Source organism: Arthrobacter saudimassiliensis (genome assembly GCF_059090665.1).
The window spans coordinates 1,065,305-1,293,291 of sequence record NZ_JBNHFX010000001.1; the positions used below are offsets into that span (position 1 = coordinate 1,065,305).

201 protein-coding genes, 1 tRNA gene, 1 pseudogene and 1 riboswitch (2 of these 204 running past the window's edge) are annotated in these 227,987 nt (G+C 70.7%); of the genes and pseudogenes, 79 read left to right on the forward strand and 124 right to left on the reverse strand.

Annotated elements, in window-relative coordinates; genetic code table 11:
• The 9 genes from AC5RV6_RS05010 to AC5RV6_RS05050 all read right to left on the reverse strand — a co-directional run.
• Positions 1-112 carry the 5' end (the start) of an HpcH/HpaI aldolase/citrate lyase family protein gene (locus AC5RV6_RS05010; protein WP_494006176.1) on the reverse strand. Its footprint begins 734 nt before the window's first position, so the window shows 112 of its 846 coding nt (coding positions 1-112); it begins with the start codon at positions 110-112; the stop codon falls past the left edge of the window.
• 132 nt (positions 113-244) lie between these two features.
• Positions 245-1,612: an allantoinase AllB gene (gene allB, locus AC5RV6_RS05015; RefSeq protein ID WP_494006177.1), complete on the reverse strand. Its 1,368-nt coding sequence runs from the start codon at positions 1,610-1,612 to the stop codon at positions 245-247.
• An 8-nt stretch (positions 1,613-1,620) separates the two neighbouring features.
• Entirely contained in the window at positions 1,621-2,445 is an 825-nt protein-coding gene (locus AC5RV6_RS05020; RefSeq protein ID WP_494006178.1) for a bifunctional allantoicase/(S)-ureidoglycine aminohydrolase, read from the reverse strand.
• An 81-nt stretch (positions 2,446-2,526) separates the two neighbouring features.
• The gene (locus AC5RV6_RS05025; protein ID WP_494006179.1) at positions 2,527-3,915 is read right to left on the reverse strand and encodes a DUF6986 family protein; all 1,389 of its coding nucleotides are present in this window, start codon (positions 3,913-3,915) and stop codon (positions 2,527-2,529) included.
• Positions 3,912-5,480: a nucleobase:cation symporter-2 family protein gene (locus AC5RV6_RS05030; protein WP_494006180.1), complete on the reverse strand. Its 1,569-nt coding sequence runs from the start codon at positions 5,478-5,480 to the stop codon at positions 3,912-3,914. Before AC5RV6_RS05030 ends, AC5RV6_RS05025 begins: the two co-directional genes overlap by 4 nt.
• On the reverse strand, positions 5,480-6,385 hold the full coding sequence (gene pucL, locus AC5RV6_RS05035; RefSeq protein WP_494006181.1) for a factor-independent urate hydroxylase: 906 nt from the start codon (positions 6,383-6,385) through the stop codon (positions 5,480-5,482). Before pucL ends, AC5RV6_RS05030 begins: the two co-directional genes overlap by 1 nt.
• Before the next feature lie 4 nt (positions 6,386-6,389).
• On the reverse strand, positions 6,390-6,731 hold the full coding sequence (gene uraH, locus AC5RV6_RS05040) for a hydroxyisourate hydrolase (protein WP_494006182.1): 342 nt from the start codon (positions 6,729-6,731) through the stop codon (positions 6,390-6,392).
• The gene (gene uraD / locus AC5RV6_RS05045) at positions 6,728-7,249 is read right to left on the reverse strand and encodes a 2-oxo-4-hydroxy-4-carboxy-5-ureidoimidazoline decarboxylase (protein WP_494006183.1); all 522 of its coding nucleotides are present in this window, start codon (positions 7,247-7,249) and stop codon (positions 6,728-6,730) included. Before uraD ends, uraH begins: the two co-directional genes overlap by 4 nt.
• Positions 7,250-7,538: 289 nt before the next feature.
• Positions 7,539-8,888, reverse strand: coding sequence for an 8-oxoguanine deaminase (locus AC5RV6_RS05050; protein WP_494006184.1), 1,350 nt, complete (start codon positions 8,886-8,888; stop codon positions 7,539-7,541).
• A gap of 489 nt (positions 8,889-9,377) precedes the next feature.
• On the opposite strand from AC5RV6_RS05050, the gene AC5RV6_RS05055 reads away from it, so the two are divergent.
• From AC5RV6_RS05055 to AC5RV6_RS05070, 4 genes are all read left to right on the forward strand, one after another.
• Complete coding sequence (locus AC5RV6_RS05055; protein ID WP_494006185.1) at positions 9,378-10,631, forward strand: XdhC family protein; 1,254 nt, start codon at positions 9,378-9,380, stop codon at positions 10,629-10,631.
• Complete coding sequence (locus AC5RV6_RS05060; RefSeq protein ID WP_494006186.1) at positions 10,622-11,461, forward strand: FAD binding domain-containing protein; 840 nt, start codon at positions 10,622-10,624, stop codon at positions 11,459-11,461. Before AC5RV6_RS05055 ends, AC5RV6_RS05060 begins: the two co-directional genes overlap by 10 nt.
• A complete protein-coding gene (locus AC5RV6_RS05065) occupies positions 11,458-14,226 on the forward strand; it encodes a molybdopterin-dependent oxidoreductase (RefSeq protein WP_494006187.1) in 2,769 nt (922 codons plus the stop codon). The genes AC5RV6_RS05060 and AC5RV6_RS05065 overlap by 4 nt, the downstream gene beginning before the upstream one ends.
• A 104-nt stretch (positions 14,227-14,330) precedes the next feature.
• A complete protein-coding gene (locus AC5RV6_RS05070) occupies positions 14,331-14,828 on the forward strand; it encodes a YciE/YciF ferroxidase family protein (protein WP_494006188.1) in 498 nt (165 codons plus the stop codon).
• A 75-nt stretch (positions 14,829-14,903) separates the two neighbouring features.
• Here the strand turns inward: AC5RV6_RS05070 and AC5RV6_RS05075 are convergent, their stop codons facing one another.
• The 9 genes from AC5RV6_RS05075 to gcvP form a co-directional block, all read right to left on the reverse strand.
• On the reverse strand, positions 14,904-16,280 hold the full coding sequence (locus AC5RV6_RS05075) for an FAD-binding oxidoreductase (protein WP_494006189.1): 1,377 nt from the start codon (positions 16,278-16,280) through the stop codon (positions 14,904-14,906).
• Positions 16,281-16,310: 30 nt separating this feature from the next.
• Positions 16,311-18,152, reverse strand: coding sequence for an L-lactate permease (locus AC5RV6_RS05080; protein WP_494006190.1), 1,842 nt, complete (start codon positions 18,150-18,152; stop codon positions 16,311-16,313).
• Between the two features lie 237 nt (positions 18,153-18,389).
• Complete coding sequence (locus AC5RV6_RS05085; protein WP_494006191.1) at positions 18,390-18,818, reverse strand: ChaB family protein; 429 nt, start codon at positions 18,816-18,818, stop codon at positions 18,390-18,392.
• A gap of 113 nt (positions 18,819-18,931) precedes the next feature.
• Positions 18,932-20,332, reverse strand: coding sequence for a DUF2254 domain-containing protein (locus AC5RV6_RS05090; RefSeq protein ID WP_494006192.1), 1,401 nt, complete (start codon positions 20,330-20,332; stop codon positions 18,932-18,934).
• An 81-nt stretch (positions 20,333-20,413) separates the two neighbouring features.
• Entirely contained in the window at positions 20,414-20,884 is a 471-nt protein-coding gene (locus tag AC5RV6_RS05095; protein ID WP_494006193.1) for a DUF4383 domain-containing protein, read from the reverse strand.
• 120 nt (positions 20,885-21,004) lie between these two features.
• Positions 21,005-22,432, reverse strand: a complete 1,428-nt coding sequence (locus AC5RV6_RS05100) for an L-serine ammonia-lyase (RefSeq protein ID WP_494006194.1) — start codon at positions 22,430-22,432, stop codon at positions 21,005-21,007.
• Positions 22,433-22,463: 31 nt separating this feature from the next.
• A complete protein-coding gene (gcvH, locus tag AC5RV6_RS05105) occupies positions 22,464-22,841 on the reverse strand; it encodes a glycine cleavage system protein GcvH (protein WP_494006195.1) in 378 nt (125 codons plus the stop codon).
• Positions 22,842-22,914: 73 nt separating this feature from the next.
• Complete coding sequence (gene gcvT, locus AC5RV6_RS05110) at positions 22,915-24,042, reverse strand: glycine cleavage system aminomethyltransferase GcvT (RefSeq protein ID WP_494006196.1); 1,128 nt, start codon at positions 24,040-24,042, stop codon at positions 22,915-22,917.
• 10 nt (positions 24,043-24,052) lie between these two features.
• Complete coding sequence (gene gcvP / locus AC5RV6_RS05115; RefSeq protein ID WP_494006197.1) at positions 24,053-26,899, reverse strand: aminomethyl-transferring glycine dehydrogenase; 2,847 nt, start codon at positions 26,897-26,899, stop codon at positions 24,053-24,055.
• A gap of 146 nt (positions 26,900-27,045) precedes the next feature.
• Positions 27,046-27,146, reverse strand: a riboswitch (glycine riboswitch).
• A 291-nt stretch (positions 27,147-27,437) separates the two neighbouring features.
• Between gcvP and cycA the strand changes: the two genes are divergently transcribed.
• Entirely contained in the window at positions 27,438-28,949 is a 1,512-nt protein-coding gene (cycA, locus tag AC5RV6_RS05120) for a D-serine/D-alanine/glycine transporter (RefSeq protein WP_494006198.1), read from the forward strand.
• On the opposite strand, the gene AC5RV6_RS05125 is transcribed toward cycA, so the two are convergent.
• From AC5RV6_RS05125 to AC5RV6_RS05145, 5 genes are read right to left on the reverse strand one after another with little or no spacing between them, the layout of a single operon-like run.
• Complete coding sequence (locus tag AC5RV6_RS05125) at positions 28,946-29,569, reverse strand: hypothetical protein (RefSeq protein ID WP_494006199.1); 624 nt, start codon at positions 29,567-29,569, stop codon at positions 28,946-28,948. The two genes, cycA and AC5RV6_RS05125, sit on opposite strands and share 4 nt — an antisense overlap.
• 21 nt (positions 29,570-29,590) lie before the next feature.
• Positions 29,591-30,187, reverse strand: a complete 597-nt coding sequence (locus AC5RV6_RS05130) for a DUF6286 domain-containing protein (protein ID WP_494006200.1) — start codon at positions 30,185-30,187, stop codon at positions 29,591-29,593.
• Positions 30,184-30,576: an Asp23/Gls24 family envelope stress response protein gene (locus tag AC5RV6_RS05135; protein ID WP_494006201.1), complete on the reverse strand. Its 393-nt coding sequence runs from the start codon at positions 30,574-30,576 to the stop codon at positions 30,184-30,186. Before AC5RV6_RS05135 ends, AC5RV6_RS05130 begins: the two co-directional genes overlap by 4 nt.
• Positions 30,573-30,752 (reverse strand): hypothetical protein, encoded by a 180-nt coding sequence (locus tag AC5RV6_RS05140; protein ID WP_494006202.1) that lies wholly within the window; start codon positions 30,750-30,752, stop codon positions 30,573-30,575. Before AC5RV6_RS05140 ends, AC5RV6_RS05135 begins: the two co-directional genes overlap by 4 nt.
• 43 nt (positions 30,753-30,795) lie before the next feature.
• Complete coding sequence (locus AC5RV6_RS05145) at positions 30,796-31,326, reverse strand: Asp23/Gls24 family envelope stress response protein (RefSeq protein WP_494006203.1); 531 nt, start codon at positions 31,324-31,326, stop codon at positions 30,796-30,798.
• A gap of 178 nt (positions 31,327-31,504) precedes the next feature.
• Between AC5RV6_RS05145 and AC5RV6_RS05150 the strand changes: the two genes are divergently transcribed.
• Entirely contained in the window at positions 31,505-32,113 is a 609-nt protein-coding gene (locus tag AC5RV6_RS05150) for an RNA polymerase sigma factor (RefSeq protein ID WP_494006204.1), read from the forward strand.
• A 288-nt stretch (positions 32,114-32,401) separates the two neighbouring features.
• The gene (gene aceB, locus AC5RV6_RS05155; protein WP_494006205.1) at positions 32,402-34,000 is read left to right on the forward strand and encodes a malate synthase A; all 1,599 of its coding nucleotides are present in this window, start codon (positions 32,402-32,404) and stop codon (positions 33,998-34,000) included.
• On the opposite strand, the gene AC5RV6_RS05160 is transcribed toward aceB, so the two are convergent.
• Positions 33,982-35,172: an alpha/beta hydrolase gene (locus tag AC5RV6_RS05160; protein WP_494006206.1), complete on the reverse strand. Its 1,191-nt coding sequence runs from the start codon at positions 35,170-35,172 to the stop codon at positions 33,982-33,984. The genes aceB and AC5RV6_RS05160 overlap by 19 nt on opposite strands.
• A 101-nt stretch (positions 35,173-35,273) precedes the next feature.
• Between AC5RV6_RS05160 and AC5RV6_RS05165 the strand changes: the two genes are divergently transcribed.
• The gene (locus AC5RV6_RS05165) at positions 35,274-35,756 is read left to right on the forward strand and encodes a helix-turn-helix domain-containing protein (RefSeq protein ID WP_494006207.1); all 483 of its coding nucleotides are present in this window, start codon (positions 35,274-35,276) and stop codon (positions 35,754-35,756) included.
• 121 nt (positions 35,757-35,877) lie between these two features.
• Positions 35,878-36,993, forward strand: coding sequence for an alanine dehydrogenase (gene ald, locus AC5RV6_RS05170; protein ID WP_494006208.1), 1,116 nt, complete (start codon positions 35,878-35,880; stop codon positions 36,991-36,993).
• A 39-nt stretch (positions 36,994-37,032) separates the two neighbouring features.
• Here the strand turns inward: ald and AC5RV6_RS05175 are convergent, their stop codons facing one another.
• A complete protein-coding gene (locus tag AC5RV6_RS05175; protein ID WP_494006209.1) occupies positions 37,033-37,809 on the reverse strand; it encodes a GAF and ANTAR domain-containing protein in 777 nt (258 codons plus the stop codon).
• Between the two features lie 174 nt (positions 37,810-37,983).
• Here AC5RV6_RS05175 and AC5RV6_RS05180 point away from each other — a divergent pair, with 174 nt between their 5' ends.
• The gene (locus tag AC5RV6_RS05180) at positions 37,984-38,193 is read left to right on the forward strand and encodes a hypothetical protein (protein WP_494006210.1); all 210 of its coding nucleotides are present in this window, start codon (positions 37,984-37,986) and stop codon (positions 38,191-38,193) included.
• Between the two features lie 258 nt (positions 38,194-38,451).
• Here AC5RV6_RS05180 and AC5RV6_RS05185 read toward each other — a convergent pair whose 3' ends face one another.
• Both AC5RV6_RS05185 and AC5RV6_RS05190 read right to left on the reverse strand, forming a co-directional pair.
• A complete protein-coding gene (locus AC5RV6_RS05185; protein WP_494006211.1) occupies positions 38,452-38,643 on the reverse strand; it encodes a hypothetical protein in 192 nt (63 codons plus the stop codon).
• A 44-nt stretch (positions 38,644-38,687) separates the two neighbouring features.
• Positions 38,688-39,647, reverse strand: a complete 960-nt coding sequence (locus AC5RV6_RS05190) for a lantibiotic dehydratase C-terminal domain-containing protein (RefSeq protein WP_494006212.1) — start codon at positions 39,645-39,647, stop codon at positions 38,688-38,690.
• Positions 39,648-40,167: 520 nt separating this feature from the next.
• On the opposite strand from AC5RV6_RS05190, the gene AC5RV6_RS05195 reads away from it, so the two are divergent.
• Positions 40,168-41,133, forward strand: coding sequence for a helix-turn-helix transcriptional regulator (locus AC5RV6_RS05195; protein ID WP_494006213.1), 966 nt, complete (start codon positions 40,168-40,170; stop codon positions 41,131-41,133).
• Between the two features lie 114 nt (positions 41,134-41,247).
• Positions 41,248-42,552, forward strand: a complete 1,305-nt coding sequence (locus tag AC5RV6_RS05200) for an aminotransferase-like domain-containing protein (RefSeq protein WP_494006214.1) — start codon at positions 41,248-41,250, stop codon at positions 42,550-42,552.
• Here the strand turns inward: AC5RV6_RS05200 and AC5RV6_RS05205 are convergent.
• The 4 genes from AC5RV6_RS05205 to AC5RV6_RS05220 form a co-directional block, all read right to left on the reverse strand.
• The gene (locus AC5RV6_RS05205) at positions 42,549-44,027 is read right to left on the reverse strand and encodes a dihydrolipoamide acetyltransferase family protein (protein WP_494006215.1); all 1,479 of its coding nucleotides are present in this window, start codon (positions 44,025-44,027) and stop codon (positions 42,549-42,551) included. The two genes, AC5RV6_RS05200 and AC5RV6_RS05205, sit on opposite strands and share 4 nt — an antisense overlap.
• Positions 44,028-44,074: 47 nt before the next feature.
• A complete protein-coding gene (locus tag AC5RV6_RS05210) occupies positions 44,075-45,094 on the reverse strand; it encodes an alpha-ketoacid dehydrogenase subunit beta (RefSeq protein WP_494006216.1) in 1,020 nt (339 codons plus the stop codon).
• Positions 45,091-46,242 carry a pyruvate dehydrogenase (acetyl-transferring) E1 component subunit alpha gene (pdhA, locus tag AC5RV6_RS05215; protein WP_494006217.1) on the reverse strand — a complete coding sequence of 384 codons (1,152 nt, stop codon included), beginning with the start codon at positions 46,240-46,242 and terminating at the stop codon, positions 45,091-45,093. The genes AC5RV6_RS05210 and pdhA overlap by 4 nt, the downstream gene beginning before the upstream one ends.
• Positions 46,243-46,384: 142 nt before the next feature.
• On the reverse strand, positions 46,385-47,524 hold the full coding sequence (locus tag AC5RV6_RS05220) for a histidinol-phosphate transaminase (RefSeq protein ID WP_494006218.1): 1,140 nt from the start codon (positions 47,522-47,524) through the stop codon (positions 46,385-46,387).
• A gap of 114 nt (positions 47,525-47,638) precedes the next feature.
• On the opposite strand from AC5RV6_RS05220, the gene AC5RV6_RS05225 reads away from it, so the two are divergent.
• The gene (locus tag AC5RV6_RS05225; RefSeq protein WP_494006219.1) at positions 47,639-48,043 is read left to right on the forward strand and encodes a phage holin family protein; all 405 of its coding nucleotides are present in this window, start codon (positions 47,639-47,641) and stop codon (positions 48,041-48,043) included.
• Here the strand turns inward: AC5RV6_RS05225 and AC5RV6_RS05230 are convergent.
• Together AC5RV6_RS05230 and AC5RV6_RS05235 are read right to left on the reverse strand one after the other, a co-directional pair.
• Positions 48,015-49,319, reverse strand: coding sequence for a hypothetical protein (locus AC5RV6_RS05230; RefSeq protein WP_494006220.1), 1,305 nt, complete (start codon positions 49,317-49,319; stop codon positions 48,015-48,017). The two genes, AC5RV6_RS05225 and AC5RV6_RS05230, sit on opposite strands and share 29 nt — an antisense overlap.
• Positions 49,320-49,341: 22 nt before the next feature.
• Positions 49,342-49,635 carry a hypothetical protein gene (locus AC5RV6_RS05235; RefSeq protein ID WP_494006221.1) on the reverse strand — a complete coding sequence of 98 codons (294 nt, stop codon included), beginning with the start codon at positions 49,633-49,635 and terminating at the stop codon, positions 49,342-49,344.
• A 253-nt stretch (positions 49,636-49,888) separates the two neighbouring features.
• Between AC5RV6_RS05235 and purB the strand changes: the two genes are divergently transcribed.
• Positions 49,889-51,316, forward strand: coding sequence for an adenylosuccinate lyase (gene purB / locus AC5RV6_RS05240; protein ID WP_494006222.1), 1,428 nt, complete (start codon positions 49,889-49,891; stop codon positions 51,314-51,316).
• An 89-nt stretch (positions 51,317-51,405) separates the two neighbouring features.
• Here the strand turns inward: purB and rlmN are convergent, their stop codons facing one another.
• Positions 51,406-52,620 (reverse strand): dual-specificity RNA methyltransferase RlmN, encoded by a 1,215-nt coding sequence (gene rlmN, locus AC5RV6_RS05245; protein ID WP_494006223.1) that lies wholly within the window; start codon positions 52,618-52,620, stop codon positions 51,406-51,408.
• 381 nt (positions 52,621-53,001) lie between these two features.
• On the opposite strand from rlmN, the gene AC5RV6_RS05250 reads away from it, so the two are divergent.
• Positions 53,002-53,433: a GNAT family N-acetyltransferase gene (locus AC5RV6_RS05250; RefSeq protein ID WP_494006224.1), complete on the forward strand. Its 432-nt coding sequence runs from the start codon at positions 53,002-53,004 to the stop codon at positions 53,431-53,433.
• On the opposite strand, the gene AC5RV6_RS05255 is transcribed toward AC5RV6_RS05250, so the two are convergent.
• The 3 genes from AC5RV6_RS05255 to AC5RV6_RS05265 form a co-directional block, all read right to left on the reverse strand.
• A complete protein-coding gene (locus AC5RV6_RS05255; RefSeq protein WP_494006225.1) occupies positions 53,393-53,896 on the reverse strand; it encodes a nucleoside deaminase in 504 nt (167 codons plus the stop codon). The two genes, AC5RV6_RS05250 and AC5RV6_RS05255, sit on opposite strands and share 41 nt — an antisense overlap.
• Positions 53,897-54,067: 171 nt before the next feature.
• On the reverse strand, positions 54,068-55,369 hold the full coding sequence (locus AC5RV6_RS05260; protein ID WP_494006226.1) for an MFS transporter: 1,302 nt from the start codon (positions 55,367-55,369) through the stop codon (positions 54,068-54,070).
• Positions 55,370-55,540: 171 nt separating this feature from the next.
• Positions 55,541-56,413 carry an alanyl-tRNA editing protein gene (locus AC5RV6_RS05265; RefSeq protein WP_494006626.1) on the reverse strand — a complete coding sequence of 291 codons (873 nt, stop codon included), beginning with the start codon at positions 56,411-56,413 and terminating at the stop codon, positions 55,541-55,543.
• Between the two features lie 99 nt (positions 56,414-56,512).
• Between AC5RV6_RS05265 and AC5RV6_RS05270 the strand changes: the two genes are divergently transcribed.
• Both AC5RV6_RS05270 and AC5RV6_RS05275 read left to right on the forward strand, forming a co-directional pair.
• Positions 56,513-56,589, forward strand: a tRNA-Met gene (locus AC5RV6_RS05270).
• Between the two features lie 152 nt (positions 56,590-56,741).
• Entirely contained in the window at positions 56,742-59,012 is a 2,271-nt protein-coding gene (locus AC5RV6_RS05275) for a glycoside hydrolase family 3 C-terminal domain-containing protein (RefSeq protein ID WP_494006227.1), read from the forward strand.
• On the opposite strand, the gene AC5RV6_RS05280 is transcribed toward AC5RV6_RS05275, so the two are convergent.
• On the reverse strand, positions 58,948-59,457 hold the full coding sequence (locus AC5RV6_RS05280) for a TetR family transcriptional regulator (protein WP_494006228.1): 510 nt from the start codon (positions 59,455-59,457) through the stop codon (positions 58,948-58,950). The two genes, AC5RV6_RS05275 and AC5RV6_RS05280, sit on opposite strands and share 65 nt — an antisense overlap.
• A 202-nt stretch (positions 59,458-59,659) precedes the next feature.
• On the opposite strand from AC5RV6_RS05280, the gene AC5RV6_RS05285 reads away from it, so the two are divergent.
• Positions 59,660-59,788, forward strand: coding sequence for a hypothetical protein (locus AC5RV6_RS05285; RefSeq protein WP_494006229.1), 129 nt, complete (start codon positions 59,660-59,662; stop codon positions 59,786-59,788).
• Between the two features lie 297 nt (positions 59,789-60,085).
• On the opposite strand, the gene AC5RV6_RS05290 is transcribed toward AC5RV6_RS05285, so the two are convergent.
• The 6 genes from AC5RV6_RS05290 to AC5RV6_RS05315 form a co-directional block, all read right to left on the reverse strand.
• Positions 60,086-61,783, reverse strand: coding sequence for a thiamine pyrophosphate-dependent enzyme (locus tag AC5RV6_RS05290; protein WP_494006230.1), 1,698 nt, complete (start codon positions 61,781-61,783; stop codon positions 60,086-60,088).
• 163 nt (positions 61,784-61,946) lie between these two features.
• Entirely contained in the window at positions 61,947-62,762 is an 816-nt protein-coding gene (locus AC5RV6_RS05295) for a GAP family protein (RefSeq protein ID WP_494006231.1), read from the reverse strand.
• An 85-nt stretch (positions 62,763-62,847) separates the two neighbouring features.
• Entirely contained in the window at positions 62,848-63,363 is a 516-nt protein-coding gene (locus AC5RV6_RS05300; protein ID WP_494006232.1) for a hypothetical protein, read from the reverse strand.
• Between the two features lie 146 nt (positions 63,364-63,509).
• A complete protein-coding gene (locus tag AC5RV6_RS05305; protein WP_494006233.1) occupies positions 63,510-66,803 on the reverse strand; it encodes a DUF5979 domain-containing protein in 3,294 nt (1,097 codons plus the stop codon).
• A 452-nt stretch (positions 66,804-67,255) separates the two neighbouring features.
• Entirely contained in the window at positions 67,256-69,538 is a 2,283-nt protein-coding gene (locus AC5RV6_RS05310; RefSeq protein WP_494006234.1) for an alkaline phosphatase, read from the reverse strand.
• A 189-nt stretch (positions 69,539-69,727) separates the two neighbouring features.
• Entirely contained in the window at positions 69,728-70,339 is a 612-nt protein-coding gene (locus tag AC5RV6_RS05315) for a sugar O-acetyltransferase (protein WP_494006235.1), read from the reverse strand.
• Between the two features lie 169 nt (positions 70,340-70,508).
• On the opposite strand from AC5RV6_RS05315, the gene AC5RV6_RS05320 reads away from it, so the two are divergent.
• Positions 70,509-71,726, forward strand: coding sequence for an MFS transporter (locus AC5RV6_RS05320; protein WP_494006236.1), 1,218 nt, complete (start codon positions 70,509-70,511; stop codon positions 71,724-71,726).
• A gap of 46 nt (positions 71,727-71,772) precedes the next feature.
• Here the strand turns inward: AC5RV6_RS05320 and AC5RV6_RS05325 are convergent, their stop codons facing one another.
• The 4 genes from AC5RV6_RS05325 to AC5RV6_RS05340 are packed head-to-tail and all read right to left on the reverse strand — an operon-like array spanning position 71,773 to position 76,054.
• Positions 71,773-72,783 (reverse strand): NAD(P)-dependent alcohol dehydrogenase, encoded by a 1,011-nt coding sequence (locus tag AC5RV6_RS05325; RefSeq protein WP_494006627.1) that lies wholly within the window; start codon positions 72,781-72,783, stop codon positions 71,773-71,775.
• 17 nt (positions 72,784-72,800) lie between these two features.
• Positions 72,801-73,688: a carbohydrate ABC transporter permease gene (locus tag AC5RV6_RS05330; protein ID WP_494006237.1), complete on the reverse strand. Its 888-nt coding sequence runs from the start codon at positions 73,686-73,688 to the stop codon at positions 72,801-72,803.
• 3 nt (positions 73,689-73,691) lie between these two features.
• A complete protein-coding gene (locus AC5RV6_RS05335) occupies positions 73,692-74,624 on the reverse strand; it encodes a carbohydrate ABC transporter permease (RefSeq protein ID WP_494006238.1) in 933 nt (310 codons plus the stop codon).
• Positions 74,621-76,054 carry an ABC transporter substrate-binding protein gene (locus AC5RV6_RS05340; RefSeq protein ID WP_494006239.1) on the reverse strand — a complete coding sequence of 478 codons (1,434 nt, stop codon included), beginning with the start codon at positions 76,052-76,054 and terminating at the stop codon, positions 74,621-74,623. The genes AC5RV6_RS05335 and AC5RV6_RS05340 overlap by 4 nt, the downstream gene beginning before the upstream one ends.
• Before the next feature lie 219 nt (positions 76,055-76,273).
• On the opposite strand from AC5RV6_RS05340, the gene AC5RV6_RS05345 reads away from it, so the two are divergent.
• Positions 76,274-77,137 (forward strand): sugar-binding transcriptional regulator, encoded by an 864-nt coding sequence (locus AC5RV6_RS05345; RefSeq protein ID WP_494006240.1) that lies wholly within the window; start codon positions 76,274-76,276, stop codon positions 77,135-77,137.
• On the opposite strand, the gene AC5RV6_RS05350 is transcribed toward AC5RV6_RS05345, so the two are convergent.
• Positions 77,134-78,639: a mannitol dehydrogenase family protein gene (locus AC5RV6_RS05350; protein WP_494006241.1), complete on the reverse strand. Its 1,506-nt coding sequence runs from the start codon at positions 78,637-78,639 to the stop codon at positions 77,134-77,136. The two genes, AC5RV6_RS05345 and AC5RV6_RS05350, sit on opposite strands and share 4 nt — an antisense overlap.
• Before the next feature lie 235 nt (positions 78,640-78,874).
• On the opposite strand from AC5RV6_RS05350, the gene AC5RV6_RS05355 reads away from it, so the two are divergent.
• Complete coding sequence (locus AC5RV6_RS05355; RefSeq protein WP_494006242.1) at positions 78,875-80,032, forward strand: alpha-hydroxy-acid oxidizing protein; 1,158 nt, start codon at positions 78,875-78,877, stop codon at positions 80,030-80,032.
• 45 nt (positions 80,033-80,077) lie between these two features.
• Here the strand turns inward: AC5RV6_RS05355 and AC5RV6_RS05360 are convergent, their stop codons facing one another.
• Together AC5RV6_RS05360 and AC5RV6_RS05365 are read right to left on the reverse strand one after the other, a co-directional pair.
• The gene (locus AC5RV6_RS05360) at positions 80,078-81,640 is read right to left on the reverse strand and encodes a GMC family oxidoreductase (RefSeq protein ID WP_494006243.1); all 1,563 of its coding nucleotides are present in this window, start codon (positions 81,638-81,640) and stop codon (positions 80,078-80,080) included.
• 148 nt (positions 81,641-81,788) lie between these two features.
• On the reverse strand, positions 81,789-83,192 hold the full coding sequence (locus AC5RV6_RS05365; RefSeq protein WP_494006628.1) for an aldehyde dehydrogenase family protein: 1,404 nt from the start codon (positions 83,190-83,192) through the stop codon (positions 81,789-81,791).
• Between the two features lie 201 nt (positions 83,193-83,393).
• Here AC5RV6_RS05365 and AC5RV6_RS05370 point away from each other — a divergent pair, with 201 nt between their 5' ends.
• Positions 83,394-83,945 (forward strand): dihydrofolate reductase family protein, encoded by a 552-nt coding sequence (locus AC5RV6_RS05370; RefSeq protein ID WP_494006244.1) that lies wholly within the window; start codon positions 83,394-83,396, stop codon positions 83,943-83,945.
• Here the strand turns inward: AC5RV6_RS05370 and AC5RV6_RS05375 are convergent.
• The 4 genes from AC5RV6_RS05375 to AC5RV6_RS05390 all read right to left on the reverse strand — a co-directional run bounded on the left by AC5RV6_RS05375 (position 83,930) and on the right by AC5RV6_RS05390 (position 89,160).
• Positions 83,930-85,453, reverse strand: coding sequence for an APC family permease (locus AC5RV6_RS05375; protein WP_494006245.1), 1,524 nt, complete (start codon positions 85,451-85,453; stop codon positions 83,930-83,932). The two genes, AC5RV6_RS05370 and AC5RV6_RS05375, sit on opposite strands and share 16 nt — an antisense overlap.
• Positions 85,454-85,669: 216 nt before the next feature.
• The gene (locus AC5RV6_RS05380; protein ID WP_494006246.1) at positions 85,670-86,641 is read right to left on the reverse strand and encodes an AraC-like ligand-binding domain-containing protein; all 972 of its coding nucleotides are present in this window, start codon (positions 86,639-86,641) and stop codon (positions 85,670-85,672) included.
• 112 nt (positions 86,642-86,753) lie between these two features.
• On the reverse strand, positions 86,754-87,344 hold the full coding sequence (locus AC5RV6_RS05385; RefSeq protein WP_494006247.1) for a TetR/AcrR family transcriptional regulator: 591 nt from the start codon (positions 87,342-87,344) through the stop codon (positions 86,754-86,756).
• Positions 87,345-87,477: 133 nt separating this feature from the next.
• A complete protein-coding gene (locus tag AC5RV6_RS05390) occupies positions 87,478-89,160 on the reverse strand; it encodes an amidohydrolase (protein WP_494006248.1) in 1,683 nt (560 codons plus the stop codon).
• 371 nt (positions 89,161-89,531) lie between these two features.
• Between AC5RV6_RS05390 and AC5RV6_RS05395 the strand changes: the two genes are divergently transcribed.
• From AC5RV6_RS05395 to AC5RV6_RS05405, 3 genes are all read left to right on the forward strand, one after another.
• Complete coding sequence (locus tag AC5RV6_RS05395; protein ID WP_494006629.1) at positions 89,532-91,436, forward strand: primary-amine oxidase; 1,905 nt, start codon at positions 89,532-89,534, stop codon at positions 91,434-91,436.
• 11 nt (positions 91,437-91,447) lie between these two features.
• A complete protein-coding gene (locus AC5RV6_RS05400) occupies positions 91,448-92,038 on the forward strand; it encodes a hypothetical protein (RefSeq protein WP_494006249.1) in 591 nt (196 codons plus the stop codon).
• Between the two features lie 139 nt (positions 92,039-92,177).
• Positions 92,178-93,107: an NADP-dependent oxidoreductase gene (locus AC5RV6_RS05405; RefSeq protein WP_494006250.1), complete on the forward strand. Its 930-nt coding sequence runs from the start codon at positions 92,178-92,180 to the stop codon at positions 93,105-93,107.
• Between the two features lie 108 nt (positions 93,108-93,215).
• On the opposite strand, the gene AC5RV6_RS05410 is transcribed toward AC5RV6_RS05405, so the two are convergent.
• Together AC5RV6_RS05410 and pstS are read right to left on the reverse strand one after the other, a co-directional pair.
• Positions 93,216-93,407: a hypothetical protein gene (locus AC5RV6_RS05410; protein ID WP_494006630.1), complete on the reverse strand. Its 192-nt coding sequence runs from the start codon at positions 93,405-93,407 to the stop codon at positions 93,216-93,218.
• Positions 93,408-93,537: 130 nt separating this feature from the next.
• Positions 93,538-94,653 (reverse strand): phosphate ABC transporter substrate-binding protein PstS, encoded by a 1,116-nt coding sequence (pstS, locus tag AC5RV6_RS05415; protein ID WP_494006251.1) that lies wholly within the window; start codon positions 94,651-94,653, stop codon positions 93,538-93,540.
• 271 nt (positions 94,654-94,924) lie between these two features.
• On the opposite strand from pstS, the gene AC5RV6_RS05420 reads away from it, so the two are divergent.
• Entirely contained in the window at positions 94,925-95,308 is a 384-nt protein-coding gene (locus AC5RV6_RS05420) for a DUF1304 domain-containing protein (protein ID WP_494006252.1), read from the forward strand.
• A gap of 5 nt (positions 95,309-95,313) precedes the next feature.
• Here AC5RV6_RS05420 and aztD read toward each other — a convergent pair whose 3' ends face one another.
• Both aztD and AC5RV6_RS05430 read right to left on the reverse strand, forming a co-directional pair.
• Entirely contained in the window at positions 95,314-96,591 is a 1,278-nt protein-coding gene (aztD, locus tag AC5RV6_RS05425) for a zinc metallochaperone AztD (RefSeq protein WP_494006253.1), read from the reverse strand.
• Between the two features lie 121 nt (positions 96,592-96,712).
• On the reverse strand, positions 96,713-97,402 hold the full coding sequence (locus AC5RV6_RS05430; RefSeq protein WP_494006254.1) for an alpha-ketoglutarate-dependent dioxygenase AlkB family protein: 690 nt from the start codon (positions 97,400-97,402) through the stop codon (positions 96,713-96,715).
• A gap of 283 nt (positions 97,403-97,685) precedes the next feature.
• Between AC5RV6_RS05430 and AC5RV6_RS05435 the strand changes: the two genes are divergently transcribed.
• Positions 97,686-99,245 (forward strand): long-chain-fatty-acid--CoA ligase, encoded by a 1,560-nt coding sequence (locus AC5RV6_RS05435; RefSeq protein ID WP_494006255.1) that lies wholly within the window; start codon positions 97,686-97,688, stop codon positions 99,243-99,245.
• A 33-nt stretch (positions 99,246-99,278) separates the two neighbouring features.
• Here the strand turns inward: AC5RV6_RS05435 and AC5RV6_RS05440 are convergent, their stop codons facing one another.
• Entirely contained in the window at positions 99,279-100,277 is a 999-nt protein-coding gene (locus AC5RV6_RS05440) for an EamA family transporter (protein WP_494006256.1), read from the reverse strand.
• Between the two features lie 417 nt (positions 100,278-100,694).
• On the opposite strand from AC5RV6_RS05440, the gene AC5RV6_RS05445 reads away from it, so the two are divergent.
• From AC5RV6_RS05445 to AC5RV6_RS05460, 4 genes are all read left to right on the forward strand, one after another.
• Positions 100,695-103,361: a hypothetical protein gene (locus tag AC5RV6_RS05445; protein ID WP_494006257.1), complete on the forward strand. Its 2,667-nt coding sequence runs from the start codon at positions 100,695-100,697 to the stop codon at positions 103,359-103,361.
• A 184-nt stretch (positions 103,362-103,545) separates the two neighbouring features.
• The gene (locus AC5RV6_RS05450; RefSeq protein ID WP_494006258.1) at positions 103,546-103,971 is read left to right on the forward strand and encodes a hypothetical protein; all 426 of its coding nucleotides are present in this window, start codon (positions 103,546-103,548) and stop codon (positions 103,969-103,971) included.
• Positions 103,972-104,067: 96 nt separating this feature from the next.
• On the forward strand, positions 104,068-104,352 hold the full coding sequence (locus AC5RV6_RS05455) for a hypothetical protein (protein ID WP_494006259.1): 285 nt from the start codon (positions 104,068-104,070) through the stop codon (positions 104,350-104,352).
• 192 nt (positions 104,353-104,544) lie between these two features.
• A complete protein-coding gene (locus AC5RV6_RS05460) occupies positions 104,545-105,339 on the forward strand; it encodes a sigma-70 family RNA polymerase sigma factor (protein ID WP_494006260.1) in 795 nt (264 codons plus the stop codon).
• A gap of 46 nt (positions 105,340-105,385) precedes the next feature.
• On the opposite strand, the gene AC5RV6_RS05465 is transcribed toward AC5RV6_RS05460, so the two are convergent.
• The 3 genes from AC5RV6_RS05465 to AC5RV6_RS05475 all read right to left on the reverse strand — a co-directional run bounded on the left by AC5RV6_RS05465 (position 105,386) and on the right by AC5RV6_RS05475 (position 107,755).
• Positions 105,386-106,339, reverse strand: coding sequence for a glycosyltransferase family 9 protein (locus AC5RV6_RS05465; RefSeq protein ID WP_494006261.1), 954 nt, complete (start codon positions 106,337-106,339; stop codon positions 105,386-105,388).
• Between the two features lie 92 nt (positions 106,340-106,431).
• Positions 106,432-107,409, reverse strand: coding sequence for a DUF1648 domain-containing protein (locus AC5RV6_RS05470; RefSeq protein ID WP_494006262.1), 978 nt, complete (start codon positions 107,407-107,409; stop codon positions 106,432-106,434).
• The gene (locus AC5RV6_RS05475; protein ID WP_494006263.1) at positions 107,399-107,755 is read right to left on the reverse strand and encodes a GntR family transcriptional regulator; all 357 of its coding nucleotides are present in this window, start codon (positions 107,753-107,755) and stop codon (positions 107,399-107,401) included. The genes AC5RV6_RS05470 and AC5RV6_RS05475 overlap by 11 nt, the downstream gene beginning before the upstream one ends.
• Positions 107,756-107,850: 95 nt before the next feature.
• Between AC5RV6_RS05475 and AC5RV6_RS05480 the strand changes: the two genes are divergently transcribed.
• From AC5RV6_RS05480 to AC5RV6_RS05510, 7 genes are all read left to right on the forward strand, one after another.
• Positions 107,851-108,387, forward strand: coding sequence for a D-glycero-alpha-D-manno-heptose-1,7-bisphosphate 7-phosphatase (locus AC5RV6_RS05480; protein ID WP_494006264.1), 537 nt, complete (start codon positions 107,851-107,853; stop codon positions 108,385-108,387).
• Positions 108,384-109,445 (forward strand): glycosyltransferase family 9 protein, encoded by a 1,062-nt coding sequence (locus AC5RV6_RS05485; RefSeq protein WP_494006265.1) that lies wholly within the window; start codon positions 108,384-108,386, stop codon positions 109,443-109,445. The genes AC5RV6_RS05480 and AC5RV6_RS05485 overlap by 4 nt, the downstream gene beginning before the upstream one ends.
• Complete coding sequence (locus AC5RV6_RS05490; protein WP_494006266.1) at positions 109,442-110,488, forward strand: glycosyltransferase; 1,047 nt, start codon at positions 109,442-109,444, stop codon at positions 110,486-110,488. Before AC5RV6_RS05485 ends, AC5RV6_RS05490 begins: the two co-directional genes overlap by 4 nt.
• The gene (locus AC5RV6_RS05495) at positions 110,485-111,744 is read left to right on the forward strand and encodes a glycosyltransferase (protein WP_494006267.1); all 1,260 of its coding nucleotides are present in this window, start codon (positions 110,485-110,487) and stop codon (positions 111,742-111,744) included. The genes AC5RV6_RS05490 and AC5RV6_RS05495 overlap by 4 nt, the downstream gene beginning before the upstream one ends.
• Positions 111,741-112,484: a D-sedoheptulose-7-phosphate isomerase gene (locus AC5RV6_RS05500; RefSeq protein ID WP_494006268.1), complete on the forward strand. Its 744-nt coding sequence runs from the start codon at positions 111,741-111,743 to the stop codon at positions 112,482-112,484. The genes AC5RV6_RS05495 and AC5RV6_RS05500 overlap by 4 nt, the downstream gene beginning before the upstream one ends.
• Positions 112,481-113,842 (forward strand): PfkB family carbohydrate kinase, encoded by a 1,362-nt coding sequence (locus tag AC5RV6_RS05505; RefSeq protein WP_494006269.1) that lies wholly within the window; start codon positions 112,481-112,483, stop codon positions 113,840-113,842. The genes AC5RV6_RS05500 and AC5RV6_RS05505 overlap by 4 nt, the downstream gene beginning before the upstream one ends.
• 64 nt (positions 113,843-113,906) lie before the next feature.
• Positions 113,907-114,596 carry an SDR family oxidoreductase gene (locus tag AC5RV6_RS05510; protein WP_494006631.1) on the forward strand — a complete coding sequence of 230 codons (690 nt, stop codon included), beginning with the start codon at positions 113,907-113,909 and terminating at the stop codon, positions 114,594-114,596.
• Between the two features lie 109 nt (positions 114,597-114,705).
• On the opposite strand, the gene AC5RV6_RS05515 is transcribed toward AC5RV6_RS05510, so the two are convergent.
• Positions 114,706-115,314: an NADPH-dependent F420 reductase gene (locus tag AC5RV6_RS05515; RefSeq protein WP_494006270.1), complete on the reverse strand. Its 609-nt coding sequence runs from the start codon at positions 115,312-115,314 to the stop codon at positions 114,706-114,708.
• A gap of 101 nt (positions 115,315-115,415) precedes the next feature.
• Here AC5RV6_RS05515 and AC5RV6_RS05520 point away from each other — a divergent pair, with 101 nt between their 5' ends.
• Positions 115,416-115,844, forward strand: a complete 429-nt coding sequence (locus AC5RV6_RS05520) for a MarR family winged helix-turn-helix transcriptional regulator (protein ID WP_494006271.1) — start codon at positions 115,416-115,418, stop codon at positions 115,842-115,844.
• 76 nt (positions 115,845-115,920) lie between these two features.
• Here AC5RV6_RS05520 and AC5RV6_RS05525 read toward each other — a convergent pair whose 3' ends face one another.
• Positions 115,921-117,033, reverse strand: a complete 1,113-nt coding sequence (locus tag AC5RV6_RS05525) for a saccharopine dehydrogenase family protein (protein WP_494006272.1) — start codon at positions 117,031-117,033, stop codon at positions 115,921-115,923.
• Between the two features lie 201 nt (positions 117,034-117,234).
• On the opposite strand from AC5RV6_RS05525, the gene AC5RV6_RS05530 reads away from it, so the two are divergent.
• The 3 genes from AC5RV6_RS05530 (at position 117,235) to AC5RV6_RS05540 (ending at position 119,521) form a co-directional block, all read left to right on the forward strand.
• Complete coding sequence (locus AC5RV6_RS05530) at positions 117,235-117,594, forward strand: YciI family protein (RefSeq protein ID WP_494006273.1); 360 nt, start codon at positions 117,235-117,237, stop codon at positions 117,592-117,594.
• 79 nt (positions 117,595-117,673) lie between these two features.
• Positions 117,674-119,002, forward strand: coding sequence for an LssY C-terminal domain-containing protein (locus tag AC5RV6_RS05535; protein ID WP_494006274.1), 1,329 nt, complete (start codon positions 117,674-117,676; stop codon positions 119,000-119,002).
• A 12-nt stretch (positions 119,003-119,014) separates the two neighbouring features.
• Entirely contained in the window at positions 119,015-119,521 is a 507-nt protein-coding gene (locus AC5RV6_RS05540) for a hypothetical protein (protein ID WP_494006275.1), read from the forward strand.
• Between the two features lie 98 nt (positions 119,522-119,619).
• On the opposite strand, the gene AC5RV6_RS05545 is transcribed toward AC5RV6_RS05540, so the two are convergent.
• The 5 genes from AC5RV6_RS05545 to AC5RV6_RS05565 all read right to left on the reverse strand — a co-directional run bounded on the left by AC5RV6_RS05545 (position 119,620) and on the right by AC5RV6_RS05565 (position 123,763).
• A complete protein-coding gene (locus AC5RV6_RS05545; protein ID WP_494006276.1) occupies positions 119,620-120,984 on the reverse strand; it encodes a cation:dicarboxylate symporter family transporter in 1,365 nt (454 codons plus the stop codon).
• A 56-nt stretch (positions 120,985-121,040) separates the two neighbouring features.
• Positions 121,041-121,301 carry a helix-turn-helix domain-containing protein gene (locus AC5RV6_RS05550; protein ID WP_494006277.1) on the reverse strand — a complete coding sequence of 87 codons (261 nt, stop codon included), beginning with the start codon at positions 121,299-121,301 and terminating at the stop codon, positions 121,041-121,043.
• Entirely contained in the window at positions 121,301-121,792 is a 492-nt protein-coding gene (locus tag AC5RV6_RS05555) for a DUF2975 domain-containing protein (protein WP_494006278.1), read from the reverse strand. Before AC5RV6_RS05555 ends, AC5RV6_RS05550 begins: the two co-directional genes overlap by 1 nt.
• 242 nt (positions 121,793-122,034) lie before the next feature.
• The gene (locus AC5RV6_RS05560; protein ID WP_494006279.1) at positions 122,035-123,201 is read right to left on the reverse strand and encodes a CU044_5270 family protein; all 1,167 of its coding nucleotides are present in this window, start codon (positions 123,199-123,201) and stop codon (positions 122,035-122,037) included.
• The gene (locus tag AC5RV6_RS05565) at positions 123,167-123,763 is read right to left on the reverse strand and encodes an RNA polymerase sigma factor (RefSeq protein WP_494006280.1); all 597 of its coding nucleotides are present in this window, start codon (positions 123,761-123,763) and stop codon (positions 123,167-123,169) included. Before AC5RV6_RS05565 ends, AC5RV6_RS05560 begins: the two co-directional genes overlap by 35 nt.
• Positions 123,764-124,148: 385 nt before the next feature.
• Between AC5RV6_RS05565 and AC5RV6_RS05570 the strand changes: the two genes are divergently transcribed.
• Both AC5RV6_RS05570 and AC5RV6_RS05575 read left to right on the forward strand, forming a co-directional pair.
• Positions 124,149-124,340: a hypothetical protein gene (locus tag AC5RV6_RS05570; protein ID WP_494006281.1), complete on the forward strand. Its 192-nt coding sequence runs from the start codon at positions 124,149-124,151 to the stop codon at positions 124,338-124,340.
• Between the two features lie 15 nt (positions 124,341-124,355).
• Positions 124,356-125,510 (forward strand): annotated as a pseudogene (locus AC5RV6_RS05575) (alpha-amylase family glycosyl hydrolase); the annotation flags it as partial.
• Between the two features lie 142 nt (positions 125,511-125,652).
• Here the strand turns inward: AC5RV6_RS05575 and gap are convergent.
• Positions 125,653-126,660, reverse strand: a complete 1,008-nt coding sequence (gene gap, locus AC5RV6_RS05580; RefSeq protein ID WP_494006282.1) for a type I glyceraldehyde-3-phosphate dehydrogenase — start codon at positions 126,658-126,660, stop codon at positions 125,653-125,655.
• Between the two features lie 113 nt (positions 126,661-126,773).
• Between gap and AC5RV6_RS05585 the strand changes: the two genes are divergently transcribed.
• Positions 126,774-127,976 (forward strand): ROK family protein, encoded by a 1,203-nt coding sequence (locus AC5RV6_RS05585; protein WP_494006283.1) that lies wholly within the window; start codon positions 126,774-126,776, stop codon positions 127,974-127,976.
• Here the strand turns inward: AC5RV6_RS05585 and AC5RV6_RS05590 are convergent.
• Positions 127,973-128,572 carry a PadR family transcriptional regulator gene (locus AC5RV6_RS05590; RefSeq protein ID WP_494006284.1) on the reverse strand — a complete coding sequence of 200 codons (600 nt, stop codon included), beginning with the start codon at positions 128,570-128,572 and terminating at the stop codon, positions 127,973-127,975. The two genes, AC5RV6_RS05585 and AC5RV6_RS05590, sit on opposite strands and share 4 nt — an antisense overlap.
• A 219-nt stretch (positions 128,573-128,791) precedes the next feature.
• Here AC5RV6_RS05590 and AC5RV6_RS05595 point away from each other — a divergent pair, with 219 nt between their 5' ends.
• Genes AC5RV6_RS05595 through AC5RV6_RS05605 form a run of 3 tightly spaced genes read left to right on the forward strand, consistent with a single transcriptional unit; the run spans position 128,792 to position 132,269 of the window.
• A complete protein-coding gene (locus tag AC5RV6_RS05595) occupies positions 128,792-129,916 on the forward strand; it encodes an aromatic ring-hydroxylating oxygenase subunit alpha (protein WP_494006285.1) in 1,125 nt (374 codons plus the stop codon).
• A 9-nt stretch (positions 129,917-129,925) separates the two neighbouring features.
• Positions 129,926-130,918 (forward strand): PDR/VanB family oxidoreductase, encoded by a 993-nt coding sequence (locus AC5RV6_RS05600; protein ID WP_494006286.1) that lies wholly within the window; start codon positions 129,926-129,928, stop codon positions 130,916-130,918.
• A 10-nt stretch (positions 130,919-130,928) separates the two neighbouring features.
• Positions 130,929-132,269: an MFS transporter gene (locus tag AC5RV6_RS05605; protein WP_494006287.1), complete on the forward strand. Its 1,341-nt coding sequence runs from the start codon at positions 130,929-130,931 to the stop codon at positions 132,267-132,269.
• Between the two features lie 82 nt (positions 132,270-132,351).
• On the opposite strand, the gene AC5RV6_RS05610 is transcribed toward AC5RV6_RS05605, so the two are convergent.
• The 3 genes from AC5RV6_RS05610 to AC5RV6_RS05620 all read right to left on the reverse strand — a co-directional run bounded on the left by AC5RV6_RS05610 (position 132,352) and on the right by AC5RV6_RS05620 (position 134,731).
• The gene (locus AC5RV6_RS05610; protein ID WP_494006288.1) at positions 132,352-132,747 is read right to left on the reverse strand and encodes a hypothetical protein; all 396 of its coding nucleotides are present in this window, start codon (positions 132,745-132,747) and stop codon (positions 132,352-132,354) included.
• A gap of 71 nt (positions 132,748-132,818) precedes the next feature.
• Positions 132,819-134,066: a sensor histidine kinase gene (locus AC5RV6_RS05615; RefSeq protein WP_494006289.1), complete on the reverse strand. Its 1,248-nt coding sequence runs from the start codon at positions 134,064-134,066 to the stop codon at positions 132,819-132,821.
• Positions 134,063-134,731 (reverse strand): response regulator transcription factor, encoded by a 669-nt coding sequence (locus AC5RV6_RS05620; protein WP_494006290.1) that lies wholly within the window; start codon positions 134,729-134,731, stop codon positions 134,063-134,065. The genes AC5RV6_RS05615 and AC5RV6_RS05620 overlap by 4 nt, the downstream gene beginning before the upstream one ends.
• A gap of 378 nt (positions 134,732-135,109) precedes the next feature.
• Here AC5RV6_RS05620 and AC5RV6_RS05625 point away from each other — a divergent pair, with 378 nt between their 5' ends.
• Positions 135,110-135,778, forward strand: a complete 669-nt coding sequence (locus AC5RV6_RS05625; protein WP_494006291.1) for a hypothetical protein — start codon at positions 135,110-135,112, stop codon at positions 135,776-135,778.
• A gap of 64 nt (positions 135,779-135,842) precedes the next feature.
• Positions 135,843-136,484 carry a hypothetical protein gene (locus AC5RV6_RS05630; protein WP_494006292.1) on the forward strand — a complete coding sequence of 214 codons (642 nt, stop codon included), beginning with the start codon at positions 135,843-135,845 and terminating at the stop codon, positions 136,482-136,484.
• An 89-nt stretch (positions 136,485-136,573) separates the two neighbouring features.
• Here the strand turns inward: AC5RV6_RS05630 and AC5RV6_RS05635 are convergent, their stop codons facing one another.
• Positions 136,574-138,475 (reverse strand): FAD-binding monooxygenase, encoded by a 1,902-nt coding sequence (locus AC5RV6_RS05635; RefSeq protein ID WP_494006293.1) that lies wholly within the window; start codon positions 138,473-138,475, stop codon positions 136,574-136,576.
• 174 nt (positions 138,476-138,649) lie between these two features.
• Between AC5RV6_RS05635 and AC5RV6_RS05640 the strand changes: the two genes are divergently transcribed.
• The 4 genes from AC5RV6_RS05640 (at position 138,650) to AC5RV6_RS05655 (ending at position 142,682) form a co-directional block, all read left to right on the forward strand.
• Positions 138,650-139,099 (forward strand): phosphotransferase, encoded by a 450-nt coding sequence (locus AC5RV6_RS05640; protein WP_494006294.1) that lies wholly within the window; start codon positions 138,650-138,652, stop codon positions 139,097-139,099.
• Positions 139,018-139,458, forward strand: coding sequence for a phosphotransferase family protein (locus AC5RV6_RS05645; RefSeq protein ID WP_494006295.1), 441 nt, complete (start codon positions 139,018-139,020; stop codon positions 139,456-139,458). The genes AC5RV6_RS05640 and AC5RV6_RS05645 overlap by 82 nt, the downstream gene beginning before the upstream one ends.
• A 121-nt stretch (positions 139,459-139,579) precedes the next feature.
• On the forward strand, positions 139,580-141,208 hold the full coding sequence (locus tag AC5RV6_RS05650; protein WP_494006296.1) for an SLC13 family permease: 1,629 nt from the start codon (positions 139,580-139,582) through the stop codon (positions 141,206-141,208).
• Between the two features lie 58 nt (positions 141,209-141,266).
• The gene (locus AC5RV6_RS05655; protein ID WP_494006297.1) at positions 141,267-142,682 is read left to right on the forward strand and encodes a cryptochrome/photolyase family protein; all 1,416 of its coding nucleotides are present in this window, start codon (positions 141,267-141,269) and stop codon (positions 142,680-142,682) included.
• On the opposite strand, the gene AC5RV6_RS05660 is transcribed toward AC5RV6_RS05655, so the two are convergent.
• From AC5RV6_RS05660 to AC5RV6_RS05675, 4 genes are all read right to left on the reverse strand, one after another.
• On the reverse strand, positions 142,664-143,152 hold the full coding sequence (locus AC5RV6_RS05660; protein WP_494006298.1) for a GNAT family N-acetyltransferase: 489 nt from the start codon (positions 143,150-143,152) through the stop codon (positions 142,664-142,666). The genes AC5RV6_RS05655 and AC5RV6_RS05660 overlap by 19 nt on opposite strands.
• A 9-nt stretch (positions 143,153-143,161) precedes the next feature.
• Positions 143,162-143,638, reverse strand: a complete 477-nt coding sequence (locus AC5RV6_RS05665; RefSeq protein WP_494006299.1) for a DUF3592 domain-containing protein — start codon at positions 143,636-143,638, stop codon at positions 143,162-143,164.
• A 134-nt stretch (positions 143,639-143,772) separates the two neighbouring features.
• Positions 143,773-145,236 (reverse strand): YhgE/Pip domain-containing protein, encoded by a 1,464-nt coding sequence (locus AC5RV6_RS05670; RefSeq protein ID WP_494006300.1) that lies wholly within the window; start codon positions 145,234-145,236, stop codon positions 143,773-143,775.
• Between the two features lie 199 nt (positions 145,237-145,435).
• Positions 145,436-145,930, reverse strand: coding sequence for a MarR family winged helix-turn-helix transcriptional regulator (locus AC5RV6_RS05675; protein WP_494006301.1), 495 nt, complete (start codon positions 145,928-145,930; stop codon positions 145,436-145,438).
• Positions 145,931-146,029: 99 nt separating this feature from the next.
• Here AC5RV6_RS05675 and AC5RV6_RS05680 point away from each other — a divergent pair, with 99 nt between their 5' ends.
• Positions 146,030-147,970, forward strand: coding sequence for an ABC transporter ATP-binding protein (locus AC5RV6_RS05680; protein WP_494006302.1), 1,941 nt, complete (start codon positions 146,030-146,032; stop codon positions 147,968-147,970).
• Here the strand turns inward: AC5RV6_RS05680 and AC5RV6_RS05685 are convergent.
• Positions 147,967-148,980 carry an NAD(P)/FAD-dependent oxidoreductase gene (locus AC5RV6_RS05685; RefSeq protein ID WP_494006303.1) on the reverse strand — a complete coding sequence of 338 codons (1,014 nt, stop codon included), beginning with the start codon at positions 148,978-148,980 and terminating at the stop codon, positions 147,967-147,969. The two genes, AC5RV6_RS05680 and AC5RV6_RS05685, sit on opposite strands and share 4 nt — an antisense overlap.
• 149 nt (positions 148,981-149,129) lie before the next feature.
• On the opposite strand from AC5RV6_RS05685, the gene AC5RV6_RS05690 reads away from it, so the two are divergent.
• Positions 149,130-149,729 (forward strand): helix-turn-helix domain-containing protein, encoded by a 600-nt coding sequence (locus AC5RV6_RS05690; protein ID WP_494006304.1) that lies wholly within the window; start codon positions 149,130-149,132, stop codon positions 149,727-149,729.
• Between the two features lie 121 nt (positions 149,730-149,850).
• Positions 149,851-150,741, forward strand: coding sequence for an NmrA/HSCARG family protein (locus tag AC5RV6_RS05695; RefSeq protein ID WP_494006305.1), 891 nt, complete (start codon positions 149,851-149,853; stop codon positions 150,739-150,741).
• 30 nt (positions 150,742-150,771) lie between these two features.
• Here the strand turns inward: AC5RV6_RS05695 and AC5RV6_RS05700 are convergent, their stop codons facing one another.
• Positions 150,772-151,476 carry a protein kinase family protein gene (locus AC5RV6_RS05700; protein WP_494006306.1) on the reverse strand — a complete coding sequence of 235 codons (705 nt, stop codon included), beginning with the start codon at positions 151,474-151,476 and terminating at the stop codon, positions 150,772-150,774.
• A 163-nt stretch (positions 151,477-151,639) separates the two neighbouring features.
• Here AC5RV6_RS05700 and AC5RV6_RS05705 point away from each other — a divergent pair, with 163 nt between their 5' ends.
• The 3 genes from AC5RV6_RS05705 to AC5RV6_RS05715 all read left to right on the forward strand — a co-directional run bounded on the left by AC5RV6_RS05705 (position 151,640) and on the right by AC5RV6_RS05715 (position 154,604).
• Positions 151,640-153,040 carry an MBL fold metallo-hydrolase gene (locus AC5RV6_RS05705; protein ID WP_494006307.1) on the forward strand — a complete coding sequence of 467 codons (1,401 nt, stop codon included), beginning with the start codon at positions 151,640-151,642 and terminating at the stop codon, positions 153,038-153,040.
• A 181-nt stretch (positions 153,041-153,221) separates the two neighbouring features.
• Positions 153,222-153,806 carry a rhodanese-like domain-containing protein gene (locus tag AC5RV6_RS05710; protein WP_494006308.1) on the forward strand — a complete coding sequence of 195 codons (585 nt, stop codon included), beginning with the start codon at positions 153,222-153,224 and terminating at the stop codon, positions 153,804-153,806.
• Positions 153,807-153,836: 30 nt separating this feature from the next.
• Positions 153,837-154,604 (forward strand): sulfite exporter TauE/SafE family protein, encoded by a 768-nt coding sequence (locus AC5RV6_RS05715; protein ID WP_494006309.1) that lies wholly within the window; start codon positions 153,837-153,839, stop codon positions 154,602-154,604.
• On the opposite strand, the gene AC5RV6_RS05720 is transcribed toward AC5RV6_RS05715, so the two are convergent.
• Entirely contained in the window at positions 154,605-155,783 is a 1,179-nt protein-coding gene (locus AC5RV6_RS05720; protein WP_494006310.1) for a glycosyltransferase family 9 protein, read from the reverse strand.
• Positions 155,784-155,997: 214 nt separating this feature from the next.
• Here AC5RV6_RS05720 and AC5RV6_RS05725 point away from each other — a divergent pair, with 214 nt between their 5' ends.
• From AC5RV6_RS05725 to AC5RV6_RS05740, 4 genes are all read left to right on the forward strand, one after another.
• Entirely contained in the window at positions 155,998-157,416 is a 1,419-nt protein-coding gene (locus tag AC5RV6_RS05725; RefSeq protein ID WP_494006311.1) for an aldehyde dehydrogenase family protein, read from the forward strand.
• The gene (gene rfaE2 / locus AC5RV6_RS05730) at positions 157,413-158,951 is read left to right on the forward strand and encodes a D-glycero-beta-D-manno-heptose 1-phosphate adenylyltransferase (protein WP_494006312.1); all 1,539 of its coding nucleotides are present in this window, start codon (positions 157,413-157,415) and stop codon (positions 158,949-158,951) included. The genes AC5RV6_RS05725 and rfaE2 overlap by 4 nt, the downstream gene beginning before the upstream one ends.
• A complete protein-coding gene (locus AC5RV6_RS05735) occupies positions 158,948-159,844 on the forward strand; it encodes a glycosyltransferase (RefSeq protein ID WP_494006313.1) in 897 nt (298 codons plus the stop codon). The genes rfaE2 and AC5RV6_RS05735 overlap by 4 nt, the downstream gene beginning before the upstream one ends.
• A 120-nt stretch (positions 159,845-159,964) precedes the next feature.
• Positions 159,965-160,156, forward strand: coding sequence for a DUF2795 domain-containing protein (locus tag AC5RV6_RS05740; protein ID WP_494006314.1), 192 nt, complete (start codon positions 159,965-159,967; stop codon positions 160,154-160,156).
• Between the two features lie 113 nt (positions 160,157-160,269).
• Here the strand turns inward: AC5RV6_RS05740 and AC5RV6_RS05745 are convergent, their stop codons facing one another.
• From AC5RV6_RS05745 to AC5RV6_RS05765, 5 genes are read right to left on the reverse strand one after another with little or no spacing between them, the layout of a single operon-like run.
• Positions 160,270-160,695, reverse strand: coding sequence for a hypothetical protein (locus tag AC5RV6_RS05745; RefSeq protein WP_494006315.1), 426 nt, complete (start codon positions 160,693-160,695; stop codon positions 160,270-160,272).
• Between the two features lie 56 nt (positions 160,696-160,751).
• Positions 160,752-161,333 (reverse strand): hypothetical protein, encoded by a 582-nt coding sequence (locus tag AC5RV6_RS05750; RefSeq protein ID WP_494006316.1) that lies wholly within the window; start codon positions 161,331-161,333, stop codon positions 160,752-160,754.
• Positions 161,334-161,384: 51 nt separating this feature from the next.
• Positions 161,385-162,740 (reverse strand): MATE family efflux transporter, encoded by a 1,356-nt coding sequence (locus AC5RV6_RS05755; protein WP_494006317.1) that lies wholly within the window; start codon positions 162,738-162,740, stop codon positions 161,385-161,387.
• A gap of 42 nt (positions 162,741-162,782) precedes the next feature.
• Positions 162,783-164,012, reverse strand: coding sequence for an MFS transporter (locus AC5RV6_RS05760; protein ID WP_494006318.1), 1,230 nt, complete (start codon positions 164,010-164,012; stop codon positions 162,783-162,785).
• Positions 164,009-164,986 carry a DUF4031 domain-containing protein gene (locus tag AC5RV6_RS05765; RefSeq protein WP_494006319.1) on the reverse strand — a complete coding sequence of 326 codons (978 nt, stop codon included), beginning with the start codon at positions 164,984-164,986 and terminating at the stop codon, positions 164,009-164,011. The genes AC5RV6_RS05760 and AC5RV6_RS05765 overlap by 4 nt, the downstream gene beginning before the upstream one ends.
• A 170-nt stretch (positions 164,987-165,156) precedes the next feature.
• Here AC5RV6_RS05765 and AC5RV6_RS05770 point away from each other — a divergent pair, with 170 nt between their 5' ends.
• Together AC5RV6_RS05770 and AC5RV6_RS05775 are read left to right on the forward strand one after the other, a co-directional pair.
• A complete protein-coding gene (locus tag AC5RV6_RS05770) occupies positions 165,157-166,251 on the forward strand; it encodes a WD40/YVTN/BNR-like repeat-containing protein (RefSeq protein ID WP_494006320.1) in 1,095 nt (364 codons plus the stop codon).
• Positions 166,252-166,294: 43 nt separating this feature from the next.
• Entirely contained in the window at positions 166,295-166,576 is a 282-nt protein-coding gene (locus AC5RV6_RS05775; protein ID WP_494006321.1) for a MoaD/ThiS family protein, read from the forward strand.
• 101 nt (positions 166,577-166,677) lie between these two features.
• Here AC5RV6_RS05775 and AC5RV6_RS05780 read toward each other — a convergent pair whose 3' ends face one another.
• Together AC5RV6_RS05780 and AC5RV6_RS05785 are read right to left on the reverse strand one after the other, a co-directional pair.
• Positions 166,678-167,991: an HNH endonuclease signature motif containing protein gene (locus AC5RV6_RS05780; RefSeq protein ID WP_494006322.1), complete on the reverse strand. Its 1,314-nt coding sequence runs from the start codon at positions 167,989-167,991 to the stop codon at positions 166,678-166,680.
• Positions 167,992-168,505: 514 nt separating this feature from the next.
• Entirely contained in the window at positions 168,506-169,270 is a 765-nt protein-coding gene (locus AC5RV6_RS05785; RefSeq protein ID WP_494006323.1) for a transglycosylase family protein, read from the reverse strand.
• 410 nt (positions 169,271-169,680) lie between these two features.
• Between AC5RV6_RS05785 and AC5RV6_RS05790 the strand changes: the two genes are divergently transcribed.
• Positions 169,681-171,678 (forward strand): APC family permease, encoded by a 1,998-nt coding sequence (locus tag AC5RV6_RS05790; RefSeq protein WP_494006324.1) that lies wholly within the window; start codon positions 169,681-169,683, stop codon positions 171,676-171,678.
• 9 nt (positions 171,679-171,687) lie between these two features.
• On the opposite strand, the gene AC5RV6_RS05795 is transcribed toward AC5RV6_RS05790, so the two are convergent.
• The 16 genes from AC5RV6_RS05795 to AC5RV6_RS05870 form a co-directional block, all read right to left on the reverse strand.
• The gene (locus AC5RV6_RS05795) at positions 171,688-173,442 is read right to left on the reverse strand and encodes an ABC-F family ATP-binding cassette domain-containing protein (RefSeq protein WP_494006325.1); all 1,755 of its coding nucleotides are present in this window, start codon (positions 173,440-173,442) and stop codon (positions 171,688-171,690) included.
• A gap of 213 nt (positions 173,443-173,655) precedes the next feature.
• Complete coding sequence (locus AC5RV6_RS05800) at positions 173,656-174,270, reverse strand: hypothetical protein (RefSeq protein WP_494006326.1); 615 nt, start codon at positions 174,268-174,270, stop codon at positions 173,656-173,658.
• 57 nt (positions 174,271-174,327) lie between these two features.
• Positions 174,328-175,707, reverse strand: a complete 1,380-nt coding sequence (gene dnaB / locus AC5RV6_RS05805) for a replicative DNA helicase (RefSeq protein WP_494006327.1) — start codon at positions 175,705-175,707, stop codon at positions 174,328-174,330.
• 611 nt (positions 175,708-176,318) lie between these two features.
• Entirely contained in the window at positions 176,319-176,768 is a 450-nt protein-coding gene (gene rplI / locus AC5RV6_RS05810; protein ID WP_494006328.1) for a 50S ribosomal protein L9, read from the reverse strand.
• An 18-nt stretch (positions 176,769-176,786) separates the two neighbouring features.
• Positions 176,787-177,026 carry a 30S ribosomal protein S18 gene (rpsR, locus tag AC5RV6_RS05815; RefSeq protein ID WP_205161597.1) on the reverse strand — a complete coding sequence of 80 codons (240 nt, stop codon included), beginning with the start codon at positions 177,024-177,026 and terminating at the stop codon, positions 176,787-176,789.
• A 141-nt stretch (positions 177,027-177,167) separates the two neighbouring features.
• Positions 177,168-177,752, reverse strand: coding sequence for a single-stranded DNA-binding protein (locus AC5RV6_RS05820; protein WP_494006329.1), 585 nt, complete (start codon positions 177,750-177,752; stop codon positions 177,168-177,170).
• Between the two features lie 63 nt (positions 177,753-177,815).
• A complete protein-coding gene (rpsF, locus tag AC5RV6_RS05825) occupies positions 177,816-178,121 on the reverse strand; it encodes a 30S ribosomal protein S6 (RefSeq protein ID WP_494006330.1) in 306 nt (101 codons plus the stop codon).
• Between the two features lie 197 nt (positions 178,122-178,318).
• Positions 178,319-179,602 (reverse strand): M18 family aminopeptidase, encoded by a 1,284-nt coding sequence (locus AC5RV6_RS05830; protein ID WP_494006331.1) that lies wholly within the window; start codon positions 179,600-179,602, stop codon positions 178,319-178,321.
• 45 nt (positions 179,603-179,647) lie between these two features.
• Complete coding sequence (locus tag AC5RV6_RS05835; protein WP_494006332.1) at positions 179,648-180,316, reverse strand: response regulator; 669 nt, start codon at positions 180,314-180,316, stop codon at positions 179,648-179,650.
• Positions 180,313-181,785 (reverse strand): histidine kinase, encoded by a 1,473-nt coding sequence (locus AC5RV6_RS05840; RefSeq protein ID WP_494006333.1) that lies wholly within the window; start codon positions 181,783-181,785, stop codon positions 180,313-180,315. The genes AC5RV6_RS05835 and AC5RV6_RS05840 overlap by 4 nt, the downstream gene beginning before the upstream one ends.
• A 10-nt stretch (positions 181,786-181,795) precedes the next feature.
• The gene (locus tag AC5RV6_RS05845) at positions 181,796-182,659 is read right to left on the reverse strand and encodes an ABC transporter permease (RefSeq protein WP_494006334.1); all 864 of its coding nucleotides are present in this window, start codon (positions 182,657-182,659) and stop codon (positions 181,796-181,798) included.
• Positions 182,656-183,606, reverse strand: coding sequence for an ABC transporter ATP-binding protein (locus AC5RV6_RS05850; protein ID WP_494006335.1), 951 nt, complete (start codon positions 183,604-183,606; stop codon positions 182,656-182,658). The genes AC5RV6_RS05845 and AC5RV6_RS05850 overlap by 4 nt, the downstream gene beginning before the upstream one ends.
• A 208-nt stretch (positions 183,607-183,814) precedes the next feature.
• Entirely contained in the window at positions 183,815-184,666 is an 852-nt protein-coding gene (locus AC5RV6_RS05855) for an ABC transporter permease (RefSeq protein ID WP_494006336.1), read from the reverse strand.
• The gene (locus AC5RV6_RS05860; protein WP_494006337.1) at positions 184,663-185,697 is read right to left on the reverse strand and encodes an ATP-binding cassette domain-containing protein; all 1,035 of its coding nucleotides are present in this window, start codon (positions 185,695-185,697) and stop codon (positions 184,663-184,665) included. The genes AC5RV6_RS05855 and AC5RV6_RS05860 overlap by 4 nt, the downstream gene beginning before the upstream one ends.
• 116 nt (positions 185,698-185,813) lie before the next feature.
• Entirely contained in the window at positions 185,814-187,046 is a 1,233-nt protein-coding gene (locus AC5RV6_RS05865) for an MFS transporter (protein ID WP_494006338.1), read from the reverse strand.
• 22 nt (positions 187,047-187,068) lie between these two features.
• Positions 187,069-188,754 (reverse strand): ABC-F family ATP-binding cassette domain-containing protein, encoded by a 1,686-nt coding sequence (locus AC5RV6_RS05870; protein ID WP_494006339.1) that lies wholly within the window; start codon positions 188,752-188,754, stop codon positions 187,069-187,071.
• 174 nt (positions 188,755-188,928) lie between these two features.
• On the opposite strand from AC5RV6_RS05870, the gene AC5RV6_RS05875 reads away from it, so the two are divergent.
• Positions 188,929-189,252: a putative quinol monooxygenase gene (locus AC5RV6_RS05875; protein ID WP_494006340.1), complete on the forward strand. Its 324-nt coding sequence runs from the start codon at positions 188,929-188,931 to the stop codon at positions 189,250-189,252.
• 27 nt (positions 189,253-189,279) lie between these two features.
• Here the strand turns inward: AC5RV6_RS05875 and AC5RV6_RS05880 are convergent, their stop codons facing one another.
• From AC5RV6_RS05880 to AC5RV6_RS05905, 6 genes are all read right to left on the reverse strand, one after another.
• Positions 189,280-189,549 carry a hypothetical protein gene (locus tag AC5RV6_RS05880; protein WP_494006341.1) on the reverse strand — a complete coding sequence of 90 codons (270 nt, stop codon included), beginning with the start codon at positions 189,547-189,549 and terminating at the stop codon, positions 189,280-189,282.
• Positions 189,550-189,707: 158 nt separating this feature from the next.
• Positions 189,708-192,506: a hypothetical protein gene (locus AC5RV6_RS05885; RefSeq protein WP_494006342.1), complete on the reverse strand. Its 2,799-nt coding sequence runs from the start codon at positions 192,504-192,506 to the stop codon at positions 189,708-189,710.
• A 140-nt stretch (positions 192,507-192,646) separates the two neighbouring features.
• Positions 192,647-194,098 carry a phytoene desaturase family protein gene (locus AC5RV6_RS05890; protein ID WP_494006343.1) on the reverse strand — a complete coding sequence of 484 codons (1,452 nt, stop codon included), beginning with the start codon at positions 194,096-194,098 and terminating at the stop codon, positions 192,647-192,649.
• A gap of 7 nt (positions 194,099-194,105) precedes the next feature.
• Positions 194,106-195,185, reverse strand: a complete 1,080-nt coding sequence (locus AC5RV6_RS05895) for a lipid II:glycine glycyltransferase FemX (protein ID WP_494006344.1) — start codon at positions 195,183-195,185, stop codon at positions 194,106-194,108.
• Positions 195,182-196,651, reverse strand: a complete 1,470-nt coding sequence (locus AC5RV6_RS05900) for a glycosyltransferase family 87 protein (protein WP_494006345.1) — start codon at positions 196,649-196,651, stop codon at positions 195,182-195,184. Before AC5RV6_RS05900 ends, AC5RV6_RS05895 begins: the two co-directional genes overlap by 4 nt.
• Positions 196,652-196,715: 64 nt before the next feature.
• Complete coding sequence (locus AC5RV6_RS05905; protein ID WP_494006346.1) at positions 196,716-198,041, reverse strand: hypothetical protein; 1,326 nt, start codon at positions 198,039-198,041, stop codon at positions 196,716-196,718.
• A gap of 203 nt (positions 198,042-198,244) precedes the next feature.
• On the opposite strand from AC5RV6_RS05905, the gene AC5RV6_RS05910 reads away from it, so the two are divergent.
• Complete coding sequence (locus AC5RV6_RS05910; RefSeq protein ID WP_494006347.1) at positions 198,245-199,330, forward strand: inositol-3-phosphate synthase; 1,086 nt, start codon at positions 198,245-198,247, stop codon at positions 199,328-199,330.
• A gap of 51 nt (positions 199,331-199,381) precedes the next feature.
• On the opposite strand, the gene AC5RV6_RS05915 is transcribed toward AC5RV6_RS05910, so the two are convergent.
• From AC5RV6_RS05915 to AC5RV6_RS05930, 4 genes are all read right to left on the reverse strand, one after another.
• On the reverse strand, positions 199,382-201,067 hold the full coding sequence (locus AC5RV6_RS05915; RefSeq protein ID WP_494006348.1) for a formate--tetrahydrofolate ligase: 1,686 nt from the start codon (positions 201,065-201,067) through the stop codon (positions 199,382-199,384).
• Between the two features lie 94 nt (positions 201,068-201,161).
• Positions 201,162-202,403, reverse strand: a complete 1,242-nt coding sequence (gene mshA / locus AC5RV6_RS05920) for a D-inositol-3-phosphate glycosyltransferase (RefSeq protein ID WP_494006349.1) — start codon at positions 202,401-202,403, stop codon at positions 201,162-201,164.
• A gap of 1,134 nt (positions 202,404-203,537) precedes the next feature.
• Positions 203,538-204,128 carry a histidine phosphatase family protein gene (locus AC5RV6_RS05925; RefSeq protein ID WP_494006632.1) on the reverse strand — a complete coding sequence of 197 codons (591 nt, stop codon included), beginning with the start codon at positions 204,126-204,128 and terminating at the stop codon, positions 203,538-203,540.
• A 131-nt stretch (positions 204,129-204,259) separates the two neighbouring features.
• Positions 204,260-205,744 carry a CCA tRNA nucleotidyltransferase gene (locus tag AC5RV6_RS05930; RefSeq protein ID WP_494006350.1) on the reverse strand — a complete coding sequence of 495 codons (1,485 nt, stop codon included), beginning with the start codon at positions 205,742-205,744 and terminating at the stop codon, positions 204,260-204,262.
• A 142-nt stretch (positions 205,745-205,886) separates the two neighbouring features.
• Here AC5RV6_RS05930 and AC5RV6_RS05935 point away from each other — a divergent pair, with 142 nt between their 5' ends.
• The 6 genes from AC5RV6_RS05935 (at position 205,887) to AC5RV6_RS05960 (ending at position 212,524) form a co-directional block, all read left to right on the forward strand.
• Positions 205,887-206,417 (forward strand): NUDIX hydrolase, encoded by a 531-nt coding sequence (locus AC5RV6_RS05935; RefSeq protein ID WP_494006351.1) that lies wholly within the window; start codon positions 205,887-205,889, stop codon positions 206,415-206,417.
• 55 nt (positions 206,418-206,472) lie between these two features.
• Positions 206,473-208,140: a murein biosynthesis integral membrane protein MurJ gene (gene murJ / locus AC5RV6_RS05940; protein WP_494006352.1), complete on the forward strand. Its 1,668-nt coding sequence runs from the start codon at positions 206,473-206,475 to the stop codon at positions 208,138-208,140.
• Between the two features lie 131 nt (positions 208,141-208,271).
• A complete protein-coding gene (locus tag AC5RV6_RS05945) occupies positions 208,272-209,777 on the forward strand; it encodes an ABC transporter substrate-binding protein (RefSeq protein ID WP_494006353.1) in 1,506 nt (501 codons plus the stop codon).
• A 156-nt stretch (positions 209,778-209,933) separates the two neighbouring features.
• Complete coding sequence (gene trxB / locus AC5RV6_RS05950) at positions 209,934-210,965, forward strand: thioredoxin-disulfide reductase (protein WP_494006354.1); 1,032 nt, start codon at positions 209,934-209,936, stop codon at positions 210,963-210,965.
• Positions 210,966-210,992: 27 nt separating this feature from the next.
• Positions 210,993-211,319 carry a thioredoxin gene (gene trxA, locus AC5RV6_RS05955; protein WP_494006355.1) on the forward strand — a complete coding sequence of 109 codons (327 nt, stop codon included), beginning with the start codon at positions 210,993-210,995 and terminating at the stop codon, positions 211,317-211,319.
• A 59-nt stretch (positions 211,320-211,378) separates the two neighbouring features.
• A complete protein-coding gene (locus tag AC5RV6_RS05960) occupies positions 211,379-212,524 on the forward strand; it encodes a peptidoglycan-binding protein (RefSeq protein ID WP_494006356.1) in 1,146 nt (381 codons plus the stop codon).
• Between the two features lie 4,103 nt (positions 212,525-216,627).
• Here the strand turns inward: AC5RV6_RS05960 and AC5RV6_RS05965 are convergent.
• The 8 genes from AC5RV6_RS05965 to rpmH form a co-directional block, all read right to left on the reverse strand.
• On the reverse strand, positions 216,628-217,788 hold the full coding sequence (locus AC5RV6_RS05965) for a ParB/RepB/Spo0J family partition protein (RefSeq protein ID WP_494006633.1): 1,161 nt from the start codon (positions 217,786-217,788) through the stop codon (positions 216,628-216,630).
• A gap of 452 nt (positions 217,789-218,240) precedes the next feature.
• Positions 218,241-219,419, reverse strand: coding sequence for a ParA family protein (locus tag AC5RV6_RS05970; protein ID WP_494006357.1), 1,179 nt, complete (start codon positions 219,417-219,419; stop codon positions 218,241-218,243).
• A gap of 203 nt (positions 219,420-219,622) precedes the next feature.
• Positions 219,623-220,249, reverse strand: coding sequence for a 16S rRNA (guanine(527)-N(7))-methyltransferase RsmG (rsmG, locus tag AC5RV6_RS05975; protein ID WP_494006634.1), 627 nt, complete (start codon positions 220,247-220,249; stop codon positions 219,623-219,625).
• 102 nt (positions 220,250-220,351) lie between these two features.
• Positions 220,352-220,885 carry a Jag family protein gene (locus AC5RV6_RS05980; RefSeq protein ID WP_494006358.1) on the reverse strand — a complete coding sequence of 178 codons (534 nt, stop codon included), beginning with the start codon at positions 220,883-220,885 and terminating at the stop codon, positions 220,352-220,354.
• Positions 220,882-221,847, reverse strand: coding sequence for a membrane protein insertase YidC (yidC, locus tag AC5RV6_RS05985; protein ID WP_494006359.1), 966 nt, complete (start codon positions 221,845-221,847; stop codon positions 220,882-220,884). The genes AC5RV6_RS05980 and yidC overlap by 4 nt, the downstream gene beginning before the upstream one ends.
• Before the next feature lie 10 nt (positions 221,848-221,857).
• Positions 221,858-222,232: a membrane protein insertion efficiency factor YidD gene (gene yidD / locus AC5RV6_RS05990; protein ID WP_494006360.1), complete on the reverse strand. Its 375-nt coding sequence runs from the start codon at positions 222,230-222,232 to the stop codon at positions 221,858-221,860.
• Positions 222,229-222,606: a ribonuclease P protein component gene (gene rnpA / locus AC5RV6_RS05995; protein WP_494006361.1), complete on the reverse strand. Its 378-nt coding sequence runs from the start codon at positions 222,604-222,606 to the stop codon at positions 222,229-222,231. Before rnpA ends, yidD begins: the two co-directional genes overlap by 4 nt.
• Positions 222,607-222,666: 60 nt before the next feature.
• The gene (rpmH, locus tag AC5RV6_RS06000) at positions 222,667-222,804 is read right to left on the reverse strand and encodes a 50S ribosomal protein L34 (protein ID WP_022889115.1); all 138 of its coding nucleotides are present in this window, start codon (positions 222,802-222,804) and stop codon (positions 222,667-222,669) included.
• A 472-nt stretch (positions 222,805-223,276) separates the two neighbouring features.
• On the opposite strand from rpmH, the gene dnaA reads away from it, so the two are divergent.
• The 4 genes from dnaA to AC5RV6_RS06020 all read left to right on the forward strand — a co-directional run.
• A complete protein-coding gene (dnaA, locus tag AC5RV6_RS06005) occupies positions 223,277-224,698 on the forward strand; it encodes a chromosomal replication initiator protein DnaA (RefSeq protein ID WP_494006362.1) in 1,422 nt (473 codons plus the stop codon).
• Between the two features lie 516 nt (positions 224,699-225,214).
• Complete coding sequence (gene dnaN, locus AC5RV6_RS06010) at positions 225,215-226,339, forward strand: DNA polymerase III subunit beta (RefSeq protein WP_494006363.1); 1,125 nt, start codon at positions 225,215-225,217, stop codon at positions 226,337-226,339.
• A gap of 234 nt (positions 226,340-226,573) precedes the next feature.
• The gene (recF, locus tag AC5RV6_RS06015; RefSeq protein WP_494006364.1) at positions 226,574-227,758 is read left to right on the forward strand and encodes a DNA replication/repair protein RecF; all 1,185 of its coding nucleotides are present in this window, start codon (positions 226,574-226,576) and stop codon (positions 227,756-227,758) included.
• Positions 227,742-227,987 carry the 5' portion of a DciA family protein gene (locus AC5RV6_RS06020; RefSeq protein WP_494006365.1) on the forward strand. It continues 324 nt past the right edge of the window, so the window shows 246 of its 570 coding nt (coding positions 1-246); it begins with the start codon at positions 227,742-227,744; its stop codon lies beyond the right edge, outside the window. Before recF ends, AC5RV6_RS06020 begins: the two co-directional genes overlap by 17 nt.

A 227,987-nucleotide genomic window follows, 5' to 3' on the forward strand; every position in this document is an offset into this window, starting at 1 on the left:
CGGAGGCCAGCGCCGGCCCGAAGTTGGCTTCATCGGCAGCCGAGGCAAGCAGCCAGGAACGGGAGAGCTTGGCGGGCAACGCGGCGGCACGAGTGTTTCGGAATGGGGCCATAGGTACGACCTTACTTTCCTGCGTCGGGGGTATTCCAATGGGGAGCAGCGACAGTGGCGAGCATTACAATGCATCGATCACGACGGCGGCCGGCGGCACGCTCCCGGCGGCCCGCCGCCGCTCCACACCCCCTCACGCCTCGCCCCGTCTCAGCAGCCGTCCCCGCGGCGCGGCGCCGGGGTCGACGCCGGAACCACCAACGCCGATCCCGGCCAGCTCGACGCCGCGCAGCACCGTCCGCCGCACCCTTCCGTGCAGCTTCGCACCCGCGTAGGGAGTGACCGGATTGCGGTGGTGCAGCAGCAACGGGTCGACGACGAATGTCTCCTCCGGCGCGAACACCGCGAAGTCCGCGTCCCGGCCCGGCACGATGCCGCCCTTCGACGCCAGACCGGCGAGCGCCGCCGGCCGCGCCGACATCCACTCCACCACCTGCTCCAGCCCGATTCCGCGTTCCCGCGCTTCGGACCAGATCAGCGGCAGGCCCAGCTGCAGCGAGGCCACTCCGCCCCACGCCACCCCGAAGTCCCCGTTCTCCAGGTCCTTCAGGTCCGCCGTGCTGGGCGAATGGTCGGACACAATGCAGTCAATGATCCCGTCCAGCAGGCCCTGCCAGAGCCGCTCCCGGTTGCCCTCCCCGCGTATCGGCGGGCAGCACTTGAACGCTGTGGCCCCGTCCGGAATCTGCTCGGCGGCCAGCGTGAGGTAGTGCGGGCAGGTCTCCACGGTCACCGCCACCCCGTCGGCCCGGGCCGCAGCGATCATCGGCAGCGCCCCCGCGTCGGACAGGTGCAGGATGTGCACCCGGGCGCCGGTGCGCCGCGCGGCGTCGAGCACCAGTGCGATCGCCCGTTCCTCCGCCTCCGGCGGCCGGGACGCCAGGAACCCGGCGTAACGGCTGCCCGCCGCGGCGGGCGCGGCGTCGAGCACGGCCGGATCCTCCGCATGGACGATCATCAGGGCCCCCAGCCGCGCCAGCTCGGCCAGGTCCCGTTCCAGCTCCTCCGCCTCCAGGTGCGGAAACTCGTCCACGCCCGAATGCACGAGGAAGCACTTGAACCCGAACACACCGGCCTCGTGCAGCGGCGCCAGCTCGGCGGTGTTGCCGGGCACCGCCCCGCCCCAGAACCCCACATCCACGAAGGCCTGCGGCGCGGCCACCTCCTGCTTAACCCGCAGCGCCGGCACCGACACCGTGGGCGGAATGCTGTTCAGCGGCATGTCGATCAGGGTGGTCACCCCGCCGGCCGCGGCCGCCCGGGTGGCGGACGCGAACCCCTCCCACTCGGTGCGGCCGGGCTCGTTGACGTGCACGTGCGTGTCCACCAGGCCGGGCAGCAGCGTCTCGTCTCCGGCCAGCTCCAGCACCCGGGCGCCGTCGAGCCCGGCGCCCAGCGGCTCGACGGCGGCAATCACCCCGCCGGACACACCCACCTCGGCCGGCACGGTTCCGGTGCCGGGCAGCACGGCCCGGCCGCGGATCACCAGGTCGAAGCTCATGCCGCCCTTCACGGCGTCCCCAGCATGATCTGCCGGTTGACGTCCTTGTACAGCAGGTAGCGGAAGTTCCCCGGCCCGCCGGCATAACAGGCCTGCGGGCAGAACGCGCGCAGCGACAGGTAGTCCCCCGCCTCCACCTCCACCCAGTCCTGATTCAGCCGGTACACGGCCTTGCCCTCCAGCACATACAGCCCGTGCTCCATCACGTGCGTCTCCGCGAACGGAATCACCGCGCCCGGCTCGAACGTGACGATGTTGACGTGCATGTCGTACGCCAGGTCATCCACCGGAATCATCCGGGTGGTGCGCCACTTGTTGTCGGTGCCCGGCATCGGATTGGGCGCAATGTCCCGTTCATTGCCGACGACGGCGCGCGGCGTGTACCCCTCCAGCGGTTCCCAGGCCTTGCGGATCCACTGGAACTTGGCCGGCGCGGGCAGCCGGTTCACCACCTGCCACACCGCGCCCGGCGGCACGTACGCGAAGCCGCCGGGACCGAGCACATGCTCCTCGCCGTCAATGCTCAGCTCCAGCCCGCCGGACAGCACGAACAGGAAGCCCTCGACGCCGGGCTGCGGCTCCGGCGTCTTCGATCCGCCGCCCTGGCTGACCTCCAGCAGGTACTGGGCGAACGTCGTCGCGCCCCCGGACACCGGCCGGTTCAGGATCCAGGTGCGGGTATCGGTCCAGCCCGGCAGCTCGCTGACCACGATGTCGCGCAGCACCCCGCGCGGAATCACCGTGTACGCCTCGGTGACGACGGCGCGGCCGGTGAGCAGCTCGGTCTGCGGCGGATGGCCGGCGGTCGGGTCGTAATAGAAGGGAGTGTTCACTGCAGTACCTCTTGGATCGAAGGGCATTTCTCAGGGGAAGGATGCGGAGTCAGGAAGTCGGGCAAGCCGCGGTTCAGGCGCTCAGGGCGACGGTTGCTGCACGGCAGGGTCCGCGACGTCGGCGGCGGGCCTGCCGCTCCCGCCTCCGGACCACTCCGACGCGGCCGGGCCGGCACCACCGTCGTCGGCGGAGCCGTCGTCGGCGGATCCCGAGGCGCCCGCAGCCCGGGCGCGGGCAAGCGCTGACAGCTGCGCCCGGTCCAGCCCGGCCGGTGCCAGGGCCTCGGCTTCGGTGACCGCGCCGCAGGCAAGCGCCCGGTCCACGAACCGGGCCAGCGCCCGGGCGGTGGCCGGTTCGTCCAGGACGCCGCTGCCGGTCTGGGACAGGTAGTTCCCCAGCCGGCGGACGGCGGCGGGGACGCCGTCCCGGTAGAACGCGTAGGTGGCCAGGTAGCGGGTGGGCAGCTGCGCAGGATGCAGGTCCCAGCCCTGGTAGTAGCCGCGCTCCAGGGATCGGCGGACCAGCCGGGCGTGCAGCCGCCAGGCGGCGAGCACCTCCTCGTCCGTGCCGAGCGGCAGGATGTTGGTGGACCCGTCGGAGAGCCGGACCCCGGTCCCGGCTGCGGCCACCTGCATCACGGCCTTGGCGTAGTCCGCGCCGGGATGGTCCATGGCCTGCCACGCGGGCGCGATCTGCAGCGCGTCGCTGTAGTCGTAGGTGCCGTAGTGCAGCCCGGAGATCCGCCCGTCTGCGGCGTGCAGCAGCGCCGCGACCGGCGCCGTGCCGTCCGGGCCCAGGATCAGCTGCGGGGTCTCCACCTGTACCTCGAACCGCAGCCTGCCGGCGGGCAGCCCGTGGCGTTCCTCCAGCCGCGCACAGGCCCAGGCCATCGCCGTCGCCTGCGCCGCCGTGGACACCTTGGGCAGGGTCAGCACCAGACCGTCCGGCAGGTCCCCGCCCTCGAGCAGCCCGGCCAGGAACAGGTCCAGGGTCCGCAGGCCGCGGGCACGGGTGGCCGCTTCGAAGCTCTTGAACCGGAGGCCGATGAACGGTGGGGCGGTGCCCGCCTCCCGGGCGCGGACGACGGCGGCCGCTGCGGCCCGCGCGTCGGCGTCCTCCGTGGCGTCGTCCGGGGTGCCGTAGCCGTCCTCAAAGTCCAGGCGCAGGTCCTCGATGGGTTCGGACTCCAGCTTGGCCTGCACCAGGGCGGCGACGGCCTGGGCCTCGTCGGCGTCCAACCCGATGCGCCCGGCCAGCCGAGCCAGCCCGCCCTGCCGGTCAGCGGCGTCGAGCGCCGCAGTGCCCCACTCGGCCGGAAGGTCTGGGGTGAAACGATCGGCCGGAACATACACGGTGTGGACCGGCTGCCGGGTGCCCGGATCTCCCGGGTAGGCCGTGGCCAGCAGCCGGTCGGTGTCGGCGAGCATGGCCTCCAGCTCGGCCCGGTCCGCGTCGGTGAACACGGTCATGGCTGCCGCCTTCCTGCCTCGGTGGATTCGGTTTCCGGCTCCTCGGGAACCACGGCGAGTTCGTGCCCGTCGGCGTCGAGCAGGCGCCCGTCCTCGACATGGTCGCCTTCCTGCAGGCAGGCGATCCGCGCGGGGTCGATGGCCCGGTCGGTGACGGCGAAGACCGAGGGGTTCTCGGGGTTGCCCGCCTTCACGTGGTTGAACAGGATGTTCATCAGGATGGCCACCACGGCGGCGGAGCTGATGCTGGAGTCGAAGATGGTGCCGAACCAGCTCGGGAAGTGCTCGTAGAACGTCGGCGCGGCGATCGGCACCATGCCCACGCCCAGCGAGACGGCCACGATGATCAGGTTCATGTTGTTCCGGTAGTCCACCTTGGCCAGGGTGCGGATGCCGCTGGCCGCGACCGTGCCGAACAGCACGATGCCGGCGCCGCCGAGCACCGGGGTGGGCACCGCCGCCATGATCCGGCCCAGCACGGGCAGCAGGCCCAGGACCACCAGGATCGCGCCGCCGGCACTGACCACGAACCGGCTCTTCACGCCGGTGATGGCCACCAGGCCCACGTTCTGCGCAAACGCGCTCTGGGTGAAGGAGTTGAACACCGGAGACAGGGCGCTGGAGAGCATGTCCGCCCGCAGGCCGTTGGCGATGCGCTTGGAGGTGACCTTGCTGCCGACGATCTCGCCCACGGCGAGGATGTCGGCGGTGGTTTCGGTCAGCGTCACCAGGATGACGATGAGCATGGAGATGATCGCCGCGATCTCGAAGGTCGGCGGCCCGAACGCGAACGGCGTGGGCAGTGCGAAGATGTCGCCCTCCCCTACCCCGGAGAAGTCGGCCTTGCCGATGACGACGGCGAAGACGGTCCCGACGACGATCGCGAGCAGGATGGACAGCCGGGAGATGGTGCCGCTGCCGACCTTGCTGAGCAGCAGCACCACCAGCAGGGTCAGCGCGGCCAGCCCGATGTTGCCCATTGACCCGTGGTCCTCGGCGGCGGCGTCCCCGCCCATTGCCCAGTTCGCGGCGACGGGCATCAGTGACAGGCCGATGACGGTGATCACGACGCCGTTGACCACCGGCGGGAAGAAGCGGATCACCTTGGCGAAGATGGGGGTGATCAGCAGGCCGACCACGGAGGCGGCCATGACGGCGCCGAACACGGACTGGATGCCGCCGTCGCCGTCCAGGATGGCGGTCATGGTCGCGACGCCGGCGAAGGAGACGCCCTGCACCAGCGGCAGCTTCGACCCGAAGAACGGAATGCCGAGGGTCTGCAGCAGGGTCGCGGCACCGCCGACAAACAGGCACGCGGCCACCAGCATGCCGATCTCGGCGCTGGACATGCCGGCGGCGGTGCCGATGATCAGCGGCGGGGCAATGATCCCGCCGTACATGGTCAGCACATGCTGCAGGCCGTAGGCGAAGGTGCTGCCCAACGGCAGGCGCTCATCCTCCGGCGCCGTCGACCCGGCGCCGGAGGCGCGGCCCCGTCCTGAGCGGCGGCTGCCCAGGCGGGCCTCCGCGCCCGCCTGGGCATCGCCATCGGACCGGCGCGGCATCAGCAGAACCCCGCAATGGTGTTCCACACCGGCGCCGGGGCGGCGTCGCCGTCGCGCTGCACGGCCGCCTCGATCAGGCCGTAAGGCCGGTCCGCGGCAAAGAACACCTCGTTGGGGTTCTCCAGGCCGAACGGCGCCAGGTCCACCAGGAAGTGGTGCTTGTTCGGCAGCGAGAGCCGGACCTCGTCGATCTCCGGATGCGCCTCGAGGACCCGGCGGCCCATCTCGAACATGGTCTGCTGCAGGGCCAGCGAGTGGGTTTCCGCGAACCCGGCCAGCAGCAGGGCCCGCACCGAGGCGTACAGGGCGTTGAAGTCCAGGTCGGTGCGGTTGTACCGCCAGCGGGCGGTGACGTCGGTGGCGAGGATCCGGTCGGTGGTCTCGGCCAGGGTGGTGTACCGGTCCCGCGGGAAGCCGTGGAATTCGGAGCCGGTGGACTTCAGCACGGTCAGGCCCTGCAGACCGGCGACCAGGCTCAGCCCGGCGCCGTCGGCCAGCAGCACCGCGGTGCGGACCTCGGACTTGTCCTTGGCGAACGCGTGGTCGTGGTCGTCAATGCGGGTCCAGGCGTACTGCTCGGCGGCCCAGCGCCCGCCGGTGACCCAGTCGAAACCGCCGGTGAAGTGGTCCGCCAGGCGCAGCAGGAACTGCTCCGGCGAGCCCACGCCGTCGCGGGCGAAGGCGTAAATGGTGTTCTTCTGCGTGTCCGTGGCCACCACGTGGGCGTTGTCGCCCTCGGTGTGCGCGGCGGTGAAGTCCCCGTGCAGCTGGGAGGTGACGCTGAGGTCCTCAATGGTGTGCCGGGCCGTATCCCGGGTGACCTTGACCAGCCGGACTTCGGCCTTGCCGTACTGGTTGGCGCCGAGCACGATACGCGCGGTGGGCGCCTGTTCTGTTGCGGTCATGGTGTCAGCTTCCTCGGTAGGTGGAGTAGGCGAAAGGGCTCAGCAGCAGCGGAACGTGGTAGTGCTGCGCGGGGTCGGCCAGGGCAAAGGTGAGCGTGACGCTCGGATAGAAGGTCTCGGTGCCGGTGCGGGCGAAGTACTCCCCGACGGCGAACTCGATCCGGTACGTGCCGGCCTCGAGCTGTTCGGGGCCGAACGCGCTGATCCGGCCGTCGTCGTCGGTGACGGCCTGGGCGATTTCCTCCCAGGTGCCGCCGCGGAGCGCGTCGAGCCGGGCGGTGACGCCGGCTGCGGGACGGCCGGCGGCGGCGTCGAGGACGTGGGTGGTGACGTGGCTGCGTTTCATGCGGTGAGCAGTCCTTCGAGTCGCAGGATGGCGATCTCCCTCAGCTGCCCGGCGATCACCGGCAGTTCCTCCTCGGGAGTGTGGCGGAGCCGGGCCTGGAGCGCGGACAGGATCTCCTCCGCGCTGCGCCCGGCGGCGCGGATCAGGAAGACCCGCCCGAATTTGTCCTCGTAGGCCCGGTTGCCTTCGCGCAGGCGCTCCTGGACGTCGGGATCGTGCCCGACGCCGGACTGCTCGCGGCGGGACAGGGCCGCCTCCGTGTCCGCGCCGGCTGCCCGCTCGCCGATCCGCGGATGCCGGGCCAGGGCGGCGTCGAGCTCCGCCTCGGTCCAGTCCGGTGCCGCGGTGCGGGCCGCCGCGAGGACGGCGGCGACGTCGGCGTAGGGGCGCCCGGCGGCAACCTCCTCGATCCAGCGGGGAATGTCCACGCAGGGGCGCAGGAAGTCCCGGGCGGCGGGCAGCGGTGCCGCGTTGAAGACGGAAAGGCCGTCGACGGCGGTGGAGGGCGTGGAGGGCACGGGTGTCAGCTTTCGTTGGCGCATGATTCCGGCTCGGCGCTGAACACCCTTGACCATCGGCAAAGCCGACTTGATTCGATGTTTCCAAACCGGAAATTATTGGTGCCCAGTCTAAGCAAGCCGAATACGGAAATGTCAAGGGAAAATCCGAATCCCGCCGCACGTTTCGACATATTGTTTCCGCCGCGTAAATTCCGGGTTAAAAGGGCCGCCGCGGCGCCGTGCTATGCCCCCTCCCGGGACGGTTCCGGCATGGCAGGGGCCTCGGGAACCGCCCCGGAACGGGCGGTCAGCCGGAGATCAGCCGGGCGGCCGCCGCCGAGTGCCGGGCGGTCAGCTCGGCCAGGTCCAGGCCGGGGATCTGCCCGTCCAGCACCCGCCATTGCCCGCCGACCATCACCCGGTCCGCGCGGTCCGCTCCGCACAGCACGAGCGCCGCCAGCGGGTCGTGGGAGCCGGAAAAGCGCAGGCCGTCCAGCCGGAACAGGGCGAGGTCCGCCTGCCGGCCGGGAGCGAGCTCGCCGATGTCGGAGCGTCCCAGCGCCCGGGCGGAACCGCGGGTGGCCCAGCCCAGGGCCCGCTCGGGGGTGACGGCAGCGGCGCCGTAGCGCAGCCGCTGCAGGTACAGTCCCTGCCGCACCTCCTGGATGAGGTTGGAGGCGTCGTTGGAGGCCGAGCCGTCCACGCCCAGGCCCACGGGCGCGCCGGCGTCCTCCAGTTCCAGCATCCGGCCGATCCCGGAGGCCAGGCGCATGTTGGAGGTGGGGCAGTGCGCGACGGCGGTGCCGGCAGCACCCAGCCGGGCCACCTCGTCGTCGTCGAAATGCACGCCGTGCGCCAGCCAGGTGCGCGGGCCGAGCCAGCCGACGCTCTCCAGGTAGTCCACCGTGCGCAGCCCGAACATCTCCCGGCAGAACTCCTCCTCGTCCAGGGTTTCCGCCAGGTGGGTGTGCAGCCGCACGTCGTGTTCCTCGGCCAGCGCGGCCGACGCCTTCATGATGTCCGTGGTCACCGAGAACGGCGAGCAGGGCGCCAGCGCGATCTGCACGACGGCTCCGTCGCCGCGCTCGTGATAGGTGCGGATCAGCCTGTCGCTGTCGGCCAGGATCGTCTCCGCCTCCTGCACCACCTGCCGCGGCGGCAGGCCGCCGTCGTCCTCCCCCAAGGTCATGGAGCCGCGGGTGAGCATGGCGCGCATGCCGAGTGAGCGGACGGCCTCCACCTGGATGTCGACGGCGTCCTGGAGCCCGCCCGGGAACAGGTAATGGTGGTCGGCCGCGGTGGTGCAGCCGGAGAGCAGCAGCTCGGCGAGCGCGGCGGTGCTGGCCAGGCGCAGCGCCTCCGGCGTCAGCCGGGCCCAGACCGGATAGAGGTTCTTCAGCCAGGGGAACAGTTCGGCGCTGGCCACCGGCCCCCAGGCGCGGGTGAGGGTCTGGTAGAAGTGGTGATGCGTGTTGATCAGCCCCGGCAGCAGGACGTGCTCCGAGGCGTCAAACACCTCCGTGCAGGGTGCCGAGGGCGCCCCGCCGGCCGGAACCAGCTCGGCGATGCGGCCGTCCTCCACCACGACGCCGCCGGCGGCGTCCAGGTCGTTCGCGGTGAACACCGCAAGGGGTGTGCGTATCCAGAGCCGGCCCATGCCTGCCTCCTGACCTCGGTGCCGGGCAGGAACCACGGCCGGCGGCCGCAGGGATCCTGCGTCAGCCAGCTCAGTGCACTTGGCTGCTGATCCAAGGTCCGCCCGATCCAGGGGGCACCGGCTTCCCGGTCCGGCGCCAGATTAAGCCCGGCCCGGCGGCACGTCAATTGCCCCGGACGTATTCGGTCAAACCCGTATCGCATGATTGATCGGCGTGGTACGCTTCCTGCCAATTACTTTCGGAGCCGTTGCTGGACTGCACTTGTTCAACACTGCACTTGTTCGCCCCGCATTTGTTCGGCACCGTATTTATCGGCGCCGCGCTTTCGCTGTGCCGATAATTCGGAAATGAATTCCGAAAGTGGTTGATTTCCAAATCGTTCCGCGGATTTAAGGCCCGCAGCCCCTGAGGGCGGCTGCGGGGAACTCACCGCTTGGGTTACTGGCCTGGCCGGTGGTGTGTGCCGTCGGCAGGTCCTGGAGGCGCTCATGCTGGACCAGCTCTCAGCACTGCGGCAGTGGCTGGCGGACGGGCAGGACTGCGCCGCCGCCACCATCGTGGCCGTTGAAGGATCCGTGCCGCGGCCCGTGGGCACCACCATGCTGATCAGCGCCGCGGGCGAGGTCGCGGGCACGCTGAGCGGCGGCTGCGTGGAAGCGGCCGTGTTCGACGCCGCCCTCGAGGCCCTGGCCACGGGGCAGCCCCGCCGGATGAGCTTCGGCTACAGCCCCCAGGACGCGTTCGAGCCCGGCCTCAGCTGCGGCGGAACCCTCCACGTCCACATCCAGCCCTTCCGCGCCGGCAGCGAGCCGGTGACGACGCCGGACAGCGACGCCGCAGGCGACGTCACCGACAGCAGCGCCTCCTCAGCCGCCGTCGCCCTGCTGTGGCGGGTCGACGGCCCGGCCGCTGCTCCGCTCCTGCTGCCCGACACCGGTCGCCTCGCCGCGGCCGTCCCGCAGGCACTGGCCGGCGTCGTCCGCCGCCTCAACCTTCCCGACAACGCCGTGAACCGCATCGCCTCCGCAGTCCACGCCGCGGTGCAGCAGGGGCACACCGGGCTCATCTCCTTGCCCGGCGGAGACGACTGTCCCGCCGCTGAACTCTTCATCGAATCGCGGCTGCCCGCCCCCCGTCTGCTCCTGGTCGGGGCGAACGACCACTCGGCCGCCGTCGCCGCGCTGGGCCGCAGCCTGGGCTACCACGTCTCGCTGTGCGATCCGCGGCCCGTCTTTACCCGCCCGGAGCGGTTTCCGCATGCGGCGGTGACCGTGCAGTGGCCCGAGACCTGGCTCGCGGAGCTGGTCGACGCCGGGGCACGCGATCCGCGCACCGTCTTCTGCCTGTTCAGCCACGACGCCCGGTTCGATGCCGGGGTGCTGGACACCGCACTCCGGCAGGACTGGGCCTATGTGGGCGCCATGGGCTCCCGCCGGACCTGTACGCAGCGCGCCGCGGAGCTGCAGGCCCGCGGCGTCCCGGCGGACCGCCTGGCGCGGCTGCATGCCCCGATCGGCCTGGACATCGGCGCCGCCACACCGCAGGAAATCGCCGTTGCGGTCTTCGCCGAAGTCCTGGCCAAACGCACCGGCCGCACCGGGCTGCCGCTCTCGCTCGGCTCCGGCGCCGTGCACGGGACCGCGCCAGCCGCCCCAACCGGACAAACCGCCGCCTCGGGACCCGTCCCCGCGCCCCACGGCGGCACCGCCGCCACGATTCCGGAGGTTGGTCCGTGGACCTGAACACCGTCACCGCCCACCTGCCCGCCGCCGACCCGGCACAATGGCAGCCCGGCGACGCCTGGCTCGCCGGCGGCACGGTGCTGTTCTCCTACGGCACCTCGGCACGGCGGCTGCTCGACCTGACCGGCGCCGGATGGCAGCCGCTCACCGAGAGCCCCGAAGGCCTGGACATCGCAGCCACCTGCACCATCGCCGAGCTGTTCACCTTCCCGAACCGCTCCGAGCACGCCGGACAGTGGCCGGCCCTGGACCTGGTCCGCCGGTGCTGCGAGTCCTTCGTCGCGTCCTTCAAGATCTGGAACGTGTCCACAGTCGGCGGAAACATCTGCACCGCCCTGCCCGCCGGGCCGATGACCTCGCTCACCGCGGCCCTGGACGGCGTCGCGCTTCTCCTGTCACCCGACGGCGGCACCCGCCGGCTCCCGGTCGCCGAACTGGTCACCGGCGATGGGACGACGGCCCTGCAGCCCGGCGAGCTGCTGCGCAGCATCACTCTTCCGGCCGCCGCGCTGGGCGCCCACACCGCGTTCCGGCGGCTGTCGCTGACCACCCTGGGGCGCTCCGGCGTGCTGCTGATCGGCCGGCTCGACGCCGACGGCGGGTTTGTCCTGACCGTCACCGCCGCCGTCAAACGTCCCGTGCAGCTGCGGATGCCCGCGGTCCCCGGGGCCGCGGAGCTGGCCGGTGCCCTCGCGGACGCCATCTCCCCGGATCTGTGGCACGACGACGTGCACGGACATCCGGACTGGCGGCGGGACATGACGGGCCGGCTGGCCGAAGAGATCCGCATCGAACTGGCCGCCGCGGCGGCGGAAGGAGCCCGGGCATGAAGTTCACCCTCAACGGCCGGGACACCGATGCCATCCCCACCCCCGGCCAGTGCCTGCGCACCTTCCTGCGCGAACAGCGCAGCTTCGGTGTGAAGAAGGGATGCGACGCCGGCGACTGCGGCGCATGCACCGTGCACGTGGACGGCGCTCCGGTGCATTCCTGCCTGTTCCCCGCGGTCCGTGCCCAGGGCCGGGAGGTCACCACCATCGAAGGCCTGGCCGGCCCGGACGAGCAGCTGCATCCGATGCAGCAGCAGTTCCTGGACGCCCAGGGCTTCCAGTGCGGGTTCTGCACCGCCGGGATGGTCATGACCGCCGCCACCTTCACCGAGGACCAGCGGCAGGACCTGCCGCGCAACCTCAAAGGCAACCTCTGCCGCTGCACCGGCTACCGGGCCATCGAGGACGCGGTCCTCGGGCGGAAGAACGTGGACGACGCCGGGTCCGGGGACTCTCCCGTAGGCCGGTGCGCCCCCGCGCCGGCCGGGCCGGACATCGTCACCGGCCGGGCCGCCTACACCCTGGACCAGCCTGCCCCGCCCGGGATGCTGCACCTCAAGCTGCTGCGCTCCCCGCACGCCCACGCCCGGATCCTTTCGATCGACACGTCCGCCGCGCTGGCCGTTCCCGGCGTCGAAGCGGTGTTCACCCACGAAGACGCGCCGGAGCGCCGGTTCTCCACCGCCCAGCACGAGCTGCACACCGACGACCCCGAGGACACCCGGGTGCTGGACGACGTCGTCCGGTTCAAGGGCCAGCGGGTGGCGGTGGTGGCCGCCGCCACCGTCGCCGCCGCCGAGGAGGGTGCGCGCCGGCTGCGCGTCGAGTACGAGCCGCTGCCGGCGGTGCACGACGTCGACGCCGCCCTCGCCCCCGGCGCGGTGCTGCTGCACCCGGACGCCCCGGGCGCCGTCGGCAACACCGTGGCCGAAGTCCACTCGGTGATCGGCGACCCGGCGGCGGCGCTGGCGGCGGCCGACGTCGTGCATGAAGGCACCTACGAGAGCCAGCGGCTGGCGCATGTGGCGCTGGAGACGCACGCGGCGCGCGCCTGGTTCGACGACGCCGGGCGGCTCACGGTCCGCACCTCCTCCCAGGTTCCGTTCCTGGTCCGGCGGACCCTGTGCCGGCTGTTCGACCTTGAGCTCGGCCAGGTGCGGGTGTTGGCGGGGCGGGTGGGCGGCGGGTTCGGCGGTAAGCAGGAGGTGCTGGTCGAGGACCTGGTGACCCTGGCAGCGCTGCGCCTGCGCCGGCCGGTGCAGCTGGAGTTCACCCGTGAGGAGCAGTTCGCCGCCGCCACCACCCGGCATCCCTTCCGGGTCCGGGTGAAGGCCGGGGCCTCCGCCGACGGCACGCTGACCGCCCTGCAGGTGGACGCGACCGCCAACACCGGCGCCTACGGCAACCACGGCCCAGGGGTGATGTTCCACGGCTGCGGCGAGTCGATCGCCGTCTACCGCTGCGCGAACAAGCGGGTGGATGCCCGCAGCGTGTACACGAACACGGTGCCGGCCGGCGCGTTCCGCGGCTACGGGCTGAGCCAGATGGTCTTCGCCGTGGAGTCGGCGATGGACGAGCTGGCGCGCGGGCTGGGCATGGATCCGCTGGAGTTCCGGGCCCGGAACGTGGTGGCCGAGGGCGATCCGATGGTGTCCACCTCCGCGGATCCGGCGGAGGATGTCCACTACGGCAGCTACGGGCTGGACCAGTGCATCTCGCTGGTGCGCGGGGCCCTGGCCGCCGGCCGGGAGGATCCGGTGCGGTCCGGCGCCGGGCTGGAGCCGGACTGGCTGATCGGTGAGGGCACCGCGCTGTCCATGATCGACACCGTGCCGCCGCGCGGCCACGTCTCGCACGCCCGCGCCGTGCTGCTGCCGGACGGCCGGTACGGGCTCGACGTCGGCACCGCCGAATTCGGCAACGGCACCACCACCGTCCATGCCCAGCTGGCCGCCTCGGCCCTGCACACCGAGCCGGGCCGGGTGGTGATCCGGCAGTCGGACACCGACCTGGTGGACCATGACACCGGCGCGTACGGCTCCACCGGCACCGTGGTGGCCGGCAAGGCCTCGCTGGCCGCCGCCGCGGAGCTGGCGGTGCTGCTCAAGGGCTTCGCCGCCTCCCTGTTCGCGGGCACCTCGGCGCAGGTGCGCCTGGCCGCCGACGCCGTCGAGAGCGGGAACGAGCGGATTCCGCTGGCCGAGGTGGCCCGCCGGGCCCGGGAGGCCGGCGTCGATCTGTCCGCCGAAGGCCGCTGGGGCGGCACGCCGCGCTCGGTCGCGTTCAACGTGCAGGGCTTCCGGGTGGCGGTGCATCCGGGCACCGGGGAGCTGCGGATCCTGCAGAGCGTGCAGGCCGCCGACGCCGGCGTGGTGATGAACCCGCTGCAGTGCCGGGGCCAGGTGGAGGGCGGGGTGGCCCAGGCCCTGGGTGCGGCGCTGTTCGAGGAGGTGCGGGTGGGCGCCGACGGCGACGTCGAGACCCGGATCCTGCGCCAGTACCACGTGCCGACCTTCGCGGATGTGCCCCGGACCGAGGTGTTCTTCGCCGAAACCAGCGACGAGCTGGGCCCGATGGGCGCCAAATCGATGAGCGAGAGCCCGTTCAACCCGGTGGCCCCGGCGTTGGCGAACGCGGTGCGCAGCGCCACCGGGGTGCGTTTTGCCCGGCTGCCGCTGGCCCGGGACGTGCTGTATCTGGGCCTGCGCGACGGCGTGCAGCCGGACCGCTCCGGGCTGCACGCCGAGGCCGACGTTCCCGCCTAGCGCCCGGGCTGCGCGGGGCGGGAAACCTGCGGAATTTGCGGACAACTTTCACTGCCGTTACAGTGGTTCCCCAAGAAACTAAGCCTACTTAGTAAGGAGTCCTGATGGAGCAGCTGAAAACCCCGGAAGACATCCTCGCCTTCAAGCTTGGCCAGGCGCTGACCATGGAGCAGGGTGACCTCGACATGCTGGGCGAGTTCGTGGAGAACGCCGGCAGCCAGGAGATCAAGGACTTCTTCACGGAACACCAGGAGCAGACCCGCGGCCAGGCGAAGCGGCTGCAGAAGGTGTTTGAGCTCCTGGGGCTGAACCCTCGCGAGGAGACCGCACCGGCCCTGACCGGCCTGGCCAAGGAAGGCCGCACCGCCATGGACCACACGGCCCCCGAACTGGTGGATTCGGTGATCCTGGCCTCCGCCCTGGCCGCCGAATACTACGAGGTGGCGGCCTACGAGTCGCTGCTCACCCTGGTGAAGGCGCAGGGCGAGACCGAGGTTGCCGCGCTGCTGCAGGAGAGTCTCGACGAGGAGCGGCAGACCATCGCCCGCGCGCAGAAGCTGGCCGAAGCCGTGGCCAAGGAAGCCGCCGCCGTCGCCGCGTAGCAGGACGTCGCGAACATCCCCCACTTTGAGGCGGGGCCGTCACTGGCCGGTAGCGGCCCCGCCGTCGTGCAGGCTTCAGATCGCCTTGCCCGGGTTCAGGATGCCGAGCGGATCCAGCGCCTGCCGGATGGCGTGCTGTATCTCCAGGGAGACCTCGCCCAGCTCGTCGCTCAGCCAGTCGCGTTTGAGCAGGCCGACGCCGTGCTCGCCGGTGAGGGTGCCGCCCAGGCGCTTGGCGAGGTGGAACATCCGCCCCAGTGCCTCCTTCGGCGGCCCCTCGGTCACCGACTGCTCCTGGTCCATGACGATCATCGGGTGCAGGTTCCCGTCGGAGGCGTGCGCGATGGTGAAGATCCGCACCCCGGTATCGGCGCTGATCTGCTCCAGGCCGGCCACCACCTCGGCCAGCCGGCCGCGCGGCACCCCGATGTCGCCGATCGACACCCGGCCCAGCCGTTCCAGCGAAGGAATCGCCTCCCGCCGGGCGGTGACCAGCGCGGCCGCATGCTCGTCATCGACCGCCTTTTCGCAGGTGCCGAGCGGGCTGACCGCCTCCAGCACGACCTCCTGCTCGAGGAAGGCGCCGTACCCGTCGGTCTGCACCAGCAGGAACGCGCCGCCGCGGGAGCGGTAGTCGGTGCCCAGCGCCATGTCCACGGCCTCCAGCGTGGGGCCGTCCATCAGTTCCATCATCGAGGGCTGGACCCGCGCGGCGACCACGGCCGACGCCGCCCGGGCCGCGCTCTCCACATCCGGGAAGAACGCCGCGACCGTGGCCGTGGCGGTGGGCAGCGGGCGCAGCCGCAGCGTCGCCTCGACCACGATCCCGAGGGTGCCCTCGGACCCGATGAACAGGGCGTTCAGGTCATAGCCGGTGACGCCCTTGATGGTGTCCCGGCCGGTGCGCAGCTCGCGCCCGTCGGCCAGGATGACCCGCAGCGAGAGGACGGATTCACGGGTCACGCCGTACTTGGCGCAGCGCATCCCGCCCGCGTTGGTGGCGATGTTCCCGCCGATCGAGCAGATCGCGGTGCTGGCCGGGTCCGGGGCGTAGAACAGTCCGTAGCCGGCGGCCGCGGCGTTCAGCTCGGCGTTCAGCACCCCGGGCTGAACGACGGCGAGCTGCTCCACCGGGTCGATGCGCAGGATCTCGTTCATGCCCGAGACGTCGAGCACCACCTCCCCGGCGCGGGAGGCGGAGGCGGCGGCAAGGCCGGTGCCGGCACCCCGCGGCACGACCGGCACGCGGTGCCGGCTGGCCAGCCGGAGGGTCTGGATGACGTCGTCGGCGCTGCGGGCAAAGACCACCCCGTCCGGCGGGCTGGGCGAAAGGTAGCCGGAACGGTCGGTGCTGGCCTTCTCCCGGTCTTCGTTCCGGATGGATGCGTTCGGTGCCGCCTGCAGCAGTGCAGCGGTGGAACCGGCGGTCAGGTCGAAGTCGATGGTGTTCATGGGTCCTCTCGAACGTCGGGTGCGGAGCCGTCAGGGCACCATCCAGCCCAGGATGGGCGTGGACTGGAGCCAGATGATGACGGTGAGCATGGCCAGCAGGGCCAGGCTCCAGCCGATGAGTTTGCGCAGCAGCAGGCTCTCGGAGCCCTCCCGGCCGACGGCGGCGGAGGCAATGGCCAGGTTCTGCAGCGAGAGCATCTTGCCCATGACGCCGGCCGAGGAGTTGGCGGCAGCCATCAGCGTGGGCGACAGGCCGGTCTCGTTGGCGGCGGCGACCTGCAGCTGCCCGAACAGGGAGTTCGACGAGGTGTCCGAACCGGTCAGCGCCACACCGATCCAGCCCAGCAGCGGCGAGAGGATGGCAAAGAAGCCGCCCGCCGAGGCCAGCGCCACGCCGAGGGTGGTGGTCTGCCCGCTCAGGTTCATCACGAAGGACAGGGCCAGCACGGCGCAGACGGTAACGATGGTCCAGCGCAGCTGCTTGAGGGTCTCGCCGTAGATCCGCACCCCGGCGCCGGGTTTGATGCGGTAGAGGAGCATGGTCAGGATGCCGGAGAACAGCAGCAGCGTTCCAGTGGCCTTCACGTGGTCAAAGCGCAGGTTCTGGGCCGCCACCGGTTCACCTGAGGAGTTGGTGACGTCCAGGCCCGGCCAGTGGAAGGTCACCCCGCCGATCTGCGTCAGCCAGGCCTTCACCGCCGGAATCTGGGCGAGGGAGAAGACCGTGATGATGATCAGGTACGGTGCCACTGCCATCCACACGCTCCGGGCATCGGGCCGGGTGTTGTCGGCCTCCCCTGCCGGGCGGTCGGTGCCGCCGTCGGCGGGCGACGCCGCGGCGTGGGCTCCGGCGCGGTCGGCGGCTTCAGGCGGGCCGTCGAGGCCGCCCGGGCCCGCGGGCGACGGCGCTGCATGCCGTCCGCCGCCGCTGCCGCTGCCGGCCGAGACCGGGAGCGCGCCGTCGCCGTCGGCTTCACCGCGGGCCGTGGCCGCGGCGGTGTCCTCGACATCCTGCGACTGGCCGTTCATGCCGATGATTTCCCTCGGCTGCCAGACCCGCAGCATCAGGAGCACCGCAATCACGGTGACGACGGCGGCCACCACGTCGGTCAGTTCCACGACGAAGAAGTTGGACGCCACGAACTGGGCGAGGCCGAAGGCGACGCCGGAGACCAGGGCCACCGGCCAGGTCTGCCGGAGGCCGCGTTTTCCGTCCACCAGGAAGACCAGGATCAGCGGCACCACCAGGGCAACGAACGGAGTCTGCCGGCCCGTCATGGAGGACAGCTCCTGGAGCGGGATGCCGGTGACGCCGTTGAGGGCGATGATGGGCGCGGCCATCGCGCCGAAGGCGACCGGGGCGGTGTTGGCCAGCAGCGCGACGACGGCGCTCTTGATCGGTTTCATGCCGGCGGCCATGAGCATGGCCGCCGCAATTGCCACGGGCGCCCCGAACCCGGCCAGGGATTCGAGCAGGGCGCCGAAACAGAAGGCAATCAGGATCGAGAGGATGCGCAGGTCATCCGAGATCGACCGGATCGTCCGGCCAAGCAGCTCGAACCACGGGGTGGAGACTGTGAGCTTGTAGATCCAGAGCGCGTTGATCAGGATCCAGAGGATGGGGAAGATCGCGTAGAACGCACCGAGCCCGGTGGCCGAGAGCGCCTGCCCCAGCGGCATCCCCCAGGCGATCACCGCGAGGAGGAACGACAGGGCCAGGCCGATGACGCCGGCCTGCCAGGCCTTCATTCGGAACACGCCGAGGAGGACGAACAGCAGCAGCAGGGGAAGGGCGGCGAGGATGGCCGAGAACACCAGCGACCCGCCCACCGGATCGAGAACCTGCTGAAAAGCCGCAACCTGGATAGCCACAAAAACCCCCTCGTTTTTGTGCTGGCCAGTCTCCCCGCGGAACATCGGGAGCCGGGCCGGCCGGACGGCACCGTAGCCGCCTCACGATGGGGTCGACAGTAAGCGCGGCCCTCAGGCCGGTCAACCCTCGTCAGGTTCCTGATTTCGAAGATTGGCGAAAAGCGCCACGGCCCTTCCGGCAGGCGGAAGGGCCGTGGCAGGCGGGAGGGCGCCGGGCCCGCCCGGATCGTCGTGCGGTTACTTTTCGCGGGCCTTGCGGGTCTGCTTGTCGTTGGCCTTCTGCAGCGCGTCCACGAGCTCGTCCTTCGTCATGGTGGACCGTCCCGGCACATCGAGCTTCCTGGCCTGCTCATAGAGGTGGTCCTTGGAGGCGTTCGCGTCCACGCCGCCGGCGGTGCCCTTGGAGGATCCCGGCCCGCCGCCCTCCGCGCGCTTGTCGGAAGGGCCCGACTCGTCCTTCTCCTCCCAGTGATCGCCCACCTTTTCGTGGGTGTGCTTCAGCGACGCGTAGGCAGCCCGCGCCGCGCGCTGCTCATCGCCGTCGTACGAGTCCATGGCGGAGTCATAGGTCTTGGCGAAGGTGTCCTGCGCCTTGGCGTCAGAGCGCTGCAGGGTCGAGGGCAGCTCGCTGTCCTTGGCGTGGCCGCTCTTTGACGTCTTTGGCATTGTGCCTCCTTCTCCCCACAGGGTCAGCCGGTTCGGCAGGCGGCCGGGCCACCCGAATACTAAGGATGCTTATGGTCTATCATCTTCCGGCGGCGCCCTCAACCGGCGTCCGGCTAGACCGAACGGGTTTCACCGGCACGGTCGGAGTAAGCCGTGGCTGCATCCCCTGCCAGGGCCAGCTCCACGCGACGGGCGAGGTCCCGGACGTACTCCCCGTCAGCTGCGATCAGGCCGGGCTCCATGGAGTCAAGCACCAACCCGACCTGCCGGCGGATCTCCTTCCGCTGTCCGTCGTCGGCGGCGTGCACCGCGCAGTCCCGCAGCAGGCGCAGCAGTGCACCCAGGACCAGCGGGTCACGTGAGGCAAACCGGCGCGACGCCCCGCATACAAGCTCCAGGAAGTACCGGTGGTCCCGTCCCGCGGTGGCCAGCCGGAGGGTGCCGTCGGAGCCATGATGCAGCTCCGGGCCGAGCCGACGGGACTGGATCCGCACCAGCAGGTCTGCGCAGAAGCCCAGGGCATTCACCGCAGTGGCGGGATCATTGATGCTGGGCGAGAGGGCCTTCACCGCAATGTCGGCCAGCTGCCGCAGGCCCAGGGAGACGTCCTGCTCGGGCGTGCGTTCATACCCGACCTCCACGGCCACTGCCAGATGCTCCTCGACGGCCCGGGCCGCCGCCGGCGACGGCACCGCACCGTCATCGGCCCACAGCCGGCCAATCGGCGTTCCGACGGTGATGTGGTCACCCGGCTGGACCTCCAGCAGCAGGACGAGCCGAAGGCGTTCCAGCACGTCGACCAGCGGACGCTGGTCGACCGCCTTGACCAGTCCGCTGCGCGGCGCCGTGACGGGCGCCCCGCCCTCCGGCAGGGCCAGGTCCTCGGCATCGATTTCACCCTCCCGGGTGTTGGGGTAGGTCTCCTCCAGCACCTGCAGACAGCGCCCATGGGCAGTGACCATCATCGTGTCCACCCGCAGGGACCTGGTGATGTGGCCGATGAACAGCAGCAGCACCATGCCGCAGGCGATGCCCATCAGATAAACCAGGCCGACGACGAGCACCGGCACGGGCGTTTCAGGGTCCATGCCGCGCAGGCCGGTGATGCTCACCACGAAGGTCGACAGCAGGACGGCCAGGACCAGCTGCGTGCGCTTGTCCCGGGCGAACTCGCGCAGCAGCCGGGGCGAGAACTGCTGTGACGCCAGCTGCAGCGCCACGACGGTCAGCGAGAACGTCACGGTCACCGCGGTCATCACGCTGGTGGCCACCGCCTGCAGGAGCGTGGAGGCCGCCTCCATGCCACTGGGCCAGATCCAGCGGGCCCATGCAACCTCCTGCCCGGGCCGCACCGGCAGCAGCAGCAGGGTCACGGCAAGCGCAGCGAGGGAGGCGCAGGTGGGCCAAAACCACACAGACGCCCGCAGGGCCTCCCGATCGATGCGCAGTCTGCGCCGCCCGGTACCCGCCGGCTCCGATGCCGCCGCTGCCGTTGATCCGCGTTCCAACGCCACCTCCCGAACTCGAAAAACAGGAAGGGACGGCCGCCGGCCGCCCCTTCCATCGAAACCCATCCACCGCGGGCGGACAAACCGTCAGGCGGTGCGGCCCTCGGCGGTGCCGCCCTGGTCGCGGGTCAGCAGCAGCGCCAGGCCGACCATGGTCACGCCCAGGAACAGGTGGAGCCAGTTGTCGGCATTGTTCAGCGGGACGAAGTTGGCCGAAGAGTCATGATCGACCACCAGGCCGTAGATCCACAGCACCAGGTAGACGACGCCGCCCCAGAGCAGGTAGCTGCGGGCTCCGCCAACCGTGCGGGCCAGGACGACGCCGGCAACGCCGTAGAGCAGGTGGACGATGTTGTGCAGGACGGAGACCTGGAAGATTCCAAGCAGCAACGCGCCGGAATGGTGGCCGGCGCCGCTCAGCGCTTCGTAATTGGTTGTGATTCCGGGAATGAATCCCATGATGCCGACGAGGAGGAAGACCACGCCGTAGGCGAGGGCCGCTTTCTGGACACTGGTGCGCCCTCGGGTCTGCAGGCCGCTGTTTCCGGTTTCAGTCATGGTGTTGCCCAATCTCTCGTGGATCGCTCGAAAAAGACTTGGACCCATATGGTAAGCACACTTAGTTTCTGATTGCACATCTCCGGATGGCGCGCTGACCTGCGACGACGGCGTCCCGGCTCAGCACTCCACGACGTTGACGGCGAGGCCGCCCATGGCGGTTTCCTTGTATTTGTCGCTCATGTCGCGCCCGGTTTCGCGCATGGTGATAATCACTTCGTCGAGGGAAACCCGGTGATCGCCGTCGCCCCACAACGCCATTTTCGCTGCATTGACGGCTTTCGCTGCGCCGATCGCGTTGCGCTCGATGCAGGGCACCTGCACGAGCCCGCCGATGGGATCGCACGTCAGCCCCAGATTGTGCTCCATGGCTATTTCGGCGGCGTTCTCCACCTGGGCGGGTGTGCCGCCGAGGATCTCCGCCAGGCCGGCCGCCGCCATGGACGACGCCGAGCCCACCTCGCCCTGGCAGCCCACCTCGGCGCCGGAGATCGAGGCCTGCTCCTTGTACAGCACGCCCACGGCGCCGGCGGCGAGCAGGAACCGGACGACGACGTCGTCCTTCTGCTCCGGCGTCGCGCTCTCCATGCCGGGCCCGTAGTGGGTGGCGTAGAACAGGACGGCGGGGATGATGCCGGCCGCGCCGTTGGTGGGGGCGGTGACCACCCGCCCGCCGGAGGCGTTTTCCTCGTTGACGGCCAGCGCCACGAGGTTGACCCATTCCTGCCAGAACTTCGGATCCCGGGTCGGGTCCTCGGCCCGCAGCCGGGTGTGCCAGGCCGGAGCCCGACGGCGGACGTTCAGCCCGCCGGGCAGCAACCCGGTGCGGCGGATGGCCGAGTTCTTGCACTCCTCCATCACGTCGCGGATGTGCAGCAGGCCTGCTCGGATGTCGGCCTCAGTGCGGGATGCCATCTCGTTGGCGAGCATCACTCCGCTGATCGGCAGGCCGGCCGCGGTGCAGTGGGCCAGCAGCTCGGCGGCGGTCCGGAAGGGGTAGGGCAGCTGCGCCTTGCTGGACTCCAGCTCCGCCGCGGCGGCGTCCTCCTCGCCGTCACGGACGATGAAGCCGCCGCCGACCGAGAACCAGGTGCCCTCGTGCAGCACGGCCCCGCCGGCGTCGAGCGCAGCGAACTTCACGCCGTTGGTGTGCCGGGGCAGGATGGTCAGCGGGTGCAGGATGATGTCCTCGGCCGTGTAGTCCAGCACGACGCCGCCGGCGCCGCCGGCCGGCCCGGGCAGCTCGGCGCCGAGCCGCAGCTTGCCGGTGGCGGCGATGTCGGCCAGCCGCTCCTCCACCTGCTCAGGCAGGATCAGTTCCGGGGCGAAGCCTTCGAGCCCGAGCAGCACGGCGGTCATGGTGCCGTGTCCGCGGCCGGTTGCCGCGAGGGACCCGTAGAGGTCCACCCGCAGCCCGGCCACGGCGGGCAGGACGCCGGCGTCGGCCAGTTCCGCGGCGAAGGCCGCGGCGGCCCGCATGGGCCCCACCGTGTGGGAACTCGAAGGTCCGATCCCCACGGAGAACAGGTCAAAGACGCCGACGGCCATGGTTACGCTCCGCTGCCGGAAAGGCGGCAGCTCACAGCTCGCCGCCGTTCTTCTGCGCGTACTCCTCGGCGGAGAGCAGCTCGCCCTCGGCCGTGACGTTGACGGTGAACAGCCAGCCGGCGCCGTAGGGGTCCTCGTTGAGCAGGGCCGGGTTGTCGATGGCCTCCTGGTTGATGTCCACGACCTCGCCGGAGACCGGTGCGTAAAGGTCGGAGACCGACTTGGTGGATTCCACTTCGCCGCAGGTCTCGCCGGCGGTCACGGTGTCACCGACGGCGGGCAGGTCGACGTAGACCACGTCGCCCAGGGCGTCGGCGGCGACGGCGGAGATCCCGACCTTCACGGGCGAGGAGCTGTCCACCCACTCGTGCTCGGCGGAGTAGCGGAGGGAGGAATCGACTTTGCTCATTTGGTTGGTGCCTTTCGAAAGGGTGCGGAGGGGTCGGGGAACGCCGCCGTGGGAGCAGGCGCTGGTATGAAGTCTAGGAGCGGTCGCGCCGATAGAAGGGCAGGGTGACGACCTCGAACGCCTCGGGGCGGCCGCGCAGGTCGACCTCGACGGCAGTGCCCGGCTCGGCGAACGCGGCGTCCACGTAGGCGAGGGCGATCGGGTAGCCCAGGGTCGGGCTCGGCGCGCCGGAGGTCACCTCGCCCACGGTCCGCCCGTCCGCGAGCACGGGGTAGCCGGAGCGCGCCGAGCGGCGTCCGGCACCCTTGAGTCCGACGAGCTTCCGGGCCGGTTCGCTGCCGGAGAGCTTCTCCAGGGCGTCGCGGCCGACGAAGTCGCCCTCCTTGGCCAGCGACACCACCGGGCCGAGCCCCGCGGCGTAGGGGTCCAGGTTCCGGCTGAGTTCGTTGCCGTAGAGCGGCATCCCGGCTTCCAGGCGCAGCGAGTCCCGGCAGGCCAGCCCGGCGGGGACCAGGCCGTCGTCGGCTCCCGCGGCCAGCAGGGCGCCCCAGAGGCCGGCGGCGCGCTCGTTGGGAACGTAGATCTCGAACCCGTCCTCACCGGTGTATCCGGTGCGGGCCACGAGCAGCTCGGCTGCCCCGGCGTCCCCGAGCTCCAGGGGCACCGGGGCCGCGGCGTAGTACTTCATGCCGGTGACCGTCTCCTGCGCGGCGGCCGGAACCAGGCGCAGCAGGATCTGCTCCGCCTTCGGACCCTGGACCGCCACCAGCGAGGTATCGGCGGACTCGTCCTCCACAACCACGTCGAAGTCCTCGGCGCGGGCTGCCAGCTCGCCGGCCACCACCGCGGCGTTGCCGGCGTTGGGCACCACCAGGAACTCGTCGTCGGCCAGCCGGTAGCTGATCAGGTCATCGATGATGCCGCCGTCGGCGTCGGTGATCAGCGAGTACTTGGCCCTGCCCACCTTCACGCCGGAGAGCTTTCCGGCCAGCGCGTAGTCCAGGAACGCACCGGCCTCGGGACCGGAAACCCGGACCTCGCCCATGTGCGAGAGGTCGAACAGCCCGGCGGCCCCGCGGACGGCGCGGTGCTCGGCGAGCTCGGAGCTGTACTTCAGCGGCATCTGCCAGCCGCCGAAGTCGGTGAAGGACGCGCCGGCGGCCTGGTGCTGTGCGTACAGCGCAGTGGTCTTGTCGGTCACTGGAACGCTCCTAGTTCTCGAAGGCTTCGATGGGCGGGCAGGAGCAGACCAGGTTCCGGTCGCCCGCGGCGCCGTCGATCCGGCCCACCGGCGGGAAGTACTTGTCCATCCGGATGCCGGGCACGGGGAAGGCGGCCTGTTCACGCGGGTACGGGCGGTTCCACTCATTGGCAACGACGGCGGCCGCAGTGTGCGGGGCGCGGCGCAGCGGCGACTCCTCCACCGGGAACTCGCCGGCGGCCACCTGGTCGATTTCGCCGCGGATGGCGATCATCGCGTCGATGAAGCGGTCCAGCTCGCCCAGGTCCTCGGACTCGGTGGGCTCGACCATCAGGGTGCCGGCCACCGGGAAGGACAGGGTCGGGGCGTGGAAACCGTAGTCGATGAGCCGCTTGGCGACGTCCTCGGCGGTGACGCCGGTCTTCGCGGTCAGCTCGCGCAGGTCCAGGATGCACTCGTGCGCCACCAGGCCGCCCTTGCCGGTGTAGAGCACCGGGAAGTGCTCGTTCAGCCGGGCGGCGACGTAGTTGGCGGCCAGCAGGGCGCTCTTGGTGGCCTGGGTGAGGCCCGCGCCGCCCATCAGGTTCACGTAGGCCCAGGAGATGGGCAGCACGCCGGCGGAGCCGTAGCGGGAGGCGGAGACGGGGATGTCCTCACCGCCGTCCCAGGCCGCGGCGTTGCCGGGCAGGAACGGGGCGAGGTGTGCCCGGGCCGCGACCGGGCCGACGCCGGGGCCGCCGCCGCCGTGCGGGATGCAGAAGGTCTTGTGCAGGTTCAGGTGCGAGACGTCGCCGCCGAACTCGCCGGGCTTGGCCAGCCCGACCAGGGCATTGAGGTTGGCGCCGTCGATGTAGACCTGCCCGCCGGCCTCGTGCACTGCGTCGCAGACGTCGCGCACGTCGTCGTCGTACACGCCGTGGGTGGAGGGGTAGGTGATCATGATGGCCGAGAGGTTCTCCCGGTGCGCATCGATCTTGGCGCGCAGGTCGGCGTGGTCGATCGCGCCGTCGTCGGCGGTGCCGACGACCACGACCTTCATGCCGGCCAGGACGGCGGACGCGGCGTTGGTGCCGTGCGCCGAGGCGGGAATCAGGCAGATGTCGCGCTGGACGTCGCCGCGGGAACGGTGCCAGCCGCGGATGGCCAGCAGGCCGGCCAGTTCGCCCTGGGAGCCGGCGTTGGGCTGGATGGACACGGCGTCGTAGCCGGTGATCTCGGCCAGCTTCGCTTCGAGGCCCTCGATCAGCTCACGCCAGCCGGCGGTCTGCGATTCGGGGGCGAAGGGGTGGATGGTGGCGAACTCCGGCCAGGTCATGGCCATCATTTCGGCGGTGGCGTTGAGCTTCATGGTGCACGAGCCCAGCGGGATCATGGTCCGGTCCAGGGCCAGGTCACGGTCCGAGAGGCGGCGCAGGTAGCGCAGCATCTGCGTCTCGGAGCGGTGGGCGGAGAAGACCGGATGGGTCATGAAGTCCGAGGTGCGCAGCAGGGCCTCGGGCAGTTCGTACCCGGCGGCGTCGGCCGGGCCGGGCTCACCGGCACCGAACGCGGCGGCGACGTCGGCCAGCACCGCCTCGGTGGTGGTCTCGTCGCAGGAGATGCCCACCGTGTCGGCGTCGATGGAACGCAGGTTGATGCCGCGTTCCTGCGCGGCGGCCAGCACCTCGCCGGCGCGGCCGGGCACCTTCACCGTGAGGGTGTCGAAGAACGTGCCGTGGACCGGCTCCAGCCCGGCCTTGGCCAGCGCGGCGGCCAGGGCGCGGGCCCGGGCGTTGGTGCGCCGGGCAATCGCCCGCAGGCCAACGGGCCCGTGGTAGACGGCGTACATGGAGGCCGTGATGGCCAGCAGCGCCTGCGCGGTGCAGATGTTCGACGTCGCCTTCTCGCGGCGGATGTGCTGCTCGCGGGTCTGCAGCGCCAGCCGGTAGGCGGGGGTGCCGGCGTCGTCCTTGGACACGCCGACGAGGCGGCCGGGCAGCGAGCGCTCCAGGCCCTTGCGCACCGCCATGTACGCGGCGTGCGGGCCGCCGAAGAACAGCGGGACGCCGAAGCGCTGCACGGAGCCGACGGCGACGTCGGCGCCCTGCTCCCCGGGCGGGGTGAGCAGGGTCAGGGCGAGCAGGTCGGCGGCGACGGTGACCATCGCGCCGCGTTCCTTCGCCTCGGCGATCAGGGGCGCCTGGTCGCGGACGACGCCGGAGGCGCCGGGCTGCTGCAGCACGACGCCGGTGATCTCGCCCTCCGGCAGGCCGGCGGAGAGGTCGGCGACCTCGACGTCGAAGCCGAGCGCCCGGGCGCGGCCCTCGACCACGGCGATGGTCTGCGGGAACGCCTCGGCGTCGAGGACGATCTTTCCGTCCGCCTTCTTCTTGTTGGACCGGCGCATCAGCAGCACGGCCTCGGCCACGGCGGTGGCTTCATCCAGCAGCGACGCGTTGGCGATCGGCAGGGCGGTCAGGTCCTGGACCATGGTCTGGAAGTTCAGCAGCGCCTCGAGCCGGCCTTGGGAGATCTCCGGCTGGTACGGGGTGTAGGCGGTGTACCAGGCCGGATCCTCGACGATGTTGCGCAGGATCACCGGCGGCGTGTGCGTGGCGTAGTAGCCCTGCCCGATCATCTGCACGGCGGTGCGGTTCTTCCCGGCGAGCGCGCGCAGCTCGGCGAGCGTCTCCTCCTCGCTGCGGGCCTCACCCAGCACCAGCGGGGCGTCCTGGCGGATGGCGGCGGGAACGGCGGCGTCCACCAGCGCGTCCAGGCTGTCGTAGCCGACGGTCTTGAGCATGGTCTCGGTGGCCGGGGCGTCGGCGCCGATGTGGCGGTCGACGAAGGCGGCGGGGGTGTCGGCGGGGGCAGTCATCTTCAACTCCGGGGCAGGCAGGATGAGGGCATGCCGGCGGTGGGCCGGCTCCTCCCCGCTCTGTATTGGACCTGAGAGATTCCGCGGGATGGCCCGCTTGCACCGTCGGTGAGCACGGCCGGGGCCGGGCTGCTTTCCAGAGTTGCCTCGCTGCGGCGGTACCGGTGCCTGAGAGATTCCCGGGGAGGGTTTGCTCCTACGGCGCCGACGGATGTGATGCTCCGGCGGGCTCTCCCGCCGCGGCTGATAACGGCATTTTTAATTGTGTTCTACGCTACGAAACTCTAGCCCGCACCCCCGGCCGCAGCAAGGCGGTTTCGGCCCGTGACAAGCGGCGGGGCAGGCTCCCGCCGCGCGCGGGGGCGCCGCGCGCACGGTGACGTGGGACCGGGGGCGGCGGGCTCCTGTTTTGACATCGCCTGCGCGGACTCCCAGACTTTCTAGGGTCGGCGGCGGCGCCGCATCCCCCGGATTCCCGGGCGGCGGCCTCGGCCGAGCGGACGCGTCCGCTCCGGCTGCGCCTAGAAGAAAGATCTCCATGTCTGACCGCACCGCCTCCATCGCCCCTTCATCCACGCCGGCTGTTCCCGGCTCCGGAACGGACGACGGCGGGGGCGGCGGGAGCGGGCTGGCCCGTTCCATGTCGAGCCGGCACATCCAGCTGCTGGCCATCGGCGGGGCGATCGGCACCGGCCTGTTCATGGGCTCGGGCAAGACCATCTCGGTGGCCGGGCCGTCGGTGATCTTCGTGTACATGGTCATCGGGTTCATGCTCTTCTTCGTCATGCGGGCCCTCGGCGAGCTGCTGCTGTCCAACCTGAACTACAAGTCCTTCACCGACTTCTCCGCAGACCTGCTCGGCCCGTGGGCCGGATTCTTCACCGGCTGGACCTACTGGTTCTGCTGGGTGGTCACGGGCATCGCGGATGTGGTCGCCATTGCCCACTACGTGACGTTCTGGTGGGCGGACGCCCCGCTGTGGATCCCGGCCCTGGCCTGCATCCTGCTGCTGGTGGCGCTGAACCTGCCCACCGTGAAGGCCTTCGGCGAAACCGAGTTCTGGTTCGCCCTGGTCAAGATCATTGCCATCCTGACCCTGATCGTGGTGGGCCTGGTGATGATCTTCTCCGGCTTCAGCTCGGACTCCGGCGAGGCCTCCTTCACCAACCTGTGGGCGCACGGCGGCTTCTTCCCCAGCGGCCCCATGGGCTTCGTGGCCGGCTTCCAGATCGCCGTGTTCGCGTTCGTCGGCATCGAGCTGGTGGGCACCGCCGCCGCCGAGACGAAGGACCCGGAAAAGAACCTGCCGAAGGCCATCAACTCCATTCCGATCCGCGTGATGCTCTTTTACGTGGCGGCGCTGGCCATCCTCATGGCGGTCACCCCGTGGACGGGCTTCAGCGCGGATGAGAGCCCGTTCGTGGGCATGTTCGCGCTGGCCGGGCTGGGCACCGCCGCGGCCGTGGTCAACTTCGTGGTCCTGACCTCCGCCGCGTCCTCGGCGAACTCCGGCATCTATTCCACCTCGCGCATGGTGTACGGCCTGGCACATGAGGGTGATGCGCCCAAGGCGTTCGGCCGGCTGTCCCGGCGCAAGGTGCCGCAGAACGCCCTGTTCTTCTCCTGCACCTTCCTGCTCGCCGGCGTCGTGCTGCTCTACGCCGGCGACTCGGTGAGCGCCGCCTTCACGCTGGTCACCACCATCTCCGCCCTGTGCTTCATGTTTGTCTGGACGCTGATCCTGGTCAGCTACCTGGCCTACCGCCGGCGCCGCCCGCACCTGCACGCGGCGTCGACGTTCAAGCTGCCCGGCGGCGTCGGCATGGTCTACCTGGTGCTGGCCTTCTTCGTGTTCCTGCTCTGGGCGCTGACCACCCAGCCCGACACCCTGCAGGCGCTGCTGGTCACGCCCATCTGGTTCCTCCTGCTGGGCGCGGTGTACGCCGTGATGCGCCGCCGCCCGGAGCACCGCGCGCGGGTGGCCGGCTTCAAGGCACAGCGCAGCGCCGAGCGCGCGGCGCTGGACGCCGCCGGGCAGCAGCCCGGCTAGTACACGACGGTGCCGCTGGCGGGCACGGTCGTGCCGGCCCGGGCCGGCTGCCCGGAGACCTCCACCAGGATGCCCAGGGAGTGCAGCGGCGTTTCCAGGGCCGCCGCCAGGTCCGGCACCAGCCGGTCCTGCACCTCGCGGAGCACCTGCTGGATGTCGGCCCGGGAGTTCACGGTCAGCCGCAGGGCCAGGTCCGGTTCCTCGGCCGTGCCGCGCAGCAGCGCGTCGCAGTCGACGACGCCGGCCACCTGGCCGGCCTGCTCCTCAAAGGCGCCCGCGAGGACGGCCGGATCGATCACGGTGATGCCGCGGGCGGGGTTCTCCTGCAGCCGGAACCGGCTGCCGGGCCGACGCCGGGGGATCTGGGCCATCAGCCACCACAGGGCCAGCAGTCCCAGCAGCACCCCGGCGGCCAGCACGGCCCAGGGCAGCCAGTCGGAGCCCTCCGTGAAGGTGCCGAGACCGGGGGCGGCCCGGTCCTGCGGGCGCCCCGCCGCGCCGCCGCTGGCGCCGTCCGCAGCGCCCGAGGCCAGCAGCAGGATCCAGATGCCCCCGGCCAGGCCCAGCAGTCCCAGCAGGGTCAGCCAGGTGCGGTTGGCCGCCCCGGGATGCTCACGCATGTCCTTGTCCTTTCCGCCGCATCACGCCGTGGACCGCACGTCCACCCGGACTTCGGGCACCGGATCCAGCCCCGAGGCCTCCAGCCGGGACCGCACCCCGTCGGCGACCCAGTTCTGCAGGTCGGCGGTGTCCCGCAGGGCCGTCTGCACCGCCACGCGCACCATCCGGTCCCCCGCGGTCGCGGAGGCCGAGGACACCCCGTCGATGTGTTCGCAGGTCGCTGCCGCGAGCCGGGCCGTTCCCCGGCGCGAGATCACCGCGGCGGCGCCGCCCGAACCGGACACGGCGGCGTCCTGGACGCCGGAGCTGCGCGCCGGCATCCGGACGGGGAGGGTGCGGTAGCCGCCGGGAATCAGGCCGCAGAGCAGCAGGACCAGCCCGAGGAGGGCCAGGGACCCGCCCACGATCCAGGCTGCCGGCTCGTTCCACAGGGTTTCCGACGCCTCCCGCGTGCCGCTCAGCAGAAACTGCGGCCAGCCGCCCTGCAGGAGCCGTTCTCCGGCCACCCAGCACAGCGCCACCGCCAGGGCCAGCAGCAGCAGCGAGGTGATCAGCGCCGGGAGGGTCCGGCTGGGGCGCCGGCGGAGGTTCAGCTGCCCCGGCGCCTCCGCGCTCACTGCAGCCTCCGGCGCGGGCCGTCCGCGCGCGGCGGCTGGAGCCAGCGGATCACGATGTCCACCTGCCGCACCTCGACGCCGGTCAGCTCCCCGATCCGGGCGGTCAGGCGGCCGCGCAGCCGGTCAGCCTCGGCGCGCAGCGGAACCGGATACGGCATGCCCACCTCCACCTGCAGGCTCGCGATGTTGCCGGCCAGCTCCACGGAGGTCTTCGGCCGCGCGGAGAGGTCCGCCGCGGAGCCGAAGCCCATGAACCCGCCGCTTCCGCCGCCGGCGGCGGTCTCGTCCGCGGTGACCTGACCCGCGATCTTCTCCAGCACCTGGCGGGCCATCCGCGTGGCTCCCCGTTCCTCGACCGGGCGCGGCCTGCGCGGCGCCTGGGCCGTCATCTGCTCGACGCCCTGCCGAACAGGGACTGCAGGTCCAGCCGCCCATCCGCCGCCAGCCCGACGAGCAGCCCGATCAGTCCAAACAGGATGGTCAGCAGGAACGCCAGCCATCCCCCGAAGGCCAGGACGATTCCCAGCACCAGGCCGACGGCCAGGCACCAACGCGTTGCGGACATGGCATTTCTCCTATCGTTGCTTTCGGATCCGGTGTCCGGGCTCCTATTCGAGGCGGGTGGAGCCCTGCCGGCTGTCGTCGCCGCCGCCGCCGCCGTCGTCGTCCTCCTGGGGCAGGTGCACGTCCGAGACGTTGACGTTGACCTCCAGGACCTCCAGCCCGGTGGCGTTCTCCACGGAACGGATCACGCTGCGGCGGATGGCCTGGCTGACCTCGACGATGGAATATCCGTATTCCACGACGATGCTCACATCGACCGCCGCCTGGCGTTCGCCCTTTTCGACGCTGACGCCGTTGGCCACATTGGTCTGCGACCCCGGGATGCGCTCGGTCATGGCGCTGAGGGCACGGCGGGCACCGCCGCCCATCGCGGCGACACCGGGCACCTGCCGGGTGGCGATGCCGGCGAGCTTCTGCACCACCGTCTCCTCGATCGTGGTGTCGCCCCGCGGCGTATGCAGCGGTCCGGACACCCGGTGGGCTTCCTGCGGCGGGACATCGGTTTCCACCGGGTTCTTCTGTTCGGCGGCCACGGATCCCGCCTGGTTCCTCGACACATCGGCCATGGAACTCATCTCCTGCCTGTTCGTCGCACCTTGACGTCCTTAAAGACGCACGCCGCGGGGCTTCGTCACGGCCGGCGCGTGAACTTGCCGTTAATGCCCGACGACGGCGCAGCCGCTATTCCTCCCCCGCGGCGGCGGTGGGAAAATCGGTCCTGAACGGCACCGGCCGTTCGGACGGGGGTTCGACGTGACCGTTGCCCGCCGGCCGGAGCACCCCGGCGCCCCGGCTGCTTTTACCGCCTTGGAGGAGGCGGCCGTCGTCGCCCTGGCCCAGGCCGGCGACGCCGCCGCCTTCGAGTTCCTTGTCCTGGCCTACCGGGGCCGGATCCACCGGCTGGCGCTGCGGATGCTGGGCGACGCCGGTGAGGCCGAAGACGTGGTGCAGGAGACGCTCGCCGCCGGCTGGCGTGCCCTGCCCCTGCTGGAGACGCCCGGGGCCTTCGGCGGGTGGCTGTACCGCACCGCCGCCAACAAGTCCCGGGACGTGCTGCGCCGCCGCAGCTCCCATCCCGTGGAGGCGGTCGACGCCGCGGACCTGGGCAGCGCCCTCATCGGGTCCGGGCAGCCGGACATGGATCCGCACCGCACCGCCGAGACAGCGGCGGAACTGCTGGACCTGGCCGTTGCCCTGCGGGCCCTGCCGGAGGATCTGCGCTCGTGCTGGCTGCTGCGTGAGCTCCATGAGCAGAGCTACCGGGAGATCGGCAGCGCGCTGCACATCAGCCCGCACGCCGTGCGGGGCAGGCTGGCCCGGGCCCGGGAAAAACTCGCCGAGGCCATGGTCGCCTGGCGGTGACCGCCCGGCGCGGGCGGTGGCTGCCCCTGCGCGGCCGCGGTCGGCGCCGCCGTGTGACCTGCCCTGTGTGACCTGCCCTGTGTGACCTGCCCTGGGCCCGCACGGTTGCCCTCGCGTGTGACGGACAGCATAATGAGACCACAAGTTTTCAAATTCGCGGTCTTTAATTCCACATTGTGAAAGTAGGCGTTCCGGTGGGAACCGGAGCCGCCCGCCCCACAGCCTCAGCTGAACCTCCGGCCCGCTGCTCGGTCCCGGAGCCCCAGCCCCATCCAAGGAGGAACACGCATGGCCATCGAGACAACCGACCTTCGGCCCGCCGACGGCGCGGAACAGATCCTCACTGAAGAGGCGCTGGCGTTCGTGGAGGAGCTGCACCGCCGCTTCGGAGGCACCCGGGACGAGCTGCTGGCGGCCCGCGGCCGGCGCCGCGCCGACGTCGCCGCCACCGGCAAGCTGGACTTCCTGCCCGAAACCGCCGAGGTCCGCAGCGGGGACTGGAAGGTGGCCGAAGCCCCGGCCGCACTGCAGGACCGCCGGGTGGAGATGACCGGGCCGGCCTCGCCCGCCAAGATGGCGATCAACGCGCTGAACTCCGGTGCCCGGGTCTGGCTTGCCGACCTGGAGGACGCCGCCACCCCCACCTGGCACAACGCCATCGACTCCCAGGTCAACCTCTACCGGGCCGCACGCGGTGACCTGTCCTTCACCTCTCCCGACGGCAAGGAGTACGCGCTGCGCACCGACGCGCCGCTCGCTGTCGTCGTCATGCGCCCGCGCGGCTGGCACCTGCCCGAGAAGCACATCAGCGTGGACGGCCGGGAGGGGATCGGCGCGCTCGTGGACTTCGGCCTGCACTTCTTCCACAACGCCGCCCGCCTGCTGGAGAACGGCCAGGGTCCGTACTACTACCTGCCGAAGATGGAAAGCCACCTCGAGGCCCGGCTGTGGAACGACATTTTCACCTTCTCCGAGGAGTACGTCGGCGTGCCCCACGGCTCGGTCCGCGCGACCGTCCTGATCGAGACCATTCCGGCCGCGTTCGAGATGGAGGAGATCCTCTGGGAGCTGCGCGACCACGCCTCAGGGCTCAACGCCGGCCGCTGGGACTACCTGTTCAGCATCATCAAGTACTTCCGCGACGCCGGAAAGGACTTCCTGCTGCCGGACCGGGCCGACGTGAACATGACCGCCCCCTTCATGCGCGCCTACACGGAGCTGCTGGTGAAGACCTGCCACCGCCGCGGCGCCTTCGCCATGGGCGGCATGGCCGCCTTCATTCCCAACCGCCGGGAACCCGAGGTGACCGCCGCCGCCATCGAGAAGGTCAAGGCGGACAAGACCCGCGAGGCCACCGACGGGTTCGACGGTTCCTGGGTGGCCCACCCGGACCTGGTCTCCACCTGCCTGGAGGTGTTCGACGGCGTGCTGGGCGAGAAGCCGAACCAGGTGGACCGGCTGCGCGAGGACGTGTCCGTCACCGCGCGGGACCTGCTCGACGTCACCACGGCGGAGGGCTCGATCACGGAGGCCGGCCTCCGCTCCAACCTGTACGTGGCAGTGGCCTACACCGCCGTCTGGCTTTCCGGCAACGGCGCGGTGGCCATCCACAACCTGATGGAGGACGCCGCCACCGCCGAAATCTCCCGTTCCCAGGTCTGGCAGCAGGTACGCAACGCCGTGGTGCTCGAAGACACCGGCGAGACCGTCACCGAAGACCTTGTCCGGCGCCTGCTGGCGGAGGAGACCGAGCGGCTGCGCGGCGAAGTGTCCGAGGAGATGTTCAGCCGGTACTACGAGCCGGCCAGCCGGCTTATCGGGTCGATCAGCCTCTCCGAGGACTACCCGGACTTCCTGACCCTGCCGGCCTACGAACTGATCGACTGAACCCCACGGCCGGCCCGGGCGCGCAGGCGGGCAAGCCCGCGCAGCCAGCGTGGCGGTCCGGCTGCCTGCTCCCTTTCCGGGGGCAGGTAGCCGGTCCCCCAGCGGCTTATCGCCGCGTAGGCGTCCGCCCGCACCGGCGGCAGGGAGAGGAAGACATCGTGCATCGCGCCCGGGACGCGGATGATGGTGACGGTGTTGCCCAGCGACAGGGCGCGGTGCGCCACCACGTTAACGTCCAGGGCGACGTCGGAAGTGCGCACCTCGGGCGACCAGCGCGGCTGCAGATAGCTGCGGGTGGAGAGCAGGACCAGGACGGGCAGGTCCAGGTGCAGGCCCCGGGCCACCGCCGCCTGGCCGCGGAACACGGCGTGGATGAACGCCGTCGTCGCCGTGAAGCCGCGGACCGGCCGCCACTGCGTGTTGTAATGCCACTCCCCGCCGAAAGCCGATGAAACGGCCCGGGAATAGTTCCCCGAGTCCACGGCGGGCAGGGTCCCGCGCGGATTCCGGGCAGCCTCCAGGTTGATGAGCGGGCTGATCGCCCGGCGCCCCAGCTCGGCGCCCTGGAACTCCAGCCAGGGACTGTTGAGGATCAGCGCCGCTGCCCGGCCCGGATGACGGGCCGCCCACAGGCTCAGCGTGAGGCCCCCGGTGGAATGGCCCAGCAGCACCAGCGGCAGGTCCGCCCCGGCTCCCGGCCCGCCGGGGCCGCCCGGAGTTTCGGCTGCCCGCCCTCCGGCCGGATCGCTGCGGCCCATGGCCTGCAGCGCGGCGGCGATGTCGGCGTCGTACTCGGCGAGGTCGGTGACGAAGCCGGGGGTGTCCCCGGGCCGGAGACTGCGCCCGTAGTTGTGCAGGTCCAGGGCGAAGAACCGCGCGCCGGCGTCGACCCAGTACTGTGCCAGTTCCTTCTGGAAGAAGTAGTCCGACCAGCCGTGCACGTACAGGACATCCATCCGCGGGGTTCGGGTGTCCTCCGGATCCGGCTGCCGGCGCACCAGCGTCGCGATCCGGTCCTCGGGAAGGTGCAGGGTCAGCTGCTCGAAGCCGGGGCCGAGGACGTCGGGCCGCCAGCGGGCAGGCTCAGCCGCAGGCTGCGTGGCGGTGGCGGCGGGCGTGGCGGTGGCGGGCGGGACGGCGGGACGGGGTCCTGCAGTCCTGCGGTTGGCCATGCCTCCATTGCAGCACGCAGCCGGGCAGGCGCCAAAGGACGCCGGGTGGGTTTCCGGTGAGGCGCCCGCAATGCGCCGTTCCGGTTTGGCAAGATGGTCCGATGGACTCCACTTCGCGGACCACGCAGCCGCTGCCCGAGAAAGAGGCCGGGGCGCTGGCCCGGGCCCTCGACGCCGGGGACGTGACGGTCTTTGTCGACGGAACGGCACTCCGGCTGCCGCCGGCGGCCCGTGACGCCGTGCTCGACCTGCTGGCGCGGCTGGCCCGCGGGGCCGCCGTCACCGTCACCGACGCACCTGCCGGCGGGGGCCTGGAAACCGCCGGCGCCCGGACCGCCGCGCGGGCCGGCACGCAGGCCGCAGCCGTACCCTCTCCCCTGCTGACGACCTCGCAGGCTGCCGCCGCGGCGGGCATCTCGCACACGTACCTGCGCAACCTCACCGACGCCGGAATCATCCCGGTGGAATACCGCGGCTCGCACCGGCGCATCCGGATGGAGGACATCCAGGCATGGCTGGAGCAGCAGCGCCTCGCGAAGGAAGCCCGACAGGCCCCGGGGCGGACCGTGACGGGAGCCGACTGACCGGTCCCTGCCGATGCGACCACGCAGCGCGGTTCCGGCGTGATGGCTCCCGGGCCTGCGGCGACCTATGCTGGTTCAACGGGCGTGATCCGCCCCACATTCGTCGACCAATGGAGGTCTCGTGATCATCGGCGTCCCCAGGGAAATCAAGAACAACGAATACCGGGTGGCCATCACGGCCTCGGGAGTGCATGAACTCACCACCCGCGGACATGTGGTGCTGATCGAGTCGGCAGCCGGGGCGGGGTCCCAGATCAGCGACGGGGAATACGCCGCGGCCGGCGCGGAGATCGTGGAGACAGCCGACGACGTCTGGTCCCGTTCCGCCATGGTGCTGAAGGTCAAGGAACCGGTGGCCTCGGAGTACCGCCACTTCCGGCCCGGCCTCGTGCTGTTCGCCTATCTCCACCTCGCCGCCGAGCCGGAGCTGACCCGGGCCCTGCTCGACGCGGGCGTCACCGCCGTCGCCTATGAGACCGTGCAGACGGGGCGCACGCTTCCCCTGCTGGCACCCATGTCGGAGGTGGCGGGGCGGCTCTCCGTGCAGGTGGGCGCTCAGTGCCTCACCCGTCCTGCCGGCGGTCCGGGACTGCTGCTGGGCGGGGTGCCCGGCGTGCGTCCGGCCAAGGTAGTGGTCCTGGGCGCCGGGGTGGCCGGCACCAACGCCGTCGCCGGAGCCGTGGGCGCCCACGCCGACGTCACCGTCCTGGATATCAACATTGCCCGGCTGCGCGAGCTGGACGCCCAGTACGCGGGGCGCATCAAGACCGTCGCGTCCAACGCCTTTGAGATTGAACGGGCCCTGCTGGACGCCGACCTGGTCATCGGCTCCGTCCTGATCCCGGGCGCCCGCGCCCCCAAGCTGGTCACCAACGCCATGGTCGCCCGGATGAAGCCGGGAAGCGTGCTCGTGGACATCGCCGTCGACCAGGGCGGCTGCTTCGAGGACAGCCACCCGACCACGCACGAGGATCCGACCTTCCGGGTCCATGACTCCCTGTTCTACTGTGTGGCAAACATGCCCGGCGCGGTTCCCAACACCTCCACCTACGCGCTGACCAACGTCACGCTGCCGTACGCCGTCGCCCTCGCCGACAAGGGCGTCCCGGCCGCCTTTGAGGCGGACCCGGCGCTGGCCCAGGGCCTGAACACCGCGGACGGGCAGGTCATGCACCACTCGGTGTCCGAAGCCCACGGCCTCGAGCTGGCCCACTGGAAGCAGCTGCTCCCGGCGTAGGGCCCCGGCGCGGGGGCGCGGGCTGCGGAGCCCGCGCCCCTACGCGTTCTCGAAGTGGGTCTGCGCCGGGGCTCCGTTGTACCGCTGGACGACTTCCGCGGCGATCTCCCGCAGCTTCAGGTTCCGCGCATTGGAGGCCCGGCGGAGGACATCGAATGCTTTCTGCTGTCCGCAGCGGTTCTGGCCCATGACGATCCCGACCGCGAGGTCGATGTCGGTCCGGGAGGCCAGCACGGCCTGCAGGTCGGCGACCGTACCCACCTGCGTCGCCATCCGCACTGCGAGTTTCAGGGCCTGCGAGGCCTGCTCCGCGTAGGCGCGGGCCGCGTGCCGGAACCGGTGGTCAAAGAGCCCCGGTTCGGTCGCGTACAGATTGAGCGCCGCCCTGGCCCGGCCCTCCAGGGCCAACGGCAGGCTGAAGACCGAGCGCACCCCCAGCGTCGTGATGTGCGCGGTGTAGTTGCGCCAGCGGCTTTCGAGCACGGTGTCCGCCACCAGCACCTCCTCGCCGGTCCGCAGCGCATGCAGGCAGGGACCGTCGCCGAAGTCGTACTGGACCTCATCGAGGCCCTGGGCGGTGTCACTGCTGCTGGCCACGGTGTATTCCGCGGCCGCCGCGCGCTGCAGGGTGATGCCGCAGTACACGGCGCCCCGGCAGGAGAAACCCGATGCGCTCAGGCGGGCCAGCTCCTGCAGGAACCCGATCACGTCGGCAGAGTCCACCAGCAGGTCCTGCAGCGCCGCCGCGGCCGCCTGGCGGGCTTCCCCGTCCTTCTCCGATGAGGGCAGGGCTTGGTCACGCGTGGTGGAATCCATAAATGATCAGCAGGCCTTCCCGCGGACCATCAGGGTCCAGAATTGGTGTCAGGGAAGAATGATCATACGATAAGCACCGGTCAAGACGCGGCCGTGGTTCCTGCCTGCTGCAGAGGAAGCACCCTTGACGCGTTTTTCGACCCCCATCCCTGCTCTTTCCGCCCCCGGGCAACCATGAAGCCGCCGTATCCGGTGGGCTACTCCCCGCGCCTGCTCTCGGCGGCCGCCTACGTGACCGCCGCCGCTGAGGAGCGATGCAGTGCCGCGCCGGGACTGGCCCCGGAGGATGAGCTTCTCCTGCGCTCCGAACTGATCGGCATCATCCGGCGCCTCGCCGCGGATCCCCGTCCGACGCCGGAAGGCACCCGGTCGCCGGCCGGCTGAAGATACCCGGACGTGAGGAAGGACCCGCCGCAGGGGGATACGGCAGGTCCTTCCGTGGCGGGGGCTTGGCCGGCACCCCGCCGCTGCGCTGCGTGGGTCGGATCCCAGCACGGCCGGCCGACGCAGCGCAAGTCTTTGAAATCCTGGGTTACACCACGGTCCTGGTACCGAAGCACGGGCCCGGGTTCCATGGTCTTTTGCTTGCTTGCCTATTCACTTTTCAGCTGCCCGCTCTCCGTCCGCCGGCTCCGCTGCGGCCTACTCCCAAAGGCCGTCCGCCCAGGCCGCATCCCGCAGATAGCTTCGTGCCGAGGCGACATCCCACAGTTCGCCGCGCGAGGCCACCATTCCCATCTCACACATATCAAGCACCTGGTCCTCGGAACAGCCGAGAGCGGTTCCGAGATCGCCGGTGTCGGCCGCGAGGACTACGTCTTCCTGCTCCCCCATGGTGATACTGCCCCTTTCAGTGGTTTCCCCCGACCCACGCGGGGCTAGCGCTTGTCCAGCAGCATGGCTTCCCGTTCAGGGCTCCAGGTCCGCGCATAGAGACCCATGGCGGCCTCTTCCCTCAGCGACAGGCCCAGCCGGTTCAGCAGCATGTGCGCCTGGTACACCGTCAGGTGCTGTGCGCTCCTGCTGATCCTGGCCTTGTCCGCACGGTACAGGTACGTGTCCATGGCCCGGAACCAGCGCCGTCGCCAGTTCTCCACGGCCGACTCGGCCGCAGTCGCGGCCATCAGCCGGTGGGTGGGCATGATCTTGGCACCGACCTGCACCGTCATCGCCTGCCGCATTCCGGCAGCCCGGGGACCCAGGCCGGCAGTGCAGCTGCGCAGGTGGCTGTCCCAGTAGTACTCCCAGGAGAGGCGCCGCCGATCCGGCCAGCTCGAGGCCCGGGGGCCCTTCATCATGCTGCGCGCGGAATCGAAGAGCAGCAGGGATCCGAGCGCCCAGCGGTTCTGCACCTTCGGGAACCGCGCCGTCGCCCAGCAGGCCAGGTCGGAGGAAAGCTCGAAGACCTCCTCCGCCAGGGCCAGGCCCTCCACCCCGCCGTACTTGGCGAGGTCGGCCTCGACCCGGGGGTCCTGGGGCTCCATGCCGCCCGGACCCAGCCGGTCCATGGCCGGCTCGCTGAACTCGTGCGAGACGTCAAGGTGCCCGATGACTCCGCTGGCCCGCTCCTGCAGGGCCGCGAGGAGCGACTGCAGCCGGTCCAGGGTCTCCCGGCCGGCCAGCACCCGGAGCCGGACATGAGCATTGCCCGGCTCCGAGCACCTGGTGTAGAACCACCGTTGAGCGCCCCACACCTGAGCCTGCGCCGCCAGCGGGGTAACCAGTTCTCCAATGATGCCGTCCGCTACATCGAATCCCCCGGTATAGATGGAAAGGGTCCACCAATGAGTGCCTGTCTGTGTCCGCGAGGCTGATCGAACTGCAGCTAGCTGACTCATGGCGTCTTCCCTCCGGGTAAACCTGGCTACCGCCGCTGGGGCGAGTCCTTACCTGCTAAAAAACAAAAACTGTTCCCCCAAAAGAGGGGACCAGCTTAGAACCACTCCCAGCTCTTGGAGCCGGCGGCGCTGATGCGAATCCTGTTCATGTGATTTCCCCTCATTTTGCAGCCCCCTGAGAGTGGGGCCGGTGCCTTGATTGACTCCGAAAGCTTCCCGCGCAGGGAAGACCAGTGTCCACCCCTTCCCGCTGCCCTCTTGCGGACATGACAGGAACAGGAACTGGACATCCGGAGGGAAAACGGCATCGCCGCGGACTATGGTCCGGCACGGCGGCGAATCCGGGGCTCAGAAGGGAAAACGGCAAGGTTTCCGATGACTGTCAGCATCCGGACATGGCAGGGTTTTCACAAGCAGTCCGGTTCCTGAATGTTCGCCGGGAGCCTTCTGCGCACCGAATGGGAGGCTTCCGGATAGGGTTACAGAGAAGTGCCGGGGGGAGGGCAGGAAAGGAGCAGTTGTGCTGGATCAGGTATCGCTCGACGTGTACCGGTTCGCCGTGAGCCATCCCGGATGGAGCGTACCGCAGGCGTCCGAGGCGCTGGGGTTCACCTCGAAGGCGATCGAGTCCGCCATCGACGTGCTCCGGACCCGGTGCCTCCTGGTGGAGCAGCCCGACGGCGTGGGCCTGAGCGCGGTCTCCCCCGACGTTGCCCTGGCTGAGCTGGTGGATCCGGACGAGCGCGCCCTGCTGGAGCTGCGCTCGCGCATCGCCGAGCGCCGACGGGAACTCACCAGCCTTGTTCCGGCCTTCCTGGAGGCACGCCGCCAAGTGAGCGAAGACGCGTCGGTCGAGGTCCTCGAAGACCCCGAACAGGTCCAGCGCGTGCTGATCGAGTACGGCCGCTCCGTTTCCGACCGCGTGCTGATCGCCCGGCCCGGCCAGGGCTCCAGCGCGGACTTCCAGGAGGAGAGCGTCCAGAAGGACGTCGAGCTGCTCCAGCAGGGCGTCCAGCGCAAGACCCTCTACCAGTCGAGCACACGGGACCATGTCCCCACCCGCAAGGCCGTCGAGGCCATCACTGCGGCCGGCGGGGAGTTCCGCGTCCTGCCGTACCTGCCGGTGCGGGCACTGATCTTTGACGACAAGGTCGGCGTGCTGGCCCGCCAGCTCCACCCCGAGGACCGGGCCGGGCTGGTCATCCGGGATCCGAACCTGGTGCATGCCATGACGCATCTTTTCGACTTCGCCTGGGGCCTGGCCGAACCGTTCCTGGCGGAGCAGGCCAGCGGGGCCACACTGAACAGCACCCAGCGGTCCGTGCTGCGCGGGCTGGCCTCCGGCGCCTCGGATGAAGTCATCGCGCGGCGGCTGGGCATCAGCGTCAGGACCTGCCGGCGGCACATCGCCTGGATGCTCGAGGAGCTGGGAGCCGAGAGCCGCTTCCAGGCGGGAATCAAGGCGCATCGGGTCGGCTGGATCTAAGCTGCACGGCGGAGCCGGGCCGGATGGCAGGACGCGCCCGTGCCGCGGCCGGCGTAGCACCGAGAGGTCAACAGGCGGTGCCTGCCGGTGAACCGCGGGAACTATCATGTGGGAATGACTTCGTCGACGAACGCATCGGAATCCGTGGAGCTGGCCGCCGAGACCGAGGTGGCACTGGAACGGGCGGAGGCAGCCCACCGGCATGAGCAGCTGTTCTCGCAGCGCGCGCACCACATCAAGCAGTCCGCGGTCCGCGACGTCTTCGACATCTCCATCCGGCCCGGGCTCATCTCCCTGGCCGGCGGCAGCCCGTACCTGCGCTCCCTGCCCCTTGACGACCTGGCCGCCACGGCCGCGGACCTGATCCGCGGGCACGGCCTGGAAGCGCTCCAGTACGGCGGCGGCCGCGGAACGGACGAGCTGCGCAGGCTCGCCTGCGAGATCATGGCCGAGGAAGGCATCACCGACGCCGATCCCGAGGACATCGTCATCACCACCGGTTCGCAGGCGGCGCAGGACGTGGCGGGGAAGGTCTTCTGCGATCCCGGCGACGTCGTGCTCTGCGAGGACCCCACCTATGTGGGCGCCCTGAACTCCTTCGAGGCCTACCAGGTGGACCTGCAGCCGGTGGAGACCGACGCCGAGGGGCTCGTTCCGGAGCGCCTGGCGGAGCGGATCCGGGAGCTGGAGGCCGCCGGACGGCGCATCAAGCTCCTGTACACGATTCCCAGCTTCAACAACCCCAGCGGCATCACCATGACCGCCGGACGACGGCAGCAGATCGTGGACATCTGCCGGGACCACGGCATTCTCGTCCTCGAGGACAACCCCTACGGACTGCTCCGGTTCGACGGCCATCCGCTGGCGCCGATGCGGGCGGGCAACCCCGACGACGTGCTGTACCTCGGCTCGTTCTCCAAGATCTTTGCCCCCGGGGTCCGGCTGGGCTGGGCCCTGGTGCCGCGGCACCTGTTCCGCCGCTTCTACCTGGCCTGCGAGGCCGTGGTCCTGTGCCCGTCGCCGCTGAACCAGATGCTGGTGACCGCCTATTTCCGGGACTACGACTGGCGGGCGCAGCTGCAGGCCTCACGTGCCCTGTATGCGGAGCGCTGCGCCGCCATGCTGGCTGCACTGAGCGGGCAGATGCCCCCGGGCGTGTCCTGGACGGAGCCCGACGGCGGGTTCTTCGTCTGGCTCACCCTGCCCGACGGCGTGGACACCTATCCGCTGCTGGCTGAGGCCGTGGAGGCCGGCGTGGTATTCGTGCCCGGAGCCGCCTTCACGCCGTCGGACGAGCCCGCGTCCACGCTGCGCCTGGCGTTCTCCGGGGTCTCCCCCGAGGACATCGCCGAGGGCGTGCGCCGGCTGGCCCCGATTATCCGCCGCGCGGTGGACGCGGCCCCGGCCGGGCAGGCCTAGTCCAGCAGCAGCGCCGGCTCCTCCAGGATGGCCGCGACGTCGGCCATGAACCGGGCGGAAAGGTCCCCGTCCACCACCCGGTGGTCGAAGGACCCGCCCAGGGTGGTCACCCAGCGCGGCAGCACCTCGCCGTCGAGCACCCAGGGTTTCTGCTTGACCGTGCCGAAGGCGACGATGGCGACTTCACCCGGGTTGATGATCGGCGTGCCGGTGTCGATGCCGAGAGCGCCGATGTTGGTGATGGTCAGCGTGCCGCCCTGCATGTCCGCCGGCTTGGTGCGCCCGGCGCGGGCCGTGGCCGCCAGCTCGTTCAGGGCCACCGCCAGCTCCTTCAGGGACAGGTCCTGTGCGTCCTTGATGTTGGGCACCATCAGCCCGCGCGGGGTGGCGGCGGCGATGCCCAGGTTCATGAAGTGCTTGACGTGGATTTCGTCGCCGGCCCAGGTGGCGTTGACCGAGGGGTTGCGGGCGGCGGCCCAGATCACGGCCTTGGCCAGGATCAGCAGCGGCGAGACCCTGATGCCCTCGAAGTCGCGGGAGGCCTTGAGCCGCTTGACGAACTCCATGGTGCGGGAGGCATCGACATCCACGAAGATGCTCACGTGCGGGGCGCTGAACGCGCTCTGCACCATCGCCTTGGCCGTCGCCTTGCGCACCCCGCGCACCGGAACCCGCTCGATCCGGCGGCGCTTGGGCGTGCCGGCCGGGGTCCAGAAGGTGTCTGCGGCGTCCTGCTCGGATTCGCGCTGGGCCTGGTAGCTGAGCAGGTCCTGCTTCGTCACCTCTCCCCCGGCGCCGGTGCCGGGCACCTCGGCCAGGTCGATGCCCAGGTCCTTCGCGGCCTTGCGGACCGGCGGCTTGGCCAGCACCCGCTGCAGCAGCTGGTTCACCCTGTCCTGCACGGCTGCCCCTGCCGCCGCCACCTGGGCCCCGGCGGCAGCCACCTGCGCCCGGGCCTCCGTACGGCGGCCGGCCGCGGCGGCCGTATCGGAGACAGCTGTATCGGCGGCGGCGGCCACAGCCCCGGAAGCAGCGGCGGCCGGAACGGCGTCGGCGGCCGGAGCGGCGTTGCGGCGCCTGGGCCGGCGCTTGACGGCGTCGGCCTTGGGCCCGGTGCCGGTCAGCGAGGAGGCCGGCTGCGCGTCGTCGGCCGCCGGGGCCGGAACCACCGGCGGAGTGGAGGGTTCGCCGGGCACCGCCGCGCCGCCGTCGGGCACTGTCCCGGCAGCCGCACCGTCCGGGCGGACGGCGATGATGGGCGTGCCCACGTCGACGGTCTCGCCCTCCTTCACCAGCAGGGAGCTGACGACGCCGGCGTGCGGGCTGGGCAGCTCCACCAGGGACTTGGCGGTCTCGATCTCCACGATCACGTCGTTGATGGACACCCGGTCGCCGGGCTTGACCTTCCACTGCACGATCTCGGCCTCGGTGAGGCCCTCGCCGACGTCGGGAAGGCTGAAGGTCTGGTCAGTCATGGTTCTCGTTTTCTGGCTGTGGAAGGGTGTCGGCGGCCGGGCGGAAGCTAGTAGGCGAAGGAACGGTCCAGGGCGTCCAGCAGCTTGTCCAGGTCGGGCAGGTAGCTGTCCTCGACCTTGGCCACCGGGTAGGGCATGTGGAACCCGCCCACCCGCAGCACCGGGGCCTCCAGCGAGAGGAAGGCCCGCTCGGTGATCCGCGCGGCGATCTCGCCGCCGATCCCGCCGAAGGTCGGGGCCTCGTGCGCGATGATCAGCCGGCCGGTGCGGCGCACCGATTCGGTGAGCGTGTCGAAGTCGATCGGGGAGATGGAGCGCAGGTCCACCACCTCCACGCTGCGGCCGTCCTCGGCCGCGGCATTGGCGGCCGCGAGGGCCACCGGGACCAACGGCCCGTAGGCGGCGATCGTGGCGTCGGTGCCGCTGCGCAGCACCTGGGCGGTCCACGGGTCCGACGCCGGCGCGGAGGTGTCCACCTCGCCCTTGAGCCAGTAACGGCGCTTGGGTTCGAAGAAGATCACCGGATCGCTTCCGGTCATCGCCTGCCGGATCATCCAGTAGCCGTCCTGCGGGCTGGACGGCGTGATGATGCGGATGCCGGCGGTGTGGGCGAAGAGGGCCTCGGGTGACTCGCTGTGGTGCTCGATGGACCCGATGCCGCCGCCGTAGGGAATGCGGATGACCACGGGGGCGGACAGCGCGCCGTCGCTGCGGGAGTGCATCTTGGCCAGCTGGGTGGTGATCTGGTTGAAGGCCGGGAACACGAAGCCGTCGAACTGGATTTCGCAGACCGGCCGGTGGCCGCGCAGGGCGAGGCCGATGGCGGTGCCCACGATGCCGGACTCGGCCAGCGGCGTGTCCATGACCCGCTGCGGGCCGAACTCGGCGGACAGGCCCTCGGTGACGCGGTAGACGCCGCCCAGGGGGCCGATGTCCTCACCCATCAGCAGGGCCTTCGGATCCGCCGCCAGGCCGTCGCGCAGCCCGGCGTTGATGGCCTTGGCCAGGGTCATGGTGCGGACCGAAGGGATGCCCTCGGCGGGGGCGGTCCGGACGTCGGCGCTCATGCGCGGGCCTCCTCGGGGTCGACGAAGCCGGCCTCGTACCGGCGGTGGAAGTCCAGCTCCTCCTGAACAAGGGGGTGGGCCTCGGCGTACACGTGGGCGAAGGCGTCCTCGAAGGACGGCGCCTCCATGGCCTGGACGTCGCTGCGCAGGGCCGACGCCATGGCGTCGCCTTCGGCGGCCAGCCGGGCGAACCAGTCGTCGTCGGCCAGGCCCGCGGAACGCAGGTGCTTTTCCATCCGGGACAGCGGGTCGCGGCCCACCCAGGCCTGCTCCTCCTCGCTGAGCCGGTACTTGGTGGGGTCGTCCGCCGTGGTGTGGGCGCTCATACGGTAGGTGAATGCCTCGATCAGCACGGGGCCCGCTCCGGAACGGGCCTGTTCCAGGGCCCAGCGCGTGGCGGCGTGCACGGCGAGCACGTCGTTGCCGTCTACCCTCAGCCCCGGGAAGCCGTAGCCCTGTGCCCGCCGGGCGAGGGGCACGCGGGTCTGGACCTCGGTCGGCACCGAGATGGCCCAGTGGTTGTTCTGGCAGAAGAAGACCACCGGCGCGTTGTAGGAGGCGGCGAACACCATCGCCTCGTGAACGTCGCCTTCGGAGCTGGCGCCGTCGCCGAAGTAGGCCACCGTGGCCGCTTCGGGGACGGACGGGTCGGCGGCCCGGTCGCGGGCCATGCCCATGGCGTAGCCGACGGCGTGCGGAACCTGGGCGGCGAGCACCAGCGTGTACAGGTGGAAGTTGGTCTCCCTCGGATCCCAGCCGCCGTGGCTGATGCCGCGGAAGCGGCGCAGCAGGCTGGACAGCTGCAGGCCGCGGGTCAGCGCGACGCCGTGCTCACGGTAGGTGGGGAAGACGTAGTCGTCGGCCGCCAGCGCGTGGCCGGATCCGATCTGTGCGGCCTCCTGGCCGGCCAGCGGCACCCACATGACCAGTTCGCCCTGGCGCTGCAGGGCGGTTGCTTCCTGGTCGAAGCGTCGGATCAGGTGCATGTCCCGGTACATGGCCCGGAGCCGGTCGCCGTCGAGCGTGCCCAGGTAGGGCGCGAAGGTTTCGTTTCCGAGCAGCTCACCGTCCGGGGTCAGCAGCTGCAGCATCTGCGCGTCCGTCGTCTCCGCCGGCGCGTCGGGCAGGGGGGAATACTGCGTGTCCATGGGCCGCTCCTCGCCAAGGCCGGCTGACCGGCCCCCGCTAGAGATATGCCTTTGTCGGAATACATTCCCGATTCAGCATATATGTGGAAGGTTCTTCTCACAGCCTAGCGAGGGCCGGGAAGCGGCCCGTGTTGACTACCCGCTAGGAAACCCGCGGTCCTTTTGTATAGGTCGCACAGAGAGCGAGGAAGCGGCTGTTGGCTTCCTCCTCGCCGATGGTGACCCGGACGCCCTCGGTGCCGAAGGCCCGGACGGCCAGGGCCTGCTGTTCGGCCAGCACTGCAAACTCGGGAGTATTCTCGCCGAGGGCGAGCCACACGAAGTTGCCCTCGGCCTGCGGCACGAACCAGCCCAGCTCCTTCAGCCCGTTGACGACCCGGGTGCGCTCCTCGACCAGCGCTTGTGTCCTTTCCACAAGTTCGTCGTGGTGACGCAGGGAGGCGACGGCGGCGTGTTCGGCGATCTGGGAGACCGCAAAGGGGGTGGCGGTGATCCGCAGGTAGCGGGTGACTTCCGGGTGGGAGATGGAGTAGCCAACCCGCAGCCCGGCCAGGCCGGCTCCCTTGGAGAAGGTCCGCAGCACCACGACGTTGCGGTGCCGGCGGTAGACGTCGACGCCGTCCACGGCGCCGGGATCGCGCACGAAGTCCTCGTACGCCTCGTCGATCACCACAATGACGTTGGCGGGAATCTTCGCGAGGAAGTCTTCGACCTGGGCGGTGCTCAGCACCGGCCCGGTGGGGTTGTTGGGCGTGCAGAGCAGGACCATCTTGGTGCGGTCGGTGACGGCCGCCGCCATCGCCTCCAGGTCGTGGGTGCCGTCTTCGTTCAGGGGCACCTGGACGCTGCGGGCTCCGGCCAGGCCGACGCTGATCGGGTAGGCCTCGAAGGAGCGCCAGGGGTAGACCACCTCGTCGGCGGTCCCGTCGTCGTTCCGGCCGGCGAAGGTGGACAGCAGCTGGTTGAGGGCCCCAAGGCTGCCGGCCCCGGTGACGATGTCCTCGGCGGGAACGTCGAGGAACGCTGCCAGTTCGGCGCGCAGGACGCTGGCCAGCGGATCGGGATACCGGTTCACGCTTTCCTGCCCGCGGATGGCCTCCAGCACGGAAGGCAGCGGCTGGAAGGGGTTCTCATTGGAGGACAGCTTGTAGGCCTGCAGCCCTTCAATCACTGCCGGCGGCTTGCCGGCCTTGTACTGCGGCAGCGCGCCGACGACCGGGCGCGGCGTGATCTCGGGGGCTTCAACTTCGGCGTCGTTGAAGTCGTTTTCGGTAGTGGTCATGGATTAAATGTAGTCCCCGCACCCTGCGGCCCGTGTCCTGTGTCACGTTCCCCGGCGGGTAGTGGACCACTGGATCGAACTACTGCTGCCGCAAAGACGTTTTGTTGTGCCAGCATGGGGTGCATGTTCCTTCTGCGGATCGTCGTCAACGCCCTGGCCCTGTGGGTTGCCGCCTGGCTGCTGCCGGGCATGGACATTACTGCCAGCAGCGGCCCGCTGACCGGCAACCCCACCGCGGACCTGATCATTGCGTACCTGTTCGTCGGCTTCATATTCGGGGTGGTCAACGCCCTGGTGCGCCCGGTGGTGAAGCTGCTCTCGCTGCCGCTGACCATCCTCACCCTGGGCCTGTTCACCGTGATCATCAACGCGGCCATGCTGATGCTCACGTCCTGGCTGTCCAGCCACACCCCCATCCACCTGGAAATCACCGACTTCTTCTGGCAGGCGATCCTCGCGGCCCTGATCATCAGCCTCGTCTCCACCGTGCTCAGTGCGGTGACCGGCGCGCGCCGCTGACGCGGCCCGCTTCGCTGTCCGGCTGCCGGGCCGCCTTTCGGGCGGGATCGCTGCCCGAGGCGGGGCGGTCAGTGGCCCCGGCTCCGCTGCGGGACAGCGGGACCAGCGGATCCTTCGCCCTGCCCACCTCGTTGCCGGGACGCATGGGGACGAGCTTCACCTGCGTCGATCGGCCCGGGAGTGCTGCCCTGCCGTCCTCCCTCCCGGCCGTCCGCCCGGCTGCGCCCGCAATAACGGCGGACCCGGCCATCACGCTTTCCAAGTGATCGAGCGAGTCCTTTACCGACTGTTCGGGCGCCGCGTCCACGATCCGTGCGGTCTGCTCATAGTTGGCGAACCAGTGGGAGTCACCGAGTGCACCCTGCCCTTCCGGGGCCGGCAGCATGGGGCCGCCACGCCAGACGGTGACCGTGTTTCCGTCGTCGCGGTTGGTGGCCATGTCCAACCCGGGCACCCAGTCGTCGGCGTTCTCCAGGTGAATGGCCTGCGTATACTCCGGCAGGTCGATGCCTGAGATCGGCGACCCGATGGTGACCACCTGCTCCACGTTGAAACCCTGTCCGTCCAGCACCCCCGCCGCTGCCGCCGCATGGATGCCGCCCTGGCTGTAACCGCTGAGGATCACTGCGTCGCCTGCCGCCGCGCCTGCCTGGCGAAGGGCCTCGGCGACGGCGGCCGATACGCCTTCGCTGTCGCGCAGGGCCGCCTCCCGCAATCCATCCACGCCGAACACCTCGGACCCCATCTGGGTACCGGGAAGGCTCACCAGGTACACCCCAGTTCCGTCCGGCCGTTCAACGCGCAGCACCTCGAACTCGTCCCTGGTCCCGGATTCCTGCAGCTTGCGAAGCCTGTCGACGAGGCCCGACAATGAGGCCTCAACCTCGACGGTTTGCGTCTCCGGCTGCAGCTGGGGAAAGTACCGGGGCGAGTCGAAGCCTGCCCCGCCCGTGCCGAACCAGGCCCTGCCGACCACCCCTTCCGTCTCCAGGTAGTTGCTGACGCTTTCGGTGACGCCGGCGGACGTCCGTTCGAGGTGCTCGGAGGCCAACCGCATGTCCTCCAGTGCCATGCCCACGACGGAACTCGCATTCAACCGCGCTCCCACCGCATCGACCGGCGCCGGTCCGGTGAGCACCACGGCCGCGCGCCGCAGCTGCCGCGCCTGCTCGTCCAGTTGCTCCGCCGCCTCCCGAAGACGGTGGGAGGAAGCGCTCAGTTCTTCGTACTCGACGGTCAGGCCGCCGCTCCCGCCCTTTACCCGGTAATCGCTCATCACATTCCTCGTTCCCGCGGCCCTAGCCCGGGCCCTCCGCTGCCTGGGCGTAGGCATGAACCGCCGCAGAGGCAGCCTGCAGCGCATCTGCGGCGGCCCGGACGGCGGCTACGGACTCGGCCAGCTTGTCCCGGAAAGCCTCCGCTGCCTCCGAGTGCCAGCGGACGTCGTTCTCTCGGCGGACCTCGGCAGCCAACCGGTCGGCCTCTCCGGCAGCGGCATCCAGCTCCTGAGCCAGGGCGGTGATGGCCGCGCCGTTGCCGAAGCCGCCCGGCCCCGCCGGCCAGCCCCATTCCGTGTCCCACAAGCCGTACACGGCCTCCCCCTTCGTTGTGCTGCGTAAACGCTAGGTCCCGGCTCCGTAGGACGGCGGCCGGTTTGCCTGCGCGGGGATAACCACGGTCGTGCCGCCTGCCGTGGAGGACAAGTGCCCCAGCCCGGGACGCATGCCCCGGCCGGCCGCTCCAGGCACGGCGCCGGCACCCGGCGTTACGGAAGCACAAGCCCTTCCAGGAGGCGGACCCGTCACGGAAGCGGGCGCCGTCGTCGTCCGTGGAAGAATTGTGGCCATGGCCGAAACTCCTGCTCCCGCCTCCCGTGTGTCCCTCGCCTCCGTGGTCCCCGCCATCGCGCTGGGCCCGCTGGACGGCCGCTACCGCGCCGCCACCGCAGAGCTGGTGGACTACCTCTCCGAAGCCGCGCTGAACCGCGACCGGACCCATGTGGAGGTGGAGTGGCTGATCCATCTGACCGCCAACTCGGTCCTTCCCGGTACCCGGCCGCTCACCGATGAGCAGGTCCAGGGCCTGCGCGAAATCGTTGCCTCCTTTGACGGCAACTCCGTCACGGAGCTGGCCGAGATCGAGCGGCAGACCGTGCACGATGTGAAGGCCGTCGAGTACTTCATCGGCCGGCGGCTGCCCGCCCTGGGCCTGGAGCACCTGACTCCCCTGGTGCACTTCGGCTGCACCTCCGAGGACATCAACAACCTCTCCTACGCCCTCGGCGTCAAGGGCGCCGTCGAGCAGGCGTGGCTGCCGGCCGCCCGCGCGATGGTGGCGCAGATCGCCGCGATGGCCGAGGAAAACCGGGACGTGCCCATGCTCTCCCGCACGCACGGCCAGCCCGCCACCCCCACCACCCTGGGCAAGGAACTCGCGGTCACCACGCACCGGCTCACCCGCCAGCTGGACCGCATCGAACGCACCGAATACCTGGGCAAGATCAACGGGGCCACCGGAACCTACGCCGCGCACACCGTGGCCGTCCCGGGCGTGGACTGGCAGCAGGTGGCCCGCACCTTCGTGGAGCACCTGGGCCTGACCTGGAACCCGCTGACCACCCAGATCGAATCCCACGACTGGCAGGCCGAGCTCTACGCCGACATCGCCCGGTTCAACCGGATCCTGCACAACTTCTGCACCGATGTGTGGAGCTACATCTCGATCGGCTACTTCGCGCAGATCCCGGTGGCCGGGGCCACCGGCTCCTCCACCATGCCGCACAAGGTGAACCCGATCCGGTTCGAGAACGCCGAGGCGAACCTCGAGATCAGCAACGGCCTGCTGGACACCCTTGCCGCCACGCTGGTCACCTCCCGCTGGCAGCGCGACCTCACCGACTCCTCATCGCAGCGCAACATCGGCGTGGCCCTGGGCCACTCGATGCTGGCCGTCTCCAACGTCGCCAAGGGCCTGGACCGGCTCGACGTCGCCGCGGACGTCCTGGCGGCGGACCTGGACACGAACTGGGAGGTGCTCGGCGAGGCCATCCAGATGGTCATGCGGGCCGAGGCCGTCGCCGGCGTCCCCGGCATGGAGAACCCGTACGAGCGGCTGAAGGAACTGACCCGCGGCCACCGTGTGGACGCCGACCGCATGCGCGAGTTCGTCTCCGGGCTGGGCCTGTCCGACGCCGCGCAGCAGCGGCTGCTGGACCTCACCCCCGGCGGCTACACCGGCATCGCCGACGCGCTGGTGGACCACCTGAAGAAGTAGGGCCGCACAGCCCGCACCGACGACGGCGGCGGGCCGGATCCATTGGACCCGGCCCGCCGCCGTCGTTGTCGTATCAGCCGCCCGAAGCGCTACTCGGCCGCGGCGAGCTGGCCGCAGGCGCCGTCGATCTCCTTGCCGCGGGTGTCGCGCAGGGTGGTCGGAATGCCGGCGTCGTTCAGCCTGGCCACGAACTCGCGGGTGACGTCGGGATCGGAGGAGGTCCAGATGGAGCCGGGCGTCGGGTTCAGCGGAATCGGGTTCACGTGCACCCAGCCGCGGCCGCGGGAGTTCAGCTTCCTGGCCAGCAGATCGGCCCGCCAGGCGTGGTCGTTCATGTCCTTGATCAGCGCGTACTCGATGGAGACGCGGCGTCCGGTGGCCCGGTAGTAGCCATACGCGGCGTCGAGCGCCTCGTCCACCTTCCAGCGCGAGTTGACCGGAATGAGCTCATCGCGCAGCTCATCGTCCGGCGCATGCAGGCTCAGGGCAAAGGTGAACGGCAGCTTCTCATCCGCGAGCTTGTTGATCGCAGGCACCAGGCCCACGGTGGAGACCGTGATGCCGCGGGCGCTCATGCCCAGGCCCTCGGGGGCCTCGTCCACCATGCGGTGCACCGCGTTCATGACCCGCTTGTAGTTCGCCAGCGGCTCGCCCATGCCCATGAAGACGATGTTGGTGACCCGCTCGGCGTCGTGGCCGCCGTCGCGCCGGCCGCCGCCGAGGCCGCCTTCGGCGATCACCCGGTTGGCCTGGACAATCTGATCCAGGATTTCGGCGGTGGACATGTTCCGGGTCAGCCCGGCCTGGCCGGTGGCGCAGAACGGGCAGTTCATGCCGCAGCCGCACTGGCTGGACACGCAGAGGGTGACCCGGCCCGGGTAGCGCATCAGCACCGACTCGACGAGCGAGCCGTCGAACAGGCGCCACAGGAACTTGATGGTGTCGCCGTTGTCGGTGGTCAGCCGCTTCACCTCGGTGAGCAGCTTCGGGAACATCGCCTCGACCAGCTCGGCGCGGCCGGCCTTGGGCAGGTCGCTCATCGCCTCGGGGTCGGTGGTGTAGTGCTGGAAGTAGTGCACTGACAGCTGCTTGGCGCGGAAGGCCGGCAGGCCCAGCTCCTTGAGCTTGTCCTGGCGCTCGGCCAGCGTCATGTCCGCCAGGTGCTTCGGCGGCTGGGACACGCGCGGCGAGGACTTGAACTGCAGGAGCGGCCGTCCGTCCGCGGCAGTCGCCTGCTGCCACCCTTCGGTGGCGGGGCGCACCTGGGCACGGTTGTTCGCGGGGGAAATGTTGGGGGAAGGCATCAGCACCTATTGTGGCACGCCTGTCCAATCGGCAGCAGAGGGTGTCAGGAACACCACAGCCGGGTCCTGCAGCGCGGCCCGTCATCCGTTGGAACGGAACCGTTGCCTGCCCGCCACGGGGCGGAAACACGGGGGTAACCGGCCGTGCCTAGGCTGGCCGAAAGCGGCCGGATCCACCGGCCGCCGGGAACCCTGCCCCATCTGCCCCGGGAGGCCCCCTTGTCCGGTTCCTTTGACGCGGCGCCTCCGCTGCGGCTGCGGAAAGTCCCCTGGTCCAACCCGGTCGGCGCGGATTTGCGGGCCGCGCAGCAGGCCGAGCTGGACTCCCGGTTCGGAACCGCCCGGCATGATCCGGCGCCGCCGTCCGAGCAGGACCATGAGGTGTTCTTCATCGCCTACGCCCGCTCCAACGGCCAGCCGCTGGGCTGCGGCGGGCTGCGCCGGGTCGATGAAACGACAGCGGAGGTCAAGCGGCTGTATGTGCTGCCCTATGCGCGCGGCTCCCGGGTGGCGACGTCGATCCTCGCCGCCCTGGAAGCCCACGCCTGGCAGGCCGCTACCGGACCGTCACGGCCGAGGCCGGCTCCGCCCAGCCGGACGGCAAGCGGTTCTACGAGACGGCCGGATACCGGATGGTCCCGGGTTACGGACCCTATGCCCACGCCCCGGGGTCGGTCTGCTACGCCAAGGACATCGGAGCGGGGCTGCGGGCCGTGCTGCCACACCCGCCGGGATAAGCCGCGCCGCGGCCTGCCCGCCGGCAGGCGGCCGTTCAGTAGTCGACGCGGCCGTCGACTCCCTTCCAGGCCGTAAAGGGCGCCTGGGCGGCGTCGTCGGCCAACCCCATCCGGGTGACCTGCAGGGCGCGCTCCTCCACCGGCGTTTCGAAGTACTCGTAGAACTCGGCGTCGTCGAAGCCTGCCCGGGCGGCGTCATGCCGGTCTGCGGCGAAGACCACCCGGTCCAGGCGCGCCCAGAGCGAGGACGCCAGGCACATCGGGCAGGGTTCGCAGCTCGTGTAGAGCACCGCGCCGCTGAGGTCGAAGGTGCCCAGCGCCGCGCAGGCGTTGCGGATGGCGGTGACTTCCGCGTGCGCGGTGGGGTCGTTGTTGGCGGTGACGCGGTTCGCGCCGTCGAAGGCCCGCCCGTCCGCGGTGACGATCACGGCTCCGAAGGGACCCCCGTTGTCGGCGACGTTGCGGGTGGCGAGGTCGACGGCCCGGGCCAGCCAGCGGGCTTCATCTCCGGTGCGGGTGGCGGTGTCGGCAGTGTTCATGTGGGGCTCCCCTTGGTGCCGGCGCTCCGGTCCGGCGTGGACCGTGCGGATCTGCAGGTGGACGCCAGGTGGATAGCGCGGCCGTGCCGCGCCCGCCTTTGCACAGCGACAGTAACACCGCTTCCCGCGGCCGCCGAGGCCCGGCGAAGGATTGTGACAATCCTGCCGCCGTCAGGCCTGCCGCCCGTCCTCCCCCACGTACCGGTCGCGGCCGGCCAGGAAACCGAAGACGGCGGCCGCGGCGCCGATGGCCAGGAACATCGCCCCGGCCGGCACGAAGGAGCCGGTGGCCGCGTGGAGCTGGCCCACCAGCAGCGTTCCGGAGGATCCGACCCCGTAACCGATGCACTGCATCATTCCGGAGAGCCGGGCCGCGGTGTCCGCGCCGCGGGTGCGCAGCACGATCAGGGTCAGGGCCAGGGCGGTGAGGCTGCCCTGGCCGACGCCCAGCATCGCGGCCCAGAGCCAGATCAGCTGGACCGGCCCGAAGATGCACAGCGCGAAGCCCGCGCCGGTCAGCAGCGCGATGGCTGCGTTGAGCCAGCTTTGCCTCCGCAGCCTGGCGGCGAGCGGCGGGGCCAGGAACGAACCGCCCACCTGGACCACAATGGACGCTGCGACGACCCAGCCCGCCGTTCCGCCGTCAATGCCGCGGTCCCGCAGGATCGGTGCCAGCCAGGCGAAAACGCTGAAGGACATCATGGCCTGCAGGGCCATGAACGCGGTGATCTGCCAGGCGGTCGGCGAGCGCCAGACGGACACGGGTGCCGCGGTGGCGGTGCCGGCCGGGACCGGCGGCCGCGCCAGCGCCAGCGGCGCGAAGACCAGCACGACGACGGCGGCCGGCAGCGCCCAGAACAGCAGCGCCCCCTGCCAGGAGCCGGTGGCCTGCAGCAGCGGCTGCGTGAAACCGGCGCCGAGCGCGGCTGCGGCGCAGATGGCGCCGGTGTAGAGCCCGCTCATCAGTCCCACCCGGTGCTGGAAGTCCCGCTTGACCAGGGTGGGAAGCAGGACGTTGACGACGCCGATCCCGGCCCCGGCGGCCGCGGTGCCCGCCAGCATGGCCGGGAAGGCACCCGTACCGCGCACGGCGAGCCCGGCGGCGAGCAGCAGCATGGCCGCCAGGATGATCCGTTCGATGCCGAATCGGCGGGCCAGGGGCGGCGCGGCGGGAGCGACCGCGCCCAGCAGCAGCACCGGCATCGTGGTCAGGACGGTCACCAGCGGGGCAGGCATGCCCGTGGCCGCGGTGATCTCCGCCAGGACGGCGGAGAAGCTGGAGAACACGGTGCGCAGGTTCAGCCCGATCAGCACGATGCACAGGCCCAGGTAGAGTCCGCCCCTGCGGACGCCGGCGCGGCGGGCGACGGCGGGTCGGCGGCCGGTCCGTGGCCCGCGTTCCGCGCTTTCGGGTGCACCGGGCGTGCCGTTTCCCGGCGCTGCCGGCCTCGAACCGGTATCTGCTGTTCTCACGCTGTCCTTTCCCCCGGGCATGGGCTGCCGGCGGGCTTTCAGGAGGACCACGCTAAGGCGGACGGCGGAGACGGGCCAAAACGCGTCGGCTTCCCGCGTCACAGGGACGGAGTCCTCCGTCCACCGGGTTCGGGGGTCGGCAGCGGACGGGCGGCTGCGCGCAGCCAGGCCTCAGCGGCGGGGGCTGCGGGTATCCATGGTGACGACGACTGCCCCGGCCGCTTCCTCGGCCTGCAGGTGCACCCTGACCTCCAAAAGGTCAGCCAGGGAGGCGACGTGCGTTCCGCCGCATGGAATGGACACGGTTCCCTCCGGCAGGGCGCAGGTCCAGCGGCGCAGGTCGGTCAGGCCCCTGCCGCCCTCGCGCTCGACCGCCACGGCTGCCTGGGATGCCGTCCACCGGGCCAGGACGGCGTTGACGCGGTCCGTGATGTCCTCCAGCCGGCCGAGGAGCTCCTCCGGCTGGAATCCCCTGCGCCGCAGGGATTTGCCCAGCCGGTACACGTCCCGGGAGCCGTCGGGCAGGATCGTGGAGGTGTCAATGGCCAGCGCATCGAAGTTGGGATGCCCGGCGGCGTCGAGCGGCACGTCCTTCCGCCAGGCCCCGGCCAGTTCCCGGTTCAGGGCCAGCGATGCGAGGTGGCAGCCGGTATGCCCGGCGGACAGGGCGGCGCGGTGGGAGGCGTCGACCTGGACGCCGACGACGCCGCCCTCCTCGACGGCCGCCTCCGGGCCCACGATGTGCGCGACCACGAACGCCCACCCTTCGGTGCCCTTCCTGACCGGAATGGCCCCGCCCAGATGCAGCCGGCCGTCCGCCACGGCACCGACCACACAGTCGAGCACGGGCACCTGATCGCCGCCGATCTGCAGCCAGGCCCGGTCCGCGCCCTGGTCCGGCCACGCGAAGTCCACCGGGTGCACCGGCGTCGCCTCGAGCAGCACGGCCTGCCGGCCGTCGGGAAGCGCCTCCACATGGAGCACGGTTGATGATCCGTCGGTGGCGCCGTCGGGATAGCTGACCTGGGTGTCACGGCAGGGCATAGTCACGCGGCCAGCGTAGCGAACCCGCGAGCGGAAGGTTGTGAATCAGGCCACACGATTCGAGGTTTCCGCTGCCCTGCTGTAGAGTGGATATCACGCCGCGGGGTGGAGCAGTTCGGTAGCTCGCTGGGCTCATAACCCAGAGGTCGCAGGTTCAAATCCTGCCCCCGCAACCAAGAAAAACGGTTCCGACTGGTACATCCGGTCGGGACCGTTTTTGTTTTGCCCCGGCGGCCCCGGCTCCCGCCGTCCCGGCCCGGGGCTGCCGCCGCCGCCTGATCAATGGTTTACTCAGTGGCCTGAACGGTCCCCTTCGCTGAGGAGCACCATGCCCGATTCAGCCGACCCCGGCCAGCCGCCCGCCGCGCCGCACCAGCCCGTGGACGTGTCCGCCCTGTCCCTGGAGCAGAAGGCGTCACTGCTTTCCGGCCGGGACTTCTGGTCCACCAAGGCCCTGCCGGAAGCCGGAATCGGCTCGGTCGTGATGACCGACGGCCCGCACGGGGTGCGGCTGCAGACCGGCGCCGCCGACCATCTGGGCCTGAACCGCAGTGCACCGGCGACCTGCTTCCCGCCCGCCGTCGCCGTGGGCTCCAGCTGGGATCCCGACGTAGCGCGCCGGCTGGGCGCCGCCGTCGGCGAGGAGGCGCGTGCCCTCGGTGTCGGCATCGTGCTGGGTCCGGGCGTGAACATCAAGCGCTCTCCCCTGTGCGGACGCAACTTCGAGTACTACAGCGAAGACCCGCTGCTCTCGGGACGGTTGGGGGCGGCCCACGTGGCCGGGCTGCAGGAACGCGGTGTCGGCGCCTCGGTGAAGCACTTCGCGGCGAACAACCAGGAAACCGAGCGGATGCGGATCAGCGCCGATGTGGACGAGCGGACGCTGCGCGAAATCTACCTGGCCGCGTTCGAGCACATCGTCCGCACCGCCGCCCCGGCCACCGTGATGTGCTCCTACAACCGGATCAACGGCGTCTACTCCTCGCAGAATCCCTGGCTGCTGACCACGGTGCTGCGCCGGGAGTGGGGCTTCACCGGTGCCGTGGTCTCGGACTGGGGCGCGGTCGCGGACCGCGTCGCCGCGCTCGCGGCCGGCCTGGATCTGCAGATGCCCGGCAACGGCGGGCTGGGCGACGCCGAGGTGGTCCGCGCCGTCCGGGACGGGCACCTGGATGAAGCTGTGGTCGACGCCGCCGCCGCCCGGGCAGCGGCCCTGGCCGCGCTGGCCCGGGAACCCGAGGGTGCCTTCGACGTCGACGCCCACCATAGGCTGGCCCGCGACCTGGCCGCAGGCTGCGCGGTGCTGCTGAAGAACGACGGCGTGCTCCCGCTGGACGGGCCGCAGCGGCTGCTGGTGGTCGGCGAGTTCGCCGTGGCGCCGCGCTTCCAGGGCGGCGGCAGCTCCCACATCAACCCCACCCGGGTGGACGTTCCGTTGGAGGCCGTCCGCACCCTGGCCGAGGAGCGCGGCGGGGCCGTCGAGTACCGGCAGGGATTCAGCCTGGACGGCGGCGGAGATGCCCCGGCCCTGGCGGCTGAGGCCGCGGCGGCGGCGGAAGGGTGCGACGTCGCCGTCGTGTTCGCCGGACTGGCCGACCAGGACGAGTCCGAGGGCGTGGACCGCGCCGGGATCGACCTTCCCGCCGCACAGGTGGGCGTGATCCGCGCCGTCGCCGCCGCTGCCCCGCGAACCGTCGTCGTCCTGTCCAACGGCGGGGTGGTGAGCCTCGAAGGCTGGCATGACGGGGTGGACGCCATCCTGGAGGGGTGGCTGCTGGGCCAGGCCGGCGGCGGCGCCCTGGCGGATCTGCTGTTCGGTGTGGCCAACCCGTCGGGACGGCTTGCGGAGACCATTCCGCTGCGCCTGCAGGACACCCCCAGCTATCTGAACTTTCCCGGCGAACTGGGCCATGTCCGGTACGGGGAAGGGGTGATGGTCGGCTACCGGGGCTTTGAGACGGCCGGCCGCGCGGTGCGTTATCCCTTCGGCCACGGCCTGAGCTACACCACGTTCAGCACCTCCGCCCTCACCGTGACCCCGGCGGGCCCGGACAGCGCCGTCGTCAGCCTCCGCGTGGCCAATACCGGCACCCGGGCGGGCGGCCACGTGGTGCAGTGCTATGTGGCCTCCGGGGACGGTCCGGTGCGCCGCCCGGAGCGCGAGCTGCGGGCCTTCGCCAAGGTGTTCCTGGAACCGGGCGAGGAACGGGAGATCCGGTTGGACCTGGGCCGCCGCGCCTTCGCGTTCTGGGACACGCCCGCCGGCGGCTGGCGCGTGGCGGGCGGCCGGTACCGGATCCAGATCGGGGAGAGCGCGGCGTGGATTGTGGCGGAGGCCGAGCTTCAGCTGGACGGAGACCGGCCCGACACCGCGCTCGATCTTGATTCCACGCTCGGCGAGTGGCTCTCCCATCCGGCCGCGGGACCGGTGCTGCGCCAGGCCCTGGCCGCGCTGGCTCCGGGAGGCAGCGGAGACGCCGGAGCCGATCTGCTGGAGATGATCTCCTCCATGCCGATGGGCCAGTTCCTGAACTTTACCGGTGCCGCCGTTCCCCGGGACCAGCTTGAGCAGCTGATGGCGCTGAGCCGTCAGGCGTGATTTCATCGAGCAGCTGCCCGAGCCGGGCGTCGTCAACGTAGGTCAGGCGGGTCAGCAGGTCCGTGATCCGGCGCCGCTGGGCCTCCGTGAAGCGGGTGGAGTCCAGAATGTCGCTGACCCACAGCCCGTCCATCGCCAGCCGCACGACAATGCCGATCAGCCCGGCGGGTTCGCGTGGATCCAGGTCCTGGCTGTCCAGGTTGCGGTTCAGGTACAGCAGCGATTCCGCCAGCTGGGGCCGGGTCACGGCCGTGGCCAGCAGGGAGACCTGGTCGGTATCACTGTTGGCCCGGGCATCGGAGAAGGCCTTGATGTACGCCCGGTCCCCTGCCCCGGGCTGATGCGGGTCCCGCTGCGCGGTGGTGTCCAGCTCCGCCACCAGGCGTTGGATCACCGACTCGACGTCCTGCTCGATCTCTTCCTGGGGTGCGCCCGGCCTGAACATTTTTCCTCCGTAAAACCGCCCGAATTGGAACTCAGCGGACAGCTGATCCGTCCATCGTAGGAAACCGCCCGGAGAAAAGACAGCCGGCCGGGAAAAACGCCGCGCACATCACACCACAAAGCACCCGGGCACCCTGCGGCTGGCTTTTATTTTTTTCTTGGGTATGGTTCGAACTACGGACCTACAGAAGGAGTTGGTTGGGATGGCAGGCAAGTCGCCGCGCGGTTCCGGAGCCAAGAAGACCGGCCGCACGATCCTGGAGAAACGCGCCGAGAAGCGGGCCAGGGCCGAGACCAGCGAGATCATCAAGCCCCGCAAGAACCAGCGCTGACGGAACGGCCGCCCGGCGTCGCCACACCGGGCGGCCACCCCCGTCGCAGCCCCCGCGCCGCCTGGCTTTGGACTGAAGCCTGGCGGGGCCGCTGCATATTTTCGGCACTCTGTGCGCCGTTTTCCGCAGATATTTTTCTGTTTTTGCTTTATGCCGCCTGCCTGCAATTACCGGCAGCCAGCAGGCTGTGCATTTCTTGGGGCCGCCGGAATTATCCAGCCGTTTATGCGCGCGCGCCGGGCGGTCTTTCTCCCGCCCGGCGCGCCGCCGTCCGGCCGTGCGGGCCGGTCCCTGCGGTCAGTACGCCTTGACCCGCTGGTCCACGATGAGGTGGATCAGCGCGAAGGTGCCTGTCTCGTCGATGGCCTGCAGGGCATCGCGGACGGCGCCGGGCACCTCGCTGTCCTGTTCGACCCGGATCCCCCAGCCGCCGAAGGCCCGGGCCATGGCCGCGAAGTCCGGGTTCTTCAGCTGCGTGCCCGAAACCCGTTCCGGATAGTGCCGCTCCTGATGGGTGCGGATGGTTCCGTATTCCTGGTTGTCCATGACGACCACCAGCGGCGTCGCACCGTACTGGGCGGCGGTGGCCAGCTCCTGCCCGTTCATCAGGAACTCGCCGTCGCCGGCGATGGTGACCACCCGGCGCCCCGGGAAGTTCAGCGAGGCGGCGATCGCGGACGGCACCGAATATCCCATGGAACCGTTGCGGGCGCTGATCATGGAGGCGAACCGCTCGGCCGGGAAGTACCGGTGCGCCCAGTTCGTGTGCTCGCCGGCGCCCAACGTCACGACGGCGTCCTCGGGCAGCGTCGGGACGAGGTTGGCCATGAGCGTGTCCATCCGGGCGCGGCCCTCGGCGGGCTCGGCAGGCGGCAGCGCCGCGAACTTCTCCTGCTCGGAGCGCATCCGCTCGGTGAAGGCCCGCCATTCGTCCCGCACGGGCAGGTCCATCTTCACGAGATCCCTCACGAAGACGTCGGGCTTGGCCACGATCTGCCAGGACACGGCGCCGGAGCGGCCGCGCAGCGAGGGATCGATGGTGACCAGGAAGTTCTTCCGCGCCCAGTCCTGGCGGATGATGAAGCCGTCGGTGATCACGTCACCGGGCACGGTGCCCACAAAGACCAGCAGGTCCGTCTCCTCGAGGAGGTCGTAGGTGGGCTTGGGCCGGCCGTAGCCGATCGGTCCCACATAGCTGGGCGAGCTGAACGGAATGTTGCCCTCGCAGCGCCATTCCACCGCGGCCGCGATGTGGTGTTCCTCCAGCCAGCGGGTCAGCTCATCCACGCCTTCCTGGGTCCAGTCATTGCCGCCGGTGACGAACAGGGGCTTCTCCGACTCCATGAGCGCATCCCGCAGGGCCTTCCAGTCCGTGACGGTCATGCCGCCCGGCGCGACCGGGATGACCGGATGCGGGGTGGGATCCACCTGCATTCGGATCACGTCCTCGGGCAGGCCGACGACGACGGGGCCGGGCCGGCCGCTGCTGGCGGCGAACATGGCTTCGGCGACGATCTCGGAGGCACGCTCGGGGTGGTCCAGGACCATGACGCGCTTGGCTCCGGTGTCGAACCAGGCCTTGATGTCGAACTCCTGGAAGGCCTCCCGGTCCCGGTGCTGGAACGGAATCAGGCCGACGAACAGCACCATGGGAGTCGAGTCCTGCCACGCGGTATGGAGTCCCACATGGGCGTTGGCGGCACCCGGGCCGCGGGTCACCATGGCCACGCCGGGCACCTGGTTCATTTTTCCGTCCGCCTCGGCCATGTAGGCCGCACCGCCTTCATGCCGGCAGACGATGGTCTCGATCGCGGAGTCGTGCAGGCCGTCGAGCACGTCAAGGTAGCTTTCCCCCGGGACGACGTACGCCCGCTTCACACCGTGGGCCGCCAGGGCATCCACGATGATGTGGCCCGCCGATTTGGTGGCTGCGGGGGCTGCGGCGCGCAGGGCGTCCGCCTCCAGGGTCGGCTGTTCCAGGGGCTCCGTTGCCATGTCGTGTCCTCGCAGATCTGCCCCGTCCGGACGCGGCCGGCCGGGGGTCGGTGATAACTCGGTATTTTCGAGCATGTTAGCCCGGGCACACCTATCGACCGCTTTGTTGCGTCACGAACCCGGGCTTATCCGGCGGCTGCCCGCAGCAGGGCGGTGCCCTGCATCATGCATTGAGGGCACCGTCCACGCTGTTGACAATGAGGATCACGCCCAGCGCTCCGACCACCCAGGACAGCGTGTTCGCGGCGTTGCGGGTGAGCCAGTCGTCCAGCCGCCGCAGCACCGGCTCCATGCGGCGCGCGGCCAGTATCCGTGCCGCCAGCAGCAGCAGGGCGGGCAGCACCATGACCGCGCAGTAGGCAGCCAGGACTCCGCCGGTCAGCGGCCATCCGGCTCCCGAGCCTGTGATCAGACCGATGGCGGCCAGATAGGGCAGCATGCTGGCTGCTTCCAGCCCGGCGGCCGCCAGGGCCAGGCCGGCAAGCGCCCCCGCTCCCCCGGTTCCGCCCTGCCCGACGGCGCGCTGCCGCCAGCGGCCAAGCCGGCCCGGCAGCGGCGGCGCCGCGGCGGGCGTGGAAGCATGCGGGGGCCCGGCGTCGGGGGCCTGCTGTGTGGCCGTCGTCCGGACTTCCGCCGCCTGCCGGGCAGCTTTGTCCCGCTTTGCCTTCGACTCCAGCTGGAAGCTCCAGGCGAGCAGGCCTGCGCCGCCCGCCAGCAGGATCAGTGCCGTGGGCCGTTCCTCGAACAGGGTACGGACCTCGAACCCGCCGTCCTGCCAGGGAATCATCATGAGGCCGCCGGCCAGGGCCAGGCCAAGGGCAAGGTAGAAGGCCGCCACCACGCCGAGGAAGAGCAGGACCCGGCCCGGCCGCAGCCGCCCGGGCGCCATCATCAGCCAGATGGGAATCAGCAGAGTGCCGAAGCTGGTCGAATCAATCAGCGCCAGGAGGGCCAGGACGCCCAGGAGTGTGATGCTCATGCCGCAAGCCTAGGAAGCCTCCGGGTCGCCGTCGTCCGTCAAAAGGAGGTCCCCCATCCGTCAAAAGGAGGAGGGACCTCCGGGCTCAGCCGGCGCGTTCCATCCGTCCGGAGATTCCGGAGATCAGGGCCAGAACCAACGCAGCCGAGCAGACGGCCAGGACCGGAACAACGATCCGGTCGGTTTCCCAGATGACGTGGCGCATCAGGTTGGCGAGCAGGCAGAGAGCCGCCGAGCCGGCGGCGGCGGCGCATATCCGCCGGTGATGGGCGGGCCGGGACGCCTCGGATACGGGTGCCGGCATCAGCGCGGCGGCGGCAAGGACCAGGCCGCTGCCCAGCGCCCCGAATCCGCCCGCACCCGCGGTGAGGGACAGCATCTCCTCCGCGGTCGGTTCAGTGGGCACCGGACCGAGAATGATCCCCCACAGCAGCAGGGTCGGCAGCGCCGCCGCAACCGCGAAGAGTCCCGCCGCGAGGTCCAGGGCCCGCGCCCTGCCGGGCGGCCCGCCGGCCGCCGGGGTTCCGGCACGCGTGGGACGGCGGCCCGATGGCTTTTCAGGCAGGCCGGAGGCGGTCTTCGTTCGGCCTTCGCGTTCCACTGCTCTTCCACCGCCCCGTCGTGTCCGGTCGTATCGGACCGCACCAGTATGCGCCCCGGCCCGTGGTTTGTCTCCCGGTTGCCGGGGCCGGTGGGACGGGAGGAAGCGGGCGGCTCCCGGGCCGCCCGCTTCCTGCCGTTCAGCGGCTAGAGGTCCTCACCTGTGGTCCCCCGCCGCCGCCGGACCGCGGCCAGGAGCACGCTTCCCAGCAACAGTGCCCCGGCGCCGATCGAGAACGCCAGGCCCACCCCGCTGCTGCCGGTGTCCGGAAGGTTTCCCGGCTGTTCCGGCCGCGGCCGGGGCGCGGGCGCCGGCCTGACGTCGGTGGCGTAGGTGTTGACCACCGCCAGCTCGGCCCTGCCGGCCGCCGGCACCGTGACGGCGGCCGGCAGCACGGTTTCCACGCTGACCGTTTCGGTGCGCCCGTCCGCGGTCTCCGTCACCGCGCATTCCGAGCCTGCCGGCACGCCCGGAAACTCCTGGCTGAAGCTGCCCGTGGTGCCGGCCGGCACGGTGACCGTCGCCGTCAGGCTGGGTTCCTCGCCGACCGTGCAGCGGACGTCGATGATCACTTCCGCCTGTTCTCCCGCGGCCGCCCCGGCGATCGTCTTGGTGACCGCGAGAATCCCCGGGCCGAACCCGTACGTGTTCGTCACGGTCAGCTCCGCTCCGTCGCCGGCCGGGATGGTGACCGGATCGGGCAGGTCGGTCAGAACGCTGACGGTTTCGGTGGCGCCGGTGACCGGTTCGGTCACCGAGCATTCCGCTCCGGCAGGGACGTCCTCAAAGGCGGTTTGGAACGTTTCCGTCTCCCCGGCGGGGATGTCCACCGTTTCGGACAGCACCTCTTCGTCGTTGAGGGTGCACAGCACCTCAAGCTGCACATCGCCCTGCCCGCCTGCCGCTGCCCCGGCAAAGACCTTGTTCACGGCCAGGGTTCCGGGAGCGAAGCTGTAGGTGTCGGACACCCGCACCTGGATCCGTTCACCGGGCGGCACGGCCACCGGGTCCGGCTCCACGATCACCACCGTGATTGCGGGGGTGGTGCCGGCCGTGACTTCCGTGACCGTGCACTCGGTGCCGGCAGGTATGTTGCGGTACTCGGAGACGTTTTCGCCGGTGCTTCCGGGCTGGATCGTCCAGGTCTGGAGCAGCACGGACCCGTCGGGACCGCAGCTGACGTCGATTTCAATCCCCTCCTGCAGCCCCGCCGCTTCACCGTCGATGGTCTTGACCACCTGGAGAAGGCCGTCTTTCAGGGTGTAGGTGTCCGTCGCCGTGGCCGTGACCGTACCGCCGGCGGGAATGGTCACCGTGTCGGGCAGGTCGACGTCCACCGCGACCTGCACGGTTTCCCCGGTGGCTGGTTCGGTGACGGCGCAGGAGGCGTTGGCCGGCACGTTCGGGAACGTCTCGGAGGTACCTGCCACTGCCTGGGCGGCGAGCTCCACGGTCTCGTCGAGCACGACGGCGCCGTCGGCGGTGCAGATGACCCGGAGGGTCACGGGACCCTGCTGGCCCACGGCAGGCCCGGCCAGGGCCTTGGCCACCGTGATGCTGCCCGGGTTCAGGGTGTAGGTGTCCGTGACGGTGATTTCCGCTCCGCCGCCGGCCGGGATGGTGACCGGACCGGTGATTTCGGTGGCGACCCCGACGGCGGCGGTCGCCCCGCTGCTGGTCTCCGTCACCGAACAGGACGCTCCCGCGGGCACGCCCTCATAGTCGTTGCGGACCGTGCCGGTGGCGCCGGCGGGGATGGTGATGGTTTCCGTCAGGACGGTTGCGCCGCCGCTGGTGCAGGTCAGGGCGAGGACGACCGGGCCCTGCTGGCCCGCTGCCGGGCCGGCAATGACCTTGTCGACCGCGATGACGCCGGGGTTGAAGGCCGTGGCGTTGCTGACCGTGGCCGTGACGCTGCCTGCCGCCGGAATGGTGACGGCCGCCGGCAGGGTGGGGGTGACGGTGACTTCCGTCGTACTTCCGGTGGTGGGTTCCGTGACGGTGCAGGAGGTGCCGGCCGGAAGGTCGCCGAACTCAGCGGTGAAGGTCTCGGCCTGGCCTGCGGGGATGGTCACTGTGGTGTCCAGCCCGTTGGTGCACACGACGTTGAGCACGATCTGTCCCTGGTTGCCCACGGCGTCACCGGTGAACAGTTTCTCCACGACCAGGGTTCCCGGCGCGAAGGTGTAGGTATCGATGACCGTTGCCGTCGCCGTCGTGTCCGCGGTGATGGTCACCGGCGCGGGAATCGAGGGAGTGACCAGCACGGTGTCGGTCGCCCCCGTAACCGGCTCGGTAATGGTGCAGACTGCGCCTGCACGGATCCCGGTGAAGGTCTGGGAGGTGTCTGCCGTGGTTTCGGCGGGCACGTTAAGGGTGAACTGGCCGTCGTCGCCGCAGTCGACGGCGATGGTCACCGCACCCTGCTGGCCCGCTGCTTCCCCGGCGATGCTCTTGGTGACGGTCAGGCCTCCGACGGCGAAGAACTCCGCGGTGGCCTCGGCGGTGGCGGAGATATCCCGGGTGGCGGCAAGGATCAGCTTCTGCGCGTCCGGCACCCCCGTCGTGTTGCCGTCGTAGAGGAAGACGTTGCCGCTCTGCACCGTGACCACCGCCCTGGCCGTGATCACGGCGGGCTCCGTACTGCCGGTGTCGCTGCGCACCCAGACCTGGGTGCCCGAGGGGACGGTTTCCGGCAGCGGCTGCGTACCGGCTGCATCGGAGTACAGGCTGTACCCCTCGGACACGGCCACCGTCAGCGTGGCGCCGTCTTCCGCGGTCAGCGTGTAGGGGCCGGTGAGGCCGGTCACCGGGCCCTCCGCGGTGGGCGGGTCGATGTTGACATCAGGGGCCTCGGGCTCCGCCAGCGGCCCGGCGGCGATGGTGTCGTTCACGATCGCCTGGACCGCCGAATAGAGCGGGTTGGAGGGGTTGACCACGTAGCCGTCGCTGAAGAACCAGATGGCCGCCTGCACGGCGGCCGCACGCTGGTTGTTGTTCAACCCGGCGGGCTGGCCGGGGACCGCCGGGTAGTAGGAGTTCAGGATCCGGGCCACGTAGCCGACGTTGGGGACGTTGGCCTCGCTCCAGGTGCCGTTCTCGTAGCCGATGTCCACCCGGGTGGAGGTGCGGATGTCGATGCAGTACGTGGGCACTTCCTCCGTGCTCTCCACGTCCTGGGCATAGATCACGCCGGCAAAGTCCACGTTGTCGGTCTGGTAGCCCGAGGGGATGGACGTCGGGTACTGGTTGACGGGCCAGGTGCTGCCCACGGGAGGCAGCGCTCCGGTCAGTCTCTGGCCCTCCCCGGTCCGGGTGATGATGAGGTCCGTATTGGGCCCTTCCACGATGGGGTTACCGCGTGGACGCTCGCGCTCGAAGATGGCTCCGGCGGGGACGCCGAGCGGCGCGGCGACCAGGAACAGTGCCAGCAGTGCCACGAGCAGTGAGCGAAGACCGTTGGAGCGGCTGAGGACCGGCCGCGGGCCCGACCGCGCGAAAGGGAGTGACGATGCCATAAGGGTGCCTGCCTCGGGTTGAAACTAAGCGCTGGTGAGACGCTCGGAACCCCAGACGCTAACGGCGGCGGCACGACACCAGAAGAGCAGACGGCGGAACTGGTGCCGCCGGCCCCTGATCGGCATGTCCCCGGGCAGCAAGATGCCCCGACCGGTCTTCCGGAACGGTCGGGGCATCCTTGTGTGTGACAACCAGCGGAGCGGGGCGACCGCTTAGCCACCCAAGCCCTGTGGCAGGGCCGGACCCCCATGGCTGCGACCGGGGAACGGGGTTCGGCCCTGCATCCAACGTACGATTTTCGGCTGGACGGTTTCTGGGAGCACGGTGGGCAGTGCCTCCATGCCGGCCATGCCGGCCATTCGGGCGGCCGGGATCAGGACTCGTAAGGGGCGGGGTAGGCCCGCGGCAGCTTGAGGCCGAGGTCCTCCATGACGCCGCGCAGCCTTGTGGGGTAGTCGGTGATGATGCCGGACACTCCGAGCTCGATCATCCGGACCATGTCGGCCTCCTCGTTGACGGTCCAGGGAATCACCGGCAGGCCGAGCCGACGTGCGTCGCGGATCATCGCCTCATCCACGCTGGTGTAAATGGGTGAGACGACGTCGTAGCCCTGGGCATGCGCCGCGCGCACCACCGATCCGCCGAAGTCGTCGATGTCGATGCCGCCCAGTTCCGGCACGGTGCCCGGCTGGCCGACGCCGAGCGACGCAGGGTCGGCCAGCGCCACGGTGCGCAGCTCGGGAGCGATGTCCCGGACCAGGTTCAGGGCGTTCCAGTCGAAGGATTGGATGGTGGTGCGCCGCTCCGCGTCCGCCGCGCGGACCTCCTCGACGACGGCTTGGGTGAGGGCCGCCATGCCCGGACCGCCGGCCTGCCCGTCCTCGACCTTGGTCTCCACGTTGAACCGCACCTTCCGGGCCCCGTAGCCGTCAGCGAGGGCATAGACGTCCCGCAGCTCCGCGATCCGGTTGCCCTCGACCACCTGCTGCTGGGGATATCCGGGCAGCTGCCGGTAGCCGCAGTCCAGGGTCTTCACCTGGGCCAGGGTCAGGGCCGCCACCCGGTCACCGACGTAGGGGTACTCGACGTCACCCGGGGTTGCCGGTGCGGTGTCCCGGCATTTTTCCGGCTGGATGATGTCGTCGTGCCAGACCACCACCCGTCCGTCCTCCGTGAGGTGGGTGTCCAGTTCCAGGGTGCTCACGCCGAGTTCCAGGGAGCGGGCGAAGGCGGTCAGCGATTCCTCGGTGTACTCGCCGCGCCCGCCGCGGTGGGACTGCAGGTCGAACCGCTGTCGCTGCCCGACGCCGGGGCTGCCGCTGCCACCGTCCCCGCCGTCGTCGGCTCCTGCGCGCATCGCCGCCGCCATGGCTTCGAAGATCCGGGTGTTCTCGTAGACCCCGTCGAGTTCCTCGGAGCCGGGGCCCATCGCGGTCAGCGGCACGTCCACCGCGGAGTGGCCTTCGGTGGTCCAGTCGACCATGAACTGCTGGTCGGAGTTCGCGACGTCGAGCGGCCCGTCCTCGGCCGACGGGCCGTCGCCGCCCTCATCGGGGTTGTCCGGATCGTCCAGCGATTCGATGGTCAGCCCGCCGGTCTCATGGTCGCCGACGACGATCACCAGGGTCTCGCCGTCCTGCTCGGCAAAATCCCGGGCCAGCCCGACGGCGCGGTCGAACTGGGCCCCCGAGGCCAGGGTGAGCGCGGCGTCGTTGACGTGGGCCATCGAGTCGATGCCCTCCTCCTCCACCAGGAGGAAGAAGCCGTCCTCCGCCGCGGAGAGCACGTCGAGGGCCTTGGCGGTCATCTCCGTCAGCGGCACCGTGGGAGCGTAGGATTCCTCGACGTCGTCGCCGTACTGGAACATCTCCTGGTTCGCGAACAGGCCCAGCAGCCGGTCGCCGTCGGCCGCCGCCAGCTGTTCGGCGTCGGTCACGTAGTCGTAGCCGAGGTCCCGTGCCCGCTCCACCAGGTTCCCGGCGCTGCCCTGGCTTTCCTCGGACGGGTCCTCAGGCGGGTTGTCCGGGAAGGCGCCCGGGTTGCCCGCCGGATACCAGTAGTCCTCGCCGCCGCCGAGGATGACCTCCGGGCGGGAGGACTCGAGGAACTGGCGGGCAATCTCGCTCTGCTCGTCCCGGTCCAGCACGTGGGAGCCGAAGGCGGCCGGCGTGGCGTCGGTGACCAGGCTGGTGGTGACCAGGCCGGTGGCCTTGCCCAGCTCCTCGGCAACCTCCAGGGCCGTGGGCACCGGCTGCCGGGCCAGGTCCATGCCGATCGCGCCGTTGTAGGTCTTCACGCCGGTGGCCATCGAGGTGGCCGCCGCGGCCGAGTCGGTGACGAACGTTTCCGGGTCCGCGGAGTTGGTGTGCGCGCGGCCCTCCACGGGCAGCGAGTCCATTTCGAGTTCCCCGCTGAGGCCCACCGTGCCCAGCCGGATCAGGTCCCGGGCCGCGGCACCCATGCCGTCCCCGACCATCAGGATCACGTTGCGGGCCGCGCCGTCGTCGCCGTTCCCGCCGTGGCCGCCGCCGTGGTCCTGACCCGGAGGGCCGCCGCGGCCCTCCCCGGATGTGCCGGGCACACTGCCCGTGCCGCAGCCGGCCAGCAGGAGCGCCGCCACCGCCGTCGTTGCCAGTGCCGTTCGTGTTCTGTTCATGGAAATCCGCCTTGGGAGTGTGCGTGCCCGCGAGGGCAGGGATGAATGCTCCTGCGGACGCTGCGCTCCCCCACCCCGCCGTGACGCCGGGCTCCCCCGCCTGCCGTCCGCGGGGGCCACCCTGCCAGTTCGCCTGCGCGGCCTGTCAACAGCGGCGGTGCCGTTCCGGCGCTCCGGGCGGCGGATCCGTCAGCCGGCGCCGGAGTGCGGCCCCGCGTCCGGCCCGTCCAGCCGACGCACGATCCGGGCCGGGTTGCCGACGGCCACGACGTTGGCGGGCAGGTCCCTGGTCACGACGGCGCCGGCGCCCACCACGGTGTTGTCGCCGATGCTGACTCCGGCCAGCACAATGACGCCGCCGCCCAGCCACACGTTGTTCCCGATCGAAATCGGCGCGGCCGCCTCGAGCTTGTCGCGGCGGGGGCCGGGCTCCACGGGATGCGTGGGGGTCAGCAGCTGCACGTTCGGGCCGATCTGGACGTCGTCGCCGATGCTGATCGGGGCCACGTCCAGGGCCGTCAGGTTGTAGTTGACGAAGCTGCGCGCACCGATGCTCAGGTACCGCCCGTAGTCGACGTACAGGGGCGGCCGCACTTCGGTCCCCTCGCCCAGGCCGCCCAGCAGTTCCCTGAGCAGCGGCGCCGCGGCGGCCGGGTCCTGCGGCCAGGTCCGGTTGTAGCGGTCGGAGAGGGCGATGGCCCGGCGGCTGTCCCGGGCAAGCTCAGGATCGTCGGCGATATACAGGTCTCCGGCCAGCATGCGTTCACGCATCGAGCGCGGATCATCGGGAAAGTGCTGCATTCGGGTCTCTCCTCGTGGTGCCCCCTGCCGGGCCGGGGAAGCGTTCCGGCCGACGCATTTCCGGCGTGTCCGCCCAAGGTTAGTCTTCCCCGATCGCGTGGGCTAACGTCGAGCCGGTCGGCACCGGAACCGTGCCGGGGAGCCAGAGACGGAGACGGAAGCAATGGCGGTGACGGAGAACAGGGGCGCCGGCGGCGCGGCGGCAACGGCCGACGGCGGGGTGCAGCGGGCACGGCTCGGCCTGGCCCTGCTGGGGGTGCTGCTGATTGCCGTGAACCTGCGGGTGGGTTTCGTCAGCGTCGGGCCGCTGCTGGGCAGCATCAGCACGGACCTGGACCTGACCAGCAGCCAGGCCGGCCTGCTCACCGGGCTGCCGCTCATTGCCTTCGCCCTGTTCTCGCCCCTCGCGCCGCCGCTGGCCCGCGGGGTAGGCCTGGACCGTGCGCTGTGGCTGTCCCTGCTGCTGCTCGCCGCCGGCATCGTGGGCCGTTCCCTGCCCGTGCCCGGCGCCATCTGGGCCGGAACCGCCGTCATCGGCATCGCCATTGCCTTCCTGAACGTCCTGCTGCCCTCGCTGGGCAAGCGGGACTTCCCCGAGCGCGTCAGCCAGGTCACCGGCATCTACAGCAGCGCGCAGAGCGCGGCCGCCGCCGTCGGCACGGCGCTCGTGGTGCCCATCGCCGGCACCACCCCTGACGGCTGGAGGCTGGCGCTCGGGGTGTGGGCCGGCGTCGCGCTGCTGGCCCTGGCGGCGCTGCTGCCCCGGGTGCTGCGGCGGGAACCGCCGGCGCCGACGGCGGCCGTCGAGGGTGCCGGGCGTTCGCCCTGGCGCAGCCTGCTCGGGTGGCAGGTGACGGCGTTCATGGGCCTGCAGTCCATTTCCTTCTACGTGTTCATGGCCTGGCTGCCCAGCATCGAGCACAGCTTCGGCATCAGCGAGGCCGAAGCCGGCCTGCACACCGCCATTTTCCTGCTGGTGGGCATGGCGGCCAGCCTTGTGGCCGGCGCCCTGCTGCACCGGTTCGCCGACCAGCGGGCGGTGGCGGTGGGCTCCTCGGTGCTGGCCGCCGTCGCGTTTGCCGGGCTGGCCGCCTTTCCCCAGGTGGTGCTGGTCTGGGTGGTCTGCGGCGCGGCGGCCGGCGGCGCCCTGATCGTCACGGCCCTGTCGCTGTTCAGCCTGCGGACCTCCAGCCCGGGCCAGGCGGCGTCGCTCTCCGGCATGGCGCAGTCGCTGGGCTACGGACTCGCCGCCCTCGGTCCGATCGGCTTCGGCGCCCTGTACGACGCGACCGGCAGCTGGACCCCCTCCCTGGTGGCCACCGCCGCCGTGATGGCGGTGCTGTGCGTGGTGGCGCTGCTCGTGGGCCGCAACCGCGTCATCGGCTGAACCGGCCCCCAGTGCGGTCCCGGGACCGCGGGCCGGGCCCGGCAGGCTAGGGAACCACGACCGCCTTCACCGCCCCCGGCCGCTCCCCGGCGGTGAGGGCCTGCTCGACGTCGTCCAGGCCGTGCCGGGAGGTGACCAGTCCGTCCAGGTCCACCAGCCCGCGGGCAGCCAGTTCGACGGCGGTGGGCCAGGTGTTCGCGTAGCGGAACGTGCCGGTGATGGTCAGCTCGCGGTTCTGCAGCAGCGGAACCGGCAGCGCCAGGGTGTCGGCGCCCATGCCGACGAGCACCGCCCGGCCCCTCGGCGCGAGCCGGGCCAGCCCGGAGAGCACGGCCGGTTCGGCGCCGGTCGCGTCGATGAACACGTCGTAGCCGCCGCCGGGCCAGGGGGCCGAGGCCTGCGGCGCGTCCTGCGGGGTGAAGGTTTCCGCGGCGCCGTAGCGTGCTGCCGCCTCCAGACGGTCCGTCCGGGTGTCGGTCAGCGTCACGACGGCGCCGGCCAGCTGCGCGACCCTGCTGATCAGCAGGCCGATCGGCCCGGCGCCCGCGACCAGCACCCGCTGGCCGAGCACGATCTGTCCGGCGGCGCGGGCGGCGAGGGCGACGCTGAGCGGTTCGAGCAGCGCCGCCGCCTCGTCGGAGACCGAGTCGGGCACCGGATGGCAGAAGGCCGCCGGATGGACGGCGTATTCGCAGAACACCCCATCCACGGGCGGGGTGGCGAAGAACCGGACGTCGGGGTCCAGGTTGTACCGTCCGCTGAGCGTCTGCGGCGAGTACGGGGCCGGGATGCCCGGTTCCAGGGACACGCGCTGGCCGACCTGCCGGTCTGTGACCCCGGGGCCGAGCGCCACGATCCGGCCGGAGGGCTCGTGGCCCAGCACCAGCGGCTCCTCCACCACGAAGTCCCCGATCCGGCCTTCCCGGTAGTAGTGCGTGTCGGAGCCGCAGACGCCGACGGCAAGGATGCGCACCAGCACGTCCCCGGGGCCGGGCGAGGGCACGGGACGTTCCTCCAGGCGCAGCTTTCCGGGACCGTCCAGCACGCTGGCGGTCATCGCCTCGGGCAGCGGCGTCACTTCACCGCGCCCATGGACAGGCCCCGGACCAGCTGTTTCTGTGCAATCCATCCGGCAAGGATAACGGGCAGCGACGCGAGGACGGACGCGGCGGAGAGCTGGGCCAGGAACAGGCCTTCGCTGGTCATCTGCGAGACGAGGAACACGGGCACGGTGGCGGACTTCCCGGCGGTGAGGATCAGCGCGAAGAAGAACTCGTTCCACGCGAAGATCACGCAGATCAGCGCGGTGGCGGCCAGCCCGGGGGCGACCATGGGCATCAGGACCCGACGCAGCGTCGTCAGCAGCCCCGCGCCGTCCATCTGCGCCGCTTCCAGCACCTCGCCGGGGACCTCCTGGAAGAAGGAGCGCATCATCCATACGGCAATGGGCAGGTTCATGGAGGTGTACAGCACCACCAGGGTCCAGACGTTGTCGAGGACCTTCAGCTGCCCCGCGATGACGTAGATCGGCATGATCACGGCCACCACGGGCAGCATGCGGGTGGAGATGAAGAAGAACAGCACGTCGGAGGTCTTTTTCACCGGCCGGATGCTGAGCGCATAGGCGGCGGGCACCGCCAGCAGGACCACCAGCACCGTGGACACGCCCGTGGCGATCACGGAATTGAGGAAGTAGGAGCCGGCACCGGCGTCGAGCACCGCCCGGTACTGGTCCAGGGTGGGCGCGAAGACGAAGGTCGGGGGCGTCGACGCCGCCGCGGACTCCTGCTTGAAGCTGGTGAGCACCATCCACAGCACCGGGGAGAAGAAACCGACGGCGAGGATCCAGGTCAGGGCCGTGAGCAGCGAGGCCGGTGCACGCCGGGCCGGCCGGCGCGCCGGTTCGGGGGTGCCGGCCGAGTCCGGCCGGCTCGACGGGGCGGGAGCGGTGGAGGTGGCCACGGATCAGTCCTTTACGTCGAAGCTGCGGAAGATCAGGCGGAGGGCGAGCGTGGCGACGACGATGGTCGCCACCACCACGACCACGCCCATGGCGGCGGCCTGGCCGATGTCGAAGCCCAGGAAGGCGCGCTGGTAGATGTAGAAGGGAAGGTTGGCACTCGCCGTGCCCGGCCCGCCGGCGGTCATCAGGTAGATCTGGTCGAAGGTGTTGACCACGTAGATGGCGCCGAGCAGCACGCCGAGTTCGATGTAGCGGCGCAGCTGCGGCAGGGTGACCCAGACGAAGGTGCGCCACCAGCCCGCGCCGTCCACCTGCGCCGCCTCCAGCACGTCCTTGGGCTGGGCCTGGAGTCCGGCCAGCACGAGCAGCATCATGAACGGCGTCCACTGCCAGACCAGCGACATCAGGATCGAGACGATCGGATGCGCGCTGGTCCAGTCGACGGGCGGGATCCCGATCAGTCCGATCAGCCAGTTCATCAGCCCGTAGGTGGGGTTGAGGATGGACACGGACCAGAGCAGCGAGTTGGCCACCGGCATCACCAGGAACGGCGTGATCAGCAGGGTGCGGGCCAGGCCGCGGCCGCGGAACGGGCGGTCCAGCAGCACGGCGAACACGATGCCCAGGAGCATCGCGAAGAACACGCAGCCAAGGGTAAAGAGCACGCTGTTCAGCGCCGCGCCCCGGAAGGTGGAGTCGGCGAAGATGTCGACGTAGTTGGACAGGCCGACGAACTGCTCGCTGCCCGGGCGCAGCAGGTTCCAGTTCTGCAGCGAGTACCAGATGGTGAACAGGAACGGAATCTGGGTCACCACGATCGTGAAGATCAGCGCCGGCAGCAGCGGCCCGCGCCGCCGCCAGCCTTCGGCCCGGGACACGCTGCGCTGGCGGACGGCGCTGCGGCGCGCCTGCAGCGTCTCGACGGCGGTGCTCATCGGCCTTCTCCTGACTGGTAGCTTTCGCCGACCGTTTCGGCATACTGCTGCGCCTGCTCCAACGCCTCGGGCACGCTCTTCTGCCCGGCGACAGCTGCGGAGATCTGCTGCGCCACCCGGGTGCCGAGGTCCTGGAATTCGGGGATGCCCACGAACTGCAGGCCCGGGTAGGGCACCGGTTCGGTCATGCTCGTCTCCTGCGCCGCGCTGGCCATGGCCTGCAGGGTGGGCTCCGAGTAGGCGGAGCTCACCTCGGCATATTCGGGAATCTCGTAGGTGGACATCCGGCTGCCCGGCGGCACCCGCTCCCAGCCGATCTCCTCGCCGACCAGCCGCATGTAGTCCTTGTCCGTCATCCAGGACACGAAGTCCCAGGCGGCGTCCTTCTGGTCGCTGGTGGCGGGTATGGCCAGGGACCAGCTGTAGAGCCAGCCGGCGCTTTCGGTCTCCTGCACCGGCGCCTGGACGTAGCCGGTGCGTCCGACGACGGTGGAGGACGCGGGATCCTCGATGGCCGACACCATGGCGGTGGCGTCGTACCACATGGCCGCGTCGCCTTGGGCGTAGCGGGTCAGGCAGTCGCCGTAGCCGCTGGTGGCGGCGCCGGGCTGGCCGTAGCTGCGGACCAATTCCACATAGTCGGTGACGGCGGCCTCGACCTCCGGGCTGTCCAGCTCGGCGTTCCAGTCGGCGTCGAACCAGCGGCCGCCGTAGGTGTTCATCACCGTGCTGAGCGGGGCCATGATTTCCCCCCAGCCGGCCAGGCCGCGCAGGCAGATGCCGGAGAACCCGGCGTCGGGATCGTGCAGCTGCTCGGCGAAGCCGCGCACCTGCTCCCAGGTGGGGGTTTCCGGCATTTCCAGGCCGGCTTCCTCGAACAGATCGGTGCGGTAGGCGAGGAACGAGGATTCGCCGTAGAACGGCACCGAATACAGTTCCCCTTCGTAGCTGAGGGCCTCGCGGATGGTGGGCACGAAGTCGTCGGGGTCGTAGCCCTCGGTCGTGTCGGCGTAGTCCTGCAGGTTGGTGAGCCAGCCGTTTTCGGCCCACATCGGGGTTTCGTAGTTGGAGATCATGACGACGTCGAACTCGCCGCCCCCGGTGGCCACGGACGCGGTGATCTTGGCCCGGGCCTCGTTCTCCGGCAGGGACACAAACCGCACATCGATGTCCGGGTGCTTCTCGGTGAAGTCCTCCTGCAGCGAGATGGCGTCCTGCATCTGCGGGTTGGACACGATCGCGACGACGATCTCCGGGCGGGCTTCGGCTTCCCCGGACGCGCAGCCGGTGAGCGCCAGTCCCGCGGCGGCGCCCAGCGCCGTCCACCGGCCCGCCCGGCTCCGGCGCGACGTCCCCGATCCCTTACTGCCTCGTTGCAGCATCCGCTCCTCCACTCCCCGGCGGGCGGAAGTGCTTCCGATACCGCTCACATGTGATTTAGCTCGCGCTCATTTGAACACAGACCCTAGTCCTATACACTCCCCATAAGCAACAGCGACGGACGTTTCCGGGTATCGCTGCCACAGGATTCACCGCAGGCCCAGCCCGCGGTACAGGGAACGGGGACCGCCATTACTGCGCCGCACGGCTCCCATGAGGAGCTCCTTGCCCGGATCGGGCGTGACTATTACCTTCGGAACCGCTCCAAGGTGGAGATCGCCCGGGACCACGGCCTGTCCCGGTTCCAGGTGGCCCGCCTGCTGGAGGAGGCCCGGGCGCTGGGCATCGTCAGGATCGAGGTGGCCTTTCCCGACGCCGTGCCGCCGCAGGACGAACTGGAGGCGGCGCTGGGCGTTTCCCGCCTGCTCATCGTTCCCGCCGCCGCGGACGACGCCGGAACCCGGGACCAGCTGGCCCGTGCGGCGGCCGCCGCGCTGGCCGAGGCGGTCGCCCCGGACGCCACGGTCGGCATCTCCTGGTCGCGCACCCTGGACCGGGCGGCCACGTATCTGACCGCGCTGCCGCCGTGCGCCGTCGTCCAGCTGGCCGGGGCGCTGCCGGTGCCGGGCACCGGCAATTCGATGGAGCTGGTGCAGACCCTGGGCAGGCTGCCCGGGGTCCGCACGTGGCCGCTGTGGGCACCCCTGGTGGTGGGCAGCGCCGAGACGGCGGCCAGCCTGCGCGGACAGCCCGAGGTCGCTGACGCCCTGGGCCTGGCGGACGCGCTGGACCTGGCCGTGGTGGCGATCGGGGCCTGGGCGCCGGGGCTGTCGACGGTCTGGCCCCGGGTGGACAACCCGCTTCGCCTGGCCGCTGCCCGCGCCGGCGCCGTCGCGGAATGCTCGGGCCGGCTGCTGGACGCAGAAGGGCGGCCCGTGCCGTCGGAGCTCGATGACCGGGTCCTGGCGGTGACCGTCGCACAGCTGCAGGCCACGCCCCGGGTCATCGCCGTGGCACAGGGCGCCGAGCGCGCCGAAGCGGTGCTGGCCACCCTGCGGGCCGGCTTCATCACGACCCTGATCGTCGACTCGGGGCTGGCGGCAGCGCTGGCGGCGCTGGCGGCCGAGGCCTAGCTTTGCGTCTGCCCGCCGGGGAGGAGCTGTCCGGCGGCGAGGGCTTCCACCGTCGTCCGGGCCCCGCCGGCGTGCAGGGACGCCAGCGCGGCGAGGTAGGCCTGGGTGAACCGCTCATCCTCGGCCAGGTCGCCGAAGAGTTCACGCTGCCGGATGAACGCGGCCGGATCCTCCGGGTGCCGGGCGGCTGCGGCCATCACCTGCTCCCGCAGCCGGTCCACCACCTCGATCGGGTCACCGGATTCATCGGCGCCTTCGGCGTAGCGGGCCCAGCTGGCCACGATGCCGGCCGAGCGGCTGATCTCTCCGCCTGACGCGAGGTTCTCCCGGATCACGGGGAGCAGCCACTTGGGGATCCGGTCGGAGCTCTCGGCGCAGAGCCGGGCGAGCGTGTCCCTGACATGTTCGTTGGAGAAGCGCTCGATCAGCCGCTGCCGGTAGGCGGCCAGGTCCACGCCCGGCACCGGCTGCAGCGTGGGTGTGGCCTCCCGTTCCATATAGTCCAGCAGGAAGCCGGCGAACAGCGGATCCTGGCAGACCTCATGGGCATACCGGTAGCCGGCCAGGTAGCCGAAGTAGCACAGGCCCTGGTGGCTGGCGTTGAGCAGCCGCAGCTTCATCAGCTCATAGGGTTCGACGTCGTCCACCAGCTGCACGCCGGCTTCCTCCAGCGGCGGCCGGCCGGCGGGGAAGGTGTCCTCCAGGACCCACTGCTCGAAGTCCTCGCTGACCACCGGCCAGGCATCCTCGATGCCGTAGTCCCCGGCCACCGCCGCGCGGTCCGCGTCGGAGGTGACCGGGGTGATGCGGTCCACCATGGAATTCGGAAAGGCGACGTGCTCCTGGATCCAGGCTCCCAGCTCCGGATCCTTGAGGCGGGCGTAGGCGGTGAACATACGCCGGGCGACGTCGCCGTTGCCCTGGATGTTGTCGCAGGACATCACCGTGAAGGGCGCAATGCCCCGCTCGCGGCGCCGCCGCAGGCCCTCCGTGACCAGGCCGAACACCGTGCCGGGCACGGCACCGTCGGCGAGATCGGCGGCGACGGCGGGGTTGCCGCCGTCGAACTCCCCGGTGACGTGGTGGAAGTTGTATCCGCCCTCGGTGACGGTCAGCGAGACGATCCGGATCTCCGGCGAGGCCAGCCGCTCAATGACGGCCTCCGGGTCCTCCGGGGCGTACAGGTAATCGATGATGGAGCCGATCACGCGGGCCTCGCGGGTTCCGTCCGGATGCTTCACCACCAGCGTGTAGAGGCAGTCCTGGGCATCCATGACGGCCTTCATGGCGGCGTCGCCGGGAAGCACGCCCACGCCGCAGATGGCCCAGTCCCGGGCCAGGCCGGCATTCATCAGCCGGTCCAGGTACATGGCCTGGTGCGCCCGGTGGAAGCCGCCGACGCCGAAGTGCATGATGCCCGCGGACAGCCCCGCCCGCGGGTAGGTCGGCACGCCGACGGTTTCGGGAAGGGCGGCAAGCGCCGCCCCGGTGAGCCTGGCCATCTGCCGCCCCTTCCTGCGCGCGCTCCGGACTCCTGCGGAGCGTCTGGTCCGGCCAACCTATCATCTGAGCGAATCTGCGGCATCAGATGAGCAGAGAATGGCCGTCCCGGCGGGCAATGGAAACGGCCGAACGGCGCACGCATATGCGGGCGGACCGGCCGCGGGAGATGTAGCCTGCCGGCACACCACTTCAGCGGTCCGGCCCGATGCCGGCTCCAGACAGGCAGGGGCGCCCGTGAGCAGCAACTTTGGGGACTATCAGCTCGGGATCTACATGGCCGGAGCCAGAGGCATGGCACCCGAGCTGCCCATCGGATATGCCGCTACGGAGGCCCTGGCGGAGACGGTCATGGAGCCCCGGATCCACGGCTACGTGGCCGGCGGGGCCGGGAATGAACACACGCAGCGGGCCAACGTCGCGGCCTTCGACAGGCTGGGCATCATGCCGCGCATGATGGTGGGCGCCGCGCAGCGGGATCTGTCGGTGGAGCTGTTCGGCCACCGCCTGCCCTCTCCCCTTTTCCTCGCCCCGGTGGGCGTGCTGGGCGCGGTGGCCGACGACGGCGACCTGGCCGCCGCGGCGTCCTCCGCTGAGCTGGGTGCCCCGATGGTCGCCTCGACGCTGTCGCAGGCGCCCCTGGAGCAGGTGCGGGCCGCGACCGGTGATACTCCGGCGTTCTTTCAGCTGTACCCGCCGGCGGACCGCGACCTGACCGAAAGCCTGGTGCACCGGGCCGAAGCCGCCGGTTACGCCGGGATCGTCATCACCCTGGACACGTGGGTGAACGGCTGGCGGCCCCGGGACCTGGGCGCCGCCTACCTGCCCATGCTGAGCGGGCAGTGCCTGGCCAACTACCTGAGCGACGACCGTTTCCGGAAGCTGCTGGCCGAGCAGGGCACGGACGATCCCGCCGCCGCCGTCATGCTCTGGGCCTCCCTGTTCGGCAACCCGGCCATGACATGGGCGGACCTCGCCTGGTTCCGGTCGCTGACCGACCTGCCCATTATCCTCAAGGGCATTTGCTCCCCGGAGGACACCCGCCGGGCGCTCGACGGCGGCATGGACGGCATCTACTGCTCCAACCACGGCGGGCGGCAGGCCAACGGCGGAATTCCCGCCATCGACTGCCTGCCCGCTGTCATCGAGGCGGCCGACGGCGCTCCGGTGCTCTTCGACTCGGGCATCCGCTCCGGCGTCGACGCCCTGCGTGCCCTGGCCCTGGGCGCGACGGCGGTGGGCATCGGCCGCCCCTACGTGTACGGGCTGGCCGTGGGCGGGCAGGCGGGAATCACGCACGTGATGCGTTCCCTGCTCGCCGAGGCGGACCTGACCATGGCGGTCAACGGCTATCCAGACCTCGCCTCCCTGCGCGGAGCGCTGCACCGGCTGTGAGCCGGGGGCGTGCCCGGCCGATCAGGCGGGCCGCCCCCGGTGTCATCAGGCGCCGGCCGCGGCCTCCACCGCCGCTTCGGCAGCCGTGCCCGGGCCGACGCCGGTCAGCAGCGCCGCGGCGCGCTCGGCAATCATGATCGACGGCGCGTTCGTGTTGCCGGTGGGCACCAGCGGCATGATCGATGCGTCGGCGACGCGGACGCCGTCGAGCCCGCGGACCCGCAGCGTGCGCGGATCCACCACGGCCATCGCGTCCAGGCCCATTTTGCAGGTGCCGACCTGGTGGTGATAGGTCACCGCGGTGTCGCGGACGTACCGTTCCAGGTCCTCGTCGCTGTCGGAGACGTCCGGCCCGGGATAGACCTCCTCGGGGCCCCATTCCGCCAGCGCCCGGGTCCGCCCCAGCTCACGGCACTGCCGCACCGAGGCGACCAGCGAGTCGACGTCGGCCTGCTCGGTGAGTGCGCCCAGGTCGATCCGGATCGGATCCTCCGGCGCGGGGCCGGAGAGCGTGATTTCGCCGCGGCTGAGCGGGCGCACGATGCCGGCGACCAGCGAGAACCCGTTCTCCGGGCCGGACATCGAGTCCAGGAAGTACATCGGCAGCGAGAAGTGGATCGGCTGGGTGTCCGGCACCGCCAGGTCGGGGTTCGACTTCCAGAACAGATGCGTCTCCGCGGCACCCACCTCGCAGTCGGGCACCGGTTTGGCGGTGGTGGTGTAGATGACCGGGGCGAGCAGGTGGTCGTGCAGGTTCTTGCCCACGCCGGGCAGGTCCAGCACCGGGTCGACGCCGACGGCGCGCAGCTCCTCCGCGGGCCCGACGCCGGAGCGCAGCAGTGCCTCCGGGGAACCGATCGCCCCGGCGGCCAGGATGGTCTCCGCGGCGCGCAGCGTCTTGACCTGCCCCTCGTGCTCGAACTCGACGCCGGTCACGGCGCCGGCTTCGATCAGCAGGCGGCGCACGGTCGCACCAGTCAGCAGGGTGAGGTCAGGGGAATCGGCGACCGGGCGCAGGTAGGCGTGCCAGGTGTTGAACCGTTTACCGTCACGCACGTTCAGCTGCATCTTGGAGACGCCCTCGACGTCTCCGGAGTTGTAGTCCTCGTTCAGCTTGATGCCCATCTCCTGGGCGCCGGCCAGGATGGACTCCTGCACCGGGTTCATCGGGAAGTTCCCGACGACGTCGAGCGGGCCGTCGGTGCCGCGGGACTCGGAGGCACCGCCGTCGTAGTTTTCGATGGCGCGGAAGACGGGGAGCACGTCCTCCCAGCTCCAGCCGGGGCAGCCGAGGTAGTTCCAGGTGTCGTAGTCCTGCTTCGCCCCACGGACCCAGATGGTCGCGTTCAGGGCGTGCGAGCCGCCGAGGACCTTGCCGCGGGGCAGGTGGATCCGCCGGTTGGAGCAGCCGGGCTGTTCCTCGGTGTAGTAGTCCCAGTCCTCGGGCCCGTGCCAGAGCCCTCCGGCTTCGTGCACGTTGGCGATGATCGGGTTCGTGTCCTCGCCGCCGGCTTCAAGGACGGTGACGCGGTGGCCGGCGTCGAGCAGGCGGCGGGCGATGACGCAGCCGGCCGAGCCGGCGCCGATGACGATGTAGTCGGATTCCATGTGGGGGGCCTTTCCAGGGTGGTGCGGAGGTGCGGTGCCGGGCCGGTGGGGGTTTGGCGGCCCGGCACCGCGGCGTGCCGGGCGGCGCCGCCCGGCACGCGGAGGATCCCGGGACGCTGGCGCGGAGCCGGCGCCCGGAAACCGTGTCCTAGTAGCTGATGACCTGCGGGGCGCCGAGGTGCTTGAGGCCCTCGACGCCGAATTCCAGGCCGTAGCCGGACTGCTTGGCGCCGCCGAACGGAATCCGCGGGTCGATCGCGCCGTGCTTGTTGATCCACACGGTGCCGGCCTGCAGCCGGGCCGCGACCTCGCGGGCGGCATCCCGGTCCGAGGACCAGACCGAGGCGCCGAGACCGACCTCGAGGCCGTTGGCCATGGCCACCGCCTCATCCACGTCGGAGTAGCGGATGATCGGCAGCGCGGGACCGAACTGCTCGCGGGCCACCAGCGGGTTGTCGTTATCGATGTCGGCGACCAGGGTGGCCGGGTAGAAGTAGCCGGGCTGCTCCGGATCCGGGTCGCCGCCGACGACGACGCGCGCCCCGGCGGCGCGGGCCTGCTCCACGAGGTCCGCGACGATGTCGTACTGGGCCTTGTTCTGCAGCGGGCCGAGCACGTTGGCCTCGTCCAGGCCGCGACCCATCGGCATCGCCGCGGCCACCGCGGTGAGGGCGTCGACGACATCGTCGTACAGGTCTTCGTGCACGTAGAGACGCTTCAGGGCCGCGCAGGTCTGGCCGGTGTTGATGAACGCGCCCCAGAACAGGTCCTCGGCAATGGCGGCCGGATCGGCGTCGGGCAGCACGATGCCGGCGTCGTTGCCGCCCAGCTCCAGGGTCAGGCGCTTCACCGTGTCCGCGGAGGAACGGATGATCGCCTTGCCGGTGGCGGTGGAGCCGGTGAACATGATCTTCGCGATGTCCGGGTGCGCGGAGAGCGCCTCCCCGACGTCGCGGCCGCCGGAGACGACCTGCAGCACGTCCGCGGGCAGCGCCTGGTTCAGCACCGCGGCCAGCGCGAGCACGGACAGCGGCGTGTATTCGGAGGGCTTCATGACCACGGTGTTGCCCATCCGCAGGGACGGGGCGAGCTGCCAGACGCTGATCATCATCGGCCAGTTCCACGGCCCGATCGCGCCCACGACGCCGAGCGGACGGTAGAACAGCTCGGCGCGCCCGCCGTCGTCATCCACCAGCACCTCCGGCTCGAGCTCGAAGGACGCGGCGGCGCGCAGCCAGGCGACACATCCGCCGACCTCGAACCGGGCGTTGGGACCGTTCAGCGGCTTGCCCTGCTCGCGGGAAAGCAGTTCGGCCAGGGCCTCGGCCGAAGCCTCCACGGCGTCGGCCGCGCGGTGCATGGCGGCCGAGCGCCCGGCATGGCCCAGGGCGGCCCAGCCCGGCTGGGCAGCGCGGGCAGCGGCGACGGCGGCGTCCAGGTCAGCGGCGGTGTGCACCGGCGCGGCGGCGATCTTCTCGCCGGTGGCCGGATCCAGGATGTCCCGGCCGCCCTCGTCGGCGACGGCGGCCAGGAGGTCCGCGTAGGAGGTCAGGGTGGAATCGGCGAGCTGCATGGGGTTCTCCTTGTGCTGGGAATCGGCCGGGGATGTCCTTAGTCAACTGTGGCGCACGTCTCAGCAAGGGTGGTTGGCTTTGCGCGAGCGGTGCTTGCCGCTGCGTGCACGTTCCGGCTGCGGGCCCCAACCCGGCCGCGCACCCTTGCCCATGCGAGCGCCGCAGGATTGGCTGGCCGCATGGGAGAGCTGACGTATCTGATCAACTGCTCGGTGGACGGCTACAGCGCCGACGCGGACGGAAACTTCGACTTCAGCCACGACCTGGAGGAGACGACGGAGGCGTACACCGCCGACGTCGCGGCGGCGCAGACGTTCCTCTACGGGCGGGCGATGTACGAAACGATGGCCGTCTGGGAGACGGATCCGTCGCTGGCCGAGCTCTCCCCGGCGTCGGCCCGGTTCGCCGAGGCCTGGGCGCCTGCGGAGAAGGTGGTCTTTTCCACCACCCTCGAAGAACCGCTGACCCGGCGCACCCGGATCGAGCCGGCCTTCACCCGGGAGGCCGCGGAACGGGCCAAGGCGGCCGGCAACGCCACGATCGGCGGGCCGACGCTGGCGGCCGAAGCCCTGCGCCTGGGCGTAGTGGACGTCATCTCGCTGCTGATCCATCCGGTGGTCGTCGGCGGCGGCACGAAGGCCCTGCCGGATGGTCTCCGCCTGCGGCTGCGGCTGCTGGATGAGCGGCGCTTCGCGAACGGGGCCGTGCGGGTCAGCTACGCCGTGGCCTGAGGCTCGGCCAGGTCCCGGACCGGCGCATCCGGTTCCCCGCCCTGACCGATGCCCGCGTAGACCCCGGGCCTGGACCGGCGCAGGGCCAGCGCCCAGGCGGCGCCCAGCACGCCGGGCACCACGACGATGGCCGGCAGCAGCCAGGACAGCGCGCCGGCTTCCGCCAGGCCGATCAGCACCTCGAAATTGACCACGATCAGGACGAACAGCACGGCCAGGGCCACGCCGGCCAGGCCCGGGGCGACCACCCTGGTCCACGCGCCGTACTCCGTGCGGTGCCGGCGCAGGTAGCCGATCACCGCGAAGGAGGTCAGCGCCATCAGCAGCACCAGCCCGAAGGCGCCCATGTTGGTCAGCCAGGTGAATAAGGTCAGCACCGGGAACAGCGGCCCGTACTCATGGCCGCTGCCGGCAACGGCGAAGACGATCAGCAGCACCAGCGCGACGGCGGACTGCGCCAGCGAGCCGGCCACCGGCGCCTGGGTGCGGCGGCTGGTGGCCGCCAGGGCGCGGGGCAGCACGCCCTCGCGGCCGAGCGAGAACACATAGCGGGCCACGACGTTGTGGAACGCGGCCAGCGCCGCGAGCAGGCTGGTGACGAACAGCAGCGAGCACAGGTCCACGAACCACTGCGGTGCGCGCTCGGCCAGGAACAGGAAGACCAGGTCGGGGCCGAACTCCGCCGAGCTGCCGATCACCGCGCCGTCGCCTTCGCCCACCGCCATGGCCCAGGCCGAGAAGGCGTAGAAGACCGCGATGACGCCGACGGCGATGAAGGTGGCGCGGCGGGCGGTGGTGCGCGGGTCCTTGACCTCCTCGTTGTAGATGGCGCCGGACTCGAAGCCCATGAACGCGGCGATGCTGAACGCCAGGGCTGCTCCGACACCGGCCGCGAAGAGGCTGCCCGGCATCAGCGACTGCGTGCTCAGGCCCTCCGGAGCGGCGCCGAGCGCGGCGACGTCGTACACGATGACCACGAGGAACTCGAGGGCCACGAGCAGGCCGAGCACCTTGGCGGAGAGATCCACCGTACTCACTCCGAGCAGCCCGACGATGATCCAGGCTGCCAGCGCGCACGCCCACCAGGGCACCTCGGTGCCGGCGACGCCGCCGAGAAAGGAGCTGAGCGCGAACCCGAACATCCCGTAGATGCCGACCTGCATGGCGTTGTAGGCCGTCAGGGCGGTCCAGGCGGCGCCCACGCCGGCCGGCCGCCCGAGGCCGCGGGCGATGTAGGCGTAGAAGGCGCCGGCGTTGTGCACGTGCCGGCTCATGGCGGCATAGCCCACGGAGAAGAGCAGCAGCACCGCACCCAGCACCAGGAAGGACAGCGGAATGCCGAGCAGGCCGGTGACCGCATAGTTGCTGGTGACGCCGCCGGCGACGACGGTCAGCGGCGCCGAGGCGGCGATGATCATGAACACGAGGGCCGGAACGCCGAGGCGGCGCTGCCCCAGGCCGGGCCCGGCGTCGGCAGCGGTGCCGCGGGGCGGAAGGGTGGTGCCCATGGGAGCCTCCTGGTGAACGGGAACAGCGGGGGATGTTCACCCTCACTGTGTCCCGGGTCACACCGGCGCCGCTTGGCTTTGCGCGTGGTGTTGTTGTCGCCGGGCGCAGGCCCGGAAGTGGGGAAGGGTCCGGGCCGCTGCCGCTTTGACCGGCTGCTGCCACTGCGCGCCGGCAGCCCCGGCGCAAACCGTCAGCGCGAGCCGGCCCCGCGGCTCCTACCGCCGCAGCCGGTAGGCCGAGGGCGGGCAGCCGTAGGCGGTGCGGAACGCGCGGCTGAAGTGCGCCGGGTCCGGCAGCCCCCAGCGGGCGCCGATGGCCGCCACCGGCACCCCGGCCTGCAGCGGATCGGCCAGGTCGCGGCGCGCGCCGTCGAGCCGCCGTTCCCGGATCCAGGCGGCAACCGTGGTGCCGCTGTCCTCGAAGAGCTTGTGCAGGCTGCGGGTGGAGATGTAATGCGCCGCGGCGATGTAGCCGGGTGAGAGCTCGGGATTGGCCAGCTGTCCGTCGATGAAGTGCTTGATCCGGCGCAGCATCCGCTCGTGCCCGGCGGTTTCGGGAGCGGCGTAGGCTTCGGCGGCCAGCATGGTGGCCAGCAGATCCACGGTGTTCATGGCCAGCCGGTGCCCGATGGGCCCGTCCAGGTCCGGCAGCAGGCCGGCGATCTGGGTCAGGAACGGCACGACGGCATCGCCCAGCCGATGCCCGGCGCCGAGCCGGACGGCGGTCAGCTCGGCCAGGTCTTCGGCGGCCAGGTTCAGCAGCTGCTTGGGGAACATCAGGACCAGGCTGGTCATCTCCCCCGGAAAGTGCAGCGTGTAGGGCTGCTGGGTGTCGTAGATGGCCAGGTCGCCGGCGCCAAGCACGGTTTCCCGGCCGCCCTGGACCAGGACCCCGCGGCCGCTCATCTGCAGGCTGAGCTTGTAGTAGCCCTGCTCGGCGGCGGCTGCCAAGGCGGCGGTGCGTTCGACGGTATGGGCCTGGGCATCCACCCTCACGATGGCCAGCTCCCGCAGCCGGCGGCCGAGCAGCTGCCCGCCGAAGGGGCCGTCGGGCCGCCCGCCGTCGGCCGGGGAGGCGGCCAGCGGAACAAAGGAATCGGAGACCAGGCGCTGCCATTCGGCGAAGGTTGCGGCCCGCTGCACGGGCGCGGCGGGAGGCGATGCCGGGTGGGATGCCGTGATGCTCATGCCCCCTCCTTCCGCCGCCGGTGGCGTGGCTCACATGAGGGGCAATCTACGCCTTTGTTTCGTCCTTGTCGAAGTTTTTCTCCCGTCGGTGAACTTCAGGTGCCGCAGCCGCTTACCCCCGCAGCAGCTCCAGCTGACCGTCGAGCTGCAGAATCAGCTGCTCCGGCGAGTTGAATTCCGGATGGAGCACGGCGGCGATCTGCGCTCCGAGCAGGAAGGTCAGCACGGTCTCCGCCGCCGGTTCCAGCGGCGGCCGCCCGGCGGCCAGTCCGCTGCTCCGGGCCTCCTGCAGCCAGCCGCGGATGCGCCCGCGCCACTGGCGCATGGCCGAGTCGTTGACCTCGGCCTGGGCCGGATGGTGCAGCGCCTGCTGCCAGAACGCGACCACGACCCGGGCCTCATCCAGCCGGTCCGCGTCCAGCGGCAGCACCTCCAGGCTGAAGGCCCGCAGCGCCGCAAAACCGTCCAGCCCGGCGGTCGCCTCCGCGATGCGGGCGTTGGTACGGCCGAACACGTGCCGGAAGGTGGCCTCCATCAGGCTCGCCTTGCTCGGAAAGTACGGCTTGATCGCCCCGTTGGCGTAGCCGGCGTCGGCCGCCACCTCGCGCAGGGTGGCACCGTCGAGCCCGCGCCGGGCGATGATCCGCCAGGTGGTCTCGGCGATTTCCGCGCGCCGGCGTTCGTGGTCGACGATCTTGGGCATGCTCCCTTTCCGGCCCGGCCCGGACGGCCGGAGGTCCCCGGACATCGTAGCCACCCCGTCGGCCCGGCGCCGGGGCCGTCCCGGTGTTCCGCATCCGGCCCGGACCGGCACGCGCCCGGGCCGGATGGCCCGGTCAGGCGGGTTCAGGCACCTGCTGCGCTGCGGCGTCGTGCACCAGCCGACCCTCGAACCAGGTCTGCTGCACCCGGGTCTCATGGATCTGCCCGGGATCGATGCTGAAGATGTTCCGGTCCAGCACGATGAAGTCCGCCGACAGGCCTGCGCGCAGCATGCCGGCGGTCTCCTGCAGCCCCATCGCGGCGGCCGGATTGCGGGTGAAGGCGGCCACGGCCTGCCGGACGTCGAGCGCCTGGGCGGCGTTGAGTTCACCCTCGACGGCGGGGTCGGGGTTGCGGCGGGTGATCATGGTTTCCAGCCCGGTCCAGGGATCCGGCGTCGGCGCCGAGCAGGGCCAGTCGGAGCCGCCGCTGACCAGCGCGCCGTCCTCGAACAGGTCCTTCAGCGGCCAGGACTTCTCGAAGGTTTCGGCCGGAATCTGCTTCGCAATGCTCTCCTGGATCACCGACGGGAACCAGATGTACGGGGAGGCGTCCGGCACCACTCCCAGGGCCGCGAACCGGGGCAGGTCCGCCTCGCTGACGTACTCCGCGTGCGCGATCTGGAACAGCGGCCCGTCGCCCCGGCTGGCCCGCACCCGCTCCACGGCGTCGAGGATCAGCCGCACCGCGGCGTCGCCGGTGGCGTGCAGCTTGGCGTGCAGGCCGCGGTCCACCAGGTCCTCCAGGGACGCGGCCAGTTCCCCCAGCTGCCAGAGCGGCTCGCCGGTGTGCTGCGGATCGTGGCCGGCGTGGCTGCAGCGGTAGGGGGTCAGCATGGCGGAGGTGCGGGTCATCGGCACCCCGTCCAAAACGTACTTGGAGAAGTCCGGATGCAGATGCGCGGTGCGGTGCCGTGCGCCGACGTCGTACAGTTCCGCGCCGGTGGTGCCGGGTTCGATGAAGGGCCGGGAGGGCATCGAGGCGACCACGTGCGCGGTGAGCTCGCCGCGTTCATCCATGCCGGCCAGGGTTTCCAGGGCGTAATCCATGGTGGCCGCCTCCTGGACGGCGGTGACGCCGTAGCCGTTGAGGACGCCGACGGCGGTGCGGAACGCGGCGGCGTGCCGCTCCGGAGTCTCCTCGATCGAGGCCGCGGCCGCCGCCTCGGCGACCGGGCTGGCCAGCTCCTGCAGGACACCGGTGAGCTGCCCGGCGTCGTCCCGCACGTAGGTGCCGCCCTCCGGATCCGGGGTGGCCGCATCCACGCCCATCAGTTCCAGCGCGCGGGAGTTGACCCAGCGGTTGTGCATGGAGTCGTCCCGCAGCAGCACCGGATGCCCGGCGGCGGCCTCATCGAGGGCGTGCAGGTCCTCCACCGTGATGTCGTCCATCACCGTGGAGCCGACGATGCCGCCGATGATCCACTCCCCCGGTTCCAGCCGTTCGGTCCACGCCCGCACCTTGGCGAGGATCTGCCCGGTGCCGTCGGTGGGCAGCAGCGGCAGCTCGAACGCCGCCTGCCGGCCGCCGAGGCCCAGATGCGCATGCACGTCCACCAGGCCCGGCATCGCCAGCCGGCCGCCCAGGTCCAGGACCTGGGCGCCGTCGCCGGCGAGCGCGCGGATCTCGCTCTCGCTGCCGACGGCGAGGATCCGGCCGGCGCCGACGGCGAAGGCTTCGGCCCACTCGTTCGCGGGGTCGCTGGTGTAGACGGGTCCATTGACGACGATGAAGTCGATGGGAGCGTGGGTGGTCACGGGGCGGTCCTCTTTCGGCAGGCGGCAGGGGTCTCCTGCCAGCTTCGGCCGTGCGGGCCGGATCGGCCTTGTCGCCCGGCGACCGCCCCTTGTCATTGCGCGCAGTCCTTTCCGGACGCCCCCGCAGGGGCGCCGGGCCCGGAAAAACACCTCTTGTAACCCACGCCACACGCGGTTATTGTCTACAGCCATAGAAAAACCCGTCCGCCGCCCGCTGCGGCGGCCGGGTTTCGCAATGCCGCCCGTCCCCGCCGCCGCAGGCCGGCATCCAGAAACGGAGATCCCCCATGAGCTCGTGCCACTCCCCGTCCGCCCCGGGCGTCGCCTCCGGTTCCGCGGCCCCGGCCGCCGTCGCCGTCGATCCCGGCCCCATGGGCGCCTACGCACTGGCCGCACCCGAGGAAATCACCGCCGTCCGCGAGGTGCTGGAGGCAGCCGGCCTGTTCCCGGAGACCGCCCGGATCGCGTATCTGGGCCTGGTCGATCCGCCCCGCGGCACCGCTGCCGACGCCGGAGCCGGAACCGGAGCACCGGACCGCCGCTTCCGGGTCTTCCTGCTGGACACCGCCGGCGGCCGGCCGCACGACGTCGTCGTCTCCGCGGCCCGCCGTGAGGTGCTCTCCGATACCGAGTTGGACACCGCCGTCACCGGCGAGCTGCCCGTGCTCGAGGAGGAGTTCGAGGTGGTGGAGCAGATCCTCGCCACCGATCCGGACTGGCTGGCGGCGCTGGAGAAGCGCGGACTCGACGTCGCGCAGGTGCGCGTGGCCCCGCTGTCCGCCGGCGTCTTCGAATACCCGGAGGAGAAGGGCCGCCGGATCCTGCGCGGCCTGGCGTTCCTGCAGACCCACGCCGAGGACTCGGCGTGGGCGCACCCGATCGACGGGCTCGTGGCCTACGTCGACGTCACCGCCCGCACCGTGGACCAGGTGCTGGACTTCGGCGCCATGCCGGTGCCCGAGGAGCACGGCAACTACACCGACCCGGCGCTCACCGGCCCGCTGCGCACCACGCAGAAACCGATCAGCATCACGCAGCCCGAAGGCCCAAGCTTCACGGTGACCGGCGGCAACCACGTCGAGTGGGAAAAGTGGCACCTGGACGTGGGCTTCGACGTCCGCGAGGGCCTGGTGCTGCACAACATCGGGTTCGAGGACGGCGGCAGGGTGCGCCGGATCCTCAACCGCGCCTCCATCGCCGAAATGGTGGTGCCCTACGGCGACCCGGCCCCCACCCGGTCCTGGCAGAACTACTTCGACACCGGCGAATACCTGGTGGGCCAGTTCGCGAACTCGCTCGAACTCGGCTGCGACTGCCTGGGCGAGATCCACTACGTCTCCCCCACCGTCTCCGACGCGCGGGGCAATCCGCGCACCATCAAAAACGGGATCTGCATGCATGAGGAGGACGCCTCCATCCTCGCCAAGCACTCCGACCTGTGGTCCGGCGTGAACTACACCCGCCGCAACCGCCGCCTGGTGATCAGCTTCTTCACCACCGTGGGCAACTACGACTACGGCTTCTACTGGTACCTGTACCTGGACGGCACCATCGAGTTCGAGGCCAAGGCCACCGGCGTCGTGTTCACCAGCGCCTACCCGGGCAAGGACTACCCCTACGCCTCCGAAATGGCGCCCGGCCTGGGCGCCCCGTTCCATCAGCACCTGTTCAGCGCGCGGCTGGACTTCGCGCTCGACGGCGGCCCCGGCCGGGTCGAGGAGGAGGACGCCGTGCGCGTGCCGGTCAGCGCGGAGAACCCCCGCGGCAATGCCTTCACCCGCAGGAGGACCGTGCTGGCCCGCGAGTCCGAGGCCGCCCGCGACGCCGCGCCCGGCGTCGGCCGCACCTGGGTGGTCTCCAACCCGGAGGCCCGGAACCGGCTGGGCGAGCCGGTGGGCTACAAGCTGCATCCGGAGGGCCAGCCCACGCTGCTGGCGGACGAGGATTCCTCGATCTACCGGCGGGCGACCTTCGCGTCCAAGGCGCTGTGGGTGACCCGGCGGGACGAGGCGCAGCGGTACCCTACCGGCGACTTCGTCAACCAGCACGCGGGCGGCGCGGGCCTGCCCGAGTGGGTGCAGGCGGACCGGAACCTCGACGGCGAGGACCTGGTGGTCTGGCACACCTTCGGCCTGACGCACTTTCCGCGGGTGGAGGACTGGCCGATCATGCCGGTGGACACCGCCGGATTCAAGCTGCGCCCGGAAGGGTTCTTCGACCGGTCGCCGGTGCTTGACGTGCCCCCGCCCGCCCCGGGCGCGCACTGCCACCGGTAGACGGCGCGGCCGTGCGGTTTCCTCCTGCGGGAGCGGGAGCGGTGGCGGGCGGGCCCGGGCCGGCGGCAGGGGCAGTCCCGACGCCGGCTGCCGGGTCCGGGGCTGCCCGGACCATCGCCGGCCCGGCGGCGCCCATCGGGCAGCTGATCCATGCCCGGGCCTGCGGGGCGGCCGTGCTGGCCGGTGCCCTGGCACATCTGTGGATGGTGCTGGCACATCCGCATCCGTGGTGGCAGGCAGCCCTGATGCTGGGCATGGCCGCCGCCTGCCTGCCGTGCGGCTGGGGGCTGTGGCGCTCTCCTTCCGCACCGGGGGCCCGAATGGCCATGGCGGCGGCCCTGGCCATGGCCGGTTTCCATGCCCTGCTGCTGCTCACCGCCGGCGGGTCCGCAACCCACGCCCATCACGGCTCCTCGGCCGTCGCCCCGGGGGCTCTCCCGGCGGCGTCGGGCACCGGCCCGGGGTCCCTCGCGGCGTCGGGCCCTGAGGCGGCCGCGCCGTCGGGCCTTGAAGTAATGCTGTTGCTGACGGTGTGGGAGCTGGGCGCCGCCCTGCTGGCCGCCATCTGGCTGCACCGCCGCCGCCGAACGGGCCGTGATTAGCCCGAAACCCGGCACACCAGCCGCAGGATGACCGGGCGCAGGGCCGTTCCATGACTGCTGCCGGGGAATGCGCGCAGCGGAAAACCCGTTGCACCTGTGAACAGCGAGAACACCCGACCGAACTGAAAGGTGGAACCGCATGAAGATTGTCGGAGTAACCGAATTCGGCGGACCCGAAGCCCTGCAGGTGCTGGAAGTTCCGGATCCGCTCCCCGGGCCCGGGGAGGTCCGTATCCGGGTTCACGCAGCCGCGGTGAATCCCACCGACACCATGCTGCGGGAAGGGCTGCAGGGCACCGGCGGCAAGCAGGCGCCCCACATACCCGGCATGGACGCGGCCGGCGTCATCGACGAGGCGGGTGAGGGCAGCCGCTGGAGCGTGGGAGAAGAGGTCATGGCGATTGCCGTGCCCCGCGGCGAGCACCGCGGCGCCTACGTCCAGTACCTCATCGCTCCCGATGAGTCGCTGGCGCCGATACCCGCCGGAACGGACCTGCCCACCGCGGCGACCCTGCCCATGAACGGGCTGACCGCCGTGCAGATCCTCGAAAAGCTCGACCTCTCCCCCGGCCAGGTCCTGGCCGTCAACGGCGCCGCGGGCACCCTGGGCAACTACCTCGTCCAGCTGGCCAAGCTCGCCGGACTGACCGTCGTCGCCGACCCCGCGGACAAGGACCGCGACCTGGTTGCCGCGCTGGGCCCGGACCACATCGTCCAGCGCGGGGACGACTTCGGCAAGCGGGTCCGGGAGCTGTTCCCCGACGGCGCGGACGCCGTGGCGGACGCCGCCGTGCAGAACGAGGCGGCCGCCGAAGCGGTGCGCGACGGCGGCGGTTTCGCCACCGTCCGCGGCTGGAAGGGCGATCCCGGCCGGGGCATCACCGTGCACCCGATCTGGGTGGGCGAGGAATACCGCTCGCAGGAGAAGCTGGACCGGCTGCGGGCCCTGGCGGAGGACGGAACGCTGACCCTGCGGGTCGCCGGGACCTACCCGGCGGAGGAAGCTGCGGAGGCTCATCGGCGGCTGGAGGCCGGCGGCACGCGCGGGCGCCTGGTGCTGCTCTTCTAGCCGGCAGGCCCCGGCCCTTGCGGCGTCCGTCTCCCGCGGCGGGCGCCGCCGTCGTGCCCGGCCGGGTGCCCCGGCAGGGCACGCGAAGCGGCCGGCCGCCCCGAAGCGTCAGTCGACGAACTCGGACTGCGTCTCGATGAAGTCCCAGTCCTGGTTGTTCAGGATCGGATCCATCACCGGGCCGCCGGCCTCGGCAATGCGGGTCTGCACCTTGGGTGGAATCCCTTCATCGCGCAGGTTCTCCCGCAGCCATTCCTTGGCCGTGATGTCCAGGTAGGGCCACCAGCGTTCAATGCGGATGGGTTCCATGACAGCCCCCTTTCATTCGCAGTAGAACAAAGGTGGCACCGGCCCCGCAGCCGCGCAAGGGGACTCCGCCAGCTTCCGGTTCCGGCCCCCGGCTGGTCCCGGGCGCCGCGCCGGCGGCGGGTCAGTCGCGGACGGTGATGGAATCGATGGCCGCGCGGGCCTGCTCGGCCAGCTCCTCGGGCAGCGGCGCGCTCTTGGCGGCCTCCTCGGAGGCGGTCTGACCCTCCTCGCTGACCAGGTACAGGCCGAATTCCTTTACCAGTTCGGCCGTCTTCGGATCATCGTAGGAACTGCAGAAGATCTCGTAGGAGACGAGCACCAGCGGATACGCGCCGGGCGCGGTGGTGGTGCGGTCCAGATGCAGGGCGATGTCGTGCTCGGCGCGGCCGGGCACCCGGGTGGCCTCGGCGACGGCGGCTGCGGCCGCGTCGCCGCTGATCGGCACGTACTGGTCGCCGACCAGCAGGTTCACGGTGCCCATGGACTCGTCCACCACCGAATCGTCAGCGTAGGTCACGGCGCCCTCGGTGCGCGTCACGGTGCTGACGACGCCGGCGCTGCCCTGGGCGTTTTCGCCGGCCAGGCCGCCGGGCCAGGTGCCCGACGGCGCATCCGGCCAGGCTTCGGGGGCCACCTCGTGCAGGTACTCGGTGAAGTTCTCCGTGGTGCCCGAGTCGTCCGCCCGGCTGACCGGGGTGATCCGCAGGTCCGGCAGCTCGACGTCGGGGTTCTGCCGGGCGATCTCCGGGTGCGTCCAGGTGTCGATGTCGCCGCGGAAGACGGCGGCGATGGTGGCGGCGTCCAGGTTCAGCGACTCGATGCCGGGAAGGTTGAAGGCCACGGCGATCGGGGAGATGTAGGTGGGGATGTCGTACGCGCCGTCGGGGCCGCAGATGTCCCGGGCCTGGCCCATTTCCTGCTCCTGCAGGTAGGCGTCGGAGCCGGCGAACTGCACCGCGCCGTTGAGCAGGGCGTTGCGGCCGGCGCCGGAGCCGTCCGGCGAATACTGCAGCTGGACCCGCGGGTGGAGCAGGCCGAAGCCGGCGATCCATGCGTCCATCGCCGGCCCCTGCGCGCTGGACCCGGACCCGGAGAGGGTGCCGGTGAGGTTGGAGGTGCTGCGCTCGGCGGCTTCGCGCTGCTCATCCCCCAGCGGGTAATCGGAACCGCAGGCGGTCAGGGCCAGGGCCGCCGCGGCGGCCAGGGCGAGCGGACGGGCGAGGCGGGGCAGGGGCACTGGGGGCGGTCCTTCCAAAGACATCCAGACGGGGGTGCGGCAGCAGGCTTGTGGGCGGGCCGGCGGCGTCGGCTGTGGCCGGCCGCCTCATCAAGGCTATCGGTCCGCGTGCCCGCACCGCCAACCGGCCGCCGGGCCCCGGCCGCCGGTTTCCGTGCCCGCCCTTGGCCCGGCTGCACCGCGATGCCACGATGGTCGGACCGACGGCGGCCGCCGGCGACGGCGCCCGCACCTCAGGATGCGGTCCGCATCCCCGGCCGATGGAGAACCCGTGCTCATCATCGCCGTTATTGCCGCGCTGGCCGCCGCGGCCATCCACGTGTACATCTTCATCCTCGAGTCGCTGCGCTGGACCGAACCCGAGACCATGGCGATCTTCCGGGTGGGCAGCCCGCAGGCGGCGTCCGACACCCAGGCCCTGGCCTACAACCAGGGGTTCTACAATCTCTTTCTGGCCGTCGGCGCGCTGCTGGGCGTCCTGCTGCTCACGGTGGGCAACGGGGTGGCCGGGCTGACCCTGATGAGCTTCACCACCGCATGCATGCTGCTCGCGGCTCTGGTGCTGCTGGTGAACGACCGCCGGATGGCCCGCCCGGCCCTGATCCAGGGCGGGCCGGCGGCGGTGGCGCTGGTGTTCACCCTGCTGGGTGCGTGACGTTCCTACCCTTCGACGCCGTCGAGCTCGTTGGGCACGTGCTCAAGGTCCGCGGAGCGCACGACGGCGCCCGCGGCCAGGTCCACCGCGTGCAGGGCGCTCCGGGCCGGGTCGGTGACGTAGGCCGTGCCGCCGAGCACGAACAGCGTGGGGCGGGGCTGCTGCCAGTCCTGCGGTTCCTCCCACGCCTCGATCACCGGAATCCGTGACGTGAGCTCCGCGCTGTCCGGATCAATCACGTGCAGCGCACCGTCGGTGCCCAACACCAGTGCCTCCCCGGCCGGACCGCGTCCGAGCGAACGGAAGGAATAACTGGTGCCCAGGTCCACCAGGCGCATCGAGGCCGCGGCCGTATCCACCAGGGCCACACGCCGGGGCCGCTCCAGATCCGCCTCCGGATCGGTTTTGTAATCGGCGAGGATGACGGCGGAGGCGGAAGAGCCCGCCTGGTTGCCCAGGCGTCCGTAGCCGTCCGGGCTCTGCACCTTCGCGAAGGCGCCGTCGCGGTGGATCAGCATACCGTCCTCACAGCCGAAGGCGAGGGCGTCCGCGGCCTCGGCCACGCCGTGTAGTCCGGGGCAGTCCCGGCTGGCCAGGACCTCGCTGCCGTCCCCGGCCAGCACTGCCACGCCGGTGCGCGCCTGATCGTCGCCGCGGCTGACGATCAGGCCGGCGTCCGCCAGCGGCACGGCGACGCCGTGGTGGGGCTCGGGCAGCTGCAGTTCCGTTGCCTCCCGGCCCGCGGCGAGCCGCTTTGTGTCCAGCAGCGTGACGCTGCCGTCCGCGTCGTCGAAGAACGCCGTCCTGCCGTCCCGGGCGACCACGTGGCCGGGTTCGCCGGCGTCGATCCGCTGGCCGGTCAGCCGCGGCTCGGTGATGTAGTGATGCCCGTGGTCGCCGTGCTGCCGGGTCCAGGCGCCGGCGTCCAGCAGGTGGAAGCCGCCGTCAGCGGACACCGCCAGGTGGCGGCCGTCCCCGGCGTCGGACAGGCGCAGGAAACCGGGCAGGTCCAGCTCCGCCACCGGCTCCAGGGCGACGGCATCGAGCACGGTCAGGCCGCCGTCGTGCGTGAGCACCAGCCGCGGCGACGCGGCGCCCGCTTCCCGGGTGGGTGCGGGCGACGGCGCCTCGGCGCCGGAGGATGACCCGTGCGCAGGCGGTGCGGACGCCGGGGGCGACGCCGCCGGTGCGGCGCAGCCGGCCAGCAGCAGGGCGGCAAGGTACAGGAGAGCGGGCTGGCGGGCGGCCGCGGACGCGCGGCGGGAACCGGATTGTGGTGTCATGCCGCCAGCGTAACTTAAATGAGAATCATTATCGTTACTGCAGCGAGGTCATCCAGGGGGCCGTCCTGCGGGGACCCGTGTCAGCGTCACGGCGCGCCCCGTGGCTCGCCGGCCGGGACTGCTAGTCGGAAAGCCCGGTCATCCTGAGCGTGATGTTGATGCGCCCCTGCGTGAGGCCGCACTCCGGATCGGCGGTGCCCGGCAGTGTTTTGGGCACCCCGTGATACGCAAACCGGGACGGCCCGCCGAAGACGAACAGGTCTCCGGAGGCCAGCTCCAGGTCCGTCCACGGCCGGGTCCGGGTCTCGGTGTTGCCGAACCGGAAGATGCAGCTGTCGCCGATGCTCAGGGAGACCACGGGGGCCGGCGACTTTTCGTCCTTGTCCTGGTGCAGGCCCATCTTCGCCCCGTGCGGATACCAGTTGATCAGTGCGGTGTCCGGTTCATACGACGCCGGATCGAACGACGCCGGGTCCCAGCCCGGCTCCCCCGGGGTGCGGTAGGCGGCGGCCAGCGCCCGCCGGCCCAGGTCCGCCAGCCAGTCCGGCAGCTCGGCCACCCGGCCGCCGCCGACGTCGTCCGCGGTGCGCGTGTACTTGTACGGCTGCCAGTGCCAGCCCAGGCAGACGGTCTGCACCGACATCGGATGTCCGCCCGGCATCACGGCCGAGCGCATCGGCACCGGCCCCACCGCCCAGCGGCGGCAGGCCGCCACGATGTCCCGCTGCTGCTCCGGGCCCAGCCACCCGGGGACATGCACCGCGCCGGGCGCGGGCGCGCTGCGCTCACGCGGAAACAGCTCTCCGCTCATGCCGGAACCTCCCGCCTGGCCCAGGCCGCGCCGGTGCGGCCGGCGGCTGCGGGACGGGCAGCCGCGGCGCAGGTGCCGGCCGGTCGTTCAGTGCTCATGATCCTCCCGCTACAGCCTATGCGGAGCCCGCCGGCGGAGCCGGCCGATGCACATACCGGAGGTATGCTCCGGGCGCGTCCGGACATACCCCCGGTATGTTTCCGGACCCGCCGAAAATGGCATTCCCAGGCCGGTGGATCGTTGCTAGATTCTGCTGCACATCCGCCAGATCAAGGGAGATCACGTGCCGAACCTCGCCACCATCCTCACCGACACCGCAGCCCGCTTTCCGGACAGCACGGCGCTGCGGATCCAGGACACCGCGGTCACCTTCGGCATGCTGGACGGCATGAGCGCCCGGGTGGCCGGGCTGCTTGCCGAGCGTGGCATCGAGCCCGGCGACCGCGTCGCCGTCATCCTGCCGAACATTCCCCCGATGGCCGCCATCTACTACGGCATCCTGCGCCGCGGAGCGGTGGTGGTGCCGCTGAACCCGCTGCTCAAGGCACGGGAAATTGCGTACCATCTGCAGGATTCCGGAGCCCGGATGATCTTTGCCTTCGACTTCGAGGACATGCTCACGCAGGCCGAAGCGGGCGCCGCGGAGGCGGGCGACGTCGAGGTGGTGGCGGTCAACCCGGCCACCTTCGGGCAGCTGCTGGCCTCCGTGGAGGCCCGGCCGGAGATGGCGGAGAAAGCCGACAACGACACCGCCGTCATCCTCTACACCTCCGGCACCACGGGACGGCCCAAGGGAGCAACCCTGTCCCACCGCAACCTGTACAGCAACGCCGAGGTGTCCCGCTCGCTGCTGGATACCCAGCCCGAGGACGTGATCTTCGGCGGCCTGCCGTTCTTCCATGTGTTCGGACAGACCGCGGCCCTGAACGCGGCGGTGATGGCGGGCGCCTCGATCAGCCTCCTGCCGCGCTTCGATCCCGGCCAGGCGCTGCAGATCCTCGAGCGGGACCGGGTCACCATCTTCCAGGGCGTGCCCACCATGTACATTGCGATGCTGCGCCACCCGGCCATGGCACAGACCGATACCTCCACGGTGCGCGGGGCGATCTCCGGCGGCGCGTCGCTGCCGCTGGAGGTGCTGCACGAGTTCGAGGAGGTGTTCGGCACCGAGATGCTCGAGGGCTACGGGCTGTCCGAGACCTCGCCGGTGGTGTCCTTCAACCTTCCCGGCCCCGACCGGCGGGCCGGATCCATCGGCAAGCCGGTGGCGGGCATGGAGGTGCGGATCGTGGACGACGCCGGCGCGGACCTGCCGGTGGGCGAAGTCGGCGAGCTCGCCATCCGCGGCGAGGGCGTGATGCAGGGCTACTGGAACAATCCGGAGGCGACCGCCGCAGCCATACCGGACGGCTGGTTCCGCAGCGGGGACCTGGCCAGGTTCGACGAGCTGGGCAACATCTACATCGTGGACCGGAAGAAGGACATGATCCTGCGCGGCGGCTACAACGTGTATCCGCGCGAAATCGAGGAGGTCCTGTACGAGCACCCCGCGGTCGCCGAAGCCGCCGTGCTGGGCGTTCCGGACGAGCTGTCCGGCGAGGAGGTGGCCGCCGTCGTCGGCATCAAGGAAGGGATGCTGCCGGACGACGGGCCGGGCCGGGCCGAGCTGGCCGACGCCATCCGCGACTTCGCAAAGGATCGCCTGGCGGCCTACAAGTATCCGCGGATCGTGCAGCTCACGGACACCCTGCCGAAGGGGCCCACGGGCAAGATCCTCAAGCGCGAGATCAACGTGACGGCCGGCAAGCCGGCCGAGGACGCACTCGGGCAGGGCCAGGGCTAGGCGGATCGGGGCCGGGCCAGGCCCGGGCGGAACCTAGGAGTACACCTCCGGGGCGCCTTCCTCCGGGAGGGAGCCCCGGCGGTCCGCCCGGACCAGGAACACGCCGAGCACGATCAGCGCGCCGCCGGCGAGCTGCACCGGCCGCGGCAGCTCGGACAGCAGCAGCCAGGCCCACAGCACCGCGAACAGCACCTCGGTCAGCGAGACGAAGGACGCCACCCGGGAGCCCAGCGCCCGCGCCGCGACAATGCCGGTCACGTAGGCCAGCACGGTGGAGAACAGGACCAGGCCCAGCAGCGGCACCCACCAGCGGGTGGTCCAGCCCGCGAGTTCGACATCGGCCGTGTTCCAGGCCATCGGCACCAGGCCGACGGCACCGAGCAGGGCCATGGTGGCCGCGCCCACGAACATGCCCCCGGTGGCCAGCACCAGCGGAGGCAGGGTGTCGTTCTGCCGGGCGGTGATGAAGAAGTAGACCGCCAGGCAGACCGCGGCCGCCAGGCCCCAGAGGACGCCGATCGGATCCACCCGGGCGTCGGCCGTGACGTCGAGGACGAGCACCAGCCCGGCGACGGCGGCGACCGTGCCCAGCATGGTCGGCAGTCCGGGCCGGCGGCGGCGGACCAGCCAGATCCACAGGACCATCAGCACCGGGGCGAGGAACTCCAGCAGCAGGGCCACCCCCACCGACAGGCGGTTCACCGCGTTGAAGTAGAAGAACTGGCAGCCGGCCACCCCGATGAGGCCGAACAGCACAATGGTGCGCCAGTTCGCCCGGACCTGGTGCCAGCGTCCGTGCAGCACCCAGAGGACCGGAACGAGCAGGACCAGGCCGGCGCCGCCCATCCGGACCGCGACGGCGGCCGCCGAGCTCCAACCGGTCTCCAGCAGGGCCTTCGCAAAGGAGCCGGAAAGGCCGAACACCGCTGAGGACAGCAGCGCAATGGCCAGCCCCGAGGCGCCTGCCGAGGCGATGGAGGCAGTCTGCCCGCCGGGGGTGCTGCCGGGATGGGGTGAGCTGCGCCGTGGCATGCCGGGCTCCCCTTTCGTGTGGTGCCGAGGGTTCCCGGGGGCTGTCCCGGCGCGCGCCGGCAGGAGCGGGAAGTGTTGATGAGGATGACGCTAGCCCCGGCCGCCGAAGGCGGTCAACGCGTCCGATTCACACTCCGTCGCGGAGGGATGCCTGCCGGATGCCGGGCAGAATTCATATGCGTGCGCATGCACTGTTGTCAGCACGCTGACGGTCGGTTAGCCTAACCCTGCCTCCGGCTGCAGCCCTATCCCCACTGCGGGCTGCGCTGAAGCACCTGAACCGGGTGCTTTCGGAAGAAGCCTGGCGGCAGTTCCTAGCAAGTCTCATTCGCAACTCTGAACGGTCCGTCCGAGGCCGCAGGCTGCACCGTTGCAGCCTGCAGTCCCGCGCGGACCGCTTACCGGGGGGATAACTTCATGCATCAACCACGCGCTATCCACAAACGCGCGGGCGCACTCAGCGCCGCAGCAGTGCTGGCCTTCAGCGGGCTCATGGTCGCCTCGCCGGCCAACGCCGACGAGGCCACGGCACCTGCCGAGCCCACGGCCACCAGCAGCGCCGTTCCGACCACCGCTCCCGCCACGCCGGCTCCCGCCAAGGCCCCGGCCGAGACTGCTCCCCAGGACGCCGTTCCGGCGCCGGAAGCGGACGCAGAGGGAACCGCGGCGGCCTCCGAGCTGCCCCCGGGCCTGGCCGAGGCGCTCATGCGCGACCTTGGCATGAGCCTCGAGGAGTTCATCGCGGCAGGCGAGCTGGGCGAGAAGGCAGCCCTGGCACTGCCCGACCTCCAGAAGATCGAGGGCTTCGTCAGCCTGCGCCTGGACGCCGACCAGATCGTCGTCACCGGTTCGGGCGAGGAACTCGCCGCTGCGGTGTCCGAGCTGGGCGCCGTCCTTGAGGAGCCGGTTCCCGCCGAGGACGCCGCCGCCGAGACGGCCGAGGAAACCGTCGCGGCCGAAGCTCCCGCCGCTGAAGAAGCCGCCGACGACGAGAAGCCGGCTGCCGGTTCCTCCGTCGCCGAAGACGTCGACAGCCTGCTCCGCGCGTACGTGCAGAAGGTCGGCAGCGCCGAAGGCCTGCGCTCCGTGATGCTCACCGGGCCCGGGGAATACACCATCAAGCTGGGCACCCCGCTGGATGCGCTGCCCGCCCAGCCCGCCGGTTCCCTGATCCGCATGGCCAGCGCTCCGAAGATGACGCCGGCCGAGTTCGACGCCGAGTACACCAACGTCACCGTCCTGGAGCAGCCCCAGCCGCTGAGCACGTTCGAGGACGTTCCGGGCGGCTCCGGCATCGTGACCGGCACCGCCGCGGGTCCGGACGGCCTGTGCTCCATCGGCTTCAACGGTTTCACCGCGGGCAGCCCCGCCGCCCTGACTGCAGGACACTGCACCGGCGACGACGCCTCGAACCTGGCCTTCCTGGAGCCGCTTGAAGGCGACAACGTGCTGGTACCCCTGGGCGAGTTCACCTTCTCCCAGTTCGGCGGCACGAACCACAGCCCCACCCCCAACGATCCTGCAGCGGAACCGAACCGCGGCACCGACATCGCCCTCATCCAGAACATCGACGAGGACATCGACCTGACGGCCGAGGTCACCGAGCGCGGCGCCAACACCGATCGCAACGCCGACACCCTGGCGGTCACCGGTTCGGCGGACGTGGCCCTCGGCAGCCCGATCTGCAAGTCCGGACGCACGACCTTCTGGACCTGCGGCAACGTCTCGGAACTGGGCATCTTCTTCGTGGGCGGCGGCAACGGCGTTGACGACATCCGCGCCGTCTGGGGCTTCGGCAGCGCAGACCTGGTGGCCGCCCCGGGCGACTCCGGCGGCAGCATCGTCAGCGGCACCACCGCCGTCGGCCTGATCAGCGCCGGCATCGAGGGCGTCATCACCAACGGCGCCTCGCTGTCCGACGCGGTCCGCTACCTTCCCAGCACCTTTGAGCTCGCGATGTTCATCGCCAAGCCCGCCCTGACCGGCGCGGGTGCCGAGGGTACGGTCCTGACCGGCAAGCCGATCACCGGCACCGTGCCCGGCGCTCCCGCCGGCACCAAGGTCCAGGTCACCTTCGACGGCGGCGAGCCGCAGACGGCGGACGTCGCCGCGGACGGCACCTGGAGCGTCACCGCCCCGGGCATCACGGACGAGGACGTCACGGAGCGAACGCTCGAAATGACCGCCCGTGCCGTGAACGGGTCCAACAAGTCTTCGACGGCCGAGTTCACGCTCACCCTCGAGAAGGCCCCGCTGGATGTCCCCGTGTTCACCACCCCGGCCACCGTGGTCGGCGAAGTGGCCGCGATCTCCGGCACCGGCGTCGCCGGCGCCAAGGTTACTCTCTCCTACGAAGGCCTCGGCGCTGACGGGGAAGACAAGGAGCCTGAGGAGAACACCGGCGCCGCGGCGTTCAACGCCACGGTGAAGAAGGACGGCAGCTGGACCGTCGAGTTCGAGAACGCCCTGAAGCCGGGTACCTACCGGGTGACCGCGATGCAGGCCAAGGCCGGCTCGCTTGATTCCAAGGAAGCCACTCTGGACCTCTCGGTTGTGTACACCGCCCCGGTGATCACCAACCTGAAGGACGGCCAGGAGTTCACCGAGGGTTCCACCCCCGATTCGATCACCGGCACCGCCCGCCCGGGCGCCACGGTGACCGTCGCCGTCGGCAACGCGCTGGCCACCGGCACCACCGAGGCTGACGAAGACGGCCGCTGGTCCTACGACGTCGAGCCCTGGGCAGCCGGCGAATACGCCATCACCGCTTCCCAGCAGGTTGACGGCGTCGGCTCCGACTTCACCCAGCTGACCGTCCGCGTCGCCGCCCTCCAGGTGGCACCGGGCGGCAACCCCGGCGATCCGGGAACCCCGGGTGCTCCCGGCAACCCGGGCGGCAACAACGACGGCGGTAACAACAACGGCGGCAACGCCGGTGGCAACAGTGACGGCGACCTCGCCGACACCGGCGCCAACGGCGTCGGCATGGCAGCCGCAGCCGGCCTGCTCCTCGTGGGCGGCGGCACCGGTGCACTGCTGCTGAACCGCCGCCGCCGCGGCGCTCACGTGGCAACCCGCAGCTAGCCTGCATCAGCCACCAGGGCGGGTTCCGGCTTCGGCCGGGACCCGCCCTGCGGCTTTCAGCCCGCCGCCCGGGCGGCGGCGGTTCCGCTCCGCGTGCCCGTTCCGGTTCCCGTTCCCCTTCCCGTCCCCTTCCCCGTTCCCGTTTCCCGTTCCCTCAGAACCCTCCGTCGACAAGGACCACCGCATGAGCCAGGACCAGACCGACGAACTGCTGGCACTCAACAGCCGGATCAAGGACGACGTGCGTGAGAGCTATGCCGCTTCCTGGATCGAGGACGGAAGCCTCCACATCGCGGTCACCAGCGACGCCGCATCGGAGAAGGTGGCTGCCGCCGGCGCCGAGCCGCACCGCGCGCCTTTCACCGAGGATGCGCTGAAGGAGGCCCTGGACCGGGTGCTCGCCTGGACGCGTTCCCCGGGCGGGCCCGAAGTCCACCTCCACCGTGCGCTGCTCAACGGCCGTGAAGGCTGCGTGGTGCTCCACGTCCCCGCGGAAGAGGCGCCGTGGCTCCAGGAGGCGGCGCATCGCGACAACCCCGGCCGGGGCGTTCCGGTCCAGGTGCGGGCCTCCGCAGGCCTGGCACGGCCTTACCCCCGGAAGGCCCCCTAAACGGCGTCGGACCGTTCCACCCAGTTCCGGTGAACCCTAGACTCGCTGGGTCAACGTCAAGCAGTTGGCGTGGCATCCGGCCTCATTGGGAGTCCCGTGAACCGCAGCTTCCTCACCCGCGTCCGTCCCCGTACCGCCTGGCTCATCCTGCTCGGCTGCGCCGTGCTCTGGACCGCAGGCGCCCTCAACCTGCTCCAGCCGCCGGCCGGCACCCCGCCCATGGCGATGCTCCTGTTCCTCTACTTTGCCCTGATCGCCGTTATCCTCAGCTTTGCCCTCGGGGCCGGGGCGGCGGTCATCCTCTACCGGCACTACCGCCCGATGCGCGGCACGCCGGACCCGGCAACGGAGGACGCCGGCGCCCGCCCTCCCGGAGGGTAGCCGGTTCCGGCAGGCCGCCTGCGCCCGGATTCCGACCGCGGAACGCTCCCCGGCCCCGCGCCCACGCACGAAAATCCCACTTCCGAACCAATGGGGCTGTTGAAACATAAGGTTACTTCTGTTTTGGTTGTCCCAAGCATGCTTTCGGTTCGACGGCCTGGCCCGTCCCTGAGGTGGTATTCGAGGCGCTGCATGAACAGAATGGACCTACCGGGCGCCGGCCCGGCCCCCGAGCGGCGCCGCGGCGGTGACCTGCAGCTGGCCCTCCAGAACGAGATGGTGCAGGAGCACCGGCACCTGGCCGAGACCGCGGCCGGCAGCTACCGCTCTCCGGGCCGCGAGGCGGCGGACCTGCGCCAGGTCGCCTACGTGGGGCTGATCAAGGCCGCCCGCCGATTCGACCCGTCCAAGGGCGAGCATTTTCCGGCCTTCGCCCTGCCCACCATCCACGGCGAGCTCAAGCGCCACCTGCGTGACAACGGCTGGGTGGTCCGCCCGCCGCGGCGGTTGCAGGACCTGCGCACGGCCGTCGCCAAGGCACAGCCTGGTCTCAGCCAGCGGCTGGGCCGGGAGGCGACCGCACAGGACCTGGCCGCCGAGCTGGGCGAACCGGTCCAGGACATCCTCGAAGCGCTGGCCTGTTCCGGCAGCATGCGGCCGGAGTCGCTGGACGCACCGGCCCCCGGCGGTGCAGTGCTCGAGCCCGAGGATCCCCAGGGGCTGTGGACCGAACGCTCAGATGACGTGCTGATGCTGGGCCAGGCCATGCGCGGGCTTCCGGAGGGCGAACGGCAGCTGCTGTTCCTGCGCTATTTCCATGAACTGTCCCAGCAGGCAATCGGCGAGCGCCTCGGCATGACGCAGATGCAGGTGTCCCGCCGGCTGGCCCGCATCCTGGTCAAGCTCCAGCTGCAGCTGCTCGGCAGCCCGGAACACTCCGACGGGAAAGGCAACGCGCCGTCCGGGATGAACGCGCGCTCGGCCTGAGCCGCGTCCCGCATCGGTCCCGCCGCCCCGGCGGCGGGCCGACGGGTCAGATCACTTCGAGCTTGCCGACGGCGGCCAGCACGTCCTCCACCGTAACCGCCAGCAGCGCGGGGTCCGGATCCGGCGAGAACGTCTCCCCGCGCCGCACCGATTCGTCCGTCAGCGCGATGTGCGGCCCCGGCGGCGGACCCCATTCACTGACCGGTGCCGGGCCGAAGATCACCACTGAGGGCCGCTCATACGCCGAAGCCAGATGCGCGGCGCCGGTGTCGGCGGAGACGACGACGGCGGCGTCGGCAATGACGGCGGCGAAGCGGTCCAGGCCCAGCTCGCCGGCGGCGACGGTGTCCAGCGGCAGGCCGGCACGGTCCGCCACCGCCAGGGCGCGGGCCCGCTCTCCCTGGCTGCCGGTGAACACCACGGGCAGGCCGGCGTCGGCCAGCTGGCGTGCGACGGCGGCGAAGCGCTCCACCGGCCAGAGCCGGCTGCCGTACGCGGCGCCCACGTGGACGACCGCGGCGCCCGGCACCGGAGCAGGCACGCCCGGCCGGTTCAGTTTGTAGTCCAGCGGGTCGGCCTCGATGCCGTGCCAGGACACCAGGCGGGCCCAGCGCTCCCGTTCGTGGATGCCGTGTTCCCACTCCGGGCCGTCCCAGCCCGGCGATTTGTGCCCGATGGCGCGGGCCGCGTCCAGGGCCTGAAGCCGCTGGCGGCTTTCAGCGCCGTTGCCGTGCAGGTTCACCGCGAGGTCCACCCGGCCCGGCTCCAGGGGCACGGGAACGTCCAGCCCGTGCATCGGCAGCAGCTCGTCCACGCTGCCGATCAGCTCGACGACGGGCCGCAGCCACGGCTGCGCGGCATAGAAGATCCGGTGCTCCGGGAAGGCCCGGCGCAGGCCGCGCAGGGCAGGCACGGCCACCAGCAGGTCACCGAGCTTCAGGGCGCGCAGGGCGAGCAGCTCCGGACGCCCGTCCCGGGCGGGGGTGTCTTCATTCTTCAAGGCGGCGTCCTTCCGGCAAGCGTCGGTGCACGGCTTTCATCCTGCCAGATGCCCGCTGCCGGGCCCCGCTGCCGCAAGGCGCCGGAAGCGGGTTACCCGCGCCGCGCGAGCGCCTGCAGCAGGGCGGCGGCGGTGCCGGCGCCGTCCACCGTGACCACGAACCGCCGCCCGTTCCGGCGGGTAACCTGCAGCGCTTCCCCGGTGCGCAGCACGACGCCGAAGCGCCCCGGAGCCGAACGCAGTCCCCAGCCGCCGAATTCGCCCATGGGATGCACCGTGACGGCCTCGGCGGAGGCAACATCCTCGGGCGCCACATGGAACCGGGGCAGCCCCGCCACCGAGGTCACCGTCAGGCCCCGGCCGTCCACCCTGACCCGGAACGCCGTGGTGGTGGCCGCGGCTGCCAGCAGCACCAGGGTGACGGCGGTGAGCCCCCAGGCCAGGGCGGGCTCCGCCCACAGCCAGGCAATCACGGTGCCGGCCAGCGCAGCGGTGACCGCCCCGAGGATCAGCAGCAGCCCGGGCAGCGCCAGGGACGCCTCCCGGAACCAGACGGCACGCTCTCCGGCGCCCAGCGGCAGCGGCCGGGCCGGAACGGCGGCCGCGGGCGGCGCCGGAGCGGGCTGCACCGCCCAGGCCAGGACGGCCACCGCCAGCCCGGCGGCCGTGGACGCCAGCAGCGGAAGGCCGATGCCCGGTGCCTGCCGGGCATCCGCGAGGCCCGCCTGCATAAGCTGCCCCCAGGTCAGGACCATGCACAGGAGCACGGTGAACCCGGGCACCAGGGCCCCGAGGAAGCGGTAGCTGGCGCCGCCGTCGCGCAGGCCCGGCAGGGCAGAGGCGACCATCAGCGCCGGCACCAGCGCGCCGAAGACAGCGGTGAGCAGCACCGGAAGCCAGGGCGGGCCGAAGCCGTCCGGGCCGTGGCCGCCCCAGTGCACCGCGACCGGATCCGGCAGCGATCCCAGGACCGCCAGCTGCAGTGCCAGGGCGGCGGCCACGACGACGGCGGGCACGGCCACCGCGACCAGCAGGAAGCGGCAGCGGGCGGAAGCGGTGTCAGCGCTCATGGGCAATCTCCTTCACGTATTCGGCCAGGGTCTCCGGTGACAGTCCGAGCGCGCGCGCCTTCGCCGCCAGCGCCAGCACGTCATCGTGCAGGGCGGCCAGCGGGGCGGCCGCCTCCGTGACCACCGCACCGCGGCCGCGGCGCAGCTCAATCAGTCCTTCGTCGCGCAGCTCCTGGTAGGCCCGCAGCACGGTGTGCACGTTGACGCCGAGCCCCTGGGCCACCTCCCGGGCGGCCGGGAGACGTTCGCCGGGGCGCAGCCGTCCGGCTGCGGCGTCGGCGCGGATAGAGGCCGCCAGCTGCGCGAACAGCGGCTGACCGCTGCCCGGATCCACTCGCATCAACATGGCTTTATTCTACTACAACTAGAACAAATGCAGGATTGAGCAAGATTATCCCGGCCGCCTGTTTCATTTCCCGCGCGGCTGGGCACAGGACAGGTATGGAACACCAGCCGAAGCCGCCGGTACGCGCCGTCCTGTTCGACCGGGACGGCACCCTGGTCTTCGACGTGCCCTACAACTCCGACCCGGAGCTGGTCCGTCCCATCCCGGGAGCGGCCGAAGTGCTCGACCGGCTGCGCGCTGAGGAGGTCCCCACCGGCGTGCTGACCAACCAGTCCGGCATCGCCCGCGGGCTGCTGGACCGCAGCCAGGTGGACGCCGTCAACGCCCGGGTGGAGGAACTGCTGGGGCCCTTTGACCTCTGGGAGATCTGCCCGCACGGTCCCGGCGACGGCTGCCCGTGCCGCAAGCCGGCCCCCGGCATGCTGCTCTCCGCCGCCGACCGGCTGGGCCTGGCACCCGGGGAACTGGGCTTCATCGGCGACATCGGCGCCGACGTCGACGCCGCCCGTGCCGCCGGCGCCCGCGGCGTGCTGGTGCCGACGCCGGTCACCCGCAGCGAGGAGGTCGAGGCCGCCGAGCTGGTGGCCGGCTCCCTCGCCGAAGCCGTGGAACTGCTGCGGGGGCCCGCATGAGCCGGCGGGTGCTCGTGGCCCGGCTGGACAGCGCCGGGGACGTCCTGGTCTCCGGCCCGGCCGTGCGCGCCGTCGCCGCCGCTGCCGACACCGAGGTGCTGCTGCTGTGCGGACCGCAGGGCACCGCCGCGGCGAACCTGCTGCCCGGCGTCGCCGAGGTCTTCACCTGGGCCAGCCCCTGGATCGTGGACCCGGCCCCGCAGGCCACCCCCGAACACCTGGGCACGCTGCTGGACTGGGTGCGCGCCAGGGACATCGACGAGGCCGTGATCCTGACCAGCTTCCACCAGTCCCCGCTGCCGCTGGCGCTGCTGCTGCGCACCGCCGCAGTGGCGAAGATCAGCGGCGCCTCCGTGGACTACGCCGGCTCGCTGCTCGATGTGCGGCTCAAGCCCGGCGAAGACTTCCCCGAGGACCAGCCGGAGGCGGAGCGGGCCCTGCGGATCGCCGCCGCCGCCGGCTACCGGCTGCCCGCCGACGACGACGGCCGGCTCATGGTGCGCGGCATCCCCGATGTCACCGGACTGGTCGGCGACGAACCGTACGTGGTGGTCCATCCCGGCGCGGCCGTGCCGGCCCGGGCCTATCCGCCGCTGCACCACGCCGCCGTCGTCGAACTGCTCACCGGTGCCGGCTACCGGGTGGTGGTCACCGGCGGGCCCGGCGAGACCGACCTGACCGCCACCGTGGCAGGCGTCGCCGGCCTGGACCTGGGCGGACGCACCGACATGCCCACCCTGGCCGGTGTGCTCGCCGGCGCGTCCTGCGTGGTGGTGGGCAACACCGGCCCGGCCCACCTGGCCGCCGCCGTCGGCACGCCGATCGTCAGCCTGTTTTCCCCTGTTGTTCCGGCCGTCCGTTGGGCACCCTACAAGGTGCCGCTGGAACTGCTCGGGGACCAGAACGCCCGGTGCCGCAACAGCCGCGCCCGGGTCTGCCCGGTTCCCGGACATCCCTGCCTGGCCGGGGTGAACCCCGAACAGGTACTGGAGGCCGTCGTCCGGCTCACCACCGGCGTCACGTCACTGCGCACCCGCAGAGAAACGAGGAATGGATGAACATCCTGGTCTGGCACGTCCACGGCGGCTGGATGGAGGCCTTTGTCCGCGGCAGCCACCGCTGCCTGCTGCCCGCCACGCCCGACGGCGGCCCCTGGGGACTGGGCCGCGGCGGCCGGGCCTGGCCCGACAACGCGGTCGAGGTGGCGCCCGGGGACCTGCGCGGCCACGACATCGACGTCGTGGTGCTGCAGCGCCCCGAGGAGATCGCCGAGGTGGAACGGCTGACCGGCCGCCGCCCGGGCCGCGACCTGCCGGCCGTGTTCCTGGAGCACAACACCCCCAAGGACGGCCGCGTCCCCGACAGCCGGCATCCGCTGGCGGACCAAAACGACATCCCGATCATCCACGTGACCCACTTCAACGCCCTGTTCTGGGACACCGGATCCGCTCCGGTCCGGGTCATCGAGCACGGCATTCCGGACCCGGGCCTCCTGTACACCGGCGAGCGGGACCACCTGGGCGTGGTGATCAACGAGCCGGTGCGCCGCTGGCGGGTGACCGGCACCGACCTGCTGCCGCACTTCGCCCGGGCCGGGCACCTGGAAGTGTTCGGCATGGGCGGTGACGGGCTCAACGAGGCCACCGGCCTGGGCCCCGACGAGCTGACCGTGCGCGGGGACCTGTCCGGCGGATCCCTGCACCCGGCCCTGGCCGGCTGCAGGGCCTACGTCCATCCGATGCGCTGGACCTCGCTGGGCCTGTCCCTGCTGGAGGCCATGCACCTCGGGATGCCGGTCATCGCCCTGGACGCCACCGAAGCGGCCCGCGCGGTGCCGCCGGAGGCCGGAGCCGTCTCGGCCAGCGTCGATGAGCTGTGCCGGGCGGCCGCCCGGTTGATCGAGGACCCGGACGAGGCCCGCGCCCGCGGCCGGATCGCCCGCGAGGCGGCCCTGGCCCGGTACGGGCTGCAGCGGTTCCTCACCGACTGGGACAACGTCCTCTCCGACGTCGTTTCCTCCCGTCCCGGCGCCCTGGCGGCCGGGCACCCCGTCACCGATACCGGCATCCTTTCCACGGCCGGTGGAAGGAGCGCCCTGTGAGGATTTCAATGGTTTCCGAGCACGCCAGCCCGCTCGCCGCGCTGGGCGGGGTGGACGCCGGAGGGCAGAACGTGCACGTAGCCGCCCTGTCGCTGGCGCTGGCCCGCCGCGGCCACGAGGTCAGCGTGTACACGCGGCGGGACGATCCGGCGCTGCCGGACCGGGTGGCGGTCGCCGAGGGCCTGGAGGTGGTGCACGTGGATGCCGGCCCCGCCGAGGCGCTGCCCAAGGACACCCTGCTGCCGTACATGGAGGACTTCGCCGCCGGCATCTCCGCCGACTGGGGCGCCAGCCCGCCGGACGTGGTGCACGGGCACTTCTGGATGTCCGGCGTCGCCGCGCTCGACGCCGCCCGCCGGCTGGACGGCCCCGGCTATCCGGTGCCGGTGGTCCAGACCTTCCACGCCCTGGGGTCGGTGAAGAAGCGCCACCAGGGCGCCGAAGACACCAGCCCCTCGGAACGGACCTGGCTGGAACCGTCGGTGGGCCGCAACGCGGACCGGGTGGTGGCCACCTGCTCCGACGAGGTCTTCGAACTCAAGGCCCTGGGCATTCCCGGCAGCCGCATCTCGGTGGTGCCCTGCGGCGTCGACCTGTCCCTGTTCGGGGCCCAGGGGCCGGTGGAGCCGCGCGGACGCGCCCACCGGATCGCCACCATCGGCCGGCTGGTGCCGCGCAAGGGCATGGACCTGGTGATCCGGGCGCTGGCGCTGATGGCCGGGCAGGGCATCGATGACGTCGAGCTGCTGATCGTGGGCGGCGGCAGCGACTCCGCCGGACTGGACCGCGACCCCGAGGCCCGGCGCCTGAAGGCGCTGGCGAAGGAGCTCGGCGTCGAAGACCGGGTGGTGATGCGCGGGCAGGTGCCGCGCGAACAGATGCCCGCCGTGCTGCGCAGCGCCGACGCGGTGGTCTGCGCCCCCTGGTACGAGCCGTTCGGCATCACCCCGCTGGAAGCCATGGCCTGCGGCATCCCCGTGGTCGCCTCCGCCGTCGGCGGCCTGATCGACACCGTGGTCCACGGCAAGACCGGGCTGCACGTGCCGCCCCGGGACCCGGAAGCGCTGGCCGAGGCGCTCGCGGAGCTGCTGGGCCACCCCGCCTACGCCAGGCGCCTGGGCGCCGCCGGCCTGGCCCGCGCCAACGCCCGCTACTCCTGGGACCGGGTGGCCGCGGACACCGAGAAGGCCTATCAGGCCACCGTCACCGCCAGCCCGCGCCGCCGGCTGCAGCCGCTGGGAGGGCAGGCCCTGTGAATCCGCTGAGCATCCACCCCGGCACCACGCCCCCGCCGGCGGCCGTGCCGGCGCAGCCCACGGCGGCGCCGCGCAGCGACGGCCCGGCCCGGGACGCTGTCCGCGAGCACCTCGAACACCTTGTCCCCGCCATCAGCTCCCTTCAGGAGCAGGCCGGGCGGCTCACCGCCTGGGGCGTCGACCTGGCCCGTCGGCTGCGCGCCGGGCACCGCCTGCTGGCGGCGGGCAACGGCGGTTCGGCCGCGGAGGCGCAGCACCTGACCGCCGAGCTGGTCGGACGGTTCGACGGCGAGCGCCGCGCCTTTTCGGCGATCGCCCTGCACGCGGAGACCTCGGCGGTCACCGCCATCGGCAACGACTACGGCTTCGAGGAGCTCTACGCCCGCCAGGTCGCGGCGCACGGCCGGCCGGGCGACGTGCTGGTGCTGCTCTCCACCAGCGGCCGCAGCCCGAACCTGCTGCGCGCCGCCGACGCGGCGCGCACGGCGGGCATCACCACCTGGGCGCTGACCGGCTCGGTCCCGAATCCGCTGACCGAAGCCTGCGACGACCACGTGGCCATCCAGGCCCGGTCCGCCAACGCGCAGGAAGCGCACCTGATCGGCGTCCACATGCTGTGCCGCGCCTTCGACGCGGAGATCGCCCGGCTGGACGCGGAGGCGGCTGCGGCGCCCGGAGCGGCGGAGCCTGACGCCGAACCATCATCATCAGCCGAGTCCGCACAGGAGGCACGGACATGAACATCGTGGTGCTGGGAGACGTGCTCCTGGACATGGACATCGCCGGCGAGGCCCAGCGCCTCTCCCCGGACGCGCCGGTACCCGTCGTCGAAGTGGACGCCGTGCACCGGCGGGCCGGCGGGGCGGGCCTGGTGGCCCGGATGCTGGCCCGGGACGGGCACAGCGTCACCCTGGTGACCGTCCTCTCCGACGATCCGGCCTCCGCGGACCTGCGCGCCGCCCTGGAGGGCATCACGGTCACCGCCGGCCCCTCCGGAGCCCCGACGCCGGTCAAGACCCGGGTGCGGGCCGCCGGACAGGCGGTGGTCCGCTTCGATGAGGGCTGCGCCCCCGCCCCGGTGCCCGAGGCCACCGAGGAGATGCTCGCGGCGCTGAACGCGGCCGAAGCGGTGATCGTGGCCGACTACGGCCGCGGCATCACCGCCGTGCCCGCCCTGCGGCAGGCGGTGCAGCGGCTGGCCGGACGCATTCCGGTGGTCTGGGATCCGCACCCCTCGGGCACGGACCCGGTGTCCGGCGTCGCCGCGGTCACCCCGAACCTCTCCGAGGCACTGCGCGCCGCCGGCGGTTCCGGCAACAGCCTGCCCGCCGCCCTCGGCGCCGCCGAGGAGCTGCTGGGACGCTGGCAGCCCCGCGCCGTCGTCGTCACCCTCGGCGGGCAGGGCGCCCTGGTGCTCTCGGAGGCCGGGCTGCCGCAGGTGGTGCCCGTTCCCGAGGTGGCCACCTCCGATCCGTGCGGGGCCGGGGACCGGTTCGCCGCGTCGCTGATCCTTGAACTGGCCGCCGGGGCCGCCGTGGACGACGCCGCCGCCGAAGCGGCGAAGGCCGCCGCAACGTTCCTCGCCGCCGGCGGCGTGGCCGGTCTCCAGCGGGAGAAGGAACCCGAGCCGCTGCGCGGCGACGCCATGGACGCGCTGCGCGCCGCCGCCCGGACCCGTGAGGCCGGCGGGACCGTGGTGGCCACCGGCGGCTGCTTCGATCTGCTGCACGCCGGGCACGCCCGCACGCTCTCCGCGGCCCGCAGGCTGGGCGACTGCCTGATCGTGTGCCTGAACTCCGACTCCTCCGTGCGCCGGCTCAAGGGCGAGGCGCGGCCGATCATCGGCCAGGAGGACCGCGCCGAACTGCTGCTGGCGCTCGAATGCGTGGACGGGGTGATGATCTTTGACGAGGACACCCCGGAGGCCGCGCTCGAGCGGCTGCGCCCGGACATCTGGGTCAAGGGCGGCGACTACCGCGCCGAGGACCTGCCCGAAACCGCGCTGCTGCGCAGCTGGGGCGGCGACACGGTGACCGTGCCCTACTACCCGGCGCGCTCCACCACCAAGCTTGCGGCGGCCCTGGCCAAGGTCGGCTGACCGGCCGGGTGCTTCCGCGGAACGACCATCGATCCCCTAGGAAAGGAACACAGTGAGCAACACAATGGGCAATCCCGGACGGGTCCTCGTGACCGGCGGAAACTCCGGCCTGGGGGCCGCAGTGGTGCAGGCCGTGACCGCCGCCGGCGGCAGCGCCGTCGTACTGGACCGTGACATCAGCGCCGTCTCCGGCGCCAAGGCCTTCCAGGCCGACGTCGCCGACCGCGCCTCCGTGGAGGCGGCGGTGAAGCAGTCCGCGGAGGAGCTCGGCGGGCTGGACGCCGTGGTGACCGCCGCCGGCATCGACCGCTGCGGCCGGCTGGAGGACGTGCCGGCCGAGGAATGGGAAAAGGTCATCGGCGTGAACCTGATGGGCACCGTCTCGGTGGTCCGCGCGGCGCTGCCGTACCTGAAGGAGAGCCACGGCCGGGCCGTCACGGTGGCGTCCTCGCTGGGCATCAAGGCGGTGTCGGATGCGACCGCGTACTGCGCCTCGAAGTTCGGCGTGGTCGGCTTCAGCCGGGCCCTGGCGGCGGAGACCCGCGGGGAGATCGGCGTGACCACCATGATCCCGGCGGGCATGAAGACGCACTTCTTCGACGACCGCACCGAGCAGTACAAGCCGCAGGACGATTCCCGGCTCAACGATCCGCTGAACGTGGCCAACGCGATTCTGTTCGTGCTGAACCAGCCGAAGGGCTGCGAGGTGCGTGAAATGGTGATCTGCCATGAGGAGGAGGACTCCTGGCCCTAGGCCGGCAGGCCGATCCGGCACAGCAGCATCAAGACGGCAGGGCTCCGCGGACGTTTCCGCGGAGCCCTGCCGCTTTCTGCGCCGAGGAATCCCCGACGTTCCTCCGGCGTCAGCGGGTGATGGCGAGATTGAAGCTGGGACTGCGCAGCGCGGCCATCAGCGCTGCGAAGAGCAGGAAGTAATGCTCCGCGGCGCGGGCGGTGGCGATGCCCCCCAGATCGATCTGCTGCCCGGGAGCCCATCCCAGATCGGCAAGCAGCGCCGACACCAGGCGCTTCGCCTCCGCATGATTGCCGGAGAGGAAGACACTCGTGGGCCCCGACAGGGTTGTCGGGTCCGCACCGATCGGCCCGGGCACCGTATTGAGCGTCTTGACGACCTTCGTGTCCGGCAGGGCCTGCTGCAGCCGCTCCCCCAGACTGGAGTCGGAGTAGATCAGCTCCATCTGCCCGTCCACGGCGTTGCCGATGTCGATCAGGACGCGGCCGGCCAGGTCCCCGCGCAGGGCCGACAGTGCCTCCAGGGAGTGGGCCGCCGCGAGGGCGCTGAGGACGACGCTGCTGCGGGCTATGGCCTCCGGATGTCCGAGCACCGGCCCGGGCAGGCCCTGGGCGCCGTCGGGGTTGCGGGAGCCGAAGACCACGGAATGGCCTGCCCGGAGCAGGCCTCCTCCGAGGGTGCGGGCCATGTGTCCGGTGCCAAGAACAGTGATGTCCATGATGTCCTGCCTGTCCGGCGCCGCGACGCCTGTTATCGTTTGAACTTGAACAAGTTGGACACTAACAGGTGTTTTGAATTCGAACAATAGGAGTGGAGAACGTGGTTGCTGCCCTCACCGCCGAGGAACTTGCCGCCTACTTCGCGCTGCGGCGGGCCGGGGACCTCCTTCAGCGGGCCGTCACCGGCCATCTGAAGCCCTACGGGCTGACCGAGGTGCAGTTCACGGTGCTGGCCCAGCTCCGTGCCGAACCGGAGGGAATCGGCATGGGCGAGCTGGCCAGGGCCCTGGTCGTCTCGAAGGGCGGGCTGACCTACCAGGCAAAGCAGCTGGAGTCGCGGGGCCTGGTCGCCCGGGTCGCCGATCCCCATGACGACCGCGCGGTCCGGATGACCCTCACCGCCGAGGGACGGGCGCTGCTGGACAAGGTGCTGCCGGAGCACATCGCCCAGGTGCGTGAGCTGTTCTTCGATCGGATCGACGCCGCGGCCCTGCACACAGTGCGGACCGCGCTCGAACGCATCGGCTGAGCCGGCACGGCACCATCACTACGACTGCGGCAGGCGGCAGCGTGTGCACCTGCCGTGAGGCGGACCCCGGTGCCGCCTAGACCGGGGCCAGGCCGATCCCCGCGCAGCCCTCGCGCAGCCCCTCCAGGCCGAAGGCCTCCACCGGACCCAGAACTCCGGGCTCCACGTCGTTCCGGTCCCGCAGCTGCTGCGCTGCCCATGCGACGAGTTCTGCGGTAAGGCTGTACGTACCCGGCCCTTCCAACTGCACGGCGGCGAGCGTTGCGCCGGCGGCGTCGGCCACTGTCGCCACCACCTGGGTGCGGGTCCGGGCCCGTTCGGCGGCGTCCGGACCGCCGGGCCGGCCGATCAGCGGGCGGGTCAGGACCTCCAGGGCCCGGCGGCCGCCGGCCGTGCGGGCGGCCGTGCGGGCGGCCGCCTGCGGCAGCGCCAGCAGGGCACTGACCGGCCGGCCCAGGGAAGGAAACCAGCCGTTCCAGACGGTGACCGTGTTCAGGTTCGGGAACCGGGCGGGAAGGAAAAGAACCTCGCTGCCGGACGCCAGGACGGCGGATTTGGTGCGCCCGTCCGCCGTCGGAAAGCGGTGCACCCGGCCGGCCGTCCGCTCCTGGACGAACTCCCCGCGCAGCCAGCGGAGGGAGGGCAGGGTCAGCCCGTCGCGCAGAGTGACCCGGGTGCCCTGGCTGAGCCCGTTCCGGGTTGCGCCGGTGACGAAATAGCCGACGTCGAGGACCCGCCCGGCGTCGCCCGCCTGTCGCGCGGCGAGCGCGCCGGCAAGGATCCCCGGCACATAGTCGTAGCCAAAAGCGGGCAGCAGGACCGCGCCGGTCCTGGCTGCCGTCGCGGCGTACCGCTGCTGCAGGGTGCGGATGAAGCCCACTTCTCCGGTGGTGTCCAGATAGCGTGCGCCGGCCTCGGCTGCTGCAGCGGCGACCGGCAGCCCGAACCGCTCGAAGGGACCCACGGTGCTGATGAGGACGTCACCGTGGCGCAGGAGTCCGCGGACCGCGGCCCGGTCGCCGGCGTCAGCAACCGCCGTGGACAGCCCGCCCCGTTCCTTGGCCAGCGCGTCCAGCGCGGGGGCCCTTCGTCCGACAATCAGCGGCCGGATCCCGCGGGCCAGCAGTGCGTCCAGGACCAGCCCGCCGGTGTATCCGGTCGCGCCGAGCACAACCACTTGTCCGCTCATGCTGCCTCCTCGCCGGGCTGCTTCCATCTGCGCCGACTATATGCCGCCGTCGCCGTCTCCGCCCCTGCGGTGCCTGAAACGGCGTCCAGCGCCTGTTACTGACCGCCCTGTGCAGTGGCCGCACCCGGTGCCAGACTGCTGGTAAAGCGGCGGCACCGGCTGCCGGAACCTTCCCTTCGGAACTCGACGAATGGACGCGAGATGGACGAATACATGATTCTGCTGCCCGATGACGAAGACGCCTGGGAGCGGCTGGACGACGCCGGCCGGCAGGCGGTCTATGACCGGCACGAGGAGTTTGGCCGCCGCCTGGAGGCAGGCGGCCACGTAGTCACCGGCGGCGCCGAGCTGCAGCATTCCCGTTCCGCACGGACCGTCCGGATGGTGGACGGGCGCCCGAGGGTGACGGACGGGCCGCCCACGGATGCGGCGGAACAGCTCAGCGGCTTCTATCTGGTGCAGACGGAGGACCCGGAGGGCCTGGTCGAGGCCTGCGCCCTGCTCGCCGCCGATGCCCCGGTCGAGGTGCGCCCCGTCGCCCGGCAGGAGAACGGACAATAGGCTGACCGGTCCGGGCCCCTGCCGCTGATTCACCCCCGGCAGGGTTGACCGCCGTCACCGCACCGTCAAGGGTGGGTCCATGGAACGCATGCGTGCCGGGGCCCTCAGGCGGCCGCGCATCGGGCCCGCCACCGTGCTGGACCGGGCGTTCTTCGTCTTCGGCGGCGTGGCCGCCGGCTGGTTCGCGGTCCTGCTGCTGGAGGAAAGCCTGAGCTGGCGGCATCTCTGGTTCCTCCTGCTGTTCTGGGCGGCGCTGGCCTACCTGGTGCTGCCCCGGCTGCACCGGATCCTGACCCGCATCTACATTCCCGACTACTTCATGGGCCGTACCCGCACCAGCGACGGCTTGTTCGGCGACGCGGTGAACCTGGCCTTCCGCGGCGGCGAGGGCCCGCTGCGGACGGCGCTGGCGAAGGCCGGCTGGACCTCCGCGGACCCGGTGACGCTGCAGAGCAGCCGACGCATCGTCACCGCCAGCCTGCTGCACCGCAGCTACCCGCAGGCCCCGGTCAGCCCGCTGTTCCTGTTCGACCGGCAGCAGGACTTCGCCTACCAGCAGGAGCTCGACGGCGATCCGCGCCGCCGCCACCACATCCGGTTCTGGCGCTGCCCGGAGGGCTGGAGGCTGCCCGGCGGCACTTCGGTGGACTGGCTGGCCGCAGCCGAGTACGACAGCGCCGTCGGCCTGTCCTTCTTCACCCTGCAGGTCACGCACCGGATCGGGGCGGACATCGACCGGGAGCGGGACCACGTGGTGTCCTCGCTGACCGGCGCCTGCCCGCAGATCACGGTGGACGTGATCCGTGACTTCTCCACCGGGTACCACTCCCGCAACGGCGGCGGCGATTCGTTCGTCACGGACGGGGACCTGCCGATCCTCGACGTCGGCCGCGTTCCCGCCCTGCCGGGCCGCGCCGTCGCGCCGGCGGCCGCAGCCGTACCGCGCCGGCCGCTGCAGACCTCGGTGGGCGCCGCTTTGGTGTTCCTGCGCGCCGCTGCGGCGCTGGTGGTGGCGTGGGCGTTCCTGGTGCAGCCCGATGCCGGGCCGTGGCGTTCCTTCCTGCTGGGCGGGGGGCAGGACGTCGCGGACCTGGGCAGTGCCAACACCATCATCGGACTCGCTTTGGTGGCCTTCGCGTGCGTGGAGGCGGCGCTCGGCGTCGGCATCCTCCGCGGCGGCAACGCGGCGCGGCTGGCGGCCATGTCGCTGAGCGCGGCGGCGATTCTCGGGCAGATCACCGCGGTGTCCGCGGGCGGGCCGGCGGTGTCGCTGGAGACCAACCTGGCCGGCTACTCCCTGGACGTGCTGCTGATCCTGGCCCTGTCCAGCCGACAGGCGCGCCTTTACGCGCTCCACCGCGGGACCGGAAGTCCGGTGCAGGCACGTCCGGACTTGAGGCGGCCTTAGTAGGCTGGTCCGATGATGTCTCTGCCTCCGCCCGTTGTCTCCCTCGCCACCGCCGCCGCATCCGGTGCGCTGACCCTGCTCCGCCCCGCCGACTGGCGACCCGCCGTCCGCCGCGCCTATGTCTGGCTGCCCGGAGCGGCAGTTGCCGGTGGCGTCCTCTGGGCCACCCGGCCGGGGCGGAAGAGCGACGGGAAGGCCGGAGCACCGGCCGCCGGGTTCCCGGCAGGACCGGCAGCCGCAGCCCCGGCACCGGCACCCGGGACCGATGCCGACGGCGCGGAACGCGAACCCCGAAAAGCCCTCGCCGCGCGTGCCCTGGTGTCGGTGACGGCGGCGGTGATCATCACCGCGCTGCAGGCCGGCTTCCTGAAGGTGGACGCTGACATCGAACGCCGGCTGGCCGGCTACGGCCTCCGCCATCCCCGCCGCTGGATGGCGGCGGGAGCAGCCGCCGTCTCACTGGCCCTGGATGTCGTGGGGGATGCTTCGGAGTCGGGCCGCCGGAAGCCCCGGGACTAGGGCCCGGACCGCCCCGGACGTACCGGGGCGGGGGCCTGCCGGGCTCGGACCTGCCGGGATGCGGGCTTACCGGGCCCCGTCTTTGCCCGGCACGGTTGTCACCGCGCCGTGGACGGGGCCGGCACGCCGGTGACCTCGTCGGCAGCCGGGGCGCCGCCGTCGTCGTCGTGACCATGGCCCTCCGCCGGGCCGGTGGCGGTGAACGCGGCGAGCATCGCCTGCCGGTCCAGCTGGCCCTCCCACCGGGCCACCACGAAGGTGGCGACGCAGTTGCCCAGCAGGTTCACCACCACCCGCATCGAGTCCATGAGCCGGTCCGCGCCCAGCAGCAGGGCCACGCCGGCGACCGGGAAGAGGCCGAGCGCGGCCGCCGTCGCCGACAGGGCCAGGAAGGACGAGCCGGGAACCCCGGCCATGCCCTTGGAGGTCAGCAGCAGCACGCCCAGGGCCGCCACCTGCTGTTCCAGGCTGAGGTCGATGTTGAACGCCTGGGCCAGGAAGACGACCGAGATGGACAGGTAGATCGCCGCGCCGTCGAGGTTGAAGGAGTACCCGGTCGGCACCACCAGGCCGGTGGTGGCCCGGGAGCAGCCGGCGTTGGTCAGCTTGGTCATGATCCGGGGCATCACCGACTCCGTGGAGGCCGTGCCCAGGGCGAGCAGGAACTCCTCCCGGGTGTATTTGATGAACTGCCACAGCGGAACATCGGCGAACACGCGGGCGATCACGAACAGGATGCCGATGAACAGCAGGGCGGCGCCGTAGCAGGCGGCGATCAGCTTGGCGTAGGTGCCGAGCGTCGCCAGCCCGTATTCGCCGATGATGAAGGCCATCGCCCCGAATGCGCCGATGGGTGCCAGGCGCATGATCCAGCCCATCACCTTGAAGATGATTTCCAGGGTGGCCTCCATGACCCGCAGCACCGGCTCGCAGGTCTCGCGTCCGAGCACCACGGCCGCGGCGCCGAAGAAGACGGCGAAGAAGAGCACCTGCAGCAGGGAGTTGCTGGCCAGGGCATCGAAGATGCTGACCGGGATGACGTTGAGGAGGAACTCCGACGGCGAGGCCACCTCCGCCGAGGTCTTGGCCTCGAGTTCCGTGGTTTCCAGCGAGTCCGGATCGATGTTCAGGCCGGCTCCGGGCTGGACGAGGTTCGCCACGACCATCCCGAACAGCAGGGCGAAGCTGGAGGCGGCCAGGAAGTACGCCAGGGCCTTGACCCCTACCCGACCCACTGCCTTGACGTCGCTGATGTGGGCGATGCCGGTGACGATGACCAGGAAGATCAGCGGCGCGATGATCATCTTGATCAGCCGGATGAACCCGTCGCCGAGCACTTTGAAGGCGGCCCCGACCTCGGGCCACAGCGTGCCCACGAGGACGCCGAGCACGACGGCCGCCAGCAGCTGCATGAACAGGGACGTGTACCAGCGGGACCGCGGGCGGGTTTGTACGAGACTCATGACGCCACGCTAGGCAGCGGCGGTTTCCGACGCGTTTCCCGCGGGAAACGTTCCCTTTACCGTTCCCGGGCGGCCGTTTCGCCGGAGCGGGCGGGGCCCTGCCCGCCGTCGTCGTCGGGCTCCCAGCGCAGAAGGTCTCCGGGCTGGCAGTCCAGCACCTCGCAGAGCGCTTCAAGGGTAGTGAAGCGCACGGCCTTCGCGCGGCCGTTCTTCAGCACGGCCAGATTGGCCGGGGTGATGCCGATGCGCTCGGCCAGCACGCCCACCGGCATCTTGCGCCGGGCGAGCATGACGTCGATGTCCACGACGATCGGCATCAGATCACCTCGTCGAGCTCGCTGCGCAGGTGGCGCGCCTCGGCGTCGCGCGCCACCGCCTGGGCCAGCAGCGTGCGCATCACCAGCACCACCAGGGCGACGGCGGCGGCCGTCACCGCCGCTCCCCCAATCAGCAGGACGATGCCCGGCGCCACGGCCTCGCCCGGCGCCAGCACGACGCCGAGGGCCACCAGCAGCACCGCGGCGGCCGCCACGGCGCCGATGATGAGGTCCACCCAGCGGAAGGCGTCATGGGAGAAGACCGTGCCGCGGCGGGCCATGGTCAGCAGCCGCCACACGCAGATCAGCGTGAGCTGGAAGCAGACGATGCCCAGCAGCACGATGACGAGGATCGGGATGCGGACGACGCCGGCACCCGCTTCCGCGAGATCGGTGCCCAGCAGCGGGACCATGACCGCCTGGACGAAGACCGTTCCGGCGAGCACCAGGGCCAGCAGGACGTGCAGGGTGAGGATCGTGAGCCGTCCCATGGCTCCTCCTTTGATCGGGTAACGGCCCATATCTATCGAATATCGAGAGGTAGCGCAAGGTGCTGAGGAAACCGCCTCCCTGCGTCGCCCCGTTTCGTCCGGATCCCTCCGGTTTGTCCGGTTTACTCCACTGCGCAGTGGAGGAAACCGGACTAACCGGAGCGGCAGACACGAACCGGAGGGAATCCGGTGGGCCGGCAGGCTGCTGGCCATCCGTCGCGGGGACCGGGACCCGCCGCCGGTCAGGGCGCCGAGTCCACCACGGAGGTGGTCACGGCGGTCCCGGTGAACGTTCCGGCCGGGATACCGTCAACATCCTCCAGCCAGACATTCCGTTCGCCGATCATTTGGCCCGTAGCCGGGTCAATGATGATCTCCTGCCGGGCCTCGTAGCGGCTGCTGGGCATGCCGAGCGACACACCGGTGCGGCCGTCCAGCGTGGCCTGCTCGTCCACGACGGTCAGGCCCGGGATCAGCGCCGCCGCTTCGTACAGGGCGGCCCTCAGGTCCGCGGGAACGATGACGCCTTCGCGGAGGGTATCCGCGATCGTGATAAAGGCTTCCTCGTGCGGGGCATCACCCTTGCCCTGGTCGCGCTGATAGTCGTAGATCATCTCCAGCAGCGCCTTGGGGTCGCGGGGAGCGGTGGCGATCGCGTCCTCCAGCGGCGTGTTGCCGAGTATGCGCGGCCCCGACGCCGGATTGGGATCACTGTGCGGGTACTGCCATCTCCCGCCCGGCCCCCGCCACACCTCGGGTTCCAGCGCCTCCCCGGCCGCTGCCCGATCGGCGGCCTGGCGTTCGGCCTCCTTCCGGGATGCCTCGTCGAAGAACTGGACGGGCCCTCCGTATTCGATGCGCATCACCCATTCCGCGCTTCGATCCGCAGGGACGTAGAGCTGCCGAGCCTGGCTTTCCAACCAGGCGAATTCCTCGCCGGAGGCCGCGCTGGTGAACACGGCATTCACTGCTTCGGTCTCGACCAGAAGGTACTGCCCCGGACCCACCACCGGGTCGGAGGCCTCGATTGTCGTTGCCGCCGCGGCGTTGAGCACCTCGGCGGCCTCCGCCGTCGCACCGGGCTTGTCGCCGGAGCCGACGACGTCGAAGGTCACCACCGAGGCGACGATGGCCGCAGCGGCAGCGGACGCAGCCAGCACCCGCCGCCAGGGCCGGCGGGGCCGCAGCACCCGGCCCCCGCCATGTCCGGCACCGCCGGACCCGCCCGAGCTGTGGGATCCACCCGAGCCGGCAAAGCCGGCGTCGGACTCGGTTGCCACCAGAGCCAGGGAGCGGCGCTCTTCCTCGGCGGCTTTCTTCATGAGCCGTTCGCGGCCGGCGGCGAGGACGGCGGGGGGAACGGTTTCGGCGGTGTTACGCGTGGCGCGGAGCAGGTGTAGTTCGTCCATGATCACTGTCCATTTCATCCAGGAGGGTGAAGCCGAGGTCAGCCCGGAGCTTCCGCCGGGCGCGGTTGATGCGCGAGCGCACGGTGCCGATCGGCACCCCGGTCGCGGTGGCGATGCCCTCATAAGTGAGGTCCGCCCAGGCGTAGAGCAGGATCGCCTCTCGGTCGATGACCGGCAGCGCCACCAGAGCCTGACCGATCCGGGTCCGAGCGCCGTCGGCGTCGGCCCGCGCGTCCACCAGGTCCAGCCCGTCGGCGGTCTCGGTCCGACCGCTGCTGCGGGCCAGCGCCCGCAGCATCCGCGACTCGGCGCGGTGGTGCCGGCGCAGCAGGTTGGTCGCGATGCCGAACAGCCAGGGCCGCACGGCTTCGTCCGGGCCCTCGAAGCTGCCGCGGCGCTCGAAGGCGATCAGGAAGGTCTCCGCCATCACGTCCTCGGCGGCGAAGTCACCGGCCCGCCGGGCGGCGTACCGGTAGATGTCCGGCGCATGCCGGTCGTAGAGTTCCCCAAAAACGGCCGGGCCCCAGCGCGACCGTTCCACCAGCTCTTTGTCTGTGTTCACACCCTGTAATGCCCGTTCACCGGCAAAGGTTCACGGTTTGCCCCCATTTTCTTTTCGCCGTGGCTGCTCCGAGGTCGTTTCCAACGGGCTCAGGCCTTCCTGCGGCTCTCGCACCCCCCGGCCAACCTACCCGCCGCCAGCCCTCCACTTGGCACTCGGCTCCTCCGCTTTGACCGTTTCCTCCAGGCAGAGCCGGAGGAAACGGTCAAAGTGGAGGGAAGCGCCGCAATGTGGAGGGCAGCGGCCCAGGATGTCGCACCGGCCTCGGCGCTGCACACCGGAAGGTTTGGCCATCACCGCGGCCCTCCAGCAGACTGGAGCCGGAACGGGCGGCGTCCGATCAGGTCCCCCGCCCTCGGTACCGGCGGCGAAAGGCATGGCAGATATGCACGAACCCGACTGGGTGCAGCACGCGATCTGGTGGCAGGTGTATCCGCTGGGCTTCACCGGTGCTGAGCAGCAGGCCGTGTCCGAGCCGGCCCGCGCACACCGGCTGCTGGAACTGCTGCCCTGGCTGGACTACGTCGTCGAGCTTGGCGCTTCCGGCCTGGCCCTCGGCCCGATCTTCGCCGCCTAAACGCACGGCTACGACACCACCGACTACTTCCGCATCGATCCGCGGCTGGGCACCGAGGAGGATTTCGACCGGCTGGTCGCCGAGGCGCATCGGCGCGGCCTGCGGATCCTGCTCGACGGCGTGTTCAACCACGTCGGCCGCTCCTTCGAGCCATTTCAACGGGTCCTGACCGAGGGACCCGACGCCGGCACCGCCGCCTGGTTCGACCTCACCTGGCCCGCCGAAGCCGGCCCGGGCACCGAACCCGGCTACCGGGACTTCGAGGGCCACCACCACCTGGTGGCACTGAACCACGCAGAACCGGCGGTGGCGGATTTCGTCGTCGAGGTGATGGATTACTGGCTGGACCGCGGCGCGGACGGCTGGCGGCTGGACGCCGCCTATGCGGTGCCGGCGGCGTTCTGGGCGGAGGTGACCGGCCGGGTCCGCCGTTCCCACCCGGACGCCTACTTCGTGGGCGAGTACATCCACGGCGATTACGCCGCCGAAGTGCAGGCCGGCGCCCTGGACTCGGCGACCCAGTACGAGCTGTGGAAGGCCGTCTGGAGTTCGCTCAACGACGCGAACTTCTGGGAGCTGACCGCCGCACTGGAGCGGCACAACACGTTCCTGGACACGTTCGTGACCTGGACGTTTATCGGCAACCACGATGTCACCCGGATCGCCAGCAGGCTGGAGGATCCGGCCCTGGTGGCGCACGCGCTGGTGATCCTGCTGACCGTCGGCGGGACCCCGGCCGTCTACTACGGTGATGAGCAGGGTTACCGCGGGATCAAGGAGGACCGGGCCGGCGGCGACGACGACATCCGGCCCCGCTTCCCTGCCGCGCCCGAGGAGTTCTCCCCGGTCGGGGCACCGGTGTTTGAGCTGCACCGGCAGCTGATCGGCCTGCGCCGCCGGAATCCTTGGCTGCACACGGCCCGCACCGAGGTACTCGAGCGGTCCAACGAGGTCCTCGCCTATCGGGTGAGTCCACCGGACGGGTCCGGGACGGCCGGGAACGCGGCGGACGACGGCGCGTCGACGCTCGTCGTCGTCCTCAATCTCGCCCATGCTCCCGCCACCGTTCCCGCGGGAGGCAGCAGGGACATTCTGGCGGGGGTCGCCGACCTGGGCCCGGAACGTGGGACCGCGCAGCTGCCGGCCCGCGGCTGGGCGGTGCTGGGCTGATACCGCCGGCCCGCCCCTGCCGGCCCGCCCAACCTCTTAACGCCGGGCACCGCACCGCTCGGACAGCACAAACGACGGCGCCGCCGGACTCTGGAAGTCCGGCGGCGCCGTCGTACGCGTTGCGAAAGAGTGCGGTGTCGCCTTAGAGCTTGGCGGCGACCAGTCCGGTCAGGTCGACCAGGCGGTTGGAGTAGCCCCACTCGTTGTCGTACCAGGCAACGACCTTGACCTGGTTGCCCATCACGCGGGTCAGGCCGGCGTCGAAGATGGCGGAGGCGGGGTCGCCCACGATGTCGGAGGAGACAATCGGATCCTCGGTGTAGGTGAGGATGCCGGCCCAGCGGGGATCCTGCGCGGCCTTGGCGTAGGCGGCGTTGATCTCCTCGACCGTGGCTTCCTTCTCCAGGGTGACGGTCAGGTCGGTGGCCGAACCGGTGGGGACCGGAACCCGGATGGCGAAACCGTCCAGCTTGCCCTCCAGCTCCGGCAGCACCTTGCCGATGGCCTTGGCGGCGCCGGTGGAGGTGGGCACCATGTTCAGGGCGGCGGCGCGGGCGCGGCGCAGGTCCCGGTGCGGGCCGTCCTGCAGGTTCTGGTCCGCGGTGTAGGCGTGCACGGTGGTCATCAGGCCGCGCTCGATGCCTAAGGCGTCGTTGAGGACCTTGGCCACCGGGCCCAGGCAGTTGGTGGTGCAGGAGGCGTTGGAGATGATGTTGTGCTTTTCGGCGTCGTAGTCGCCCTCATTTACGCCCATCACCACGGTGAACACGTCGCCCTTGGCCGGGGCGGAGATCAGGACCTTCTTGGCGCCGGCGGAGATGTGCTTCTCCGCGTCCTCGGCCTTGGTGAAGAAACCGGTGGACTCGATGACGATGTCCACGCTGAGCTCGGCCCAGGGCAGGCTGCCCGGATCGCGCTCCGCGAAGACCTTGATGGTGTGCTCGCCGACCCGCAGGTCGCCGTCCTCGACGCTGACCCTTTCAGCCAGCCGCCCGGCGACGGAGTCGTACTTGAGCAGGTGGGCCAGCTGCTCGGGATCGGCGAGGTCGTTGATCGCCACGACCTCGAATCCTTCACCGTGCTGCAGGGCCGCCCGCAGGTAGTTGCGGCCAATACGACCAAAACCGTTGATGCCGACGCGTACCGTCACTGGGGCCTCCTCGAGACTGTGGGTTCGTAATCCAGCTAATAATTTAGAACCTATATTTAGTACCTCCTATAATTATGCTGTTATTGCCGCCACACGTCAAAGGGACGCATCTCATGGACTCCTCCGCCAGCACTCCGCAGCTGCTGCGGCGCACCAATCTGCGCGCCGTCCTGGATGTGCTGCGTGCCGTGCCGTCGGCCACCGGCAGCGACCTGATCGCAGCCACGGGACTCACCCGCGCCACCGTGATCGCGGTCTGCGACGACCTGATCCGCCGCGGCTGGGCCCGCGAGGCGGACTCGCCGCGCACCGGCGGACAGAAGGGCAGGCCCGCGCGCCGTTTCGAGTTCAACGAAAACGCCGGCTACGTGCTGGGGCTCGACGTCGGCATCGCCACCGTCCGCGTGCTGGTCGCCGACCTGGCCGGCGCCGTCGTCGGCGGTGCCGAGGCCCGCTTTCCCCGCCACGGCGGGCAGCCGGAGGCCCGACGCCGGGTGGTCACCGATGCGGTCGACGCGGCACTGGCGGACGCCTCGGTCTCGGCCGAGGCGGTGCTGTGCGCGGGGCTCGGCCTCGCCGCGCAGGTCACCGCGGACGGCACGGTGGCCCCGGAACAGGAGGCTGCCGAGCTGTTCGACCTGGGCCTGACCGAAGCCTTCAGCGAAGTCCGGGGCTGGCCGCTGCTGGTGGAGAACGATGCGAAGCTCGCCGCCCTGGCCGAGCGCTGGCGCGGGGTGGGCGCCGGGGAGGACAACCTCGCCGTGATCCTCGCCGGCGAGCGCCTGGGCAGCGGCATCATCGAAAACGGACGTCTGCTGCACGGCGCCCGCGGCGGCACCGGCGCGATGGGCGGACTGGAGCTCGTGGAGGGCGTGGGCAACGAGGACGGCATCGCCAAGCTGGCCCGCCTCTGGGGCAGCGCCGCGCTGCGGGACGGGCACAACGGGAGGATCCGGGCCCTGGTCGGGCCGGACTCCGACCGGGCGTCGGCGCGGTTCGTGTTCGAGGCCGCCGCGGCCGGTGACCCGGTGGCGGCGGAGATCCTGGACCGGATCGCCCGCCGGATGGCCCGGGTGCTGGCGCTGGTCAGCACCTTCTTCGACCCGAAACTGATCGTGATCGGCGGCGCCGTCGCTGCCTCCGCCACCGCGCTGCTGCCGGCGATGACCGAGGAGCTGGGCCGGTACGTGCCGGAGCCGCCGCGGGTGGCCGTCTCGGACATGGGCGAGCTGCTGGTGCCCACCGGCGCGGTGCGGCTGGCCCTGGACTACGTGCAGGCACACATGCTGGAGCTGGTGCCGCGCCCCGGAACCTAGGAACCGGCCTCGGGCCCGCCCAGCGTGTCCAGCAGCTCCAGCCCGCGCTTCGCCCAGGCGATCTCCTGTTCCACCCGGGCCAGCTGGCCCTCGTACGCGAAGACCTTGAAGGCAACGATCCGTTCCTGCTCCTGCTCCGGATAGCGGCTGAGGCGGCGGGCCAGGGTGGGCTGGGTGCGGCGCTGCAGCTCGTCGATGACCCGCAGCGTCTGCAGCCGCTGCTCCTCGTGATGGGCGATGTGCGCCCGCAGCTGCGCGGCGGCGGCGCCCGGCGGGGCCCACTCGAAGTAGGCTGCCCGCAGCCGGGCCGGGTCCCGTTCGCGGACGTACGTCGGCGGCCGTTCCTGCCAGCGGCGCAGTTCCTCCTCGCCCTCGGCGGTGAGCGCATATTCCGTCTTGGTCGCACCCCGGGAGCCCCAGGGCACCGGGCGTGCTGAGAGCAGCCCTTCCGCATTCAGCCGGCGCATCTCCGGATAGATCTGCGAATCCGGGGCGTGCCAGACATGGCCGACGGAGGCGCTGAACTGCTTGCCGACGTCGTACCCGGTCATGGGACCGGATGACAGCAGCGCAAGTAATGCCATTCGTAGACTCAACCGGCCCTCGCCCCTCCACACACGTCGGTATTCCTCCAAGAGCCTAGCCGGGCTCCGGCGACACCTTCAGCCCGGGACGGGGACGGCGAAGACGGCCCGCCCGGACGTAACGCTTGCCGCCGCCCCCTCCGCTGGCTAGCATGTGAGCTATCTCACCGACTAACTATCGATATAGGTAGTTGGTTAGCTACCATCACCCAGCGCTGCAGAGGACCCGCCATGACTGTTCCCGCCACCAAGAGCACCACCACCGCCAAACTCCTCTCCCATCCGCTTAACGCCTGGTATGTGGCGGCCTGGGACCACGAAGTCACGGGAAAGGGCATCCTGGCGCGGAAGGTTGCCGGCCGCCCGCTGGCCCTGTACCGCACGGCGGAAGGCAATCCCGTGGCCCTCGCCGACGCCTGCTGGCACCGGCTGGCACCGCTGTCCATGGGCAAGCTGGTGGGCCGTGATGAAATCCAGTGCCCCTATCACGGGCTCCGCTACAACTCCGCCGGCCGCTGCACCGGCATGCCCGCGCAGGAGACGCTCAACCCCTCCGCCACGGTGCCCTCGTTCCCGGTGGTGGAGCGCTACCGGTACGTCTGGGTCTGGCTGGGCGACCCCACCCTCGCCGACCCCACCCTCGTGCCCGACATGCACCAGCTCGGCAGCACCGAATGGGCCGGCGACGGCGAGACCATCCACGCCCCCTGCAACTACCAGCTGGTGCTGGACAACCTGATGGACCTCACCCACGAGGAGTTCGTGCACAGCTCCTCGATCGGCCAGGAGGAGCTCAGCGAATCCGAGTTCGAGGTCACCCACGACGAGAACTCGGTGACCGTCACCCGCTGGATGCACAACATCGACGCGCCGCCCTTCTGGCTGAAGAACATGCGGGACAAGTTCCCGGGCTTTGAAGGCAAGGTCGACCGCTGGCAGATCATCCACTACTACTTCCCCTCCACCATCTGCATCGACGTGGGGGTCGCGGAAGCCGGCACCGGCGCGCCGGAGGGCGACCGCTCCCGCGGCGTCAACGGGTACGTCATGAACACGATCACTCCCGAAACGGAGCGCTCCTGCCACTACTTCTGGGCCTTCATGCGCAACTACCGGCTGGAGAGCCAGCTCATCACCACGCAGCTGCGCAACGGCGTGCACGGGGTCTTCGGCGAGGATGAGGCGATGCTGCAGGCCCAGCAGGCCGCCATCGACGCCAACCCGGACTACGAGTTCTACAGCCTGAACATCGACGCCGGCGGCATGTGGGTGCGCCGCATGCTGGAGCGGGCGCTGGAGGCCGAGGGACGCCTGGCCGCCGCCGACGCCGCAGCCGACGCCGTCACGGGGGCCTGAGGCTGGATCATGGCTGACTCCAATTCACAGGTCTGGCAGAACGCCGTCGTGCAGGAGGTGCAGGAGGTCGCCGCCGGCATCCGCCGTATCGTCCTGCGCCCCGAGCTGCCGCGCCCGGTCCGCCCGGGCGAGCACGTGGACGTCCGTGTCCTGATCGACGGAACGGCGACCCTCCGCTCCTACTCGGTGGTCGACGCGAGCCCCGACGGCGCCGAGCTGGCCATCAGCGTCTTCCTCACCCCGACCTCGCGGGGCGGCTCGGTGTTCATGCACCGGCTGGTCCCGGGGCAGGTCCTGGAGATCACCCAGCCGCTGCAGAATTTCCCGCTGCGGGTGGGTGCTCCGCACTATGTGCTGCTGGCCGGGGGGATCGGCATCACGGCGATCGCCGGCATGGCCGCCCTGCTGCAGCGGCTGGGCGCGAGCTACCGGCTGGTCTACGCCGCCCGTTCCCGCGCCGCGATGGCCTACGCCGACCGGCTCGAACAGGCCCACGGATCCCTTCTCGAAACGCACATCGACGATGAAGGCAGCTCCCTGGACGTGCAGGCCCTGGTGGACAGCGTGCCGGCGGGCGGGGAACTGTACATGTGCGGGCCCATCCGGCTGATGGACGCCGTGCGCCGCGCCTGGCTGGAGCGCGGCCTGGACCCCACCAACCTGCGCTACGAGACCTTCGGCAACAGCGGATGGTTCGACGCCGAGCCGTTCACCGTGCGCATCCCCCGCCTCGGCGTGGAGGCGACCGTCAATTCGGACGAATCCATGCTCGAGGCCCTCGAACGGCAGGGCGTGGACATGATGTTCGACTGCCGGAAGGGCGAGTGCGGGCTCTGCCAGGTCAAGGTCCTGGCCCTCGAGGGCCGGATCGACCACCGGGACGTCTTCTATTCGGACCGGCAGAAGGAACCCAACACCAAGATGTGCTGCTGCGTCTCCCGCGCCGTCGCGCCCTCCGCCTCCCCGGGCTCCCCCGCCCTCGTCACCATTGACGTTTCCTGAAAGGTCCCGCATGGACATCCGACAGAAGATCGACACCTCCAGCATGTCGCCCTATCAGTGGGGCATCGTCGCCATCGCCGCCTTCCTCAACGCCCTTGACGGCTACGACGTGCTGGCCATGGCGTTCACCGCCACGTCCGTGTCCGAGGAGTTCGGGCTCACCGGCTCCCAGCTGGGCTGGCTGCTGAGCACCGGCCTGATCGGCATGGCCGCCGGCTCCCTGGCCTTCGGCCCGTTCGCGGACCGGTACGGCCGCCGGCTGATCCTGCTGGTGGCGCTGGCCGTCAACGCGCTGGGCCTGTTCCTCTCCGCCACCGCGAACTCCGCCCTCGAGCTCGGCATCTGGCGGGTGGTGACCGGCCTGGGCGTCGGCGGCATCCTGGCCACCGTCACCGTGCTGACCAGCGAATACTCCAACGACCGGTACCGGGGCATGGCGGTGAGCATCTATACCGCCGGCTACGGGGTGGGCGCCACCCTGGGCGGCATGGGCGCCACCCAGCTGATCCCTGCCTTCGGCTGGCGGTCGGTCTTCCTGGCCGGCGGCATCGTGACCGTCGCGGCGGTCCTGCTGGTCGCCGTCGTGCTCCCCGAATCCGTGGACTACCTGCGGGCCCGCCGCCCGGCCAACGCCGAGAAGCAGCTCGCCGGCATCGTGCGCCGGCTCCGGCTGCAGGGCGACATCGTCCTGGGCACGCCGCCCGCCGCCGACGGCCCCCGGAAGGGCAGCGTGGCCCAGCTGCTGGGTGCCGGCTACCGCACCACCAGCCTGCTGCTGTGGCTCTCCTTCTTCCTGATCATGTTCGGCTTCTACTTCGCGAACTCCTGGACCCCCACCCTGCTGGTGGAATCCGGGATGAGCCAGCAGCAGGGCATCATCGGCGGGCTGATGCTCACCATGGGCGGGACCTTCGGTTCGCTGCTCTACGGGGCGCTGACCACCAAGTGGGATGCCCGGCTGACCCTGATCGCCTTCACGGTGCTCTCCGCGGCGACGCTGGTGCTGTTCATCACCAGCACCTCGGTGCCGCTGCTGGCCTTCTCCAGCGGTGTGGTTGTCGGGATGCTGATCAACGGCTGCATCGCCGGCCTGTACACGGTGGCTCCGCAGTCCTACGCCCCGGCGGTGCGGACCACCGGCGTGGGCTGGGGCATCGGCGTCGGGCGGGTGGGCGCCATCCTCGCGCCGATCCTGGTCGGTGCGCTGCTCGACGCCGGCTGGTCGCCGACCAGCCTGTACATCGGCGTCGCGGTGGTCGTTCTGCTGGCCGCGCTGGCCCTGTGGCGGCTGCGCCCGCACCAGGGCACCGACGCCGCCCGCCCGGCCGCCGCGGAAACCACCCCGGCCTAGCAGGAACGCAAGCGGCAGGGCCGGCATCTCCCCACGGGAAGATGCCGGCCCTGCCCGGTTGTGAGCGGGCCTCAGCGGTCGATCAGGACTGCTCGCCGCCGTCGTCGCTGTCGCCGCCGTCGTTGTTTCCGTCGGTCTCGCCGCCGTCGTCGCCGTTGCCGTCGTCCGTTTCGGCATCGGTCTCCGCGTCATCGTCGGCATCCCGGTCCGGCGCGTCGGGTCGGTCGCCGTCCCTGTCCCGCGGGCCGCCGTGGTGCCGCTCGCGGCCGTCCTGATCCCCGTCCTGGTCGGCGAAGGGGCTGTCGCCGTCCCGGTCAAAGTCCTCCTGGGAGTAGGACGCGTCCTCCCACCGGTCATGCTCGGCCACGGCCGCTCCGGTGAAGAAGCTGCCGGCCAGCAGGGCCACGCCGCCCAGGCCCGCTCCGGTCCAGATGAGGATCCGCTTGGCCTTGTCTCCCACCTGCATGATGGGTTTCACCTCCGTTGAATCGTTCTGATGCTTCCATCGTCGGAGGAGTTTCTTGGAGGTTTCTTAGACCCGCACCGCGCTCACTTTCCAGCCCGCGGGCCGGCCAGGGGCAGCCGGACCACCAGCGAGGCGCCGGCGCCGGGCCGGGAGTCCGCGCGCAAAGTTCCGCCGCTGCGGGCGGTGATCTCGGCGGCGAGCGCCAGGCCCAGCCCGTAGTGCCGCTCATGTCCGCCGCCGGTATCGGGCGCGCTCCGGGCCGAAGCGAACCGGTCGAACAGCCGGTCCTGAAGCTCCGCGGGCAGGCCCGGCCCGTCGTCGGTGACGCGGACGACGGCGTCCCGGCCCTCCCGCACCACGGTCACCTCGATCCGGGTACGGGCATAGTCGACGGCGTTGGCCAGCAGCGCGGTGAGCACCCGCTGCAGTCCGGCCGGACTGCCGCGCACGACCAGCGGGCCGCCGTCCGCGGTCACGGCCAGCTGCAGGCTCCGGCGCGCGGCCTCCGCTCCGAAGGCATCGGCGGCGCGGCGGGCCAGGGCCGCGAGGTCCACCGGTTCCGCCGGCCCGGCGCGGCGGGGGTCCGCCGACACCAGCAGGTCCTCCAGGATGCCGGTGAGTACCTGGGTGTCCGCCACGATCTCGTCCAGGCCGGTGCCCAGCCACTCCGGGGCGGGGTCCGGTGCGGGGCCGTCCGCGCGGGCTCCGAGGCGGCGGCGCAGCAGCTGCGCCCGGGTGCTGAGCAGGGTCAGCGGGGTGCGCAGCTCGTGGCCGGCGTCGGCCACAAAACGGCGCTGCAGCTCCAGGGCCCGGGCCAGCGGCCGCATGGCCGCCCGGGCGGCAAGCACGGAAAACACCGCGGCGATCACGGCGGCGGCCAGGACCGACGCCGCCAGGGCCAGGGCCAGCCGTTCCAGTTCCTGCCGCGCCTCTCGGGTGTCGACGGCGGCCTGCACCACGTCCCGGCCGGTACGGGCGGTGAGCACCTGGTAGGTGGTTCCGTCCGCCTCGACGGTGTCCTCCCGCGGCCCGCCGCCGGCGGCGACCTCCGCCAGGGCCTCTTGGACGGGCAGCCCGCCGGGCATGTCACGGGAGACCGTCAGCCGGCCCCGGTCGTAGACGGCCAGGAACACGTTCAGCGGAGCGTCCCGGACGTTGTCCAGCTGCACGGCGGTTTCCAGGGTGTCGCGGGTGGCATCCCGGGTTCCGGCGGCGGCCAGCGCGTAGACCAGCAGCCCGGCCAGGGACAGCAGCACCACGGTCAGCGCCGTGTACTGCAGGGAGAGGCGGACGGCGGCGCGGCGCAGCTCGGACCGGTCCCGGCCGGTCATGCCGGTGCGCCCAGCCGGTAGCCGACGCCGCGCACGGTGGTGATCACCGGCCGGCCCAGCTTGCGCCGCAGGTAGTGGACGTAGGTGTCCACCACGCCGTCGTCGTCGGCGTCCGGGAACACCAGGTCCCGCAGCTCCGCGCGCGGGAAGACCAGGCGGGGATTGCGGGCCAGCTCCTCCAGCAGCGCCGCCTCCCGCTCGGAGAGCACCACCTGCGCACCGTCGGCGGTGCTGACCGTCCGCCCCGCGGCGTCGAAGGAGCCGCCCGGAACGGTCAGCACCGGCACCCGCGCGATGCTGCGCCGGCGCAGGGCGCGCAGCCGGGCCAGCAGCTCATCGACGTCGAACGGTTTGGCTAGATAATCCTCGGCCCCGCGGTCCAGGCCCTCCACCCGGTCCGCCGGGGTGCCCAGGGCCGAGAGCACCAGCACCGGGGCAAGCACGCCGCGGCTGCGCAACCGGGTCAACACGTCCAGGCCTTCGACGGCGGGCAGCCCGCGGTCCAGCAGCAGCACGTCGAACTCGCGGGTCAGCCCCTCATGCAGGGCCCGCTGCCCGTCAAAGGCCAGCGTGACGGCATAGCCCTCGGACTCCAGGATTTCCGCCAGCATCCGGGCAAGCCGGCGGTCATCCTCGACCACAAGGATCCGCGGCTGGGCCTCCATTGCTGCAGTATAGGAGCGGCTCCGGCGACGGCGGCATGGCCCGGACGCGGATGCGCCCGGAGGCCCGTGGTTTCGTTGACGCTGGCCCGGCGGCCCCAGGCAGCTCCGGCCGCTGATGCAGCGTCTACCTCAGGCAGCGCCGCCCCCATTACCCGCGCATCCTTTGTACAGATAACGCTGGATACCGCTGCCCCTGCCGCCCTCCCGTCCATCCTTTGTACAGATAACGCAGCTTAGGCGTGGTCAAAGCGACATCAGCTGTACAAGAGATGACCTGACCTTCAACTGATGCCATCCGTCTGAGAGGCCGCGGCGGGTCCCGCGTACACTCAGCCAACAAACGAGTGCAGGGCACGGCCGATCCCAGGGGGCAGCAGCGTGACTTCCTTCTTTCCCGCGGTACCGCAGCGTGGCTTCGCCGCGGAGGATGACGACCACCTGCCGCGGTTGGAGGACCCGCCGTGGACAGGCCCGACCTGGCATCAGCGCCCGGTGATCGTGGCCCTAAACGCAGAGATCGCCCGTTCCGAGAGCACGGCGGCGTTCCTGGAAAGCGCCGGCTGCTTCCCGCACGGGCTGAGCCTCCGGCTGGTCCTGCGCATCCGGGACTCCGGCCGGCAGGCAAGGAACCGGGTGTTCTCCTATCTGGAGCGCGCGCACGGCCGCGGACAGCTCGACGAGCGGCTCCGAGCCGGCGGCCTGCGCTGGGGTGTGGAGTTCGACGACGGGCGGAAGGTCACCACCTTGGACGAGTCGCCGTGGGCGCGGGTGCAGGACATCCGCTCGGACCAGGTCGAGGGCCCGGTCATGGAGGGCCTGGGCACGCCCGCGGCCTTCATGGACCGCTGGGCCCGGGACTACTGGCTGTGGCCGCTGCCGGCTGCCGGCAGCATCCGGGTCGGCCTGCAGTGGCTGGATCGAGGCATCCCGGAGACCGTAACCGGTGTCGCCGTCGCTCCTCTGCTGGCCGCGGCGGCAAAGGCCGGACCGCTCTGGCCAGACCGGTCGGGAGATCCACCGCCGGCGCGGCACGGGTTCGGCGGCTGATTCGGCGGCTACCCGCCGGCGGCTTTCCCATCTATTCTCCAGGGAGCTGGCTTCTGGGGGACAGATGAAAAGACGAACGGCGGCGGCCCTGTCCGCGGCCCTGCTGGCGGCCGCCCTCACCGGCTGCGGACCGACCGATGCGGAGCTCAACGAGGCGCAGGCGATCGCCGAGCTTCAGGCCCGGCCCGCGCCGAAGCCGACCATGACGCTGCGGCCCTGCCCCGGAGGAGAGATCCTGCGCCAGGAGCCCGGCGGCATGACCAGCATCAAGGTCGACTGCTACGACGCGGCACTGGCCGAGGCCATTGCCGAGTTCCCGGAGCCCCTGCCGGACGCCGTCGACTGGTACTTCGACACCAGCCACTTCACCAGCACCGATCCCAAGATCAATCCCAACGGCAGAAACGTCGTCATTGAGGACGGAAACCAGGACGTCGACGTGGCCTACTACTGGTTCTGCGCCTGGATAGGCTCCTACCTCCAGGCCGGGGACGGCGGCGATGCGACTGGCCGGGACGAGGCCCTGGCGCACCTCGCCACGTTCACGTCGCTGCCCGCCGTCCAGGCATACGTGGCCAACCTCGAGGTTTACGACGCGACGGTCATCGCCCCTGCACGGAGCGGGGACACTGCGACGGTCCGAGACTATTTCCGGGGCAGCTGTTCCAACGTGAGCGTGCTCTGGTTCCCGGAGCTCAACGTCTAGGCGCCGGGCAGACGCAGGACGACGGCGGCACCGGAGTGCCGCCGTCGTCCTGTGTGGGTCGCGTAACCGGGCGTGGAGCTGAAGCGGTCCTAGACGGCCCCGGCCTTGCGGCCGGCCAGCAGCGGCGCGAAGAAGTCGCCCAGCTCCGCGGTGGCCGTCAGCGGCAGCACGTTGGCCACGTACTGGTCCGGGCGGACCACCACCACGACACCGTCGCGCGAAAGCCCGCGCGCCTCGTAGATGTCGGCGTTGGGATCGGTGCCGTAGACCTTGGCCAGGTCGGTGAGCTGGAACGGGCCGACCTGCGGCTTGAAGACCGCCGGCACGGCGTTGAGGTCGATGGCGGTGTGGTCCTGCTGGTAGATGACCTTCACGTCGAACCAGGCGTCCCGGTCCAGGCCGGCCGGCGTGGCGGTCAGCGGAGACTCCGCGGCGGTGTCCAGCCATTCCGCCAGTTCGGTAACCGCCCCGGGCGTGCCGGCGGGGGCGCCGTCGGCGAAGACGTAGATCCGCCAGCGGCCGTCTGCCTTGTGCTGGTGGCCCAGGTGCACCGGGTTGGTGTCGGAGACCCGCAGCACCGGCGCGGACTTGAAGCGCTTGCCGATGGGGAAGCCGGCGGCCAGGTCCTGGTGCTTCGCCTCGGCGATGAGCATGGACGGGGTGTACTCGGTCATGAAGCCTGCCGGGAATTCGGCGGTGCGCACGTAGAAGTCCTCGAGGTCCGAGGGGTTCTCGAACTCCTCGGGCTTCTTCGCCATCAGCGTCGACCATTCCTTGTCGAAGTCGATGAGGTTCTTGGCCACCACCTGGCGCTCGGCGGAGTAGGTGGCCAGCAGCGATTCGGGGCTGCGGCCGTCCAGCACGTGGCCGAGCTTCCAGCCGATGTTGAAGCCGTCCTGCATGGACACGTTCATGCCCTGGCCGGCCTTGGCGCTGTGCGTGTGGCAGGCGTCGCCGGTGATGAACACGCGCGGGGTGCGGGTGCCGAGGTCCTCGGGAAGCACGTCGTCGAACCGGTCGGTGAGCCGGTGGCCCACCTCGTAGACGCTGTGCCAGGCGACGTTCCGCACGTCGAGGCTGTAGGGGGCCATGATGCCGTTGGCCTTGGCGATGATCTGCTCGATGGTGGTCTTGCGGACGGCGCCGTTGTCGTCCTCGGGCACCTCGCCCAGGTCCACGTACATGCGGAACAGGTGCCCGCCTTCACGCGGAATGAGCAGGATGGAGCCGCCGTTGGAGGACTGGATGGCGCACTTCGTGCGGATGTCCGGGAAATCGGTGTTGGCGAGGACGTCCATCACACCCCAGGCGTGGTTGGCGGCGTCGCCGGCCAGGGTGCACCCGATGGAGGCGCGGACCTTGGAACGCGCGCCGTCGGCGCCCACCACGTACTTGGCCTTCACCGTGCGCTCGGTGCCCTCGAGCGGGCCGGCGGTGTGCAGCAGGGTGACGGTGACCGGGTACTCGGCGGCGTCGTCGACCTCCAGGGAGACGAACTCGTAGCCGTAGTCCGGGGTGATCCGCGCCGGGGAGTAGGCCATGAACCGGGCGAAGTAATCCAGTACGCGGGCCTGGTTGACAATCAGGTGCGGGAACTCGCTGATGCCCGCCGGGTCGTCCAGGGCTCGGCCGGCGCGGACGATCCGGGAGGGGTCCTCGGGGTCCGGGCGCCAGAAGCACATCTCCGTGATCCGGTACGCCTCGGCGGTGATTTCCTCGGCGAAGCCGAAGGCCTGGAAGGTTTCCACGCTGCGCGCCTGGATGCCGTCGGCCTGGCCGATGACCAGCCGACCGGGCCGCCGCTCCACGATCCGGGTGGTGACGTTCGGGAACTGGGACAGCTGCGCGGCGGCGATCATGCCGGCCGGGCCGGTGCCGACGATCAGCACGTCGACTTCCTCCGGGAGCTCCTCCGGGCGGTCGATTCCGACGCCGGCGGCGGGCTCGATGCGCGGGTCCCCGGACACGTAGCCGTGATGGTGGAATTGCACGGACTTTCCTCACTTCGTCATGTGGCTGCCGTTGTAGCAAGCGTTCGATAATCGAACGCAGTGTTCGACTATTGCTTCATGTTAGCTGCCTCACATGCGAGCGACAACTGATGCGCATGCGTTACGCGCAGTCTGGGGCCGGGGGCGTCAGACTGGGCGGATGAAGGACGCCGCATGAGCCCGGAACTCCCTGCAGCCGGACCGGCGGCCCCCGACGTCGGCGCCTGGCCGGGCCTGGAACTGGTGGGGCCGCTGCGCGGCGGGGCGCGCAGCGGGGTCTTCCGGGCCCGGCGGGGACACGCGTCCTTCGTGGTGCGGGTTTCGCGGCGCCCGCCCGCCGCACTGCTGTGGGAGCTGGATCTGCTCGCCTTCCTGGCCGCCGGGGGCCTTGCGGTGCCGCTGCCGGCCGAGACCGGCGACGGTCGAAGGCACGACGACGGCACCTGGGTTCACCCGCTGCTGCCGGGACGGCCGCCGCGGACGCCCGGCGACTGGCGGCAGGTGGTGGCCGTGCTGGAACAGGTACATGAACGTACCGCCGGGTGGCCCCAGCGGCCCGGCTTCGCCTCCGCCGGTGCGCTGCTCACCGACCCCGCGGCGGCGACGTCGACCTCTCCGCCCTGACGGCCGACGACGTCGCCCTCATCCGGGAGGCCTGGCGCCCGCTGGTGGGCGGGCAGGAATGCGTCGTGCACGGGGACGTCAATCCGGGCAACGTCCTCATGCATCAGGGCCGGGCGGCCCTGATCGACTGGGACGAATCCCGGGTGGACGCACCGGCGTTCGACTTCGCCGGCCTGCCGCCTGCGGCCGCGTCCCCCCGCCCCGGCGTCGGGCAGCGCCCCGACATCGGGCAGCGCACCGGCGTCGGGCAGCGGCAGCTGCACCGGGCCGGGCTGGCCTGGGAGGCGGCTTCCTGTTGGTCCGCCGAGCCCGCATACGCACGGCGCTGCCTCGACAGCCTGCGCGAGGACACCCGGTAACCGCAGGGCGGGCCGTCTGGTTTTTGGCTCTCCCTCTGGATTCGACGCCGCCCCGGCGCTACGTTCGGCGTGCCGCGCCCGTTTCCGGGCACGTTCCGCTCGACGACGACGGAGGCCGACGATGTCCCACGATCTCTCACCCTCCCGGACCAGCCCGGAGGAGCCCCAACGGACCGACGTCGAAGCCGCGCTGCTGGGCGGGCGCACCTTCCGCACGCTGAGTGAGCAGCAGCTCTCGCCGCGGGAGGAACGCTTCGAACGGATCCGGCAGACCACCGGCTTCTTCCTGGCCCCGGCGGTCACCATCATCTTCGCGCTGGTGCCCTCGGACATGGATCCCACCCAGCAGCTGCTCGCCGCGATCCTGCTCGGCGTGATCGTGCTGTGGATCTGCGAGCCGGTTCCCATTCCCGTCGGCGGGCTGATCGGCGTCGCCGCCGTCGTGATTCTGGGCGTCGCGCCGTCGACGGCGGTGCTGGCACCGTTCGGCTCCACCACCATCTTCACGTTCATCGGCGCCTTCATCCTCGCCCAGGCCATGCTCAAACACGGCCTGGCGCAGCGGCTGGCCTATGCGGTGCTGTCGCTGCCCGGCGTCGGCGGGTCCACCTACCGGGTGATCGCAGCGTTCGGGCTGATCACCTGCCTGCTGTCCGCGTTCGTGTCCAACACCGCGACCGTGGCGATGCTGCTGCCGACGGCGCTGGGCATCCTGGTCGTCATTGCCCAGCTGCTGCAGGACAAGGGGCTGGTGAAGCCGGACTTCGATCCGCTGCGGCTGCGGGTGGGAGCCGCCCTGATGCTCACCCTGGCGTACGGGGCCAGCGTCGGCGGGCTGCTGACGCCGGTGGGCTCGCCGCCGAACCTCATCGGCCGCGGACTGATCGAGGAGGCCACCGGCGAGCGCATCTCCTTCGCGCAGTGGATGGCGGCCGCCGCACCGCTGGTGGTGGGCATGTTCATTGTCCTGGTGCTGGTGATGTTCCTGCTCAACCGCCCCGAGGTCCGGCGCATCGAGGGCGTCTCGGAGTTCATCCGCGAGCAGAAGGCCGAGCAGGGCCCGATGTCCCGGGCGGAGGTCAACACGCTGATCGCGTTCGGCCTCACCGTGGTGCTGTGGCTGACCCCGGCGGTCGCCTCCCTGATCGCCGGCACCGACTCCGAGGCCTACGCGTTCCTGGACGACCGGCTGGACGAGGGCATCGTCGCCGTGCTGGGCGCGTCGCTGCTGTTCATCCTGCCGGTGAACTGGAAGGAACGGAAGGCCACGCTGACCTGGACCGATGCGGCGAAGATCGACTGGGGCACCATCCTGCTGTTCGGCACCGGGATCATCTTCGGTGCGCTGCTGGCCGAGACCGGGCTGGCCGAAACCATCGGCTCCGCTGCCTCCGACACCCTGGGCATCACCAACATCGTGGCCATCACGGCGTTCTCGGCCCTGCTGGCCATCCTGATCTCGGAGACCACCAGCAACACCGCCTCGGCCGCCGTCGTCGTTCCCATCGTGATTCCCCTGTGCACCGCGATCGGGGTGGACCCGTTCGTGCCCGCGCTGGCGGCGACGTTCGCGGCGTCGTTCGGGTTCATGCTGCCGGTCTCGACGCCGCAGAACGCGATTGTCTACGGGTCCGGTGCCGTGCCGATCATCCGGATGATCCGCACCGGGCTGGTCTTCGACATCCTCGGTGCGGCGCTGATCATCGCGCTGCTGCCGCTGATGGTGTCCCTGGTCGGGATCGGCGGGTAGGGCAGCAGGGTAGGGTCGGAATCCGCGGCCCTGCCGGCCCTGGAAAGGACGTTTCCCCGTGGTCTCGATCGCCTGGTTCCGTGACGATCTGCGCACCCGTGACCATCCTGCCCTGCTGGCCGCCGCGCAGGCCGGCGGGGCGGTGGGCCTGTACGTCCTGGACGAACAGTCCCCCGGCATCCGGCCGCTGGGCGCCGCCGCCAAGTGGTGGCTGCACCATGCCCTGTCCGCCCTGCAGCGGGATCTGGCGGAACTGGGCATCCCGCTGGTGCTGCTGCGCGGACCGTCAGCCGCCGCTGTGCAGGAATTCGCGGTGCAGGCCGGGGCGGAGAGCATCTTTTGGAACCGGCGCTACGGCGGCCCGGAACGCGAAGCGGACGCCGTGCTGAAGGCGTGGGCGCAGGACGCCGGGGTCCATGCCGAGAGCTTCCAAGCGTCCCTGCTGCACGAGCCGTGGACCATGCGCACCGGGGAGGGCAAGCCGTACCAGGTGTTCACGCCGTTCTGGCGAGCCGTCTCCGCCATGGATTTCCGCGCTCCGCTGGGGCGGCCGGCCAAGGTCTCCGCCCCGCCGTCGGGCCCGCCCGCCGGTGACGAGCTGGGGGCCTGGGAGCTGCTGCCGAGCCGGCCGGACTGGTCCGCCGGGCTGGCTGCGGCGTGGACGCCCGGCGAGGCCGCCGGGCTGGCGACCCTGGCGGAATTCCTGGACGGCCCGGTGCGGGAGTACGACGACGGCCGCAACCTGCCGGCGGCGCAGGGCACCAGCCGCCTCTCCCCCTACCTGCGCTGGGGCCATGTCAGCCCGTTCCAGGTCTGGCACGAACTCCGTCGGGCACGCAGCTCCGGGCCGGGCCCGGAAGCCTTCGGCACGGAGATCGGCTGGCGGGAATTCTGCTGGCATCAGCTCTTCCATAACCCGAACCTGGCCGAGCGGAACCTGCGGCCGGCGTTCGACCGTTTCCCCTGGGACTGGACCCCGGGCGCCGGCCCGCAGACCCCGCCCGCGCTCCGCGGCGAGGGCGCCCCGGCCACCGCGAATGCCCCCGGGGAGCTGACCCCGCTGGAAGCCTGGAAGGCCGGGCTCACCGGCCTTCCGCTGGTCGACGCCGGGATGCGTCAGCTGTGGCGGATGGGCTGGGTGCACAACCGGGTCCGGATGGTCACGGCGAGCTTCCTGGTGAAGAACCTCGGCATCCACTGGCGGACCGGCGAGGAGTGGTTCTGGGAGACCCTGGTGGACGCGGATCCGGCCAGCAATCCGGCGAACTGGCAGTGGGTAGCCGGATCCGGGGCGGACGCCGCACCGTTCTTCCGGATCTTCAATCCGCTGACACAGGCAAAGAAGTTCGACCCGCGCGGCGCCTATGTGGCCGAGTGGGTGCCGGAGGCCCTGGCGCCGGGGTATCCCGAGCCGGTGGTGGATCTGGCCGCCTCCCGTGCCCGGGCGCTGGAGGCCTACCAGTCAATCCGCTGACTCGTCGGCAGTGCCAACGTCATGAACACGCTGTTTGGGTCCTCCCGGTAGCTGCCGAACGGCGGGCAGCGGGTGAAGCCGGCGGAGGCGTAGAGCGCCCGGGCGGGGGCGAAGAAATCCATGCTGCCGGTCTCCAGCGAAACCCGGCCCACCCCGCGGGCGGCGGCGTCGGCCAGCAGGTGGTCCAGCAGGCGGCGGGCCAGGCCCTGGCCGCGGCGCAGCGGATCGGTGCGCATTGACTTCAGCTCCTCGTGGCCCGGTGCCAGGGCGGCGAGCGCCCCGGTGGCCGCGATCGTGCCGTCGTCAGCGGTGACGGTCCAGAGCCAGACGCCGGGGGCCTGCAGGGCCGCCAGGTCCAGGGCGTGCCGGCTTTCGGGCGGCGCGGTCGGCTCCATGTCATCCAGGTGCTGCTGCAGGAAGTCCGTCAGGGCGGCGTCGCTGAAGTCGGCCGGCTGGATGCTGAGGGTCACCGGAAAAGCCTAGCCCGGCGGCGTCGTCGGGCGTGCGGATGCCGGTATTGGATGACGTGCGTTGTGCAGCATTCCGGTCACGCCGATAAAGGCGAGCACCGAGCCCGTTCCGCCCAAGAAGAACACAAGGAACAGCGGGGCGGCCAGGGAGGCCTCGTGGTCCTCCATCACGTTGCGCCGCGGATCCGTGGGGTCGTGGAACACCGCCACGCGGTCTCCGAGCAGGCTCCGGGCGATGGCGTCCCGGGACCCGTCCCGCCTTTCGCTGACCCGTTCCCGCCCCTGGGCCGTGTACTCGGTGCCGCCGGCCGTGAAGGTGACGGTCTTGACTGCCGTCAACCGGCCCCGGCGAGAGGTGAAGTCGACCTCGCTGATCACGCCCGAGACACGGGCGCCGTCGGATACGATCTGCCGGTCTTCCCGCGCTTCGAATACCCGGGGCAGGCCGAGGCCGAGGCCTCCGCCCAGGAAAACAAAAGCAAGCACCAGGAGCGCGTAGCCGCCGCCTCTGGCCGTCGGTTGCTGGGCGGGACGTGGCACCGAAGCGTTTCCTCTCACGAAGTTCAAACGCTCCGGAGCCTATCGGTTCCGGCGGCGCGGCGCGCACACCCCTGCACCTGCTAGGGTGCCGCGGCCGTCTCCGGCGCCAGCGCCGCGCCGCGGCGGCCGAACCACCGGTCGTAGAGGAACCCGCCGGCCAGGGCGAGCGCGACGGCGATCAGGATGATCACGAGCATGCCGATGATTCCCGCCTGCAGCCCGGCGTCGGCCTCCGCATCGAAGTAGAGGACCGCCTTGTTGGCGATGGTCATCTGGTAGAGCGGCTCGCCGCGGGCGATGGCGTCGAAGAACCGCGGCAGGGCCTCCAGCGGCACCACGCCGCTGGCCGCGGGCAGGCCCATGAACACCACGTAGATGACGGAGAGGATCATCCCGGCGCTGCCGAGCAGGGTGATCAGCGCCAGGACCACGGAGGCCACGGTGACGAAGGAGAGCCAGGTGGAGAGGAAGAACCAGCCGCCGTGCGGGATCGGCATGCCGACGGCGTTGGCGATCCACATCATCAGCCCGGCCATCGGCAGCCCGGCCAGCACCGCGATGCCCCACTTGAGCAGGAAGGCCCCCCACCGGGAGGGCCGCAGCCGCGGTCCGAGCACGAACCGTGAGCCCAGCTCCACCGGCAGCACCCCGGTGCGGGAGTCGATGAGGAAGTGCAGGGCCACCGAGCCGCTGAGGCCGACCACCATCAGCAGCACGGAGTAGAAGAAGGCTCCCATGCCCAGCGCCGCGCCTTCGGGCGGCCGCTCATAGGGGGTCGTGGTCACCTGGATGGGGTCGCTGATCACGGCTGCGGCGGTGCCGTCGATCCGGGGTTCCAAGCTGGTGCCCAGTTCGCTGCGCACCGCCACCGGCAGCTGGGCCAGCCGGGCCCGGGCCTCCTCCTGGGCCTGCGCCTGCGCCTGCTGGGAGGAGTCGCTGAGCCGGGCGCCCAGTCTGCCGCTGGCGTCCTGCAGTGCCGGGTCCACGCTGGCCTCCGCCAGCGAGGTGCCCAGCGGGCTAGCCAGCGGGTTCGTGTACACCGTGATGGCCGGCCGGGTGGCGGCGGTCTGGGTGAGGGCGGAGGAGATCAATCCGACGGCATCCTCGGAGAACGACTCGGGAATCACGACGGCGGCGTAAAGCTGGCCTTTGCGCAGCTGCTCCCGGGCCTGGTCCCAGCTCAGCTCCCGCAGGTCTACCTCGTCGCTCTGCGAGGTCCGCTCCTTCATCTCCTGCGCGATGGTGGCACCGAGGTTTTCATCCGTGGCGGCCCCGTCCGGCCCGGTGGATTCGGCGCCGCGGTCCTCGTTGACGACGGCGATCGGAAAGTGCCGCAGGTGGTCCCCCGGGCTGCCCAGCCCGCCGATGTAGAGGGCGGAGCCGGTGCCGCCCAGCAGCAGGAACACCAGCAGCGGCAGCAGCCAGGTCCGCGGCGAGAAGTAGGCACCGCGGCGCTGGTCCGGCGGGGTCAGATGCCGGTGCTCTCCCGCGGGGCGGGGCGGCGGCGGTGAAGCGTCGGGAAGGGGTGCTGCATGTGCGGGCATGGGACGGACCTCCCGGGGTGTGGTGCGGCAGGCCGGGCGGTTTCACCCGCCGACGTTCGCCACAACAGGCTCTTTCGAGGCTACGGCCTACCGAAAGGGCCGAACAGGCGGCACCCCCGGAAGCCGGTGCTCGGGGTGGAAACACTCGTCAAGGGCCTCGAATACGCGCTCACAGCGTCGCACCCGATTCGGCACCACATCAGGCCAGCCGCCCCAGAATCCGGCCCAGCTCCGCCCGATCCGCCGGCTCCAGCACCGAAAAGAACTCGTCCGCCTCCCGCTTCCGGTCCTCCTTCACCCGGGCCCGCAGGGCCTGCCCTTCGTCGGTCAGCGACAGCAGCGTCGCCCGCCGGTCCGTCGGGTGCGGACGGCGTTCCACCAGGCCTTTGGCTGCCAGCTGATCCACCACCTCGGTCGCCGAGCGCGGGGCAATATGCAGCCGTTCGGCCAGCTCCTTGAGCCGGACGCCCTCCGCTTCCGCGACCCCGGCAGGCGCCTGCCTCCCGCCGGCCGTGTCGTGCGACCCTTCCCCGTGCCCGTGTTCCTGCATCCGGCCCAGCGCATTCACCGCGCGGAACTGGTGCGGGGTCAGGTTGTAAGGCGCCAGCTGGTGCATCCAGCGCTTACGCAGGCCGCGGAATGCGGCGTGCATCAGTTCACCCAGGGCGGCGGAGTCGGGAAGCGGTTCGGTCACCTGCCCAGCCTACCGCCCTTTGGTGGCAACCACATAATGAGGTAACCTCTCTATATGCCTCGAGGTGAGGCATTCTTTCCCTGTTCCAGGAGGTACCGCATGGCACGAGGCTCAGGCCTTCCCGACGGTCCCGGCGCGGTTCCGGACGGTCTGCCCGGCGGCGGACCGGGCGGCGGCCGGCGCGGCCCCGCCCAGCTGCACCCCGGCGACAAGTCCCAGCTGGCCCGGCATCCTGTGCCGCTGCGCCGCATCGGGGCCCTGTTCGCCCCGCACAAGATGACCATCGCCGTCGTCGTCGCCCTGATCACCGCGTCCTCGGTGATCAACCTGGCCCAGCCGTTCCTGGTGCGCGCCGTGATCGACCGCGCGCTGCCGCAGCAGGACCTCCGACTGCTGATGCTGCTCACCGCCGCGATGGTCGGCGTCGCGGCGCTGACCAGCGTGATCGGCGTCGTGCAGACCTGGCTGGCCACGAAAATGGGCCAGCGGGTCATGCACACCCTCCGGGTGGAGCTGTTCACCCATCTGCAGGCCCAGTCGCTGGGCTTCTTCACCCGCACCCGCGGCGGCGAAGTGCAGTCCCGCCTCACCCACGACATCGCCGGCATGCAGTCGGTGGTCACCAACACCGCCACCGGGGTGGCCTCCAACCTGACGACGGCGGTCGCCACCGCCGTCGCCATGGTCGCCCTCTCCCCCGGGCTGAGCCTGATCTCGCTGGTGGTCCTGCCGCCGGCCATCTGGCTCTCCCGCCGGGTTGCGATGATCCGCCGCGACGTCACGGATCAGCGGCAGCGCGAGCTCGCCGCCCTGCACACCCAGGTCGAGGAGGGCCTGTCCGTCTCCGGCGTGCGCCTGGCCAAGACCCTGGGCACCGGGCCCCGCGACGCCGAGCGGTTCACCGCCCGGTCCGAGAACCTGGTGGGCCTGGAGCTGCGCAGCCAGCTGGCCGGGCGCTGGCGGATGGCCACCATGCAGATCGTCTTCGCCGCGATACCGGCCGTCATCTACTTGGCCGCGGGCTTTCCGGCCGCAACGGGCGGCATGACGATCGGCACTTTGGTGGCGTTCACCGCCCTGCAGGGCACCATCTTCCGCCCGGTCATGGGCCTGCTGAACATCGGGGTCCAGTGGGTCACCGCCCTGGCCTTCTTCAGCCGGATCTTCGAGTACCTGGACCTGGTGCCGCAGATCCGCCCCGCAGCGGACCCGGTCCGGCTGGACCCCGCGCGGGTGCGCGGCGAGGTGCGCTTCGCCGGCGTGCGGTTCGCCTACGACGGCGCGGCACCGGCGGACGACGCGGCGCCCGCAGGCGGGTCGGCGCCCGCGCCCGGGCGGGAGGTGCTGCGCGGCATCGACCTGCACCTGCCCGCCGGAACCACCACCGCCGTCGTCGGCCCCACCGGCTCGGGCAAGAGCACGCTGGCGTCGCTGCTGCCGCGGCTGAACGAGGTCAGCGCCGGGGCGGTCACGATCGACGGCGTGGACGTGCGGCAGATCGCCCCCGGGGACCTGGCCCGGATCGTCGGCGTCGTCTCGCAGGAGACGTACCTGATTCACGCGTCCGTGCGGGAGAACCTGCTGCTCGCCGATCCGGACGCCACCGACGAACAGCTGTGGGCGGCGCTGGCCGCGGCGCGGATCGCGGATACCGTGGGGTCCCTGCCCGAGGGCCTGGACACCCTGGTCGGGGCGCGCGGGCACCGGTTCTCCGGCGGCGAGCAGCAGCGCCTGGCCATCGCGCGGACCATCCTGCGCAACCCGCCGGTGCTGGTGCTGGACGAGGCCACGTCCGCCCTGGACAACACCACCGAGGCGCAGGTGCAGGCCGCGCTGGAGCGGCTCGCCGTCGGGCGTACCACGCTGACCATCGCGCACCGCCTCTCCACCGTGGAGAACGCCGATCAGGTGGTGGTGCTCGACGGCGGGGAAATCGTCGAGCGTGGCACCGCCGCCGAGCTGCGGGCGGCCGGCGGCGCGTTCGCCCGGCTGGCGGCACGGAACGCGGCGCTGGACAGCCCGGCTGCGAGCGTCGGCTAACCCACGGCCGCGGCGTCGGCCGCGTCGGCAACCGCCGCGTCGACCTCCTCCATCATCAGCTCGGCGGTGATCGCGGCAGCTGCGGCCTGCCCTGCAGCGGCCGCGGGCAGCACCTGGATCATCGGCGCGGCCAGGTTGCCCGCGGCATAGACGCCGGGCACCGCAGTGGCTCCGGTCGGACCCGCGGGCACGGCGGTGCCGAAGTTCAGGCCGTTGGCCACCTGGTCCACCGGCTCCAGTCCCAGCCCGGCAAGGTAGCCGGCCCTGGCGTGCAGCCGGGTGAGCACGACGACGGCGCGCCGCTCCACCCTCTCCCCGCCGGCCATGCGCACCACCGGGGCGCCGGGTGCGCCCTCCACGGCAGCCACCTCTCCGCGCACCACGCGGACGCCGCGGGCGGCCAGCTTCGCCGCCTGCGCGGCGTCGGGTTCGCCTGCATCGCGCAGGAACAGGACGACGTCGTCGCTCCACTGCCGCCACAGCAGCGCCTGGTGCATGGCGGCGCCCAGGTCCACCGCGAGGATGCCGATCGGTTCGTCGCGCACCTCCCAGCCGTGGCAGAACGGGCAGTGCAGGACGTCGCGGCCCCACCGCTCGGCCAGGCCGGGCACCGCGGGCAGCTCGTCGGTGACGCCGGTGGCGGCCAGGATCTTCCGGGCGCGCAGCCGACGCCCGTCGGCCAGGTGCACGCTGAAGCGCCCGTCCTCCGTGCCGGTGATGTCCTCGACGCTGCCGTCCAGCACGGTGCCGCCGTAACCGCGGACCTCATCCCGCCCGTCCGCGTACAGGTCCGCCGGCGTCGAACCTTCCCGGCCGAGGTAGCTGTGGACGTGTCCGGCGGCGGCGTTGCGCGGCGCGCCGGCGTCGATCACCGCGACGCGGCGGCGGGCGCGGGCCAGGGTGAGGGCTCCGCTGAGCCCGGCCGCCGCCCCGCCGACCACCACGACGTCGTATTCGGCGTCCTGGTCCGCGTCAGCGGGGCCGGTGATGCTGCTGTCGTGCGTGTCCATGGAAAGCTCTCCGTCTCTGTTCGGGGCCGGCGGACGCCGACCGGACCGGTGGTTTCACTGTGCGGTGGAGCGGGAAACCTGGGCAACGTTTTTTGCCGGGACGGCAAACGCCCGGCCGTGCCGCGCGCATCGTGTGGCAGGGTCGGTGCATGGACGACGAACTGCAGGCGGCGCTGACCGGCGTCGGGCCCCGGCTGCGGGCGCTGCGGGCCGGGCGGCGCACCACGCTTGCCGCCGTGGCGGCGGCCACCGGCATCTCGGTGAGCACGCTCTCCCGGCTGGAATCCGGGCAGCGCCGGCCCACACTGGAACTGCTGCTTCCCCTGGCCCGGGTCTACGGCGTGACCATGGACGAGCTGGTCGGCGGCCCGGCCACGGGCGATCCCCGGGTGCATATGCGCCCGATCCAGCGCGACGGCGCGACGATCATTCCGCTGACCGAGAAGGCCGGGGGCATCCGTGCCTACAAGTACATCCTGCCGCCGCGCCTGAGTCCGGGCGGGCCGGATCCGCGCAGGCACGAGGGCTACGAGTGGCTGTACGTGCTCAGCGGACGGCTGCGGCTGCTGCTCGGCGACAATGACCTGGTCCTGAAACCGGGCGAGGCGGCGGAGTTCGACACCCGGCTGCCGCACTGGATGGACAGCGCGGATGAGTCTCCGGTGGAGTTCCTGGCGCTCTTCGGCCCGCAGGGCGAGCGGGCGCATCTGCGCGCCCGGCCGCGGCAGAACCGAGGGCCGGGCAGCTAGGACCGTTCCTCACCCGGCCCGCACCGCTGCTGCAGCCCTAGCACCCGCAACAGCCCTTCCGCTCCGCACCCCGGGCCAGTACATTTGGCCCGGATCTTTCGCCGGTGAACAAGGAGCCGCCATGCCCAGCCAGGACCAGCCCGTCGCCGTTTTCGGAGCCACCGGCACCCAGGGCGGCGCCGTCGTCGATGCCCTGCTGGAGCGCGGCGCCCACGTCCGCGCACTCGTCCGGGAGCCGGATTCGGCGCGGGCCGGCGCGCTGGCCGCCCGCGGCGTGGAGCTGGCCCATGCGGATCTGGCGAATCCAGCCACACTGCCGGCCGCTTTGGAGGGGGTGCACGCGTTTTTCTTCATGACGACGCCGTTCACGCCCGAAGGCGCCGAGGGCGAGGTCCGGCAGGGCCGGGCACTGGCCGACGCCGCCGCACAGGCCCGCGTGCCGCACGTGGTGTTCAACTCCGTGGGCGGAGCCGAGCGGCACACCGGCATTCCGCACTTCGAGAGCAAGCGGCGGGTGGAGGAACGGATCCAGCAGCTGGGGCTGGACGCCACCGTGATCCGGCTGGTGTTCTTCATGGAGAACCTCTCGGCGGACAGCATGGCACCGCAGGGCGGGGACGCAGACGGCGCCCTGACCGTGGCGATGCCGCTTCCTGACGATGTGCCGCTGCAGATGGTTGGCGCGCGCGACGTCGGCATCGTCTCCGCCGCGGCGCTGCTTGGGCTGCTGCCCGACGGCGTGCTGACGGACGGCGCCGTGGAGATCGCCGGGGATGAGCGGACCGGCAGCCAAATCGCCGCCGCCTTCGCCGAGCACACCGGCCGGCCCGTGACCTACCGGCCGCTGCCGCTGGACATGCTGGACGGCAACGAGGACATGCTCGCCATGTTCCGCTGGTTTGCGCAGCAGCCGGCCTATCAGGGGGACCTGGCCGCCACCCGGCGGATCGATCCGGACGCCTGGAACCTGCCGGCGTGGCTGCAGAACACCGGTTGGGCCCCTGCGGGATAACCAGACCCGGGGCTTCACGACGGCGCCGGCTCAGCGCCGGTTCAGCGCCCGTTCCAGTTTGGGCCGCAGCCGGTCGATCCAGGCGATCCGGCGGTCCACGTGCGCCTGGCCGCCGAGCTTCTCCCACAGGTCGATGAATGGCTGCTCACCCCGGGCCATCCTCGCCTTGATGAACCGGCCGCCGCGGTGCACCCCGGCCACGATGATCGAGACCAGCTCCTCGCGTTCGGCCCCGAACGGCACCCCGTAGGCGTCGGCCGCCAGCCGCAGCCGGGTGGGCGCGACGAATTCGAAGTCCAGCAGCGCCACCGCCTCCCCGTCGCGGACCACCACGTTCTCCACGCACACGTCGTTGTGCCCGATGACGGGCCCGCCGCCGGGCCAGGTCAGCTCGGTGTTCCAGTCCGCCGCGTGCGGCGGCACGAACCCGGCCGCCGCCTCGTGGAACCGGCGCAGCAGCCGGGCGGCGGAGGCGAGCAGCTGCGGATCCAGCACCCAGCCCGGAAAGGGCGGCACCCCGACATCTCCCGGGATGAATCCCAGCCGTTCCCGGCCCTGCGCGTCGAACCCCAGCGGTTCCGGCACCCCGGTGAAGCCCGCGGACCGCAGGTGTGCGAGGAACGCGAACACCAGTTCGGAGCGGGGCGACGCCGGCCGGCGGACCTCGTTGCCGATCCGCACCACGGCCCCGGCGTTCGCCACCCCGCCGGCCAGCACCTCGGCGTCGTCGTCCATTCCGCCTCCTCCCCGGCAGCCTAGCCCCGGGGTGCGCGCGGTGTCCGCGCCAACACCCGCCTTCGGGCGCACCCTGCCGCAGCCGGTTTGCGACATACCCCCGGGGGTATGTATCGTGAAGGGCAAGCAATACCCCTAGGGGTATCACCGGAAGGAGAAACGAATGCTGCTCGAACGCATTTATGACGAGGACCTCGCCCAGGCGAGCTACTTCATCGGCTGCCAGGCCAAGGGGGAAGCCGTGGTGGTCGACGCCCGCCGCGACATCGACCAGTACCTCACCCTGGCCAAGGCGAACGGCATGAAGATCGTGGCCGTGACCGAAACCCACATCCACGCCGACTACCTCTCCGGCACCCGTGAGCTGGCCGCCGCCACCGGCGCTGCCGCCTACGTCTCCGGCGAGGGCGGCGAGGACTGGCAGTACGGCTTCGACGCCGAGCGGCTGCACGACGGCGACGCGATCGCCATCGGCAACATCACCATCCAGGCGGTGCACACCCCCGGGCATACCCCCGAACACCTGGCCTTCCTGATCACCGACGGTGCGTTCAGCCGGGAGCCCGGCTATATGCTCACCGGCGACTTCGTCTTCTCCGGCGACCTGGGCCGTCCCGACCTGCTGGACGAGGCGGCCGGCGGCGTCGACACCCGCTTCGCCGGCGCGAAGGACCTGTTCCGCAGCCTGCAGGAGAAGTTCCTGACCCTGCCCGACCACGTCCAGGTCTTCCCCGGCCACGGCTCCGGCAGCGCCTGCGGCAAGGCACTGGGCGCCCTGCCCTCCACCACGGTCGGCTATGAACGCCTCAACGCCTGGTGGGGCCCCTACCTCGCCGCCGGCGACGAGCAGGGCTTCATCGACGAGCTGCTCGACGGCCAGCCCGACGCCCACGCCTACTTCGCCCGGATGAAGCGGCAGAACCGGCTCGGCCCGGAAGTGATGGGCGAGCGCGGCCCGCTGCCCGAGCTCTCCGCCGAGCAGGTCGCCGCGGACCTGGACGCGGACCGGATCACCTTCGTTGACACCCGCCCGCACGCTGCGGTGCACACCGGCACCGTGCCCGGTGCCCTGAACATCCCGGCCGGCACCAAGGCCGCCAGCTTCGGCGCCTGGGCCTACGACCCCGAGACCGACTCCCGCCCGCTGGTGCTGCTGGCTCCGGACCAGGGCTCCGCGCAGCAGATGTGGGACCACCTGGTGCGGGTGGGCATCGACGCCGTCGCCGGCTTCGTGCCGAACCTGGACGGCCTGCCGACGGCAGCGCCCAGGGTGATTCGCTCCGCCGAGCTGGAGGGCTTCGACGCCGCGGCGCTGGTGGACGTGCGCAACAAGACCGAGCACGCCGCCGGGCACATCCCCGGTTCCCTGCAGCTCAGCGCCGGCCGGGTGCTCTGGCACACCGACCAGCTGCCGATGGACGGAACCATCGTGACCTACTGCCAGTCCGGCGTCCGGAACTCCGTCGCCGCCAGCGCCCTGCGGCGTGCCGGCTACGACGTCGCCGAACTCGACGGCAGCTACGCCGGCTGGAGCGCCTGGCGCGCCGCCGGCGAACCCGCCTAGCGATCGCCCCGGCCCTACACCCGCCCGGCCGGAGCACACCCACCCCGAAACATCGCCTTAACGGCATATACGCAGGTGGGGCGGCCAAGCGCCGCCCCACCACCTTCCCGCGCCGCGGGACGCCGCCCGGCGCCGTCCGAGCGGCGCGCAGAACATCTCACCGTTCCCGAAAGGACATCCCTTGACTTCCTCCACCCTTGACGCCATCAGCCCGGAAACCCTGCGCGAGCAGCTGGCCGGCCCTGACGCCCCGGTGGTGATCGACGTGCGCTCCGCCGCCGAGTTCGAAACCCTGCACATCCGCGGCTCGTACAACGTGCCGCTGCCCCTGCTCGCCGAGCACGCCGACGAGCTGGGCAGCCGGCTCGGCGGCCGGGTCGTCCTCGTCTGCCAGTCCGGCGTCCGCGCCGAGCAGGCCCGGCAGCGCCTCGGCGCGGTGGGCATCACCGGCGCCCAGGTGCTCACCGGCGGCGTGCCCGGCTTCGCGGGGAACGGCGGCGACGTCGTCCGCGGCGCCCAGCGCTGGGACCTGGAGCGCCAGGTGCGGATGGCGGCCGGCTCCCTGGTCCTGACCGGCATGCTGGCCGGACGCTTCGTCTCTCCCAAGCTGCGCCTGCTGGCCGGCGGCATCGGCGCCGGCCTGACGTTCTCCGCCGCCACCAACACCTGCGCCATGGGCAAAGCCCTGTCGAAGATGCCGTGGAACCGGACCGCGGACGAGCCCACCGCCGCCGCAGCCATCGCCCGCATCCCCGCGGCGAAGTAACCCCGGCGCCACCCGAAAGGAAGCCCTGCCATGACCCTGGTGCTCACCGCAACCCTGGCGTTGTCCGTGCTGATCGGCGTTTCGCTCGGCCTGCTGGGCGGCGGCGGGTCCATCCTGACCGTGCCCATCCTGACCTACGTGGCCGGCCTTGATCCCCGTGAGGCGATTGCCGCCTCCCTGTTCGTCGTCGGTGTCACCTCCGCGGTCAGCGCGGTCTCCCACGCCCGCGCCGGCCGGGTCCAGTGGCGGACGGGCCTGATCTTCGGCGCCGCCTCCATGGCCGGCGCGTTCGCCGGCGGCCTGCTCGGCGGCCGGATTCCCGGCACCATCCTGATGATCGCCTTCGCGCTGATGATGGTGGCCACCTCGGTCGCCATGATCCGCGGCCGGAAGAAGGCCGCCGGCGACGGCGCTCCGGCCCGGCTGCCGATCGGCAAGATCCTGGCCGAGGGCCTGGTGGTCGGTTTGGTAACCGGCCTGGTCGGCGCCGGCGGCGGCTTCCTGGTGGTGCCGGCCCTGGCCCTGCTGGGCGGGCTGCCGATGCCGCTGGCCGTGGGCACCTCGCTGGTGGTCATCGCCATGAAGTCCTTCGCCGGGCTCGGCGGCTACCTCACCAGCGTGTCCCTGGACTGGGGACTGGTGGGCGCGGTGACCGCGGCCGCCGTCGTCGGCTCCCTGCTGGGGGCCCGGCTGGCCGGCAGGATCCCGGAGGCGGCGCTGCGGAAGGGCTTCGGCATCTTCGTGCTGCTGATGGGCGCCTTCGTCCTGGTCCAGGAGCTGGGGGCCCTGGCCGGCTGATCAGCGGCGCAGCTCCCGGGGCACGGCAAGCAGTTCCTCGACGTCGGCCCACACGTCCCCGGGCCGCACCTCGGCCACGAACGAATCGTCGTGTTCGCAGCGTTCGGCCGTCCAGCCGACCTGGGTCACGTCGATGCCGCAGACCGGGCAGGTGGAGGTCCAGGACATGTGCACCCGGTGCAGGGTGCGGCCCATCGCGCCGGCGTTGATGACGTTGCCGAACCAGTAGACGCCCACGGTGGGGGTACCCACCGCCTGGGCCATATGCCGGGGCCCGCTGTCGTTGCCGACCATCACGGCGCTGGCGTGCAGCAGCCCGGTGAGCGTGCCCAGGTCCAGCTCCCCGGCCAGGCTGCGCAGCACGCTCTCGCCGCCGGAGGCCGCGGCCCGGGCACCCTGCACGATCTCCTCGGCGGCGGCCTTGTCGGATTCGTCGCCGACCACCAGCACCTCACAGCCGGCGGCGACCGCCCGGGCAGCCACCTCGGCGAAGGACGACGCCGGCCAGTGCCGGCGCGGGTCGGTGGCGCCCGGGTGGATGGTCACCAGCGGCCGGACGCCGCTGTGCAGCGCCGCCGCGGCGCGCCGCTCCTCCTCCGTCACCTGAAGCTGCGGCTCCAGGCTCACCGGGACCGCCCCGGCCAGGTTGGCCACCTCCAGCGCCCGGAACACCTCGTGCTGGTAGTAGACGTAGGGGATGGTGCGGGTCAGCGCGGCGGCGTCGGGGGTGCGGGTACCCACCGTGTACCGGGCGCCGAGGCGCAGCAGGAACGGGTTGGAGTTGCGGCCGCCGCCGTGCACCTGCACGGCCAGATCGAAGGCCTCGGCCCGCATCCGGGCGAAGAACTCCTCCGTGGCGGCTGGATCCTCCTCCCCCGGGCGGACGCCCGGCGCAAAGGGCAGGACCTCCACCCGCGCCACCGGACCGGGCCGTCCGGCCAGCAGCGCCGCATGCGCCGGCGTGCCCAGCAGCACGATCTCCGCCTCCGGGTAGGCCGCGGCCAGCGCATCGATGGCCGGCAGCGCGAACATCAGGTCGCCCAGGCCGCCGCCGCGCAGCACGGCGATCCTCCGCACGCCCTCGAACGGGGCCAGCACCGGCCCGACGCCGCGGCGCCTCAGCTCCGGCGCAGCCGCCGGCGCCGTCTGCCCGCGCTCCGCGGATGTCCCCTGCGGCATGTGTTCCCTGGCCTCTGGCACTGCACACCCCTTCTCCACCGATCCCGCCCCGCCGGACGAGCTGCTCCCCACCCTAGGGCCGCGCCCCGGATTCCGGCCAACCCCATGTACCCCGGGCCCGCACGTGTCTGAACCCTTCAACAAGGGGGTACAGGCCGTGTAGAAGAGCACGTACCGGCTCCGCGCAGCCGGCAGGACCGACCGGAGGAGCGGCATGACCACCAGCGCCTACATCGACACCACAGCGGGCCAGTCCGAGCTGACCATCCACGACCCGGCCGACGGGTCCGTCGTCGGCAGCCTGCCCGTGGCCGGCCGCGGCGAGGCCGCCGCGGCCGTGCGCACCGCCGCGGCCGCCCGCGCCGGCTGGGCCGCGACGGATCCCGCAGCCCGGGGCAGGGCCCTGCGGGCCGCCGCCGCCGCGGTGGCCGAACACGCCGAGGAACTGGCCCGGCTGAACACCCGGGAAACCGGCAAGCCCTACACCGATGCGCTCGGCGGGGTGGAGGCCGGCGTCGCCACCCTGGAGCAGTACGCCGAACTCGGGCCCGTGCACCGCGGCCGCAGCCTGCGCGGATCCGTGCTGGCCGCGGACTACACGGTGATCGAACCGCGCGGCGTCGCGGTCCTGCTCACGCCGTGGAACGACCCGGTCGCCGTCGCCGCCGGGCTGCTCGGCGCGGCCCTGGTCACCGGCAACACGGTGATCCACAAACCCTCCGAACGGTGCCCGCACACCGGCGCCCGGCTGGGCGAAATCCTCGCCCCGCACTTTCCCGACGGCGTGCTGGCCACCCTCACCGGCGGCCCGGAGCTCGGTGCCGCGCTCACCTCGGAGCCGGACGTGGACATGTTCGCGCACGTCGGGTCCTCCGCGACCGGGGCCCGTATCGCCCGCGCCGCGGCGCTGACCGGCGCGCACGTGATCCGCGAGAACGGCGGCAACGATCCGCTGCTCATTGACGACGACGTGGATCCGGAGTGGGCGGCGCAGCAGGCGGCGCTGGGCTGCTTCGCGAACAGCGGGCAGATCTGCACCGCCGTCGAACGCATCTACGTGCACCGGGGCATCGCCGACCAGTTCATTGCCGCGCTCACCGCCGAGGCGCGGCGCCGCAACACCGAGGATCCGCTGGGCCCGCTGGTGGACGGCAGGATGCGCACCCTGGTGCACGAGCAGGTCGAGGAGGCGCTGCGGCTGGGCGCAACCGCCGCGGAGGGCGGCGCGGTCCCGGCGGGGCCCGGGGCGCACTACCCGGCCACCGTGCTGCTCGGCTGCAGCGACCGGATGAGCATCATGACCGAGGAGACCTTCGGCCCCGTGGCGCCCGTGCAGGTGGTGGACAGCTTCGAGGAGGGCCTGGCCCTCGCCGCCGCCGGCCGCTACGGGCTCGCCGCCAACGTCCTGACCGGCCGGATCGAGCATGCGCACCGCGCCGTGGCGGCGTTCAGGGCCGGCACGGTGAAGGTGAACGCCGTCTTCGGCGGCGCTCCGGGCGGCGCCGCCCAGCCGCGCGGCGAATCCGGCAGCGGCTTCGGCTACGGCCCGGAGCTGCTGGACGAGTTCTCCCTGGTCAAGGTGGTGCACGTCGGCCTGCCGCAGACCCGGGACGCCGCAGGGAACCTCTCATGAGTGCGCAGCCGGACTTCTCCGCCGTCCGCGGCCTGACCGCCGCCCTGCCCGTGCAGCTGGCGGAGGCCGCGCCGCGGATCCTGGTGGTCGGCGACGTGATGCTGGACGGCTGGTTTTCCGGCGTGTCAGAACGTCTTTGCCGGGAGGCGCCGGCGCCGGTGGTGGACCTGCACCGGCGGGTCTACGCGCCGGGCGGGGCGGCCAACACGGCGATGAACCTGGCCGCGCTGGGCGCCCGGGTGGCGGTCGCCGGGCTGGCCGGCGACGACGAGGCCGGCCGCCGGCTGGCCGCGCTGCTCGCCGAAGGCGGCGTGGAGGTTTCCGGGCTGCAGCTGCATCCGGACCTGCAGACCACCACCAAGTACCGGGTCATCGCCGGGGACCAGGTCCTGCTGCGGATGGACGACGGCGCGCGGACCCTGCCGCCCGATGCCGCCGCCGATCTGGCCCGCGCCCTGCCGGAGCAGCTCGCCGAGGTGGGCGCCGTGCTGGTCTGCGACTACGGCTCCGGGCTGCTGCACGGCGAGGTCCGACAGGCCCTGGAGGCGCACCGGGGCGGGAAACTGGTGCTCGTGGACGCCCACGAACCCGCCCGCTGGGCGGACCTGCGCCCGGACCTGATCACCCCGAACGCCGCCGAGACCGGGGCGATGCTGGGCCTGAAGCTCGATCCGGCCATGGACCGGGCCGCCGAGGTGGCCCGCCATGGCGAAAGGATCCGCTCGCTTGCCGGCGCGGGCGCCGCCGTCGTCACCCTGGACCGTGACGGGGCGCTGCTGCTGGCGGGCGACGGCGGCACCCACCGCACATGGGCCCGCCCGGCCACGGAGAAGCAGGCCTCGGGCGCCGGCGACACCTTCGTTGCCTGCCTGGCCCTGGCCCGGGCCTGCGGGCTGCCGGCGGCCACCGCCGTCGACCTGGCGCAGAGCGCGGCGGACATCGTGGTGCAGCGGCCCGGCACCTCCGTGTGCACCACCACCGACCTGGTCTCCTATCTGGGCAGCCTCGGGGACACGGCGCTGGCCCCGGAGGAGCTGCTCGGCAGGATCGCCCTGGACCGCGACGCCGGGAAGACCGTGGTGCTGACCAACGGCTGCTTCGACGTGCTGCACCGCGGCCACACCCGCTACCTGAACCAGGCCAAGGCCCTGGGCGACGTGCTCGTCGTCGCCCTGAACTCCGACGAATCGACCCGGCGGCTGAAGGGCCCGGACCGGCCGATCAATCCGCTGCACGACCGGGCCGGGGTGATCGCCGCGCTCAGCTGCGTGGATTACGTGACCGTCTTCGACACCGACACCCCGATTCCGCTCATCGAGGCGCTGCGCCCGGACATTTACGCCAAGGGCGGGGACTACTCGCCGCAGATGCTGGAGGAAACGCCCGTGGTGCAGGCCTGCGGCGGGCAGGTGCGGATCCTGGACTACGTGGCCGACCACTCGACGACCGCCGTCGTCGAACGGATCCGCGCCCGGCCGGAGGCCGGCACGCCGCCGGGGCAGGAGCCCGGCCCAACGGACGGCGGCAGGCCGTGAACCGCCGAGGCTCCGAACGCTGGGCGGAGGCCGCCGGCCCGGGCGCCGGCCGGGCCGAGCCGGATGCCGGCCGGGCAAAAGCCGCCCCGCCGACGCTCGAGGTGCTGATCCCGACGTGCGACCGGCCGGCCGAGCTGGCCGTGACGCTCGCCGGGCTCGCCGGCCAGGACGATCCGGACTTCGGCGTGCTGATCAGCGACCAGAGCACCGGCGACGCCTCCTATGAACACCCCGCGACGGATGCCATGTGCCGGGTGCTGCAGGCCCAGGGCCGGCCGGTGCGCCGGGAACGGCACCTGCCGGCCCGCGGCCTGGCCGAACAGCGGCACTTCCTGCTCTCACAGGCGACGGCGCCCTACGTGCTGTTCCTCGACGACGACGTGTGGCTGGAGCCGGGCTCGCTGGCGCGGATGCTGGCCGCGCTCCGCTCCAGCGGGGCCGGCTTTGTCGGCTCGGCCGTGCAGGGCCTGTCGTATCTCGACGATGACCGGCCGCACGAACGCGAACCGCTGGAGCTCTGGGACGGTCCGGTGCAGCCCGAACACATGCGCCGCGACGGTCCCGGCTCGGAGCGCTGGACCCTGCACAACGCCGCGAACCTCGTCCACGCCGCCGCCGACCTCGGCCTGGGACCGGAGGAGTGGCGCCTGTACAAGGTCGCCTGGGTGGGCGCCTGCGTCCTGTTCGACCGCGCCAAGCTGGAGGACTGCGGCGGGTTCGGTTTCTGGCGGAACCTTCCGCCCGGACATGCCGGCGAGGACGTCGCCGCACAGTGGGCGGTCATGGAGCGTTACGGCGGCGCCGGGATCCTGCCCAGCGGCGCCGTGCACCTGGAATCGCCGACCACCGTCCCCGACCGCTCCGTCGACGCCGCAGATCTGCTCGGCACCTGAGTCCGGGCGTTCCGGCATCCGGACCGCCCGGCGCCCTGAATACCTAGGCACGGCGCCCGCCGTCGGCCTACAAAGGAAGGAGCCCGGGAACGCCGGGAACCTGCCAAAGGAGAAGCGCGCATGGCCGACAAGCCCAGCCCGATCGACATCCAGAAGGCCCTCGGCGGCCTCGACTACCCCGCCTCCAAGGACGCCATCGTGCAGAAGGCCTCCGACGCCGGCACCTCCGGATCCGTGATGGACGCCCTCCACGGGCTGCCGGACCGTCAGTACGACGCACCCACCGACATCAGCAAGGAAATCTTCGACTAACCGACTGACTGACCTGCCGACGGCGTGCCGCACGCCGCCGCTGGAGGGCGGCCGAACGCACGACGCCGCCGCCCCCTTTGCGGGGACGGCGGCGTCAGGCTGTCTCTGGCCGGCTAGTGCGTGCCGGGGGTCCGCGGCGTGCCCGGGCCGGCCGCGCCGTCGTCGTCGGCGCGGGGTGCGGTGCCGTCGGCAGCCGCGCTGTCGTCGTCCTCCGCGGCACGCGGCTGCGGCTGGTTGCCGCCCACGCTGCCGGCGCCGCCGGGAATCTTGGCGGCGCTGCGGTGGATGCCGGAGCCGGCGCTGAGGTGCTCGGGATTGGGCTTTTCCGTCATCAGCAGCAGCGACGAGATGAGCAGGCTCGCGATGAACGCGATGCCCGCCCCGATCAGGCCCAGGTCCAGGCGAAGTTCCTTCTCGGCACCGCCGGTGGCGAAGATGGTGGTGGTGACGCCGGCGATGACTGCCAGCACGGCGGAGAACGCGAGCGGTCCCTTCACGGAGTTCCGCTCCTGCGGGTCCCCGTTCGTATTCTTGGCCACGAAACTGTCCTCCTGCTGTTTCCTCGGCTTCTACAGAAAGTAGAAACCCGTAGCTGTTAGTTTACGGCGTCCGCGGCACGCGGGGCGGCCGGCTGCCGGGCATCATGCCGGGCGCCGAACCCCGAGGTCGCCAGAATCACCGCGATGATGACGGCGGAGCCGCCGCTGACGCCCAGCAGCGCCCGGGCGTCCAGGCCCATCTGCAGCATCAGGGGCAGCAGCACGGCCGCGCCGATGCTGGTGACGCCGGTGATCAGCCAGTCGCGGGCAGGCAGGAACCGGGTGCGGGCCCGGAACCAGAACATCAGCTCGACGACGCCGCCGACGGCCAGCGCGGCCCCGGCGGCGAGGGCGAACACCCAGTTGTCCTGCAGGACGGCAACGAGTATGCCGGCTGCGGCATATACGCCTGCTTCGGCGAGCAGCAGCGCGCGCAGGCCCGGCACCTCGCCGGCGCCGGCCACGGCGGCCGTCCGCCACATGGCGACGCCCGTCTCCAGCAGGTACAGGCCGCCGGCGATGCTGAGGAAGGTGGTGTCCTGCGCGGGCCAGAAGATGGACAGCAGCCCGTAGACGGCGGCTGCGGCGGAGCGCAGCAGGACCGGGGTCCACGGCGCGACGGGATTCTTGACGCCCACGCTGAGCCTCCAGGAAAAGTTGCTTGAGCGGCCGGTTGGCCACCGTCAAGCTTAGTCGTTCGGCCCGCCTGCTGTCGCACCGGGAACCATCCACGCTTCCTGACGGGCCCGCCAGGACAGGGTCAGCGCCCGGGCCAGCATGTAGCCGAGACCGAAGGCAGCCCACAGCCAGGCCGTGGCGGCACTGCCGGTCGGGGCGGCCAGGTGCACGGCCCAGAGCAGCGGCAGATAGGCGACCAGGTTCAGCATCCCGGTCAGGGCCAGGTAGCGGGCGTCCCCGGCGCCGATCAGCACGCCGTCGAGCACGAACACCAGCCCGCAGATCGGCTGCGCCGCGGCCAGCACGTACAGCCCGGCGGCCATGGCCTGCTGCACGCCGGGATCCGGACTGAACAGCGCCCCCAGGTGCGGGGCCGCCAGCGCCAGGGCCGCCCCGGTGAGCACGCCGAAGCCCACGCCCCAGCGGACCATGGTGCCGGTGAGCCGGCGCACCAGCGGCGCGTTGCCGGCGCCGAGCTCCTTGCCGATGAGGGCCTGTGCGGCGATGGCCAGCGCGTCGAGGGCGAAGGCGAGGAAGGTAAAGACGGTCATCACCAGCTGATGGGCGGCCAGCTGCACCGGCCCCTGCGCGGTGGCGACGACGACGGCGGCCAGCACTGCTACGCGCAGGCTGAGGGTGCGCAGCATCAGCCAGGAGCCGACCCGGGCGACGGCGCGCACTCCGTGCAGGTCCGGCCGCAGCCGGGCGCCCTCACGGCGTGCCATCCGGGCGAGCATCAGCACGTAGACCAGGGCCATGCCCAGCTGGGTGAGGCTGGTGCCCATCGCGGACCCGGCCACCGACAGTCCCGCCCCGTAGACGAGCAGGAAGTTCAGGCCGATGTTCACCGCGAAGCCGACGCCGGCGACCAGCAGCGGCGTCTTCGTATCCTGCAGTCCGCGCAGCATGCCGGTGGCGGCCAGGACCACGAGCATGGCGGTCAGGCCGGGCATGGACCACTGCAGGTAGTCCACCGCGAAGCCGTGCACCGCGCCGTCGGCGCCCAGGGCGGTGGCCAGGGCGGGAGCCAGGAGGATGCCGGCGGCCGAGAGCAGCAGGCCCAGCAGCACCGCCAGGTAGATGCCGTCCCGCCCCGCGGCGACGGCGTCGCCCCGCCGGCCCGCGCCCAGGAAACGGGCGACGGTGCCGGTGGTCGAGTAGGCGAGGAACACCATCAGCCCGACCGCGGTCTGCAGGATGGTGGAGGCCAGCCCCAGGCCGGCGAGTTCGGCGACGCCGAGGTGCCCGACGATCGCGGAGTCGGCCAGCAGGAACATCGGCTCGGCGATCAGGGCGCCGAGCGCCGGCACCGCCAGGGCGAGGATCTGCCGCCCGGTCCCCCGGTGCGGCTGCGTGCGCGTTTTCACCGTTCCAGCCTACGGCGGCGCACGGGCTCAGGCGCGGGCGGGTCAGGCGCGGGCGGGAGCACCGGCGTCGGCCCGCAGCACCAGCGCGGCGGCGAGCGCGGCGACGGCCATCAGCGCTGCCACGAAGCCGGCCAGGGCCGCCCAGCCGGCGGCCTGGAAGAAGAAGCCGCCCACCCAGCCGAGCAGGCTGGATCCGGCGTAGTAGCCGAGGTTGTACAGCGAGGAGGCCTGCGCGCGGCCCTGGACGGCGATCACCGCCGCCCAGCCGGACGCGACGGCGTGCGCGCCGAAGAACCCGGCGGTGAACACCACCAGCCCGACGACCACCGCGGGCAGGAACGGCAGGACCGTCAGGGCCAGCCCGGCTCCCATCACCGCGATCGTGCCGAGCAGGACCCGCCGCCGGCCCAGCCGCGGGCGCCCGGTCAACCGTCCGGCGGCCCGGGAGGACCAGGTGCCGGCCAGATAGGCCAGGAACAGTGACGCGGCCACCGACTGCGGCAGCCCGAAGGGCGGGTTGACCAGCCGGAAGCCGAGGTAGTTGTAGACCGCAACGAAGCCGCCCATCAGCAGGAAGCCCTGCAGATACAGCACCAGCATGCGGGGTTCGCGCAGGTTGGCAGCCAGCCTGCGCGCCAGCCGGTCGCCGTCGGCGGCGGGAGTGAAGCCGCGCTGGCGGGGTGCAGTGAGCATGAAGACGACGGCCGCGAGGGCCGCCAGCACGCTGACCGCCGCCACGCCCAGCCGCCATCCGACGGCGTCCGCGAGCGGCGCGGCGATGATCCGGCCGGCCAGCCCGCCCACCGTGGTGCCTGATACGTAGGTGCCGGCCGCCAGGGCGGCCGACCGCGCGTCGACCTCTTCACTGAGGTAGGCCAGGGCGACGGCGGGAATGCCGCCCAGCGCGGCCCCCTCGAGGAAACGCAGCACCAGCAGCAGGGAGAAGCTGTCGGCCAGGGGCACGGAGAGCCCAAGGACGACGGCGGCCAGGATCGCCGTGCGCATGGCCGGCAGGCGGCCGAACCGGTCCGCGGCGGCGGACCACGGGATCACCGCGAGCGCCAGGCCGAGGGTCGCGGCGGAGACGGTGAGCGCGGCCGAGGATTCGGGCAGGTCCAGGTCCGCCGCGAGGTCCGGCAGGACGCCCTGCAGCGAGTACAGCTGGGCGAAGGTGGCGACGCCGGCGGCGGCCAGGCCGATGAGCACGCCCCGGTAGCCGCGGCTGCCCCTGGGATGGCCGGTGAACCCTGCCCCGGCGGCGCCGGAGCTCATGGGCGGCTTCGGGGACGGGCCAGGGCCTGGTCCGAAGAACCGGCAGGAGCCGCCGGCTCCGTCGGTTCCGTCGGTTCCGTCAGCCCGGCCAGCTCGGTCAGCTCCGTCAGCTCAGTCAGCTCGGCGGCCAGGTTCCGGCGGGCGCGGTCCTCCCAGCGTCGGCGGCCCTCCGCGGTGGCGTAGAGCCGGTCGGCGGCGAGCAGGCCTTCCAGCACCTGCCGCCGGCCCTGGCGGAACGCCTCCTCGGGCACGTGCGCGTATTCGGCGCGCACGTCGCGGACATATGCGGCGTAGCCGTCCGGATCCCGGGCCAGGACGGCCAGGTCGGCGTCCGAGAGCAGCGCGCCGTCGTCGTCCCCGTCCGCAGGCCGGTGCTGCGCCGTCAGATGGACCAGCCGGACGGTCTCGGCGACCTCACCGGCACTTACTCCGGCGCCGGGCAGCAGCTCTTCGGCCAGCCGGCCCGAGGCTTCCTCATCGCCTCCCGCCTGCCCGGCGTACACCGCGTCGTGGAACCAGGCGGCGAGCGCTGCCGGCCGGGACACCCGGCCGCCGGCGAGCAGGTCGAGGGCCTCGAGGACCTGGAGCAGGTGCCGCCGGTCGTGATAGCGGCGGTGCGGTTCATTCCATCGGTCCAGCAGGTCCGCACCGAGGTCGGGCTGCTGCGGCAGCAGCCGGTCCCAGCGTTCCATCAGCGGGCGGACCAGGGCGCCGGGCCGTTCCCGGGCCGGGATCCGCAGCCCGCTGGCGATGAGGATGCGGACCAGGCTGCCGCAGTCCACGGCCGCGGCGCCGGCAGCCACGAGCTCACCGTGCCGGTGCGCGGGAACATCGTAGTGGTCGCCGTCGAAGGCCCGGGGGCTGATGCCGCAGCGGGCGGCGAAGGCGTGCAGCTCCTGCAGGCTCGTGTCCGAGACCAGATGCGAGAAGAGGGTGCCGTGCGCCGGCCACATCGGCGGGTCGATGTAGATCATGGACGGGCTTCCGGCCGGAACAGCTGCATCACCTATACCTATCGCAGCGCGGCCGGTTAATGCCACGCGCAGCTCCGCGCGAGGCGTCCCCGCACCCCCGGCGGGCGGCGCGGCACGGGTTCGCGCCGGGTTGCTTTTCCCCCTTGTCGGCCCGGCGTTCCGATGCTGCAATGGGTCGCATGGACGCGCCGTCGACCGTCGTCGCCATCGGAACCCGCAAAGGCCTCTGGCTGGCCAGCAGTCCGGACCGCAGGAACTGGGACCTGACCGGCCCGCACTTTGCCGCGTCCGAGGTGCCGTCCCTGGCGTTCGATACCCGGGACGGCCCGCCGCGGCTGCTGGCGGGCGTGCGGTCGGAGTGGTGGGGCACCAATGTGGCGATCTCCGAGGACCTCGGGCTGAGCTGGCAGGAGCCAGACGGCCCGGCCATCGCTTTTCCCGAGGACACCGGCGCCACTCTGCACCGCATCTGGCAGCTGTATCCGGACACCGCGGACCGGCCCGGTGTCGTGTGGGCCGGGTGCGAACCGATCTCGGTGTTCCGCTCCGAGGACGGCGGGCGCAGCTTCGAACTGATGCGCGGGCTGTGGGACCATCCGCACCGCACCGAGTGGGGCGAAGGGTACGGCGGGCCCGCCGCGCACAGCATCTCCACCAGTCCGGTGGACGATACGGTCCACATCGCCATGAGCACCGGCGGCGTGTACCGCTCCGACGATGCCGGTGGCAGCTGGGCGCCGGCCAACGCCGGGATCATCGCCGACTTCCAGCCGGAGAAGTACCCCGAGTTTGGCCAGTGCGTCCATAAGATCGCCCGTGACGCCGGGAACCCGCAGCGGCTCTACGCGCAGAACCACGGCGGGGTGTACCGCAGCGACGACGCCGGCGGACAGTGGATCTCCATCGCCGACGGGCTGTCTTCGGATTTCGGCTTCGTAATGCTTGCCCACCCGTCCCGCCCGGACACGATCTGGACCGTTCCCATGGGTTCCGGCGAGGAGCGCAATCCGCCGCAGGGACGGCCGGCCGTGTACCGCAGCAGGGACGCCGGAGACAGCTGGGAGCGGTTCAACGACGGGCTGCCGGCTTACGACTTCAACGCCGTCCTGCGCGACGCCGCCGCCGTCGACAACGCTGACCCGGTGGGCATCTACTTCGGCACCCGGGGCGGCGAGGTTTATGCCAGCGCGGATGAGGGCGAATCGTTCAACCTGGTCGCCGCCAATCTTCCGGATGTGCTCTGTGTCCGCGCCGTCCAGCTCTAGGCCGCCAGACACGGCGGCGTCGAAGCCGGTAGCGTCGGGACCGGTGGCCGTGCTGCTGATGCTGCCGGCCTCCCTGGCCGAGGCTGTGGATGGACGGCGCGTCGTGCACGTGGTTGCCGAGGTCCCCACGGTCGATGGGCTGCTTGCCGCCCTGCGCAGCCAGTACCCGCGGATCCTCAACCGGATCTGTGATGAAGCCGGAGCCGTCCGCCGCTACGTCAACATGTATGTGAACGGGGAAGACATCCGCGACTTAGCTGCCCGGGACGGGTCCGTCGTCGACGGCGCCGAAGTGCTGGTGCTGCAGTCCGTCGCCGGCGGCTGAGGCTTCCGGCGGCGCCGTTGACACAGCTGGCGTCAGTGCATGGGCTCGTGGGGGTCGCTGCCCCTGTCCAGATCGGTGTCGGTTCCGGACAGGGCCGTCCCCTAGAACGGGGCCGGCTCGGGCTGCGCCCTGCCTCGTTTCAGGACAAGCTGCGGCTCGGTCCGGTACGTCCGTCCCGTCGGCGAGGTCCAGACCAGGTATCCGGGCTCAGGTTGGCGGGCGTGCCAGAATCCCAGCGTCTTGAGCCGGTGGTGTTTCCGGCACAGGCAGGCCAGATTTCGGTGGTCGGTGCTTCCGCCCTGCACGTAGGGCACCGTGTGGTCGATTTCTGCGGCAACGGTTCCGGCGCTGCATCCGGGGAAGCGGCAGGTCCCGTCCCTGGCCTGCAGCCAGCGCTTCACGCCCGCAGGGACTCGACGTCGGGCACCCACCGCCAGGACTTCGCCGTCCAGGGAGTCGGTCAGCAGGGCGGTCAGGTGTGAAGCCGATTCCACCAGCGCCCGGGCTGCCTCGGGGCTGATGGAGCCATATCCGTTCAGCTCAGCAGGCTGACCGCTCAGCCCCAGCAGCGTCTCCGCCGTCAGCAGCACCATGACTTCGCACCGCGTCCCTCCGGCCGGCCGGTCAGCGGTGCAGCCCGGGCGGGCGCCGGGATGCTCCTGTTCATCGGTGCCCCCGCTCCCCTTAGCCGGCGGACTGCACTGAGGATCGCCGGTCAGCAACGCCGCGAAGATGTCGGTGCGCAGCTGATTCAATGTCCGGGGATCCCCCGCTGCCTGTTCGCCTCGGGCCGCCGTGGTGAGCATCCCGTAGATGCCCTGCCCCTGGGCGGCGGGAAGGAAAGCAGACAGCTGCACCATCCCTTCCGGTTCGGGCCGCAGCCACACGGCGCGTTCAGCCCGCGCCTGGCGATGCTGCCTGGCCAGCTGTTCCTCGCTGAGCAGGGCGTCCCGGTGCCGGCGTCCGATGCGCTCGAGCTGGGCAGCCGTCAGGTCCTGCGCCTTCCCCAGCATGATCTGCTCGATCCGCTCCCGGTCCGCCCCACCCAACCCTGCCACCACACGGGCGATGGCCTGCGCCTGCCCGTAAGTAAGCCGGCCGTCCTCCAGCCGGGCCAGGGTCTCGGGGCAGTCGGCCGCAAGCGTCTGCGACTCGGCCATGAGCCGCTGGGCCGTCAGCGGCGGCAGGCACAGCAGGGCCCCGACCTCCGAAGCCGCCGCCCGAAACGCCAGCTGCGGGTCCGTCCGATCGACGAAGGCCAGCTCCTCCTCCACCAGCTGCTGCAGCCGGTGGAAGCCTATGGCCTGTTGTGCCCGGGCCCAGGACAGCACCTGTTCAAGCAGCTCCAGGGCCTCGACGAGATCCTCCTGGGACTGGGCGAGGAGATCCTGCAGCGCCAGGGAACCGCTCAGCACCGGGTGCCCGGAAGCGAAACGCCTTGCCGCCCCTTTCCCAACGGCCGGCCACGACTCCGACTCCTCGCCCGAGACGCCTGAAGGCGGTGACGCAGCGGCCGCGCCAGGCGCCTCCTGCACCGCGTCAGGGGCAACGGAGTGCGCAGTGCCGCCCGCCTTCATCGGGCCGCGCTCCCCGGGACCGTCCGGTCCGCTTCCGCCGTTCACGGTGGCTGTCATAGCCCCATTCCAGCAACACGCTTCAGACATCTGGCGCGCACCCGTCCGTGCCGGGCACAACGCTCCCCCGAGCCGTTCCTGTGGAGGACAGCGGCAGGCCGGGGCCGTCCCGTTCCGGCCGCGGCCCGAAGCGCAGCAGGTCGGAGCCGCCCGCAGCACGAGTCCGCCCGGGAACGACGAAGGGCACCCCCGCTGTGCGCGGGAGTGCCCTCCGTGGTGCCGGACGTCGACCGGCGGCAGGTACTGCAGGAGTGCTGCTGCAAGGCTGCAGAGCCTGCCTGGCTGCTGCGGACCGCTAGGCCGGCAGCTGCAGGACCTGGCCGGTGAAGATCAGGTCGGGGTGGATGATGGTGCCGGCATTGGCGTTGTACAGGGCCTGCCAGCCACCCTCGATGCCCAGCTTCTCGGCAATGGTCGACAGGGTGTCGCCCGCCTGGATGGTGTAGGTCTCACCGGACAGGGCCGGAACCTCGGTCTGGACCGGAGCGGTCTGCACCGGAGCGGTGGACTGCACCTGGATGTTCTCGGCAGCCGTCGGGGCGGGAACCTCGGCGGCCTGCGGCTGGATGTAGGTCTCCACCGGGGCAACCTGCTCGGTGGCCTGCGGCTGGACGTAGGTCTCGACCGGAACCTCAGCCTGCGGCTGGACGTAGGTCTCGGTCTGGGTCGGGGCCGGAGCGGTGGCCTGCGGGTTCGCGGTGGCACCGGTCATGCCCAGCTTGGCGGTGCAAGCCGGCCAGGCACCGGGGCCCTGCGAGGCCAGGACCTTCTCGGCGACAGCGATCTGCTGCTCACGGGACGCCTGCGCGGCGGTCGGAGCGTAGGCCGTGCCGCCATAGCCCTCCCAGGTGCTCTGGACAAACTGCAGTCCCCCGGAGTAGCCGTTGCCGGTGTTGATACCCCAGTTGCCGCTGCTTTCGCACTGTGCAAGCGCGTCCCAGTCCATGGAGCTGGCGTTGGCCGGAGCAGCGAGGCTGACGAGTCCCGCTGCGCCCGCGCCGGTGATGGCGGCAGTGGCCAGGCCACGACGCACGATACGACGGATCTTCTGGTTCTTCATCGGTTTCTTCTGCTCCCAAGGGTTCCACCTGCGCTCTCCCCGTCCCCGGGCTTCAGCACGCCGTCGCCTACCCCAGACTGTCGGAGGTCTCTTACAGTGCGCACGCAGCGGCGACTTCACGGTGGACGCGTGGCACTTGGCATTCATACCCGGCCGCACCTCGGTCGGTGCCGACCGCCGTCGACCTTCTGTTCCGGTCAACGGTTCGCCCTCGATTCGGGCTCTTAACGAAGATAGGGGACCCTGCCGTCGAGACCAAATCGATATCAACTCTGCGCGAATCGTTATGTGCCGCTGATCCGCGTAAACAAGCGGATCGAGTACCATTCAGGCCCTATCGGTTAGGTTTCTCACACCTGGTTTCAGCCGATTCTGGACAGTCCGCAGGGCCCGGTCTAACGTTGGTCCTCGTGCTCACGTTCTTCAATGCGCTCAAGCGCATTCTGGTGGGACGCCCCTACGGCAACGAGCGGCTCTCGCAGACCCTGCTACCCAAGCGGATCGCCCTGCCGGTCTTCTCCTCCGATGCCCTGTCATCGGCGGCCTACGCGCCTGATGAGATTCTGCTCACCCTGGCCCTCGCCGGCGTAGCCGCCGTCACGTTCTCCCCCTGGGTGGGCCTGGCCGTCATCGTCGTGCTGCTGACCGTCGTCGCCTCCTACCGGCAGAACGTGCGTGCCTACCCCTCCGGAGGCGGCGACTACGAGATCGCGACGGCGAACCTGGGGCGTCCGGCCGGCCTCACGGTGGCCTCGGCCCTGCTGGTGGACTATGTACTCACCGTGGCGGTCTCCATGTCCTCCGCCGCGGCGTATCTGGCGACGGCGGTCCCCGCCCTTCACGAGCACCGCGCCGCCCTGGCCGCCGCCGGCGTCGTGATCCTCGTGCTCGTGAACCTGCGCGGCGTCCGGGAAGCCGGGGCGCTGTTCGCGGTGCCCACCTACATCTTCATGGCCTCCGTGCTGGGCATGTGCCTCTACGGCGGCTTCCTGGCCGTCACGGGAGAGCTCGGCGAGGCGCCGTCCGCCGACTTCAGCATCGTGCCCGAGGCGGGGCTGGACAACGGCCTGGTGGGCCTGGCCGGCGCGTTCCTGCTGCTGCGCGCCTTCTCCTCCGGTGCGGCGGCGCTGACCGGCGTGGAGGCGATCAGCAACGGCGTGCCGACGTTCCGCAAGCCGAAGAGCGCCAACGCCGCCACGACCCTGCTGCTGCTCGGTGTCATCGCGGCCTCGCTGCTGGCCGGCATCCTCGCCCTCGCGGCCGCGGCCAAGGTGCATGTGGTCCAGGACCCGGCCACCCAGCTGCTCGACGACGGCCGGCCGGTGGGCGGGGACTATATCCAGCACCCGGTGATCTCCCAGCTGGCGGAGACGGTGTTCGGTGACGGCAGCCTGCTCTTCTACCTGGTGGTGGGGGCCACCGGCCTGATCCTGGTCTTCGCCTCCAACACGGCGTTCAACGGCTTCCCGGTGCTGGCCTCGATCCTCGCCCGGGACGGGTACCTGCCCCGGCAGATGCGCACCCGCGGCGACCGGCTGGCCTTCAGCAACGGGATCATCTCCCTCGGGGCGGGCGCGCTGGTGCTCATCCTGCTCTTCAATGCGGACGTGACCCGGCTGATCCAGCTCTACATCGTGGGTGTCTTCGTCTCCTTCACGGCCAGCCAGCTGGGCATGATCCGGCACTGGACGGGCCGGCTGCGGCTGGAGCGGAACAAGGAGACCCGACGCGCCATGCAGCGGTCCCGGGCGATCAACTCGCTGGGTTTCGGGATGACCGCGCTGGTGCTCGTGATCGTCATCGTCACCAAGTTCACCCACGGGGCCTGGATCGCGCTGCTCGCCATGGCCGGGCTGTACCTGATGATGTTCGGCATCCGCTCGCACTACGACTCCGTGGCCCGGGAACTGGCCCTGCACGACGACGAACAGGGCCTTGCGCTGCCCTCGCGCGTCAACGCCGTGATCCTGGTGTCCAAGGTGCACAAGCCGGCGCTGCGCGCCGTCGCCTACGCCCGCGCCTCCCGGCCCTCCAGCCTGGAGGCCATCACCGTGGATGTGGACCCGGAGGAGACCCGGCGGGTCACCGACGAGTGGGAGCGGCTGAAGATCCCGGTGCCGCTGACCGTCCTGTCCTCCCCGTACCGGGAGACCATTTCGCCGGTGCTCAGCTACCTGCGTGAAGCGCGCCGGAACCGGCCCCGCGAGCTGTTCGTGGTCTACATCCCCGAATACGTGGTGGGCCGCTGGTGGGAGCAGCTGGTCCACAACCAGACCGCGCTGCGGATCAAGGCCCGGCTGCACTTCGAGCCCGGCATCATGGTCGCCAGCGTGCCCTGGCAGCTGGCCTCCAGCCGCGACGCCGAGGGCCAGCCCGCCGGCGGTCCCGGCGCCCACACCCGGGGCTGAGCCGGGACATCAGCCCCGCCGCAGCCCGATCCTGGGACCGTCCCAGCGGCGGCGCAGCCAGCGGTCGTGGCTGGTCAGGACCACGGCGCCGGGATAGGCATCCAGCGCGCTTTCCAATTCCTCCGCCAGGGCCAGGGACAGATGGTTGGTGGGTTCGTCGAGCAGCAGCAGCTCCGGGGGCTCGGCCAGGAGCGGCGCCAGGGCCACCCTCCGCTGCTGGCCGGGGGACAACCGGCTCAGCGGCTGCCCGCACCGGGACGCCGGCAGCAGGCCGAGATCCGGGAGCGACGGCGCCGGGTCCGGAAGCCGCAGCCGGCGCCGATACGCCTCTTCCGCCGTCAGATGTGCGGGAAGCCCGACCTCCCCGTCCTGGCGCAGCCAGCCGACCCCAAGCTCCGGGCGGCGCTGCACGGTGCCGACATCGGGGCGGAGGTCCCCGGCGAGGACGGCCAGCAGCGTCGACTTGCCGTACCCGTTGGCGCCTTCGACCAGCAGCCGGTCCCCGGGGTGCAGGACCAGGTCCAGGGGCTCCAACCTGTTGTGCAGCCCGGCTCCGGCCAGGATCAGCAGCGGCTCCTCCGCATCCGACCGCCCGGCGGGGCGGACGGCTGCGGATCCCGGGCCGGCAGTGCTGCCGACGCCGTGCCATGCATCGGCGCCTCGAAAGCGCAGAGGCACCGGCGGAGGAGGAACAGCCTGCCGCTCCAACGCCGCCAGCGCCTGCCGGGCGGAGCGGATCCGGCCGCCGACGGTCTTGGCGGCGCGGTCGGCATAGAACTTCTGCGCGCCGCGGGCTTCGGTCCGCGGAACATCGGTGTGGAAGACCTCGCCCTGCGTGGTCCCGGCTGCCCGGCGGAGCCGGGCCCGTTCGGTCTGCTGCGCGTGCCATGCCTCGGCCCATCGCCGCCGCTCTTCGGCCCGTTCCCTGAGGTAGGCCGAGAATCCCCCGGTGTACCGCCTCCCCTGCACGGCGTCGGTACCGTAGCCCTCCGGACCGGGCGAGGGGTCCAGATCGACCAGGTGCGTGGCGATTCCGTCCAGGAACCACCGGTCGTGGCTGGCCATCAGCACCGGCCCGGTCCAGCCGCGCAGTTCAGCGGCGAGGAAGCCGACGGCGTCGTCGTCGAGGTGGTTGGTGGGTTCGTCGAGCAGCAGCGCCTCGGGGCGCTCGAGCAGCAGCACGGCGAGGGCAACCCGGCGGCGCTGGCCGCCGGAAAGCCGCCGGAGGGGCCGGTCCAGCGGCACATCCGCCAGCCCAAGCCCGGCGAGCACGGTCCCGATCCGGGCCTCCAGGGCCCACAGGCCGGCGCGTTCCGCTTCGGTGAGCACCAGGTCGTAGGCCCGTGCGACCGCGGCGTCCTCCGGGTTGCGGGCCAGCTGGGCCGCCAGCTGGGCCAGGGCCGGCTCCAGTCGGCGCACCGGTGCGACGGCGGTGTCCACCGCCTCGCCGAGGGTCGCCGCCGGGGAAGGAATCGATTCCTGCGCCAGGTACCCGGTGCCGGCGGGACGCCGGACCGTCCCCGCGTCAGGCGCAAGCTGCCCTGCCGCAATGCGCAGCAGGGTGGACTTGCCGGCCCCGTTTTCCCCGATCAGGCCGGTACGTGATCCCGCCGGAACCGTGAAGGTCACGTCGGTGAGGACCCGGTGGCCCGAATAGCTCAGCCCAATGCCGTCAAAACTGAAGTGCCGGGCGGTGCGGGCACGGCGCGCGGCGGAGGAGAAAGTCGGGGAGGTAGTCGAAGACGCCGGAGTGGAGTCGGCCATGAAAGGTCCTGCCGTCCGAAGATGGATCAGCCCGCCGGGCGTGGAAGCCTCCGGGAGCGGACGCAGCAGTGGCGTCGGCATCGCTCCGGGGCAGCCGCAGGCGCGGGCACGTCAATCAGGACTTGAACATGGGTCGATGCTAGCCACGCCCGGCCGGTACAGGCAAGGCGCGCAGGAGCGCGGGGCGAGGCGCCCGGGCCCGCGTGGGCCCGGCTATCCGGCCCGGCCGGCCAGCACCGACTGATACGCGTAGTCGGAGAGCCGGCCCTGGTCCCGGGCCTGCTCGACGGCCGCGAAGGAGCGGGGGCCGGCGTCGCTGTACGGGAAGTGGATGAGCTCGGCGATCAGCTCCCATTCCTCGGCGATGGAGTCGATGAGGTCATCCGGGGTCTCCTGCTCGGAGGGACCGCCGTCGAGCACCGTGTACTGCCCCTCCGGAACCCGGTGCGCCTCCAGCCGTTCGAGGTCGGCCTCCAGCTCAGCGAGGGAGGCGTACTCGCGCTGCGCGCCGGGCGGAACCGAGCTGCCCACCGAGGCCAGCTCGCTGCCGAACGCACCCTCGGCCAGGGCGAAGACCGACGTCGGAACCGGCTCGCCCTCGGCCAGGTAGGCCGGCAGCTGGGAGGGCATCCAGTACCAGGCGTCGCCCAGGTCGGCGCCGCCGGGCTGGGCCCGCTCGCTGATCCACCCCCGGGACGTCAGCAGGGCGTCCGCCTCGTCGCTGAAGAAGGCCTGTTCGCCACGGAAGCGGGCGTTGACCTCGTGCGTGGCGCGGCGGGCCTGCTTCTTTTTGGCGGCGGCCTTCCTGCGGGGCTTTGACTTGGGCATCGGGACTCCTGGAGGCCGTGGCGGTGGGGTGTGTGGAGGTTGGGGCGGGAAGGCGGGTCAGAACCCGCTGCCGCCCTCGACGGCCATGTTGGCGAACCGTGAGTAGTGGCCCTGGAAGCCGACCACGATGGTCTTGGTGGGGCCGTTACGGTGCTTGGCGACAATGACGTCGGCTTCGCCGGCGCGCGGGGATTCCTTGTCGTAGATGTCCTCGCGGTGCAGCAGGATGACCATGTCGGCGTCCTGCTCGATGGAGCCCGATTCACGCAGGTCGGAGACCATCGGCTTCTTGTCGGTGCGCTGTTCCGAGCCACGGTTCAGCTGCGAGAGCGCGATTACCGGGACCTCAAGCTCCTTGGCCAGCAGCTTCAGGGCACGGGAGAACTCGGAGACCTCCTGCTGGCGGGATTCCACCCGCTTGCCTGAGGACATCAGCTGCAGGTAGTCGAGCACCACGAGCTTGAGGTCGTGCTTCTGCTTGAGCCGGCGGCACTTGGCGCGGATCTCCATCAGCGACATGTTCGGGCTGTCGTCGATGAACAGCGGCGCGTCGTTCATCCGGCCCATGGTGGTGGCGATCTTGCCCCACTGCTCATCCTTGATGGTGCCCTTGCGCAGGTCCTGCAGCCCGATCGTGGCCTCGGCGGAGAGCAGGCGCATGGCGATCTCGTTACGCCCCATTTCCAGGGAGAAGAACACGGTGGTCATGTTGTTCTTGATCGCCGCGGAGCGGGCGAAGTCCAGCGCGAAGGTGGACTTGCCGACGGCGGGACGGGCGGCGATGACGATCATCTGGCCGGGGTGCAGCCCCTGGGTCAGTTCATCAAGTTCGTAGAAGCCGGTGGGCACGCCGGTCATGCCCTCGCCGCGGTGTCCGGCCGACTCGATCTCATCGACCGTGCCCTCGATGATGTCCTTCAGCGGCACGTAGTCCTCGGCGGTGCGCCGCTCCGCCACGGCGAAGACCTCGGCCTGCGCGGCGTTGACCAGGTCGTCAACCTCGCCGTCGTTGGAGTAGCCGAGCTGGACGATCTTGGTGCCGGCATCCACCAGCCGGCGCAGGACGGCGCGCTCCCGCACGATTTCGGCGTAGAACCCGGCGTTCGCGGCCGTGGGCACGGACTGGATCAGCGTATGCAGGTAGGCCGGGCCGCCGATGCGGGTAATCTCCCCGCGCTTGGTGAGTTCATCCGAGACGGTCACCGCATCGGCAGGCTCGCCGCGGCCGTACAGGTCGATGATCGATTCGTAGATCGCCTCGTGCGCCGGGCGGTAGAAGTCGACGCCGCGCAGCACCTCGACGACGTCGGCGATGGCGTCCTTGGAGAGCATCATGCCGCCGAGCACGGACTGCTCCGCCACCAGGTCCTGAGGGGGTGTGCGACCGAAATCCCCGGCGCTGGAGACCGCCGGAGCGTCCGAATGCGTGAGCGACACTGTAAAAGCCTTCCGAGAGGTAATGCTGGCGACCCCTGGGCACCGGGCCGGCTGGTTCCAGTCCTACCTCCTGCCACCGACATTCCCGCCGACGACGGCGGCGGACAGGGAATGTGGGGATAAGGGGACTTTTCCCCGGCGTATGAGGGATTCCCCGTCACCGTAGTCCTCCTCCGACCACATCGCCAAGCGACTTATCCACAGGGCCTGTGGGTGGACTGTGCATAACGCGGCGTGTTGTGTGCACAGGCTGGGTATAACTCTGTGGACAGAGGGGAACATATGTGCGAAATACGGCTCTGACTAGGGCAAACGCTTGTGAACACCTGTGGAGAAAAAGTATTTTGGCGCCACGCCGTAGACCGTGCCCCGGTTGACAAAGCCTGGTTGCAGGGTGAGTGTTCACGACGTTGTCCACGTTTCCGGCCCATCGCCCCAAAGTTATCCACAGTGGTTGTCCCCAGCTGTGGATTGTTGTGCATAAACCGCCTGCAGCGGTGGATAACCTTCGGACCGAGCAGGCGGAGCGTGGCCGGAAACACGTCACGGGCAGCAAAAAGCGCCCCCCGCCCGAAGGCAGGAGGCGCTTTTCGAAACCGCAGCGGAAAACGCTAGCCGGCAACGACCTCGAGGTCGATCACGGCGGCAACGTCCTCGTGCAGGCGGATGTTGGCCTGGTAGGAACCGAGCGACTTGATGTGCGTCGGCAGTTCCACCTTGCGCTTGTCGATGCTGCCCAGGCCTGCGGCCTCGACTGCAGCGGCAACGTCGGCGGCCTTCACGGTGCCGAACAGGCGGCCGGACTCGCCGGCCTTGACGGCCAGCTTGACCGGCTTGGCCGACAGTGCGGCAGCCTGCTTCTGGGCGTCTTCCAGCGAAGCGTGCTCGCGCGCAGCGCGGGCGGCCTTGATGGACTCGACCTGCTTCTCGCCGCCCTTGGACCAGGCCAGGGCGAAGCCGCGGGGCAGCAGGTAGTTACGTGCGTAACCGTTCTTCACCTCGACGACATCGCCGGCGGTGCCGAGACCGGTCACTTCATGGGTCAGAATGAGCTTTGCCATGGGATTCGTTCCTTTCCTTTAGCCGCGGCCAGCGCCGGAGTAGGGCAGGAGAGCGACTTCCCGGGCGTTCTTGATCGCCAGGGCGATCTTGCGCTGTTCCTGAACAGTGACACCGGTGACGCGACGAGCGCGGATCTTTCCGCGATCGGAAATGAACTTGCGCAGCAGCGCGACGTCCTTGTAGTCGATGACAGTGATGTCAGCGGCCTTCAGGGGGTTGGACTTTGGTTTGGGCTTACGAAGTTCAGCCTTAGCCATCGTGGAGCTCCTTATGTCTGTTGGAGCCCGTGGATCATTCCACGGGATGGGCTCGACGGCGGTTGCCGTCTGAGTGTGGCGCCGGAGCGCCGGGAGGGGCGGGGCGGCGGCCGACGGGGCCGCCGCATCCGCCCGAGGGGGTTAGAAGGGCGGGTCGTCCGAGCCGGGGCCGGTGCCCCAGCCGCCGCCGGAGTTGCCTCCGGCCGGAGCGCCCCACGGATCATCTACGGGACCGGACTGCTGCTGCTGGCCGCCGCCCCAACCGGAGTTGGAGTTGCCGCCGCCGAAGCCGCCGCCGGAGTTCCCGCCGAAGCCGCCACCGCCGCTGTTGCCGCCGAAGCCGCCGCCGCCACCGCCGGAGCGCTGGGTGCGGGTGACCTTGGCCGACGCATAGCGGAGCGAGGGGCCGATCTCGTCGACCTCCAGCTCCATCACGGTGCGCTTTTCGCCCTCTTTGGTTTCATACGAACGCGACTTCAGGCGGCCCTGGCAAACCACGCGGGTTCCCTTGGTCAGGGACTCCGCGACGTTCTCAGCGGCCTCACGCCAGACCGAAGCGCGGAGGAACAGCGTTTCGCCGTCCTTCCACTCGTTCGACTGGCGGTCAAAGGTGCGCGGAGTCGAGGCAATGGTGAAGTTCGCCACTGCCGAACCCGACGGGGTGAACCGGAGTTCCGGATCGTTGGTCAGGTTGCCGATAACGGTGATCGTTGTTTCGCCTGCCATGACTGCCTCCTGCTGTCTCAGCCCGTTGCGGGGCTCGTCGTAAGAAAGAAAGTGTCGCCGAAACTACTCGGCGGAAACCTTCTGGTCTTCGGGGCGGATGATCTTGGTGCGCAGGATGGTCTCGTTGAGGCCAAGCTGGCGGTCAAGCTCAGCAGCAGCAGAGGGGTTGGCGGTGAAGTTTACGACCGCGTAGATGCCCTCGGACTTCTTCTTGATGTCGTAGGCGAGGCGGCGACGGCCCCAGATGTCGACCTTGTCGATGGTTCCACCGTCGTTGCGGACAACGTTGAGGAACTTGTCGAGCGAAGGCTCAACGGTACGCTCGTCGACCTCGGGGTCGATGATTACCATCAGTTCATAAGCACGCATTGTGAACCCACCTCCTTTGGGCTATACGGTCACGGTATTTCCGTAACAGGAGGTTCTATTGCGTTGTCTCGGCCGGCCGGCGGTTCATGCCGGTCGGCGCGGCAGCGGGCAGGGCCCACAGCACAGACTTCACTATCCTATCCGACTTTTCCGCCCCACGCCGACGGCGGGCCCTGCTGTGGAAAAGCGCAGGGCTCCTAGAACCCTTCGGCCAGGAAGAAACGGCGGCTGACCCGGGCCAGGGCCAGCGGATCGGCGACGCCGGACATCTCCCGGGCCGAATGCATCGACAGCAGCGGGATGCCCACGTCCACCGTGCGGATGCCGAGCCGGGTGGCGGTCAGCGGGCCGATGGTGGAGCCGCACGGCACCTGGTTGTGCGAGACGAACTCCTGGTAGGCCACCCCGGCCTCCGCGCACAGCCGCGCCCACACCGCAGTGCCCCACGCCTCGGTGGTGTAGCGCTGGTTGGCGTTGATCTTCAGCAGCGGCCCGCCGTTGAGCACCGGGTGGTTGGCCGGATCATGCCGCTCGGCGTAGTTGGGGTGCACGGCGTGCCCGGCATCGGCGGACAGGCAGAAGGAGGCGGCCATGGCCCGACGGCGGTCGGCGTCGTCGGCGCCCAGCCCGGCGCCGATGCGGTGCAGCACATCCTCCAGGAAGGGCCCCGCGGCTCCGGAACGTGAGCCGCTGCCGACCTCCTCATGGTCGAACGCGGCGAGCACGGCGATGGCGCCGGAGCGCTTGTCCTCGGCGGCGCCGATCAGCGCGCTCAGCCCGGCGTGCACGGAGGAGAGGTTGTCCAGGCGCCCGGATGCGAAGAACTCCCCGTCAGCGCCGAAGACCTGCGGCGCCTGGGTGTCGGCGGCGACGACGTCGTAGCCGCCCAGCTGCCCGACGTCGAGGCCGGCGCGGGCGGCCAGCAGCTCAAGCAGGTCGGAGGTGGAGGGATCGCCCAGCCCCCAGACCGGGTTCATGTGCTGCTGCTTGTCCAGTTTCAGGCCCTCGTTGACGGCCCGGTCCAGGTGGATGGCCAGCTGCGGGAAGCGCAGCAGCGGCCCGGTCTCCACCAGCCGCTCCTCGCCGTCCACGGTGACCAGGCGGCCGGCCAGCTGCAGTTCACGGTCCAGCCAGGAGTTCAGCAGCGGCCCGCCGTAGACTTCGACGCCGGCCTGCAGCCAGCCGTAGCGGCCGGTGGTGGGACGCGGCTTCAGCTTGAAGGTCGGCGAGTCGGTGTGCGTGCCCAGCACGGCGAATCCGGTGTGCGGGCCGGCGTCCTCCGGAACGATCCAGGCGATGAACGCGCCGTCCCGCACGGCGACGTAGCGGCCCGGGGCGGCGGGCCAGTCGGCCCGCTCATCCAGCTCGGTGAAGCCGGCGGCGGTGAGCCGGCGGACCGCCTCGCGGACGGCGTGGAAGCTGGAGGGCGAGGCGCTGACGTAGGCGCCGAGGTCGTGGACGTGCTCGAGTGCATCAGACATGCTCCGATTCAACCACCGCGCGCGCCCGGGTGCACGGCGCCCGGGTCAGCCGCCGGGAACCACCAGCCCGGACTCGTAGGCGTAGACGACGGCCTGCACCCGGTCCCGCAGGCCCAGCTTGGCCAGCATCCGGCCCACGTGTGTCTTGACCGTGGCTTCGCTGACCACGAACCGCGCGGCGATCTCGCTGTTGGACAGGCCCTCCGCGACCGCGTGCAGCACCTCCCGTTCACGGGCGGTGAGTTCGGCCAGCCGCGGATCCGGGCCGGGGCGGGCCGCGGGGGCGGCCAGCAGGTGGTTTTCCAGCAGCCGCCGGGTGACCCGCGGGGCGACGACGGCGTCACCGGCGTTGACCACGCGCAGGGCGTGCACCAGCTCCGCCGGAGCGGCGTCCTTGAGCAGGAAGGCGGAGGCTCCCGCACGCAGCCCGGAGAACACGTACTCGTCCAGGTCGAAGGTGGTCAGCAGGATCACCCGCGGCCCGTCCGCCGAGCAGAGGCGCGCGGTGGCCTCGATGCCGTCCATCCCCGGCATCCGGATGTCCATCAGCACGACGTCGGGGGCCAGCTGGGCGGCGAGCCGGACGGCTTCGGCGCCGTCCCCGGCCTCGCCGACGACCGCCAGGTCCTCCTCGCCCTCGAGGATCAGCCGGAAGCCCATGCGCAGCAGCGGCTGATCGTCCACGAGCAGCACGCGGATGGGTGCGTCATTCATTGCTGGTCCTCCCCCTGTCGGACGGTGTCGGCGTCGTTGTCATGCGCTGGATCCGTGCTGCCCTGCGTGGGCGCGGTGTGCCCGGCGGGCCCGGGCGGCGCGTGCGCCGGGGCCCCGGGTACGGTGAGCACCGCCGTCGTCCGCCAGCCGCCGCCGGGCAGCGGGCCGGCCTGGACGGTGCCGCCGTAGATGGCTGCGCGTTCGCGCATGCCGTGCAGCCCCTGGCCGCTGCCGGGGCGGCTGCCCGGGGCTGCACCGCCGTCGGCCTGGCGGGCCGATGTGTCGCCGGTCGGCGCCGCGTGGAGCACCGGGCCGGCTCCGTCGTCGGACACGCTGATCCGTACGGTGTCCGCGGTGCGGTCGATCCGCACCTGCACCCGGGACGCCCCGCGGGCGTACCGCAGGGCGTTGGTCAGCGATTCCTGCACGATCCGGTGCACGGTGAGCAGGAACGCCGGGTCGTCGGGAAGCGGCGGGCCGCTGCGGGTCAGGGTCGCCGGCAGGCCGGCGGAGCTGAACCCGTCGACCAGCGACTCCAGGGAGCCGGGCAGCAGCGGGTTGCGCGGGGCCGGCGCGGCCGGCTGTCCGGGGGCCGCCCCGGAGCCGGCGGCGTCCTCCCGGAGCACGCCGAGCACCCGGCGCATGTCGGCCAGGGCGGAGCGGCCGGTGCCGGAAAGCTCCGCAAGCACCTCGCCGGCGCGGGCCGGGTCCCGGCGCAGCACGACGGCGGCGCCGTCGGACAGGGCGATCATGACGGTCAGCGAATGGGCCACGATGTCGTGCATCTCGCGGGCGATGCGGTTGCGTTCGGTGACCGAGGCAAGCTGCGCGTTGCGGTTTGCCCAGGCCCTGACCTCCTCGTCGTGCAGGCGGTTGCGGCGCACCGTGATGCCGACCCCGGCGGCGATGATGTACATCATCAGGAGCATGACCACCAGGATCCAGACGACAGCCGGGCTGGTTCCCGGAGCGGTGCCGGCCAGGAGCATCAGGGCGACGCCGCTGGGGACCGCTGCCAGTACAAGCACCGTGAAGGTCACGGCGGCCCGGTGCTTGACGGCCACGGAGTACAGGCCCAGCAGGACGCCGAAGCCGAGGGTGAACAGCCCGTCGCTGTAGACCAGCAGCAGCGGATCCAGGCACGCCAGCACCAGCGTGACGAGAATGGGCCGACGGCGGCGCAGCAGCATCAGGGCCACCCCGCCGGCCAGGAACGCCGGGATCAGGAAGGCCAGGTTGGGTCCGGCACCGTCCCGCGGAGCGGCCAGCACATCAGGGTAAACGCCCAGCAGATACAACAGCCCGACCAGTGCATCGGTGACGCGGGGATGCCGGTGCAGGTAACGGCGCACCGGCCCGCGGCGCCGGAAACTGATCTCGCCCGGAACCTCGACGGGTAGGACGGATTCGGTGGAAGGGGCGGCGGCCGTTCGTTCCGCTGCCCCTTCCACCGGGCTTGTTCCGCTCATGGCGGGGTCCTTAGACGTCGCGCTTCTTCACGACGAAGGCGGCGGCGGCGAGCAGCACCGCGGCCCAGGCGGCCATCACCAGGCCGCCCTGCAGCTGGGTCAGCTGGCCCTCGCTGGTCTGGGTGGAGACCAGCCGTGCGCCGGCGGAGTCGGGCAGGAAGCGGGCGGCGTCGGGAATCCAGTCGGCCAGGCCGGAGAACAGCGAGACGATGATCCCCAGCACGAACAGCAGGCCGATGATGGTGACCACGCCGCCGGCGGTGCTGCGCAGCAGCGCGCCGATGGCCACGCCCATGACAGCGACCAGCGCCAGGAAGGTGCCGGTGTTGAAGATGCTGGCCAGCACGCCGGGAGCGTCCAGGCCGAACTCCAGGTTCTCCGGCGCCAGCAGCGGCTGGGCGACGAAGTAGCTGACGAAGGCGGCGGCAACGCCCACCACGAAGGCGACGACGGCGGTGACCAGGGTCTTGGCCAGCAGCGCCGGAATGCGGGTGGGCACGGCGACCATGGTGGAGCGGATCATCCCGGTGGTGTACTCCGAGGCGATCAGCACCACGGCCAGGGAGGCAATGAGCAGCTGCCCGAAGACGACTCCGGAGGACGGGGCGTCATAGGCCATCTGCTGGAAGTCGGTGCCGATGCCCTGCGGGCCCATGGCGCCGGCCTGGTCCTGGAAGTCGGCGGCGACGGCGGTGGACCACGCGTAGAGGGCGGCCAGGCCGATCATCACCACCACGGTGATGGTGAGCAGGATGACGGTGGAGCGCAGCGTGGTGACCTTGATCCACTCCGAGCGCAGGACCCGCGGGAAGGTCACGCGTTCGTTTCCGGCAGCGCGGGCCGGCCGGGCGGCGGGGGCTGTGGCGGTGCTCATGCGGGCTGTCCTTCCTGGGCCGGAGCGGAAGCCGGCTGGTTCATCTGCTGCGACTGGTATTCGACCTCGCCGCGGGTCAGCTCCATGTACGCCTCTTCGAGGGAGAGCTGCTGCGGGGTGAGCTCGGTGATGAGGATGCCGCGGGACAGGGCGGCCTCCGCGATGCTGCGCGGCGCCAGGCCCAGGACCTCCAGGCGGTCGGCCTCGAGCCGGCGGACTTCGACGCCGGCGGAGCCGATGGCGCTGACCAGCGCCTCGGCGTCGTCGGTGCGGACCTGGGTGCGCTCCTGGTCCTGCCCGGCGATGATCTCCTGGATCGGTGCGTCGGCAATGATCCGGCCGCGGCCGATCACGATCAGGTGGTCGGCGGTGACGGCCATTTCGCTCATCAGGTGCGAGGAGAGGAACACGGTGCGGCCCTCCGCGGCCAGCCCGCGGGCCAGGTTGCGCACCCACTGCACGCCCTCCGGGTCCAGCCCGTTGACCGGCTCGTCGAAGATGAGCGTCTGCGGGTTGCCCAGCATGGCGACGGCGATGCCGAGGCGCTGGCCCATGCCCAGCGAGAAGCCGCCCACGCGCTTCTTCGCCACCGGTCCGAGGCCGGTGAGCTCGATGACCTCGTCGATGCGCTTGTTGGGGATGCCGTGGGTGGCGGCGAGCGCGCGCAGATGGTTGTACGCGGAGCGGGAGGTGTGCACGGCCTTGGCGTCCAGCAGCGCGCCGACCTCGTGCAGGGGGGCCCGGTGCCGGGCGTAGGGACGCCCGTTGACGGTCACGGTGCCCGCGGTGGGGCGGTCCAGGCCGACGATCATGCGCATGGTGGTGGACTTGCCGGCGCCGTTCGGGCCCAGAAAGCCGGTGACCCTGCCCGGCTGGACCGTAAAGCTGATGCCGTCGACGGCGGTTTTGGCGCCGTAGCGCTTGGCGAGGCCCTGTGCCTCAATCATGGTTCGTCCTCTGGTTGGAGCGGACAGTTCGGCGCAGGAGCCCGCGCGCAGCAGCTCGCTCCGCTGCCGTTCGTGTCGGTGCGGGCCCCTGCGGGGCCCCTCGCACGTCTTCCTGCGTATTACACACTAGGCAGTTCGCGACGACGGCACATTGGCCGGACGAATGATGTTGGCCCCCGGTGCGCTCCACCTTAAGGATGACGGCGGCTCAGCGGGAGCTGCTGCGTGCAAACCGCCGCACCGCCAGCGGCACGAACACCAGCAGCATCACGGCGGAGCCGATCAGCACCGTGGGCACCGCGTGCTGCATCGGCCAGGTGTCCGGCACCGGGGCGGTGCCGAGGTTCCCGAACAGCTCGCGGGCGGCCTGCACCAGGGCCGAGACCGGGTTCCAGTCGGCGAAGATCCGCAGCGGTTCGGGCAGGTTGGCGCTCTGCACGAAGGCGTTGGAGATGAAGGTGAGCGGGAACAGGATCATAAACGAGGCGTTGTTGATGGTTTCCGGGGTGCGGACCATCATGCCCAGCAGCGCCATCACCCAGCTGAACGCGTAGGAGAACAGCAGCAGCAGGCCGACGGCGGCGAGGAACCGCGCCGGGTCGGTGTTCACCCGCCAGCCGACCAGCAGGCCGGTGCCCATCATGATCAGCATGGAGATCCCGTTCAGCGCCAGGTCGGCGTTGGTACGGCCGATCAGCACCGCCGAGCTGCTCATCGGCAGGGTCCGGAACCGGTCGATGATGCCTTCCTTCAGGTCCTGCGCCATCGCCGCTCCGGAGAAGGTGGAGCCGAACACCACGGTCTGGGCGAAGATCCCGGCCATCAGGTACTGGGTGTAGTCGGTGCCGGCCACGGCGATGGACCCGCCGTAGACCTGGCTGAACAGCAGCACGAACATGATCGGCTGCAGCACGGCGAAAATGATCATGTCCGGGGACCGCTTGACCTTGATCAGGTTCCGGGCGGTGACGGTCCAGCCGTCGGCGAACCAGCGACCCACGACGCCGGGCGCCGGGGCCTCGGCCCGGGCCGCGGGGGGTCGGGCTACGGCGATGCTCATCGCACTGCCTCCTTCTCTGCGCTGCCGGCTCCGCTGCCTGCCTCAGTCTCCGCCTCGTCCGCCTCCGCCGGCCGGCCGGTCAGCTGCAGGAAGACGTCGTCGAGGGTGGGCCGGCGGATGCCGGCGTCGTGCAGTTCGATTCCGGCCTCCGCCAGGTCGGCCAGGACCCGCTGCAGGGCGGCCGGTCCGTCGACGACGGCGACCTCCCAGCTGCGGCCGTCGCCGCCGGCCCGGGGTTCGCCGGTGCCGTGCCGGGCCAGGACGGCCCGGGCGGTGCCGCCGTCGGCCCCGGCGACCAGGGTGACGGCCACGCGGTGCCCGCCGATGTCCGCCTTGAGTTCGTCGGAGGTGCCGGAGGCGATGACGGTGCCGCCGTCAATGACGGCGATGCTGTCGGCGAGCTGGTCCGCCTCCTCCAGGTACTGGGTGGTCAGCAGCAGGGTGGTGCCGGCGGAGACCAGGTCCTTGATCACGTCCCACAGGGCCAGCCGGCTGCGCGGGTCCAGCCCGGTGGTCGGCTCGTCCAGGAACAGCACGCGCGGTTCGTTCACCAGGGCGCCGGCCAGGTCCAGCCGGCGCCGCATGCCGCCGGAGTAGCCCTTCACCGGGCGGGAGCCGGCGTCGGAGAGGTCGAACACGTCGATCAGCTCCGCGGCCCGGGCCCGGGCCCGGCGGGTGCCCAGGTGGTACAGCCGCCCGACCATGGCGAGGTTCTCCAGGCCGGTGAGGTTCTCGTCGACCGCCGCATACTGGCCCGAGACCCCGATGACCCGGCGCACCGCCCGGGGGTCCGCGGCCACGTCGATTCCGTCGATCACGGCGGTGCCGGAGTCGGCGGTGATCAGGGTGGTGAGCACCTTCACGGCGGTGGTCTTGCCGGCCCCGTTGGGCCCGAGCAGCGCCGTCACGGTACGTTCCGGCACGGCGATGTCCAGCCCGGTCAGGGCATGCACGGGCCCGGACTTGGACTTATACGTTTTGCGCAGCTGCTGCGCCTGAATCAGCGCGGAAGTGGTGGGGGAAGCACTCATCGCAGCAGGGTAGGCCCGGGCCGGGCCTCACCGCGCCCGCTTTGAGGACAGCTTCGGTCCGCGGCGATGCCGGAGGGGTTGCCGCGACAGGCTGCCCGAGTGTTCGCGGGGGACTGCTAGTCGGGCGCGGACGCCGTCCGGTGCTGCTCCCTGGCCGCGGGTGCGGCCAGGATGGACAGCAGCATGGCGCCGGCCACCAGCAGCAGCGCGGTGCGGATGCCCCACAGCTCGCCGAAGAAGCCCAGCACCGGCGGGCCGACGAAGAAGGCCATGTAACCGATGGTCGACACCACCGACACCCGGGCGGCGGCGTGCTGCGGGTCCTCCCCCGCCGCGGACATGCCGGTGGGGAACCCGAGCGCCGCGCCGATGCCCCAGAGCACGGCTCCGGCGCCGGCCAGCCACACGTTGGGCGCGAACACGAAGACCAGCAGCCCGGCCAGCGAGACACCCATGCACCAGCGCAGCGCCCGGACCCGGCCGAACCGGTCGATGAGGGTGGAGCCCACCCAGCGGGTGACGGTCATGGCGGCCACGAAGACGGCGAACATCAGGGCGCCGGCGGTCTCGCTGCTGCCGAGCCCGTCCACGGTGGCCTTCGCCACCCAGTCGTTGGCCGCACCCTCGGTCAGAGCCGCGCCGAGGACCACCACGCCGATCAGCAGGGTCCGGCCCTCGGTCCAGGCGCCGCCGCGGCGGCGGTCCCGGCCGGCGGCGGGCGTTCCTTCGGCTGCGGTCCGGGGCCGGACCGGGCGGGCCGGCAGGAAGCTGCGCGGCAGCAGCAGGACGGTGACCGCGACGACGGCGAGCACACCGACCAGATGCAGCGGCAGGGAGACGCCCAGCGCGGCCAGCCCGGCGCCGATCAGGGCACCGGTGAAGGAGCCGCCGCTGAAGGCCGCATGGAAGCGGGGCATCATGGTCCGGCCCAGGCGGCGCTCGACGTCGGCGCCCTCCAGGTTCATGGCCACGTCCCACAGCGCGATGCCGGCGCCGAAGACCAGCAGCCCGGCGGCGGTCAGCGGCATCGACCCGGCGGAGAGGCCGTAGGCGATCAGCAGGGAGGCGGCCGACGTCGTGAGCCCGCCGGCACGCACGGCGCCGGCGTTGGTGATGCGGGCGGCGACCGCTCCGCCCAGCGGGAGGGCGATCACGGAGCCGACGGCGGAGAACAGCAGCAGCACGCCGGTGCCGCCGGCGCCGATGCCCAGGGCCTCGGCGGCGGCCGGGATCCGGGCGGCCCAGCTGGCGAAGACGATGCCGTTCAGGGCGAACACGGCGAAGACGGCGAACATCGACCGGTTCACCGCGGCGGCGGTATGGACAGCGGATTCGGATGTACGGGTCACGGAGCCATTGTCCCCCCGGTGGTCAGCGGATCCGGTCCACCCGTGACTCATCCCATACCGGTTCGGTGCTTTCGTAGACCCGGCCGTCGGAGCCGAAGACGAGGAAGCGGTCGAAGCTGCGGGCAAACCAGCGGTCGTGGGTGACCGCCAGCACCGTGCCTTCGAAGCCGTCGATCGCCTTTTCCAGCGCCTCGGCGGAGTGCAGGTCCAGGTTGTCGGTGGGCTCGTCCAGCAGCAGCAGGGTGGCGCCGGAGAGTTCCAGCAGCAGGATCTGCATGCGGGCCTGCTGGCCGCCGGAGAGCGAGTCGTACTTCTGCTCCGCCTGGGCAGCCAGCCCGTAGCGGTCCAGGACGGCCGCGGCCGCCTCGCGGCCCAGCCCGGAACGGTGGTCGTCGCCCCGGTGCAGGATCTCCACCAGAGTGCGGCCCAGCAGGTCGGGGCGGACATGCGTCTGGGCGAAGAAGCCGGGCCGGATGCGGGCGCCCAGCTTGGCGCTGCCGGTGTGCTCCACCGGGGCGATCGTGACCTCGGAGACCGGTTCGTGTTCCCTGTCCGGGTCGGTGCCGCCGGCGGCCAGCAGGCGCAGGAAGTGGGATTTGCCGGAGCCGTTGGAGCCGAGCACGCCCACCCGGTCCCCGAACCAGATTTCGGTGCTGAACGGCTTCATCAGGCCCGTCAGTTCCAGCTTCTCGGCGACGACGGCGCGCTTGCCGGTGCGGCCGCCGCGCAGCCGCATCGACACGTTCTGCTCGATCGGCAGGGCCTCCGGCGGGCCGGCCTCGAGGAACTTCGCCAGGCGCGTCTGGGCCGCCTGGTAGCGGTTGGCCATGTCGGAGCGGAACGCGGCCTTGTTCTTATACATGTTGACGAGTTCCTTGAGCTTGATGTGCTCCTCGTCCCAGCGCCGCCGCAGCTCCTCGAAGCGGGCGTTGCGGTCCGCGCGGGCCTGCACGTAGCTGCCGAAGCCGCCGCCGTGGATCCAGGCCGAGGCGCCGTTGATGCCCGGCTCGAGGGTGACGATGCGGGTGGCGGCGTTGTCCAGCAGCTCCCGGTCGTGGCTGACGAACAGGACCGACTTGGGCGAGGCGGCCAGCTTGGCCTCCAGCCAGCGCTTGCCCGGCACGTCGAGGTAGTTGTCCGGCTCATCCAGCAGCAGCAGCTCGTGCGGACCGGCGAACAGGGCCTCGAGCACCAGCCGCTTCTGCTCGCCGCCGGAGAGGCTGGCGGCCGGCCGGTGCTGTGCCCGGTCGTACGGCAGGCCCATGGCGGCCATCGTCACTTCGTCCCAGACGGTTTCCTGCTCATAGCCGCCGGCGTCGCCCCAGTCCGAGATCGCCGTGGCGTAGCGCATCTGCACCGCCTCGCTGTCGGCGTCCTCCATCATGGCCGTTTCTGCGGCGTCGAGCGCCTTCGCCGCGGCGGCGAGCGCCGGGGTGGCGGTGCTCACCAGCAGGTCGCGGACCGTGCTCTCGTCCCGGACCTGGCCTACGAACTGGCGCATCACGCCCAGGGATCCCGAGCGGGACACCACCCCGGCGTCGGGGGCGATGTCTTCGCAGATGATCCGCAGCAGGGTGGTCTTGCCGGTGCCGTTGGGCCCGATCAGGGCGGTCTTGTGCCCCTCCCCCACTTTGAAGGAGACCCCGTTCAGCAGCTGCCTGCCGTCGGAGAGGAAGTAGTCGATACCGGATACGTCGAGATGCGCCACGCCTCCATCCTCGCACTGCCGGGACCGTGCGGCCGCAGCGGACGGCGGGGCCCGCCCTCCGGCGTCGGGCTGGACAGGGGCATCGGGCTGGACAGGGGCATCGGGCTGGACAGGGCCTCGCCCGGCCGGAATACGATGGCAGCCTGTACCCCACGAACGAAAGGCAGGACAGCCGTGATCTTCATCGTCGTCAAGTTCAAGGTCAAGCCGGAGATGGCCGAGCAGTGGCCGGAGCTGACCCGGGCCTTCACCGAGGCCACCCGCAGCGAACCGGGCAACCTGTGGTTCGACTGGTCCCGCAGCCTCGAGGACCCGAACGAATACGTGCTGGTGGAGGCGTTCCAGGACGACGCCGCGGCCGCCCATGTCAACAGCGATCACTTCCAGCAGGCCATGAAGGACATGCAGCCTGCCCTGGTGGAAACACCGAAGATCATCAACACGGTGATCGAGGGCGCCACCGAATGGTCCCGGATGGGCGAGCTCACCGTCGACTAGGGGATATCCCCCGCTGCAGCGGGCCGGTTACCGCGTATCGGGCGTGTAGCCGGCCCGCTGCAGCATTTTGCGCAGGTCCACCACGGTCTGTTCGTCGATGTCCTTGCCGTGCGGCGGGGTGAGGTACTCGGTCTGTCCGGCCAGGGTGACCTCGTACTTGCCGTTGTGCTCCCGCGTCGTGTCGGCCACCGCTTCAAGCAGCGACCGCACCCTTCGCCATTCGATGTTGCCGCTGGTCGGATGCCGGAGGATCTCCTGGAGGGTGTCCCGGTGGTGGTCATTCAGGTGGACGGGCATGGCAGGCTCCTTGTCGCCGAATGCTTCCTCCAGTTCGCCACGGCTGGCCGCAAAAAGGAAGCCCACATGCCTCCGGGCCGCCCCGGCGCGCGGCCCTGGGGGCTGCGCGCCGGGAACGGCCCGGAAAGCGGTGCGGCGGAACCTGGAGCGGTCGGACGCTAGTCGGTGAACTCCACGGTGAGCTTGTCTCCGTCAAGGAGCACCTCGCCGCTGATGTACAGGGACACCGAGTCCTCGTCGGCCTCCCATTCCTGCTCGCCGTCCCGCCAGGCGGTGTTCTCCTCGTATTTCACGACGGCCTCGCCGTCCGAGGACCGGAAGACGATTTCGCCCGAGTAATAGTCGGTGACCTCATACGTCGGTTCCTTCTCCAGGCTCCAGCTGACGTTCCGGTAGTCCTCGGCGTCTCGGTACGCGTACGCCTGGTTGGGGCAGCCCGCCGGCTCCATCTCCGTGGACTCCATGCACTTGGCCAGCAGGGCGTTCGCCTGGGTGGTGACGTCCTCGGCCAGCTGGTCGGTGTACCCGGCCTCGAACCGCACGATGTCGTAGTAGCCGTTCGGGGAGATCTCGACGACCTGGTCCTCCCCGTACTCGACGTACTTCGAACCCTCCGGGGCCCCGATCACGAACTCGCCGGGCAGCAGCGCGAGCCGGGCGTAACCGTCCGCATCGACCTCGTCGAGCTGCACTTCGACCCCGTTGACGGTGATGGTGTCCTGGCCTTCCGGCAGGGACAGGTCCGCAGTCCACTCCGAGGGCCCGGAGGCGATCCGCCAGTCCTGGAACAGCACAGCGGTGCGCCCGTTGGCGGCGAGGTTGAACACCATGGTCGAGGACTCGTCCCCCCGGTACACGGTGACCGCGACGTCGGCCCGGTCGGACCGCGCGGACACCTCCATCACCTCGTATTCAGTGATGCGTCCCTCGGCCTGGCCGTAGATTTCGTTGGTCAGCGCCGCCCGGGTGGCATCGCCGGTGACCGGGAACATTTCCTGCGCGGCCTCGGCGTCACCGTTCTTCAGGGCATCCAGGTACTTTTCGACCTGCACCTTGGGGCTGAACACCGACCCGGCGAGGACGTTGTAGGCCACTGCCACGGCGATCACGAGCAGCACCGCGCCGCCGCCGACCAGCGCACCGATCTTCAGCTTCCGCCGGGCCTCGGGGCTCAGCGGTGCCGGCTCGGGGATCCCGGTGCCGGGAACGGCAGGTGCGGCGGCTGTCCCGGTACCGGAATCCGCGGGCTGCGGGGGCAGCTGCCCCGTCGCAGCCGCTGCGGGCGCGGCGGCCGTCGCCGCGGGTGTCGTCACGGCTGCCTGGCCGGCGTCGGCGGCCGCCGGCGGCGCCGGGGCGGTGCCGGGTGCCGCCGTGGCGGACGGAGCGGGTGCCTGCGCTGCGGGCGCCGGGACGGGACCCGACTCGGACCGTGCCTTCGCCGCAAGCCACGACAGGCGGGTGCGCAGGACGGCGGGAAATACCCGGGCCAGCCGGGGAGCGAGGAACCGGGACGAGGTTTCGATCAGGGCCGCCCAGACGGCCATGACCAGGAAGGTCCACCAGGCCATGCCCATCACGGCGCTGACGCCGACCCCGCCGGCCATGGCGGCGAGGGTGAGCAGCTGGATCAGCAGCGTGCCGGCGGTGAAGACGGCGGGCAGGACCAGCCAGGCGCGGACATCGCCCGCCGCCGGAATCCGGTTGCGGATGATCAGCCAGGCCACGGAGGCCGCGACCGTCGCGGCCAGGGTTACCAGGACCACCAGCAGGACCGCCCACCCGGGGTAGTCGAAGATATAGCCGGTGCCGCCGAAGCCGCCCGCCGCGGCGGAAATGCCGGAGAAGTGCATGGCGGCGTACATCCAGGCGCTGACGGTCGGAATCCACAGCGGGGCGGCGAACAGGGCTCCGAAGCTGCCGTTGAACAGGACGGCGAAGAACAGGAAGACCCCGGCGATCAGGGTGCAGGCGGCAAAATGCAGGCCGAAGAGCAAACCGGCCGACGCCGTCTCGGGCAGGGCGCGCAGCACGGGTCCGAACTGCAGCACCGGCCGCGGAGATGCGGCCTGACGGCCGCCCCAGGTGGCGAGCAGCCCGATGGACAGCGCGCCCAGGAACAGGCTGAAACCGGCGGTGGTGACGGTGCTGCCGTCGTCGCGCACGGTGAAGACCAGCGCCAGGACAAGCGCCGTCACGGCGAACATGCCGCCGGTGGCCGCGGAGACCAACCAGCGGGCACCGGTGCCTGCCAGCGGGGCGGCCTGCTCGGCCTTCCGTCCCTGCCTCCACAGCACGATGACCGCAACCGCAGTCAATGCCAGCGGAAGCACGAACATGCTGGTGGCCACGTCTGCGCTGAATCCGAACATCGACTCGCTGCTGCCGGCCGCGGCAGTGCCGCCCAGGGCCATTCCGACCAGCAGGAACGGCAGCCCCAGCAGGGTCAGCACCGCGGAAGGAGAAACCTCGATGCCCGCCAGCGGAGCCGCGTAGTCCAGCGCCGAATCATCGATCATGAAGCCGATGACCAGCAGCACAATCGCGGCGACCGCTGCGGCGAGGGTCAGCCCGTACGCCAGGGCTGCCGCCCGCAGGCCCGCCAGCCAGGCGGCCGAAGGAATCGGCGGCCGGGACGGCGCCGGCGGCATCGGGGCGCCGGCGCCAAAGCCCGCGGGCCCCGGTGGAACCGGCGGCTGCCCGGCGACGTAAGGCTGCCCGGCGGGCGGGCCGGGCACCCCGGCGGTCTGCTGCTGCGGGGCAACCGGCTGCTGCGCTGCGGGCTGCTGCTGCCCTGCGTCCGCCGGGTTCTGCGAGATGTGCGATCCGGGAGCCTGAGGCTGTCCGGGATACGGCTGCCCGGGCTGGCCGGGCGGCGGGACCTGCGCCGGAGGGGACATCTGCGGCCAGTGATTGCCGCCCTGCCCCCATCCGTTCGCGTTGTCGGGTCCGTTATTCATCAATTCCCCCCAAGGAATAAAACGGCGTCCCCCTGACGCCGCAACTCCTCAACATACAAGGTTTTGACGGGCTCACCCCTTTTTGACCGGCCCCGCCGGGCGGAAGCAGCTGCTGGAGCCCGCGGGGAGCGGTGGAGCGCTCAGGCGGCCAGCGAAGGCACCGGCAGGCCGAAGTCGCGCTGCAGGGAGATCCAGGCAGCCTGGTAGCCGCCCATGCCGTGCACGCCGGGCCCCGGCGGGGTCGAGGAGGAGCAGAGGTAGACGCCGTCCAGCGGCGTGCGCCAGGGCGAGGGGGAGACCACCGGGCGCCTGAGCATCTGCAGCAGGGAGATCGCCCCGGCACCGAAGTCCCCGCCCACGTAGTTGGCGTTGTACTGCTCCAGCCCGGCGGCCGTCGTCGCCCGGGACGCGATGACCGTGTCCCGGAACCCGGGGGCGAAATCCTCGATCCGCCGGGTGATGGTCTCGGTCATGTCGATGTTCGAACCCGCCGGCACGTGGCAGTAGGCCCAGAGAATATGACGTCCCTCCGGAGCACGTCCGGCATCGAAGGCGGTGGGCTGCGAGGCCAGCACGTACGGCACGTCCGGGTGCCAGCCCCCGGCGACCTGCCGCTCCGCCCGGGCGGTTTCGGCCCGGCTTCCGCCCAGGTGGACGGTGCCGGCCCGGGCCACGTCGGGATGGGACCAGGGCACCGGCTCGGAGAGGATGAAGTCCACCTTGCAGGCGCCGTTGCCGTAGCGGAACTCCTCCAGGCTGCGGCGGTAGCGCGCCGGCAGCCGGTCGGAGGCGAGCGCCAGCATTCCCGCCGGTGCCGTGTCCAGGAACACCGCCCGCGAGCCGCGGACCTCGTCCAGTGAGGTGACCGGGCTGGACGTGAGGATGTCCCCGCCGTGGGCCCGGACGTCGTCGGCCATCGCCTCGACAATGGCCTGGGAGCCCCCTTCCGGGACCGGCCAGCCCACCGTGTGGGCCAGCAGGCTGAGCATCGTTCCTGCTCCCGCGGAGGACAGGCTGGGCAGCCGGCCCACCGGGTGCGCGGCGACGCCGGTGAGCAGGGCGGGTGCCTCCTCCCCGCGGAAGCGCAGGTTCCAGGCCGGGCTGCCCTGCTCGAGGACGGCGAGGCCCAGGCGCAGGGCGGCCGCCGGATGGCGCAGGGCGGTGGGCGGGGACTGCAGCAGCGACCCCATCAGCAGGTCGGTGATGGCTTCGGAGTGCTCGGCCAGCGGTTCCATCAGCGCCCGGTAGGCGGCTCCGTCCCGGCCCAGCCCCTCCACCGTCCGCTCCAGGCTGTGCCAGGCCAGGGCGGCCCGGCCGCCGCTGAGCGGATTGGCGTAGGAGAGCTCGGGGACGATGAGCCGGATCCGGCGGGCCAGTTCGAAGTCGCGGAAGAACGGGGAGGCCAGTGCCATCGGGTGGACGGCCGAGCAGACATCGTGGAGGTGGCCGGGCTCGATCAGCTCCTTGGTGCGGCTGCCGCCGCCGACCGTATCCGCAGCTTCCCGGACCTCCACGGCCAGGCCGGCGCGGGCCATGACCACGGCCGCCGCCAGCCCGTTCGGTCCGGCTCCCACTACGGTGACGTCTGCCATGGGTCTCCTATCCGCGCCGGCGCAGCCGCCCCGGCAGTCCGCGGAGGGCTCCCACGGCCGCCCGGGCCCGGCCGGGCATCTCCCGGCGCGCAGCCAGCACTGCGGCCAATATACGGTAGCGGGCCGGACGCAGCGGGATGTCGTAGGTGGTGGGGACCGTGACCACGGTCTTGGAGAAATTGCGCTTGAAGGTCGTCACGTTCGCCAGCGAGGGGTAGTTCTCGCTCTCGATGCCGGTCAGGCCGCACGCGCTGTTGCCCGCGGCCTTGAGTTCGCGGAACGCCTCCCAGAGCAGCAGATACGGGGCGTTGGTCTTCCGGGCATCGGCGGAGCTGCCGGCGAAGTAGTACACGGCGTAGCCGCGGTATTCGGTGGTGATGAGCCAGGACACTGCCCGGCCGTCCGCGTAGGCCACCATCAGGCGCAGATGGGCGCCCAGCTCGTCCAGCAGCGTTTCGTAGTAGCCGGAATCGAAGCTGGTGAAGCCGTCCCGTGCGGCGGTCTCCTGCAGGATCGGATACAGCTCGGTGCGGAACACCTCGGTCCACCGGCTGCGTTCGATGCTGCGGACCTCGACGCCGAGCTTCCGGGCCTTGCGCACCAGGTTCCGGGCGTTGGAGCGGAAGGCGGCGAAGATGGCGTCTTCGTCCGGGGTCAGGTCCACCACGATTTCCCGCTCGTACCAGCCGTGCTCCAGCGGCCCGGTCACCGGCGGGGCCGGGTGGGCGACCTGCATCCGCACGTACAGCGGATCCACCGCCGGGTCCTCCCGGAACTGGCGCTGCACCGTCGCCACCAGGGCGGCCTCGGCGTCGGCCGTGCGCTCGGCGAACCAGACCGGACCGTTGACGACCACGAGCGAGGGCCGCAGCCTGCGCTGCGAGCGCAGGTAGGAGGCCAGCGCCACCAGCTTCCCGGCGTCGTCGTAGTAGGCCCAGATGCCGTAGGGGTCCCGCCCCAGCCGCTGTTCGAACCGGGCCCACATCGGCGTCTGCTCCAGCGGGATGACGGTGTCCGGATACTCCTTGGCCAGGGCCTCGAATTCGTGGTCCGTCAACTGCTGTGAACGGTAGGACTGGGGGGTCACAATGCTTCTTTCGCCGGTTCCGCGTGCGGTTCCAAGGCTACCCGAACGGGTCGCAGCCCCTTCAGCCGCAGCCGGTCCGCGGCGCCGTCGAACGGCCCGCCCGTCGGGTCGTCGACGTCGGTGCGGCGCACCGGGTCCTCACGGGGATCGAGGATCCCGGCCACCACCCGGGCCATCAGATAGGCCGTGGCCGCCATGTGGGCGACGACGGCGGCCACGTACCAGGGATTGTCGATGTTGTTCTGGGTGGAGCCGCCGGAGGTCTCCCGGGCCAGGTACATCCAGATGGCCCACCAGTGCAGCACCTCGAAGAACTGCCAGATCAGGAAGTCCCGCCAGCGCGGCAGGGCGAGGGCCGCCAGCGGCACCAGCCAGAGCACGAACTGCGGCGAGTAGACCTTGTTGGTGAGCACGAACGCGGCCACGATCAGGAAGGCCAGCTGTGCCACCCGCGGCCGGCGCGGCGCGGCGAGGCCGAGGACCGCGATTCCGGCGCAGGCCAGGGCGAACAGCAGGTACGCCCAGAGGTTGATGAAGCCCGCGTCGACGCCGGGCAGGCCCAGCCGCTCCGCGGTGAGGTTCCAGGCAAACCAGGCCGAGGAGTAGCCGGCCGGCCGGTCGCCCGTGAACTGCAGGAAGAAGGACCACGCCTCAATGTCGCGCAGCATGAACGGCAGGTTGACCACCAGCCAGGTGCCCGCCGTGGCGGCCGCGGTGATCAGGAACGGCCGCAGCCGCAGGGTGCGCAGGGCCGGCACCAGCAGCGCCCCGAGCAGGATCACGGGGTAGAGCTTCAGCGCCGTGCCCAGGCCGAGCCAGATGCCGGCCTGAAGGTACCGCCCGCGGGAGAAGGCAAGCATGCCGAGGGCGGCGGCCAGCACCGCCCAGATGTCCCAGTTGATGTAGACGGACAGGATCAGCGCCGGGGCCAGGGCGACCATCGCGGCGTCCCAGGGCCTGCGGTGGCTCATCCGCATGGTGGCGATGACCGTGCCGATCCAGGCGCCGGTGGCCAGCAGCGCGTTGATGTCGAAGTAGGCCAGGGCGCGGTCGGCCCCGGTGCCGGTGCCGGGCACCAGCAGCGCGGTGGCTCCGGCGATCAGGCCCAGCAGCACCGGGTACTCGAACTGTGCGCCGGGGGTCAGGAACGGGAAGACCCCGTCGGCCAGGCCCCGCCCGGTGAACAGCACCGGCCAGTCCGAGTAGCAGGCCCGGTAGAAGTGCTCCGGGGTGTTCCAGCCCGCCGCCCGGCAGGGGGTCTTCACCGCCACGGCCAGCAGGGCGGCGGCGGCGGTCAGCAGGACCAGCACCCGGGGCACGGTCCAGAAGCCCGGCGAGACGATGCCCGGAGCGGTGAAGCGGCCCAGCGGGCCGCCGATCAGCTCGGTGAACCGGCGCAGGAAAGGGTCGTTGCGGCTGGGCACCACGATGCGCAGCGGCCGGCGGCGGGGGGCGGGTTCCTCCATGGACTCCAGTATTCCCCTTCGCCGGCCGGGCGGCCGACTGTCCTCCCGGTCGGGTGCTGTGCGCCTAGCCGCCTTCGCCGTCAGCGGCGGCAGGCTGCAGCGTGCCCCCGCCCTGCAGGTCGTAGCTGCCGCCCGCCAGGTAGTCGTTGCCGGACGCCGACGGGTCGTAGGTGAGGGTGTGGCCGTTGCCGGTGATGTTGGTGATCTGATTCCCGCTGACCAATGCGCCGGCAACGGTGGTGGCGGTGGAATCCGCCTCGAGCCGGATGCTGCTGGTGTTGTCGAGGGTGACGCCCACGTTTTCCAGGGTTCCTTCGATGACGCTGTCGGCGGTGAGGGAGAGATCGAGGCTGGACGCGGCGTCGGCGCCCACCGGGCCCGTCAGTGTCGTTTCGCTGAGGCTGGCGCTGCCCCGCGCGCCCTCCGTCGCGTGGATCAGGATCCCGGCGTCCGCCTGCAGCTGCGCCTGGTTCGAGAGGTTCACCTGTCCGCTGACGCCTTCGATCAGCACGGCGTCGCCGGAGCGGGCGGTGAGCCTGCCGCCGGTCATGCTGAAGGACCCGCCGCCGGTGCCGCCGGGGGTGCTGGAGTACAGCCGGGCTCCGGCGGTGGCGCCGGTGAGGTCCGAAGCGGTGACCGCCGCGGCGTTTGCCCCCTCCACCACGACCGCCTCGGCGGCGCCGGAGGCCCCGGCCAGGTTGCACGCGGTGATCTGCCCGGTGGAGTAGACCAGCGCGGAGCGTTCCCCGCTGGTGCGGGCGGTGGCGTTGGCCAGTGTGATCTCCCCGCCGCCGCGGTCGGTCGCGACGGCGGAGGAACGCTCGCCGGTGGTCTCCATGGTGAGGTTCGCTCCGGTCACCGCTCCCCCGCCGGTGGCCATGACCGCGTGGGCGAGGCTGCCGCCGGCGGTGATGGTGACGTCCTGCAGCTGGATGAGGGAGCCCGTGCCGGTGGCGAAGACCGCGTTGGCTCCGGTGCCGGTGGAGTTGATCGTGGTGCCGGACAGCGCCAGCCGTGCGCCGCCGGGGGCGAGCACCGCGGCGTTGAGCCCGGTGAAGCTGGATTGGTCCTCGCTGCTGCTGTCTCCGGTCTTGGTGATCGTGCCGCCTGTGAGAGACCGGCTTTCACCGTCGGAGAGCGCCAGCGCCGAGGCGTCGGCCGCGGAGGTGTTGAAGTCCTGCCCGGAGGTGGGGCTGGCACCGATGTCCCCCGACGGCGGCGCGCTGCAGGCTGCGGCTGACGCCGGCTGGCCGCCGGTGGGCGTGCCGGCCGCGGTGCCGGAGGAGCTCTGTTCCGGGCTGCCGCCGCCCGAGCAGCCGGCCGCGGCGAGCGCGGTGAGCACGGCGGCGAGGGCGAGGCGGCCGCCCGGGTGCTGCGGAGGTGCGGACATCTTCGACTCCCTGCGGTGGAGGGTGGCTGATCCGGTCCGGGCCGTTCCACCTTAGGCCGCCCCGGAGGCCGCCGTCTGCGGCCCCGCCCGGTTCCGGACCGCGGGCTCCCGAATCCGAGGGTGTATCCCCGGTCACAGCCCTTAGACTGGTCCCGTTGCGGCGCCGGGAGCACCGCACGGGACCTGTTCTTCAAAGGAGAAAAGTGGCTGAGAATCCCATCCGGGTGGCAATCGTTGGCGTCGGCAACTGCGCGGCTTCGCTGGTGCAGGGGGTGCACTACTACCGTGACGCCGATCCCGGTGCCACCGTTCCCGGGCTGATGCACGTCCGCTTCGGCGACTACCATGTCCGCGACGTGCAGTTCGCCGCGGCGTTCGACGTCGACGGCAAGAAGGTCGGCCTGGACCTGGCCGACGCCATCGGCGCCAGCGAGAACAACACGATCAAGATCTGCGACGTGCCGGCCACCGGTGTGCGGGTGCAGCGCGGCCCCACCCTCGACGGCCTGGGGCGCTACTACCGGGAGACCATCGAGGAGTCCTCCGAGGAGCCGGTGGACGTGGTGCAGGCGCTCCGCGACGCCGCCATCGATGTGCTGGTCTGCTACCTGCCAGTGGGCTCGGAGCAGGCGGCGAAGTTCTACGCCCAGTGCGCGATCGACGCCGGCGTGGCGTTTGTGAACGCGCTGCCGGTGTTCATTGCCGGCACCCGGGAATGGGCGGAGAAGTTCACGGCGGCCGGCGTGCCGATCGTCGGCGACGACATCAAGAGCCAGATCGGCGCCACCATTACCCACCGGGTCATGGCCAAGCTGTTCGAAGACCGCGGCGTGACCCTGGACCGCACCTACCAGCTGAACGTGGGCGGCAACATGGACTTCAAGAACATGCTTGAGCGGGAGCGGCTGGAGTCGAAGAAGATCTCCAAGACGCAGGCGGTCACCTCCAACACCTCCGCCGAGCTGAAGGCCGACGACGTGCACATCGGCCCGTCGGACTACGTGGCGTGGCTCGATGACCGCAAGTGGGCCTTCGTCCGCCTCGAGGGCCGCAACTTCGGCGATGCGCCGGTGTCGCTGGAGTACAAGCTGGAGGTGTGGGACTCCCCCAACTCCGCCGGCGTCATCATCGACGCCGTGCGCGCGGCGAAGATCGCCCTGGACCGCGGCATCGGCGGCCCCATCCTCTCCGCGTCGAGCTACTTCATGAAGTCCCCGCCGGAGCAGTACAACGACGACATCGCCCGCGAGAAGGTGGAGCAGTTCATCCGCGGCGAGGCCGAGCGCTAGGCCGCTCCGCCCGGCCAGGGACCCCTTCCGGCGTCAGCGCCCCTTCCGGCGTCAGCTCAGGCCGGAGGGGGTGCCGTCGGCGTCGACGTCCATGCGCAGCGCCGCCGGGTACCGGGGCAGGCCGGGCATGGTCATCACGGCGCCGGTCAGCGCGACGACGAACCCGGCTCCGGTCTTCACCACCAGATCCCGGACGTGCAGGGTGAAGCCCTCCGGGGCGCCAAGCAGCGCGGCGTTGTCGGAGAAGGAGTACTGCGTCTTGGCCATGCACACCGGCAGCCGGTCCCACCCATTGGCGCGGATCTCCTCCAGCCGGCGCAGGGCGGGCAGGGCGAACTCCACGTCCCCCGCCCCGTAGATGTCCCGGGCGATGGTCCGGATCTTCTCCTCCACCGGAAGCTCCAGCGGGTAGAGGTGGCGGAAGCTGCGCGGTTCGTCCAGGGCCTTGAGCACCCGGACGGCGAGCTCATCGCCGCCCGGCCCGCCGCCGCCGCCGGCCCAGACGTCGGCCACTGCGGCGTCGAAGCCCTGGTCGGCGCACCAGCGCAGCAGCCACTGCAGTTCGGCGTCGGTGTCGGAGGTAAACCGGTTGATCGCCACCACCGGACGGATGCCGAAGCCGGCCACGTTCCGCAGATGCCGGTGCAGGTTGGCCGTGCCGGCCGCCAGCGCCTCGAGCGACGGTTCGTCGATGCGCTCCAGCGGCTGCCCACCGTGCATCTTCAGGGCGCGGATCGTGGCCACGACCACCACGGCGTCGGGCGCGACGTCGGCGGTCCGGGCCTTGATGTCCATGTACTTCTCGGCGCCGAGGTCGGCACCGAAGCCGGCCTCGGTGACGACGACGTCGGCCAGCCGGCGCGCCAGCGACGTGGCGATGACGGAGTTGCAGCCGTGCGCGATGTTGGCGAACGGGCCGCCGTGCACCAGGGCCGGTGTCCCGGCGATGGTCTGGACCAGGTTGGGCTTGACCGCTTCCTTCAGCAGCAGCGCCAGCGCGCCCTCGACGCCGAGGTCTCCGACCGTGACCGGGCGGCGGTCCCAGGTGTAGCCCACGGTGATGGCCGCCAGCCTGGCCTTGAGGTCGGCGAGGTCGCGGGCCAGGCAGAACACGGCCATCACCTCGCTGGCGACGGTGATGTCGAAGCCGTCCTCGCGCGGGGTGCCCTGGGCGGGGCCGCCGAGGCCCACCACCACCTGCCGCAGTTCGCGGTCGTTGAGGTCGAGGACGCGCTTGAAGGTGATCCGCCGTGGATCGATGCCCAGTTCGTTGCCGTGGTGGATGTGGTTGTCGATCAGCGCCGCGAGGGCGTTGTTGGCGCTGGTGATGGCGTGAAAATCGCCGGTGAAGTGCAGGTTGATGTCCTCCATCGGGATGACCTGCGAGTAGCCGCCGCCGGTGGCGCCGCCCTTCATGCCCAGGACCGGTCCCAGGGAAGGTTCCCGCAGGGCCGCGATGGTGCGCCGGCCGGTGCGGGCCAGGGCGTCGGCCAGGCCCACGGTCACGGTGGATTTGCCTTCGCCGGCCGGGGTGGGGCTCATGGCGGTGACCAGCACGACCGCTCCCCGGGTACCGGCGTCGGGCACCAGGCCGGGATCCACCTTGGCCTTGTGCCGCCCGTAGGGCTCCAGCGCCTCGTCGGGGATGCCCGCCCGGCGGGCGATGTCCGCGATGGGCAGCATCACTGCGCGTCGGGAGATTTCAAGATCGGGTGAGGCGGCTTCTGCCGGACGCATGCAGCGTCTCCTTCCGGCTCGTGCTGGCCGCGCCGCTTCGGCGCGGCGGTACTCTGCGTCAACCTATCAGCGGCCCGGCTGTCGCCGGAACGGTTCAGTGCGGCAGCGAGAAGGCGTGGTGCCGGGCCGCCGCGGCCTCGTAGCTGCGGGCGGTGAGCGCCGCCGTGTGCTGCCAGCCGAAGTTCTGTGCCCGTGCCGCCGCAGCGGCTCCGAGGGCGGCGCGCCCCGCGGGATCGTCGTGCAGCCGTTCCAGCGCACGGGACCACGCTTCGGGTGCGTGGCCGTCCACCAGGACGCCGGACCGCCCGTTGCCCAGGGCCTCGGGCAGGCCGCCCACGTTGGCGGCGGCCACGGGAGTGCCGCAGGCCTGGGCTTCGAGGGCCACGAGTCCGAACGATTCGCTGAAGGAGGGGACGGCCACGACGTCGGCGGAGCGGAACCAGCCGGCCAGGGCGGAGGCCTGCACCGGCTCATGCAGGGTGACCCGCCGCTCCAGTCCCAGGGCCGTGACCATCGGCTTCAGGTCCAGCAGCTGCGCTCCGCTGCCGGCGCCGATCACGCTGACCGCCAGCGGAATGTCCGGGCGGCGGCGAACCAGGTCGGCTGCCGCCTGCAGCAGCACGTGCGGACCTTTCAGGCGCTGGATGCGCCCGGCGAACACGACGTGGAACGCCTCCGGAGGCATCCGCAGCGCTGCCCGGGACGTGGCCCGCCCGTGGGGATGGAAGAGCCGCAGGTCCACGCCGGGGGCCACCACGTCCACCAGCCGGGGATCGGCGCCGTACAGGTCGCGCAGCTCACCGGCCTCGGTGGCGGTGTTGGCGATGAGCCGCGCCGCACCGTCGACGACCTGCTGTTCACCGTGGATGCGCACGGCCGGTTCCGGCTGTTCCCCGGGCTGCAGCCGCTGGTTCTTGACCTGCGCCATGGTGTGCATGGTGTGGACCAGGGGCAGGCCCCAGGCGCGGGCCACGTCCAGGCCGGCGATGCCCGAGATCCAGTAGTGGGAGTGCAGCAGGTCGTAGTCCTGGCCGGCTCCGGCCTCGCAGACACCGTGCGCAAGCTCACCGCTGAGCCGGGGCAGGTCCTCCTTGGGCACCCGGCGCAGCGGCCCGGCCTTGACGTGGCGAACCACGACGCCGGGACCCAGCCGGACAACGTCCGGCTGGGTCCCGGTGCAGGCGCGGGTAAAAATGTCGACATCGATACCGGTGCGTGCCAGCTCAAGGGCGGCCGAGCGCACGTAGACGTTCATGCCGCCGGCGTCGCCGGATCCGGGCTGTTCGAGCGGGGAGGTGTGCAGGGACAGCATGGCCACACGCTTGACTTCAGGCACCCCGCTCCCTTCACTGCCGGCCTGCGCGCGGGCCGCCGAGCAACGGCCGCACTATCGACTGTATAACGCCGGCAGGGGCCCGGATGTTTCCGGGTCAGGGCGTGATGCCGGACGCGTCAGCGGACCATGTGGCGGTGATGGGAGAGCAGGTGCCATTCCGGTGTCCGGCGGTGCGCCTCGGCGACGGCGCTGCTGCCGGGTCCGGCACGGTGCCAGGCGGCGGCCAGGCGGCGCAGCAGCCTGGCCGCGGCGGAGGCAGGGGTTCGGGCTGCCGTCCCGGCCGCGGGTGCCGTGGCAGCGGGTGCGGTGGATGCGGCGGGGCGGCGGGGAGCCTTCTGGGGAGGTGCCGCCGGGGATGCGGGAGGCGGCAGGCTTGTTTTTGGGCATGACAATTTCTCCTGGCAATATGCGTGAATTCGGGCAGGAATCAGCAAGGAAAGAGGTGGAAGGAAAGAGCGGGCGATAATTTCCGCACGGTTCGTCAAAGGAACCTGAATAGGCCCCGCAGCGAATTAAAAAAGGCGAGGATTCCGGGGCAGGCCGGTCCGCATCCGCGGAATGAAAGAGTTCCGCCGATTGAAGGACGCGGCTTTCCGGGACAGGAACGGATCCGCCGCTGCCCTCCCGCGCTGCCGCGGGCGCCTTCGCAGGAGGCCGAAGTGTTCCGGCAGTCCGTAAGGTGAGGCGAAGGCCGCCGTTGGCGGTGCGTGAGGTCAGGTCAGCAGGTCAGTGCAGTGGCCCGGGTCGGAACTTCGGTGCAGGGGAGGCGAAGCTACGCGCCTGCCTTGCAAGCGGCCAACGGCCCGGCAGGGTCAGCCCGCCGGTGAACGCTTAGGCGTTGTTGGCCCGCGATCCGAAGCCAAGGCCGGTGCCAAAGCCCGTCCCGCGGCCGGCGACGAAACCATGGGCGGATGCACCATGCCGTCGCGGGCCTGGGGCCGCCGGAATCCGCTTACGCGGGAGCATGCCTACACCGGAGGTGTTTACGACGTTGATTCGCGCTGTGATCATTCTCCACCTCCATTTGGTGTTTGGCGGCTGCTCTCAACCGCGGGGATTCGTGTGGAATAAAGCTACCCCGAATACGCGGCGGCGCACAAGCCGAAAAGGCAAAAAATCCGAAAGATATTACTTTTAGCTATTCCAGCGGACGACGGCCGGGGTTCGTTTGTCCCACCCGAGGATGCAGACGGCGGCCGTTCCGAGGACGAAATGCCTGCCCGCCGCGGCCGGAAGGCCCAGCCAGCGGGCCGCAAGCACCCGCAGGAAATGCCCATGCGCCACCAGCAGTACCCGCTCCACGGGCACCGCCTCGGGGTCCCGGTCCATGGCCGTGCCGGTGCCGGCCTGAACGTCGGAGATGATCCGGTCCGCGCGGGCGGCGATCTGCTCCAGGCTCTCGCCGCCCGGGGCGCCGTCGTTCCAGATCAGGTATCCGGGGTTTTCCTCCCGGACCGTCCGGCTGCTGCGGCCCTCGTTGTTCCCGTAGTCCCACTCATGGGCGTGCGGAACGACCTGGCCTCCCGGGTAGCCGGCCAGCTCGGCGGTGCGCCGGGCACGCCCCAGCGGCGAGGTCAGCACGCGGTCGAAGACGACGTCGCCGATCCTGCGCCCGGCGGCGCGGGCCTGCGCCTCACCGGCGTCGGTCAGCGGAATGTCGGTGAGGCCCGTGTACCGGCCGTCCCGGGACCATTCCGTCTCCCCGTGCCGCAGCAGCCAGAGCATGGGAAGCCGGGTGCCGGAGGGAGTGAGGTCCGGAACTGCCGGTCCGAGGTCCTGGGGTGCCTCCATGGGGTTTCCTTCCACGCTGCGCTGAGTCCGATGGTCCGTCTGAAGCTGATCCGCCTGAAGCGCGCCTACCGCGCAGGCCCGGCGTCCCCTTGCCCGTCCGGGGCGGGGGCGGCGGAGCCCGCCGATTCGGGCTGGTCCTGCCACCAGGCGAGCAGCAGCTGCGCCGCCTCCGCGTCGCTGCGCGGCCCGTTCTCCAGACGCTCCTCCAGCAGGAAACGATAGGCGCGGCCCACCACCGGCCCGGGCCCGATGCCCAGCAGCGCCATGATGGCTTCGCCGTCCAGGTCCGGGCGGACAGCGGCAAGCTCTTCCTGCTCAGCCAGTTCGGCGATGCGCCGTTCCAGGTCGTCATAGGCGAAGGCCAGGCGTTCGGCCTTGCGCCGGTTCCGGGTGGTGACGTCGGAACGGGTCAGCCGGTGCAGGCGCGGCAGCAGCGCGCCGGCGTCGTTCGCATAGCGGCGGACGGCGGAATCCGTCCAGCCGGCGTCCCCGTAGCCGTAAAAGCGCATATGCAGCTCCACCAGCCGGGCCACGGCCTTGATGGTGTCGTTGTCGAAGCGCAGCGCCTTCATCCGCTTGGCGGTGAGCTTGGCGCCCACCACGTCGTGGTGCAGGAAGCTGACCGCCCCGGACGGATCGAACCGGCGGGTGGCAGGCTTGCCGACGTCGTGCATCAGCGCGGCGAAGCGCAGGATGAAGTCGGGGCCGGGAACCGGGCCGTCGGCGTCGGACTCCAGCTCGCAGGCCTGCCGCAGCACCGTCAGCGAGTGCTGGTACACGTCTTTGTGCCGGTGGTGCTCATCGAGCTCGAGCCGCAGCGCCGAAACCTCCGGCAGCACCTGGTCCGCGATGCCGGTGCGCACCAGCAGGTCGATGCCCGTGGCCGGGTCCGCGCCGTTGATCATCTTGACCAGCTCATCGCGCACCCGTTCGGCCGAGATGATCGTGATCCGCTCGGCCATGTCCTGCATCGCCTCGAACACCTCGGGGGCGACGTCGACCTTCAGCTGGGACGCGAACCGGGCCGCGCGCATCATCCGCAGCGGATCATCGGAGAACGACGCCGCGGGGGTGCCCGGGGTGCGCAGGCGGCCGGCATGCAGGTCCTGGACTCCGCCGAACGGGTCCACCAGCTCGAGCGAGGGCAGCCGCAGCGCCATGGCGTTCATGGTGAAGTCGCGGCGGAACAGGTCATCCTCGAGCTTCTCGCCGAAGCGCACCTCCGGCTTGCGGGAGCTGCGCTCGTACGCGTCGGCACGATAGGTGGTGATCTCGATCTGCCAGCCGCCCTTGCGCAGGCCGATGGTGCCGAACTCGCGCCCGATCTCCCAGAACGTGTCGCTCCACGTGCGGACCACGCCGATGATGTCGTCCGGGCGGGCGTTGGTGGTGAAGTCCAGGTCCGGGGACAGGCGGCCAAGGAAGAGGTCACGAACCGGCCCGCCGACCAGGCTCAGCTCGAATCCGGCCGCCTCGAACAGGCCGCCGAGCTCCGTCACGACGGGAGGAAGCGGGGTCTGGAGGGCCGAGCCGTCAAAAAGGTGCACCATAGTGCTTTAAGCGTGCCAGATAAAGAGGCTGGGGCGGACCACGGGAGCCCTGTGGAGGGCGGACACGCCGGGGGCGCCGCGGCAGCACCGGGGCGTCGCCGAACAGTCATCATCGCCGCACAAAGGTCGTTAGAGTGGGGTTATGGCCCACCCTGTTCCGAGCGCTCCGAAGAGGACCCCGTTGACTGCGTCAATGGGCTCTTCCGGCGCGCCCGCGGGGCAGATGCCGCTGCCCACCGTGGAGGAGGTCTCCGCGGGGGGAATCGTGGTGGACTGCACGGCGCCGGAGCTGCCGGTGGCCATCATCGCCCGGCTCAACCGCGGCGGGCGGCTCGAATGGTGCCTGCCGAAGGGGCATCCCGAGAACGGCGAGACCAACCAGCAGGCCGCCGTGCGGGAGATCGCCGAGGAGACCGGGATCAGCGGACGCATCCTGAGCACCCTGGGCAGCATCGACTACTGGTTCACGGTCAGCGGGCACCGCGTGCATAAGACGGTGCACCATTTCCTGCTCGAAGCCACCGGTGGCCACCTCACCATCGAGAACGATCCCGACCACGAAGCGGTCGACGTCGCCTGGGTGCCGCTGGCCGAGCTGGGACGCCGGCTCTCCTTCCCCAACGAGCGCCGCATCGCGGACCTCGCCCGGGAAATCCTGCCCCGCCATCTCTGAGCCGCGGTGCTGCGGTTGGGGAGCCCGGCCGCGGAGGTGAGAGCATAAAGGCACCATGGCCGAGAACATCACAGCAACGAGTACCGCCCGTTCCAGCGCGGTAATGGCCGCGGGAACCCTCGCCTCCCGCCTCCTGGGACTGGTCCGGACGGCGCTGCTCGCCGTGGCGATCGGCAGCACCGGCCTGGTCACCGACCTTTTCAGCGCCGCCAACGTGCTGCCGAACTTCATTTACCTGATGGTGGCCGGCGGCGTGTTCAACGCCGTCCTGGTGCCGCAGATCATCAAGGCGAGCAAGCGGCCGGACCGGGGCCGGGAGTTCGTCTCACGCATATTGACCCTGAGCCTGGTCTTCCTGGCCGCCGTCACGCTGCTGGTCACGCTCGCCGCCCCGCTGATCCTGCCCGTGGTCACCCGCTTCGACGAGAATCAGCTGGGGCTGGCCACCACCTTCGCCTACTGGCTGTTCCCGCAGATCTTCTTCTACGGCGCCTACGCGGTGATCGGGCAGATCCTCAACGCAAACGCGCGGTTCGGCGCCTACATGTGGGCGCCGGTGCTGAACAACATCGTGGCGATCGCGGGCCTGCTGCTGTTCATCAGTGTCATCGGGCGGGAGGAAACGCAGGGGTTCTCCCCGGACACCTGGTCCGGAACCGCCACCGTGATCCTCGCCGGATCCACCACCCTGGGCATCGCGGCCCAGGCGCTGATCCTGCTCGTGCCGCTGAAGCGGCTGGGCCTCGGCCTGCGGCCGTCCCTGAAGCTGCGCGGCGCCGGACTGGGGCAGGCGGCCAAAGTGGCCCGCTGGACCATCATCACCATGCTCGTGGGCAACGGCTCGTACCTGGTCTACACGAACGTGGCCACGGCGGCGACGCGGGCACGCGACGCCTACCTGGCGATGGATCCGCCGCAGGTGATCGCAGGCCATCTGAACCTCGAGACCGCCTCAATGCTGTACATCATCCCGCACTCGGTGATCACGCTCTCGATTGCCACGGTGCTGTTCAACCACATGTCGCACGCCTTCGCGGAGCAGGACCTCGATTCGGTGCGGCGCACCCTTTCCGGCGGCCTGCGCACCATCGGTGTCGCCACTGTGTTTGCCGCCGCCGTCCTCGTGGTTCTCGCCGGGCCGATCAGCATGTGGTTCAGCGGCGGATCCAATGCCTCGGCCGCCGTCCAGGCCCAGGTGCTGGTGCTGCTGGCCGTCAGCGCACCGTTCCTCAGCGCCACCTTCCTGATGAACCGGGCCTTCTACGCCAATGACGACGCGAAGACTCCCCTGATCATGCAGCTGATCCTCTCCGCGTTCGGGATCGCCCTGGCCCTCACGGCCCTGGCGCTGCCCCCGGACCGCATCGTGTTCGGGCTGGCGGTGGCCTACTCCCTGGGCAACGTGGCCGCCGTCATCCTCAGCCATATTTTCCTTACCCGCCGGCTGGGCAGCTACGGCGCCGCCCGCACCGTGGACGTGCATCTGCGGCTCACGGTGGCCGCGCTGGGCAGCGCCGCCGTCGGCGCCGCGGTGCTGGCGCTGCTCGGCGGATACTCCGCGGACGGCTACGCCTGGCAGTCAATGACCTCCTCCGTGGTGGTGATCGCGGTCTGCGGCCTGGTGATGGCGGCGGTCTATTACGTGGGGCTGCGCCTGCTGAAGGTCCGTGAACTCGATACCTTCCTGGCGCCCCTGCTGGCAAGGGTCCGCCGCGGGGCCTAGTACCGGAACTGCGGTTTTGCCCGGGGGCGCGGGTAGCATGGGACCGAGAGCGGGCGGTCTTGCGTGGTCCGCAGCCCGACAGCAGTTGTCCATAGGCAAGGCCCCACTTGCCGTTTCCTTGGGAGGAAAACGTGCCGCAGCCGGTAGACGTCGGCTCAGTGCTGGGAGGACGCTACAAAGTGACCGCCCAGGTGCTGGCCTCAGCTGAGAACGACCTTGTCCTCGACGGCGTGGACCAGGTCCTGAACCGGCCGGTCAGCATCCTCCTCGCGGCTCCGGCGAATGCCAGCCAGGTGACGGCCAGCGCCCGCGAAATCGCCACCGGTGAGCGCGAGGCCAATGTGCAGGTGCTTGACCTGGGCATCAGCGACGGGCAGACCTACCTCGTCACCAGCGAGGCACACGCCGCGGACCTGCTGGACCTCGTGATCGAACGCGACGCGCCGTTCGTCGAGCCCTTCTTCACCGACACCCTCGGTTCCGAGATCTTCGGGATGCCCCGCTCGCGCGAGCCGGAGCCCGACGACCGCGAAGACATCTACGTCGAAGTGGATGAGGACCGCCCCAAGCGGCCCCTGCTGCCGCACATGGCGAAGGCCAGGATGCCCAGGTTCGGACGTTCCGGAGCCGGCGCGGCCGCAGCAGCCGCCGCCGGCAGCGGACAGGACCTGGAGTACGGCGGAGTGGACGACGCCCCCGCCGAAGCGGCCACCGGCGCCGCCGCCGCACCGCCGCCTCCGTCCGCTCCCCCGCGCCGGGAAGCAGCGACGTCCGCCATGCCCGCAGCTCCGGCTGCGGCGCCCGCGGCCCGCGCCCAGAGCGACAAGGTCAGCCGGTGGGAGGATGAGCGCACGGAGGAGAACAACGGTGACGCCCGCCGCCCCTCCAGCTTCCCACGGTCGGCCATGGCCGGCGCCGGCTACGACGACTCCCTCGCCGGCGAGCTGACCGACGACGACGCTGACGAGGACACTTCCTCCTCCGGCGGCAAGCGCACCGGCCGGCTGGTCGTGGGCGGGGTGCTCGGCCTGGTCCTGGTCCTGGCCGTCGTGTTTGCCGTTGGAAACCTCGGGCGGCTCGGCGACATGTTCAGCGCCGCCGAGCAGGTCGCCCCCGAGACCTCGGCCGCGCCGGAGTCCGCCGCCCCGTCGGACGGCCCCGCCGCCGAGACCGCGCCCGCCCCCGTGGTGGCGGGCGTCAGCCGGCTGGTTCCGGGAAACCAGCAGCTCGACTCGGTCAACGACGGAGCGCTTCCCCGGATTACCGACGGCGACCCGGCCAGCTTCTGGTCCAGCTACGTCTACGCCAATGACACCTTCGGGGGCCTGGCCCCCAGCCTGGCCCTGGTGGTCGAGCTGGAGCAGGAAGCGACGGTCAATGCGGTGGAAATCACCCAGCTGAACGGCACCGGGGGCAACTTCACGGTGATGCTGAACAACGAGCCCACCCTGGACGGCGCTCGGACGGTGGCGCAGAGCGGCTTCAGCGGCTCCACCACCACCATCCAGGTGCCCGAACAGGAGGCCGGCGACGGCGCCCGCTACGTGATCATCAACTTCACGCAGCTGCCGCGGCTGAGCGGTGTCCAGGCCGAGTACCCCTGGGGCCTGCGCATCAGCGAAATCAGCGTGTCCTGAGCTGCCGGGCTGCCTGAGGCCCGGCTCCGGGCTCCGGGAATATCCCTCGGCGCCGCACGCGGAATAAGCTGGGACCGGCAGGCGTTTTGCCGGTATCCTCTCCGCCCGCAAGGGCCAGGAAAGTAACAGCGTCAACAAGGAAGAGGTTCACAGCACGTGAGCAGCGAAACCACCGTGGACGCCGGCACCGCCGGCGAGGTCCGCGACGTCATCATCGTCGGCTCCGGCCCCTCCGGGTACACGGCTGCGATCTACACCGCCCGCGCCAACCTGAAGCCGCTGCTGATCGCCGGTTCCGTGACCGCCGGCGGCGAGCTGATGAACACCACCGACGTCGAGAACTTCCCGGGCTTCCCGGAAGGCGTCATGGGCCCCGACCTCATGTCCCACTTCGAGAAGCAGGCGGAGCGCTTCGGCACCGAGATCCTGTTCGAGGACGTCACGGCCGTGGACCTGCAGGGTGAGATCAAGGTCGTCACCCTGGGCAACGGCGACGTGCACCGTGCCCGCGCGGTCATCATCTCCACCGGCTCCGCCTACCGTGAGCTCGGCCTCGAGGACGAGAAGCGGCTTTCCGGCCGCGGCGTTTCCTGGTGCGCCACCTGCGACGGTTTCTTCTTCAAGGGCCAGGACATCGCCGTCGTCGGCGGCGGTGACTCGGCTATGGAGGAGGCACTCTTCCTCACCAAGTTCGCCAACTCGGTGACCGTGATCCACCGCCGCAGCACGCTGCGCGCCTCCCGGATCATGCAGGACCGTGCCCTGTCCAACGAGAAGATCCGCTTTGTGTGGGACTCCGAGGTCATCGGTATCCACGGTGAGGACAAGGTCACCGGCGTGCGGCTGCGCAACACCGTCGACGGCTCCGAGTCGGATCTGCCGGTCACCGGCCTGTTCGTCGCCGTCGGCAACGATCCCCGCACCGACCTGGTCAAGGACCAGCTGCGGCTGACCGCGGAGGGCACCATTGCGGTCCTGGGCCGCACCTCCAAGACTTCCCTGCCCGGCGTCTTTGCCGCCGGCGATGTCATCGACCCCACCTACCGCCAGGCGATCACCGCCTCGGGCAGCGGGTGTGTGGCCGCGATCGACGTCGAGCACTACCTTGCCGACGTCGCCGGCAACGACACGGCGGCGGAGGTCCCCACCCCGCCGGCCGAGGCTGTTTCCGAGGAAGCCACCCTCTAGACCCGGACCCTTAGATAGGAGCCCCACATGAGCAACGCCAAGGCTGTATCCGACGCTTCGTTCGGCAGCGATGTCCTGCAGGCCGACAAGCCCGTCATTGTCGATTTCTGGGCGGAATGGTGCGGTCCGTGCCGCATGCTGTCCCCCATCCTTGACGACCTTGCGGCCCAGTACGCCGAGAAGGTCGAGGTCGTGAAGCTGAACGTCGACGAGAACCCGGCAACCGCAGCGAAGTACGGCATCACCTCGATTCCCGCGGTCTATGTGTTCAAGGACGGCGAGGTGGCCGCCACGTCGATCGGGGCCAAGCCCAAGCAGGTCCTGGAGCAGGAATTCGCGGCGTTCCTGAAGTAGCCATGATTCAACACTCCGCAGATGACAGTCTGCAGAGGCTGGATGTAAGCCGGCGCGTGGTGGCGCTTCGTGAAGCGCTGCTGCGCGCCGGCATTTCCATGTCCTACCTCGCCCCTGACGCCGTCAACAACCCCTCCGTCTTTGACGACCACGTCGACGCCGCCGTGCGCGCCTTTCAGCAGAGCCGCGGCCTCATTGTCGACGGCGTTGCGGGCCCGGACACGCAGCGTGCCCTGCAGGAGGCCCAGTTCCGGTTCGGCGACCGGGTGTTGTCCTACGAAGAGGACGAACCGGTTCAGCGGGGCGACGACGTCGCGGAGCTGCAGCGGCACCTGTCCCACCTGGGCTTCTACTACGGCCATATCGACGGTTCCTTTGGCTTCCGCACCGGATACGCGGTGGCGGAGCTGCAGCAGAACCTGGGCATTCCGGGAACCGGCGTATGTGATGCCGAAACCATGACGGCGATGGCGCGGGTGAACCGGGCGCTGTCCCCCAGCCAGGCGTTCGCCCTGCGGGACTACGACCGTCTGGACCGCAGCACCGCTGCCCTGCGCGGCCGGCTCATCCGGGTCAGCGCCGGCCAGTCCACTGCGGTTTCCCCCCATGCCACCGAACGGCTCACGGGTGCGGCCCTTACCGAACTGCTGGTGGCAGGCGACGTCGCCCACCGGGTGGAACGGATCCTCGCGCAGTTCGGCGCCCACGTCGTCACCGCTGATTCGGCACGGCCTGCCCCTGCGGGAAGCGGCGACCGACGCCGTGAAACGGTTCCGAGCCTCAGCCTGGATCTGCACTGCGACTGGCTCGACCAGGAGGCCGCCGCAGGCACCGCAACCTACTACTGGGGCATCCCCTCCACCGGGGAGCCGCGCTCACCGATCGGCCACCGGGCGGCGATCCTCATGCTTAAGGAGTTGACCGCACGCACCGACTTCGCGCCATTGGGCGTGCATGGCCGCACCTGGGACACCCTCCGCATCGCCGGCACTCCGTCGGTCAGCATCGACATGGGCTACCTGAGCAACGCTCATGACGCCGCACGGTTGGCCGACCCGGTGGTACGACAGACCATCGCCGACTCCATCGTCATCGCGGTCCAGCGCCTGTACCTCCTGGAGGAGGAGGACCAGCCGACAGGCACCCTGGCGCTGGATGACGTCAGCCGTTTCAACCCCTCCGAGGAACAGCGGCTCACCGGCTGATCGTTGCCTTCGACCGGTACCTTCCGGGCCCTGTAACAGAGCGGTGCCTACCGCGTGTCAGTTCCATAAACAGGCCGTGGGCTGTTAGAAATGACTCAACCCTCCTCCTGGCCGCAGGATCGGCCAGGAGGAGGTACCAAATGTTTCACGTGGAACGTCTCTCCCCGTTGTCGTTTGTGCCGCCCGAAGCCTGCGCCCGTCGCGGATCCCCGCGAAACCGGAGACGCCGTCCGAGCCTTTCGGCCTGAGCCGTCCGCTTTCTGCAGAACAGGTTCTGCGCACGCTCTCCCTCCATGAATGAAGCTCTGGTCGACTCTAAGTGACCCAGTCTCGATGCAACTTCACTACGTGCATTCGCGACTTGAGCGGAATCCGTCAGCTGCTCCCCCGCCTATCAACAGGCCTCGTACTGAGCCCCGCAGCGGCTACAAGGCGCGCGTGCTGGGATCCTTCCTGGGCGACCCCTCAGCCGGATCAAGGCGGCTGCCATCAGGTGCTGAGCGGGAAACCAGAAATAGCACCCCGCTGGTGAGGATCGGGGAGTCACCTGCTTTGAACCAACTGTAGGTGGTTTGGTCAGTTCCAGACCCTTGAACAGCCGGCCTTCCCCACGAGCAACTTGGCCGGCGCACCGCCGGAGGCACAACCGATGCCGGACTCACAACCGACGGGCCCCGAGACCGGGCCTCTCTCAAAGTTCTGACCACCGCTCCAGCCAGGCACCGGCACCCGTTCGGATGCGAGTGCACCGCAGGCCTTTCCCGCGCCCACGTCGCCTCGACAGCAAACACTCGTCGCAATCAACGTTTCGGCTGGCAACCGACGCTCCGTCGCCCGTTCCACAGCTGGCACATAGTTGGTCCGGAATGCGTACGCGCCTCTGTCCACGCCTTCGGCGATGCTCCCCCTTGCATGGCGCGCCCACACCGCCCAACGACGGGCGGGTTATCGCCAGTGCTGTCCCGGCCAGCATCAGCTACGCGGCCGACCCTGCCTTTGGGTACACCCGCCACCCTCCAAGCTCACGAATCACCCCTGCCTTACCTCCCATGAGAGGCCACTTCACGAGTGCCTTTCAGGCCGGCTTTCGTCCTCTCCGGGAATGACTGCCACCCGGCAGAGCCTGCCCTGCTGCCAGACATGCAACCCGTTTGTGTCTGACCGGCACGGCCGCGGCACCCTTCTTACTTCGTCTCTGATCTCTGCCTGCTTATGTCGTTTCGCTATGCCTGCTTTCTGGAACGGCGCGGCCCGCCGGAAGACGCTCCGGTAGCGGAGTCTTGGCCGGACACGTATGACCTCGCCTGCTTCACATTCTGCGTTCCGCCAGCCGCTTCCTCCGTTGCGATCCGGCCCCCAGCCCCGGCACTGCGACTCCGCCCCTCCCCCCTCCCCTCTGCAGCATGTTTCTGGCCTGGTCTCCCCGCGAATCGAGCGGGGTAAGGCAACGGCCAACCCTCGGGGGTCCTCCCGCATAGGGGGCGGCGCCATGTCTGGAGGTCAACTCCGACGCTTCGTGCCGACACTGATGGTCCGGCGACGGATGCGTCCCAATGTGGCTCATCATCACACCCTCCCCGCGGCCATGACCTGCCCAAGCCTGAGCGTCCTCAGGTGCGTCCTGCCTTGCCCTCGAGCTAACGACGTCGGCCTGCTCTGTCGGCGGGCCCCGCCGGCGCCTCGCCCTACCGTCGGGGCCCCATCAGCTGCCTCTCCTACCGGCAGCCCCCAGCAGCGGGCTCCCTCCCTGGCCCGGAACCTGTGGTTCCTCGGCCCCTGATCGACCTTTATGGCGCTCCCATTCCCTTCCGGAAGCGCTCTCACCCCTCCAAACGTGAGTGCTCCAGTGAGACGAGGTGGAACTAAGCAGCATGTTTCACGTGAAACTGATAGCACCCGATCTCTGTCGCCGATGCTCTCAGAGGTGAGTGGCGGGCCAGCCCGTCGTGGACTTGCTGTCTTCAGGGCCGACGCGTCGTACCACGTAGGAGCGCCGGAGGATGATCCAACGCCAGCCAAGGTCCGCTGTCATTGGCACCCGGGGCGCCACCTTGGCCCTGCGGCGCCAGATTGCGTGGCGCGGCGTGACCGCTGTGGGTTTCACGTGAAACAGGCAAGGCCCCTGTCTGCGCCCGGAAGGCAGGCACGGCTTCTGGTGCAGCCTCGGGACGTACCAGAGCCTGTCGCTGTAGCCGTAGTGGCCCTGGACCACCGACGCCCGGCGTTGCCCCAGGGGGGGCCTACGAGCTGCTCCTGGAGCACCCTGGTACCGAACAAGCACCCGCGGCTGACTAGCAACGAAGGCGAGCGACAAAGCAGACGGCGGCCTGTCAGGGCAGGATGCTTGCCGCCCGCCAACGGAGAAGTCCACCTAGCCATAGAACAAGACCGGCCTGTCCCCCAATGTTGTCGGCGATGCCGGCCAGGTGTTCGTTAGCGGCCATAGAACCGTCCGCCTACAAGGCCCGTCCCCGATAGGCCGGAGGCCGACGTATGCATGCTGGCCGCTGGGACATCACATGCAGCCCCCCCCTGCTCTGCCCAGGGATGAAGCCTCGCTTGTGAAACCCGGGTAGCGGACCCCTCCCCCGTGTACTAAATGCCCTTACCGTGTAGCTCTCAGCGCAACTGGAAGGACGGCCTGCCGGTCCCCTTATGGTCCACGCGTAGCGCCACCACCGTCGTCCCGATACCGTGAAGCTCGCCGCAGACCGGTCCGGTGGCGGCTTTCCTGGCGCCATCGTCCTCGCCTGACCCGGCGTCAACCGCCTCCCGTCTAGGCCTGGTTCCTCCCTTCCCCCCAGCTCCAGCTCCAGCTCCAGCTCCAGCTCCAGCTCCAGCTCCAGCTCCAGCGGCACGCTACCAACGACCGCGCCAATCGCACGTCGCGCGCCGCTCACCTCATCATGGCGTTCCTGCAGTGCGGCAGCATAGTTTCACGTGAAACGGTCTGGGGAGCGCAGGTGGGCGGTAAGGGCTCAGACAAAGGACTTGGCTTTGACAGGTGTAGGGGCCGCCGACGGACAGCACATTATTTCGCGGGTGACCAGTACGTGCCCCATCTTTACTCTGACCCCCTGTCGTCAGCGGTGGGTGCTCACTCCCCCGGCCACAGCGGCCGCCGACTATCAGACGGAAGGCCGCTGAGCGCCCGGAGCACCCAGTCTCCAACCCCACCCTCGTCCTCAGGCCCTGGTGTTCCCACGCCAAGGCCAACAGGCCACGGTGCCTGCGGTCCGGACAGCGAAAGGGTCCAGAGGTCCGGACAGTGTACGCGTCCTGCGGTCCGCACGGCGTACGGGCCCAGAAGTCCGCACGGCGGGGTCTACGGTCACCAGGGACACCGGTTCTCCGTGCACGATAGACGAAGCCGTCTGCACGCCTACTGCCTTAAGTAGATTTGCCAACTTGAGCAGGAGGATGCGACGTTGTTCAGCGGTTCGTTCGCTGTCACCAGTACACGGCAGTGCCTTGTCTTCACGCACCTCTCGATTCCTGGCTGCCCTATCCAGCCATCTGTGAGTGGCCTGCTCGCGTGCACTTCCTTCTCCTTCCGCTGGCACTTCAAGGCCAAAATCCGGTTCCGGCTTTGCCCGTTCCAGGCCACGCCAAGGAGCACGCTTCCCTCCGGTCATGGAGTCCTAGCGCTAGCCAGCTGGCCGCCCATCCGGGAATTCTCTCCATTGCCGTGCCTCGTTTCACGTGAAACGTCATGGTTCTGCTCGCCGCGGTGAGGAGCCACACACCATCCTCGGCTCGGTGCCTGGGGTCGAAGTCAGCTGTAGGAGGGCTTTATCCAACTTCCTGAGCTTCACCACAGGGCACCGATGCCACGTTGTCCGCTCGATGACCTCAGGCTTCTCCACGCGGTCCATGGGGCGCACTCCCGCCGATGGCGGGTGCGATCTAAGTAGCACCCGTGAAAGTGGGCAACAGTCCACCACCAAGGAGCCCGCCGGATGCTGGCACCGACCTCTTCCGCCCCTCGCCCACTCCTCCCTACGGATCGAAGACGTTAGCAAGGGCGGCGGACGGAAAAGACTGGGTTAAAAGAAGCGAGGGCACCGTTTCACGTGAAACAGTACCCTCGCTTCCGAAGTGGTTCAGCCGGCGGGCTGGTTTAGGACACCCATAATGCGGTTAAGGTCATCCACACTTGCGAACTCGATGCTGACCTTACCCTTCTTGGCACCCAGCGTGATCTTTACGCTCGTATCAAGCCGGTCAGACAGGGCATTGGCCAGGTAGTCGAGCCGCTCATGCCGCGCATTTTCCTTGGGCTTCTGCTGGCGGGTGGCGCGCTTCGCCCCTGCACTCAGGGACACAAGCTCCTCGGTCGCCCGAACCGAGAGTCCTTCGGCCACGATCCGCTGAGCCAACTTCTCCATGTCGGCCGGCTCCGCAAGCCCCAGGAGGGCGCGAGCGTGACCGGCTGAGAGCACTCCGGCTGCAAGCCTCCGCTGTACCAAAGGAGGCAGCTTCATGAGCCGCAGCGTGTTGGTGATCTGCGGTCGGCTGCGCCCGATGCGCTCAGCCAGCTCTTCATGCGAGCATTCAAAGTCGTCCAGGAGCTGCTGGTAAGCGGCGGCTTCTTCCAGCGGATTCAGCTGACTGCGATGCAGGTTCTCGAGGAGGGCGTCGCGAAGCAGGTCGACATCCTGAGTCGACCGGATGATCGCAGGAACCGACTCCATGCCGGCTTCTCGGGAAGCCCGCCACCGCCGTTCGCCCATGACCAGTTCGTACGGAGCATCGTCGTCCTCGCTGGACGGACGGACCACGATCGGCTGCAGGACCCCGATCTCGCGGATCGAGTGCACCAGCTCAGCCATCGCATCTTCATCAAAGACGGTGCGCGGCTGCTTCCGATTGGGATGGATGGCGTCAAGCGGCAGCTCGGCAAACGTTGCACCCGGGACCGGAACAAGTGTTGCACGTGAAACAGTGTCAGCATCGGGCGTGTCCGTCGTGCTGTTCGCGGGGGCCGGCGCATCCGCGGGGGTGCCCGCTTTAGCCTTACGGGCCGCTGAAGCGGGGGCCGCAGTGGCGCTCTTGGACTTGCGGGGCGATTTCGGGGCGGCCGCGGTGGAAACCGATGACTCGTCTGCCGAGCTGCTTGCGGCACCGGTCCGGGATCTCTGCTTGGCCTTGCCGGAACTCCCGGCCTCGCCGGCGCCGGTTTCGGCTGTCTCCGAGCCTGCCTCTACGGGCTCCTCCCCCGCTTTCGACGCCGCCTTGCCCCTGCGGCCGCCCTGAGCCGTCATGGAAGGACGTTCTGAGGCGTCCTGGGCCTCCGTGGCGGCCGCGGAGGGCGAGGTGTCAGCCTGAGAACCTGCAGCACTGTCAGCTACGTTCGTGCCGTTGCTCTGTGCCTTGGCGGCAGCCTTGTCTGCGGGTTTGCGCGTAGCGGACCGCCGTGTGGGAGCCGGCCCCAGCAGGGCGTCCTTGTTGATGCCTCCCCTTCCGGCCGCGCCGGTTCCGCTGCCGCCGGCAGGGAAGAACAGGTCGACCGGACGTCCGGGGCGAGCCGCTGCTGCGTTCTCGCTGTCCTCAGGTGTGCTGGGTATGAGGGCGCCCAGCCCGCGGCCCAATCCACGACGCTTTTCGGTCACGGGTAAGTCCTTCCATTTACCGCAGGAAAAACCGGCGGCACATCACTTGTGAACTCATTGTAGGGTTCAGGATGCGAACATCCCGGTAACTGCTGCAGTGGTGTCTACTGACGCTGGGCGATCTCGGCTGCAGCCTCGAGATAGGACAGCGCACCACTGGAGGACGGGTCGTAGGTCATGATCGTCTGCTGATAGCTCGGGGCCTCCGAGATCCGGACCGAGCGCGGCACCACGGCCTTCAGCACCTGCTCCGGGAAGTGTTCCCGCACCTCGGCCGCGACCTGGGCAGCCAGATTGGTACGTCCGTCGTACATGGTCAGCAGGATCGTCGAAACTTCCAGATCGGCATTCAAATGCTTCTGGATCATCTCGATGTTCTTCAGGAGCTGGCTCAATCCCTCCAGGGCGTAGTATTCGCACTGGATCGGAATGAGCACCTCACGGGCGGCCACGAAGGCATTCACCGTCAGCAGGCCCAGACTCGGCGGGCAGTCGATGAAGATAAAGTCCAGCCGCGGCAGGCCTGCGGCTTCCCGCTCCTTGGCATACTTGGCGATCGCCCTGCTCAGCCTCTGCTCCCGGGCCACCAGGGAGACAAGCTCGATCTCTGCTCCGGCCAAGTGAATGGTTGCCGGCGCGCACAGCAGGTTGTTGATATCGGGGCACGGAGCCACGACCTTGCCCAACGGAAGGTCATCGATCAGTACGTCGTAAATGCTCTCCACTTCAGCGTGGTGATCGATCCCCAAGGCAGTCGACGCGTTGCCCTGCGGATCGATGTCAATCACCAGGACGTTCAGCCCGGCGGTGGCCAGCGCTGCGGCCAGGTTGACGGTCGTGGTGGTTTTACCCACCCCGCCTTTCTGGTTGCTGACGGTGAGGATCCGCGTCTCGGCCGGTCGGGGGAAGCTCCGTCCCGCCAGCTTCTCGCGCCTACGGGCTTCGCTGGCCAGCTCGCGGGCCAGCGGCGTGCTTTCATCCATGAGGTCCATGACGTCGACCGACGGGGATACCAGATCAGTCCCGGCGGTCGCACCCCCTTCTTCGGCTTCGGGATCCGCCTGCAGCTCCTGCTTCGGTTCGACTGCCGGCGGGACGGACGATGTTTCACGTGAAACGGTGGAACTGTCGGCAAACGTCGCCACGGATTCGTACGGGATAGCCGCCGGATCCACATAGGCACCCGGCTGCGGTTGATTTTGACGTCCAAACGACGCCGACAGGGCAGACCCCAGCGCTGCAAAGGGGGGAATCCGTTTAGCTGCCGAACCGCGCATAGTCACCGGGACGTGCTCTCTTTCCAACTCAAGGCAATAACTGCATCTAGCCTATCGGGTAGAGCCTAGATCGCCGGGATCGCAGCGCAGCAGGGGACAAATCAGGAGGGCGCCGCTGCGGGCGTCCGAGTAGTCCCTCGGATCTCCAGGGCAGGCCGATCCTGGAACGGGAGCCGTGAAATGGAGCCGCCGGTTGGAATGGGTGGGTGTCAGGAGCCGACGACGATACGCACGACGGTGGTCGGTTCCTCGAGCACGTCAGCGCCCACGGTCACCACTTCGGTCCGGCGTCCGCCCATCCGGCGGATGATCTTCGAGGCCTTCTGCACTTCCTCGCCGGCGCTGCGTCCCTTGATCGCCAGAACCTCTCCCCTGCCCTTGAGCAGAGGTATGGTCAGCTGGGCCAGCCCGGTCAGCGCGCTCACAGCGCGGGCCGTAGCGAAGTCCACGTCCACATCCGCGGCGACCTGCTCAGCGCGGCCGCGCAGGACCGTCACATTTTCCAGCCCGAGATCGTCAACAACCTCGTTCAGCCAGATCACGCGCCGCTCCAGCGGCTCGATCAGCGTAAGGCTCAGGTCCGGACGGGCGATCGCCAGGCAGAGGCCTGGCAGTCCCGCCCCGCTGCCGACATCGGCAACGCTGGCCCCCTCAGGAAGCAGATCAGCCACCACGGCACAGTTCAGCACATGCCGGCTCCACAGCCTGGGCACCTCACGCGGGCCGAGAAGCCCTCGCTCAATGCCGGATGTCGCCAGGTGTTCCACGTACCGTCGGGCAAGATCCAGCCGCTCACCAAAGACCTTCCGGGCTGCGGCGGTCTCCTCGGGACTCATTTCAACCAACAGTGCTGTTCCTCTTCGATCTGCCGCATTCAGGTGCGGCCCCTGCGGACCCGTGCCGATCACGCCTCATGCGGAGCCGTGAGGCTTCAGTCGTCAGTCATCGGCGAGCATGACGACGACGTGCCGTCCGCTGCCCTCGCCCTCGGACTCGCTGACGAGGCCCAGCTCGGCAACGGCGTCGTGCACGATCTTCCGCTCGTAGGCGCTCATGGGGTCCAGGGCCACCGGCTCGGCCGTCTCGCGTGCCCGGGCAACGGCGTCCTCGGCCAGCTGGCGCAGCACGGCGGAGCGCTCGGCCCGGTACCCGGTGATGTCCAGCACCAGCCGGGAGCGGTTCTCGGTAGCCGTCAGCACAGACAGCCGAGCGAGTTCCTGCAGTGCCTCGAGCACCTCTCCGTCAGGCCCCACCAGGGCCTGGAGGGCGGCGTTGTCCTCTTCTTCGGAGACCACTGAGATGTAGGTCCTGCCGGCGCGCACCTCGATGTCGATGTCGCCGTCGATGTCGGCGATGTCGAGCAGTTCCTCGAGGTAATCCGCGGCGACGTCGCCCTCTTCCTCGAGGCGGCCGGTGGCCGCCTGGCCGTTCTCAGGAAGATCCACGGACTCGTCAATGTGCTCGGTGCTCATTTTTTCTTCCTGTTCTTGCGCTGCGGCTGCTGGCGCTGGGTCTTCTTGGCGGACGCAGGAACCGGGGCCGGCTCGGGAGCCTTCTTCTCGCCCAGCAGGGGCACCATCGGCAGGCCGCGCTTGGCGCGGCGCTCGGCCAGGGCCTTGGCTGCCGGGGAACCGGGAGTCGGCATGCGGCGGATGACGAAGAACTGCTGTCCCATGGTCCACAGGTTGGTGGTGGTCCAGTAGATGAGCACGCCGATCGGGAAGTTGATGCCGCCGACGCCGAAGACCACGGGCAGTACGTAGAGCAGCATCTTCTGCTGGCGCATGAACGGGGAGGCCAGGGCCTCCTCCGACATGTTCTTGCTCATGATCTGCTTCTGCGTGATGAACTGCGAGGCGGTCATCGCAAGGATCATGATGATCGAAAGGACGATGACGCTGGTGTGCCCCTCGGTGCCGAAACCATGCAGCAGCGAGGAGGACAGCGGGGCCCCCAGGATGGTCGCCTCGTCGAACTGGCGGATGGCGTCGGGAGTGAGCGCCCCGATGCCGGTGCCGCCGTCGTTGGCCGAGGAGACGCCGTTGAGCACCGTGAACAGTGCGAAGAAGAACGGCATCTGGATCAGCATCGGCAGGCAGGCCGCGAACGGGTTGGTCCCGTGCTTCTTGTACAGCGCCGTCTGCTCCTGCACCATTGCCTGGCGGGAGAGCTGGTCGGTCTTGCCCTTGTACTTCTGCTGCAGCTTGCGCAGGTCCGGCTGCAGGGACTGCATGCCGCGCTGGGCCTTGATCTGCTTGACGAAGACGGGGATCAGGGCGGCCCGGATAACGATGACCAGGCCGATGATGGAAAGAGTCCAGGTCCAGCCCGAGGCAGGATCCATACCCACGAAGACGAACCCTTCGTGGAAGATCCACATGATCCAGGAGACCACCCACTTAAAGGGGAACAGAATCGTCTCGAAGAAACCCAATTTTCTCTCCTCAGGCCGCGGTGCGGCTGTCTTCGTCGGCTGGAATCGGGGGGTGATTCAGCACAATGATGCGGGGTACCCGGCCGTGTCGCCACGTCCTGCTTCCCTGCGGAACATGGTCGACGCCGCCGTCGTTCCACGGATGGCAGCGAATGAGCCGGCGGGCGGCCAGCCACGAACCGCGGACGGCTCCGTGGACCGTCACGGCTTCAAGAGCATATGCCGAACAGGACGGGAAGAACCGGCAGACCTGTCCGTAGAGGGGAGAGATCAGCGCCCGGTAGGCGACCAATACGGCAATGAGCACGTAGCGCGGAAGGTTCCACACCACACGGCCGGCCGTAACGGCCCACCGTGCGAGGAAACCGCCCGAGGGGCTGCTCATTGCTGTTTCACCATCCCCTGCCTGAGGTCATTCTGCGCCAGTTTCTTCCTGCACGTTCCCAGGGCGGAACCGAAATCGGCGGACAGCTGCTGCCACGAGGCCGATGCCGATGCCGGCAGCGCCCGAACCACAACGTCCAGCCCGGACGGGCGTACGGAAATCTCACGGGCGGCCGCTTCCCTCAGTCTCCTCTTAACGAGGTTCCGGGTCACGGCGTTCCCCACATTCCGGGCAACGATGAAGCCCACCCGTGTGGGACCGCCGCCGTTGGCGACTGCGTATAGAACTACGTTCCGGCGCCCGCTGCGGGCACCGGAACGTACGGTGTTCGTGAAGTCAGTCGACGTCCGCACCCGGTTCCGCTGAGGCAGCATTCACGCCACCCGGAAGCCGGTCAAGCTGCGCAGATGCAGCATCGACAACGGAAGAACTGGTTAGGCCGACAGTTCGGTGCGGCCCTTGGCGCGGCGTGCGGAAAGAATGGCACGCCCGGCGCGGGTACGCATGCGAAGGCGGAAGCCGTGCTTCTTGGCACGACGGCGGTTATTCGGCTGAAAAGTCCGCTTGCTCACGGTAGTTACTCCAAGACGATCGGAAGATGCGCCCTGCTTGCTGCAACAAGGGGGAAGAACAAGCGGCGCGTATTTCATGTATCCGCCGCGGCTCACCCGGACCCTGGATCCCTAGTTTCCAGAACCCCGGCTGGGCATGCATGAGCGCAAGCAGCAGACACAAAGGACTATCCCACGTTAGAGGAGCAGCCCTGAGCAGTCAAACCGGAGGATGTCCACAGGGATGAACAACCTTATCAACAGCTGTGGAGAAAGCGACGCTCCCGAAGGCGGACGCGCTGCCGTGTGAGGACCGTCCCATCGCCGCCGGCGCCCGGATTTCCAGCTACCCCCGGGGCGGTTCATCCTCTAGTCTGGGCACGGGCCGTTTTTATCCACTTCTGTGCATAACCCTGTGGATGAAGGCCGGCAGCCGGTGCGGCTGCCAAGTAGCATCGACGGCATCCAAACGGATGCGTCATGAGAGGTTTGCGTGGGTACGGACGAAAGCAACGACGTCGGAAGCTCCTGGCGGAAGGTCATCCGGACGCTGGAAGGTGATGACCGCGTTTCACCCCGCCAGAGGGGATTCGTCGTCCTCGCCCAGGCTCAGGGCCTGATCGGCACCACTTTGCTGGTGGCAGTTCCCAACGAGCTCACCCGGGAAGTGCTGCAGACACAGCTCAAGAACATCCTCGACGACGTCCTCCGCGATGTCTTCCAGGCGGACATCCAGTGCGCCTTCGTCATCGACCCTGACATGACCCCGGTGCTTGAACCGGAGCCCGAGCAGGAACCGGCCCAGGAAACGCCCAGCCCCGTCCCCGGGGGTGAGAGCGGCGCCCCGGCTCCCTCACCGCCGAGCAACTCGCAGGAGTTCGGCAGGCTGAACCCGAAGTACGTCTTCGAGACCTTCGTCATCGGCTCCTCGAACCGGTTCGCCCACGCCGCGGCGGTGGCGGTGGCCGAGGCCCCGGCCAAGGCCTACAACCCGCTGTTCATCTACGGCGATTCGGGCCTCGGCAAGACCCACCTGCTGCATGCCATCGGCCACTACGCCCGGCACCTCTACAACGGGATCCGTGTGCGCTACGTGAACTCCGAGGAGTTCACCAACGACTTCATCAACTCCATCCGGTACGACGAAGGTGCCAGCTTCAAGCAGCTCTACCGCAACGTCGACATCCTGCTGATCGATGACATCCAGTTCCTGGCCAACAAGGACGCAACGCAGGAAGAGTTCTTCCACACCTTCAATGCCCTGCACAATCACAACAAGCAGGTGGTCATCACCTCCGACCTGCCGCCCAAGCAGCTCTCAGGCTTCGAGGAACGGATGCGTTCACGCTTCGAGTGGGGCCTGCTGACCGATGTGCAGCCGCCCGAACTGGAGACCCGCATCGCCATCCTTCGCAAGAAGGCCATCGGCGACAGCCTGAGCGCTCCCGACGACGTGCTCGAGTACATCGCTTCGAAGATCTCCACCAACATCCGTGAGCTCGAAGGTGCCCTCATCCGCGTCACGGCGTTCGCCAGCCTCAACCGGCAGCAGGTCGACGTCGGCCTCGCCGAAATCGTGCTGAAGGACCTCATCACCGATGACGGTGCACAGGAAATTACCGCAGCCTCCATCCTTGGCCAGACCGCCGCGTACTTCCAGATCAGCCTGGAGGAGCTCTGCAGCAAGTCGCGGACGCGCACCCTGGTCACGGCGCGGCAGATCGCCATGTACCTCTGCCGGGAACTGACGGACATGTCACTGCCCAAGATCGGCCAGGAGCTGGGGGGTCGCGACCACACCACCGTGATCCACGCCGACCGCAAGATCCGCGAACTCATGGCCGAACGGCGCGCCATCTACAACCAGGTCACCGAGCTGACCAACCGGATCAAGCAGCAGCAGCGCGAGGCCTGACCGGGCCGGCCGCCAGGCCGTTCCCGAGCCCCGCAGGGGCTCGAAATTAACATTTGTGGACAAGGTTGTGGATAACCCGGTGCATAACCCGTGGTTAAAGGTCCTCCGCTGTGGACCGTCGAACTACACGAAATCTTCCCCACAGGCCCGGTCTGCCGCGGCGGCAGCAGGTCCACATCTTGTCCACAGGCCGAATCGGTGTGGCCGCGCCGCCGGCCGGGGTTATCCACAGTTTCCACAGAAGTTATTAACACTACGGATCTTAAGAAATTTGGCTCCACCAAATAACAAGTTCCCGACCTCGCCCATCCGAAGACCACAAGACGGGCCCATCCTTGGCCCTGAAGCCGGGGCCCTTCGCCGATGCAGGCACCGGCCGCTGGGGCTAAGCTGTGAGCGGGGTATTGTTGTCATTCGGTCCGGGGACTGCCCCGCGCCGCTGCGGCGGTCCCCCGCCCATCCTGAGAAGTACCGAAACCGTACTGAGTCGTATGTTGCGAAAGGCGGCACCCTGCAGTGAAGTTCAGAGTTGAGCGGGATGTCCTGGCCGAGGCCGTCACCTGGACAGCGCGTTCCCTCTCCCCCCGCCCGCCGGTGCCTGTGCTGTCCGGCCTGCTGATCCGTGCGGAAGCCGGAGTGCTGAGCCTGGCCAGCTTCGATTACGAGATTTCGGCGCGGCTGCACATTCCTGCCGACATCAGCGAAGAAGGAACCATCCTGGTTTCCGGCCGGCTCCTGGCCGAGATCTGCCGCAGCCTGCCGTCCGCACCGGTGGAGGTGGAGACCGACGGCTCCAAGGTCTCCCTCACCTGCCGCAACTCGCACTTCAACCTCGCCACCATGCCGGTCGGGGAATATCCGGAACTTCCCGCCCTTCCCGATGTCAGCGGCGTCGTTGACGGCGATGCGTTTGCACAGGCGGTGTCCCAGGTGATCATCGCCGCAAGCCGTGATGACACCCTGCCCATCCTGACGGGCGTCCGGATGGAAATCGAGGACGATCTCATCACCTTCCTGGCTACCGACCGCTACCGGCTGGCCCTTCGTGAGCTGCCCTGGAAGCCGTCCGTTCCGGGTCTGTCCACGAGCGCGCTGGTCAAGGCCAAGACGCTCAGCGAAGTGGCCAAGACCCTCGGCGGCGGCGGCGACCTCAGCATTGCACTCTCGGAGAACAGCGAACTGATCGGCTTCGAAAGCGGCGGCCGGCGGACGACATCGCTGCTGGTCGACGGCGACTACCCCAAGATCCGCAGCCTGTTCCCCGAGAACACCGCGATCCACGCCACGGTGGAAACCAGCGCCTTGGTGGAAGCGGTCCGCCGTGTCTCCCTGGTCGCTGAGCGGAACACTCCGGTGCGGCTGGCCTTCACTGACGGGCAGGTGGCCCTCGACGCCGGCACCGGCGAGGACGCCCAGGCCTCCGAGGTCCTCGAGGCCGCACTGGTCGGGGACGACATCACGGTGGCGTTCAACCCGCACTACCTGAGTGAGGGCCTGGGGGCCTTCCCCAGCAAGTACGTGCGGTTCTCCTTCACGACCCCGCCCAAGCCCGCGGTCATTTCGGCGCAGGAGGACCTCAACGGCGAGGACAAGGAAGACTACCGCTACCTGCTGATGCCGGTCCGCCTGCCCAACCAGTAGCAGCCCGGGTATCCTGCAGCGCGGACGGCCGGCCCGGTGGATCTGCACCGGACCGACCGGTCCGCCACCCGGAACGGCACCGGCTGCCGAGGGTCCGGGGACCGCCTCCGGGCCGGCTCGCAGGCGGGAGCGGGCAGCCCGCGATATATTCAAAACAAGGAATATAAGGGGTATATGCTTCATGCGGAATGCTTCTGCGATCCCGCCGCGGCCGCCCTTGGAGGTTGAGGCCTGATGTATATCGACCAGCTTTCGCTCACCTCCTTCCGCAGCTATGACCAGCTGGACCTTGCCCTCCGCCCCGGCGTGACCGTCTTCGTCGGTCCCAACGGCACCGGAAAGACCAACATCGTCGAGGCCATCGGATACCTGGCGTCGCTGTCCTCCCACCGGGTCAGCTCCGACGCTCCCCTGGTCTCCTTCGACGCTGCCCAGGCGATGATCAGGGCCCGGCTGGTCCGGGCTTCGCAGGCGACGACCCTGGAACTGGAGCTGAACCCCGGCCGCGCCAACCGGGCGCGGATCAACAGGGCAAACCCGGTCCGCGCGCGGGACATCCTCGGCCTGTGCAGAACGGTGCTTTTCGCGCCGGAGGACCTGGCGCTGGTGAAAGGCGATCCAGGCAGCCGGAGGCGTTTCCTGGATGAGCTGATCGTGGCCCTGGTCCCCCGGCACGCGGCCACCCGTACGGAATACGACCGGGTCCTCAAGCAGCGCAACGCCCTGTTGAAATCCGCACGCGCCGCGGGCCGGTTCACCTCGGCGCATGAAGCGACGCTCGATGTCTGGGACCAGCACATGGCCGTGGCCGGAGCCGAGCTGACCGCGGCGCGGTTGGCGGCGCTGGACCGCATCCAACCCCACCTGCAGGCGGCCTACCGGGACCTGACGGACGGATCGAAGGCGGTCTCCGCCCTGTACCGCTCCACCCTGCTCGGGCCGGTGGACGAAGACGGGTCGGCGGCTGCGGGTCCCGATCCGCGGGACCTGCTTGGCCTGAACACCGCAGAGCTGACTGACCGCTATCTGGCGGCCTTTGCCGCCGCGCGACGGCGGGAGGTCGACCGCGGCACCTCGCTGGTGGGACCGCACCGGGACGAAGTGGAGCTGATGCTCGGCCGGGCGCCGGCGAAGGGCTACGCGTCGCACGGGGAGACCTGGTCCTTTGCCCTGGCCCTGCGCCTGGGCTCCTACTACCTGCTGGCCGACGACGATGACCGCCCCGGCTCCGGGCCGATCCTGATCCTGGACGACGTATTCGCGGAACTGGATGCCGCCCGGCGGGAGCGCCTGGCCGGCATCGTCACCGGCGCCGAACAGGTCCTGGTGACCGCCGCCGTCGGCGATGACATCCCCGGTGCCCTGTCGGGCGAACAGATCACCGTGGTGCCCGGAGGCGTGCGTGAGCCCGTCCGCTGAACCGCCGGAGTCCGGCGCCGGCGTGCCCGCGAAATCCGGCGGCCAGGAAGCGGAGCCGCTGGGTCCGGATGCCGCGCAGGCCCAGCTGAACCGCATGCGCGACGCCGCGCGGGCGCGCGGCGAGCACCGCACCGCCGGCCCGCGCCGCAAAGGCACCCCGAAGCGCCGGCAGCCCTTTGTTCCCGGAGAATACGTCGGCCGGGACCCGCAGGGCCTGGGCTCGGTCTTC

Excerpts from the sequence above, each read along its gene's own strand:
- allB (WP_494006177.1), bottom strand. The coding sequence starts at position 1,612 with ATGAGCTTCGACCTGGTGATCCGCGGCCGGGCCGTGCTGCCCGGCACC.
- AC5RV6_RS05025 (WP_494006179.1), bottom strand. The coding sequence starts at position 3,915 with ATGACCGTGTTCACCGACGCGGACCGGGCCGAGCTGGAGGCCATGCTC.
- AC5RV6_RS05030 (WP_494006180.1), bottom strand. The coding sequence starts at position 5,480 with ATGCCGCGCCGGTCCGATGGCGATGCCCAGGCGGGCGCGGAGGCCCGC.
- pucL (WP_494006181.1), bottom strand. The coding sequence starts at position 6,385 with ATGACCGCAACAGAACAGGCGCCCACCGCGCGTATCGTGCTCGGCGCC.
- uraH (WP_494006182.1), bottom strand. The coding sequence starts at position 6,731 with ATGAAACGCAGCCACGTCACCACCCACGTCCTCGACGCCGCCGCCGGC.
- AC5RV6_RS05050 (WP_494006184.1), bottom strand. The coding sequence starts at position 8,888 with ATGGGCCGGCTCTGGATACGCACACCCCTTGCGGTGTTCACCGCGAAC.
- AC5RV6_RS05055 (WP_494006185.1), top strand. The coding sequence starts at position 9,378 with ATGCTGGACCAGCTCTCAGCACTGCGGCAGTGGCTGGCGGACGGGCAG.
- AC5RV6_RS05065 (WP_494006187.1), top strand. The coding sequence starts at position 11,458 with ATGAAGTTCACCCTCAACGGCCGGGACACCGATGCCATCCCCACCCCC.
- AC5RV6_RS05070 (WP_494006188.1), top strand. The coding sequence starts at position 14,331 with ATGGAGCAGCTGAAAACCCCGGAAGACATCCTCGCCTTCAAGCTTGGC.
- AC5RV6_RS05075 (WP_494006189.1), bottom strand. The coding sequence starts at position 16,280 with ATGAACACCATCGACTTCGACCTGACCGCCGGTTCCACCGCTGCACTG.
- AC5RV6_RS05085 (WP_494006191.1), bottom strand. The coding sequence starts at position 18,818 with ATGCCAAAGACGTCAAAGAGCGGCCACGCCAAGGACAGCGAGCTGCCC.
- AC5RV6_RS05095 (WP_494006193.1), bottom strand. The coding sequence starts at position 20,884 with ATGACTGAAACCGGAAACAGCGGCCTGCAGACCCGAGGGCGCACCAGT.
- AC5RV6_RS05100 (WP_494006194.1), bottom strand. The coding sequence starts at position 22,432 with ATGGCCGTCGGCGTCTTTGACCTGTTCTCCGTGGGGATCGGACCTTCG.
- gcvH (WP_494006195.1), bottom strand. The coding sequence starts at position 22,841 with ATGAGCAAAGTCGATTCCTCCCTCCGCTACTCCGCCGAGCACGAGTGG.
- gcvP (WP_494006197.1), bottom strand. The coding sequence starts at position 26,899 with ATGACTGCCCCCGCCGACACCCCCGCCGCCTTCGTCGACCGCCACATC.
- cycA (WP_494006198.1), top strand. The coding sequence starts at position 27,438 with ATGTCTGACCGCACCGCCTCCATCGCCCCTTCATCCACGCCGGCTGTT.
- AC5RV6_RS05125 (WP_494006199.1), bottom strand. The coding sequence starts at position 29,569 with ATGCGTGAGCATCCCGGGGCGGCCAACCGCACCTGGCTGACCCTGCTG.
- AC5RV6_RS05135 (WP_494006201.1), bottom strand. The coding sequence starts at position 30,576 with ATGACGGCCCAGGCGCCGCGCAGGCCGCGCCCGGTCGAGGAACGGGGA.
- AC5RV6_RS05140 (WP_494006202.1), bottom strand. The coding sequence starts at position 30,752 with ATGTCCGCAACGCGTTGGTGCCTGGCCGTCGGCCTGGTGCTGGGAATC.
- AC5RV6_RS05145 (WP_494006203.1), bottom strand. The coding sequence starts at position 31,326 with ATGAGTTCCATGGCCGATGTGTCGAGGAACCAGGCGGGATCCGTGGCC.
- aceB (WP_494006205.1), top strand. The coding sequence starts at position 32,402 with ATGGCCATCGAGACAACCGACCTTCGGCCCGCCGACGGCGCGGAACAG.
- AC5RV6_RS05160 (WP_494006206.1), bottom strand. The coding sequence starts at position 35,172 with ATGGCCAACCGCAGGACTGCAGGACCCCGTCCCGCCGTCCCGCCCGCC.
- AC5RV6_RS05165 (WP_494006207.1), top strand. The coding sequence starts at position 35,274 with ATGGACTCCACTTCGCGGACCACGCAGCCGCTGCCCGAGAAAGAGGCC.
- AC5RV6_RS05175 (WP_494006209.1), bottom strand. The coding sequence starts at position 37,809 with ATGGATTCCACCACGCGTGACCAAGCCCTGCCCTCATCGGAGAAGGAC.
- AC5RV6_RS05180 (WP_494006210.1), top strand. The coding sequence starts at position 37,984 with ATGAAGCCGCCGTATCCGGTGGGCTACTCCCCGCGCCTGCTCTCGGCG.
- AC5RV6_RS05185 (WP_494006211.1), bottom strand. The coding sequence starts at position 38,643 with ATGGGGGAGCAGGAAGACGTAGTCCTCGCGGCCGACACCGGCGATCTC.
- AC5RV6_RS05190 (WP_494006212.1), bottom strand. The coding sequence starts at position 39,647 with ATGAGTCAGCTAGCTGCAGTTCGATCAGCCTCGCGGACACAGACAGGC.
- AC5RV6_RS05200 (WP_494006214.1), top strand. The coding sequence starts at position 41,248 with ATGACTTCGTCGACGAACGCATCGGAATCCGTGGAGCTGGCCGCCGAG.
- AC5RV6_RS05205 (WP_494006215.1), bottom strand. The coding sequence starts at position 44,027 with ATGACTGACCAGACCTTCAGCCTTCCCGACGTCGGCGAGGGCCTCACC.
- AC5RV6_RS05210 (WP_494006216.1), bottom strand. The coding sequence starts at position 45,094 with ATGAGCGCCGACGTCCGGACCGCCCCCGCCGAGGGCATCCCTTCGGTC.
- pdhA (WP_494006217.1), bottom strand. The coding sequence starts at position 46,242 with ATGGACACGCAGTATTCCCCCCTGCCCGACGCGCCGGCGGAGACGACG.
- AC5RV6_RS05220 (WP_494006218.1), bottom strand. The coding sequence starts at position 47,524 with ATGACCACTACCGAAAACGACTTCAACGACGCCGAAGTTGAAGCCCCC.
- AC5RV6_RS05225 (WP_494006219.1), top strand. The coding sequence starts at position 47,639 with ATGGGGTGCATGTTCCTTCTGCGGATCGTCGTCAACGCCCTGGCCCTG.
- AC5RV6_RS05230 (WP_494006220.1), bottom strand. The coding sequence starts at position 49,319 with ATGAGCGATTACCGGGTAAAGGGCGGGAGCGGCGGCCTGACCGTCGAG.
- purB (WP_494006222.1), top strand. The coding sequence starts at position 49,889 with ATGGCCGAAACTCCTGCTCCCGCCTCCCGTGTGTCCCTCGCCTCCGTG.
- rlmN (WP_494006223.1), bottom strand. The coding sequence starts at position 52,620 with ATGCCTTCCCCCAACATTTCCCCCGCGAACAACCGTGCCCAGGTGCGC.
- AC5RV6_RS05255 (WP_494006225.1), bottom strand. The coding sequence starts at position 53,896 with ATGAACACTGCCGACACCGCCACCCGCACCGGAGATGAAGCCCGCTGG.
- AC5RV6_RS05265 (WP_494006626.1), bottom strand. The coding sequence starts at position 56,413 with ATGCCCTGCCGTGACACCCAGGTCAGCTATCCCGACGGCGCCACCGAC.
- AC5RV6_RS05275 (WP_494006227.1), top strand. The coding sequence starts at position 56,742 with ATGCCCGATTCAGCCGACCCCGGCCAGCCGCCCGCCGCGCCGCACCAG.
- AC5RV6_RS05280 (WP_494006228.1), bottom strand. The coding sequence starts at position 59,457 with ATGTTCAGGCCGGGCGCACCCCAGGAAGAGATCGAGCAGGACGTCGAG.
- AC5RV6_RS05285 (WP_494006229.1), top strand. The coding sequence starts at position 59,660 with ATGGCAGGCAAGTCGCCGCGCGGTTCCGGAGCCAAGAAGACCGGCCGC.
- AC5RV6_RS05290 (WP_494006230.1), bottom strand. The coding sequence starts at position 61,783 with ATGGCAACGGAGCCCCTGGAACAGCCGACCCTGGAGGCGGACGCCCTG.
- AC5RV6_RS05295 (WP_494006231.1), bottom strand. The coding sequence starts at position 62,762 with ATGAGCATCACACTCCTGGGCGTCCTGGCCCTCCTGGCGCTGATTGAT.
- AC5RV6_RS05310 (WP_494006234.1), bottom strand. The coding sequence starts at position 69,538 with ATGAACAGAACACGAACGGCACTGGCAACGACGGCGGTGGCGGCGCTC.
- AC5RV6_RS05315 (WP_494006235.1), bottom strand. The coding sequence starts at position 70,339 with ATGCAGCACTTTCCCGATGATCCGCGCTCGATGCGTGAACGCATGCTG.
- AC5RV6_RS05325 (WP_494006627.1), bottom strand. The coding sequence starts at position 72,783 with ATGACCGCCAGCGTGCTGGACGGTCCCGGAAAGCTGCGCCTGGAGGAA.
- AC5RV6_RS05335 (WP_494006238.1), bottom strand. The coding sequence starts at position 74,624 with ATGAGCACCGCCGTCGAGACGCTGCAGGCGCGCCGCAGCGCCGTCCGC.
- AC5RV6_RS05350 (WP_494006241.1), bottom strand. The coding sequence starts at position 78,639 with ATGGCCAGGCTCACCGGGGCGGCGCTTGCCGCCCTTCCCGAAACCGTC.
- AC5RV6_RS05360 (WP_494006243.1), bottom strand. The coding sequence starts at position 81,640 with ATGGAATCCGACTACATCGTCATCGGCGCCGGCTCGGCCGGCTGCGTC.
- AC5RV6_RS05370 (WP_494006244.1), top strand. The coding sequence starts at position 83,394 with ATGGGAGAGCTGACGTATCTGATCAACTGCTCGGTGGACGGCTACAGC.
- AC5RV6_RS05375 (WP_494006245.1), bottom strand. The coding sequence starts at position 85,453 with ATGGGCACCACCCTTCCGCCCCGCGGCACCGCTGCCGACGCCGGGCCC.
- AC5RV6_RS05380 (WP_494006246.1), bottom strand. The coding sequence starts at position 86,641 with ATGAGCATCACGGCATCCCACCCGGCATCGCCTCCCGCCGCGCCCGTG.
- AC5RV6_RS05385 (WP_494006247.1), bottom strand. The coding sequence starts at position 87,344 with ATGCCCAAGATCGTCGACCACGAACGCCGGCGCGCGGAAATCGCCGAG.
- AC5RV6_RS05395 (WP_494006629.1), top strand. The coding sequence starts at position 89,532 with ATGGGCGCCTACGCACTGGCCGCACCCGAGGAAATCACCGCCGTCCGC.
- AC5RV6_RS05405 (WP_494006250.1), top strand. The coding sequence starts at position 92,178 with ATGAAGATTGTCGGAGTAACCGAATTCGGCGGACCCGAAGCCCTGCAG.
- aztD (WP_494006253.1), bottom strand. The coding sequence starts at position 96,591 with ATGACACCACAATCCGGTTCCCGCCGCGCGTCCGCGGCCGCCCGCCAG.
- AC5RV6_RS05430 (WP_494006254.1), bottom strand. The coding sequence starts at position 97,402 with ATGAGCGGAGAGCTGTTTCCGCGTGAGCGCAGCGCGCCCGCGCCCGGC.
- AC5RV6_RS05440 (WP_494006256.1), bottom strand. The coding sequence starts at position 100,277 with ATGCCACGGCGCAGCTCACCCCATCCCGGCAGCACCCCCGGCGGGCAG.
- AC5RV6_RS05445 (WP_494006257.1), top strand. The coding sequence starts at position 100,695 with ATGCATCAACCACGCGCTATCCACAAACGCGCGGGCGCACTCAGCGCC.
- AC5RV6_RS05450 (WP_494006258.1), top strand. The coding sequence starts at position 103,546 with ATGAGCCAGGACCAGACCGACGAACTGCTGGCACTCAACAGCCGGATC.
- AC5RV6_RS05460 (WP_494006260.1), top strand. The coding sequence starts at position 104,545 with ATGAACAGAATGGACCTACCGGGCGCCGGCCCGGCCCCCGAGCGGCGC.
- AC5RV6_RS05470 (WP_494006262.1), bottom strand. The coding sequence starts at position 107,409 with ATGAGCGCTGACACCGCTTCCGCCCGCTGCCGCTTCCTGCTGGTCGCG.
- AC5RV6_RS05475 (WP_494006263.1), bottom strand. The coding sequence starts at position 107,755 with ATGTTGATGCGAGTGGATCCGGGCAGCGGTCAGCCGCTGTTCGCGCAG.
- AC5RV6_RS05480 (WP_494006264.1), top strand. The coding sequence starts at position 107,851 with ATGGAACACCAGCCGAAGCCGCCGGTACGCGCCGTCCTGTTCGACCGG.
- AC5RV6_RS05485 (WP_494006265.1), top strand. The coding sequence starts at position 108,384 with ATGAGCCGGCGGGTGCTCGTGGCCCGGCTGGACAGCGCCGGGGACGTC.
- AC5RV6_RS05490 (WP_494006266.1), top strand. The coding sequence starts at position 109,442 with ATGAACATCCTGGTCTGGCACGTCCACGGCGGCTGGATGGAGGCCTTT.
- AC5RV6_RS05505 (WP_494006269.1), top strand. The coding sequence starts at position 112,481 with ATGAACATCGTGGTGCTGGGAGACGTGCTCCTGGACATGGACATCGCC.
- AC5RV6_RS05510 (WP_494006631.1), top strand. The coding sequence starts at position 113,907 with ATGGGCAATCCCGGACGGGTCCTCGTGACCGGCGGAAACTCCGGCCTG.
- AC5RV6_RS05515 (WP_494006270.1), bottom strand. The coding sequence starts at position 115,314 with ATGGACATCACTGTTCTTGGCACCGGACACATGGCCCGCACCCTCGGA.
- AC5RV6_RS05525 (WP_494006272.1), bottom strand. The coding sequence starts at position 117,033 with ATGAGCGGACAAGTGGTTGTGCTCGGCGCGACCGGATACACCGGCGGG.
- AC5RV6_RS05530 (WP_494006273.1), top strand. The coding sequence starts at position 117,235 with ATGGACGAATACATGATTCTGCTGCCCGATGACGAAGACGCCTGGGAG.
- AC5RV6_RS05535 (WP_494006274.1), top strand. The coding sequence starts at position 117,674 with ATGGAACGCATGCGTGCCGGGGCCCTCAGGCGGCCGCGCATCGGGCCC.
- AC5RV6_RS05540 (WP_494006275.1), top strand. The coding sequence starts at position 119,015 with ATGATGTCTCTGCCTCCGCCCGTTGTCTCCCTCGCCACCGCCGCCGCA.
- AC5RV6_RS05545 (WP_494006276.1), bottom strand. The coding sequence starts at position 120,984 with ATGAGTCTCGTACAAACCCGCCCGCGGTCCCGCTGGTACACGTCCCTG.
- AC5RV6_RS05550 (WP_494006277.1), bottom strand. The coding sequence starts at position 121,301 with ATGCCGATCGTCGTGGACATCGACGTCATGCTCGCCCGGCGCAAGATG.
- AC5RV6_RS05555 (WP_494006278.1), bottom strand. The coding sequence starts at position 121,792 with ATGGGACGGCTCACGATCCTCACCCTGCACGTCCTGCTGGCCCTGGTG.
- AC5RV6_RS05560 (WP_494006279.1), bottom strand. The coding sequence starts at position 123,201 with ATGGACGAACTACACCTGCTCCGCGCCACGCGTAACACCGCCGAAACC.
- AC5RV6_RS05570 (WP_494006281.1), top strand. The coding sequence starts at position 124,149 with ATGCACGAACCCGACTGGGTGCAGCACGCGATCTGGTGGCAGGTGTAT.
- AC5RV6_RS05585 (WP_494006283.1), top strand. The coding sequence starts at position 126,774 with ATGGACTCCTCCGCCAGCACTCCGCAGCTGCTGCGGCGCACCAATCTG.
- AC5RV6_RS05595 (WP_494006285.1), top strand. The coding sequence starts at position 128,792 with ATGACTGTTCCCGCCACCAAGAGCACCACCACCGCCAAACTCCTCTCC.
- AC5RV6_RS05600 (WP_494006286.1), top strand. The coding sequence starts at position 129,926 with ATGGCTGACTCCAATTCACAGGTCTGGCAGAACGCCGTCGTGCAGGAG.
- AC5RV6_RS05605 (WP_494006287.1), top strand. The coding sequence starts at position 130,929 with ATGGACATCCGACAGAAGATCGACACCTCCAGCATGTCGCCCTATCAG.
- AC5RV6_RS05615 (WP_494006289.1), bottom strand. The coding sequence starts at position 134,066 with ATGACCGGCCGGGACCGGTCCGAGCTGCGCCGCGCCGCCGTCCGCCTC.
- AC5RV6_RS05620 (WP_494006290.1), bottom strand. The coding sequence starts at position 134,731 with ATGGAGGCCCAGCCGCGGATCCTTGTGGTCGAGGATGACCGCCGGCTT.
- AC5RV6_RS05630 (WP_494006292.1), top strand. The coding sequence starts at position 135,843 with ATGAAAAGACGAACGGCGGCGGCCCTGTCCGCGGCCCTGCTGGCGGCC.
- AC5RV6_RS05640 (WP_494006294.1), top strand. The coding sequence starts at position 138,650 with ATGAGCCCGGAACTCCCTGCAGCCGGACCGGCGGCCCCCGACGTCGGC.
- AC5RV6_RS05650 (WP_494006296.1), top strand. The coding sequence starts at position 139,580 with ATGTCCCACGATCTCTCACCCTCCCGGACCAGCCCGGAGGAGCCCCAA.
- AC5RV6_RS05670 (WP_494006300.1), bottom strand. The coding sequence starts at position 145,236 with ATGCCCGCACATGCAGCACCCCTTCCCGACGCTTCACCGCCGCCGCCC.
- AC5RV6_RS05680 (WP_494006302.1), top strand. The coding sequence starts at position 146,030 with ATGGCACGAGGCTCAGGCCTTCCCGACGGTCCCGGCGCGGTTCCGGAC.
- AC5RV6_RS05685 (WP_494006303.1), bottom strand. The coding sequence starts at position 148,980 with ATGGACACGCACGACAGCAGCATCACCGGCCCCGCTGACGCGGACCAG.
- AC5RV6_RS05690 (WP_494006304.1), top strand. The coding sequence starts at position 149,130 with ATGGACGACGAACTGCAGGCGGCGCTGACCGGCGTCGGGCCCCGGCTG.
- AC5RV6_RS05695 (WP_494006305.1), top strand. The coding sequence starts at position 149,851 with ATGCCCAGCCAGGACCAGCCCGTCGCCGTTTTCGGAGCCACCGGCACC.
- AC5RV6_RS05700 (WP_494006306.1), bottom strand. The coding sequence starts at position 151,476 with ATGGACGACGACGCCGAGGTGCTGGCCGGCGGGGTGGCGAACGCCGGG.
- AC5RV6_RS05705 (WP_494006307.1), top strand. The coding sequence starts at position 151,640 with ATGCTGCTCGAACGCATTTATGACGAGGACCTCGCCCAGGCGAGCTAC.
- AC5RV6_RS05715 (WP_494006309.1), top strand. The coding sequence starts at position 153,837 with ATGACCCTGGTGCTCACCGCAACCCTGGCGTTGTCCGTGCTGATCGGC.
- AC5RV6_RS05720 (WP_494006310.1), bottom strand. The coding sequence starts at position 155,783 with ATGCCGCAGGGGACATCCGCGGAGCGCGGGCAGACGGCGCCGGCGGCT.
- AC5RV6_RS05725 (WP_494006311.1), top strand. The coding sequence starts at position 155,998 with ATGACCACCAGCGCCTACATCGACACCACAGCGGGCCAGTCCGAGCTG.
- rfaE2 (WP_494006312.1), top strand. The coding sequence starts at position 157,413 with ATGAGTGCGCAGCCGGACTTCTCCGCCGTCCGCGGCCTGACCGCCGCC.
- AC5RV6_RS05740 (WP_494006314.1), top strand. The coding sequence starts at position 159,965 with ATGGCCGACAAGCCCAGCCCGATCGACATCCAGAAGGCCCTCGGCGGC.
- AC5RV6_RS05760 (WP_494006318.1), bottom strand. The coding sequence starts at position 164,012 with ATGAGCTCCGGCGCCGCCGGGGCAGGGTTCACCGGCCATCCCAGGGGC.
- AC5RV6_RS05765 (WP_494006319.1), bottom strand. The coding sequence starts at position 164,986 with ATGATCTACATCGACCCGCCGATGTGGCCGGCGCACGGCACCCTCTTC.
- AC5RV6_RS05770 (WP_494006320.1), top strand. The coding sequence starts at position 165,157 with ATGGGTCGCATGGACGCGCCGTCGACCGTCGTCGCCATCGGAACCCGC.
- AC5RV6_RS05785 (WP_494006323.1), bottom strand. The coding sequence starts at position 169,270 with ATGAAGAACCAGAAGATCCGTCGTATCGTGCGTCGTGGCCTGGCCACT.
- AC5RV6_RS05795 (WP_494006325.1), bottom strand. The coding sequence starts at position 173,442 with ATGGCCGACTCCACTCCGGCGTCTTCGACTACCTCCCCGACTTTCTCC.
- AC5RV6_RS05800 (WP_494006326.1), bottom strand. The coding sequence starts at position 174,270 with ATGCCCAAGTCAAAGCCCCGCAGGAAGGCCGCCGCCAAAAAGAAGCAG.
- rplI (WP_494006328.1), bottom strand. The coding sequence starts at position 176,768 with ATGGCAAAGCTCATTCTGACCCATGAAGTGACCGGTCTCGGCACCGCC.
- rpsR (WP_205161597.1), bottom strand. The coding sequence starts at position 177,026 with ATGGCTAAGGCTGAACTTCGTAAGCCCAAACCAAAGTCCAACCCCCTG.
- AC5RV6_RS05820 (WP_494006329.1), bottom strand. The coding sequence starts at position 177,752 with ATGGCAGGCGAAACAACGATCACCGTTATCGGCAACCTGACCAACGAT.
- rpsF (WP_494006330.1), bottom strand. The coding sequence starts at position 178,121 with ATGCGTGCTTATGAACTGATGGTAATCATCGACCCCGAGGTCGACGAG.
- AC5RV6_RS05830 (WP_494006331.1), bottom strand. The coding sequence starts at position 179,602 with ATGTCTGATGCACTCGAGCACGTCCACGACCTCGGCGCCTACGTCAGC.
- AC5RV6_RS05835 (WP_494006332.1), bottom strand. The coding sequence starts at position 180,316 with ATGAATGACGCACCCATCCGCGTGCTGCTCGTGGACGATCAGCCGCTG.
- AC5RV6_RS05840 (WP_494006333.1), bottom strand. The coding sequence starts at position 181,785 with ATGAGCGGAACAAGCCCGGTGGAAGGGGCAGCGGAACGAACGGCCGCC.
- AC5RV6_RS05845 (WP_494006334.1), bottom strand. The coding sequence starts at position 182,659 with ATGAGCACCGCCACAGCCCCCGCCGCCCGGCCGGCCCGCGCTGCCGGA.
- AC5RV6_RS05850 (WP_494006335.1), bottom strand. The coding sequence starts at position 183,606 with ATGATTGAGGCACAGGGCCTCGCCAAGCGCTACGGCGCCAAAACCGCC.
- AC5RV6_RS05855 (WP_494006336.1), bottom strand. The coding sequence starts at position 184,666 with ATGAGCATCGCCGTAGCCCGACCCCCCGCGGCCCGGGCCGAGGCCCCG.
- AC5RV6_RS05860 (WP_494006337.1), bottom strand. The coding sequence starts at position 185,697 with ATGAGTGCTTCCCCCACCACTTCCGCGCTGATTCAGGCGCAGCAGCTG.
- AC5RV6_RS05880 (WP_494006341.1), bottom strand. The coding sequence starts at position 189,549 with ATGCCCGTCCACCTGAATGACCACCACCGGGACACCCTCCAGGAGATC.
- AC5RV6_RS05885 (WP_494006342.1), bottom strand. The coding sequence starts at position 192,506 with ATGAATAACGGACCCGACAACGCGAACGGATGGGGGCAGGGCGGCAAT.
- AC5RV6_RS05890 (WP_494006343.1), bottom strand. The coding sequence starts at position 194,098 with ATGGCAGACGTCACCGTAGTGGGAGCCGGACCGAACGGGCTGGCGGCG.
- AC5RV6_RS05900 (WP_494006345.1), bottom strand. The coding sequence starts at position 196,651 with ATGGAGGAACCCGCCCCCCGCCGCCGGCCGCTGCGCATCGTGGTGCCC.
- AC5RV6_RS05905 (WP_494006346.1), bottom strand. The coding sequence starts at position 198,041 with ATGTCCGCACCTCCGCAGCACCCGGGCGGCCGCCTCGCCCTCGCCGCC.
- AC5RV6_RS05915 (WP_494006348.1), bottom strand. The coding sequence starts at position 201,067 with ATGCGTCCGGCAGAAGCCGCCTCACCCGATCTTGAAATCTCCCGACGC.
- AC5RV6_RS05925 (WP_494006632.1), bottom strand. The coding sequence starts at position 204,128 with ATGCTCTGGCTGCTGCGGCACGGGGAGACGGAATGGTCCCGGGACGGC.
- AC5RV6_RS05930 (WP_494006350.1), bottom strand. The coding sequence starts at position 205,744 with ATGGTGCACCTTTTTGACGGCTCGGCCCTCCAGACCCCGCTTCCTCCC.
- AC5RV6_RS05935 (WP_494006351.1), top strand. The coding sequence starts at position 205,887 with ATGGCCCACCCTGTTCCGAGCGCTCCGAAGAGGACCCCGTTGACTGCG.
- murJ (WP_494006352.1), top strand. The coding sequence starts at position 206,473 with ATGGCCGAGAACATCACAGCAACGAGTACCGCCCGTTCCAGCGCGGTA.
- trxA (WP_494006355.1), top strand. The coding sequence starts at position 210,993 with ATGAGCAACGCCAAGGCTGTATCCGACGCTTCGTTCGGCAGCGATGTC.
- AC5RV6_RS05965 (WP_494006633.1), bottom strand. The coding sequence starts at position 217,788 with ATGACGGCTCAGGGCGGCCGCAGGGGCAAGGCGGCGTCGAAAGCGGGG.
- rsmG (WP_494006634.1), bottom strand. The coding sequence starts at position 220,249 with ATGAGTCCCGAGGAGACCGCCGCAGCCCGGAAGGTCTTTGGTGAGCGG.
- AC5RV6_RS05980 (WP_494006358.1), bottom strand. The coding sequence starts at position 220,885 with ATGAGCACCGAGCACATTGACGAGTCCGTGGATCTTCCTGAGAACGGC.
- yidD (WP_494006360.1), bottom strand. The coding sequence starts at position 222,232 with ATGAGCAGCCCCTCGGGCGGTTTCCTCGCACGGTGGGCCGTTACGGCC.
- rnpA (WP_494006361.1), bottom strand. The coding sequence starts at position 222,606 with ATGCTGCCTCAGCGGAACCGGGTGCGGACGTCGACTGACTTCACGAAC.
- recF (WP_494006364.1), top strand. The coding sequence starts at position 226,574 with ATGTATATCGACCAGCTTTCGCTCACCTCCTTCCGCAGCTATGACCAG.